This is a genomic window from Humibacter antri, from assembly GCF_054777235.1.
In genome coordinates, this window is the sequence record NZ_BAAHAW010000042.1 from 1 (window position 1) to 183,535 (window position 183,535).

Sequence of the window (183,535 nt, forward strand, 5' to 3'; positions counted from 1 at the left end):
ACGCGAGCTGCGCGACAGCATCTACCCCCCACCAGGAACGTGCGCCGCACCGGCGCACGGGGCCGCTCAATCGTCGGTGCGCTCTGCCCTTCCGACGGTGTGGTGTGGACTCAATCGGCGGTGCCCTCCAAGGATCGCGGCGGATAATGGCCGGGCACGCCCGTTTCGCTCGTCCCCCCGGAGCCACCCACGCCTGACGTACTGACGTTCCTCACCACCTTCTCGTTCAACCCGTATGCGTTCGGGGTGATCGTGTTCTGCGGCGTGCTCTACGGCCTCGGCATCTTCTACGCGCGGCGCAACGGCGTGAAGTGGCCGGCATGGCCGACCTTCGCGTTCTACGTGCTCGGGCTCGGGTCGTACGCGTGGCTCGAGTTCGGGTTCCTCGGCACGTGGAGCGTCGAGTTGCGCTGGGCGTTCACCACCCGGGTGGCGTTCCTGCTCTTCGTGGTGCCCGGCCTGCTGGCCCTCGGCCGACCCGTCTCACTGGCGCGGGCCGCCACGTCGGGGGTGTCCGCGCGGGTGCTGGAGCGCATCCTGAGTTCGTGGCCCATCCGGCTCATGGGCAACGCGATCTTCGCGCCGGTCGTCGCGCTGATCGGGTTCTGCCTGTTCCTCACACCGTTCGCGGCGACGCTTCGCCTTGATCCGGGCTGGGGGGCCGGAATCACGATCGGCGTTCCACTCATCGGGCTGCTGATGGTGCTGCCCGTGACCGACAGCGGGCTGCTGCGCACCAGCCTGTTCATCACTGCGGAGTTCATGCTGGCGTTCGTGGAGCTGGTGATGGATGCCATCCCCGGAATCCTGCTGCGCCTCAACGAGACCGTGCTCGACCACGCTCCCGCGATCACGGGCGCTCTACCGGGGTGGTTCCCCAATCCGTTGCATGACCAGCATCTGTCGGGCGACTTCCTGTGGTTCATCGCCGAGTTGGCAGACATCCCGGTGCTCATCGTGCTGTTCGTGCGCTGGATGCACACCGACAAGCACGAGGCCAAGCAGATGGACGATCTCACCGATGAGCAGATGGACGAGCTCACGCAGGAGCACCTGAAGCGTTTCCAGCAGCACTAGCACTCGCCGACAGCCCTTCCCGCTGGCCCGCTGGTCCGCCGCCCGGGCATGCGCCGCCACCTTCCCCTCCGCCTCTCGTCGTCCCCCTCCCGAAAACATGACGGTCCGCGCTCTCACGCCGAGAACATGAGGGAACGGCATGTTTCCGGGCAGATGTCATGTCGACAGGGCTAGGGACGGCCATCGGCGAGCAGCACACGGACCACCTCGACGCACCCGTCGGTGTCGTTCATGATCTGATCATGCCCGAAGCGGTGCTGGCGCATCCCACGAAGCACGAGGGCCGCATCGCGAGCGCGGTCCCGTTCCCGCTGACTCCGGGTCGAATGCCACGCGTCGCCATCGGTCTCGATGACGAGCCAGCCGTTGACGACGAGGTCGACGCGTCCGCAACCCGGAATGCGCACTTGCACGTCGACCCGCATGCCGGCAAGCACAAGTGCCACGCGGAGGATGGACTCGATACCCGACTCTGCTCGAGCATCCAGAAGCGTTCGCATCCGTCTGAGGCGGCGAGGCAGCACGGCGAACAACTGGTCGAGCTGGTGCCGGGAGATCGCCCCGATATGCAACGCACTGTCGATCGAGGCGACGGCGTGGAGCACCTCTTCCCTCCTGGCCAGCTGCGCCAGTGCCGTCACGGTGGGCACACGCCAGGGCGCGCCAACAGCGCGCGCGAAGTCTCGTTGGCGGATGCGCAGCTCGCCCGCGCGGAGTGATGGCAGGCGGCTCGCCGACCCGGGCACGGCTACGCAAAGACCTTGGTCATGCGATACCCACACACCCAGAGCTCGGAGAGCGCTGCCTGCGGCGAGCGCCCCGCCGAGCTCGACGGCGCGCACGGCATCGAGTCGCGCACCTGCCGCCAGCCAGCAGCGTCTCACCACTCGAGCGTGCCCCGATCGTGCGAAGGCCGCGATCGAGTTCTTGCTGCAGCCGGCATCTCTCAGCTGTCGGCGCGTCGCCAGGCCACCGCGCCGCTTCAATTCCACCGCCACGTTCGATCCCATGAGCTCGATGGTGGGTGTACGACGCATGGCAGGGTCCAGACATCCGCCGTTGTGTGGACAACGTCAGCCGGCAGGGGTCTGTGGGCGACGGGCCGTGGACGACAGGATTGACGGTCGACGGAGGAGGCGCCAACAGTACATCAGCCCGAGAACATGCCAATCCGTCCTGTTCTGGGCGGGAGAGCGCGGACAGTCATGTTGACGGAACTGGCGCGGGCGCAGAGCCGACCGGCCGTCAGGGCGGCGGGCCGGGCGGGCGGGGTGCACGCGGTGCGGGCGCTGCGGGCGGGCCGAGCCGGCGGCAGGGCGGGGTGGCGCGGTGCGGGCGGGCCGAGCCGGCGGCAGGGCGGGTAACACGCCGTGCGGGCCTACTTCACCAGAGGGAACAGGATGGTCTCGCGGATGCCCAGCCCGGTGAGCGCCATCAGCAGGCGGTCGATGCCCATGCCCATGCCTCCCGTGGGCGGCATGCCGAACTCGAGGGCGCGCAGGAACTCCTCGTCGAGGCGCATCGCCTCGTCGTCGCCCTGGGCGGCGAGCGTGGCCTGCTCGACGAAGCGCTCTCGCTGCACGACGGGGTCGACGAGTTCCGAGTATCCGGTGGCGAGCTCGAAGCCGCGGATGTAGAGGTCCCACTTCTCCACGACGCCGGCCTTGGAGCGGTGCGCACGCACGAGCGGCGAGGTGTCCACCGGGAAGTCCCGCACGAAGGTCGGCCGCCGAAGGCCGCCCTTCACGAAGTGCTCCCACAGCTCCTCGACGTACTTGCCGTGGATCGGATGCCTCACCTCGAGCTCGAGCAGCTCCGCCAGGGCCGCCAGCTCGTTCAGGGGCGTCCCCGGCGTGATGTCGGTACCGCCGGTCCAGGGAACGCGACCGGATGCGACGGCCTCGGTGAGGGCATCCGTGAGGCTCTCGTACATCGACACCGAGTCCCACTCGCCGCCGAGGTCGTATTCGGTGCCGTCGGCCCAGGTGACGACGTGCCCGCCGCTGGTGGCCCAGGCGGCGTCCTGGATGAGCGTCTGCGTCAGCTCGGCCATCGTGTTGTAGTCGCCGTACGCCTGGTACGCCTCTAGCATCGCGAACTCGGGCGAGTGTGTGGAGTCCGCGCCCTCGTTGCGGAAGTTGCGATTGATCTCGAACACCCGGTCGATGCCGCCGACGACGGCGCGCTTGAGGAACAGCTCGGGCGCGATCCGCAGGAAGAGCTCGGTGTCGAACGCGTTCGAGTGCGTGACGAACGGGCGGGCGGATGCCCCACCGTGCATCGTCTGCAGCATGGGCGTCTCCACCTCGGTGAAGCCCCGCGACGCGAAGGTGGCGCGCAGCGACGCGACCGCCTTCGCCCGGTTCACTACGTTCGTTCGGGCCTGATCACGGGCAATCAGGTCGAGGTATCTGCTGCGCACACGCGTCTCCTCGGAGAGCTCGTTGTGCAGGTTCGGCAGCGGCAGGATCGCCTTCGCCGCGATCACCCATTCGTCGACCATGATGGAGAGCTCTCCGCGACGCGACGAGATGACCTCGCCATGCACGAACACGTGGTCGCCGAGGTCGACGAGTTCCTTCCAGCGGGCGAGCGAGTCCTCGCCGACCGAATTCAGCGACACCATCGCCTGGATGCGCGACCCTCCACCCGACTGCAGCACGGCGAAGCACAGTTTGCCGGTATTGCGCAGGTGCACCACGCGGCCAGCGATTCCCACGAACTCACCGGTGGAGGAATCCGCCTGCAGTTCGCCGTGCCTCTCGCGCAGCTCTGCAATGCCCGCCGTGATCGGCACGCCGACCGGATAGGCGCCGCCCGCGGCATCCGCCTCGGCGATCAGCCGCTCCCGCTTGGCGAGCCGCACGGCCTTCTGCTCGCCGATCTCGTCGGTGGCCGATTCGAGTGTGGCCGATTCGGCTGCGGTCGATTCGTCAGAGGCCAGGTCGGCTGTGAGGTCAGCACCGGGCTGGTCGGTCGCCATGCGTTCTCTTCGTTCGTTCGGCCGGTTTCGACTAGTTCAACCGGCGGTGGTGGGTTCGACCGGTTTCGACTAGCTCAACCGGCGGTGGTGGGTTCGACCGGTTTCGACTAGCTCAACCGGCGGTGGTGGATTCTGCCGATTTCGACGCGCTCAACCGGCGGTGGTGGGTTCTGCCGATTTCGACGCGCTCAACCGGCGGTGGTGGGTGGACCGGTTTCGAATAGCTCGACCGGCGGTGGGTTCTGATCGTTCCGACGGGCTCGACCGACGTTGCCGGAGTCGACCGCCGGTCGGGGGCGCGTGCCTCACCCGAGAACCACGCTCGCGTTGTCGATGAGCCGCGTTCCGTCCACCTCGGCTGCGATCAGAGCGAGGGCGGAACCGCGGTACCGTTCGTCAACGGAACGGAAGGTCTGCGGGTCGACGATGGCCAGGTAGTCCAGCTTAACCGCGGCGGATGCCGTTGCGCGCGCGCGTCCCGCAGCGAGTGCGTCCGCAGCGCCCTGTGGTGCTGTCGCGGCGACGTCGTGCAACGCCGCGGACAGCGTGACAGCCTCCCGCCGCGCCGTCTCGCTCAGGTAGCGGTTGCGGCTGGAGAGGGCGAGGCCGTCCGCCTCGCGCACGGTCGGAACCGCCTCGATGGCAACCGGCAGGTTGAGGTCGGTGACCATGCGGCGCACGAGGAAGGCTTGCTGCGCGTCTTTCTGGCCGAACATGGCCGCATCCGGTTGCACGGAGTTCAGCAGCTTCGCCACGACAGTGAGCATGCCGTCGAAGTGGCCGGGCCGGGACTCCCCCTCGAACAGCGTCGCGACCTCGCCACCGCTGATGCGGGTCTGTGTCGGGCCGTCTGGGTACATCTCGTCCACGCCGGGTGCGAACACGACGAGGCGACGTGGTGGCGCGCTCTCCGCCTGGGCCGAGAACGAGCCGTCGTCGGGGATGTCCGCGGCCAGCGCCGCGAGGGCGTCGAGGTCGGCGTCCCAGGTGCGCGGGTAGCGGTCGAAGTCCTCGCCCGGCCCGAACTGCAGCGGGTTCACGAAGATCGAGACGACGACGAGATCGGCGAGCTCGCGCGCCCGGCGCACGAGCGCGAGGTGGCCGTCGTGCAGCGCGCCCATCGTCGGCGCGAGGGCGACGCGGGCGCCGTGCCCGCGGGCATCCTTCACGATGCTGCGGATGCCCGCGATGGTGGTCGCGACGGGCGGGGCGGCGGTCGCGAAGGGAGCAGGGGCCGCCAAGGAGGTAGGGGTCGCGGAGGAGGTGGGCGTTGCGGATGAGATGGGGGTCATCGGTCTCCGTCAGTTCGTGAGGGATGGTCGGGATCGTACCGGTCCGGCCGCTGCGGCGGCTCGGGGAAAGCGGCTGCGGCCTCGAGCAGCCCGGGCACGTCGAGCGCATCGAGCTCTGTGGGCGCACCGGCGCACCGCAACGCCTCGTCCACGGATGACCGCACCAGCGACGACAGATAGGCACCGGCATTCTCGATGCCGGCCCGGCTCAGGATGCCGGATGCCTGTTCGACGATCGAGCGTGAGAACGTGGTGGCCGTGGCGATCGCCTCCGCGTAGGCGGGGCGGTCGTCCTCCTCGACGATCACCGGCTCGCCGCCCATCTCGACGACCAGCGCCTGCCCGATGGGCTGCACCGGCGCGGGAGCGGTGACGGCGAAGTAGCTCTCGGCGAGCCGAGCCAGATCGAGGCTCGTTCCACTGAAGACCATGGCGGGATGGATGGCGAGCGGGATCGCGCCGCACTGCAGCGCAGGCGTCAGTACGCCCGTGCCGTGCTCAGGCGAGGTGTGCACGACGAGCTGACCGGCTTGCCAGGTGCCGGCCAGCGCAAGCCCTTTGACGAGCTCCGGCAGCTGCCCGCCCGGCACGGCCAGCAGCACGAGCTCGGACCGCTCGATGAGGTCGGGGATGCTCAGCACAGGCACCCCGGGAAGCAGCGCCTCCGCCCGCTCCCGGTTGCGTTCGCTCGCCGTCGCGATTCCCACGATGGCGTGGCCCGCTCCGGCGAGCGCCGCCCCGAGCACCGGGCCGACGTGGCCGGCGCCCACGATTCCGACGCCCAGGCGCCCCGATCGTGCGGCCATCAGGACTCTCCTCCCGTTTCGGCGTCGGCCCAGGCGATCGCGCCTGCACTGGCCAACGCGAAGAGCTCCTCGGCTGCACGAGTGCCCATCACGGGAACCTTCGCGTGCACCGGGCCGTCGATGAGGTGAATGTCGGCGGAGGAGAGGTCGAGGATGCGCCGCGCGGGTCCCTGCTCCACCTCCACACTCTGCATGCGCGCCAACGGCACGAACACGATGCGCCGCCAGACCGCCCCGTGCCGCAGCACGATCACGCCGTCGGCGATCGTGTAGCCGGTTTTGCGCCACGAGAACGGGCGCAGCCAAGCACCCCTGCCCGGCGCGGACGAGAACACGGACTGGTCGGCGTGGGCATCCATTCCCGCGTGCGCTATGGCATCCCGCAGCACGGTGTTCATGCCAGGGAGCAGCAGCGGCAGCACGCGCTGCACGTCGCGGATGCTTCCCACCGGCAGGGTCGTCGTGCGCGCCTCGCCCGCCGAGTTCTTGCCTCGCGTGTGGCCGGCGGTGTTCATGCGCATCTGCCACCAGCCGAATGGCCTCCAAGCCAGCGGCTGCACCAGCTCGACAGCATGGATGCGCCGCGGCGGAATGGTCTCGCTGCTCGTGGTGAGCAGGCCGAAGCCGATGCGCACGCCCTGGTCGCTGCCCGCGATGTTGTAGCGCAACGCCTTCGTGAACCGGCGGATGAACAGGCCGCCGAGGCTCAGCACCATCGGGAAGATGATGATGATCAGCCACAGTCGCCCGGTCGAGGCTCCGGCGATCATGGCGACGAGCACGGCGAACATGACCAGTGTCGGAGCGCTCAGCAGCAGCGAACCGGCCAGCCTGCCGGGGTGCATGCGCACGATGGATGCCGGTGGCGCGGCATCCGGGTCGAGGTCGGCAGGAGAGATGAACTCGTCGACGCGGTCCGCGAGCGCGCCCCGCAACGACACCTGCTTCGGCCCGCTCTCTACTGGCGCGCCGGTGGGCACGACGGCCTGCGCACCTTGCCCCTCCTCGATCTGTCCTGCTTCGGCCCGCCCTGCTTCTGCCGGCCCTGCTTCGGCCGGCGCGGGCGCACGAACACCTGACGCGAGCCGCAGGATCTCGCGCCGCAACGTCTCGATCACCTTCGACGGCAGATAGCTCAGATACAGGTTCGCGTCGTGGCCGGCGACCACGATCTCGAGTTTCGCGGCGCCGAAGATGCGCGCGAACACGGGGCGCTGCACGTTGATGCCCTGAATGCGGTCCAGTCGCGCCTTGCGCTCCTGCCTGCGCAGGATGCCGCTGCGCAGCTCCACCGCCTGGTGCGTCACCCGGAACGTCTGCACGCGCCACGACAGCGCGAAGACGCCGACGCACGCGGCGATCACGACGACAGCGATCCCGATCGCAGGCCACACGAAGTTGTGTCGCACGATCGCGTCGATCGGGTCGCCGGAGGGGTAGTCCGGTGTGCCCAGAAAGAAGCTGATGATGCGCTCGCGCAGGTTGGCGATGATGACGCCAGCGACGAAGACGATCGCGATCCCGCCGCGCAGAAGCGGCGTCGCTTTGTGCATCCGGTGCCATTCGCCGTCGGCGAGCCCTGTCGCCTCGGTGTATGCCTGACTCACGGGCCGAGTCACAGACCCGACCTGCGCGTCTCGGCGAGCTCGACGAGGCGATCGCGCAGCCAGGCGGCATCCGAATCGACGAGTCCGGGGATCGACACCCGGCTCGATGCCGCCGCCGTCACGAACCTGAGCTCGGCGAGCCCCAGCGCGCGGTCGACCGGTCCGCGCTCGATGTCGAGCAGCTGCATGCGTCCATACGGCACGGCGACGAACCGCTGGAACATGATGCCGCGTTTGATCAGCAGATCATCGTCACGCAGCACGTAGCCGATGGCGTGTGCCCGGCGCGGGGCGATGATGAGTTGTGCGATGGTGATGACGGCGATGATCACGAGCGCGATCCACGCCCACCACCAGTGCAGCACGAGCCAGGCGAACACCGCGATAGCTGCGGCGACGACTCCGCCGATCAGCGATCCGACGATCACGACCACGACGTACTTCGGCGACACCCGCCGCCATTGCGCCGCCTCGAGCGCAGCGGCGTCCAGTCGTTGCGACACAGTGGCTCCTCGTTCCGGCGATGGGGTTGTGGACCCGACGCGGGATCGCCATGACAGCGATCGTGCCATCCATGGTACTGAGGTGAGAGCTGAGCACGCTTGCGTGCTCAGCCGAGCCGATGGAGTCAGTCGAGCGCGCCACGCGAGTACTGACTACTGGGCCCACGGTGCGCGAGGCCCGCGCACCGTGTAGCGGTCGGTGGGGGAGCGACGGCGGTGCGTCATCCCCTCCGCTCCGGGTCGCACGTTTCGTCGGTTCGGCCGCTTGTGGCCGACGAAAGCTGCGACCTGAATGGAAACGCAGGTCGTTTGGTGACATCGACCAAAGAACTCGCCGAACGAATGTCCGAACTCTCACCTCGCTCCGCGACGAGCGGCCGCCTAGATTGGGGAGCGTCCCCCTGCTCGCCGGCGGGGAGCATCCCCGCTCGTTCGATGCAAGGAGACCCCCGTGTCCTCAGCAACTTCGGCCCCGCGCCTCGTCCCCACGCTCGCCGATCGCGTCGTGCCGCGAAGCGCCGTCGCGAACGCACTTCTGATCGCCGGCGGTACCGCGATCGTGGCCATCTCGGCGCAGATCTCGGTGCCGCTGTGGCCGGTGCCGGTCACGGGGCAGACGCTGGCCGTTCTGCTCGTGGGGGCGAGCCTCGGTGCCTGGCGGGGCGCGGCATCCCTTGCGCTGTACATGGTGCTGGGGGTCGCCGGCCTGCCCATCTTCGCCGAGTTCACCGGCGGACCGGCATCCGTGCTGCTGCCGAGCTTCGGCTTCATCATCGGGTTCGTCCCTGCTGCCGCACTGATCGGATGGCTGTCCGAGCGTGCCTGGGACCGTCGCCCCGTGCTCGCCGCCGCGGGGTTCTTCGCCGCCAGCCTGGTGCCGTTCCTGTTCGGCCTCCCGTACCTCGCCGTGGTGCTCGCGAACCTCGGGCTCCCGCACTCGTTCGCGGCGGTCATGGCCGCCGGATTCACGCCGTTCATCGTCGGCGGTGTCGTGAAGTGGGCGATCGCCGCCGCGCTGCTGCCCCTTGCGTGGATGCTCGTGCGCCGCATCGACCGCCGCACCCGCGACTGAGCGAACCCGTCAGCCGCTCTCCCGCCGGTTGAACAGCGCCGGAGGCGCTTGTCGAAACCAGACCCGCATCTGGCCCGGTTTCGACACACTCAACCGGCGAGAGGTGACCGGGGTTTCGACACGCTCAACCGGCGGGAGGGGACCGGGGTCGCGACACGCTCAACCGGCGAGAGGGGACCGGGGTCGCGACACGCTCAACCGGCGAGAGGTGACCGGGGTTTCGCGTCAGGCCTGAGCGATGCGGATCAGATTGCCGCTGGGATCGCGCACCGCAGCGTCCCTGACGCCCCAGAACTGGTCGGTCGGCTCCTGCAGCACCTCCACGCCCGGCGATGCCACCAGCTTGTCGAAGGTGCTGGCGAGGTCATCGGCACGCAGCTGCAGCATCTGCAGTTCGCCCTTCGCCAGGAGCGCGGCGACCGCGTCGCCGTTCTCCTGTGAGCGGCCGGCGTGCGGCTGCTCGAGCACGATCTCGATCTCGGGCTGGCTCTGCGTGGTCAGCGTGATCCACGTGAAGCCGCCGTTTTCGACGGTGTTCTTCACGGTCAGGCCGAGGATGTCGCGGTAGAAGGGAAGGGCTGCCTGCGGGTCGTCGACCAGCACGTGCACGCCGCTGATGGCTACTGTCATGACCTCAACGCTAGGCGGATGCCGGCACCGTGGCTTCTCCGAAACTGCTCGTCTCCGGCAACCTCGCCGGAGCCTACCCCTCGGCGAGCACGAGCTCCTCGAGCGGCGCGCGACCGTCCGCGCGTCGCGGCCTGGTCAGCACCATGGCCTGGCACGAGGTGAAGGCGTCCAGTTCCGGGTGGCTACGCGCACGGTACGCCGACGGCGTCTCGCCGACCAGCTCGGTGAACCGGGACGAGAACGAGCCGAGGCTGGAGCATCCGACCGCGAAGCAGGCATCCGTCACGCTGAGATCGCGGCGACGCAGCAGTTCCTTCGCGCGTTCGATGCGACGGGTCATCAGGTAGGAGTAGGGCGTCTCGGAGTACTCGTCACGAAACCGGCGGCTGAAGTGCGCGGGCGACATCAACGCGGTCGCAGCAAGAGCAGGCACGTCGAGCGGCTGCGCGTAGTCGCGATCCATGCGGTCGCGGGCCCTGCGCAGGCGCCGCAACTCGTCCAGATCCACGCTCATCCGTACATTGTGCCGCACAACCACTCCCGCAGTGGTCGAGCAGACTTGCCGCGCGCAGGCACGACGAACCTGCGCAAACCACAGCGGAACGGGCACGCGACAGCACGGCGAACGTACCGTTGAGCACGCGAGTGCGCCCTTCGCGCCGGCCTCAGTGCGCCGGGGCGTGCTCGGCGTGCTCCGCCTTCTCATCCTTCGGCGGCGGCAGCGTGCAGAAGAACTCGGCGATGAGGCCGCCTACCAGCAGGATGACCGCGCTCACCGCGGCCACGATGCTGAGCCAGAGAGAATCCGACGTGGCAGGCACGGGACGTGTCAGCACGTAGACCACGACCCCGATCCCGGTGCCTGTGAGCAGACCGCCGACCAGACTGCACGCCTTGGCGAGCACGGCGATGCGCATTGCACGGAACGGGTCGACGTGCACCTTGACCTTGCTGCGCACGGCTCGGCGGATCGGGATCGCCAGCAACACCACGATCACGCCGATCGCCACGAGTGTTATCGACAGCGAGATCGGCGGAATGAGCATCGCTGATCCCGCCGCGACCAGCGCCACCTCGAGCACGTAGCCGATGCCGACGCCGATCAGGCCGAGTGCGATCAGCGCCGCGGGCCCTGTGCGCCTCACGATGCGGCCTCGTTCTCGTGTGCGCCAGGCTTCGGCGCGGTACCGTCTGGGGAATCGGCGGATGCCCGCAGTGCGGATGCCCGCAGTGCGGATGCCCGCAGTGCGGATGCCCGCAGTGCGGATGCCCGCAGTGCGGATGCCCGCAGTGCGGATGCCCGCAGCCCGGCGAGCAGGGCATCCACCCGTCCCAGTCCAGGCAGCTCGGCGTCGGGGTCCAGGTCGAGCCAGGGCGCGAGCACGAACTCCCGCTCGGATGCCCGCGGGTGCGGCAGCGTCAGTCGCGCATCGTGCAGCGCTCTGCCGCCGATTGCGATGAGGTCCAGATCGAGCGTGCGATCACCCCAGCGTTCGATGCGGACGCGGCCGTGGGCATCCTCGATGCGGTGCAACTCGTCGAGAAGCGCGTGCGGGTCGAGCGCCGTCGAGACGAGTGCCACGCCGTTGAGGTAGCGGGGCGCCTCTTCGTCGACGCCCTCCAGCCGCACGGCGGCGGTCTCCAGGAACTCAGAGACGGCATCCAGGCGCACGCCCGGTGTCTGCGCGAGGTCGTCGAGCGCGGCCCTGATGGTCGCCTCGCGGTCGCCCAGGTTGCTGCCGAACGCGATCACCGCAGGCTCGAGCGGGCGCATGCGCTGTGGTTTCGCGATCACGACGGTGCTCCCTCGACCGGCGGCCCCTCTACCGAGCCGCCCGTGCCGGCCGCAGGATCATCGGCCCAGGCACGGTCTCGCCCGATGGTGACGGCGACATCTGTGAACGGCACCGCGATCGGAGCATTCGGCTTGTGCACGGTGATCTCCGTGCGCTGCACCGGAAACGACAGCACGACGCGGGCGATGCGCTCCGCGACGGTCTCGATGAGATCCACCGGATCGGACGCCACCGCCGCCGCCACTGCCTCGGCGAGCTCGCCGTAGTGCACCGTTGCCGCCAGCTCGTCGCCGCGCGCCGCCGGCCCGAGATCGAGCCATGCCGTCACATCGATCACGAAGTCCTGGCCCTCGGTACGCTCGAACTCGAAGACGCCGTGATGGGCGCGCACCCGGATGCCGGTCAGTGTGATGCGGTCGCTCATCGCACCATCCTCTCCTCGCCCACCCACGAGCGCACCACATCGAGCGCGATGCGGGTGGACACCACGTCGTGCACCCGAACGCCCCACACGCCGTCACGGGCGGCGAGCGCGGCGACGACGGCACTGGGCAGGTCGCGATCCTGCGGCGTCGCGCCCTCCCACATCAGGTCGGCCAGGAAGCGCTTGCGGGATGCCCCGAGCAGCACCGGCAGACCGGCGGACTCGAACTCGCGCAGGTGGCGCAGCACGTCCCAGTTGTGTTCGGAGTTCTTGGCGAATCCGAGGCCCGGGTCCACGATGATGCGCTGCGCCGCGACGCCCTGCGCTTCGAGGGCATCCACTCGGCGGAACAGTTCCTCGCGGATCTCGCGCGCGGCATCCGTGTAGGTGGCGAGGTCGTTCATGCTGCGGCTGTGCCCGCGCCAGTGCATCACCACGTAGTCGAGGCCGCGTTCCGCCACGAAGGGCCCCATCGACGGGTCTGCGAGCCCGCCGGAGACGTCGTTCACGATCTGCGCGCCGGCATCCACAGCGGCCATCGCCGTCTCGCTGTTCATGGTGTCGATGCTGACGCGGATGCCCCGGCCCGCCAGTTCGCGAACCACCGGCAGCACGCGCCCCAGCTCCGCCGGCACCGGCACGCGTTCGGCGCCGGGACGCGTGGACTCCCCGCCCACGTCGACGATGTCGGCACCCTGCTCGGCGAGCTCGACGCCGTGGGCGATGGCGGCATCCGTCGAAGCCCATCGGCCGCCATCGCTGAAGGAGTCCGGCGTCACATTGAGCACGCCCATGATGCGGGTCACTGCAGCCCCCGGCCGATCAAGGCGATGAGCTCGGCACGCACGACGGGGTCGCCGAGCTCGCCCCGGCTCGCGATGGTCACGGTGGAGGCGCTCACCTGCCTGGCTCCCCTGGCGGTGACGCAGGCGTGTGTCGCATCCAGCACGACGAGCACGCCGCGCGGATCGAGCCCCTCCACGAACGTGTCGGCGATCTCCTCGGTCAGACGCTCCTGCAGCTGAGGACGCGCGGCGAGGATCTCCACCACCTTCGGCAGCCGACCGAGACCTACGACGCGGTTCCGCGGCAGGTAGGCGAGGTGGGCGACGCCCATGAAGGGCAGCAGGTGGTGCTCGCACATCGAACGGAAGCGGATGTCTCTCAGCAGTACGGTCTCGGCGTCGCTGTCGCCTAGCGGCACCGTCTCGCGCAGTGGCTCGACCGGGTCGAGGGCGAGACCGCCGAAGAACTCCTCGTAGGAGTCGGCGACCCGCGACGGCGTCTGCTTCAGGCCGGAGCGCGTGACATCCTCGCCGATGGCGGCGAGGAGTTCGGCGACGGCCGCTTCGATCCGTTCACGGTCGATGCCCATCGCGCCTCTCTGAAGAACAGATCGTGGGAAAGAAGAACGTGTCGTTGTCGAGCACACGCGGGCCCCCACCGGAGTGAGGGCCCTGCACGCCCTACGCCGTCGCGGGGCGCGGCTTGATCTGACGCGACCGCTTCGGCTTACCCGGGCTCGAGTCGACGTCGCCGTCCACCACGCCTGGGTCGATCGGTGCCGTCTCGGGCTTCGGGAACGCGATCGGCGGGATGCCCGGCGAGACGCGGCCCGCGGCCGAAACCCACTCGGGACGCTCCGGGAGCTTCCGCACGTCTTTGAAGATCTCCGCGATCTGGTGGTGGTCGAGCGTCTCCTTCTCGAGCAGCTCCCGCGCGAGGCGGTCGAGGATGTCGCGGTTGTCGTTGATGACCTGCCACGCCTCGTCGTGCGCCTTCTCGATCAGCGCGCGCACCTCCTCATCCACCCGCTCGGCGATGCGCTCGGAGTAGTCGCGCTGATGCCCCATGTCGCGGCCGAGGAACATCTCTCCAGACGACTGGCCCAGTTTCACGGACCCGATGTCGGAGCTCATGCCGTACTCGGTGACCATCTTGCGAGCGATCCCTGTCGCCTTCTCGATGTCGTTCGATGCGCCGGTGGTCGGGTCCTTGAAGACGGCCTCCTCGGCGACGCGGCCGCCCATCGCGTACGCCAGCTGGTCGAGCAGCTCGTTGCGCGTGACGGAGTACTTGTCTTCCAGCGGCAGCACCATCGTGTACCCGAGGGCGCGACCGCGCGGCAGGATCGTGATCTTCGTCACCGGGTCGGTGTGCCGCATCGCGGCCGCCGCGAGTGCGTGGCCGCCCTCGTGGTACGCGGTGATCAGCTTCTCCTGATCCTTCATGATCCGGGTACGCCGCTGCGGGCCGGCGATGACGCGGTCGATGGCTTCGTCTAGCGCACGGTTGTCGATCAGCTGGGCGTTCGAGCGAGCGGTCAGCAGCGCGGCCTCGTTGAGCACGTTGGCCAGGTCGGCCCCGGTGAAGCCCGGGGTCTTGCGGGCGACGACCTCGAGGTCGACCCCGGATGCCAGCGGCTTGCCTCGTCCGTGCACCTCCAGGATCTTCTTGCGGCCCAGCAGGTCGGGCGCATCCACGCCGATCTGGCGGTCGAAGCGGCCGGGACGCAACAGTGCCGGGTCGAGGATGTCGGGACGGTTCGTCGCCGCGATCAGGATGACGTTCGTCTTGACGTCGAAGCCGTCCATCTCCACGAGCAGCTGGTTCAGCGTCTGCTCGCGCTCGTCGTGCCCGCCGCCGAGGCCCGCCCCACGGTGGCGGCCGACGGCGTCGATCTCGTCGACGAAGATGATGGCCGGCGCGTTCTGCTTGGCCTGATCGAACAGGTCGCGCACACGGCTGGCGCCGACGCCGACGAACATCTCGACGAAGTCGGAACCCGAGATCGAGTAGAACGGAACGCCTGCCTCGCCTGCGACGGCGCGCGCGAGCAGTGTTTTACCGGTTCCCGGAGGGCCGTACAGCAGCACACCCTTCGGGATGCGCGCGCCGACCGCCTGGAACTTGGCCGGCTCCTTGAGGAAGTCCTTGATCTCCTGCAGCTCTTCGATGGCCTCGTCACTGCCGGCGACATCGTCGAACGTGACCTTCGGGCTCTCCTTCGAGACCAGTTTCGCGCGCGACTTGCCGAACTGCATGACCTTGTTGCCGCCGCCTTGCATACCGGAGAGCATGAGCCAGAAGAAGGCGCCGATCAGCACGACCGGAAGCAGGATGCTCAGCGCGGACAACCACCAGCTGGGCTGCGGTACCTGGTCGTTGTAGCCCTTCGGCAGGTCGGCATTCGTGACGGCGTCCACCACGGCGGCACCACGCGGGGCGACGTAGTAGAACTGCACCGCTGTGCCGTTGTTGCCGTCCGCCTTCTTCAACGTCATGTCCACCCGCTGATCGGTGTCCACGATCGTCGCCTCGCTGACCTTGCCGTCCTTGAGCAGCTGGAGGCCGTGCTCTGTCGTGACGGACTTGTACCCATTCATCGTGATCAGGCTGGAGCCGATCCACACGATGACGACCGCGAGCACGATCCACAGAATGGGGCCGCGGAAGATCTTTTTGAGGTTCATGGTGCTGTCAGGGTACCGCCACGCCGCTGAGGGTCGTCTGCGTGTTCGCCGACGGCGTGCGTAGTGTTTTCCTTGTGCGCTGGAGACCGGTGCACCGCCGTCGGCTCTTCGCACGGCTGCGCTTGTTTCGCAAGCGAAGCAGCCGAAACGTGGAGCGTCTTGCGTCGCGGCCGGCCGAATCCGCCCTACTCGTAGACGTGCGGCGCCAGGATCCCCACCGAACGCAGGTTGCGGTAGCGCTCGGCGAAGTCGAGCCCGTACCCCACCACGAAGTCGTTCGGGATCTCGAAACCCACATACCTGACATCGACTGCGACCTTGGCGGCATCCGGTTTGCGCAGCAGCGCGCAGATCTCGACGGATGCCGGCCCACGCGACACCAGGTTCTCGCGCAGCCAGGAGAGGGTCACCCCGGAGTCGATGACGTCCTCGACGATGAGCACGTGCCGATCGGCGAGCTCGGAGTCGAGGTCTTTCAGGATGCGCACGACACCGCTCGACTTCGTGCTGGCGCCGTACGAGCTCACGGCCATCCAGTCCATGTTGATCGGGATGCTGAGCGCCCGCGCCAGGTCGGCCATCACCATCACGGCACCCTTGAGCACACCGACCAGGAGCACGTCTTTGCCCGCATAGTCCGCGTCGATCTGTGCCGCCAGCTCACCCAGACGCGTGTTGATCTGCTCCTCGGTGACGAGCACCTCCGTGAGGTCGCCTTCGATGTCTTCTGGCAGCATGCAGACAATCCTCGCACGGCCTTGCCGCGGTTGACCTCGTCGAAGACCTCGCTGGTCGAGCTCGTGGAGACCACGCGGCCGGGTGGGGTTTCGACAAGCTCAACCAGCGGGGCAGGGGCTGAACCAGCGGGAGGGACGCGCGCAACCACCGGCAGGTTTCGACAGGCTCAACCGGCGGGAGCACGGGCCTGGCCGGCGGGAGCACGGGCCTGGCCAGCGGGGCACAGGCCCAGCCGGCGGCCTTCAGTGGTCGTGCGGCAGCAGCTCCGTCGAACCGGTCGTGGAGAACACGATGTGCCCGCCGCCTCGAGCAGCGCGGATGCCGCCGGGCAGATCCAGGGGCTTCTGGCCGTGCCAGTCGGTCACCAGGCGTGCCACGCCGAGCACGTGCACCCGCTCCAGCGCGACACCGAACTCGCTGTGAACGACGAACCGGATGATGCGGTTGCGCAACGCCGTGGGATTCGCCTCGAGCGCACGCACCGACACCGCGATGCCGGCTTCTGCAGGCTCGCAGATGTCCTCGATGACCTCCTCGATCATCTCGTCGAACGCTTCGGCATCCTCGCGCAGCTGCTCGGCCGTGCGCGCCAACGCCTCCGCAACGCCAGGGCCCAGTTCACGCTCGAGCACCGGCAGCACGTTCCGCCTCACGCGCACGCGCGCATAAGAGAGGTCGAGGTTGTGCGGGTCGTCCCACGGCGTGAGCCCGGCGTCGAGGCAGGCCTGCCGGGTCGTCTCGCGCCGCACACCGAGCAGCGGCCGGAGTACGCTTCCGGACGCCGACGCCATCCCCTGCAGGCTCGCAGCGCCGGAGCCGCGCGCCAGCCCGAGCAGCACGGTCTCCGCCTGATCGTCGAGGGTGTGCGCGAGGAGCACGTGCGAGGCATCCGTCTCGCGCAGCGCCTCGGCGAACGCCGCGTGCCGCACCTCTCGCGCGGCCGCCTCCGGACCGCCCTCCGCGCCGACCTCGACGCGCTTGACCAGCACGGGGTCGAGCCCGAGCGCGACCGCCTGCTCGCGCGCCCGATCGGCCGTCTCGGCTGAGGCATCCTGCAGCCCGTGGTCCACGATCACGGCACCCACCCGGATGCCCGCACGCGGCCCCTCGAAACCTGCTCCCGCCGCCAGCGCGAGCGAGTCGGCCCCGCCCGAGAGCCCTACGAGCACCAGTGCGCCCCGGCCCACCTCGGATGCCAGCGCCTCTCGCACCGCCCGACGCACGTCGGCGATCGGCGGGGTGAGGCGCGGGCGGTGGCGTGTTTCGGTCACGACTCCACGCTATGCGGCCGGCCCGCCGTCGTCACGCCGTCGGTCGACGACCCACCTCGCTGCATAGCCGTCGGTGCATAACCCTCAGTGCATAAACCCGCAGTGCATGGCCGTCGGTTGGGTGACCCTCGGTGCGTAACTCAGGAGAGTCACGTGCCTCGCCGTACATCCGCACCGGAATTCCGGGAGCCGCACACGACACAGACCGGCTGGGTCCTGAGAAATGCACGCGAATCGCGGCCGGTAGATTGGTAATCGCCGCGCGGTGACGAGTTCACCCGACGCGGGCATCCTGGCATCCCACGAATGGAGCACCATGGCCGACTACGACGCCGTCATCGAGATTCCGCGCGGCAGCCGCAACAAATACGAGGTCGACCACGAGTCGGGTCGCGTGTACCTGGACCGCGTTCTCTTCACCAACTTCAGCTATCCCACCGACTACGGGTTCTTCGAGAACACGCTCGGCGAAGACGGCGACCCTCTCGACGTGCTCGTGCTGCTGGACTACCCGCTGTTCCCGGGTGTCGGCGTCAAGGTGCGCCCGGTGGGCGTGCTGCACATGAGCGACGAGGCCGGGGGCGACGACAAGATCATCGCGGTGCAGTACAAGGATCCGCGCTGGACGCACATCCAGGACGTCGACGACATTCCGGAGTACACGAAGAACGAGATCCAGCACTTCTTCGAGCACTACAAGGACCTCGAGCCAGGCAAATGGGTCAAGGTGGATGCCTGGGGTTCCGCCGCCGACGCCGACCGGCTCGTGCAGGAGGCCATCGCGCGGCTCGCCGAGCAGGGCCACTGAGCTTCGTACTCCACCATTCGGTACGCCGTCCGTGCCGGTGCACCTGTCCTCCTCTGCACCCTTCCGGTGTGCCCTCCCTTCCGGGTGCTCCCCTCCGCCGCGGAGCGTCGCATGATGCGCCGGAAATGACACGATGCGCCGGTTCGGAGAACGGTCTCCGATCCGGCGCATCGTTCGTTGTGCGGCCGATCTCGTCAGGCCTCAGGGAGACGAACTGCGCCGATGCACTCCGCCCATGATCGGGACCGACGCACTGGACCGATGCGCCTCAAGCACTGATCGGCCTGGATCGTCTTGCCATCGATCCGGAGGATGCCTACGCCGACGGGCGCGCCACGTACGGGTAGGGCGACCCCCACAGGCCTTGGACTGCCAACGGCTCACCATAGTCGCGCGCTGCGATGATCTGGTTGTTCCCGAGGTAGATGGCCACGTGGTACAGGTCGCCGCTGGTGCCCCAGAAGATGAGGTCGCCGCGTTGCCTCTGGCTGAACGGCACGATCTGCCCCTGGCTCGCCGCGTAATCGTATTGCAGGCCGACGCTGTGTCCGCCGATGTAAATGCCCGCCGCGTTGTAAGCCATCATCGTGAGGCCGGAGCAGTCGTAGTACACCGGACCGGCACCATCGAGGTCGTACGGAGCTCCGATGTGGGCGTTCGCGTACGCGATCGCGGTCTCCACCGCGCTGCTGTTCGGCGCCCCCGCGGATCCGCCGTCCGAGCCGCCTCCGGAAGGCGCGGTGCCGCCACCTGCCGACGCAGTGCCGCCGCCCGTCCCCGCGCTGCTGCCCGGTGAGCCGGCCGCGGAGCCACCGCCGCTGTTGGACGGCGGCGTGGCGGCTGCAGCGGCCTTGGCCTGCTGGCCGACCGCGTACTCCGCCGCGACCTGCACCGACGTGTTCCGCAACGTGGCGAGCTGCGACACCAGCTCCGTCTGCTTCGTCTGCTGATTCGCGACCGCGGCCTGGGCGGCCGACGCGGCGTCCTTCGCCTTCTGCAGATCGGATGCCGCGGCATCCGCCAGCCCTTTCCGCGTCTTCTCCGCGGAGGCCGCCTGGTCGGACAGCGACGACGCCGTGTTCTTGTCGGTCACCGCCTGCTGATAGATGGCACTGGACTGCTCGGTGAGCTGGCTCATGGTGCCGAGTTGGTAGAGCAGCTTGTCGGAGGCCTCCGCGTTGCCGCCCGAGAGCAGCAGATTCACCGAGGAGTCGCCGCCGGTCTTCGCCAGGTGCGAGGCGAGCAGGCCGGCCCGCATAGCCGAGGTCTTCGCCGTCTTCTCCGCAGCTTTCGCCCTCTTCTGCAGGTCGGATGCCTTCGACGTGGCGCCGTCGAGCTTCGCCTTCGTGACGAGGTAGGCCTCGGCAGCCTTGTCAGCCGTGATGCGTGCGGCATCCGCCTGCTTCTGCAGATCGCCGATGAGTCCGCCGATCTTGTCGACGAGCGACTGCTCGTTCGCCGCGTTCTGCTTGGCCTGCTGAACATCGTTCCAGCTGGGGTAGTCATCCGCATGCGCCGGCGGCACGACGATGCCGATCGCGCCCGTCATCACACCGACCACCGCGGCGCTCATCGACAGCGGGACCAGGGATGACGTGCGGTTCGTCGTGCGCCTGCGCTTGCCGTTCTGGTCGGCATCCGTCACCGGATGACCGGCCGGTCCCCATGCCGACGCCCGTTCGCGCTGTCGGCGCTCGACTTGAAGGATGTCGTTCTCGCGTCGCAGTCGATCAGCGCGCCCAGTCTCGTTCGACGTTTCGGATGCCATATCGCCCCCCGCGATGTCGTCAGCCGAGGGGTGCCCCCCGAGCGGCCATGAAGGAGATGGGATCTCTCGCGCTTCCGTTGATCCGCACCTCGAAGTGGAGGTGGCATCCCGTGGATTCTCCGGTCGAGCCGACCAAGGCAATCGGCTCCCCTGCTCCCACGTGCTGGCCGTAGCCGACCAGGATGCCCCCACTCACGATATGTCCGTACCGAGTCGAAATGCCACCCCCGTTGTCGAGCATGACCAGGTTGCCGTACCCGCCGTACGGGCCCGTGAAGGTGACTGTACCGTCGTGCGCAGCGTAGATGGTCGCCCGGCAGCCTGCTCCGATGTCCGCACCTTCGTGAAAGCTGCTGCATCCTGAGCACGGTGCGACACGGGGGCCGAACCCATCGGTGATCGGCCCATATGCCGGAACGGCCCAGCCCTGCGAACCGACATAGCCACCCGGCAGCCCCGCGTTGCTCTTGGATGCGGCCTCGGCCGCTGCGCGCGCCGCCACACCCTGCTCATACCCGGCGACCGTCTTCGCGGTCGTGTCCTGCAACGCTGCCAGTTGTGCTTGCAGCACCACGGACTGCGCCTGCTGCGCGGCGAGGGCTTCCTGCGCGGCTTGAGCCGCTGCGACCGCCTTCTGGTACGCGGCATTCGCTTCGGTGCGCAGCTGCTCGCGCTCCGTACGCGCTGCATTCGCCTGGTCGCTCATCGATTTCGCCGTGTTGCGCGCCTGCTCGGCCTGCAGGTAGATGCCGCTCGTGTTCTCCACGAGCTTCGACGCGGATCCGAGGTGGTCGAGGAGCTTGTGGGCATCCTTCGCACTCTTCGAGCCGCTGAGGAACAGATTGGCCGTCAGGTTGCCGCCGCCTGAGCGGTAGAGCTCGGCGGCGAGGCGTCCGGCCTGGGTCGTGGCGTCTTGCGCCTTCTTCTGCAAACCGGATGCCTGCGACTGCAACCCCTGCGCGCGCTGGTCTGCGACATCGAACTTCTGCTGCGCCTCCGCGAACTCGTTCCCGGTCTTCACCGATTCCGCCTGAGTCTGCGCGACCTGGGTCTCTAGATTGGCGATGAGCCCCTGGATCTTCGTCACCTCGGCCTGCGCAGCGCCCTGCGTCGCTTTCGCGTTCTGCACGTCCTGCCAGCTCGGATACTCGTCGGCGTGCGCCGGCGCCGCGATGCCTCCGACGAGCGCGAGGCCCGCGATCGCGACCAGCGCGCGGGTGGCGAGGCGGGCATTCGGCAGCCACGGTGCTCGCCGCAAGCGCACGCGTCGTCGCGTACGGTCGTCTCGCATCATGGCTCTTCCTCGTGTGCGGTCGCGGGGTGCCGCCGGCGGGGTATTCGTGCGACTGTAACCCGGGTGGGGCGCGCCCTCCGGGTCATTTCGCGAGGTTCGCGGGATTCGAGCAAGGGCCGGAGAACGGGGGATGCAGCCGGTTTGGCGATCAGGCTGGGCTCATCTATGCTTGTCCCTCGGTAGTCACACGTCGTGAGCGCAGACGGCCCCATCGTTTAGTGGCCTAGGACGCCGCCCTTTCACGGCGGTAGCACGGGTTCGAATCCCGTTGGGGTCACGGATGCGGCCGGCGTCACGACTACAATGAATAACTGAAAACACATAAGGCCCTGTAGCGCAGTTGGTTAGCGTGCCGCCCTGTCACGGCGGAGGTCGCGGGTTCAAGTCCCGTCAGGGTCGCGCTGGAGAAGCCCTTCTTTATGGAGGGCTTCTTTTCCAGTAGGCGTCCTTCCTTGTGGATGTCTCGGCTCTGTAGCTCAGTTGGTAGAGCGTTCGACTGAAAATCGAAAGGTCACCGGATCGATGCCGGTCGGAGCCACCACATAGATCCCCGGTGAAACGGGGGTTTTCTCGTTTCCCTGGAAGCTCCCGAACCTGGGAACGACTACTTTGCCCACATCTGCAGCGGCCGCTCCAGCATCGAGCCTTTCCAGTACCGCGTGCCCGAGACTCGAAGGTCGGTAGTTGGCCTTCTGAGACGTAGCCGGCCCGCGGCATTGCGAACCGCTTCTACGGTGTGACGATGTTGAAGGCCGGATCGCCCTTCGTGAGCACTGATGTCAGCGACGTCAGTACGGAGGCGTCGCCGGTGGTCGTGATTCCGGGGCGCTGCCTGTCTCCCGCCACCAGCGCGAGCAACCGCGGCTTGGCCAGCTCAAGCGTGACGTCGGCAGTCGACGGATCCGCTGTCGATTCGAGATAGACGAGCGCACCGTTGTGCAGGGTCACACGGAAGTTGCGCGACTCGTCGGTGAGCGTGATGTCGAGAGCGAGGTCGAGGTCCCAGGCCTTTGGCCCGTCGACGGAGATGGCGATCGAGTCGAGCAGTTGCTCCGGTGTGAGCTGAGCGAGGATCTCTGGCGCGTTCGTCTGGGTCGGCGTCCCGAAATTCCCTTCGCGCAGCTCCGTCGCGCCTGACAGGAAGAAGTTGCGCCACGTGCCATTCTCCGCGCCATAGGCGAGCTGTTCCAGCGTGTCTGCATACAGCGTCCGCGCCGCCGCGTTCTCGGTGTCGGCGAACACCGCGTGGTCGAGCAATGTGGCCGCCCATCGGAAGTCACCTGAGTCGTATGCGGTCTGCGCGAGCTCCACGACGCGTTCGACTCCGCCGATCGCCGCCACGTACCGTTCGGCGAGCGCCTTCGGCGGGTGCGGCCAGAGCCGGGCCGGGTTGCCGTCGAACCAGCCCATATACCGCTGGTAGATGGCCTTCACGTTGTGGCTCACACTGCCGTAGTAGCCGCGCGCATGCCACGCGTTCTCGAGTGCGGGCGGTAACGTGATCTCCTCGGCGATCTCGGCGCCGGTCATGCCCTGGTTGAGCATCCGCAGCGTCTGGTCGTGCAGATACGCGTAGAGATCGCGCTGCAGTCCGAGGAACTCGCGGATCTCGGTGTTGCCCCACGTCGGCCAGTGGTGCGACGTGAACACCACGTCGGCGCTGTCACCATAGCGTGCGATGGCTTCAGTGAGATACCTCGACCACACGTGCGGGTCGCGAACCAGCGCACCTCGGAGGGTGAGCAGATTGTGCAGCGTGTGCGTGGCGTTCTCGGCCATGCACAATGCCCGGTACTTCGGGAACAGGAAGTGCATTTCCGCAGGCGCCTCGGTGCCCGGCGCCATCTGGAACTCGATCTCGAGCCCGTCGACCGTGTGCCTCTCGCCGGTCTCCGAGACCTCGATGGTCGGCGGCACGATGCCTGCATGACCGGTCGAGGTCGTCTGCCCGAGTCCGGCGCCGACGGCTCCCCGCGGACCCCGATCCAGCGCTGCACCGTACATGTAGCCCGCGCGACGTCCCATCGCGGTGCCCGCGTACACATTCTCAGCGACGGCCTCCGCAACCGTGTGCTTCGGCGCGATCACCTGGACGATGCCCGAGGCGAGCTCCTCTTTGGTGATGATCCCGAGCACACCGCCGAAGTGGTCGATGTGACTGTGCGTGAAGATGACGGCCTTCACCGGGCGGTCTCCGCGGTGCTCTCGATAGAGCGCCAGAGCGGCGGCCGCCGTCTCCTTCGAGATCAGCGGATCGACGACGATCACACCGTTGTCCGTCTCGACGAAGCTCACATTCGAGAGATCCAGTCCGCGCACCTGGTAGATGCCGGGGGTCACCTCGAACAGCCCGTGCTTCGCCACCAGCGACGACTGCCGCCACAAACTCGGGTTCACCGTCTCTGGACCGTCATCCTGCAGGAAGTCGTAGCTGTCCGCATCCCACACGACATTGCCTTCATCGTCCTTCACCACGGCCGGGCTCAGCGTGCCGAGGAAACCGCGGTTCACAGCTTCGAAGTCCTTGGTGTCGTCGAACGGCAGCACACCGCAAGGATGCCTGCTGCCTGCGGATCGCCTCGGTCGCGTCGTTCTGTTGCATAATTCCTGCCTCCTGCGGCACCGTCGGTGATCGCGTGCCCATGCCGTGTTCATGGACGGGCTGCACGCGAGCCTTCATCCACCCTCACGCCCGACACCACCCTTCAGTGCGACGAGCGCGCCTTTCACCCACTGCGGGGGACGCCGTATCAGCACACAAGCACGCTCACGCTCCACCCGCACTCGCGCCAGCACGACGCGGCCGCTGTCCGGCACGCGGAGGAGCGTGCTCGAGATTCCGCCGCGCGGCGCGCCGCTGCCGCGCAATCTGCAGTGACGGACAAGTGGGGCGCGCGGCAGCCCACCAGCTCTTGCTGAGCGTCGATCGCCACGACATTGCCGCTCAACCGGAGATCGATGCTGCATGGAACATGCGTCGTAGGCCGCACCTCGACACCACCGCGGACGGCGGCCGCGAGGAGCATCCCGAACGTTGGGAGCGTCTTAGAACGCTGACCGCATTCTGATGCAGACGTTCGAACCGGCCTGTGCCGGGCGGGCACCTTGGCCGTGGTGAAGGAGCAGAAATCATGTCTGTCGAGCAGCCGTTCGGCCTGCCCCGAGCCGCGTTGCGGTACTTCGTCATCGATTGGCCGCTGGGAAAGCGGCAGCCTTCATGGTGGCGGTTCCTGATCGCCGTGGTCGTTGCCGTCGTCGGCTCTGTGGCATCGTGCGCTGTTCTCGCGAAACTCGGTCCGATCGTTTTCCCGTCGACGGCCGGTTACCCGCATTTCCAGTTCGCGGACTACACGAAGCTCACCGTGATCGGTGTCGTCATCGCGTGCGCCACGTGGCCTCTCTTCGCCTTGGTCAGCTCCCGCGCCGCGCGGCCGTTGTTCCTGACCGCGACCGTCATCGTCACGATCGCCTCGTTCGCTCCGGATGCCTGGATCATGCTCAAGGGTCAGAGCGCCCCGGCCGTGGTCGTGCTCGCGTTGATGCATATCGCGGTCGCACTGGTGACGTACCCGGCACTCGTCGCGATCGCGCCGCAGAAGTCCGCGCGGCCGGATCAGTGAGTTCGGACGACTCCGGCCGACACTTCGCTCAGGATGCCACCGGCAGCGTCGCCCACGACCCCCGGCAAGACCACGCGCCACATGTCGAGCATCCAGTCCGTCAGCTCCGCCCGGTGACCCAGCGCGGTCGCGACCTGCTGAGTGCCGAAGAATCCGGCGACCAGCACCCGGGCGGTTGATGCGACGTCCAGCCCCTTCACGAGCTGCCCCTTGCTCTCGGCGTCGCGCAGCGCCGCCTCCGTGAGTGCCGTCCAGTTCGCGTAAGGCGCCGGCAGCTCTACGTCGACTATGTCGGCATCCCGCTGCAGGCGCACCGCGGCTCGGACCATGACGTCGTCGCGGAACTGCCCGGCGACCCCGAGCGACATCGCGACGAGCGATCGCACATCCATGCTCCCGCCTGCGCTGTACGCCTCGACCACGCCGGGCAGGTCTGTGTAGAAGCGCTCCACGATCGAGAGGGCCATCGACCCCTTGCTGGGAAAGTGGTAGCCGAGCGCGCCCTTCGTCTTGCCGAGACGGTCGGCGATGCCCTGAAGGGTGGCTGCCGCGTAACCGTGTTCGTCGAACTCCTGAGCCGCTGCCAGCAGCAGCGTCTCCCTGGTCTCCATCGACCTGCTTTGCACCCCGATACCCCCTCTGCCTGCCGCACGCCACGGTGCCTGCCGCACGATCATCTCAGGTTTCGAGCCCGTGGATGAGGATGTCGGTCAGGCCGAAGTCGAACCGACGTAGGCCATCGTCGCCGCGACAAGCGCTTCGGTGCCGGTTCGCAGCGTCGGCTGCATCACCGGGAGGAACTTCGGCGAGTGATTGACGGGGATGTCTTCCAGCACTCGATGCTCCTGCACAGCCTTGTCCCACTCCGCCGGGTCGGCCCCGCCAAGACCCCAGTAGCAGTACGGGATGTCCAGGGCCTCCGGGAGGTCGCTGAAGTCCTCGCTCGCGGTCTGCAGGTCGAGCGCCCCTGCCGCGTCGCCGAAGTAGGCGTCGAACGCATCCCCGACCCGCTTCGTGGCGGCGGGATCGTTCTTCGTGATCGGAAAGGCGCCGAAGCGCTCGATGTCGGGTTCGCGCGGGCATCCGCTCGCCTCGCACTCGGCATTCACGATGCGTTCGATGCCGGCCAGCATGCGCGACATCGTCTCGTCGGAGTACGCCCGCACATTCAGTTCGAGCACCGCAGTGTCGGGGATGATGTTGCTCTTCGTGCCCGCGCGCAGGCTTCCCACCGTGAGCACCGCAGGATCGGTCGCCGCGGTCTCGCGGGAGACGACCACCTGCAGTCGCACCACGATCATTGCTGCGAGAACGACCGGGTCGATCGTGTTCTGCGGCATGGATCCGTGGCCACCGCGGCCATGCACCGTGACGCGCATGCTCTGCGCGGTCGACAGCACGGGGCCGCTTCGCACGCCGACATGCCCCGACCTTCCGGGCAGCACGTGCTGCGCGAGCGCGACCTGCGGGTGAGGCACCTTGTCGAACAGGCCATCGTCGACCATGCCTCTGGCGCCGTCACCGGTCTCCTCCGCCGGCTGGAACAGTGCGAGCACCGTACCGTTCCACGCTTCCTGGTGGGAGGCCAGCAGTCGCGCCGCGCCCATCAGGCAGGAGACGTGCACGTCGTGCCCGCACGCGTGCATCACAGGAACCGTCTCGCCGGTGTCGTCCGTCGCGGTGACGGTGCTGGAGTATGAGGCCCCGGTGTCCTCGCGAACAGGCAGGGCATCCATGTCTGCACGCAGCAGCACGACCGGACCGTCGCCGTTCTTCAGCACTCCGACGACGCCCGTGCCGCCGATCCCGTCGGTCACGGTGTATCCCCACCCGCGAAGACCGTCTGCAACTGTCGCGGCCGTTCGCGTCTCCTGGTGGGAGAGTTCGGGATGCTCGTGCAACTGCACGTAGAGCGCCTCCTGCTCGGCGCGGATCGCCTCGTAGTCCGCGAGGATGCGTTCCGTCTCACTCATGCGATCTCCTTCTTCCTTCTTCAGGCAGGACGAGACTCTCGCTCTGCACTCCATCGGCACGCTGATGACGGTCGACGAGTCTGCCCGCGCGTCAGGACGCCTGCTCCGGCGGGCGGTACGTGCGATCGGCGACGGCGGTCGGAATGTGCCAGTGGTAGCGCAAGGACAGCACTCGGAGTGCGAACACCACGGCCGCGACGACGAAGGTGGTCACGGAGTTGTACCAATGAACCTGCCAGAGCACGGCGATCAGCGCGGCGCCGAGCATCGCGGGAACGGCATAGAGGTCGCGCGGGTTGAAGAGCTGGGGAACGCGGTTGGCCACCACGTCGCGCATGAGTCCCCCGCCGACGGCAGTCGTGACCCCGAGGGCTGCCGCTGAGATCGGGTTGAGGCCTGCGTGCAATGCGGTCACCGTGCCGGTCGTGCAGAACAGTGCCAGCCCGGCGGCGTCGAAGACCAGGAGGGTGCGAGGAAAGCGCTCGACGCTGCGCACCAGCGCGAACACCAGCACCATCGCAACCACCGGCGGCAGTAGATAGATCGGCCTTGCGAAGGCGGTCGGGGTCACCCCGATGATCAGGTCGCGCACGACCCCGCCGCCGAGCCCTGTCAGACCGCCGAGCAGCAGCGACCCCACGACATCGAAGCCGCGTCTGGCCGCGAGCAAGGAACCGGAGATGGCGAAGAAGAACGTACCGAACAGGTCGAACACCAACGCCCACGTCATCATTCACGTCTCCTCGCGCATGCCGGTACCGACAAATCGCACAGTACGCGTTCGGTCGGTGGGGCGCCGGGGTCCCGGCGCTCATCGATCACGCGACGACCCGCTGCCGCGGCCCGCTGATCATCCGTTGGAGATCGTGCCGGTGTACGCGATGTCGAAGGCGGACGTGCCGACATGCACGGTGTAATCGCCCAGCACCGTCCGGAAGCCATGCGCTGCATAGTCCCAGACTGCGAACGGATGATTCGTGGCGGCCGGATCGATAGTGATCGTGACCTCTCGCGAAGCGCCCGGCTCGAGAAACACCTTCGTGAAGCCGATGAGTCGTTTCGGGGGTTGACCCGGCGCCGGGACACCCAGATAGACCTGCACGACCTCGGCACCCGCGACCGCTCCGGTATTGGCGAGCCGGCAGGTCATCACGACCGAGCCGTGCACGCCCTCCGGCGCATCGATCGCGACGTCGGAGAGTGCGAAGGTGGTGTAGGAGAGGCCGAATCCGAAACCGAACAGGGGCTGGATTCCTTGCGTCTGGAACCACCGGTAGCCCAGCTGAAGCCCCTCGGAGTAGCGGATCACCGGGTATCCGTCTCCCTCGTCGGTTCCCGGGTAACGCTCCGGGTGTTCGGCGTAGAGCGTGTCGCTGGCGGACCGGGGATACGAGGTCGGCACCTTCCCCGACGGATTCACGACACCGAAGAGCAGGTCGGCGACGACGTGGCCGTCTTCCGCTCCCTGGTTCCACACCTCGAGCACGCAGGGCGCGCGGTCGATCCACGGCATCAGCACCGGATTGCCGTCCTTGAGCACGACCACTGTTGCGGGGTTGACTCCGAGGAGTTCCCGAAGCATCCTGTTCTGGTCGTCGGGCATGTTGGCATCGGCCTGATCCGTGCCCTCGGTGGAGACGATCCCCGCCATGAGCACGACAGCGTCGGCGCCGGCGGCAGCACGCTTGGCATCCGCGAGGTTCGAGAGGTCGTCGGCGACGGTCACCTTCGTGACGGAGGCCGAAGAACCGAGTCCTTCCAGCACGTCCTGCATGCCTGCCAGCGGGGGCACCGTGTACAGCGGAACCACCCTCGACGACCCGCCGCCGCCCATGCAGGCGTCGTCGACGAACGTGGACTGCCCGATGATGACGATCGAACCGAGCCGGGTATCCAGCGGCAGCAGTACTCCGTCGTTCTTGAGCAGCACGGCCATCTGGCCACCGATCTCGCGGGCCGTGCGGCCGTGCCCTGCCGCGTCGATCGTTCCAGGAGCGTACGGCCGCTCGAACTGGCCGAATCGGAACATCTGCGTGTAGCGGCGGGTCAGGGCTCTGTCGATGGTCTCCAACTCGAGGCTGGTGTCGTTCAGCGCCGCCTGGATGTTGGCCTGGTTCATCCACTTGGCATCCGGCATCTCGTGGTCGAGTCCCGCGTTCAGCGATGGCGCAGCGGAGCGGGCAGACCAGAAGTCGGACTGCACGTAGCCGTCGAAGCCCCATTCCGTGCGCAGGATGTCGGTGAGCGTGTGCCGGTACTCCGTGGCGTAGACACCCCTGATGCGGTTGTACGAGCTCATCACGGCCGCGATGCCGGCGTCTTTGACCAGCATCTCGAAGGGAAGCAGGTACAGCTCACGCATGACGTGCTCTTCGATCTCCACGCTCGCGCGGAACCGTTCGTATTCCTGATCGTTCAGCACGAAGTGCTTGGCCATCGCGATGACATCGTGCGACTGAATGGCCTTCGTCACCTCCACCCCCATCACGCCGGAAAGGTAGGGGTCTTCGGAGAAGTACTCGAAGTTGCGACCCGCGATGGTGGTGCGGTGCAGGCACACGCCGGGGCCCTCCAGCACGTGCTGACCGAGCGTCGCCGTCTCCGATCCGATCAGGTCGCCGTAGGCGTGGGCCAGAGCAGGATCGAAGCTCGCTGCGACTCCGATGGTCATCGGCAACGATGTGGCCGGTGGGCTCGGGGTTCCGTCGCCCATCCCGACGCCCACCGGCCCGTTCGTGATCCTGAAACGAGGAATGCCGAGTTCGTCGATCGCGGCGACGTGCCGTTGCACCTGAATCTGGGCGGCAAGCTCGCTCAGGTCGGCATCGGTATCGGCATCGGCGAACTGCGATGACAAGGCGTAGATGTCTATCGTCTGCATCGCGCCGTGCAGTTGCGCGATCTTCTGCTCCAGCGTCATCGCCTGAACGAGCTTCTCGGCGCGCTGTCGGGGCGACGATCCTGTGCCCTGCCACGGGAATCCGGCGTCAGCCATCCGCAGCCTCCTCACCGTCAAGCGCGATACTACGCACGCCGCGCACGGATGCGGCAACGATCTCCTCGACCTCCTGCGCAATGTCGATGACGGTGCCGCGCTCGCCGGGACCGAGCGGTTCAAGCGTGGTCAGCTGCGAGTCGAGCAGGCTCGATGGCATGAAGTGGTTCGACCGCCCCTCGAGGCGCGTGGCAAGAACCTCGCGCGTGCCGTCGAGGTGCACGAACACCACCTGCTGGCACCATGCACGGATGCGGTCCCGGTACGCGGTCCTCAGCGCGGAGCAGGCGACGATGAGCCCGGCGCCTGAACCGGCCAGCCGTTCGCCGATGCGGTCCAGCCACGGCTCGCGATCCGCATCGTCGAGAGCGACGCCGCCCGCCATCTTTCGGAGGTTCTCGATCGGATGCAAGGCGTCGCCGTCCACGAACGGAACGCCAAGTCGCTGCGCCAGAAGTGCCCCTATCGTGCTCTTGCCGCATCCCGAGACGCCCATGACGACGATCCGGATGCCTGCGCCCGTTCCGATCACCAGTCGTGCATCGAGCCGTCGAGCAGGCGGTTCACGGGCAGGTACGCGCTGGCGTAGGAATAGCCGGCCGCCGCCACGTCGTCGTATTCGACGCCGAGCCCAGGCGCCTCGCCCGGCGCGAGCATCCCGTTCTCGAAGCTGAACGTGGTGCGGAACACCTCGAGTGTGGCCGGGCTGTGCATCATGTACTCCTGAATTCCGAAGTTCTGGATGGCGATGCCCAGATGGATGCCGGCCGCCAGCCCCACGGGTGACACATCGGTCGGCCCATGCATGCCGGACTTGATCTGGTAGATCGCTGCATAGTCGAGGATGCGCCGCAGCGCCGTGATGCCGCCGGCGTGGGTGACGGGCGAGCGCACGTAATCGATCAACTGCTCCTCGAACAGTCCGCGGTAGTCCCAGACCGTGTTGAACACCTCGCCGATGGCGAGCGGGGTGGTGGTGTGTTCACGCACGCGACGCAATGCGGCCTGATTCTCGGCCGGCGTGACGTCTTCCAGCCAGAACAGGTCGTACGGTTCGAGCGACTTGCCGAGCTTGGCCGCCTGGATGGGCGTGAGTCGATGGTGCGCGTCGTGCAGCAGCGGAAGTTCAGGCCCGAACTCGCTCCGCACCGCCTCGAACACACCCGGCACGTGGCGCAGGTAGGCGCGAGTGTCCCAGGTCTCCTCGACCGGGACCGCGTTGCGTCGCGCCGGCTCGTAGTCGTAGCGCTCGTCACTGCCGATGTCTGTTCCGGCGGACGCGTTCTTGCTGTGCGCCACTCCGTATACCGACGGAAGGCCGGGGATGCCGGTCTGCACGCGAATCGCGCGATAGCCCTCTTCGAGGTGCTCGCGGATCGAGTCGAACAGCTCAGGGAGGTCGAGCCCGGAGGCGTGCCCGTAGACCAGCAGTCCTTCGCGGCTCTTGCCGCCCAACAGCTGATACAGGGGCAGACCGGCGGCCTTCGCCTTGATGTCCCACAGCGCTGTGTCGACGGCGGCGATCGCCGCCATCGTCACGGGTCCGCGGCGCCAGTACGCGCCACGGTAGAGGTATTGCCACGTGTCCTCGATGCGGTGGGCGTCGCGCCCGAGAAGAAGGGGCACGACATGTTCCGTCAGGTACGCGGCCACGGACAGTTCGCGGCCGTTGAGCGTGGCGTCGCCCAGCCCCGTCACGCCGTCGTCGGTCGTGATGCGCAGCGTGACGAAGTTGCGACCGGGGCTGGAGACCAGCACCTCCGCCTTCTCGATCTTCATGTGGACTCCTGGTGGGATTCGTCGGTTGTGGAAAGGTTCGGACGGCGCCGATGGGCGAGCGCGCGTCAGAAGGGCCGGCGAGCGGTGCGCAGCGCTGCCGTCGAGAGTGCCGGCGACGTCGCCGTCGGCCCCGTGCCGGTCGTACCTGCGCGCCGCTCCGCGATCTCGGCCACGATCTGCTTGTGGCGCGAGTCGGTCAAGGGATAGGCCGCCATGATGCCGATCGCGATGAGGGCCGTGACGGCGGGGATGAGCCCCTCCGCGGCGCGGATGCCCCACACTGCCGCCGTGCTCTGAGCGGTGGTGGTGCCGATGTAGCCGCTCACGGCGAGCGCGTAGGCGGCGAGTGCGCCGCCTACGGCCTGACCGGTCTTGCGGGTGAACGAGAAGAGTGCGTAGGTGATGCCCTCGGTGCGCACGCCCGTCTTCCACTCGCCATACTCGACCGTGTCGGCCTCGAGCGCCCACACCAGCATGTTCACGAACAGGATGCCGAGCATCGACAGCACGAGACCAGCCACGGCGAGCGCGACCGCGTTCGCCGGCGTGAAGAAGATGATCAGTCCGCCGGCGGCGCAGACCAACCCGCCCACGATGTAGGCGCGCTTCTTGCCTACGCGCCGCACGACGACCGGCACGAACGGTGCGAGCACGAAGGTGAGTGCGAGCTGCACGATCGAGAGAACGGCGTAGAGCGGCAGAGCGTGCAAGACGTCGCGCAGATAGTAGATCTCTATCGTGCTGAACGCCAGCATGCCGGTCAGGAACGCGAACGAGCTGAGGCACAGAAGCAGGAGCGGCTTGTTTCCCTTCAGCGTGGCGAAGCTCTGCCGCAGCGTGACCTTGGGCACGTCGCGCACGACGCGCTCCTTCGCAGTGAATGCGGTGAACAGGTACAGCGCGGTGCCGACCACCACGAAGATCAGCGTCATCGTGGTGAAGAGCAGCTGCAGGTTGTTGCCCGGCACGATCTGCGGGGCGATGAAGACTCCCAGGAACGCGGCGACCAGGGTCGCACCGACCGTGCGGGCGCCGGCCAGCTTCGCGCGTTCACCCGAGTTCGACGTCATCGCCCCCGCCAGCGATCCGTATGGGATGTTCACCAGGCTGTATGCGAGGCCGAGCGCCGCGTACGTCAGGTATGCGTACAGCAGCATCCCGGTCTGGCCGATCTGCGGAATGGAGAACGCCGCAGCGGACAGCAAGAGCAGCGGCACCGAGCCGAACATGATGAACGGACGGAACTTGCCGAACCGCTTGCTGAACGTGCGGTCGACGATGCGGCCGGCGAGAACATCCGAGAAGGCGTCGAAGATGCGCACCACGAGAAGCAGCGTGCCTGCGGCAGCGGCGCTGATCCCGGCCACGTCGGTGTAGTACACGAGCAGGAACATCGTCGCGGTCGTGAACGCGAGATTGTTCGCGGCATCGCCGGCGCCGTAGCCGACGATGTTGAGCCGACTCAGTTTCGAGGCGACAGACGAGTCGGCAGCGGGGGCGCCCGTGTCGGGCACAGTCTGTGTTGTGGTGGTCGCAGTTGTGGTGGTCGCAATGGCCAAGGTGGGCTCCTTCACCCGTGTGGAATGTCAGTGCAGCGACGCCGCTCACGTTTCGGCAACCGGTCGCCATTTGAAGAAGACCACTCTATTGAAACACTGATTCTCACTTTTGGCAAACGATTGCCATCGTTGAATCAGTGTTCACCCGCGTCCATTCGGCCGCGTCGATTCACCCACGTTCTTTCGGCCACGCCCGTTCGGGCACGTCTATTCGGCCGCGATCTGCACGACCCGTGCCACGATGTCCGCTGCAGCGGCGAGTTCCGGATCAATCAGATGCAGCAGCCTCGCTACCGAGTCCGTTGCATCCGCGATCTCCAGTGCCGCCAGCACCTGGTCCTGCTGCGCATCGACCAGCGGCTGCCGACGTGCAAGAGCGATCCACGAGCCGAGCGCACGCATCCCTGCTTCGCCGTCGCGTCCGGCAGCACGTTCGGCAAGAACGATCGGCGCGACGCGCACGCGCAGCTTCGTCGTGGCCTCCATGCCGATCTGGGCGAGCCGGTGCTCGATACGCGCGTTGCCGAACCGCTCGAGCAGCGCGGCGCGATAGTCGTCGAGGCCGAGGCCCTCGGCAGGCAGGTACCGCACAGCCTCGTCCCAGAACTCTCGCACCCATCGCAGGCATGCGGCATCCGAGATCGCCTCGGCGACGGTGTCGTGGCCGCGCAGCGCGCCGGTGTATGCAAGAAGCGAGTGGGCCCCGTTCAGCAGCCACAGCTTGCGCCGCTCGAAGGGTTCGATGTCGTCGACGAAACGGGCACCCGCCGCCTCCCAGCGGGGCCTGCCTGCGGGGAAGTCACCGCACAGTATCCAGTCACGGAAGGGCTCGGTGACGACGGCGGCCGCGTCGATCCAGCCGGTCGCCTCCGCCACCGCGCGCAGATCTTGCGGGGTGGTCTTCGGAGTGATGCGGTCGACCGAGGTGGAGATGAACGACACCTGTTCGGCGATCCACTGCGCGCTTCGCGCGCCGGTGAGTCGAGCGAGGGAGAGGAGTCCCTCGCGCACCAGCGGGCCGTTGTCTGGCATGTTGTCGCAGGGCACGATGGCGATCGGCGCGCCGCCCGAACGGTGCCGGAGTTCGAGCCCGAGCAGAAGCCGACCGAGTGTCGTGGCGGGTCCGCCGGAAAGTGCCAGCGGATCGGAGGTGCCGAGCGCTGCGGTCAGCCAGTTCACGTCGGCGGCCACCGCGGCGTCGTCGGTGTCGACCGTGTGGTCGGCACGCACGCGGTAGCCGGATTCCGTCACCGTGATCGTCACGAGCGCCGTCTGTTCGGCGCTCAACAGCGTCGCGAACCGCACCAGGTCGGCGCCGTCCACCGCTTCGACGAGATCGGTGAGGACTTCGTAGTCGTCTCGCTCCGGCGCCCTCTGCACCAACGTGTACAGACCGCTCTGCGGCGCCAGCTCTTCGGCAGCCGCCGCGGTGCGCCCCGTGAAGGCGACGATCCCCCACTCGTCGGCGTCGGCGGCGTGCGCCGTGAACCAGGCCTGGTGCGACCGGTGGAATGCACCGAGACCGATGTGCACGATGCGCGCGGGCGGCCGCCGCACGGGCCGCGCCGTGCGCTCTTCGAGCGCCTCCGGCGTCAGCGGAACCGCCGTTCGCACACCCACGGTCTCCAGGCTCACAGCTTGAACACCTTCTTGGGCTGATTCACGACCAGATCGACGATCACGCTCTCGGCGCGCTCGATATCGATCCTGCCCTCGCCCACCAGTCGGGCGAGATACGCCGCGTCCAGGCGGCGTGACATGTCGTGTCGCGCCGGGATGGACATGAACGCGCGAGTGTCGTCGACGAATCCGGAGCCCTTGTAGAAGCCGGCCGTCTCCGTGGATGCGGCGCGGAAGCGCTGGACAGCGTCCGGGGCATCGAGGAACCACCACGGTGCACCGATGAACACGCTCGGGTAGAAGCCCGCGAGCGGTGCGATCTCACGCGAGAAGGACGTCTCGTCGACGGTGAACAGCACCAGGTGGAAGCCCGGTGCGTTGCCGAAGCGCTCGAGCAGCGGGCGCAGCGGTTCCACGTAGTCAGTGCGCACGGGGATGTCGTGGCCGGTGTCGGCGCCATAGCGCCGCATCGTCTCGGAATCGTGGTTGCGGAACACGCCGGGATGAACGGTCATGACGAGGCCGTCCTGCACGCTCATCCGTGCCATCTGCAGCAGCATGTGACCACTGAACGCGCGAGCGCCCTCGGCATCGAGAGTTCCTCCGAGCGCCTGTTCGAAGAGCCTGGACGCCTCGGCTCCGTCCAACTCGACGGCAATCGGTTGTGCCACGCCATGGTCGGCAGACACCGCACCGTGTTCGATGAAGTAGCGACGGCGACCCTCCAGTGCGTCGAGGTAGCCGCGGAAGCTGCCTGCACTCGTGCCGTTCCAGCTCGCCAACGCCTGGATCCGTTCGCTCCAGCCGTCGACCAGCGGGTTCACGTAGGCATCGGGGCGAAACGTCGGCACGACGCGGCCGGTGAACGACGGATCCGCGGCGAGCGCATCATGCGCCGACAAGTCGTCCAGCGGATCGTCGGTCGTCGCGAGCACCTCGATTCGGAACTGCTCGAAGAGCGCACGCGGCCGGAACGCAGGGCTGTCGAGCTTCGCCTGGACCGCATCGAACACGCGATCGGCATTGTCGGCATCCGGCTGCTCCGTCAGGCCGAACTGCTCGGCGAACGTGCTCTGCAGCCAGTAGCCGGATGCCGTGCCCGCGTAGAGATGCCAGTTGGCGCTGAAGGTGCGCCAGACCTCACGGGCTGCGGCCGGAGAATCCGAGGAGTCGGAGCTCGGCAGCCCGAGCTGCGACATCGAGATGCCGACCGAATGCAGGACCCTCGTCACATAGTGGTCGTACCGGATGAACAGCTCTGCCGCATCACCGAACGGCTCATCACGCAGGAGCATTCCCGGATCGACGTGACCGTGCGGCGAGATGATCGGAAGTCCGGCCACCGATTCGTAGAGGGCACGGGCGATCCGGCGCCCGTTCGAGTCGGCCGGGAACAGGCGGTCGGGATCGAGTTGCAGCTTCAAGGTCACTCCTTCTTCCCCGCCATGCTATTGCTCTGACAACCGATTGCCAAGTGTTCTCGACAGGACGTGGACACCGCTTTCTGATGCGGATGCCGGCAGGCACGCACGACGAGCAGCGCCAGTTGAAGGCGGCGCTGTCGCCATCAGATCATCGCGGACGTCCGGCCACGAGTGCGCTCACTGCTTCGGTGCGGGTCCCGTGGAATCCCGAACGACAAGGCTCGTCGACAGTGCCGCGGCGCCCTCGCCCTCCGGCCGCTCCCGGCGCTCGACGACATCGAGCACACGCTGCACCGCGTACTCGCCCACGAGGTCGAGCGGCGAGCGGACCGTGGTCAGCGCCGGCGTCGTGAAGTCCGATCCGAAGATGTCGTCGAAACCGATGATGCTCAGTGCACCGGGAACATCCACACCGTTTCGACTTGCCGCCCGGAGCAGACCTATCGCCATCAGGTCGTTGTAGGCGAGCACCGCGGTGACGCCCGATGCCGCCACCCTGGGGAACGCACTCTGCCCGCCCTCGATGGTCGGCGAGCTCGGACCGATCTCCACAATGGTCATGCCGCGCGCGACAGCCTTCTCGATGAGGAGCTGCCAGCGAGCCCTGCTCATCCAGGACCGCGACGGACCGGAAAGGTAGGAGAGCGCTTTGTGCCCAAGCCCGGCCAGATGCTCGAGCGCCTCGTCGATGCCTGTTGCGAGGTCGGGAACGATGTCCTCGACCCCGGTGACCATGCGGTTGATGACGACGACCGGCTTCGTCTCGGCCAGTGCGCGGATCTGTTCGTCGCCGAGACGTGTCGCACCGAGCACGATGCCGTCGACCGAAGGGGCGACACGCTCCGTGGCTGCGGCCTCGCGTTCGCCCGACTCCTGCGACTCGGCGAGCAGGAGCGTGTATCCGGCGCTCGCCGCCGCACGCTCTGCACCTCGCACCACATCGAAGAACACCGGGTTCGTGATGTCGGCGAGGATGAGGCCGAGCGTCTGCGTGCGCCCGGTCGGCAGGGCCCTGGCCATCGGATTGACCCGGTAGCCCAGCTCTCGCGCCGCATCCTGGATGCGCTTCTCGGTCTTCTCGTTCAGTCGCCCCGGCTTGCTCAGTGCTCGCGACACCGTTGAGGGGTTCACACCCGCGAGCTGGGCGATGTCATAGATCGTGGGCGCCGGCCGCGGAGCGTGCGGCCTTGTGGCCTGCGCGGCCCGCACTGCGTCACCGGTGTCGCTCATCGTGTCTCCATTCGTGTGCACCTTCGGGTCACGCCCGCAGGCACCTGCCGCCGCGCAACCAACATTACGAGCAACGGCTGCGCATCCTCCGCACCTGCCTGCAGCGGTTCGAGCGGGCGCGCCGGTGTCTCCCACGGATGCGGGAGCGTCGCTTCTCGCGCGCCGTTGCCCGCCACGCCTCAGGACCGCTCGTCGAACTTGCCTTCCTCGCGGATGCGCAGGTTGAGAAGGTCGAGGTACTCGTCCTCGTCGAAGTCGAGCGACACCTCACGCCCGGTCCAGCTGGAAAGGTGGATCGCATTCGCCAGCCGAACCCCGTTGATGCCGTCTGCACCCGGTGCGATCAGCGGTGTGCCGTCGAGGATGTTCGCGGCGAAGTTCTCGAGCACACCGGCATGCTGGCCGCCCCACACAGAGTCGAACTCGATGACTTCCTGCGAGTACATCGCGGATGTGTCAGCCTGCCCCATGAACAGCTTCCTCACGTCGTCCATGCCGAGGCTCTCGCTGAGCTCGCGCTCGGGCCTGGTCAACCGCGTGACCGTGGCCGTCTTGCTGTTCTCCACGACGATCTTGCCCTTGTCGCCGAGGATCTCCAGCCGATCGGTGCCCACCAGGTCGTGGGTCGCCGTGACGAACACACCGGTCGCGCCGCCGCCGTAGTCGACGACCGCCGTCACCTCGTCTTCGACGGCGATGTCGCGGCGGAACCCATACGCGACTTTCGAGTACACCGACTTCGGCACACCGCACAGCCACTGCCACAGATCGAGTTGGTGGGGCGCCTGGTTGACCAGAACGCCGCCCCCCTCACCGCCCCAGGTGGCCCGCCACTCGCTCTGCTCGTAGTAGCCCTGCGGACGCCACCACGTGGTGATGATCCAGTTCGAACGACGGATCGCGCCGATCTCTCCGGCGTCGAGAATCTCCTTCAGACGTCGGTACAGCGGGTTGTTGCGCTGGTTGAACATGATCGCGAAGGTCAGTTCCGGTTTCGCCTGCGCGAACGCGAGCAACTCCTTCACCTGCTTCGTATAGACGCCCGCCGGCTTCTCGACCAGCGCGTGGACGCCCCGGCTCAGCGCGGCGATCCCCATCTCGGGATGCAGGTAGTGCGGCACGGTGGTCACCACGGCATCCACGTCGCCGCGCTCGAGCAGCGCGATGTAGTCGTCGTAGAACGGGACCTCCGGATACTTCTTCCTCGCCTCGTCCTTCTTCACCGGGTCGATGTCGGCGATCGCTCCGATCGTCATGTTCGGCACCAGCCCCTCGGCGATGAACTTCGCGTACATCCCGCCCTGCGTACCCAGCCCGATGATCCCGAGCCGCACCTTGTCTGTCATATCGTTCGTTTCCTTCTCTCGTGTCGTACCGGGGTCGCCTCGTCGGCGCTGCGTGGGCATCCGCTCTCAGGCCGCGACTCCGGCCGTCTCGTGCAGTTCCCGCTGCTCCTCCAGGAGGCGCCGCCTCTGCTCGCGGCGTGCTTCTTGCCGGCCCGTGGGTGCCTGTCAGCCCCGAGCCACGGGGGCCGACGAGCGGCCGGGGTACGCCTGGTCGTACACGCTCTGGATGATCCGCAGCGTCTTTCGCGCCTCGCGGGGCGAGATCCAGAACGGCTCCGGTCGCGACAGCGACTCGTAGAAGTCGTGGATGAGCAGCGCGTGCGAAGATCCCCAGTACGCACGCTCCCCCGTCGCGGTCCGCTCCTCGCGCACGGTCTCGACTGCACCGTCGGCGAACGTGGCCACCAGGTCGCCTCGCAAGCTCAGCGCACCGTTCTCCGCGATGACATCCACGGTCACGGGCTGGTTCACCACGTTGCTCAGAGTCGCGTAGAACGTGCTTCGTGCACCGCCGGCGTGCTCGAGCACCAGATCGGCGGTGTCTTCCACCTCGATCGTGCCGCCCAGGGTTCGCGTCGCCGCGCCGCCGGTGACCCGTTCCACGTCGCCCGCCAGCCATTGCAGCAGATCGAGTGTGTGGATGGCTTGATTCATCAGCAGCCCTCCACCGCCGTGCGCCCAGGTTCCTCGCCACGGTCGGTCTTCGTAGTACTCCGGGGTGCGGTGCCAGACGACGGTCGCCGACGCGCCGACCACCCGCCCGAGGCGACCGGAGTCGATCAGCTCCTTCGCCGCGCGCACCGGCAGGTTGTACCGGTTCTGGAAGCAGATGCCGATCTTCGCGCCGGACGCCTCGGCGGCGGCCACGAGCGCATCCCCGGCCTCACGCGTGTGCGCGAGGGGCTTCTCGAGAATGACGTTGACTCCGGCGGCGAGCGCCGCGATGGCGATGGATGCGTGCTGGTCGTGCGGGGTGGCGATGTGCACGACGTCGGGGTGTAGGCGCTCGAACAGCTCGTCGTGCGTCTCGAGACCGGGAACACCGTGACGTGAGGATGCCGCGGTGCGGCGGACAGCATCCGTGTCGCAGACGGCCACGAGCTCGGCCAGTGGATCGTTCGCAATCGCGTCGAAGTGCACGCTCGAGACGTCACCGCACCCGATGACCGCGACACGCAGCAGGTCGCTCATTTGGTGCCCACCCCGATGTCGCGAAGCAGTCCGTCGAACGCCCTGGCCGCGACGCCGAACGCTTCGGGACCGGAGAATCCGCCGAGTTCGAACGCCTCGTCGAGGTGCGGCTCCAGCGATGCGAAGCCCGTGTAGCCATCGTCGCGCAGCGCGGTGAGCGTCTGGATGAGTTCGCCGTCGCCCTCACCGGCCGGCACGACCGCACCGGTGGCCGCGACGGCATCCTTAACCTGCAGGTAGTCGAGGTAGGGCCGCAGCATCGCGTACCCGTCGGTGAAGGGCTTGACGCCCACCTGCACGAAGTTCGCGTTGTCCCACGCCAGCCTGAGTGCAGGTGACCCTACCGATTCGACGATGTCGAGCACTCGCGACGGCACATCGCCGTAGATCGCCTTCTCGTTCTCGTGCAGCAGGGTGACACCGGCCCTCTCGGCTTCGACCGCCAGTGCTCGCATCCGCAGCAGTACGTCATCACGAATGCTCTCAACGGGAACGCCCTCACCCCGGAAGAACGAGAAGATGCGGATGTTGACGGTCTCGAGGGCGTGCGCGACGCGGATCACTGCACGCAGCCGCGCCACCTCATGCTCGGGGTCGAGCGCGACGTCGACCTTGCCGATCGGCGACGCCACCGCCGAGACCGCCATGCCGCTGGACTTCACGATCCCCGCCAAGTCGGCCAGTTGGTCGTCGCTGAGATCGACGACGTTGACGCCCCATGCACTGCGCACCTCGATGTGGCGGGCGCCGAGCGCCTTGAGCACAGCGATCTGGATGCGCGGGTCAGGGTCGATCTCGTCGCCGAACCCGGAAAGGGTCCAACTGGTGTCCTGCGGTGCCACAGGGCCTCCTTCGTCGCGTCGTCACCGGTCTCGCCTCCGTGTGCGCCGAGCATCCTGATCTGTTGAACCGGATGCAGACAGGAGCACCTGCTGCCCCGAAGGAGCGTGCGCGAAAGGCACCGCCTACGCTACGCCGCATCCGTCGGTTTTGGCAATCGGTTGCATGCATGAACGCGGAACGAAGCCCGGTTCGTCGGCGACCTGAAGAACAGTCCCGGGAAGAAGGCGCCTCACACATGGTCGATCTCACCGCGCAGCCGAATCGACGAGGTCCACGTTGGCGGAATCCACTACATGGGTGCACCGTCTGCGCGCGTGCAGGAGCACCTCCGCTATTCGCAGCAGCGGTCGAAGATCCCTCTGCTGGTGGCAGCCAACCCGCAGATGGGCGGCTTCGGCGGCTGCAGCCGGTCGTACATCGGCGGGTCGGCGGTCAGCGATCGATCGGGGCCCGTCGCGTCGGGCGGTAGGCGGTCCACTCCGCATCGATGCGCATGACCCGCGGGTCGCCGGTGTCGTACGCGGGCCAGTCGGGGATGCCCTCATGGCCCGGGTTTCCGGTGCGCGCGAACGCCGCCCACGCGAGCGCCATCGCGCGGGAGGTGGCGTGCCTGCTCGGCGCTTCTCCCGCGAACACCGATCGATCGACGTTCGCGAAGGCGAACGGCAGGTCGAGGCTGTGGCACGCGCCGAGCAGGCCGTCGAGCACGTCCGTCTGGTGCGCGAACTCGTAGCAGTACACGGCAGACGACTGCCGGGCTTTCGCGTCGGCCATCGCCAGCGCCGGAGCGCGGAACGTGCGCCCTGCCACAACGCGGGCATAGCGGAGCCGAGCAGGCTCAGACGGGTGCTGCGCGGTGGCAGCGGTGAAGGCATCCTCACCTGACGCACCGAAGTTCGCGACCGCGAGGTCTCGGGCACGCCCCTCGGTGAGAGTCGCGAAGTCGGGGTGACCCGCCATCAGCAGTGCCGGGTCGTGGCTCGCCCAGCCGATCAGCATCGGCACGTCGGCCACCGCGGCGCCGCCCGCAGACGGGAACGGATGCTCCGGCAGGTGCCGGCCGTCGATCGTCGGCCCCCACATCGGCAGCTGTGCTCCCGTCGACGCCGACCCATCAGCGGGCACGGCCATGCCGAAGCCGCCACCGAGCGACGGGCCGAGAGATGCCTGCACGTCGAGCAGCGCCCGCAGCGGCAGCTCGAGAAGCCTCTCGGGATGCGCACGGTCGACATCGAGCCGATCGAGAACCGCTCTGAGGACTCGCTCGGCGTCGTGCGGCTTCGTGAACTCGAGCATCGGCCCGCTCATGTTGATGGCCCGATGCGCGAGGCCCCGGGCCGCCGGCATCACGAGCATGCTGTTCACCTTGCCGCCGCCGCCGGGCTGGCCGAAGATCGTTACGTTGCCTGGGTCGCCGCCGAACCCCGCGACGTTGTCCCGCACCCACGTGAGCGCGGCCACCAGGTCGAGCACACCGGCGTTCGCCGCCCCGTCGAAGCGGTCGGCATCGATCAGGTCGAGCGGCAGGAAGCCGGTGATGCCCAGCCGGGCATTCACCGTGATCACGACCACGTCGCCGAGTGCCGCGAGCCGGTCGCCGTGGTAGAGCGCCGACCCGGCGGAGCCGTGCTGGAACCCTCCGCCGTGGAACCACACCATGACCGGCCGCTTTCCGGCGCGGCCGGGGGTCCAGACGTTCAGGTTCAGGCAGTCCTCGCTCATGCGGGCTCCGTCGAGCGGATGCCCGCCCTTCACATACATGAGCTCCTGCACATCCTGCGCAGCTGCGTGCGACCCGAGCCTGGTGTCCACCTGCGGGGGTGCATCGCCGAACGCGAGCGCCTCACGCACGCCTGTCCAGGGGGCCGCCGGCCGCGGCGGGACGAAGCGGCTGGAACCCGCGGTCGTCGCGCCGTAGGGAATGCCCAGAAAAGACTCGACGCCGTGGAACCGGATGCCGCGCAGACGGCCGGCCGCGGTGTCGACCTCGACGAAGGAGTTCTCGGCGGTCATTTGCGCGGTCATTTGCCCTCCCCGTCGATCGTCGTGAGCGCGAGCTTGTTCGTCTCGCGTCCGAGCAGTGAGCTGGCAGCGGCGATGAGCATGCAGACGGCCGCGAAGGTCGCGACAGGCAGCCACCCGTGCACCCCGAGCGCCTGCTCGATGGCGGGGGCGAAACCGGCGACGATGAACCCGAGCTGCGTGCCGATGGCGACGCCGGTGTAGCGAACACGGGTCGGGAACATCTCGGTGTACATCGATGCACCGACGGCGTTCGCCGCTGCCGAGACGAGCCCGATGACGCACAGGGCCACGATCATGAGCGCGACGTTTCCGCCCGCGATCATCCAGAAGACCGGGAACCAGAGTGCCGCCGCCACGACCATCGACCCGGCGAACACCGGACGCCGGCCGATGCGGTCGGAAAGCGACGCCCACAGCGGTTGCGCGATCAGGCCAACGACGCCGGAGATGATCGAGGCGATCAGAACGAAGCCGGCCGCGATGTGCACGGTCTTCGTGGCATAACCCAGCAGGTACACGCTGACGGTGCTGCCGGCCACGGCGAGCAGGCTGCAGCCGATGACGCGCAGAACGCTGCGCCAGTGGTACCGGAACACGTCGACGAGCGGCACCTTCGCCTCGAGCCTGAGCGCTTTCGTCTCCAGGAAGGCGTGCGTCTCCTCGACCGAGCGGCGGATGAACAACGCGATGAGCATGAGCGGGCCCGCGATCAGGAACGGCACGCGCCAGCCCCAGGCGAGCAGAACGTCACCGGGCATCGACGCAAAGATCAGGAACAGCACGGAGGCGAGCAGGGTTCCGAGCGAGGTGCCCTGCATGGTCCAGCTGGTGTAGAGTGCCCGGCGTCCTGACGGTGCGTGCTCGAGCGTGAGCGAGTTCGAACCGCCCTGTTCGCCTCCCGCCGAGAGGCCCTGCAGCAGGCGGAGCGCGACGAGGATGATCGGCGCGGCAATCCCGATCGCCGCGTACGACGGGATCAGGCCGACCGCGAACGTCGCGATTCCCATGAGGTTGAGCGTGATCATCAGGGTGCGCTTGCGGCCGATCTTGTCGCCGAGGCCGCCGAACACGATCGCGCCGATCGGGCGTGCGACATAGGCGACCCCGAACGTGGCGAACGAGGCGAGCTGGCCGCCCACCACCCCGAGCCCTGCGAAGAACACGGGGCCGAGCACGAGTGCGGACGCGGTGGCGAAGAGCGTGAAGTCGTAGTACTCGACGGTGCTGCCGAAGAGTGCGCTGAGCGCGGCACGCTTGGCCATCCGGGATCCCGGCTGCGAAGAGCGCGCTGATGCGGCCTCGCTCTCAGTGGCTTGGGTCACGATGTTCTCCTTCGAAGACGTTACGGCAGGGCGATCGCTTTTCGGCAACCGCTTGCCACTCGGAGCTATCGTGCGACTTCCGCCCCCTGCCTGTCCAATGGAGATTCTTTGTGGGCCGATAAGCAGCGGTTATCAACCGGGCCTACTCGTTCCCCTCGGTTCACTCGATCTCGCGGAAGTGCTCGTCGATCACGTCGAGCACGATCCGCGGTGCTCCGACCACGTGCTCTCGCTGCCAGGCGACGATAGTGACCAGGCGGCAATCGACATCCGTCAGCGGCCGGATCGCGAGCATCTCCGACTCGGGCGCCACCAGACGGCGGGGCAGTAGCGTCACCCCGACCCCGGCGGCCACCAGCGCGAGCACGGTCTGCATGTCGGATGCCTCCTGCACGATGCGCGGGCCGAACCCCGCCTTGAGACACGCCTCGTGCGCCACATCGCGCAGACGCAGGCCGGCACGGGCATCCACCATCACGAACGGAGCATCTGCGAACTCCGCCAGCCGTGCGTCAGCCGCCGTCGAGCGCGGATCGTCGCGGGCGAACACGAGAGCGAGCGGATCCGACGTCAGCGTGCGCGAGTCGATTCCTCTCGCGGTGCGACCGGCGGCCGTGAAGCCGATGTCGAGCTCGTCCGCGGCTAGCCGATCGATGACACCGTCGCTGGTGAGCCCCGAGGCGAAGGAGAGATCGATGCCCGGCGCTCGCTCGCGCACCCCGCGTGCCAGCGTCGACACGGTCGGTGCCGACAGCGCACCCGCAAACCCGACGCGTACGAGCCCGACGTCGGAACCAACCGCATTCCGCGCAACACGCACGGCACGCTCGGCAGCATCGAGCGTTCGACGGCATTCGGGCAGGAACGCCGCCCCGGGCGCTGTGAGCCGTAGACCGCGGGAGGTGCGTTCGAACAACGGAAAGCCGAGTTCGCGCTCCAGCTGCATGATCCGCTGGCTCACCGCCGGCTGAGTCATGTGCAGCGCGAGCGCGGCCCGCGAATAGTTGAGCTCATCGGCGACGGCGACGAAGGTGCTCATGAGCCGCAGTTCCATATCGCGACGCTATGCCATCCCGGCCAAAGCCGGCCTGGCCTCAGAACAGGTCGCTGAACCCGAGTGCGACGAGGTTGTCGTGCGAGGTGCGCAGGCAGTCCAGCGGCGTGCGCCCGTACTGGTCGTCCTGCTCGACCAGCAGATACCTCGCACCGATCTCCTGACTGACAGGAATGATCTCAGAGAAGTCGAGGTTGCCTTCTCCCACCTCGGCGAACTGCACGACACCGGTGAAGGCGTTCATGAAACCCTGGAAGTCGCCGGACTCGAGCAGAGCGAACGCCTCCTCGGAGAGCTTCCCGATCCGATAATCCTTCAGATGCACCATCGCCACGCGCTCGCCATACTTGCGAAGCGTCTTCACCGGGTCCAGGCCGCCCCGATGCACCCAGTGCACGTCGACTTCGAGGCCCATGTTCGGTGCGCGGTCCGCGATGATGTCGAGCAGGAACCTGCCGTCGTACTTGGTGAACTCGATGTGGTGGTTGTGGTAGTAGAGCCGGATGCCGCGCTCGGCGAGTCGGAGCGCCATCTCATCGCTGCGATCGCAGAAGTCGAGAACGGTATCGAGGGAGCGCATGGCGTCGAAGGGCAGCATCCCGATTCTGAGCATCGAGCAGCCGAGCGCCTCGGCATCACCGACGATCTTGTCGAAGTCATCGGTCAACGACTCGCCGCCGCGCCCGGGCATCGAACTGAGGGATGCCGAGAGCGCCCCGATCGTCAGCTCGAGCCCATCCTTCGCCCTGCCGAGTTCAGCGACATTGTTCGGCGTCATGGGGATCTGCGAGACCTCCACCGCGCGATAGCCGATGTCGCGCACCGCCTCCATGACCGGGAAGACACCGTCACGCGCGATGTCATCTCTCAGCATCATCGCCTGTACACCGATCTGGGCCACTCGATTCCTCCTCGACGCTCGACTTCTGCAACTGGCAATCGCTTGCCGCGCTTATGTTACCCCAACTCTCACGAACATGACCGCCGTTCGGAACAGAAGTTCACGAGGTCTGATCACGGGGGGGGCAACCGATTGCATTGGTCCCGTGGGATGACCTCCGCATCCTTGAGCGTTCGGCGCCCCGAGGATGTCACGGACGACTGCCGTTGCGCGTTCCGGCGGAAGGCGTATGGCTCACTCGTCGAGCGTCAGCGTGACCTCGAGAACTTCGACGGAAACGTCCCCGGTCACGCCGAACCGCTCGGGCACGGCGGCCACGATCGGCCCCGTGGCGTAGTCCCGTGCCTCTCGCTCGGACTCGAACAGGTACACGCCACCGACGATGCCGTCCTCATGGTTCTGCACGTAATACTTCTGCCGCAGGCCGGGTAGCGCCCGGAACTTCGGGAGGCTCTCTCGCGAAAGCCTGAGCAAGTCGTCGTCGGAGAGCTGCGAGCGGAACCGCATCGAGACGATCCACATCCTTAGTGCTCCCCGGTCTCGCGCAGATAGTGCTTGACCGCCTGGAAGCCATGCGCGACGGCGCCCCCGGCCCGCAGCGCGGCAGCGATGAAGACGGTCTCGGAGATCTCGGCCTCCGTGGCGCCCTCCGCGGCGGCAGCCTTCGTGTGCGCCTCGATGCAGTACACGCACTGCGTCGTCAGGGCCACAGCCAGCGCCATGAGTTCGGTGTACTTGCGCGGGATGGCCATGTCGTCACGCCGGAGCGCCGCATCGTCGAACGCCGTGAGCGCTGTGAACGCGTCTGGCGCGCCTCGGCGCAGCTGTCGGGCGAACTGCTTGTCGCGCGGGTCGTGGTAGTGCTCGGCGTATGCCTCACTCATCTGACATCCCTTTCTTCTTGACGCCCATGCCGGGCCGTTCTCACTTGTCGAGTCGCTCGTGCCGCACCCGTCACTCGCCGTCCCTCCTCAGGGTCGGAATCTCGCCGTCCTCGCCGAAGCCGACCTTGGGCAGCGCCATGGCATCCATGCTGATCGCCTCGCGCTCCGCGCCGACCACGCCGTCGATGGTGCGAGTACTGCCACTGAGTGTCTCGCCACGAGCGAGCCGGTCCAGTTGCACGCTCGTCGCGTGCCGGTACCGCAAGGCGAAGACAACGATTCCGAGCGCCACCCACACTCCCAGTGCGACCCAGACCAGGGCCGTGACACCTTCGGTGAGCAGGTAGAACTGATACGCGCACACTGCGATGCCCACGATCGTGAACGCCCAGTGGAGCCAGAGCGGAAGCTTGAACGGCGACAGCGCGTACCGTTCGGGGACGACGTATCGCATGCGGATCGAGGCGAGCAGCAGGATGACGAACGTTACCTGCCCGATGAGGCTGCCGACGCTTCCGATCACACTGATGTCGATGTGGGCGATGGCGGGGACGATGCCGATCACGAACATGATGCACAGCAACCAGTGCGGTGTACCGAAGCGTTTGTTCACCGCACCGACCTTCTTCGGGAACCAGCCGTCATCCACAGCGGCCAGCGCACTCTTCGACCCCCAGAGCATCTGAGCGTTCATCGTGCCGATCACGGCGACGACCGCACCGCCGAGAATGAAGAAGTACCACATCCACGGCGGCATGAACGTCTTCGCGACGACCGAGAGCGGTTCACCGGCGACCTTCGCGATCGGCAGGATGCCCGCAGCCGGCAGCGCAATGAGCACATACATGACGCCGGCGAAGATGGTGCCCCCGATCACCGCGGTCGGGATGGTGCGTCCCGGCTTCTTCATCTCGCGGCCGAGTTCGGCCACCACCGTTCCGCCGCCGGTGGCGAACGTGAGCAGAGCGGCTGCCTGCAGCAGCTTGAGCGTGCCGTTCGGGATCACCGGCGGATACGCACCCCAGTGCACGTGCAGCAGCCCGAGCACGATGAAGCATCCGAACGCGACCAGCATGATGCCGGCGAGAACGATGCCGATCCGCGCCGAGAACGATGCCCCCATCAGGTTCGCGACGAAGAATATCGAGATCAGTGTCACGCACACCACGGTTGGATCGAACCAGTGGTTGAGGCTGTTCAGGTAGCTACCGGCCGCAAGTCCGTAGAGGCTCAGGCTCGCCATCTGGATGATGAAGAACCACAGATTGACGAAGCCGATGATCGGATGCACGAGCTTGGTCGCATACGTGTAGGTGCCGCCGACGACGGGCATCGAAGCACCGAGCGTCGCGATCGGCACGGAGATGATCAGGATCGCGATGGCCGCGACGACGAACGCGATAGGCACGCCGCCGCCGGTCATCGCGATCGCCACTCCGGTCAGGGAGACGACCCCGCCGCCGACGATCTGGTGGAACGAGATTCCCAGCGCCTGCGGCGTGGTGATGGTTCTCTTCAGGTTCTCCTGGTTCAGCGTGCCTGCTGAGTTCAGCGCGCCGGCTGAGGGGGCATCCATGTCACTCTCCGTTCGATTCATGCCCGCGACTCTGCGGGCGGGAGATATTGACCCGGAGTCAACATCTCATCGAGTCCTTCAACATCTTGTGCAATCTCCACACATTGTGCACCGTTTGTCAATGGCTTGTTGATCTAGTCCACGGTTCGTTGACTTCGTCGAGATTTTGACCCATGCTCGTGATGGCACCACTCACCGCGGCCCGATGACGGCCGGTCACCGGACAGAAAGAGATCGACTATGGCGGAGAAGCGTTCACGGCCGGAACCCGCGGGCGGCATCCTCGATCAGGGGATTCGTCCGACGGTCGACGGCGAACGGCTCATCGCCGTGTTCTCGGCGTTGGTGGAACCGCTGGGTCGGTCGCTTCCACCGTCGACGGAGGTGGTGCTGCACGACCTCAGCAAGTTGCCGAACTCGATCGTTGCGATCCATGGCGACGTGACGGGCCGTCGCGTCGGCGACCCGGCGACCGACCTGTTGCTGAAGAAGCTGCACGAGCTCTCCGAAGACCACATCGTGGGCTACGAGACGCACCTGTCCGACGGACGGCGTCTCCGCTCCTCGACCATGATCATCCGCGATGTCACCGGACAACCGGTCGCCGCACTCTGCCTCAACTCCGACCTGTCGGTGTGGGAGTCGGTGCAAGACATCGCGACCTCGATGCTCGACCTCACGGGCATGCGCAAGCCGGCCCAGCAGGAGGGCGAGCCGCACGTCGTGCCGGCCCAGGCATCCGACGAGGCGGATCCCGAGGTGTTCGTCACCGATGTCGACCAGCTCGCCTCGCACCTCATCCGGCAAGCCGTCTCGAACGTGGATGTGCCGGTCGAACTGATGCAGAAGCGGCACAAGGTGGCCGTGGTGCGCGACCTCAAGGACCGCGGCATGTTCCACCTGCGCGACGCGATCGACATGATCGCGACGACGCTCGGAGTCACCCGGTTCACCATCTACAACTATTTGAACGAGATCGCCGACGAGGATGCCGACGTCGACGACGAACCCCTGCAGATCGGAAAGGAAGGCTGATGACCAGCGCACACGAATTCGACTCCATAGGGATGGACCGGCTGCGTGAGATCGGCGGCCTGAAGTGGACGATGTTCCCCGGCAAGATCGGTGCATTCGTCGCCGAGATGGATTTCGGCTGCGCACCGGCGATCGCGAAGGCGCTGCACGAGACTGTGGACGACGGCTTCTTCGGGTACCTTCCGCCGGCTGTCTCCGAGGCGATGTCGGAGGCCTGCGCGGCATGGCAGCAGTCGCGCTACGGGTGGGACGTGCCCGCCGCGCGCGTGCATCCGCTCCCCGACGTCATCAAGGGCCTCGAGGTGGCCATCGAGCACTTCTCCGCTCCCGGGTCGAAGATCGTGCTGCCGACTCCCGCCTACATGCCGTTCCTGTCGGTGCCGCCGACGCTCGGGCGCGAGATCATCCAAGTGCCGATGCTCGTGCGCGAGGGACGGTATGAGTTCGACCTTGCCGGGATCGACCGGGCGTTCCACGACGGCGGCGGACTGCTCATCCTCTGCAACCCGTACAACCCGGTCGGCCGCGTCTTCACGCGCGAGGAACTGGTCGCGGTGAGCGAGATCGTCGAGCGCAACGGGGCACGCGTGTTCTCCGACGAGATCCACGCCCCGCTGGTGTACCCAGGCGGCGAGCACGTGCCGTACGCGAGCGTGTCGGAGGTTGCGGCATCCCACACCATCACGTCGACCAGCGCCTCCAAGGCGTGGAATCTGCCAGGGCTGAAGTGCGCGCAGATCATCATCAGCAACGACGCCGACGCCGAGGTCTGGGAGAGCGTCGGATTCATGGCCGGCCACGGCGCGAGCAACCCCGGCGTGATCGCCAACACAGCCGCCTACACCGCGGGCGGTTCCTGGCTCGCCGACACCGTCGACTACCTCGACGGCAACCGCCGACTGCTCGGCCACCTTCTGGCCGAGCACCTGCCCGAGATCGGCTACACGCCGCCGGAGGGCACGTATATCGCCTGGTTGGATGCCCGTGCTCTCGAACTCGAGGTGCCTCCGGCTGACTTCTTCCGCGAGCGAGCCGGCGTCGCGATGACCGATGGATCGGCGTGCGGCGACGCAGGGGTCGGGTTCATGCGGTTCGTCTTCGCCACTCCCCGGCCGATCATCGAACAGGCCGTCAGGCAGATGGCCCACGCCGTGAAGCGCCGGTGACCGTGCCAGACGCCGGATCAGGCTCGGTGACGACCGCACCGGCCACCCGAGGCGATACCGGCGTCGCGAACCGGGTGCGCCTCGTCGTCGCTCAGCTGCTCTGCGGGGTCGGCATCGCGTCGGGCGTGGCCGTCGGAGGCGTGCTCGCCGAGAAGCTCTCCGGCGTCATGGGTGTGGCCGGATTCGCGCAGACGGCGAGCATCATCGGCGCCGGGCTGATGGCGATTCCGCTGGCCCGACTCGCAGTGCGCCACGGACGGCGATGGTCTCTCACCGTCGGGTTCACGACGGCGGGAGTCGGTGCCGTCCTCATCCTGATCGCCGCAACGACCGGGCAATTCTGGCTCTACCTGATCGCGATGGTGCTCTTCGGTTCAGGCACCGCCACGAACCTGCAGTCCCGCTACGCCGCGATGGAGTTCTCCCGGCCGGGCGCCGAGGCGCGCTCGATGTCGATCGTGCTCTGGGCGACGACCGTCGGCTCCATCGCCGGCCCGAATCTCTCCGCACCCGGCGCGAACCTGGGCAAGGCGCTCGGGCTCGTCCCGCTCAGCGGTCCATACCTGTTCTCGCTCGCCGGCTTCGTGCTGGCGGCGATCGTGACCTTGGGCATCCGTCCGATCGCGGGGCACGCACCCGGCAACGACCCCACTCCAGCTGGAGAGGCGCCGGTCGGTGCGTTCGCTGCACTCCGAATGGCACTGCGTGCACCTCGAGCGGTGTTCGCGATCGCGAGCATCGTCACCGGCCAGATGATGATGGCCGCCGTCATGGTGATGACGCCGGTGAGCATGAACAACGACGGGATGTCGCTGGAACTGGTCGGCATCGTCATCAGCGTGCACATCGTCGGCATGTACGCAGCGAGCCCTGTGTTCGGATGGCTGACCGACAAGACGAGCGCGCAGACGGTGGCATGGATCGGTGCCGCCCTGTTCGTCGCCTCGTTCACCCTCGGGGCGTGGGACGGGGCCGGCCACTCCGCGATGCCGCGGCTGATGGCGGCCCTCTTCTTGCTCGGCCTCGGCTGGTCGGCGTGCCTGATCGGCGGGTCGGCGATGCTCGTCGAGTCGGTGCCCGCGCACATCCGTGTTCCCCTTCAGGGCGGGGTGGATGCCTCGATGAACTTCGGCGCCGCAGCGCTCGGCGCTCTCGCTGGGCCTGTGCTCGCCCTCGGCGGCTTCTTCGCGGTCAACGTGATGGCCGCCTGCGTGCTCGCGGTGCTCGTGTGGGCCGGCGTGCGCGCTCGTGTGCGCGGCGCCGTGCGACGGGATACCGCCGGAGCGTGACGACCGGCTTCCGTCGACATGACATCCGCCCGAAAACATGCCCAACCGGCATGGTCTCGGCGGGAGAGCGCGATCTGTCATGTTGGCGGGTCCGGCCAGCACGCGCAGCCGCAGCCGCGGCCGTCGACAGGCGTCAGAACAGGGGCCAGGGCGTGGCGGGCATCCAGCCGCTGGGGGCGGGGAATCGGCCGACGGCGAGCATCCGGTCGCACCGATCGGCGAACGCCTCGAGCTCGGCAGCGGACAGCAGAGTTGCCAGCTCCCCACCCAGTTCATGGCGGAGGGATGCGCGCACTCGCGCCACTCCCTCGGTCTCCTCGGCGGCGAGCGGCTCGCCCACCCACCCCCAGAGCACCGTGCGCAGCTTGGGGTCGGCATGGAATGTGAGGCCGTGGTCGACGCCGAAGCGGTGGCCGCCGGGCATGGCCAGCAGGTGCCCGCCCTTGCGGTCCGCATTGTTGACGAGGGCGTCGAAGATGGCCATGCGCCGCAGTGCCGGCGAGTCCTCGTGCGCGAGCGCGATCGGTCGGTCGTCTTCGTCGGCGCCCTCGAAGACACGACACCATCCGTACGGAACGCCCGCCGAAGGCACCACATCGACCGCGGACTGGGACGTGTCGACCTGCTGCCAGAGCTGCAGCATGCCCTCGCCGAGCGGCCCGTCGCCGATCCAGGTGGGCGGAACGAGATTCCAGCCGAGGTGCTCCGACACGAGGTAGGCGGCGAACTCGCGGTCGGCGAGGTCGCCGTCGGGAAAGTCCCATAGCGGCGTTTCACCCTCACGCGGCTTGTAGACAACGGGCACATCGTCGATCGAGGCGAGGAACGTGTCGTTCGACGCGGCAGGGATGCGCGCGACCAGTTCGACCGCGCCACTCAGCCCCGGCACGCGATCCTCGTCGGCCCGGCATCCGCCCGCACGCTCCTGAGTCACGAGACCCCGGCTCCGCCGCCCACGGGGTCGGTTTCGGCGAGGCCGTCACGCAGCCAAGCCAGGTCGCCGGCATCCGTGTTCGTGCCGATCACGCGCGGATTGCCCGCGCCATAGTGCACGATCGAGACGGATGCTGGCCCGACACTGATGCGCTGGAAGTGGTCGAGGTGCATGCCGAAGGCATCCGCCAGTACCGACTTGATGACGTCTCCGTGGCTCACCGCCGCCCACACCGCCTTGGGGCCGTGCTCCGCCGTGATCGCGGCATCCCTACGTCGAACCGCCGCCACCGCCCGCGCCTGCATCGCCACCATGGACTCCCCGCCCGGGAAGACGACGGATGCCGGCCTCGTCTGCACTTGCGCCCACAGCTTCTCGCGCGCCAGCTCCGCCAGCCGCCTGCCTTGCCACTGTCCGTAGTCGCACTCGGTGAGCCCTTGCTCGATCGACAGCGGAGGCGATCCGTGCTGCGAGGCCAGAACGATGCCGGAGGTCTCGCGGCACCGCTCGAGCGGGCTGGACACGATGGCGGCCAGCGGTACGTCCGCGAGCCGCTGTGCGGTGCGTTCGGCCTGCGCGCGGCCCACGTCGTCGAGCGAGACGCCGCCGGCACGTCCGACGAGAATTCCCGCAGCATTGGCCGCGGTGCGTCCGTGACGCACGAGCATCACCGTGGCCATGCTTCGAGCGTATAGGCGATTCAGGGGAGTGCGGCGGGAGTTCGCCCGCGCCGCTCTCCCGATCGAGCCGACGAGCCGAGCGGCCGCGATAGGGCGTGCGCGCGAGGTCGGTTGGTCCCGCGGCATCAGCGCACGATCAGCACCGGGCAGTTCGCGTGGGACGCGCACTCCGAGCTCACGGAGCCCAGCAGCAGCCCGGCGAACCCGCCGCGTCCGCGGGATCCGAGCACGAGCATCTCAGCACCCTTGCTCCGTTCGATGAGCACCTGAGCCGGATGCCCGTGCTGCACGACTGTCGTCAAGAGCGCCGGGCGGTCGCTTCCGTAGGCATCCTTCAGCGATTCGTCGAGGATGTCGCGCGCAATGTCTTCGAACGACGGATCGGCCGACATCGCATATGGCGACACGGCGACCGGGTAGCTCCACGTCGTCACCGCCTCGATGCGTGCGCCGAGAAGGCGCGCCAGCCTGTCGGCCTGCCGCAGCGCGGCGATCGACTGCTCGGAGCCGTCGACGCCGACGACGACCTTGGGCTGCTCTGGCTGCGACGTGTTCTCACTTGTCTCGCTCATTTCTCCAGCATGTGTCGGAGAATCCCGTCGCGCCAGCACCAGGACGGGTGAGATCGGGCTGCCGGCGGCAGCCGGACCGATCATTCGTCGAACACGACCGGCGCAGTCACCCCGCGTGACAGGATGACGGTATGACCGGCACTCTGCACATCACCGGCGATGCTGCCGCCGATGAACTGCTCTCCACGTCTCCGCTCGCACTGCTTCTGGGCATGCTGCTCGACCAGCAGGTCGCGATGGAGACCGCGTTCAGCGGCCCGGCCAAGATCCGCGACCGCATGGGCGGGCTCGACGCCGCGGCGATCGCAGACGACGATCCGGATGCCTTCGCCAAGCTGTGCGCGACGCCGCCCGCCGTGCACCGCTTTCCGGGCTCGATGGCGGCGCGCATCCAGGCGGTATGCCGCGCTGTCGTCGCAGACTGGGGCGGCGATGCCGCGGCGATCTGGACCGAAGCCTCCTCATCGACGGGCTCCGTGCAGACGCCGGACGGCGCCGAGGTGCTGAAGCGGCTTCGCACGCTTCCCGGCTTCGGCGATCAGAAGGCGCGCATCTTCCTCGCCCTACTCGGCAAGCAGTACGGATACGACGGTGCCGGCTGGCGAGAGGCCGCGGGCGACTATGGCGACCAAGGCTCGTACCGCTCCGTCGCCGACATCGTGGACGAGGCATCCCTCACCCGGGTACGAGAGAACAAGCGGGCGGCGAAGCTTGCCCTGCGCTCGTCGAACGGGGCCGCCGCGAAGGGAGCCCGATGACGTACGCGGCACGCGACGATCGCTACGACAAGATGGTGTACCGGCGCACCGGGCGCAGCGGCCTCGACCTGCCGGCGCTGTCGCTCGGCCTGTGGCACAACTTCGGCGACGACCGGCCGATGGAAACACAGCGCGCGATCGTGAGGCGCGCGTTCGATCTGGGCATCACGCACTTCGATCTGGCCAACAATTACGGGCCTCCGTACGGGTCGGCGGAGACGAACTTCGGCCGCATCCTGCGAGGGGACCTTCTGCCGCACCGGGACGAGCTCATCATCTCGACGAAGGCGGGCTGGGACATGTGGCCGGGCCCGTACGGGCAGGGCGGCGGCAGCCGCAAGTACGTGCTCGCCAGTCTCGATCAGTCGCTGGGGCGCATGGGCGTCGACTACGTCGACATCTTCTACTCCCACCGCCCCGACCCGTCGACGCCGCTGGAGGAGACGATGGGCGCGCTCGACACCGCCGTGCGCAGCGGCAAAGCGCTGTACGTCGGCATCTCTTCGTACAACGCGGATGACACGCGCAAGGCGGCCGCCATCCTCGCCGACCTCGGCACTCCGCTGCTGATCCACCAGCCGTCGTACTCCATGCTCAATCGCTGGATCGAGACGGAGGGACTGCTCGAAGCCGCCGGAGAGCTCGGCATCGGCGTGATCGGCTTCACGGCGCTCGCGCAGGGCATGCTCACCGGCAAATACCTGAACGGCATCCCAGCAGGGTCCCGGGCATCGCGGGCATCGTCACTGCCCGACGAGCTGCTGTCGGATGCCGCACTCGCGCGCATCCGCTCCCTGGCCGACATCGCCGAGGAGCGCAATCAGACGCTGGCGCAGCTGGCCCTCGCGTGGGCGCTCCGCGACTCGCGCGTGACCTCACTCGTGATCGGCGCGAGCAGCGTCGAGCAGCTCGAACAGAACGTCGCAGCGCTCGATCACCTCGACTTCACCGACGACGAACTGGAGGCGATCGACGAGCACGCAGTGGACTCGGGCGTCGACCTGTGGGCGACTGCTCGACGGGGTGAACTGGGCTGAGCCATCCACAAAGGTAACGTTCGCATAACACCCAGTTCTTGCATAGTATCTGTTCAAGATTCGTTCGAGAAGCATCCATACTCTCGAGAAGCAGTCGGGGCTGTCCCCCAAACGTCCCGGCCGCAGGAAGGCGATCCACCCGAGATCGTCGCCAAGGTCCCCGGATGCGCCGTTTCGCACATCCGGGGATCTCTGCCCGCGGACCAGCCACCGTAGTCTGGCGTCATGGCCCTCATGACTCGACAGCCCGTCACCGTGACCGTCACCGGAGCGGGAGGGCAGATCGGTTATGCACTGCTGTTCCGCATCGCCTCGGGTCAGCTGCTCGGCCCGGACACGCCTGTGCGGCTCAGCCTGCTGGAGATACCGCAGGGGCTCCGCGCCGCGGAGGGCACGGCGCTCGAACTCGTCGATGGCGCGTTCCCGCTGCTGGCATCCGTGGAGGTGACGGATGACCCGGCCTCCGCGTTCGACGGAACCGGCGTCGCGCTGCTGGTCGGCGCGCGACCCCGCTCGGCCGGCATGGAGCGGGCGGATCTTCTGCAGGCGAACGCGGCCATCTTCGCACCGCAGGGTCGGGCGATCAACGAGCACGCGGCATCCGATGTGCGTGTGCTCGTCGTCGGCAACCCGGCCAACACGAATGCATTGATCGCTTCGGCGCACGCGCCCGACGTTCCGCCCGAGCGGTTCACCGCGATGACGCGGCTCGACCACAACCGGGCGGTCGCGCAACTCGCGTTGAGGGCCGAGGTGCCCGTGACATCGGTCGACGGCGTGATCGTGTGGGGCAACCACTCGGCGACGCAGTACCCGGATGTCTCGCACGCGACGATCCAGGGCCGTCCCGCGCTCGAGGTGGTCGACGAGGAGTGGTGCGAGGGGGTGTTCGTGCCGAAGGTCGCACGACGCGGCGCGGAGATCATCGAGGTGCGCGGTGCGTCGAGCGCGGCATCAGCAGCGAATGCCGCCATCGACCACGTTTTCGACTGGGTGAACGGCACGGATGAGCGTTGGACATCCGCCGGCGTCATGACGAGTGGAGCGACCGCCCAGGCTGCCGCACCGTACGGTGTGCCCGCCGGGCTGATCTGCTCACTGCCGGTGCGGTCGCAGGGTGACGAATGGCAGGTCGTAGCAGGGCTCGAGCATTCGGCGGTCGCGCGAGCGCGCGTCGAGGCATCCGTTGCGGAACTCGTCGAGGAACGCGAGGCCGTGCGCGCGCTCGGCCTGCTGCCTGCCTGAGGCGAATCACCTCTCGGCGTCGTGCGCTGCGCCCCGGCCCGGTGACATACGGCATGTGGCTTGTGGCATGTGGCTTGTGGCTTGTGGCCTGTCGCCTGCCGCCTGCCGCCTGCCGCCTGCCGCCTGCCGCCTGCCGCGGATCAGGGTTCGGCGTTCGCCTGCAGGCGCAGCAGCAGCGTGGCCAGCGTGTCGCACTCTTCGGGCGTGATCCCGCGTCGCAACTGCTCGTCGAACGCGGTCGCAGCCCGGCGCAGGCGATGGAACACCGCCTCGCCGGCATCCGTGAGTTCGACGCGCTGAACCCGGCGATTCTCCGGGTCACGACGGCGGATGAGGAGACCGCCGGACTCCATGGCGTTGAGGTGATGAGTCAGGGTGGCACCGGTGATACCGACCGCGGCGGCGAGGTCCTGCTGATTGCTGTGGGCTCGGCTCTTGACCGAGATCAGGATGAGCCAGACCGGAAGCGACCCGCCTGCGGCGATCAGCACGTCGTCGAACGCGCGGCGCACCGACTTCGCGACCGTGGCCAGCTGCATCCCGATCGGCGGCACGTGGGGGGCAGGCATGCATCCACCCTATCAATGAATTCGACGTCTAATCCATTGACATCTAATGATTAGGGATCTAATTTATCTGCCATGGAACTCACACTGGTCAACCCGGATCCGAAGTACGCTCCGCCACCGTTCCAGCCTTCGCCTGGGACCGGCTGGCTCTACCTCGCGGCCGAGGTCGAGCCGCCGACCCGGGCACCGTTCGTGCGCGCGCACGCCCGGCGCACCGCACTGCTGAAACGTCTGACGGCGCTGGCCGACGGGATGGCCGGCCAGCCAGGGGTGCTGCGGGCATCCGTGTTCCGCGCGGTATTGATCCCGCCGGCCGACGGGGAGGTGGCCCGGCCTGCCAGGTTCGACGTCGCCGTTGTGGTGGAGACCGTCTCGGCCGAGACATTGCAGCAGGTGCACCGCGAGCCCGCGGTAGCCGCCATGATCGCGGCCATGCGCGAGGCCAGCGACCACGTACTCGTGATGCCCGCCGAGTGCGCCAGACTCATCGCACCCGTCGAGCCCACCCGTGACGGACTCTTCCTGTTCAATCACTTCGCGGCGGCGGACGGCGCGGCAGATCCGGAAATGGCCATCGCGTTGTGGGAGCACCTCGCCGCCTGGTACGTGACGGAGACGGGCCTGACCAACTCCGCGCTACTGGCTCCGACCGAAACCGGCGACTTCGTGCTGGTGAATCACGCGCGCTTCGACACCAGCCTTCCCTCGCTCGCCGCCGCACAGTTCAGCAAGCCGACGTTCCGCAGTTTCGTGCGAGCCAACCTCCGCGCCCACCACCTTGTCGCGATGCCCGCGCTGTACCGGCTCGCATGATGACGCGGCTCGCATGATGACGCACGGAATGAAGTCGGCAGGCTGCGAAGAAGAGGAGACCACCGATGAGTGAAGAACACGTCGAGGAGCTGGCCGGGCGCGTTGCACTGGTGACCGGAAGCTCGCGCGGCATCGGCGCGGAGATCGCCCGCGAGCTGGCCCGGCGGGGCGCGGCGGTCGCGGTCCACGGTCGCGACGCGACGGCCGCCGCAGCCGTGGCTGCCGACATCCGACGCGGCGGCACCGCCATCACCGTGACCGGCGATGTCACCTCCAGCGAAGACCTCGGGCGCATCCGCGACCAGGTTGAGGATGCCCTCGGCCCGGTCGACCTGCTCGTCGCCAACGCGGGCGGCGGCCACGCCCCGGCCGGACCGATCGAGGACATCGCCGAGGAGGCATGGCGGTCGGCCATCGATCAGAACCTACTGGCCACCTTTCTGACCCTGAAGTGCTTTCTGCCCGGCATGAAACAGCGTCACCGAGGATGCATCATCACGCTCGGCTCCTCGGCAGGGCGGCGAGCGAACGACCGGGCGCCTGCCGGGTACTCGGCGGCCAAGGCCGGTATCGCGCTGCTGACCCAGCAGGTCGCCGCGCAGGCCGGACCCTATGGGATCCGAGCCAACTGCTTGGCCCCCGAGACCATCCTCACCGACGCGATGCGCACACGCATACCGCTGGACGTGCAGGAGAAGATGGCGGGATTCCATCCGCTGCGACGTCTGGGCACTCCGAACGACGTCGCCGCCACGGCCGCGTTCCTCGCCTCCGATCAGTCGGCCTGGATCACCGGGGCCGTGGTGGACATCACCGGCGGTGCCGTATTGATCTGACCGTGGGCGATCGAATACCCGCCGGTGACGGACGACCGAGGCGCCCGTCCGGACTCGCGCCGCGCATCCACGGCGGCCGTCTCACGCGGGTGCAGGATCGGGACCATGCAGCTGTCCAGCACCTCCACGCAGCGCACCTACCGACACCTGCGCCTGGCTATCGTCGGCGCCGCGGTGATGATGCTGGTGACCCTCCTCGTCGTCACGATCGGAGTGGGCCCCGTCGCAAGCCTCAGCGCGCTCTTCTACACGCCGGGAGGCACGGCGTTCACCGGCTCGCTGTTCGCCATCGCGTTCGGGCTCGTCGCGCTCTCCGGCCACAGCGTGGAGCAGGTGTTGCTCGACATCGCCGCGTTGTTCGCCCTGCTGATCGCGGTGCTGCCGACGCCGATCGGGCCCGAGGATGCGCCGGGAGCCGGCGGGCTGTGCCCCGGAGCGACCGTGTGCGTGCCCGCAACGGGGGCCGCGGAGGCGGCGGCGGGGATCATCGTGGTCGCCGTGATGGGCATCCTCGCCTCCGCTGCTGCCGTCTGCCTCGCCGTGGCACGACGCGGCGCACGGCACCGCCCGACGGCGGGTGTCGTGGTGCCCGCCGTCGCCGTCACTGTCGTGTCGATCGGCGTCGTGGTGTGGCTCGGCATCGCAGAGCATGCGCTGCTTGCGATCGGCCACCTCGTCGCCACCGGCGTCTTCTTCTGCATCATCATCGCCGTGTCGGTGGTCTCGGCGATCACGGGCCGCGCTCCGTGGCGCGCGCTCTACATCGTCGTGACGGTAGGGATGTTCGTCAGCCTCACCTATCTCGCCGTGGTGTTCTTCACACACCTCTCCGGCGCGGGCGCGGGCCGGCCGTTGGTGCTCTTCGGCGAAGTCGCCCTCATCGTCTTCTTCGCGGTCTTCTGGGTGGGGCAGACGATGCAGAAGTGGAACGAGCTCGACCCGGCCCTCACCCGCTGAGCCGTGCCGGCGCACCGCCGGCGCGCATTACGTCCGGAGTGAACCGGAGGTGCCGTGGCCGAGGCTACGGTTTCGCAGCCGAGACTACGGGCACTGACCGTAGTCTCGGCAAGAGGATCGTAGTGCCGGCGCGAGAATCGCAGTCTCGCAGCGGCTGGCCCACTCAATACATCGGCCGTGCCGGCTGCGGGACCGAGGGAGAGGAACCTCACGCGTCCTTCTGCAGCTGCGCCAGCAGCTGCGGCGCGCGGCGATCGAGGATGCCGCCACCCACCCGAACCCCGACGCCCAGGCTGATCGGTCCGAGCACGGCGCCGAGCACGAGAGCGATCCAGCCCCACAAGGGCTGTCCGGTCACCACTGTCACCACGAGAAGCACGATCTCGGGCGCCGTGATCACGGCCAGCACACCCCAGGTGAGGAACGTGGATCCGAGCAGCGCCGTGTTCGCGCCAGGGCGCGTCTTGAACGGGTTGTCCCCCGGCGCCGGAGCCGGATACACCAGCACCGCGGAGGTCACCGAGCACACGGCCAAGCCGCCGAGCAGCAGCCCGAAGACGAGTCCGAGCAGGCCGGGCACGAACATCCACTCCTGGCTGATGCCGGCGGTGACGAGGGTCACGGCCACAGCGGCCGGCAGGCCGAAGGCGAGCACGGCGGATGCCCGCCCCCAGCGATCGGCACGCCCCGGCACGCCCTTGCTGACGTGCAGCACGAAAGCCGTCGAGTCGTACGACACGTCGGCGATCAGGGAGACGCCGAGCAGGAACGCGACCATCGGCCCCGACCACAGCAGTAGTGCGTGGAAGTGGGTCAGCGACGAGTAGAACCAGAACAGGATCGGCATCACCGGGATGATCACGAGCTGGCGCACGTAGCGCGGGTCGCGGAACCAGTACAGCAGACAGCGCGCGGCGATCGCGCCGGCCGGCGTGGCGGGCAGGCGCGCGAAGAGACCGAGCTTGCCCTGGGCACGCACCCTCGATGTGGCATGCACCGGCGTGACGAGTGCGCGGGCGAGCCCCCACCGCCACACCAGGAACACGACGGCGATCGTGGCCGCGCCGATCAGGGCGCGCAGCACCGCGCCGAGCGGGTCGCCGAGCGCGACCTGCGACGGGATGGCCCAGATCGCACCGAGCGGGGTCCACGACATGGCGTCGCCGAGGCTGGGCAGCGCGTTCGCCGAGTGCCGCAACGACGACGTGACTCCCACGATGATGGGCCCGAGCAGCACGAGCGGGATGAAGATGAGGATGCCCGCCGCCTCACGGAACCTGCGCCCCGACGCCAGCCCGGCCGCCGCGGACGTGACGGCGCGGGACAACATGACGCACAGCAGCGCGCCCGCGATTCCGCACAGCAGCGCCAGCACGGCGATTCCAGGCATCCGGAGCCACGACCCGAACGTGAACACCGAGGCGACCATCGTGATGGCACCGGGGATCGCCACGACGCCGGAGACGAGCAGACCGGCCAGCAGCTTGTTCAACGGGATCGGGTACACGGCCAGGTGCGGGGCATCCAGAGTCTGTTCGACGGAGAAGAACAGGGGAAGGATCGCCCAGGCCAGCGTGAGCACGGAGCCGGCGAGCACGACGACGGTGCGCACGATCTCGACGGGCGCCAGGTTCAGTGCGAACAGCCCGACGATGACCATGCCCAGAACGAACAGGCCATAGAGGCCGCCGATGATCACGGCGATGAGCTGGCCGATGCTGCGCTTGAGACTGTTGCGAAGTACGAGGAGGCGAAGCCTTACGAGTGCTGCAACCACTCCGGCCCCTCCTGCACGCGGCGGCCGCCGACGAGTTGCACGAAGCGGTCCTCGAGGTCAGCGCCGGCGCGCACGTCGTCGACGGTTCCGGATGCCACGACCTGCCCGCTCGTGATGACGGCGACGTGGTCGCACATGCGCTGCACCAGATCCATGACGTGCGAGGAGACGATCACGGTGCCGCCGCCGCGCACGAACCCGCCGAGAATGTCCCGGATGTTCGCCGCCGACACCGGATCGACGGACTCGAACGGCTCGTCGAGCACGAGCAACCGCGGGGCGTGCACCATGGCGCATGCGAGTGCGATCTTCTTCGTCATGCCTGCCGAGTAGTCGACGACGAGCGTGCCCGCCGCATCCTGCAGGTCGAGCAGTTGCAGCAGATCCTTCGTGCGCGAGACCGCCGTGGGACGATCCATGCCGCTGAGCAGTCCGGCGTACACCACGAGCTGCTCGCCGGTGAGACGATCGAACAGCCGAGCGCCGTCGGAGAGCACGCCGATCTGCGCCTTCGCGTGCAGCGGTTGCGCCCAGACGTCGATGCCGTGCACGGCCACGGCGCCGGCATCCGGCTTGAGCAACCCTGTGGCCATGTTCAGCGTGGTCGTCTTTCCCGCGCCGTTCGGACCGACAAGGCCGTAGAAGCTGCCGGCGGGGACATCGAGACTGATGCCGTCGACCGCATGCTTCTGACCGAACGATTTGTACAGGCCCCGGATCGACAGGGCGGCCCCTGGGTCTGGCGCGGGCGGCGCATACTGCGTCGGCGGGTTGACGGGGTCGGTCATGGCATCCTTCCGAAGGCGCTTACGCTACCAGCCGATCGCACGCCATGCGGAGATGAATCCGACCGCCCAGCACGCCACGCACAGCACGAACGCGCCGAGCGTGATCCACCAGCTCGGGGCCCTGCGCAGCATGCGCACCAGACCGCCGACGAAACCGGCGAGCGCGACGACGATGGATGCCGCGCCCGCAGCGAACAGGCACGCCACCGCCGCCTCCGAACTGCAGGATTGCGGCGGGCAGTAGTCCATAAAAGCGAGGCCGAAGATCGCCGCGAACGCCGCGATGCTGATGAAAGCCCCGGTGACGAGCCACACCACGACCGAGATCACGATGTCCCAGACGATGTACGGCGGCTTCACCCCCTGGACGCTCATGCCGCGAGTCTACGAAGCGTGTATGAACGTCTGCCCGGCGCGCTGAGTCCCACGACATCGCGGAAATCCGGCACCGCACGACCGGCCGGCTCGGCAACTCACCCGTCAGATGTGAAGTCTGCCGCTCTCGGGGCGGACCCCGCGGCACGCACCTAGCGTGAGGGCGTGGCGGACACGAGCGCGCGACCGGCTGCGGCGGACGACGGAGCCGGGCCGAGCATCCGCGCGCTGCTCCTGCTCTCGCTGCCGGCGCTGGCCATGGGCATCGTCTCGGCGGTGGTTCTCTGGCTTCTCGATCTGGTCTCGGAATGGCTGCAGGATGGACTGTGGGATGCCCTGCCGCACTCGTTCGGGATCGGCTCCGACAATCCGTGGTGGATTCTCACGGTTCTCACGGCGACAGGCTTCGCCGTCGGACTGGTCGTCTGGCTCCTGCCAGGACATGGCGGCCCGGACTCGGCCACGACCGGCCTCTCCTCGCCCCCTCCTGCGGCGCGAACGCTCCCGAGCATCGCCGTGGTGGTCATCCTCGGCCTCGCGGGCGGGGTGAGCCTCGGCCCGGAGAACCCGATCATCGCGATCAACTCGGCGCTCGCCGTCGTCACGCTGGCGCGATTCGCCTCGAAGGTACCGCCGCGGCTCGTGATGCTGCTGGCGTCGGCCGGCACGATCGGTGCGCTCTTCGGCACACCCGTCGCCGCGGCGCTCGTGCTCACCGGCACGGTAGCCGCCGCCAAGGGCGGGGGGTCACTCTGGGACCGGCTCTTCCTGCCGGTCGCCGCCGCGGCCGCGGGCTCCGTCACCATGCATCTGCTCGGTGGACAGAGCATCGCATTCCACCTTCCACCGCTCGGCTCGCCGCAACCGCTCGACTTTCTCACCGGCACCATCGTCGCGATGTTCTCGGCCGGTGTCGGGATCGCCGCAGCCTTCGTGTTCCCGTACCTGCACTCCGCGTTCCATGCGCTGCGGCATCCGCTGCTCTTCACCACACTCGGCGGGCTGTTCCTGGGGTTGCTCGGCATCATCGGCGGGCCGCTCACACTCTTCAAGGGGCTCGAGCAGACCGGCGAGCTGCTCGCCCACCCTCAGTCCTACTCGGCCGGCACACTCGCGCTCTTCGCCGGGGTGAAGATCGTTGCGCTGCTCATCGCTGCGAGCGCCGGATTTCGAGGCGGCCGGGTCTTTCCCGCGGTCTTCATCGGTGTCGCGATCGGATTGTTCGCGCACGCCGTCATTCCCGGCATGCCGCTCGGACTCGCCGTCGCGTGCGGCGGCCTCGGCATCGTCATGGTCGAGACGCGGGATGGCTGGATCGCCCTGTTCCTCGGCGTCGCGCTCACCGGCGACCTCACCGTGCTGCCGATCCTCTGCGTCATCACGCTCCCGACGTGGCTGCTCATCACGAAGGCGCCCCCGTTCGAGATTCGCGAGAAGACGGCGACGCTGCGCGCCGGCGGGGGCCGAGCGGCCGGGCTGCCGGGCTGAGCCGTCGGCCCGGAGGACTGGTCGCCCGCCGTGCCGAGTGGGCGGCCCAGACCGGGCGGAGCGGACGGCTGGGTGGGCGGAGTGGCGGAGCGGGCGGCTCGGCCCGACGAGCGGAGCGGACGGCTCGGCGGGCGGAGTGGTCGACTCGACGGCCGAAGTGGGCGGCTCGGCCGGCGGAGGGGACGGCTCGGTGGCGGAGCGGTTAGCTCGGCCGGCGGAATGGTCGACTCACCCGGGCGGAGTGGACGACTCGGCGGGCGGAGCGGGCGGGCGGAACGGATGGCCTGGCGGCGGAGCGGACGGCTCAGCGGCGGAGTGGACGACTCGACGGGCCGAGCGGTCGACTCGCCTGGTGGCGCGGTCGGCTCGACTGGAACCCGTTGATCCCGTTTTGAACAGGTCTGTCTGATATGATGCGCGCATGGCAGCACACGACAAGGGCCCGTCGCCACGGGAGCGTCTGCTCGCCGCCGCCGACGAGCTGTTCTACGACGAGGGCATCCACACCGTAGGCATCGACCGCATCATCGAGAAGGCCGGCGTGGCCAAGGGCTCGCTCTATTACAACTTCGACGGCAAAGACGACCTGGTGCGCGAGTATCTGCTCGGCCGCCATGCCCGTTCCGCCGCACGCGTCGAGGCGGCGGCAGCGGCGGTCGACGACCCGCGCGAGAAGATCCTCGCCGTGTTCGACGAGTTGGGCACCGCCCTGCGCGCACCCGGCTACCGCGGATGCGCCTTCTCCCGAGCGCTCGCCGAGGCCCAGCCGGGCAGCGCCGAGGTGGAGGAGTCCGCGAGCTACCGCGGCTGGATGCACGGGCTCTTCGGTCGGCTCGCCACCGCGCTCGACGTGTCAGATGCCCCGACCCTCGCGGAACGTCTTGTCGTGGTCTACGACGGTGCACGCATGGGATTCCAGATGGACGGCGATCCGCGAGTGGCAGAGTCGGCGCGCGCCCTGGCCGAGCAGCTCGTGGACGCGGCAGCGCGGACATCCACCGCCCACTGATCGCGACAGCCCAACCGGCCGAAGCGCCGCCTCAGCGCCACCCTCGCCGCACGACCCGCCGGGCCACCCGAAGCGACATCCTCGTAGCGCCGTCCGCCGGGGCCACCCGTAGCGCCAACCGAAGGCCCACCCGAAAGGCATCCGAAGAGTGATCTCGGGCCCACCCGAAGCGCCGCCGAAGGGCTAGCCCTCCGCACGATCCGCCGGAAACCGCACGGTGTGCCGGACGAACGGCGCCCGTTCACCCGGCCGATCGTGCGGTTTCCGGCGGATCGTTCGTCGACGCGACGGCCACGGGCGACCGGCGGCAGGGGGCCACACGGTCCCGACCGGCGGCACAAGGCCAGACGCCCCCGACCGGTAGGCGGGCCGACCGGTCGGAGGCATCAAGCGGGAGTGGGATCAGACGGTCGCCGTGGCGCCGGTGTTCGGGCATCCGGTCGCCGCATGGGCTGCACGGGCGCGTTCCGCGGCAGCGGCTCGCTGCCGGGCGACCAGGCGCTGCTGGGCGAGCAGCCCGACCACCGCGGCGAGGGCGATCACGACGCCGTAGAGCACGACGGTCGAGGTGAGTCCGAGGGGTGCGATGAGGAGGCCGCCGAGGATGGCCGGCAGACCGAACGACAGATAGGCGACGGTGTAGACGGCGGCGAAGAGCCCGGCCCGCTCGTGCGGCAGCGCGATACCGGTGAGCACGCGAAGGGCTCCGGAAAGCGAGGCGCCGAAGCCGGATCCACCGATCACACCGCCGACGATGAAGAACGCCAGCGACCCGCTGTAGACGGAAGCCACGATGATCGCACCGCCGATGAAGACGGCGACGACGGCGAAGAGCAGCACGCGGCGCTCGGCGATGCGGCCGAGCACGAACCCGACGACGGCGGCAGCGGCCGGCGCGGCGAACGCGGTGATGCCATCGACGGCTCCGCTGTCGATGTGGAACACGCGCAGCACGATCGTCGGCCCGAGGCCGAGGAACAGCGCACCGAGCGTCCACGTGGCGACGATGCCCGGCACGGCGGCCGCGAACTCGGTCCGCGCTGCACGCGGCACGGCGATGCGCGGAATGAGGCTTCGCACGGCGCCGCCCTGGCGGGTCGAGGTCTCTGGCGCGAGCACCGCCACCACGAGGCCGAGCACCGCGACAACGGCGAGCACCGCGAACACGAAGGCATCCGCAGCGGCGGTGAACTGCATCGCCAGGCCGGCGAACAGCGCACCGAGCGCCAGACCGGCCGGCGGCACCGCGCCGCCCATGATCGATCCGAGCCGCTTGAATCGCTCGGGCGCGAGCTCGACCATCGATGCCGTGAACGCACTGGTCGCGGCACCGGTCGCGATGCCCTGCAGCGTGCGCGCCGCTGCCACCCACCAGATATCGGATGCCACGACGAAGCCGAGCATCGCCACAGCCTGCACCGCGAGGGCGGCGATCAGCACCGGGCGCCGACCGACGTGGTCCGACAGCTTGCCGGTGACGAGCAGCGCGGCGATGAGGCCGAACGCATACGCCGCGAACGCCAGCGTGAGCGCCCACGACGGGAATCCCCATTCCTGCTGGAGCAGGAGCAGGATCGGCGTCGGCGCGCCGGATGCCAGGTACAGCCCGACCGCGGCGAGCGACGTTCCCGCGAATGCGGCCCCCGTCGGGAGGATGACGCGCCGTTTCACGGTCGCCAGAGGCGCGGTTGGATCGCTGACGCGGTGCGAGACCTGTGAAGTCATGCTTGGCCTTCTCTCTTTGAACCGATCTGTTCAAGAGATTAGACCGGTCTGTTCAAGAAGGCAAGGGGCGACCGCCCCCGACTGCCGTGCCGCCATCCCCCCGACAGCCGTGCCGCAAATCCCCGCGACCGCCGTGCCGCAAATCGGAGACACGCCGGCTACGCATCCGTGGCGGCACTCCTTGTGCGGCCGGTTCGGCGTGTCTCCGATTTGCGGCACACGCCCCGCGTGCGCTGCGGCCATGGCTCCCCGCCGCGCCGGAGCGTGTCTCAGATGCGGCGTTGTCTCAGATGCTGTTCGGATCCAGGTTCAGCGTCGTCCCCGCGTAGAGGTACTGCTGGTCGCCGAACACCTGAAGATTCGCGTTGAGCCAGATGAGGTCTTCGATCGAGATGCCGAAGCGTTGCGCCACCACCCCTGTGATGTCTCCCGGCGCGATGAGATAGCTCTTCGGAGCGCCGCCGGCCGCGGTCGCCGTCACCGTGCCTGCCGCATAGGTGCGCGCACCGCCATCGACCGGGTGCACGTTGGACTGTCGGACGGGAATGTTCCAGGTCACCGTGCTGACGGCCAGAACCTTGTTGGGTCCGAGTTCCACGGGGACGCCGTCTCCGGAGGCCACGGACGAGTAGGTGACCAGGGCCACGAGGTACGACGGCTGATCCTCGGAACCGAGTGACACCGACGAGCTCTGCCCCGATGTCGTCGGTCCGCCGAGGAGATGGTCGCCCACGCCGTGCCACGTGAGCCCGTCGCCGACCCTGGGCGCGATGTCGATCAGCGTGACCGACACCGGGATCGGCACGGTCGAGGTGAATCCCGAGTACTGGGCCGTGAAGGTGTTGTCGCCGTTCGCGACCACCTGGTAGTGGTAATGGATGCTCCCCTTCGGCGACGCGACATCACCGTGCGCGACCACCGTGCCGGCCGGCACCGGGGTCAGCGTCGGGGCCGGTTCCGGCGTTCCGCCCGGCTCGGGAGTGGCCGGATGCGACATGGCCGGGTCGGCCACAGCGGCCGGAGACGTAGGCACCGCCGTCGGTGTGTGTCTCGAACGGGTGTGCGTCGCGTGAGTCTTGGCGGTCGCGGCGACCCCGGAGCATCCGCTGAGAGCCGTCAAGACCGCGATCGAAGTTCCGACCGCGATGATCCAGCGACCTCGCGGTCGACGCGCCTTTGCTCCCCGCTCACCGCCGGCCGCACTGCCGGCATCTAATAGCTGCACGGCGGCATACTAGCCGCGCGTCTAGCCTGGCCGTCCGCCGGAGCGGACCAGGTCCGCCGGAGCGGGGCGCGCCGGACCAGGGGGATCCGCCGGAGAACGGACGGCACGCCGGATCAGGGGGATCCGCGGGAGAACGGACGGTGCGCCGGAGAACGGACGGTACGCCGGAGAAGAGACGGTCACCCGAGATGACGCGGTCCGCCGGAGAAGACCCGATGCGCCGGATCGAAGCGGCATCGCCATCCGGCGCATCGAACGAATTGCGGCCGACCGTGCGGCCGAGATGCGGCTACTTCTTGTGATGCAGAGACTCACTACTTCTTGTGATGCAGAGACTCACTTCTTCTTGTGGTGCAGCGTCTTCTCGTCGATCGGAGCGTTTCCGGATGCCCGAAGCGCGCGGTAGTACTCCCGTGCCTCGTCCTGTCGTTCGGCTTCGGCACCACTGGCGATGTTCGCCCGCAGGTGCTCCTGCTCGAAGCCGAACGCATCCACCAGGGACTGCGCATGCGGACGCAGCCGCGCGACGAGCCGGTCGATATAGGCGGTGACGGCCTGCGCACGCTGCGGAGAGAGCCGACCATGGATGATGTGCCAAGCGACGTGCTTCTCGACGAGCCCGAGGCCGAACAGGTCGCGCATCCAGGTGAGCACCTGCTTGGTTCCGGCGTCTTTCACTGTGTCCAGCGTCTCGGTGAACGCCTCCCACTGCAGCAGCTCGCCGTGCGCGCGTGCCGCCTCGATGAGCTCGTTCTGCTGCGAGTTGAACAGTGCTGCAGCCTTGTCCTTGGGCAGCTTGTTCGCGTGGCGCAGACGCGTGGCGACCTCGGCGATCATCGTCTCCACGCGGTCGGTGAGCAGCTCGCGCTGCGTCTCGGGGTCCCGCAGCTGGCCCACCGAGCGAGCCGTAGAACCGAAGTCGGCGACCGTCTGCGCCAGCCGGCGCAAGCCGGAGCCGTGGTACGCCCGGTCTGCGGCCTGGGCGACCACGTAGCGGGCGAGAGCACCGGCATCCGCCTTCGCGAACTTCTTCGAGTAGTCCGTGAGCAGGCGCTTGGCCACCAGCTGCAGCAGCACGTTGTTGTCGCCCTCGAAGGTGACGTACACGTCGAGGTCGGCGCGCAGGCTGACGAGGCGGTTCTCGGTGAGGAATCCGGCGCCGCCGCACGCCTCGCGGGCCTCCTGCAGCGCGTCGAGGGCATGCCAGGTGGAGAGGGGTTTCAGGGCGGCGGCGAGAGTCTCGAGGTCTTGGCGGTCGTCATCCGTGTCGGCTTCGCCGCTGAACACGTCGTCGAACTTCAGCAGCAGCTTGTCGTGTGCGAAGTACTGCGCATAGGTCGTGGCGAGTCGAGGGATGAGACGCCGCTGGTGCCGCTGGTAGTCGAGCAGCACCTCCTCGTCGGTGTCGCTGCCTGCCGTGAACTGGCGGCGCTGGTTGCCGTAGGTGACAGCGATGGTCAGCCCCATCGCGGCGGCGATGGTGGATGCACCGTCAAGCGACACCCTGCCCTGCACGAGCGTGCCGAGCATGGTGAAGAAGCGGCGCCCTGGACTTGAGATCGGGCTCGTGTAGGTGCCGTCTTCTGCGACGTCTCCGTAGCGGTTCAGCAGGTTGTCGCGCGGGATGCGCACGTTCGTGAAATGCAGGCGTCCGTTGTCGATGCCGTTGAGGCCGCCCTTGAGACCGTCATCCTCTCCGCCGATGCCCGGCAGGAACTCACCGGTCGCGGCATCGCGGATCGGCACGTAGAAGCAGTGCACGCCGTGGTTCACGCCGTTCGTGATCAGCTGCGCGAAGAGGGTGCAGGCCAGGCCGTCCTTCGCGGCATTTCCGAGGTAGTCCTTCCACGCGCCGCGGAACGGCGTGTCGATGACGAACTCCTGGGTCTCGGGGTCGTAGGTGGCGGTGGTCGCGATGGAGGCGACATCCGAACCGTGCCCGGTCTCGGTCATCGCGAACGCACCGGGAACCTGAAGGCTCATGATGCCGGGCAGGTAGAGATCGTGGTGCTTCTGCGTGCCGAGGTGCATGACGGCGGCGCCGAAGAGGCCCCACTGAACGCCGCCCTTGATCTGGAGCGACGGGTCGGCGGTGACGAGTTCCTCGAAGGCCGCGATGTTGCCGCCGTGGTCGTCGCCGCCACCGACGGATGTCGGGAATGCGCGGTGCACTTGCCCGTTCTCGACCAGCAGCTTCAGCTGCTCGAAGACGCGCGCGCGGTGTTCGTCGAGGCTCAGACCCTCGACCCGCTGCAGCGCGGGGTTCTTCGCGAACTCCAGGGAGGCCAGGCGCACGTCGGCCCACGAACCCAGCAGCGTGCGGCCCAGCTCGGCCAGGTTCACCTCGGCCGGCGGGGCGTCCACGTCGACGGGGCCGGTCTGCAACGTGTACGAGGACCGGTCGGGTCTCGTGACGTGCTCGGATCCGGGCTTCGAAGCGGTGTCGACCATCGCAAGACCTTTCTCGAGTGGGGAGTTACGCCTTTCACGTTAGGCAGGCGCGCTTGGAGCGACCAGTTCGGCGTGCGGATGCCACAAAGGGCCCTTTGAGGTCGGCGCGGATGCCTGTGGCTTTGCGCAAGGGTCTCGTAGGTTGAGCTTGTCGAAACCGCACCTGACAGGGAGCGGCGTGGTTTCGACAGGCTCAACCAGCGGAGTCCGGATGCGACCAGCGCGCCCAGGCGGCGACGTAGATCGCCAGGCCGACGACGAGTCCGGCGACGACCCAGAGCACGACGGTGAAGTCGATCCACGATCCGATCGGGGGCGAGCCGGGCAGGAATGTGCGCAGCGGAATGGTCGCGAACAGCATGGCGCCCATCCATCCCATGAACGAGGGTTCGAGCTTGCGCCTGCCTCGGAAAGCGGTGATCGCGACGAACAGCACGAGGCACGGCATGACGACGAGCAGGGCCAGCAGTACGAACGCGAACGCCACTGTGCTGCCTGAGCGGGTCGCCTTCACGTCGACGTGCGGCCATTCAGTGACGGCCCCGGCGAGCGTCGTGGGCAGTGTCGTCGGCATGGCGCCCTTCGCCGCGACGTCGACCCGCCATCCTGGAACGTCTCCCGAGAACCACACTTGCGTCGGGATCGGACGCTCGACACCGCCGCTCGTCACATACGCGAGCACCACGAGCTGGTCGGTGCGGTAGCCGTCGAACGGCCAATTGCCGATCTCACCGTCGGCGATCAGCTTCACCGGCTTCGTCGCAAGCACCGAATCGGCCGGGAACACGAGGGACTGGCTCCCATCGATCGGCGAGACGATCACGTGGATGTCGGAGGCGAGAACCAGCCTTCCGCCCGTGAAGAGCGATGAGGAGGGTTCGACGTGCACGCTCAGATCGATGCGCTGGTGGGCGGCATCCACTCCCTCCACGTTCAGCACGACCGTGACTCCGCCGTTCTCGGGCTCCGGTTGGGAGGGACCGAGCGCTGTCACGCTGCCACTGAACGCATACAACGTCACGACGACCGCGTAGGCCAGCGCGAGCGCGACGACGACGGCCGCGACCCGCACGACCGTGCGGCGGCTCGGCGCGCGGCGTTCACTCCCCACGGGCCTAGAGCCTATGGCGATGACGGATGCCCGCCCTGGCGCCCCGCGGGAGCGGCGTGAACCGCCGCTTGCTCGGCACGGCCGACGACCGGGTGACGGCGTGCAGTCGGCCACGGATCGGGCGATCGGCCGGAGTCCGTGCGATCGGCCGGAGTCCGTCGAATCGGCCGGAACCCGTGCGCTCGGCAGGAACCGTGCGCTCAGCCGGAGTCCGTGCGCTCAGCCGGAGTCCGTGCGATCGGCCGGAAAACGTACGATCGGCCGGATGCATCCGGTCCGACCGTGCGGCGCACCGAGCGTTTTCCGGCCGAGCGTGTGCTGGTGGGCTCGCCGGCGATGGTTCGACGCCATGGTTCGACGGCATGGTGCGACTGGAATGGCTCGACGCCGTGGTTCGACGCCCATGGCTCGGCGGCGTGGTTCGACTCGGTGGCTCGACTCGATGGCTCGACGCCACGTGTCACCGGCTCCTGGCATGCTGGTCGGCATGACCCGGTTCATCGCCCTGCTGCGCGGCATCAACGTGGGCGGACGCACCATCAAATCGGCCGAGCTCGCCGAGGTGTTCCGTTCCCTCGGATACGACGCCGTGAAGACCGTGCTCGCCAGCGGCAACGTGGTGTTCGACGCGGAGGGCGAGGCATCCGCGCCGCGTGCTGAAGGTCTGCGGACAGACATCGAAAGGGCGCTCGGCGACACGTTCGGCTACGACGCGAAGGTGCACGTGCTCGATACGGCTTCTCTCGCGGCGATCGTCGATGCGTACCCGTTCCCCGAGCGCGACGGCTGGCACCGTTACGTCGTGTTCCTCATCGGTGCGCAGGGCGCACCCGGCTCGACGAACCGGCCGACCGACTTGGATGACGTCGCCCGGCACGCCTTCGACCTCACGATCGACCCGGAGCTCGAGCAGCTCTCCGACGGCGGCCCCGTTCTCTATTGGACGGTCGAGCGCGGACACACGCTGGACAGCGTAGTCGGCAAGGGCATCGGGGGCGGTCGTGGCAGGGCACTGACCACCAACCGCAACCTCAACACGTTGCAGAAGCTGCTGCGATGAGCGCTGAACGACCGATCCTTCGGCTGCCCGACGCGGATGCCTGGCGCAAGTGGCTGAAGCAGAATCACGTTGCGAACGAGGGCGTGCAACTCGCGCTCGCCAAGGGCGGTGCGCCTGGCGTCACGTATGTGCAAGCCCTCGACGAGGCGCTCTGTTTCGGGTGGATCGACGGGCGCAAGCAGGGACTCAGCGACACCGAGTGGCTGCAGACCTTCACGCCGAGGCGACCACGGAGCATGTGGTCGAAGCGGAATCGCGAACACGTCGAGCGACTCGAGCGCGAGGGACGCATGACCGACGCGGGTCGGTCGGAGGTCGATCGCGCAAAGGCCGACGGGCGGTGGGATGCGGCATACTCCGGCTCCAGGGACATCGAAGTCCCCGAAGATCTCGCGGAGGCGCTGGCGTCGAGCCCACAGGCATCGTCGATGTTCGAGACCCTCACGAGTCAGAACCGGTTCGCCATCCTGTTCCGCATCGGCAACGTGAAACGGGAGCAGACCCGAGCCCGCAAGATCGCGGAATACGTCGCGATGCTCGAGCGAGGCGAGACGATCTACCCGCAATTGAGGCGAGAGTAGTAGGAGCTTGCTCCTACTACCGAGCCGATTGCAGCGGGTTGAGCGGCGCAGCCGCGATCATTCGCAGAGGAGAGCGGCGCCGGCCGCAAACACCCGCAAAGGAGACGAGAATCATGACCCTTTGGATCTGCGCGACCTGCGCCGTCGAGCACGCCGACTCTCCCGAACCACCCGCCGAGTGCGCGATCTGCAGCGACGAACGGCAATGGGTGCCCAGTACCGGGCAGAGGTGGACGACCGCCGAGGAGCTACGGGCCGCCGGCATGCGGGTGGAGCTGCGCGAGGTCGAGCCCGGAATGGTTGCGGTCACGAGCGATCCCGCGGTAGGAATCGGGCAGCAGTGCATGCTGGTGAAGACCGCGGCCGGCAATCTGCTGTTCGACCCGCTCGGGTACGTCGATGAGGATGCCGCAGCACGCGTGCTCGACCACGGCCCGGTGCTGGCGATCGCGGCAAGTCATCCGCACATGTACGGCGCTCAGGTGTCGTGGTCGCACGCGCTCGGCGATGCGCCCGTGTACGTCAACGAGGCCGACGCGGAGTGGTTGCGGCGGCCGGACGACGTCATCCGGCTCTTCCGCGGCACCCTCGAGCTGACGCCGGGGCTTGGGCTGCACACGTTGGGCGGTCACTTCCCCGGAAGCACCGCGGCGTTGTGGGATGCCGGCGCGGAGGGCAGAGGCGTTCTGCTGGCGGGCGACGCGATCTTTCCGAACCCGAACGGAACATCCGTCTCGTTCATGCGCAGCTACCCCAACCTGCTGCCGCTGTCGGCCGCGGTCGTCGAGCGTCTCGCGAGGTAGGCGCTCGGGCTTCGGTTCGATCGGCTGTTCAACAACTTCGGCAGGAGCGTGCCCCAGGATGCGCACGCGGTGATCCGGACATCCGCCGACCGCTACATCTCGTGGGTGCGAGGAGACCACGACGACAAGACCTGAGGCAAGGGGAACGGAGTCGGAGCCGCGCGGCGCACCCGCCGGTGCCGCTCACGAATGCGCCGCGCGGCCGAAGTCGGCCCCGTCGACTCCGTCGTACCGCTCGAAGGTCGTCGGCATCGGAAGCCCTGACATCGCCTGCGCGCGCTGGATCTCGGGCAGACCGGTGAAGCGGAGTGCGCCGTCGGAATCGCGCCAGAGGTTGTAGACGGTGAGTCCCCGCTCGACCTGCACGGTCACCGATGAGATGGCACCGTACTGCGGCGCGTACTCGGCGACGACCGGGTCGAAGAACTCGCGTTTGGAAGCAAGGAGCTCCTCCGGGTCGCCGACGAGCGTGTGGATCGTGAAGTACATCGCTGGACTCCTCCCGGGCACCGCGACGCCATCGACGCCATGCCAGTGCGAGCTTACGGCGGCGGCGAGATGTCTCCCAGTGCCGGCGCTGCTGACCGACCACGGGTGGGGTTCTCGGATGCAACCGTTCAGGCTGCAGGTGCTGCGGCGACGACGGCGAGAACATCTTCGCCGTAGGTCTCCAGCTTTTTGGCGCCGACGCCGGAGATCTGCGCCAGTTCGGCCAGCGTGCTCGGCCTGGCCGAGGCGATTCCGCGCAGCGTCGCGTCACCGAACACGATGTATGCGGGCACGCCCTCGTCCTTCGCCTGCTCGGTGCGCCAGGCGCGGAGCGTCTCGAAGAGCGGATGCGCCGCTTCGGGCAGCGCCTCCACACTCGCCTTGGCTGCGCGAGAGCGCGAGGTCCGCTCGGCCTGGTGACGAAGCAACACCTCGCGCGATCCGCTCAGCACGTCCGCGCTGGCGGGCGTGATCGCGAGCGTGCCGTATCCGTCGTCGTTCACCGCGAGAAGACCCAGCGCGAGCAGTTGCCGCACGACCCCGCGCCACTGCTGCTCGCCGAGGTCGTCGCCGATGCCCCAGGTGCTGACCGAGTCGTGGCCGTACTGGTCGACCCGCGGAGTGCGCTTGCCGCGCAGGATGTCGATGAGGTGCCCCGCACCGAATCGTTGGTTGCGTTCGCGCTTGAGCCGCACCACCGTCGAGAGCAGTTTCTGCGCCGGAATCGTGCCGTCCCACGTCTGGGGCGGGTCGAGGCACGTGTCGCAGTTGCCGCACGCGCCTGAGGCCTGTCCGAAGTACTGCAGCAGGTTCTGGCGTCTGCAGTGCACCGTCTCGCACAACGCGAGCATCGCGTCGAGGTGAGCCGACATGCGACGTCGGTGCGCGAGATCACCGGGCGATTCCTCGATCATCCGCCGCTGCTGCACCACGTCTTGAAGGCCGTACGCCAGCCATGCCACCGCGGGCTCGCCGTCACGGCCTGCGCGGCCGGTCTCCTGGTAGTAGCCCTCGACGGACTTCGGTAGATCGATGTGCGCGACGAAGCGCACGTCGGGCTTGTCGATGCCCATTCCGAACGCGATCGTCGCCACGATCACGACGCCGTCTTCACGCAGGAACCGGGACTGGGCACGGGCGCGCGTGCCTGCGTCGAGCCCTGCGTGATAGGCCACGGCGTCGATGCCGTTCTGGCGCAGATGCTCCGCCGTCTGCTCCACGGTCTTGCGGCTCAGCGCGTACACGATGCCGCACGCGGCGCCCTCCCCCGAGCGCGCCCCTTCGACGGGCTGCTCGCGCTCCGGGAGCGGGGGCGCGAACTCGTTCTTGATGAACGAGACCAGCTGGCGCCGCACCTCGTTCTTCTCCACGATGCGGTACTGGATGTTCGGCCGGTCGAAGCTGGCGACGAAATGCTCGGCGTTCTGCAGCCCGAGGCGTTCCGTGATCTCCCGATGCGTGGCCTCGGTGGCGGTCGCGGTGAGCGCGATGCGCGGCACATCGGGCCAGCGCTGCGCCAGCTCGGAAAGCCCGAGATAGTCGGGACGGAAGTCATGGCCCCACTGCGAGACGCAATGCGCCTCGTCGATGGCGAACAGCGCGATCTTTCCGCGCGACAGCAGTTGCTTCGTCTGCTCGGAGGACAACCGTTCCGGCGCGACGTAGAGAAGGTCGAGCTCGCCGCGCAGGTACGCGCGTTCCACGGATGCCCGGGCTCCGGCGTCCTGTGTCGAATTCAGGTAGGCGGCGCGCACGCCCACCGCGCTCAGCGCGTCTACCTGGTCGTGCATCAGCGCGATGAGGGGGGACACCACCACGCCCGTGCCCTCGCGAACGATCGACGGCACCTGGTAGCAGAGACTCTTGCCACCGCCGGTGGGCATGAGCACCACGGCGTCGCCGCCGTCGACGAGCCGGTCGATGACCTGGGCCTGGTCGCCGCGGAACGCGTCGTACCCCCACACGGTCTGCAGAACGTCGAGCGGGTCGGCGCCGACCATGCGCCGAACGGATGCGCGCTCCAGCTCCTCCTCGAATCGGTCTGCGTCGCCGTTGCCGCGGGGTTGCCGGGCTCGACCGCGTTCGTCGGAGGGCAGCGACTCGGGCCCATAGTCGTCGTCGGGCGGGACGAGTTCGTCGGGGTCCCAGTCCGTGACGTTCCCCTCCGCGGCATCGGTCGGGTGCGGCGGCGGTTCGAACGGTTCGGGCAGGCTCACCGGACCAGGCTAACCGGAGCTCCCGACGGCAAGGCGGGCGCCTTCGGCCCCTGTGCGAAACCCGTTCTCCACAGGTGGCGCCACGCGAGCGCGAGCGCGGTGCTCCCCGGTCATCGCCCTGACCGCGGCTTCGCCGCTCAACGGCTCAATCGGGTCGAGGAGACGAGCAAGCTCGCTGTGCTCCCCCTCAATCGCCCTTAGGCTGGAGGAATCCACATTCACCAGGGGACGGCATGACCTCACGCGGCCTGCGCACGCTTCGCGGCACCGCCGCCGCGTGCTTCGCCGTCTTCGTCGCTGCGCTGTTCCACGACGCTGCGGGAGGCGGGCTGCCCTCCCTGCTCGCCGTGTCGCTGTCGCTGGCGTTCGCCGTTCCGCTCTGCGTCGCGCTCGCCGGGCGCCGCATCTCGCTGTGGCGTCAGGCGGCATGCGTCGGCGTCAGCCAGCTGCTGCTGCATCTTCTCTTCGGTCTCGGATCGAATGCCTCGGGCATCGCCTTGCACGCTCCTGCCGGTCACATGCACATGGATGAGCACCTCGCCCTGACGGCGGGGACCGCGATGCCGATGCACAGCGACAGCCCGCTCATGTTCGTCGCCCACGGCTGCGCTGCGCTCATCACCGTCGCGGCGTTGCGTCATGGCGAGCGCACGCTGCATGCGCTGGCGACCTTCACCGCGCTTCTCGTCACGGCCATCGCACGACTGGTCGCCGTAGCGATCGACAGTCCCGCACGGATGCCCGTGCAGACGCGCCCACTCACACTCGCGTCGCCCAGGCGCGTGCTGGGCTCGCTCCGCCATCGCGGACCTCCCGCCTTCGTCTGACCGCGAGTCGCTTCGGCAAGGCGACGCGGCCACCGTGTCCGTCACCATGGCATCCGAAGTCCCCTGTCGCACAAGGCGCAGGTCGGGCGCGCGTGGACGGCATCCGGCGAGACACGACTCAGAGGCGTGACTCAGAACCGGTGCGGCCCGTCGCCGAGCATTCCGCCTTTTGCACGACATGCGCGCGACCACGACCACGCACCGGCATTGCGGCGACACCCAGCGCATCGACACCCAGCGCAGACAACCGGCGCAGTCGATCAGCTCAGACATCCATCACGCAGCGCGTTCATATACGCGCGCAGGCATACGAGAGAGACATGACCAAACACACCCTTGCGGTCGCAGGCGCGACCGCCGTCGCGGCCATCGCCCTGGCGATCGCGGCACCACTCACCGCGAGCGCGCACGTGCGCGTGGATCCGGATCAGGCAGCGGCCGGCGGATACAGCGTGCTCACCTTCCGAGTGCCCACCGAGTCCGCAACCGCGGGCACGGTCGGGCTCGAAGTCGACTTTCCGGCCACGACTCCGTTCACCGCCGTCTCGTACCAACCCATCCCCGGCTGGTCCGCGAGCGTCACGACCTCGAAGCTCCCCAACCCGGTCAAGATCTCCGGAGCGACGGTGACGGAGGCGCCGACGAAGATCGTGTGGACGGCCGATCCCGGTGTGCAGGTCGCCCCTGGGCAGTTCCAGCAGTTCGTCATCTCCGCCGGGATCGTGCCCGACACCGGCAAGATCGTCATGCCGACCATCCAGACATACTCCGACGGGTCGGTCGTGAGGTGGGACCAGCCGACCCCCGCATCGGGCGAGGAGCCGGAGCATCCTGCACCCACGCTCTACGTGAAAGACGCCCCGCCCTCGTCGTCGACGACGGCACCGACCGTGGTGAGCAGCACGCCGGCTCCGGCTGCTGCCTCCAGCGCGTCGCCGATGGACGCCGCCGCGCTCGGCCTGGGCATGGCGGGGCTTGCGCTCGCGGCGATCGCCCTCGTGGTGGCAGTGCTCGGGCTCACGCGGAGGAGGCGACCGGCCACGACAGCGGGCACCGAGCCTCCCGCGGGACCACCGCAGTCGCGCACGCACGAGGATGGCGCCTGATGCTGCCGCACGCGACACGGCGCTCGTCGGCGCCGACCACTCGGGTGCACGACGGGACTCGCACCCGCCGTGCACCGATCGGCCGCGCTCTGCGGGCCGGGATCGCGGTCGCCGCCCTCGCGGCGGCCGTGGCCCTCGGTCCGCTCGCCGCCGCTCCGGCGAGCGCCCACGATTACCTGGTCGGCAGCTCGCCGAAAGCGGGATCGACGCAGACGACACCGATCGACAGCGTGAAGCTCACGTTCGACGACGTCGTGCTCGACCTGTCGAAGACGAGACCGGGCGCTCTGCTGCAGGTGACCGGCCCCGACGGCGCGAGCCGTCATTTCGAAACCGGATGCCCCACTATCAGCGACCGCAACGTCACGGTTCCGGTCGCGCTCGGCGGTGCAGGCAAGTACCTGGTCACGTGGCAGATCGTGTCGTCCGACGGGCACGTCGTGTCGGACTCGATCCAGTTCACCTACGCACCGCCGGCCGGCACGAAGGCCGCCGCAGGTTCTGCGGTCAGCCCGTGCAAGGGTGCAGGCGCGAGTGCCGCCCCCAAGGCCGGAGCGGGCACCGCACAGGGCACGGTGAACTCCGGCGCGATCGTCATCGTCATCGTGATCGCGGCGGCGATCGTGCTGCTCGCACTCATCGCGGTCGTGGTGATCATGCTGACCAGGAGACGGCCGCGCGACGAGGACTGACTCGGGTTCCCGCCTCGACGATGCGGTGGAGCCGATGCGTGCCTGCGTGGTCTACGACAGAGCCCCGAACAGGTCGTTCAGTGACTCCGTCATCGAGGGATGCGTGTAGATCCCGTCACGCAGTTGCTCCGCCGTCGCTCCGAACCGCATCGCGACAGCGACGGTGTTGATGACCTCGTGCGAATCGTAGGCGAGCATCGTCACCCCGAGGATCTCGCCGGTGGCGGCATCCGTGACCGCCTTCATCACACCCCGGGTGTCGCCGACGATGCGGGCGCGCGGCACGGTCGCCATCGCTTCGACGTCGCGAACCGCCGTGCACAGGCGGCGCCCTGTCGCACGCGCCTCGCGCTCGGTCAGCCCGACGCGTGCGAGCGGCGGAGTGCTGAAGATCACGTGCGGCACGGCAACGCGATCAGCTATGGAGCGCACGCCTGCGCCCAGGAGTTGGTCGAGCACGATCCGGTAGTCGTCGAGGGAGATGTAGGTGTGCTGTGCTCCACCGTTGACGTCGCCGACGGCGAAGACGTGCGGAATGCTCGTACGCAGCTTCTCGTCGACAATGACCGCACCCCGGCGATCCGTCTCGATGCCCACCTGCTCGAGCCCGAGCCCATCGGTCATCGGTCGACGCCCGAGCGCGGCGAGCGCCAGGTCGCCTTCCACCGACTCGACGACGCCGTCCGCGAGTGTGTAGTCGACCCGAACGCCCCCGGAAGTGGTGCGCACACCGCTCGCAGTCGCGTCGGTGACGATTCGAACACCCTGCTCGTCGAGCAGGGCCGCCACCCGCTCCGAAATGTCGTCGTCTTCGGCAGGGAGAATGCGGGCACGTCGATGCAGCAGCGTCACGTTCGTGCCGAACGATGCCTGCATCGAGGCGAACTCGACGCCGATGTATCCGCCGCCCAGCACGATCAGCCGCTCGGGCCGCGTCGAGCGCGAGAGCAGTTCGGTACTGGTCACAACGCGACCGTTGTCTCGCAGGCCCGGAATCTCCGGCAGTGCCGGAACGGCACCGGTGTTGATGACGATCGTCTCGGCGTGCACAGTGAGGCGATCCTCGCCCGCCGCCACCAGCAGCGTGTGAGCATCGATGAACGACGCCCGACCGGTGATGACGGTGGCGCTGTCGGGCGAATCGAGCATGGCGAAGTTCTTGGCGCGCAGGAGTGCTGTGAGCTCGCTCGTCTGACCAACAGCGGTCGACCAGCGTGCGCTGCCGTCGACCTGACGTCCGAGGAGTTCAGGATGCTCACCCCGATACACCAGCGCCTTGGTCGGCACACAACCGATATTGATGCAGGTTCCGCCGTACATCTGGGCGGACTGCTCGATCATCGCCACGCGTCGGCCCGCCTTCGCCAGCGCCGCCGCGAGTGTCTTGCCGCCCTTGCCGAACCCGACGACAGCGAGGTCCACGTCGAGCGTGGATGATGCGTTTTCGGATGCCATGGACCCAGTGTGAACCTTCGAGGCGACCGTGACCGAAGCCGCCGGATCGTCGGCGGCGACTTCGATGCCCAGGCCACCGGCACCAAGCACGTCATGCGCCCCGGTGTCCGGCAATACTGGACACGTGACCACCCACTTGATCACCGGCGCATCCTCCGGCATCGGCGCCGCGCTCGCGCGCGCACTGCACGATCGAGGCGACGACCTGGAGCATCCGGAGTCGTTGCGGGCATCCGTCGGCGATCGGATGCCCGACCGCCTCGACTCGCTGCTGCACGTCGCCGGGGTGGTCGACCTGGGTCCGGTGTCGGAGTTGCCGGCCGAGGTGTGGCGGCGCACTCTCGACGTGAACCTCGCGGCACCGGCGGAGCTGACCCGGCTGGCGCTGCCGGCGCTGCGCACGGCGCAGGGACGGGTCGTGTTCGTGAACTCCACCGCCGGGCTGAATGCATCGCCGAACTGGAGCGCCTACGCGGCGAGCAAGTTCGGCCTGCGCGCCCTCGCAGATGCCCTGCGTATCGAGGAGCACAGCGGCGTGCGGGTGACGAGCGTGTATCCGGGACGCACGGCGACGCCTATGCAACAGAAGGTGCACGAGCATGAGGGCACGGAGTACGACGAGGCGGACTGGATGCGGCCGGAATCGGTGGTCACGGCCGTACTGACGGCGCTCGACCTGCCGCGCGACGCGGACCTCACCGACATCCGGGTGCGTCCGGGCGCGTAGAGCTCGCCCGCGGAAACGGGCGCGGCTGCGTGTTCCGCGGAGTCGGAAGGCGCCGATAACCAGTGGCGTTTGCCGGCGCATCCGTCCTCGTGGCTTGACGCGGAAGACGTGACCCGGGTGAGTCGACTCCGTCACGGCCCGCCGATCGGACGACACGGCGGTCGGCCGGTCAGCTGGTCGAGGATCGTCCCTGGTCGGGTCCGGTCAGAGGACGGCGACGCGTGCCCCCGAGCGTGAGGCTGAGTGTTATCAAGCAACCGCGCTTGAAGGCACCGACCGGCGAGGCCGATGCCGAGACCGAAAGGAATGCAGAAAATGGCAATCGTCCTCAAGGCAGCCGCAGCGGCTCTCGCTGCGATCACCATGGTCGGCGCCGGCGTCGGCGTCGCGTCAGCCGCCGAGCCCACACATCCGGCCAGCACCGACACCGTCAAAAGCGCCAAGGCGCAGTGGTCTCGCGGGTTCGACTTCCATAACACCGCGACCGTTCCCATGGTCTTCACCAACCAGAGCTGGCCGACCGGCATACCGCTGGGCACCGTCGTGCTTCCTGGCCAATCGCTGCATTTCGAGGTTCCCTACGACGGCGGAATGATGGAGAACTCCTACCTGGAGTTCACCCCGAAGGCGGGCTACGGCGCGAGCGGAAAGATTCAGTTCACGCTGACGATCGAGGGTGTGGCGAACACGAACTCGACCTGGACCGGCGAGGACGGCATGTCGGGATTCGACGGGATCACCGACGACCGGAACCTGTACGTGGTCGACCCGGCCGGCACCGACATCACCCTGGACGGCAGCACCAACGCGCAGGCCCAGCAGGAAGCCACCGCCTTGCACCAGCTTTGCGACGACTCGACCCTGGCGACGTGCCAGTTCGACGTGAAGACCGAGGACCCGACGGCCAGGGGCCCGGCCCATCAGGTCGGCATCAGCGTGGTCAACCACCAAGACAACCCGGTGGTGTTCAAGAAACTGGAGACCGACAGCGTCGGCGTCTCCGACAGCGTCGGCGTCAGCGTCTCCGCCGGTGGGCAACTCTTCGGGCTGATCAACACCGCCGTCAACGCGTCGTATCAGCACAACATCAACTCCAGCTCGGCTTACACCAACGAAGTCGACATGAGCGTCGATCCCGGTGACACGGTGTGGGTGCTCGACACCGCTCCCGTGATCCGGGACACCGGCGACTTCACCATCACCATGGGCAACACCACCTACCACCTCGATCACGTCTCCTTCGACAGCCCGGACGCCAACCGCGAAGGCCAGTGGCAGACCTGCTCCCTGCAGAGCAAGGTGCAGTGCTCGGTCCGTCCCGACGGGGCCGCCGGCGAGCTGTAAGACGCCAAGGCCCCGGCCGGGGCGGCGGCGGCGGCTGCGGCGGGCGACGACGACGGGGGACGACGACTATAGTTGTTTCACAACAAGCAACTACTTTTCGACACATTGCAGCCCCAGCGCGAGCCGTGCCGAACCGTTCCTGGAGTTCTGTGACAGCCGCCGCCACACCGCCGCCCTCCCGTGCCCTCTTCGGCAAGGAGCATCCGCACTACAAGTGGGTCGCGCTCAGCAACACCACGCTGGGCATGCTGATGGCCACGATCAATTCGTCGATCGTGATCATCTCGCTGCCTGCCATCTTCAAGGGCATCCAGCTCAACCCGCTGGAGCCGGGCAACGTGAGCTACCTGCTCTGGATGCTCATGGGCTACATGCTCGTCACCGCGGTGCTGGTCGTGACGTTCGGGCGCCTCGGCGACATGTACGGCCGGGTGCGCATCTACAACCTCGGCTTCGTGGTGTTCACCGTGGGGTCGATCGCGTTGGCGTTCGATCCATTCACGAACGGACCGGGGGCGATGTGGTTGATCGTGTGGCGCTTCGTGCAGGGCATCGGCGGCGCCATGCTGTTCGCGAACTCCACGGCGATCCTGACGGATGCCTTCCCCGCCAACCGCCGGGGCATGGCGCTCGGCATCAACCAGGTCGCCGCGATCGCAGGAAGCTTCATCGGCCTCATCGTCGGCGGCCTGCTCGCCGTCATCGACTGGCGAGCGGTGTTCTTCGTCAGCGTTCCGATCGGCGTCATCGGCACGATCTGGTCGTACATCTCCCTGAAGGAGGTCGGCACGAAGAACCCGGGCAAGCTGGACTGGCCGGGGAACATCACGTTCGCGGTGGGGCTGACCGCGCTGCTCACCGCGATCACCTACGGCATCCAGCCATACGGCGACAGCTCCACCGGGTGGGGCAGCCCGTGGGTGATCGGCGGCATCGTCGCCGGGGTCGTGCTGCTCATCGTGTTCGCGTTCATCGAGTTGCGCTCCCGGGCGCCGATGTTCAACATGCGGTTGTTCCGCATTCGCGCGTTCGCGATGGCGAACCTCGCCGGACTGCTGGCCTCGGTCGGCCGAGGCGGCCTGCAGTTCATGCTGATCATCTGGTTGCAGGGCATCTGGCTGCCGCTGCACGGCTTCAACTACGCAGACACCCCGCTCTGGGCGGGCATCTACATGCTGCCGATCACGATCGGATTCCTCATCGCGGGACCGCTGTCCGGCACGCTCTCCGACCGGTTCGGCGCCCGGACGTTCGCCACCGTCGGACTGCTCATCGTCGCGCTGACGTTCGTGCTGCTGCTGATCATCCCGGTGAACTTCGAGTACTGGCAATTCGCCATCATCACGGGTCTGTCCGGCATCGGATCCGGCATGTTCGGCGCGCCGAACCGCACCGCCATCATGAACAGCGTTCCGGCGAATCAGCGAGGTGCGGCATCCGGCATGGCGGGCACCGTGCAGAACGCGGGAACGTCGCTGTCCATCGGGCTGTTCTTCTCGCTGCTCATCTCGGGACTCGCCGCGTCACTGCCCTCCGCCCTCTACAACGGACTCACCTCGCACGGTGTGCCTGCGGCGGCCGCGCAGAAGATCTCAGAGCTGCCCCCGGTGGGGAGCGTCTTCGCCGCGTTCCTCGGCTACAACCCGATTCAGAGCCTGCTCGGCCCGACCGGCGTGCTCGACAAACTGCCGAAGGCGGATGCCGCAACCCTCACCGGCAAGGAGTTCTTCCCGCAGCTCATCCAGGGGTCGTTCCACGACGGACTCGTGGTGGTGTTCATCGCCGCCGCCATCATGTCGCTGATCGGCGCCGTCGCCTCGTTCAGCCGAGGCAAGAAGTTCGTGCACGTCGACACCGTGCCGACACGTCTTCCCCACACCGCAGACCGGCACGGGTTCGCCAGCGCGCCCGAGCTCGGCGAGGGCCACGATGCCGCTTCCCGAGCAGCCGCCCCCGCCGCCGTGACGGCAGCCGACACCCCCACGGCTGCCGTCACGGGATCCTCCACACGCAACACCGGCAGTCCCGGCGTCTGACGACGGCCTAGGATCGACGGATGCCCGCCCCACTCGGCAAGGAACGCCGCGACACCGCCCCCGATGCCCGATCGGCGGCGGGCACCGACCGGGCGGAGACCGCGGCGCGCCTGGCCGTCGTCGTGGGGCGCATCAACCGGCGCATCCGTGCCGTCGGCGAGGGCCTGACGCAAGCACAGCTTTCGGCGCTCTCGAGCATCGTGCGCAAGGGACCCTTGCGTCCGGGCGACCTCGCGCGCATCGAGTCGGTCTCCGCCCCCAGTGCCACCCGAGTCGTCGCGGAGCTGGAATCACGGGCACTCATCGAGCGGGAGCCCGACCCGGCCGACGGACGCTCGTCGCTCGTGAGCGCGACCGACGCCGGCCAGGACGCCGTGCTCGCCGCCCGCGCCGAGCGGGCCAAACGCATCTCGGTGCTCCTGGCCGGACTCGACGACGACGAACTGGCCGCAGTGGTCGCCGCCCTTGACGCCCTCGAGATCGTGGCGGTACACGTGCCTCTGCCGCCGAGAGCCGAGGCCGATCGCGCCGACTGAGCTCGGCATCCGTGTGCGCTAGCACGGAGATCCGGGCGACACGCCGACGAAGATCGGCCACTTCCCGTGCACAGTCGGCGTGTCTCCGCGGGAGCGGCGGCCGGTTCGATGCGCCGTGCGCCCCCGCGCTGAGCACACTCGGTTCACGCTCACCCACAAGCACGGCGAGCACCTGGGCTTGACGTGCTCGGCTGCGGCGGCGAGGCGTCCGGCAGCGACGAACGATGCGCCGGAGATCGCACGATCGGCCGGACGGCGACCGCCCGGACCTCCGGCGCATCGTGCGATCTCCGGCGGATCGTTCGACATCGCCCACGTCGCAGCAGCGTGCACGAAACGCACACAACGGCGAGGAACGCGCTAATCGACGGCTATGGCGCACAAGCGAGACAAGCATCCGCTGCGACGCACAACATGGTGCATCACCTTGAGCGGCGCAGCCGCGATTACTGACCACTGAGGCGAGAGCGAAGCGAGATTGCTCGCATCGCCGAGCCGACGGAGTCAGCCCAGCGGCGCAGCCGCGAGTACCGAAGACAGAGAGGTCTTGAACCGATGAGTGATCGCACTCCCCGTCGCGACCGCGCTCCGATCGCACACGAAGACGCGGCACGCATTGAAATCCAGGGACTGACCAAACGGTTCCTCACCCCGAAGGGCGAGCCGTTCACGGCCATCCGCGACGTCACGCTCACGGTCGAGCCGGGCGAGTTCTGCGCCATCGTGGGACCGACCGGATGCGGCAAGTCGACGACGCTGGCACAGGTCTCCGGGCTCGAGAAGCCGAGCGGAGGCGGGGTGCGCGTCGGCGACAAGCTGGTCGACGGCATCACGAACGGTGTCAGTTACATGTTCCAAGCCGACTCCCTCTTTCCGTGGAAGACCGTGCTCGGCAACGTGATGATCGGGCCGACCCTGCTCGGCACGCCGAAGGCCAAGGCCACCACCCTGGCGCTGGACTGGCTGCGCCGCGTCGGGCTCGCCGGCTTCGAAGACCGCTACCCGCATCAGCTCTCCGGCGGAATGCGCAAGCGCGTCGCCATGGCTGCCGCACTGATCAACAACCCGCGCATCCTGCTCATGGACGAACCGTTCGGTGCGCTGGACGTGCAGACGAAGGCGATCATGCAGACGGAGCTGCTGCAGCTGTGGGAGCAGTTGCGGCCATCCGTGCTCTTCATCACGCACGACCTCGACGAGGCCGTCGCGCTGGCGGACAAGGTCGTGATCATGACCAGCAGTCCGGGAACCGTGAAGGACGTCTTCGAGATCGACCTGCCGCGCCCGCGCGGCGACGTGCAGGAGATCAGGCACGAGGAGCGCTTTCTTCAGATCCAGGGACGGATATGGGAGTCACTCAAAGAAGAGGTCACCAGGGCATACGAGCAGACGACGGGAGTCGCGGCATGAGCGCCACCACGGCAAAGGTCAACGGCTACTACGCGATCCCCTCCGACGAGGTCGCGCTGCAGGCATCCGCTCGTCGTGCGCGCAGCAAGCGCACCATGTGGATCTGGATCGGCCGCGCCGCACTCCTGGTCTTCGTCATCGGCGGCTGGCAGTTGTGCACTCAGCTCGGCTGGGTCGACAAGTTCTTCTACGGGCAGCCGTCGGGCATCTGGAACAGCCTGGTCAAGCTCTTCACGCAGGGCACGGCGTTCGGCTCGATCTGGGAGAACCTGTGGATCACCGTGCAGGAGGCGGTGCTCGGGTTCCTGCTCGGCACGGCCACGGGCATCCTGTTCGGAATCGTGCTCGGCTCGAACCGATATCTCGCCTCGGTCTTCGGGCCGTACATCAAGGTCGTGAACTCCATTCCCCGCATCCTGCTCGGCGCGATCTTCGTGGTCGCGTTCGGACTCGGGATGTTCCCCAAGGTGCTGCTGGCGGCCGTGCTGGTGTTCTTCGTCGTGTTCTTCAACGCGTTCCAGGGCGTTCGCGAGGTCGACCCGAACCTGGTCGCCAACGTTCGCGTGCTCGGCGCCTCGCCGCTGCAGGTGGCGCGGCACGTGACCATCCCGTCGGCGATGACCTGGATCATCGCGAGTCTGCACACCGCGTTCGGCTTCGCCATCATCGGCGCGCTCGTGGCCGAGGTGCTCGGCGCGCAGAAGGGCGTCGGCCTGATCATCACGCAGGCATCCGGCAACTTCGACCCCGACACCGTCTTCGCCTGCATGGCGATCATCGCCGTCGTCACGCTCGTGGCCGAGTACCTCATCACGCTGCTCGAACGCGTGCTGCTGCGCTGGCGCCCGCCGAACCGTTCGGAGACCCAGCAGGCCGTCTGAACTCCCCACCCGAAGCACCCACCCTCGCACCACATCGGCCGAATCGGCCACGACGAAAGGAAAGCACTCACATGCACGCACGCAAGGTGTTGGCAGTGGCTGCGGCCGGAGCACTGGCGCTCGGCCTCGCCGCCTGCAGCAGCAACGGATCCGGCGGAACGGGCGGCGCCACCCCGGCGGCCAAGTCCGTACCCACCGTGAAACTCATGGTCGGCGGCATCGACAAGCAGATCTACCTGCCGTACCAGCTGGCGCAGAACCTCGGCTACTACAAGAAATACGGCGTGAACGTCGAGCTCTCCACCGAGCAGAACGGCGGTGTCGGCGCCGAGGATGCCATGGCATCCGGTCAGGTCGACATGGCCGGCGCCTGGTACATCCACACCGTCGACTTCCAGTCGAAGGGCAAGGACGTCATCAACCTCGTGCAGCTCTCCGGCGCACCGGGAGAGCGCGTGATGTGCGGGACGAAGAGCGGTGTGCACTCCGCTGCCGACTTCAAGGGCAAGACGCTCGGCGTCACCGACCTCGGATCGGGAACGGATGAGCTGACCCAGTTCCTGGCATCGCAGCACGGGATCTCCAAGACCGACTACCACACGCTGGCCGTAGGTGCGGGATCGACGGCGATCGCCGCCATCCAGCGCGGATCGGCAGACTGCGTCATGACGACCCAGCCCACCGTTGGCGCCTTGGAGTCGAAGAACCTGGCGACCACCGCGGTCGACCTGGCCACCACGAAGGGCGCTCAGAAGGCGCTCGGCGGCGCATGGCCGGCAGCGGGCCTCCTCGCCCGCGCCGACTGGGTGAAGTCGCACCAGGATGCCGCCCAGAAGGTGGTCGACGCGCTCGTCGCCACGATGCACTGGATCAGCAGCCATTCGGCCGCCGACATCGCGAACAAGCTGCCGTCGGACTTCGTGCAGAACGCGACGATCAGCAAGCAGCAGTACGTCGACGGGCTGACCACCGACAAGGGTCAGTTCCTGCCGGACGGCATCATGCCTGCCGGCGGGCCCAAGGTGATCTTCAACATGGAGAAGACGCTCGGCGTCGACACCTCGAAGATCACGTACGCCGACACGTTCACGAACAAGTACGCGGAGGCCGCCAACAAGCTGGAGGGCTTCACGACCACGACCACCCCGGCCGGTTCGAACGGCTGAGGTAGCCGCGAGCGAAGCGGGTCGAGGGAGGGCACCCTCGACCCGCTTCGCTCGCTCAGGAGCGCGGGCAGCGCTGCCCACCGCTTGAAACCAGAGACTTCTCAATCAGATCCAGGAAAATGGCGGCTATGTCGACGACGACACGGATGCCTTGGCGGTCCTGGCCGCTCGCCACCCAGATCCTCATCTGGGTGCTGTGCATCCTCATCGTGACGAGTGCGATCGGCGCGATCGTGTTCGCCCAGATCAGCAGCGCGACCGTCGACGAGCAGTACCAGCAGCGGTCGCTCGCGGTGGCCTCGTCGGTCGCACAGATGCCGCAGATCATCGATGACGTGGCGAAGGGCGACCCGCAGCATGAGATCCGGGACCTGGCCGAGCGGGTGCGCAAGGCGACCGGGGCCAGCTATGTGGTCGTCACCGATCGGAACGGGGTGCGGTTCTCGCATCCGAATCCGGCTCTCATCGGGCAGAAGCTCGAGGAACCTGTCGCCGTGCTCGATGGCCGCACGCATGTCGGCATCGACCCGGGAAGCCTCGGCCGTTCGGCGAACGGCAAGGCACCGATCTTCGATGCCGCGCACGCGGTGATCGGCCAGGTATCGGTCGGCATCCTCGAGACGGAGGAATCCGCGGACAACGCGCGCGACATCGCGCTCATCGCCGGGTACTCACTGCTCGCGTTGGCGATCGGCGCCATCGGCTCGCTCATACTCGCCCGCCGCATCAAACGGGTCACGTTCGGCCTCGAACCGGCCTCGATCGCCGCGCTGCTGCAGGAGCGCGAGGCCATGCTCCACGGCATCCGCGAAGGCATGATCGGATTCGACGCCTCCGGCCGCGTCACCGTGCTGAACGGCGAGGCGCGGCGGCTGCTGGGGCTGGAGGGCGAGGTGCTCGGCCGGCGACTGGAGGAGATCCTGCCGGTCGGTCGGCTGCGCGATCTGCTCACCGGCGAGTTGCCGGCATCCGACAGCAACATCCTCACCGACGACGCCCTGCTCGTGGTGAACCGGATGCCCGTGGCACTCGCCGGCCGCGACGTCGGCGCCGTGGTCACGCTGCGGGACCGCACGGAGGCGGAGGCGCTGATCCGCGAGATCCGGGCGATCGACGGGCTGAGCCAGGCGCTGCGCGCTCAGGAGCACGAGTACGCGAACCGGCTGCACGTGATCGCCGGCCTCATCGAACTCGGCGAGTACGACCAGGCCAACCACTATCTGGCGCAGATCTCGCACACGCCTTCTTCGGTCGACGACGACCTGCGGTCACGGATCGCCCCTGCGGAACTCGTGGCACTCCTCACCGCCAAGTCGGCCGTCGCTGTCGAGCGTGGCATCACGCTGGCGGTGACGCCGGATTCCCGGCTCGAAGACACCTCGCTCGACGCTGAGGTGCTGCTCACGATCGTGGGCAACCTGGTCGACAACGCGTTCGACGCCGTCGACGAGCTGCCCGGCGAACGCTCCGTCACCGTGCGCATCGTGCAGCATCACGAACTCGTCATCGACGTGCGCGACAGCGGGCCGGGTGTGCCGGATGCCCGCATCCACGACGTGCTCCGCGACGGCTATTCCACGAAGCGGTCGCGCTCGGGCAATAGGCGTGGCCTCGGGCTCGCGCTGATCAGCCGCATGGTGCGGCGGCTGGGAGGATCGATCACGGTGCATCCCGGTCCAGGAGGGCATTTCGAGGTGCACCTCCCTGTGCCTGCGCCGAAGACGGCTCGGCCCACCGAAGACGAGGTGACTGCGTGATCAGAACACTGGTGGTCGACGATGACTTCCGGGTGGCGCACATCCACGCCGAGCGCGTCACCCGGGTTCCCGGGTTCGAGTGCGTCGGTGAGGCGCACACCGCAGCCCAGGCGCGAGAGGCGATTGAGCGGCTCGAACCCGACCTCTTGCTCCTCGACGTGTACCTGCCCGACGAGAGCGGAATCTCTCTGCTCCGGTCGCTGCACAGCATGGATGCGCCGCCCGACTGCATCCTGATCACCGCGGCTCGTGATCTCGAGACGGTGCGGTCCGCGATGCGCGGCGGCGCGTTCTACTACCTGGTCAAACCGTTCGGCTTCGACCAGTTCGCCCGGGAACTCGAGGCGTACCGGGCATGGCGGGAGCAGACGGCGGCCGAGGGCACCGCGGATCAGGCATCGATCGACGAGCTGTTCGGTCTGCAGCGCACGTCGCGGCCGGATGTCTTGCGCGGCAAGCTGCCGCCGTCGATGCACAAGGTGCTCACGACCGTGCGTGACTCGACGGAGCCGATCGGTGCGGCGGCGGTCGCTGACGCGCTCGGCATGAGCCGACCCACCGCGCAGCGCTACCTCAGCGAACTGGAGCGGCGCGGCCTGATCGAGCTGCACCTGGAGTACGGCTCTACCGGGCGACCGACCAACACGTACCGGCCGCGGCGGTGATCGCGGCTCCCGCCTTCAGGCGATCCTGGTCGGCCTGTCGTCGACGGAGATGAAGAGGCTCGGCTCCAGACCGATCCCGCCCAGATACCGGCGCAGCGTTTCGACCTTGAGGTTCTCGATGGTCCCGCGCTCAATCTGGGAGATCCGCTTCTGGCTGACGTGAATCTCCGACGCCAGTTGCGCTTGAGTCAAGCCTGCAGCCTTGCGCAACTCGCGCAACTGCCATGCGCGCGCTTCCGCGCGCAGCCGATCGGCGTCTGCGAAGCGCTTCTGCTCGGAGATGCCGAGGCGCTCGGCCATCTGTTCCAGCGAAATGCTCATTTCGTGCCGCCTCTCAAGTTCTTCACGTGTTCGTCGAACAGATCATCCGCCTTGGGGATGTTCTCGCGGTGCCACCGCCTCCAGTTGCCTGCCTTGTTGCCCGCGACCAACAGGATGGCTTGCCGCTGCGGATCGAACGCGAACAAGATGCGGATCGCGCTGACGGCGTTGGACGACGTCCGCAACTCCTTCATGTTGTTGTGGCGCGACCCTTCGATGGAGTCAACGAGTGGTCGATCCAGTTGCGGTCCATCCTGCGAGAGGACCGTTGCCGCAGCGATCACACGCCTCCGCACGATCGCGTCCTGCGCATCGAGCCACCCGGCGATCAACTCGAACTCGACGTGCCAGACCAAAATATGCCCTTCTCCTAGTACTCGCGGAGTGCGCCGCGAATTCTCTTCGGCGAACGGCCGACTCTATTTCGTGAGTGGCGCACGGCGAAGTGTGATCGCGACGAAGTGGAACAACGACGGAGAGGACCGCCCTGGGGAGGACGAGTCCCTCTCGACACACCGCACCTAGACCGGTATGTTCACCAGTGGTGCTTCCCGGCTTATTCGGCGTGGCGAGAGGGGTCTTCGATGTCCACCGGCATCCCGATCAAGATCGACGGCATCACCAAACGATTCGGCAGCGTCACAGCGGTCTCGAACCTGAGCTTCACTGTCGAGCCCGGCCGGGTCACCGGATTTCTCGGCCCGAATGGCGCGGGTAAGACGACGACGCTGCGCATGCTGCTGGGTCTCGTCGCACCCACAAGCGGCACCGCCACGTTCGACGGCATCCGATACCACGACCTTCCGTCACCACTCACGACCGTTGGAGCCGCGCTCGAGGCCGCGAGCTTCCACCCCGGCCGCACGGCGCGCAACCACCTGCTGGTGTACGCGCAGGCGGCTCGGATCGACCGCGGTCGCGTTGCCGAGGTGCTGAACCTAGTCGGCCTGTCGGAGTATGCGGACCGCCGCGTCGGCGGCTACTCCATGGGGATGCGCCAGCGCCTCGGCCTCGCATTCACGCTGCTCGGCGACCCCGGTGTGCTCGTGCTCGACGAGCCGATCAACGGCCTCGATCCAGAAGGCATCAAGTGGATCCGGCTGTTCCTGCGCGAACTCGCCGCGCAGGGCCGAACCGTTCTGGTCTCATCGCACCTGCTCAGCGAGGTGCAGCAGAGCGTCGACGAGGTCGTGATCATCGCCAAGGGGGAGCTCGTGCACCGCGGCACGCTGGAGAGCCTCGAGGCCGGCGACCACGTCTCGGTGCTCGTGGACTCCCCCGACCGTGACGCGCTCTCGAGGGCGCTGACCTCTGCGGGTTTCGAGTTCGAGGTGGGGCGCAGCGGTCTCGTGGTCCGCGGCACCGAAGCAGCGCACATCGGTCACATCGCATTCACTGCGGGCGTCGAACTGAGCACGCTGCAACGTCAGCGATCCGGGCTCGAGGATGTCTTTCTCTCGCTGGTCGGGGAAGGGGACTCGCTGTGAACGACTTCGTCGCGGGCATCCGATCCGAGTTCACGAAGTTCCGGACCACGCGCATGTGGTGGGTGCTGGCGATCGTGCTGTTCGGCTACGTCGCGCTGATCTCCGGAGGGCTGGGCACACTGTTCGCCGCGCTCTCGACGGGGCATCTGCACACCGTGAACGGCCAGACGCCGCACTTCGGGCACCTCGCACCGCTCATCTACAGCTTCGCCACCTCGGTCGGATACGTCTTCCCTGTTCTGCTCGGCGCCCTCGCCACCACGGGCGAGTTCCGCCACCAGACGCTCACGCCGACCTTCCTCGCCAATCCGCATCGCGGCCGCGTGCTCGGCACCAAGTCGGTCACCTCTCTCGTGATGGGTGCCTCGTACGGGGTCATCGCGCTGATCGCCTCGATCGGCGGCGGCGCCATCGCGCTCGCCGCCACCGGGCTCGACACACAGCTCGGCGACAGCGACACGTGGGCGCTGTTCGGGCGAGCGCTGATCGCGATGGCGCTGTGGGCGGTGATCGGGGTGGGGCTCGGTGTGCTGGTGCCGAATCAGGCCGCCGTGATCGTGATCATCCTTGCCTTCACACAGTTCCTCGAGCCGCTTCTGCGCCTCGCCGGCAGCTTCTCGGATGCCGCGGGCTCGGTCACGAAGTTCCTCCCCGGGACCGCAAGCGACGGGCTGGTCGGGGCGAGCTTCTTCACGGTCTCCACGCCCGGCTCCGCCATGTTGGACTGGTGGCAGGGTGGCCTCGTTCTGGTCGGATACGCGGTGCTGTTCACGGTGCTCGGCTGGCTGACCACCTGGCGCCGCGACGTGACCTGAGCCGACCCGACCCGACCCGACGTGAAAACAGGCAGGAACGTGTTTGCCACGCGGGAACAGGCAATACCTGCCTGTTCCCGCGTGATCTGCCTGTTTTCGGTGGGCGCGGTATGCATGATTCTGGACTACTCGCCTGACCCGATCGGAACCGGTACCCTCTCGACCGCGCCCGTGCCTGCTGCGACAGGTCTCTGCAACGAAGCGCCCTCGACGTCCACCGACGGCACGAGTCGTTCCAGCCATCGCGGCAGCCACCACGCCGACCGAGCGAACAGTGTCATGACGGCCGGGACAAGTGTCATCCGCACCACGAACGCGTCGACCACGATGCCGACGGCGAGAGCGAACGCGATCGGCCGGATCGTCGAGTCTCCCTCGACCACACCGTTGCCGAACACGCCAACCATGATGAGCGCGGCCGCGACGACGACCTTGGCCCCCTGCCGGAACCCGCTGCTCACCGCTTCCCGTGCACTCTCGCCGTGCACGAAGTGTTCGCGCATCCCGGTGACCAGGAACATCTCGTAGTCCATCGACAGGCCGAAAAGCACGCCGATCACGATGGTCGGCAGGAACGCGAGCAACGGGGCAGGCGGGTCGACACCGAACACGCCGCCGAGCCAGCCCCATTGGAACACCGCGACAGTGACCCCGAGCGAGGCAGCGAGGCTGAACAGGAAGCTGACGGCAGCCTTCAGCGGCACCAGGATCGATCGGAACACGGCGATCATCAGCAGAAAGGCGAACGCCGCGATGAGTCCGAGGTACAAGGGGAGCCCCGATGCCAGGCGCGCCGCTATGTCGATGTTCACCGCGGTCTGACCCGTGACGGCCAGGTGCGGAGAACCGGGGAGTCCGACTCGCATCGACGGCTCGCGCAAGGTATTCACGAGCGCCATGGTTGCGGCATCCGACGGTCCGGTCTTCGGCAGCACCATGACGAGCACGGCATCGTCCCCGACCCCGGCGACCGTTGCACGTGCGACGCCGGATGTGTCGCCCAGCTTCTGCGCGAGTGCGAACGCCTCGAGGCGTGACGCCGTTGCCGGATAGGTTGCGAGCACCTCCAGCGGCCCGTTGGCACCCGGTCCGAAGCCGTCGACGAGCAGGTCGGATGCCCGACGCACCGTCGTCGACCGGGGCTGCGTGCCGTCGTTGCCGAGTCCGAGCTGCATGCCGGCGACCGGCGCCGCGAGCACGCCGACGACGGCGAGCGCCGCCACGAAAAACAGCACCGGCCGCCTCTGAATGGCGGCGACCCAGCCCGCCGCAAGGGCACGCTTTCGCTTCCTCTCACCCGCGGCGATGCGGCGTCGAGCCCGGCGCGTGAGGACGCGGCTCCCCGCCAGCGACAGCAGGGCCGGGGTCAGCGTGAGGGCGGCCAGCATGGCGATGAAGACCGCGAAGGCTGCCGCCAGGCCCATCTGGGTGAGGAATCCGAGCCCCTCGACGGCGAGTCCCGCCAGGGCGATGATCACGGTCAGAGCGCAGAAGAACACCGCCGTGCCCGCCGTTCCGACGGCCAGCGGGAGCGACTCCTGGGGACTCATGCCCTGCAGAAGCTGACGTCGATGCCTGCTGACGATGAACAGCGAATAGTCGATGCCCACCGCCAGTCCGAGCAGCAGCGCCAGCGTCGGCGCGATGGACGTGAGCGAGACGAAGCTCGACGCCGCGTAGATCGCGGTCACACTCGTGCCGAGCCCGACGAGCGCGGAGACCAGGGGCATCCCGGCCGCGAGAATCGTGCCGAACGTGATCAGAAGCACGATGAGCGCGACGACCAGGCCGGGCAGCAGATTCGACGAGGATGACGCGTTGCCGACGAGACTCGACGTGGCCTCGACATCCAACCCAGGGGTGTTCACGGCGGTGACCAGCTTCTGGATGCTGTCCGCCGTCGCGGACGACACGGAGCCGGTGTCGAGCTTCACCGAGATGTAGCCGACGCGGCCGTGCGGCGAGAGCCCTCCCGCAGCAGAATGGGCGAACGGATCGACCGCCGACGACACCCCATCGACGTCCGCGAGCTTTCTCGTGAGTCGCGCAACGACACGGGCATCGGATGCCGTGAGCTGCTGTCCCTTCGGCGCCGCGAACACGACGCTCCCGCTGCCGTCGCCCGTGCCGAACGTCCTGTCGACCGTGTGCAAGGTCGTGATCGACGGCAGGCCCTCGATCGTGATGTTCCCGTTCAGCGATTTCGCGATCGTCAGCATTCCGGTCACCGCGGAGACGAGCAGCACCACCCACGCTGCGATCACCCACCAACGGCGTCGCGCACAGAACGCCCCTACCGCTTGCCACCATCGAGCCATCGTTCGCACGCCTTCCGGGTCACCGTTCGTGACGGCATCCGCCGCCCCATCCGATGCTTCTCGGCGCCATCCGCTGGCAACACGGCCTCAGGGTGGAGATCCGGGTGGAGAACCGGATGGAGGAGACCGGCTGGAACCACTCGCTCCGGCTACTCCGCGGAGAGTACCCGGCGATACTCCTGTCGCCTCATGACAGCAGGCAACGGGTGTGAAGAGAATGGCGCATGACGGTTGAAGCCGTCGGAGAAGAGGAATCGCCGATGTCAACGCAGGCGCATACGAGCAGGCCCGAGAAGCTGGCCCGTCGATCCCGCGAAGCGCTTTACACGCTGGCCCTGCAGTTTCTGCTCGGCATGGCCGCCAACCTGATCGGCAGCCCCGAGGAGAACACGGGCGCTGCCGTCGCCTTCGCCGGAATCGTCCTCGCGCTGCACGCGCTGGTGGGGATCGGCCTGATCGTCGTCGCCGTGCGGGTGTGGATGGCCGCCCGAAGCGCGGGAGCGGGCGCGCGTTCGGCGCTCTGGGCGTTCATCGTCATCATCGCCACGTTCCTGATCGGGATCGGGACCATGATGACGGGCAACGGATGGCTGTCGTTCCTCATGTCGGTCGGATTCGTCGCAGCGGCCGCCCTCTACGTTCGAATCGACGCCAGCGCGCTCGGTCGACGGCGCGCATCCGCCACCCACTGACCGGCGACCACCGCACGACCACTGCTGCGGCTGCGACTGCGAAAACGCCCCGACGCGCCAGCTGGCGGTCGGGGCGTTTCGCAATCTCGAGTCGTGGCTGTCAGGCGACCGGTGCCTCGGACCCGACCACGACGACGTCGCTGATGCGCGCGTCGCCCGCCGCGACCTCCTCGAACTCCGCCTCGATCTCGGCGCGAGAAAGCAGCTCGGTCATGCGACGGCGGCGCTGACGCGGAATCAGCGTGACGACGGTGCCCGGCTTACCGGCACGGCCGGTGCGGCCGGAACGGTGCAGGTACGTCTTGTACTCGTCGGGAGCATCCGCCTGGATGACCAGATCGATGTCGTCGACGTGGATGCCGCGCGCTGCGACATCCGTCGCCACCAGCACCGAGACGCGGCCGTTCGACAACTTGTCGAGGTTGCGCTGGCGTCGGGACTGGCTCAGGTCGCCGTGCAGAGACACCGCGGGGATGCCGGCGTCGTCGAGCTGGTCGGCCAGCTGCTCCGCGAACGCGCGAGTGCGGGCGAAGACCAGCGTCTTTCCATCACGGTCGGCGAGCTGCTCGACGATCGCGCCCTTCTCGCGGTGCTCGATCACGAAGACACGGTGATCGATCGTTCCAGACGCCTGGTCTTCGCCGGCGACCTCGTGCACGGCAGGGGAGACGAGGAACTCGTCGACGAGATTCGCGACGCCCGAGTCGAGCGTTGCCGAGAACAGCAGCTTCTGGCCGCCCTCCGAGGTGCGACGCAGGATGCGCTGCACCGGCTCGAGAAAGCCCAGGTCGCACATGTGGTCGGCCTCGTCGAGCACCGTGATGACGACCTCGCTGAGGTCGAGGCGGCCCTGCTCGATGAGATCTTCGATGCGTCCAGGGGTGCCGATCACGATGTCGACGCCGCGCTGCAAGGCCCCGACCTGACGCTGCTGCGGAACGCCGCCGTAGATCTGCGTGGTGAAGAGACCGACGCTGCGGGCGATCGGCTGCACCGTGCGGTCGATCTGCAGCGCGAGCTCGCGGGTCGGCGCAAGTATCAGGGCGCGGGGCTTGCGACCCATCTGGCGCTTGCCGCCGGACTTGCCATGTTCGGCCCAGAGCGTCATGAGCCTCTCCGTGAGCGGCGCACCGAAGGCGATCGTCTTGCCGCTACCGGTGCGGCCACGGCCGAGTACGTCTCGTCCGGAGAGCACATCGGGGATGGTCGCCGCCTGGATCGGGAACGGCGCGGCCGCTCCGAGCTCGGCGAGGGCGCGCACGATGTTGCCGCCGAGCCCGAGGTCGCCGAACGTCACGCCGTCGACATCGGATGCCTGGATCGCCTCTGCCTGCAGCCGTTCGAGAACGACGTCGTCGGTCGGTGCGTGCGAGGCACGGTCGTCGCGCTTCGGGTAGAAGTCGGAGTCGCGGCGCTCACGCGGCGCATGCGTGCGGCTTTCGTCGAACGAACGACGAGGACGATCGTCGTCGGAACGCCGACGCGGGCGATCGTCGTACTGGCGACGGGGACGGTCGTTGTCGAACTGACGGCGCGGACGGTCGTTGCCGAACTCGCGGCGCGGACGATCGTTGTCGAACTGACGGCGCGGGCGATCGTTGTCGAACTGACGGCGCGGACGGTCGTTGTCGAAGTCACGGCGCGGGCGATCGTTGTCGTGCTCGCGACGCGGGCGATCGTTGTCGAACTGACGACGCGGACGGTCGTTATCGAACTCACGGCGCGGACGGTCCTCGCTGTCGGCGCGACGGGGGCGGTCGTCGTACTGACGACGGGGCCGATCATCGTCGAACCGGCGCGCGGGGCGGTCGCGATCGAACGAGCGACGCGGGCGGTCGTCGTATGACCGACGCTGACTGTCGCCGTACGAGCGGCGTGGGCGGTCGTCGGAACGACGCTCGTCGCGTTCGCCGTGGAGTCCGCGATCCTGGGCACGTGCCCCGCGGTGGTCGCGCTCGTCGGAACGGTCACGCGAATCGAACCCGCCATCGCCGTTCGCCTGGGCGCCACGCGGACGCGACGGAGCAACGCCGCGGGCGGCTCGCTCGTCGGCCGTCCAGCGGCGCTTCTTGGGGGCATCCGTCTCGGATTCCGGTCGATAGCCACGGTGGCCGACGCTGCGGCTGCCGGGCTTGACACCGGCCTTGGCTCCGAACGGCTTCTTGCCGCCGGACTTCTGACCGTAGCGCGGGTCGAAATCGCGCGCCGGGCGTCCGCCGGCGGGCTTCTTGTTCTTGGGCATGAGGATTCTTCTGGGTTGTTCTGGAGTGTGCATGGCAGAACCCGCGACACGTCGTCGCGTCCTTGCAGAACCTGCAGACAGAAGGCGTCGAGCGCCGTCCGCGCGAGGGCATACAGTGGTCATCCGCCGCGGCGTACATCGACGCAAAAAGGTGCGAACTGCACCGGCGGAACCGGCCCCACGGACTTACAAACCCATCCGCGCGACTCGCGCGGTGTCCAGAGCCGACCGTGCAACGATACACGATGCCCGCTGGGAGTGCGCTGCGCGGTCATGCGGCCGCGCCGTGCGACAGCGACAGCGACAGCGACAGCGACAGCGACAGCGACAGCGACAGCGACAGCGACAGCGACAGCGACAGCGACAGCGACAGCGTGGCTACGCCGCAGTATGTCGCACGATGCGCCGGAAAACACGCTGTGCGCCGGACCAGATCGAGGTATTCTTCCGGCCGACCGTGCGTTTTCCGGCCGACCGCGCGACCCGGCTGCACCGTGCGTTATCCGGCCGACCCTGCGACTCGGCCGACCGTGCGCTATCCGGCCGACCGTGCGATCCGGCCGCACCTGGCGTTTTCAGGCCGACCGCGCGACCCCCGGCCGTGCACGGGCCACACCCACGGGCGCGGACATCGACGTCCTGCGTACCGGTTGTCAGGAGATGCTCTGCGCGCGCGTCCTGACCGCTGCCGCCCGCTCGGCCACGAGCATCAGCACGACGATGGCGAGCACGACCACCAGCAGAACGACCACGGGTGCGACGTATCCGACGACCGCGGACGCGAGCACGGCGGCCGCACCGGCAACGCGCCATCCGATCGGCCCGAGCCGCAGGGTTCTGCGGTAAGCGGCCTCACCGAGCACGTATACGGCGACGCCCGCCGAGATCAGCCACACGTAGGCGGGCTGCGCCACCGCGAAGGCGTCTTCTAGTGCTCCGTGTAGGCCGGATGCCAGATAGATCAGTCCGACGATCATCACGAGGTGCTCGAGGTAATAGGCCACGATTCCGATGGTCGCGCGGCGCTGCGGAGAGGCATCCTCCATCGCCAGCACTGCGCGTTCGTCGTCGCCGGTGAAGTAGCACCACCACAGCGAGGCGATCGTCGCGACCGTCACGAGCGCACCGACGATGACGGCCGGGTCGAGCGTGTGGCGCGTGAGGCCGGAACCGACGGAGACGATGGACTCGCCGAACACGATGATCATGACGGCGCCGTGCCGCTCGACGAAGTGCTCGGGGCCGAGCGCCAGGCCGATGCGGCGGGTGATCAACGCGGAGATCGCGAAGAAGACGTAAGGCAGCAGGAAGAACACCCAGTCGAGCGGGCCGACGATGAACCCCGAGGCAAGGAGGCTGAGCGCAGCCATCAGGTTGAGCGGGCCGACCCGGAGCATGGTCCGTACTGCGCTCGATCCGCCCCGGCCGATGAAGAGGCCCGCGTGGATGATGACCACGACCAGGTAGCAGACGCCGAACAGCACGCCGTCTGCGCCCCAGGCATCCGTCAGCGACAGCGACATGACCAGGAACGCGGCCATCGCCACGATCAGCATCACGCGGGTGAAGGCGGTCTGCTCCGCGGCTTGGTTGGTGAGCCACGAGTAGGCGTCGTACATCCACCACATGACGCCGACCGTGATGAACGCCTGAATCGCGACGACGACGGTGGGATGCGCGAGGATCGCCTGGGCGACCTGGCTCACGGCATAGACGAAGACGAGGTCGAACAGCAGCTCGAGCGTCGACACGCGCGACGCGATGCGATTGATGCGCCCTGGTGCACGCGAGGGCTGTGACGTCATGCGCCCATTCTCGTCAGGGGAGGCGACGGCCACGGTTCTCGGCCCGGCGTGGGTTCTCGGCCAGGCAGGTGTTCACGATCCGGCGGGCTCAGAAACTGGCTGGCGCTCACCGCCCGGCAGGTTCCCGACCAGGCAGGTTTCCGGCCCGCCGTGGGTTCTCGGCCAGGCAGGCGCCCACGATCCGGCGGGCTCAGAAACTGGCTGGCGTTCACGACCCGGCAGGTTCCCGACCCGGCAGGCGCTCATGACCCTGCCGTCGCGGACTCCTGGTGCGGCGCCGGCAGTTCCGTGGTCGCCGCCCAGCTCGCCAGCAGCACCAGGGCATCGGCGGACGGCGATCCGGGCTCGGCCGTGTACGTGGACATCGTCAGCCCCGCGTCGGCCGGCAGCTCGAGCGCCTCATACGTCAGCTCGAGGTCGCCGACCACCGGGTGATGCAGGCGCTTCACCCCCGTGCGGTGGTACCGCACGTTGTGCGCGCCCCACAGCGTGCGGAACCGATCGGACTGCGTCGACAGCTCGCCGACGAGATCGGAGAACCGTTTGTCATACGGGTTGCGCCCTGCTTCGCCACGCATGGTCGCGACCAGATCTTCGCTGATCGTCGCCCATTCCACATAGAAGTCCTGCGCCGCCGGGTCGAGAAAGGTGAACCGGGCACTGTTCGGCGACGGATGCCCGAAAACCGGCGCGTAGAGAGCTCGCCCGAGCTGGTTGGCGCCGACGTAGTCGAAGTAGTTGTTCCTCACGATCGTCGGCGCTCCCGTGATGGCGTCGAGCACGCGCTGGATGCTCGGCCGCAGCGCGCCCGACGCGCGCCGCCGCGGCGAACGGATGACCGGTGACTCGTTCGCCGCCTTCGCCAGGTCGAACAGGTGCGCGCTCTCGGCTTCATCGAGCTGCAGGGCCCTGGCGAGCGCGTCGAGCACACCGTCGGATGCCCCCGCGAGGTCGCCGCGCTCCAGTCGCGTGTAGTAGTCGACGCTCACGCCTGCCAGCAGCGCGACCTCTTCCCTGCGCAGTCCGGTCACACGACGGTTGCCGCCGTACACGGGAAGCCCGGCCTCGGCCGGGGTGATGCGGGCGCGCCTGCTGGTGAGGAACTCGCGCACCTCGCTGCGGTTGTCCATGCATCCGACCGTACCCGGCGTCCGGCGATCGAGGGAGGGGCTGGCAGTACCCGGAACATCGGTCACTGCCCCGAATACCGGCACCGCGGGGCGGCGCATGATTCAGGAGAATCGGGCGGATGCCGACCGCCCGGTACCGAAAACCGCGGTCACATCCTGAATCATGCGCGGGACGGCCCGTGGCGCCTACCCTCGGACAGCCCGGCACCCACACAGGGCTACCACGGCAACGCGTCCTACCGGGCAGGCTCCAGCTCGCCGGGCGGCTCGGGCGCTGCATCGGGCGCAGCCGGCGGCGTGGGCCCGCCACCGGGCCCGCCGGCATCCGCCTCGCCCTCGCCCCGCTTCGCCGCCCGGCGTGCGCGACGTCGCTCGCGGGCACCCTCCACGAGGTTGTAGAGCGTGGGAAGCACCACGAGGGTGAGCAGGGTGGACGACACCAGCCCCCCGATCACGACGATGGCCAGCGGCTGCGAGATGAACCCGCCGTGGCCGGTCACGCCGAGCGCCATGGGCAGCAGCGCGAAGATCGTCGCCAGCGCCGTCATCAGGATCGGTCGCAGTCGACGCGAGGCACCGTGCCGTACGGCATCGGGCACGGCAAGGCCCCGGTTTCGGTACTGGTTCACCAGATCGATGAGCACGATGGCGTTCGTGACCACGATGCCGATCAGCATCAGCATTCCGATGAGGGATGCCACGCCGAGCGGCACGCCCGACACGATCTGCAGGCCGATGGCGCCCGTCGCTGCGAACGGGATCGAGACGAGCAGCAGAAGCGGCTGGCGTAGCGACTTGAACGTGGCGACCATGACGACGTAGACGATCAGGATGGCCGCCGCCATCGCAAGTAGGAGCTGCGAGAACGCGCTTCCCTGGTTGGCCGTGACGCCGCCGATCGTCGCGGATGCGCCGGAAGGCAGATCGGCCTTCTTCAGCGCCTGGGCCACCTGGGTGTTGGCGGTGGTCAGGTCGTCGCCGACCGGGTTCGCGGTGACGGTCGCGGTCTGCAGACCCTTCTGGGTGGTGACGGTGGCGGGACCCTTGGCGTCGTGCACGTCGGCCAGCGTCGACAGCGTCTGAGGTCCGCGCACGGTCTGGATCGGCAGTGCCTTCAGCTCGTCGACCGTCATCGGCTGGTTCTTGTCGGCGATGTAGATGGTCAGCGACGTGTTGTCGATCGTGACGGTGCCTGCCTGGGTCGGCTGCATGGCCTGCGACACCTGCGTGCCCACCGCCACCTCACTGAGCCCGTACTCGGCGGCCGTCGTACGGTTCACGGTCACCGCGATGTACGGCAGGGTGGAGGCGAGATTGCTCGTCACCTGGTTCACGGAGCTGAGCTTGTCGAGCTGGCTCACGACGGAATCGGTGGCTTTGCGCAGGTCGTTCTGGTTCGAGGCCGAGATATCGACCTCGAGGTTGCTCGAACCGCCGAAGCCCGCGCTAGCGGACACCTTCAGGTCTCCCGGCACGTCGAGACCCTTCAGCTCGTTCTGCACCGTCGTCTGCAGGGCGTCCTGGTCGGCGTTCGGATCGGTGGTGATCGAGAACGTGGCGCTGTTCGCGCCTCCTCCGCCGAAGGCATCCGCAAGCGCGCTGCCCGAGGTGCCGACCGAGAGCTGAACGGTCTTGATGCCGTCGGTGGCCGTGAGCTTCTTCTCCACGACCGTGGCGGCGTCGTCCTCCGCCTGCAGACTCGTGCCTGGCGGGAACGTCTGGGTCACGGTGAGCGTGTTCTGACCGCTGGAACCCAGGAAGTTCGTCTTCATCAGCGGCGCGAGCGCGAGCGATCCGCCGAGAATCAGAACGGCCACGATGATCGTCACCGCGGAGTGCTTGAGCGTGAAGTTGATGATCGGCAGGTAGCCGCGCTGCAAGCGGGACGGATGCTCGAGCTCGTCGTGTCCGCTCGCCACCGCCTGCGCTATCGACAGGTGGCTGGCCTCGTCGTCGGCCGCGAACTCGGCCTGCTGCTCCGCCGTGAGCTGCAGGCCCTTCTTGCCGGCAGCCCTTTGCGCGCTCGCAGCCTGCTTCTGCGCGCGCTTCTGCAGCCGCGCCGGGCTCGGCGGACGCACCAGCCAGTACGCGAGAACGGGAACGATGGTGAGCGCCACGAGCAGCGAAGAGAGCAGGGCGATCGTCACCGTCACGGCGAACGGCCGGAACAGCTCCCCGGTCACGTCACCGACGAACGCGATCGGCAGGAACACGGCGACCGTCGTGATGGTCGAGGCGGTCACGGCGCCGGCCACCTCGCGAACGGCGGCGATGATCGCCTTCGCCCGATCGACGCCCGGCACCATGTGCCGCTTGATGTTCTCGATCACGACGATGGAGTCATCCACCACGCGTCCGATCGCGATGGTGAGACCGCCGAGCGTGATGATGTTCAGCGTGTAGCCCCCGGCCCACATGCAGATGAAGGTGATGAGCACCGACGTGGGGATCGAGATGAACGTGACGATCGTCGACCTGATCGAAAGCAGGAAGATCAGGATGATCACCACGGCGAACAGCAGACCGAGCGCGCCTTCCTCGGCGAGCGAGTCGATCGACTGCTGAATGAACGGCGCCTGGTCGAACACGGGCGTGAACTTCGCGTTTTGGCCGAGCGCGCTCTCGAAGGTCGATGTCTGCTTCTTCACCTCACTCGACACCTCGACCGTGTTGGCGGTCGGAGTCTTCGTGACGGAGATGGTGAGCGCAGGCTTGCCGTTCACCCGGGAGATCGATGAGGTGGGGTCATCCGTGATGGCGACGGTGGCCACGTCGCCGATCGCGTGCACGGCCGGCGTCTGCGCCACCTGTGCCGCGGCCGCGCGCTGGGCTGCGGATGCGCCACCGGAGGTCGAGCCGGAGGAGGCTCCTGTCGAAGCCGCACCGGACGCCGTCGACCCCGTCGACACGAGCGGCAGCGCGGCGATCTGATCGACCGACGAGAGCGTTGACCCTGCTTGCACCGACAGCGTCTTGCCGTCTGCGGTGATCGATCCGGCACCGATGAGCACACCGCTCTGCTGCAGAGCGGTCTGGATCGACTGCACGGTCGCGCCGTCGGCGGCGAGCTTGGCCGGATCAGGCGTGATGGTGACCCGCTGACCGACGGCGCCGATCAGCTGCGCGGAGGCGACGCCATCCATCTTGGTGATGTCGGGCAGCACAAGACGTTTGATGTCGGCCGCGAGCTGCTTCTCGTTCTGGTCGCTCGTGACCGCCAGCTCGACGATCGGCAGATCGGAGATGCTCCCGGCGAACACCTGCGGTTTGACGTTCGACGGCAACCGGGACGAGATGTTGCCGATGGCCTGGTTGATCTTCTGCTCGGCCGTGTCGAGGTCGGAGCCGTACGTGAACTTGGCGGTGATGAGCGACTGGTTCGTACTGCTCACCGCCGACGTGCTGTCGAGGTTCGGCACGTTCTGAATGGCCGATTCGATCGGTGTGCTCACATCGTTCTCGACGACCTGAGGGGAGGCCCCTGGGTAGCTGGTCACGATGACGAGCTCGGGGAAGTCGATCGACGGGGTCAGCTCCTGCTTGAGGTTGGACAGCCCGATGACGCCGAACACGACGACCACGAGTGTTGCGAGTCCGATGAGAGCACGGTTCTTCATGCTCAGTACGGCGAGGGAGTGCACGTACAGATCCTTAGGTCCGGTGTGGAGCAGGGTGAATGAGGGATCTCGGCAGCGCCGCCGACCGGGCGATTATCGCACCCCACTCTGATGGTTGACGGCCGTCACCATGCATTCGGACGACCAGTGCACTCAGACGACCCGTGCACTCAGACGACGAGTGCACTCAGACGACCGCGGCGAGCATCCCGGGTTCGGTCAGCGGATGCCTGGATGCCGCCGGCCACGCCCGCAGCAGCGCCGCGACAGCGCGCTCGACCTGCGACTCGTCGTATGTCAGCGGAAGGCGCAGGAACCGCTCGAACGCGCCGTCCACTCCGAATCGCGGTCCGGCCGTGACGAGCAGGCCCTCGCTGCGGGCGGCGAGCGCGAGCTGGGAGCTGACCGGGGCACCGATGTTGACCCATGCCGCGAGACCGCCGTGCACGTGGGGCACGTTCCACTCCGGGAACGCGTCGGGCACGATCCGTTCGATCGCCGACCGGCCGGCGGCAAGCGCCAGGCGACGCTCGGCCAGCACGGTGTCGTAGCTCTCGAACAGCGCGGCCACGACCAACTGGTCGAGCACGGGCGTGCCGAGGTCCATGTTGGCGCGTACGGCATGCAGCCGTCTGATGGTCTGCCTGTCGGCCCGCACCCAGCCGATCCGCAGCCCGCCCCACATCGTCTTGCTGGCCGAGCCGATCGTGATCACGCGTGCGCCGTTCGCGGAAGCGGCCAGCGGTGGGTGGCTCTGCGGCCGGTCGATGTCGAGTTCGGCGGGCGTCTCATCCGCGACCACGACCGTGCCCTGCGCGGCCGCCGCATCGAGCAGGCGCCGGCGAACGGATGCCGTCATCGAGCGCCCGGTCGGGTTCTGGAAGTCCGGCATCACGTATGCCACCGACGGGCTCGTGCGCCGAAGTACGGACTCGAACGTCTCGACGTCCCAGCCGTCGCGCGAGTCGACGGAGACCGGCATGGTCACGATGCGGGCACCGGCTGAGCCGATCGCGTCGTAGGCGTGCGGATACGTCGGCACCTCGATCAACGCCCGGTCGCCGCGACTCACCAGCGCGCGCGAGATCAGCACGATCGCCTGCTGTGCTCCGACCGTGACGAGCACCTCGTCCGCGTCCGTCGGCAGTCCCCGCTGGGTGTACCGACGCGCGATGGCCTCGCGCAGCACGGGAAGCCCCACCGTGTCGTACCCGGTGTCGCCGAGCAGCGAGGCGACTTGCTCGGATGCCGTGCGCACGGCATCCGACATCATCGACGGCGCGGGCAGCGCCGCCTTCGTGAAGTCCAGAAGACCTCGACCCGGGGCGGTGGGCGATGCGGCTCTGCCTGGCAGCGCCGTGCGTGTGCCGGAGCCCTGGCGGCTCACCGCGAACCCCTGTTCACGTAGCCTCTGATACGCGGCCGTGACCGTGGTGCGACTCAGCTGCAGTCGGGCGGCGAGTTCACGCTCGGCCGGAAGGCGCACGCCGGAGAGCAGCCGGCCGTCGATGACGAGCAGACGGATGCGATCCGCCAGCGCTTCGTACGACGGCCCGCTGCGACGCCACTCGCCGAGCAGTTCGAGCAGAGAGCGTGAGCCGACCGACGTCGATACCATCAGGCCACATTAGCCGAATTGGCTCTACAACGATAGGGTCATTGCGCGATTGGATGCTTGTTATGCAGCCAATTCTCGCGTCATCGACTGGCGGACTCTCGACCGTCAGGAGACAGTCGCGGCGATGGAGTCCGCGGCCGCTGAGCACCCGCCCCGCGACACGTTCACGCCGGTTCACGCAGTTGCTGGCCGGCCTCTTCCTCTACGGCATCGCGATCGCGATGATGATGCAGGCGGCCATCGGCATCGAGCCCTGGGACGTGCTCTCGCAGGGCATCATGATGCACACCGGCATTCCGTTCGGTCTAGTGACCAACCTCGTCGGAGCCGTCGTTCTTCTGTTCTGGATTCCGCTGCGCCAGCGCCCCGGCATCGGCACGGTGCTGAACGTGCTGCTCGTCGGGCCGTCTGCACAGTTCGGGCTGTGGGCCATTCCACAGCCGGACCAGCTCTGGGCACGCATCCTTCTCTTCGCGGGCGGTCTGCTGCTCATCGCCGTGGCATCCGGCCTCTACATCGGCGCCCAGTTCGGTCCCGGCCCCCGCGACGGTCTGATGACCGGGCTGCACGCGCGCACCGGTCGCCCGATCTGGCTGGTGCGCACCGGCATCGAGGCGGTGGTGCTGCTGGTGGGCTGGCTGCTGGGCGGCAACGTCGGATGGGGAACGCTCGCCTACGCGCTGTGCATCGGACCGCTCGTGCACGTGGCGATCCCGCTGTTCGCCCTGCGGCGCCCGGATGCCCGTGGTACAGCGGATGCAGCCGACGCCGCATCCCGCCCGGCCGCGGATGCAGCGGCAGACATGGCCTCCGGTGGGGCCGTCGACGGCGAGCGCTGCGACCTGCACGACCGCCTGGTCGAACCGGATGCGGCCGCTCGCCGCCGCGAGCCCGCACGCGAAGGCTGGGCTCTGGGCCCGCGCCGCTGACGCTCCATCGAGCGCTGCCGCGGCCCGGCGCCCCAGCACCTCGGCCAGCACCTCGGCCAGCACCTCGGCCAGCACCTCGGCCAGCAGCCGAACGGTACGGCGGAAATCACACGATGCGCCGCACGAGAAACCGTTCCTCGATACCGGCCGATCGTGCGAGGGATGCCTCGCCTCGATCGGCCGGATGGCGCTACATCCGCTCGGCGTAGACGCGGAACGCGTCGCGCACATACTCCCCGCCCTCGGTGCCGCCGTAGTTCGCGGCGAACCGGTCGTCGGCGACGTACATGTCGCCGTAGCCGAGCAGCACGTGCTCGGTGACAGTGACACCGGTCGCTGGTGCGGACAGGTTCAGCCAGTCCACGTGACGTCGCACGATCTGCTGCACACGGTCATCCGCCGGGTCGGCGCCGTCGCCGCGCGCCGCGGCGTAGTCAGCCGCGATGTCGAGGTGCTGCTGCTGGAACGCACGCTTCTCCTCGTCGGACTTCGAGCGCCACCATGCGTCACTGGACGCATACGCGTCCTTTCCCCAACGCTCCTCGACCTCGTGTTTGTACTGCGTGTGATCGAATCCATCGAAAGCCTTCTCGGCCATGATCGCCTCTCCTTTCTCCAGTGCGTCGATGGTGAACTCCACGGATTCCGCCTGCCGCGCCAACCTCTCCTGCTCGCTCTTCAGCCAGCGCAGGTGGTGCCGCAGTGCCGAGGCCTCGTCGGTCTCCCGTTCCAGCACCGCGCCGATGTCCGGCAGCCCGAGCCCGAGCTCACGCAGTAGCAGAATGCGCTGCAGTCGCACGAGCGCACGCTCGTCGTAGTAGCGGTATCCGTTGCTGCCGATGCTGCTGGGCTTGAGCAGACCGACGTCGTCGTAGTGCCGCAGCGTGCGACTGGTCGTTCCGACCAGGCGCGCCAGCTGTTGGATCGACAGCTCGACGAACTCGTCGAGCGAGCCGGCGGCATCCGTTTCGTTCCTCATGACTACGACGCTAGAGGTTGACGCAACGTCAATGTCAAGCACCGACTTTCCTCTCGCCAGGCGAATGCCCTCAGGCGAATGCCCTCAGGCGAATGCCCCAGACAAGATGCCGTCAGGCGGGGAGAGCGTCCCCGGGAAAACCGGCCGCCTGCAGCACCTCCGCGAGGAGCACGCCGGCCTGGACTGCCGGATCGCCCGCGATGATCGCCCGGGTCTCGTCGGCGCTGCCGCCGAACACACCGACACCCACGACGTCGACGCCGTTCCTGATCGGCATGACGACCGACAGGATGCCCGCATCGCGCAGCTGGAAGTTGCGGCGTCCGTGTTCGTGGAGGATCGCCTCGGACTCCGGTTCGCCGTATCGCGACCCCTTGTGCAGCAGCACCACCGTATACGAGCGGATCGCCTCGAGCGCTGTCTGGAACTCTTCGTCATCGATCTCACGCAGCTCGGCCATCTGGACTCTCCTTCACGTTCCTCGTCGGCGCGTTCCTTCTCGACTCAGCCTCCGCCCGCGACGAACCTGCGGCAAGAGGAGGGCGGTATTGAGTCAGCCGTTCCGGGTTGCGCCATCGTCTAACGCGATATATCGTGTCTTACGCAGTCGCGATATATCTCGAACCACAACGCCGACGAGAGCAAAGGAATCGACATGGCACAGGAACGCTGGATCGTGAATCCGGGAGAGAGCAAGACGATCGACGTCGAGATCGTGCGCAAGCTGAAGGTGAGCCTGATCGGCGGCCGCGTCGACGTCATCGGCCATGACGAGCCGACCGCCCGCGCCGAGGTGAACGAGGTCAGCGGCAAAGAACTGCTGATCACGATCGACGGCGACACGCTCGAGGTCGACCACCCTCAGTGGCGGTGGGACAACTTCATCGACGTGTTCCGCTCGTGGCGAGGCAAGGCGACCGCCGACGTGACGGTGCTGGTGCCGCGCGACGTCGCACTCAAGCTGGGCGTCATCTCCGCCGTCGCGCTCGTCAGCGGTCTCGTGACCGACCCCAAGCTCAACACCGTGAGCGGCGAGATCACCACCGACGGCATCGTCGGCGACCTCGACCTCAACACCGTCAGCGGCGAGCTCACCGCACGCGATCACCGCGGCGAGGTCGCAACGCACACGGTCTCCGGAGACATCACGGTGTCGGGAAGCGTCACCAAGTTCTCAGCAGACAGCGTGAGCGCGAACATCTACCTCGACCTCTTCGACGTGCCGTTCGAGGTGAAGACGAATTCGGTCTCCGGCGACCTCACGATGCGCCTCGACGAGAACGTCGGTGTGCGCTACCGCATCAACACGGTGAGCGGCGTCGCACACCTCGACGGCACGACCGTGATCAAGGGCTCGATGGGCAAGACCTACACGAGCCAGACCGGCGACCTCACGGGCAAGTGGCTCGACGTGTCGGCCAGTTCCGTCTCCGGCAACATCTCCGTGGTGCGCAGGCGGCCGGGCGAGTCGACGCGCAGCACGACGGATGCCGCCGGCGGCGCCGCATGACACCCGCCGTGTTCTCCCACGGCAGCCTGCGCCTTTACCTGCTCAGTCTGCTCGAGGCGTCCCCGAAGCACGGATACGAGCTGATCCAGGCGCTCAGCGACCGGTTCGGCGGCACGTACAGTCCCAGCGCCGGCACGATCTATCCGCGGCTGGCGAAGCTGGAAGAAGAAGGGCTCGTCACCAAGACCGCCGTGGGACGCAAGACCGTGTACGCCATCACCGACGCAGGGCGCTCGGAGTTGCGGGCACGGGCATCCGAGCTCGACGACATTGAGAACGAGGTGACCGACTCGCTGCGCCGCATGGCCGACGAGGTGCGGGCCGGCGTCAACCAGGCGATGAAGAGTCTGCGCGCCGACCTCGCTGCCGCGGCACGCGAAGCGAAGGAAGATGCCAAGCACTTCGCGCGCGAGACCTCTGCGACGTACCCCGCGCCGGACCCGCGCACGGAGTCGCGACTCGCGCTTCGCGAGGCGGAGATCGTACTCAACGAGTTCCGACAGCAGGTGCGAGCGGATCTGCGGCAGGCATCCATGCGCGACGGCATTCCCGCCGCAGCCGTCGCCGGCTTGCGCGCCGACCTCTCGCGCGTGCGCTCAGAACTGCTGGGCAAACTCGCTGGCTGAGCTCGTCGTTATCGCTGGTTGAGCTTGTCGAAACCAGTCTTGGGCGGGTTTCGACGGGCTCAACCCCCGGGAAAAGGACAGGCTCAACCCCGGGAAAAGAGAACGTGCGTCCTCTCACGCCCGGGGCCCCTGGTGCCTCGGGCGTGTCCTTCGTCGGCGTCGCGCTCAGGCGCGATCGGACTCGCGGATGCTCACGCGACCCGCCCGGTCTCCGTCACGGTTCCGTTCGGGCAGTGCAGGTACACGTGCCCGTCCTCCTTCTCCGCGACGTGACGGACGAGAGCCTCCCCGCAGAGCGGGCAGGCCGTGCTGAGCGGCGGCTGGGCGTCGTAGGGGCCGAGCGGGGCGGGTCCCAGCACCGGGACCAGCTTGCCGTCCAGCCACTCGACCGCCTGAGTCAGACCGTGCCTGTGGATCGTTGCGCCACCTCTGTTTCGTGGCATGCCATCAGGGTAGATCCCGCGCCCCGGCATGCACCCTGCCGAATCCTCGCCGGTTGGGCCACGGCCCCCGGCGAACGGGCCCGCAACGGTGAAGGACGGTTTCGACCGGCCGGGCCGGCGGTAAGCGATGAGTCGCCCTGGGCGCGGCATCGGCTTCATGCGGCAACTGGCCGACTTGACAGCCATTAGGCAGGTAGTAGTGTCGTCCCTCGTGACAAATGAGGGGAAGGTCCCCGGGCTCGATGGTCGCACTGCAAAACGGTGGCTGATCGGGGATCCACTACCCAGCGAGAAGCTCGAGGGGCAGCTCCTCCCCAAGCATCTGGCACTGCCCATCTTCGCGAGCGACGCGCTCTCGTCTGTGGCGTACGCGCCGCAGGAGCTCTTGATGGTGCTCCTCGTGGGCGGCGTCGCGTTCCTCGCCTATTCCCCTTGGATCGCTCTCGCCGTCATCGTGCTGATGCTCACTGTGGTCACCTCGTACCGACAACTCGTGAAGGCCTACCCGTCGGGCGGCGGCGACTACGAGGTCGCGCACAAGAACCTCGGCGAGAAGGCCGGCCTCGTCGTGGCATCCGCCCTGCTCGTCGACTACGTGATGACCGTCGCGGTCTCGGTGGCCAGCGGCGTCGACAACATCATCTCCGCAGTTCCGGGTTTGAGCGGCTTCCGTGTCGAGCTGGCCGTCGCGTTCGTCGTGCTCATCGCAGGCATGAACCTGCGCGGCGTTCGCGAGGCGAGCAAGGCCTTCTCGATCCCGACCTACGTCTTCATCGGCTCGATCGGCGTGATGATCGTGACCGCGCTCATCCGCACCGCCCTTGGCGTCGCGCCGGTCGCAGAGTCCGCACAATATGGCGTGAAGGCAGAAGGTCTCGCCCAGGCCGCGCTCGTGCTGCTGCTCCTGCGCGCCTTCTCGAGCGGATGCTCCGCCCTCACCGGTGTCGAGGCCGTCGCCAACGGCGTGCAGGCATTCCGTACCCCGAAGATCCGCAACGCTCGTACCACGCTGCTCCTGATGGGCGGCATCGCGATCTTCCTGTTCGCAGGATTGATGGCCATCGCCCTGATCAGCGGTGTGCACTATGCCGAGAATCCGTGCGATCTCATCGGATGGAAGCAGTGTGCGACCCAGCCGCAGCGCTCGTTGATCGCGCAACTGGCGTCCGCGACCTTCGGCAACGATTCGATCCCGTTCTTCATCGTGCAGGCGGCCACCGCGGTCGTGTTGCTGCTGGCGGCCAACACCGCGTTCAACGGATTCCCGCTGCTGGGCTCCGTGCTCGCCCGCGACTCGTACGCCCCCAAGGCGCTCTCCACACGTGGTGACCGCCTGGTGTTCTCGAACGGCGTGATCGCGCTGGCGCTGGCGGCGATCCTGCTGCTGGTCATCTATCAGGCGAACCTGACCAACCTGATCCAGCTGTACATCATCGGGGTGTTCGTCTCGTTCACGCTCGGCCAGTCCGGAATGGTCAAGCACTGGATCACGCTGCTGCGCGACAGGGAGGCGCGACGGCAGGCGAAGGACAGAACCACGATCATCCGCAGCATGTCGATCAATGCGTTCGGCGCGCTTCTCACCTTCAGCGTTCTGGTGGTCGTCACCATCACGAAGTTCACGCACGGCGCGTGGCTGGTGTTCATCATGATGCCGGTGCTGTTCCTGCTTATGCTCGGCGTGAACCGCTACTACCGCGACGTGGCCAAGGAGGTCGAGGTCGACCCGACCACCACGTTCGGCTCCCGCGGAGACCACGCGATCGTGCTGGTCGGCAAAATGCAGAAGCCTGTGCTGAAGGCGCTCGACTACGCGATCGCGGCGCGACATCAATCGATCGAGGCTGTGCACCTGTCGGTCGACGAGGAGTCCACGGAGCTGCTGCAGCAGCAGTGGCACGACATGAGCATCCATGTGCCTCTGACCGTCATCGAGTCGCCGTACCGCGACTTCGGCATCCCTCTGATGAAGTACATCAAGCAGCGGCGAGAGGAGCACGGCTCCGAGGTGACGACGGTGTACCTGCCGCAATACATCGTGGGGCACTGGTGGGAGGGCCTGCTGCACAACCACCGCGCCCGCCGCATCTCGAAGCAGCTCATGATGATCCACGGCGTCACGATCGCGCTCGTGCCCTGGCTGCTCGACTCGTCCGAGCTCATCTACGGTCGCCGCTCGCGCCCGCTGCCCGGCCAGGACCGCCGAGGCGAACCGATCCGCGCGATCCCGCGCCGTCCTCTCGCGCCCGCCGCGCCGACCGCGGCAGGACGCGGCAATCGGGATGCCTCCGCGCCGCCGGCCGATGGTTCCGCAACCGGATCTGCGACGACCCGCGAGGCGGGCGAGAAGCCCGGCGACCGATCGGACGACCCGCACAAGCCCACACCCGCCAGCCGCCGCTGAGCCGCACCCGAGCGCTCGAGACTCGGTTTCACCGACAGAAGTGGCGCTTCGTCGCGCTTTGGACGACCCTTTCTGCAGGCGAAACAGGAAGTCGGGCGTGTCGGTGGCGGGAGTGAGGGGATGTCATCCGGGAGTGAGGCGGATGTCGTTCCGCGGTCGCACGAGCTCACTCCGGCGGGCGACGCGGAGCCCTGGGCCCGCTCGCCAGAGTGGAGGCATGCAGAAATCGCACCGCAAACTCACCGCCACGATCGCCGTCACCCTCGCCATGCTGGCCACCACCTCGCTCGCGGGCTGCAGCGCGTGGGCCGGCTCTCGACAGGGCTACCTCGTGTTCGACAACAAGGGGGAGGCGGTCAGCCAAGGCGGAAAGGATGTTCCGGCCTGGCTTCCCGACGACGCTACCGGCATCACCCTCGACTACCCGGCCGGCAGCAACGGCTACCTCATGAAGTTCGCGTCGACGACCGGTGTGCCGGTCTCTGCAACCTGTATCGCCGGGCCGGCGGACCAGCCCCTGAAGCCCACGATCTCGGCGGACTGGTGGCCGAAGCAGCCACTGACGACGGATCGCCGCGTGTGCGGCACCATGCAGGTCGCGCGGGTCGGTACCGAGTGGTACGCCTGGGCTACGAGAAGCTGACGATCGGGCTGCCGACCCGAGGACTTCCTGTCCGGGGACTTCCTGTCCGAGATTGTCGTTCCGCCGCGTGGAGAGCGACAATCCCGGACAGGATTGTTCCGCCGCGCTATCGACGATTGAGGTGAGAGCCACACGAGCCTTGCTCGCGCGGCCGAACCGATTGAGTCTTTGAGCGGCGCAGCCGCGATACAGACGATTGAGGTGAAAGCCACACGAGCCTTGCTCGTGTGGCCGAACCGATTGAGTCTTTGAGCGGCGCAGCCGCGATACCGTGACGGAATGAGCCCGTCGTCGGCGTCCGAGGCCTTCATCGAGGTCGACGGGGAGACCGTGCGCATCTCGCATCCTGACAAGGTCGTGTTCCGTGAGCCGGGACTGACCAAGCTCGACCTCGCTCAGTACTACATGACAGTCGCCGAAGGTGCTCTGCGCGGCGCCGGCGACCGTCCGATGGTGCTCAAGCGGTACGTGAAGGGGCTCTCCCAGGAGCCGTTCTTCCAGAAGCGGGTGCCCCGCGAGCATCCGCCGTTCATCGACACCGCGACACTGCACTACGCGAGCGGTACCTCGGTCGAGGAGACCGTCGTGCGGGATGCCGCGGGACTGGCCTGGGTGTCGAACCTCGGCTGCCTCGACCTGAACCCGCACGCCGTGCGCGCCGAGGATCTCGATCATCCGGACGAGCTCAGGGTCGACCTCGATCCGATGCCCGGCGTGGACTGGTCGCAGATCGTCGACGTGGCGTTCGTGGCCAGAGAGGTGCTCGACGACATCGGACTCGTCGGCTGGCCGAAGACGAGTGGATCGCGTGGCCTGCACATTCTCGTGCGCATCGCGCCGCAGTGGGACTTCGCGGCCGTGCGGCTCGCGGCCGAGACGCTCGCCCGCGAGGTCGAGAACCGGGCGCCCGGCCTCGCCAGCGCCCACTGGTGGAAGGAGGAGCGCGGCGAGAGCGTCTTCGTCGACTTCAACCAGAACGCGAAGGACCGCACAGTGGCATCCGCGTACTCGGTGCGCGCGTTGCCGGATGCGCGTGTCTCCACTCCGCTGGACTGGGACGAGGTGCGCTCGTGTCGGCCGGAGGAGTTCACGGTGCCCACCGTGCTGCACAGGTTCGCCGAGCGCGGCGACGCGCACACCGGAATCGATGACGCGGCCGGATCGCTCGACGGGCTGCTCGCGCTCGCGGTGCGACTCGGGCCCGCGGAGAAGCCACCGCGATCCGGCGACGGCGCCGGCCGCCGGATCTCTGCGATGCCACTGGTCGAGATCGCACGCACGAAGACGAAGCCGGAGGCGATGGCCGCCCTCGCGCAGTGGAAAGCCGAGCATGCGGATGCCGCCGCGTACCTGCATCCTGCCGACGAGCTCGTGGACGGGATGCGCGGGTCGAGCTCGCTGTGGTACCGCGTGCGGATCAACCTGCAGAACGTGCCCGAGGCGGAACGGCCCGAGCAGGGCCCGCTCCTGGCGGACTACGACCCGTGGTCGAAACCGCTCAAAGCAGAGCCATGATCTGCCGGGCGATGACCCGGCCGGAACGGTTGGCTCCGATCGTGGAGGCGTACGGGCCGTACCCGGCGAGAAAGATGCGGGCATCCGTCCACACCTGACCTGACTCGACCTGGTAACCGCCCTGCTTCTCGCGAAGCTTGAGCGGGGCGAGGTGACGCAGTTCCGGACGGAACCCGGTGGCCCAGATGATGGCATCCGCGGGCGTGAACGAACCGTCGGCCCAGCGCACCCCGTCGGACTCGAGCGCCACGAACATCGGACGCTCTTTGAGGATTCCGCGCGAGATGCCGGCGGCGACCTTGCGTGTGAGGGGCACCCCTGTGGAGCTCACGACGCTGGGCAGCGCGCGGCCGGCCCGTGCTGCGGCGTCCGCGTCGCGAACGGCCGCGACGCCGCCCTCGATGGTGCGCACATGGTCGGTGCTGAAGTCGATCGGACGGCGGGATGCCCACGACACGGTCGCGGCGACATCCTCGAGTTCCAGAAGGAATCCGACCGCGCTCGTGCCGCCGCCGACCACGACGACGTCCTGCCCGCGGAACTCCTCTGCCGACACATAGCCGTTCGTGTGTACATGCCGCCCGCGGAATGCCTTCGTTCCGGGATAGTACGGCACGAACGGCGAGCCCCAGGTTCCCGACGCGTTGACGAGCACCTGGGTCGCTGTCTCGCCCTCGGTGTGCTGCACCACGAGGTCGGCCCCCCTGTTCACGATCGCCGTCGCCGCTACGGGCCGGTGCACCTTCAGGCCGAAGTGATCCTCGTACCGCCGGTAGTAGCCGCCGACGATGTCCTTGGCCGGCAGCGTGCGGTCCGCGGTCTCGAAACTGAGGCCCAGTTCGGCCATGCCGGGCAGGTCGTTGACCTTGTGGGCGCTGCCGAGGCGCAGGGCATCCCACCGGAACTGCCACGCACCGCCGGTGCCAGGTCCGCGGTCGAACACGACGAAGTCGATGTCGGGTTCGAGCTGGAATCGCCGCAGGTAATAAGCCACCGCGAGACCGGCCTGACCCGCTCCGATGATCGTCACCTGAGTGCGGGCGGGGACTGGGGACACGCTATATACCATCACGTACGACTGGGAACGTGGAACCGGGCTGATCAGGGGTCGCATGCTAAACTTGCCGCTAGTTTTCGTATCCGCATCCAAAGTCCCGAGAGAGCGTTCATCGCCCCGGGCCTGTCATCGTGAGGGGGTCTCGCATGGGGCGCGGCCGTCAGAAGGCAAAGCACACGAAGATCGCTCGTGAGCTGAAGTCATACAGCCCTACCGTCGACTACGGCAAGCTGGAGCAGGAGCTCACGGGTCACCCGCATGACGACGAGCGCTACGCCGCGTGGGCCGACTACGAGTCCGACGGGCAGCGCGACGACGACTACGAGCACCAGGAGCGTTCGGCGGGCTGAGCCGCACGCACGGCACCGCGCATCCCTTCGGGGGTGCGCGTTTTGCGTATGTCTGCCGGCCCTGCGTTCGCAACTCCTGCAACTCCACGCATCGTGGCGTCGCTGTAGCGAGATCTCGCGAGCACACGGGAGCCTGCCCGCGGTTCCGCAGGAGTTATGAACGGGGGGTCGTCGCGCTACAGCCAGCCGTTGGCGGATGCCTGTGCCGCGGCATCCGCTCGGTTGCGGGCGCCCGTCTTGCCGATCGCCGCAGACAGGTGGTTGCGCACCGTGCCCTCCGACAGGTGCAGGTCTCGTGCGATCTCGTTCACGGTTCCTCCGCGAGCGGCGACCCGCAACACCTCGGTCTCGCGTTGCGTGAGCGGCGAGACACCGGATGCCAGCGATTCCGCCGCCAGCGCCGGATCCACCACCCGCAGGCCCTGCGCAACGCGCCGCACGGCGTCTGCCAGCTGCGCCGCCGGGGTGTCCTTCACGACGAACCCGCTCGCACCTGCCTCCATCGCGCGGCGCAGGTATCCCGGTCGCCCGAACGTCGTCACGATCAGCGACCGGCACGCGGGCAGGCGTCGGTGCAGCAGTTCGGCCGCGGCGAGACCGTCGAGCCCGGGCATCTCCACGTCGAGCAGGGCGACCTGTGCGCCGGAGTCGCGGGCGGCATCCAGCACCTCGTCGCCGCGACCCACCTGGGCCACGACCTCGAGATCGGGTTCGAGGTCGAGCAGGGCGGCGAGCGCTCCGCGCACGAGCGCCTGATCGTCGGCCAGCAGCAACCGGATCGGATCGGTCACACCGCACCCCCTGTGACGCTCGCCGCCCGCACAGCGACAATGGTCCCGCCATCGTCGCCCGGCCCGATCGTGACCGACGCGCTCACCTTGGCGGCTCGCTCGCGCATGCCCTCGAGGCCATGGCCGTCACCCCCCGAAGTCGGCACGGCCCCGGCGGATGCCGTCACGGGCATCCCGCGCCCGTCGTCTCCGATGATGATCGCCCTCTTCTCCAGCGCGACCCAGCAGTTCTTCGCCTTCGCGTGCCGCACCACGTTGGTCACCGACTCGCGCAGCACCCAGGCGAACGTCTCCCGCAGCTCGGGCGAGACGACATCCGTGGATGCCGGCAGGTGCGGCACCACGTCGGCCGCGACGAGAGCCGCGTGCGCGGCCGACAGCTCGGTGTCGAGCGTCATCGCCCGGTAACCGGCGACGGATGCCCGCAGGTCGGCCAGTGCCGCCCGCGAGAGCCGCTCGATGTCGTTCAGTTCCGCCTCCGCACGTGCCGGATCCCTCGCCAGCAGCTTGCGCGCCAGCTCGCTCTTCACCGTGACCACCGTGAGCGAGTGGCCGAGCACGTCGTGCATGTCCCGCGCGAACCGCTCCCGCTCGTCGACGACGGCGAGTCTCGCGATCTCGCCCTGAGCGTCCCGCAGCCGGGCGATCGTGCGGATCTGCTGCCCGAACGTGAGCATCATGATGGAGATGGACGCCGTGAGCGCCGCTGAGTACCACATCTGCAGAAACGTGCCGGTCGCCCAGAGCACGATGAGCTGTGCGACGACGACGGTGACGATGGTGACGACGATGAACCCGGTGCGGAGCCAGCTCATCGCCGCCATGATCGGCACGTACATCCAGAGCCAGATCGTGTAGATCCCGTAGAGCGGGAATGCGAGGCAGGTGATGAGGAAGAAGCCGCCGTATGCGACTGCGGCCAGCGGCCATGGGCGGTTCCACACCAGCGGTGGAAGCGCGACGTAGAGCGCGCCGATCACGACGACGAGGATCGTCATCAAGGTGGCGGGCAGCGGGCCGCTCCCGGACGCCCAGGCCAGGACGACCGGGATGACCAGGTAGATCAGGCCCCAGAGCGAGCCGAAGCGCCACTTGCGGGCGCCGGGGCTGAACGAGCGGGCGCGGGCATCCTGCCAGAACCCGGTCCCGGTCCCGACGCCCGGAACGGCCCGGACGCCCTGAGGCGCCGGGCCGCCCTGGCCGGCCGACGAGGCCCCGGCCGGGTCGCCCTGAGTGGTCACGTGCTTCAGCGTAGGCGCCGCGGTCACTGCCGTGCCGCGTCGCGCCGGTAACGCCAGACGATGAGGGCGCCGAGCACGAGAGTCCAGCCGAGCAGCACCAGAATCGGCTCGAGCACGTCGCCGGAGAGGTGAGCCCCCATCTGACCGAGACGGTTCAGCCAGTACGAGGGAACGACCTGCGCGATGTTCGTCATCCAGGACGGCAGCACCGACAGCGGAACCCACAGGCCGCCCAGGATGGCCATGCCGAGGAAGATCACCATGAACAGCGGCTGCGCGTAGGTCGGCTTCGCGAACTGGCCGATCAGCACCGAGATGAACGCGAACGGGATGACGCCGAGCCAGAGTCCGAGCGCGGCCATCGACCAGGCGCCGAACGTCAGCGTCGTGTGGAAGACGCAGACCGAGATGACGATGAGCGCGATGATGCTGACCAGGGCGACCAGGAGTGCCGCCGCGACCTTGGAGATCATGTAGCCCATGCCGTTGAGCGCGGTGATGCGCAGCTGCCGGTTCCAGCCGACGTTCCGTTCGGTCACGATCGTGAACGCCTGGCCGAGCGCAGCCATCATGCCGCCGTAGCCCGCCATCTGCACGGTGGTGACGGCGATCCAGGGAAGCCCTGTGACGGGGTCGAACGCGCCCTTCGAGCCGTAGATGCCGCCGAACAGCAGCATCATCACGAGCGGAACGGCGAACGTGAAGACCAGCGAGCGCACATTCTTCAGCTGGCGGGCGGACTCGAGTCCGAGGTACGCGATGCTCATGAGCGGTCTCCGATCAAAGTGGTGTCGCGGGATTCGCCCGCTGCGGAAGTCTCCGATGACCGCGGATTGTGCATGGCCTGTTCTGAGCGTGCCGAAGGATCGAGACCCGATCTCGCCCGACCGGTTTCGACAGGCTCAACCGGCGGCTGCGCCGCATCGGCGGCGGTCAGCGCGAGGAACGCGTCGTCCATGGAGTGCGCCGTCACCTCGATGTCGTGCACGTCGTGGTGGTTCGAGAGCAGGGTGCGCAGGGCGGCGTCAGAGTCGTCGCTCACCAGCGTCAGCACGTCGGCGCGGCGCTCGACGCTGCGCACGCCGGGCAGTTCGTACAGCTCTGCCTCGACCGCAGGCGTCCAGTCGAAGTCGAAGGATGCCCGGATGCGCCGGCCCCCCACCACCGCCTTGACCTCGCCGGGCGTGCCGTCGGCGACCACGCGCCCGCCGGCCATCATCACGATGCGGTCGGCGTAGGCATCCGCCTCGTCGAGGTAATGCGTGGCGAAGACGACCGTGCGGCCGGCATCCGTGAACTCGCGCATCGACTGCCAGAACATGCGGCGTGCCTCGACGTCCATCGCGGCCGTCGGCTCATCGAGGAACATGAGGTCGGGGTTGGAGACGATCGCGACCGCGAACCGGGCCCGCTGCATCTGGCCGCCCGAGAGCTTGCTCACCTTCTGCTTGGCGATCTCGGTGCACTTGGCCCGCTCGAGCGCTTCGGCGACGGACATCGGATGCCGATGCGCGGCCGCGATCAGCCGCACGGCCTGCGACACGGTCAGATCGGGCAGCAGCGCGCCGCCCTGCAGCATCGCGCCGACGCGTCCGGCTGCGATGGCCGCACGAGGGTCGCCGTCGAAGAGCGCCGCGGCGCCGGCATTGGGAGAGGCGAGGCCGAGCGCGAGGTCGATGGTGGTCGACTTGCCCGCGCCGTTCGGCCCGAGCAAGGCGACTACCTCGCCCTGCTGGATCGTGAGGTCGATTCCGTCGACCGCGGTGATGGACCCGAACGTCTTGCGCAGGCCCGTCAGCCGAATGGCCGGGGGCACAGTGTCTGGTGTTGTGTTCACGCTCCCCATAGAACCGGCTCGCGGATGCTTGTGCCTCGGCCGTGCATCACGTCAAGCCCGTGACATTTGTCACACCTCACCGCCGGTCGAGCTCGGCGCCCCGCGCCGGTGGCTCGACGCGCCGCACACTGGCGTTCGGAGAGGCGGCAGGGAGCAGTGGCCCACGCGCCTCCGGCCGATGAGACTACGGCTGTGCGCCGAGTGGCACCCACTGTCGGCGCACAGCGCTAGTCTCGACGCGGCCGACGGCCGGGGAGCTCCCGGAGCTCGCGCCACGCACCACGCACCACGCACTACGCGGGCCGACGCGCGTCGAGCAGGATGCGGCTGCTGTGGCACACGAACGCGCCGTCGCACTGGATGATGTCGTGGATGTCGTGCAGACGGTCCCGGTACTTCTCCACGGTGAAGCCGGGGACCGTCCAGATCACCTTGCGTAAGAAATGCACCACGGCGGCCACGTCGCAGAACTCGATGCGTGTGCGCTCCTGAAGCAACTCGACCACGTCGAGTCCCGCGTCGACGGTCTGCGCGCGCAGCTTCTCCAGGCGCGGCACCGGGTCCACCGGCTGCGCGCCGAGCAAGAACTCGTACAACTCCACGTTGGACCGTTCGCCGATCTGCTGAGACAGGTAAGTGCCGCCGGGCTCGAGCACGCGCCGCACCTCCGCGAGATTCTCCCGCCCCGGCACCGGATGCCTGCTAACGACGAGCGAGAAGCTCTCGTCGGGCGACGGCAGCGGGGCATCCTCGTCCGACGGCGTCACCGTGCCGCCGAACGGTGCGAGGACGTTCCGTGCCAGCGGCACGTTGGGCGGCCATCCCTCGGTCGCCGAAACGCGCGATGGCCTCGGATGCGCCCGGCGGAGAATCTCGGCGAACACCTCGCCACCACCCGTCTGCACATCGAGCACGCTCGCCGCGGCGCTCGCGCGAACGGATGCCCGCCTCGCGTAACCCCAGCTCGGTCGTTCTTCCGTGGCGCGTCCATCGAACCACGAGAAGTCCCACCCCTCGGTGGGCACAGCCTCGCCCTCCGCAACGAGAGCATCGAATGTCGCATGCACGAGACAGGAGTCTGCCAGGCCGGGCCGTTCAGCGACAGGAGCGGACAGCGACGCTCTCAGCGAGGCGCGAACATGTTCGCCCAGGCACGTGTACGTACATCGAGCGCATAGCCGGCACGCACGAACGGGTCGCCATCGACGAAGCGGCGTGCTGCATCCGGAGAGCGGAGCACAACCATGGTCTCCAGATGCTCGGCCGGTTCGAGGAAGGCACCGGCCATCAGCAGGTCGCCGGCCTCGTGCAAGCGCTCCGACGATTCCAGGTGTTCGGCGAGCAGCCCCGGCTCCCGAGCCTGAACCTCCTCGAGCGAGGCGAACGCGATGGTCAGCTGCACGACCGTGTACGCCTTGGCGGATCCTGCGGCGGAGTTCTCACTCATGTCGCCATGATCGCGCTTCGCTCAGGCATCTGCATCATCGAGAGGGACGGGTGCTCAGCACCCTCGGCGCGGCGTCGTGCGCAGAGCGCTCAGCTCGCGAACTCGCCCACAAGACGCACCGCGCCGCCGTCGACACCCTTCGCGCCCTGTTCGTAGCCGGTGAGGTCGCGTTCGGCGGTGGACACCACCCCGACCTGCCAGGCCGGGATGCCGTCTACCGCGAGGGTCGAGACGACCGCCGGCGCGGCATCCGCTTCGACGACCGCGAAGAAGCCGACGCCCAGGTTCCAGGTGCCTTCGGCGCTCTGCAGGGTCGTGCCTGCGAGCTCGCTCAACACCCGGAACACCGGCGAAGGAGACCACGTCGAGCGGTCCACGTCTGCCCACGACCCACGAGGCAGAACACGCGCCAGGTTCGCTGCGATGCCGCCGCCCGTCACGTGCGAGAGTGCGTGCACCGACGCGCCGCCCGGCGAGGCGAGCACGCGCAGCAACGGCGCGGTGTACAGCCGCGTCGGCTCGAGCAGCACCTCACCGACGACTCCGCCGAAGTCATCGAGCCGGTCGGTGAAGGCGATGTCGCGCTTCGCGAGGATGTGCCTCACCAGCGAGTAGCCATTCGAGTGGAGCCCCGAGCTGCCGAGAGCGAGGACCACGTCGCCGTTCCGCACCTTCTCCGGGCCGAGGAAGGCATCCGCCTCCACGACGCCCGTCGCGGCGCCCGCCACGTCGTAGTCATCCGGCCCGAGTAGGCCAGGATGCTCGGCGGTCTCGCCGCCGACGAGTGCTGTACGCGTCTCGGAGCAGGCGGCGGCGATGCCGCGCACGATGTCGGCGATTCGCTCGGGAACGACCCTGCCGCAGGCGATGTAGTCGGTCATGAACAGGGGTCGCGCGCCCACCACCACGATGTCGTCGACCACCATGCCCACCAGGTCCTGCCCGATGGTGTCGTGCTTGTCGAGCGCCTGCGCGATGGCCACCTTGGTACCGACGCCGTCGGTGGAGGTGGCCAGCAGGGGACGTCGATAGCCGCGCAGGACGGATGCATCGAACAAGCCGGCGAAACCGCCGACGCCGCCCAGCACCTCCGGTCCGTGCGTCTTCGCGACAGCGGACTTCATGAGCTCGACCGCGAGGTCGCCGGCGGCGGTGTCGACACCGGCTTCGCGGTAGGTGCTGGTGGAGTTCTCGGTCACACTCCAAGACTAGGCGTGCACGGGCTTTGAGCCTTGCTCACGCCGGATGTGCGCTCCTGCGGAGATCCGCTCGACACGCCGCCGGACGGCAGCGACAGGCCGCCACAGAGCCCGATTCTCCGGACGAGCGCACGGTTGGCGGGGGCGAGCCGCTGCGGGAGAACCGTGCTGGTCCGTCAGGGGCGAGCCGCCGCGACGGCCGCGAGCGCAGCCTCCACCGCCTGCTCGAACAGGTGCGGCGGCGGAGCGCCGAAACCGACGACCATCGCGGGAGGGCGGCGTTCGGCGTCCCCTGCGGCGGGTGCGCCTCGGTCATGACGGTCGGCGGCGGGCACGCGATAGGTCTGCAGCCCGGCAAGCGCCAGGCCGACGGCATCCGCACGCCGAGTCACCCCCGACTCCCGGATGCCGTCGGGCAGCTCGAGCAGGCAGTGCAGGCCCGCGGGCATGCCTGTGATGTCGGCTGCGGGCATCCGTTCGGCGACGACCTGCTCCAGGTACTGCCGACGCCGACGGTAGCGTGCGCGCGCACCGCGCACGACGCTGTCGTACTCGCCCCTGTCGAGGAATTCGGCGAGCGCGAGTTGAATGAGAGCCCCTGGTTTGGCGCCGTCGAGGCGACGCTCCTCGGCGACTGCCTCGATCAGCGCATCAGGGAGCACGCACCAGCCGAGGCCGACGCCGGGGCCGAGCGCCTTGCTCGCGGTGCCGACGTAGACGACCCGATCGGGCGAGAGCGACTGGAGCGCCCCGACCGCGCGCCGATCGAAGCGGAATTCGCCGTCGTAGTCGTCCTCGATCACGACGCCACCTGTGCGCTCAGCCCACTGCACGACAGCTGTCCGGCGCGCGGGGCTCAGCGCGACGCCGGTCGGAAACTGATGCGCAGGAGTGAGCAGCACGGCATCCGCATGCAGCGCATCGAGCCGCTCGACCTCTGCTCCGAAGTCGTCGACGGGCAGCGGCACGGTCTGCAGACCGAGTGCGGCCAGGATGTCGCGGTGCGGCTGGTGCCCGTACTCCTCCACGGCGATGCGACGCGCTCCGCGTGTCACGAGCGCACGCCCGACGAGCCGCACCGCGTGCCCTGCTCCGTGTGTCACGTGCACCGTCGCCGGGTCTGCCACAACACCCCGTGCGCGTCCTAGGTAGATCGCGAGCGCGTGGCGAAGGGGCTCGAGGCCTGCCGGGTCGCCGTAGCCGAATGCGGAGACCGGCGCCGCGCCGACAGCGCGGCGCATCGCAGAAGCCCATTCGACTCGCGGAAAGGTGGAGGTATCAGGGATGCCGGCGCGCAGGTCGAACCGGGGGCCCGCGCCGGACGCGACACCGGCCCGGCCGCCCGTATCGGCACGCCCTGCACCCGCGCGACGGGCATCCCCCGCGCCTGCAGGCGTCGCGGGAGCCGTTCCGACACGGCCTGGCGTCGGCGCACCGCCGGTGGTCGCACCGGTCGCGCGCGCCACCCACGTTCCGGCGCCGGTACGCGCCTCGAGCCATCCCTCGCCCACGAGTCGGCCGTACACCTCGACGACGCTATTGCGAGCGATTCCGAGGTCTCGGGCGAGACTGCGTGTGGCGGGCATCCGTGTGCCAGAGGCGAGGCGTCCATCGCGGATCATCTCCCGCATCGCGGCCTCGAGCGAGTCCGTCTTGCGACGCGGATCGACCGCCAGGTGCAGGTCGAGGCCCACGGCGGATGAGCGGGTGGCGGACGCGTCCGCGGGTGCATCTGAGAGCGTATTGGCCCAAGACACCGTCATGAGAATGGACTGTATCAGCGCGCCAATTGCGTCGTACGGTGAAGACATGACCGATACCGAGACCATCACTCCCGCCGGCGCGAACGACTCCACCGACGAGATCGTCCTTCCCGCTGTGCGTTTCGACTTCGACGAGCTGGCTCCCGCATTCTCGCGCGCGCTCGCACACCTCGACCACGCGGCGGTCGTCGAGCTCGACGCCGCAGGCATCCCCACCGGGCTGCGGCACCTCGTGAAGCTGCGAGCGTCGCAGCTGAACGGTTGCTCGTACTGCGTCGACATGCACTCCCGCGACGCACGCGAGGCAGGCGAGTCGTTCCAGCGCATCGCCGCCGTCGCCGTCTGGGATGAGGCGCACTTCTTCACCGCGCGCGAGCGGGCCGCGTTCGCACTGACGGATGCCGTCACGCGCGTCTCCGAGACCCACGTTCCCGACGGGGTCGTCGCTCAGGCGCTGTCGGTCTTCTCGGAGAAAGAGGTGTCGGCTCTGCTGGCACTCATCGTGTCGATCAACGCATGGAACGAGGTCGGTGTGACGGCACGTTGCTGGCGGGCTCCGATCGAGGCCTGAGCAGTCGCGGCTGAGCAGTCGCGGACGAGCAGTCGAGAACCGAACAAGGGTCCGGCTCCCGCTCCAGTGAAGGACCGGTTCGCGCCAGATCCGTGAAGGACCGGTTCCGGTGAACCGCCAGATCCGTGAAGCGCCAGATCCGTGAAGCGCCAGATCCGGTGAAGTGTCAGATCCGCTGTAGGTGCAGTCGCGGGCCCTCGAGGCGAGCGATCGCCACTTTGACCTCGACGAGTTCGTCCTTCACGCCGACTACCTCGCGTCTGACATCCGCGATCTCTGCTTCGACCTTCTCGAACCGGGCATCCACCTTGTCGAACCGGGCATCAACCTTGTCGAATCGAGCATCAACCTTGTCGAACCGGGCATCGAGCTGCTTCGTCTGGCGAGCGAGCATGCCCCCGACGCCGCCCAGCACCGACACGGCGAAGGCGAACAAGGCGATGATCATCCCGATCACGTCAGCGGACACGAACACCATCCCATTCTGCCCGTCGAGCCCCGGGCACACCAGCGACAGTACGACGAGGGGCGGATCGCACGCGGCGAAGCCTGCCGCACTGTGGAGAGCGAGCCAGAGATTGCGATGTGGAGGGAGACGACGGCCGGGAATCAGCCGGCCGCACGCTCCAGCACTCGGGCACGCAGGTACTCCTCCCACGTAGCCGTTCCGCGCTCCTCACCGGTCGACACGATCGCACCGTGCAACACCGCCTTCGCCGCCTTTCCTGGCAGGCCGACCGACACGATCCAGCGCCGGCGACCGGCCGACCGCAGGTAGGCGCGGATCAGCTCGTGGGTGGCGTACACCCGCGGGCCACCGAACTCCGGAACATAGCCGGCGGGTTCCCCTTCGGCAAGCGCGACCAATCGATCCGCGACTTCCTCTGCGGCGACCGGTTGCACGTGCATCCGCTTCGGCAACGGCACGATCGGAAGCTTCGCCGCCGACTGGGCGACCTGGTGCACGAGCGTGAAGAACTGCGTCGCGCGCAGGGTCGTGAACGGGATGCCCGACCGCTCGATGACGAGCTCGCCCTCGCGCTTCTGCGCGAAGTACTCGAACATGGCGTGGTCCGTCTTGGAGTGCACCGGTATCCGGTCAGCGCCGGCGACGGAGATGTAGACGAGGTGGCGAATGCCTGCCCGTCGCGCTGCCCCTACCAGTTGCCGCGCCTTGTCACCGTCTCCCTTCTGCGAGCCGGCGCAGTGCACGACGACATCCACGCCGGCGACGGCATCCGCGACACCCTCGCCTGTCTCCAGATCACCGGAGACGTACTCGACGTCTGCCCGCGGTCCCGAGCCTCGCCGGCTGACGACCCGCACGGCGTGGCCGCGTTCTCGCAGGCGGTCGACGACGAGCGCGCCGAGCGTCCCGGCGCCGCCGGTGACGAGCACGATCCTGCTGGGGCGGTCGCTGTCCGAGCTGTCTGCGGTATCGGGGGTGGATGCGGTCATGAGCTGCCTTTCGTCGTGCGACGAGCCGTGCGCCCGCCGCGAAGAACGCGTACACCCCTTCGATGCGCGAAGCGGACAGAATGTGACAGATGACCGCAACCACCGAGCTCGAGCACGCCTTCGCCGCGCTTCAGCCGCGACTGCGCTCGCTGGCCTACCGCATGCTCGGCTCGTTCAGCGACTCCGACGACGCCGTGCAGGAGACCTGGCTGACCGCCGCCCGGGCGAATGTCACCGACGTGCGCAACCTCGATGCCTGGCTCACCACCGTCGCCGGTCGCGTGTGCCTCATGATGCTTCGGTCGCGACGTACGCACGATGCCCTCTCGCTGGATGCCGCCATCGGCGCGTCCGACGGCATTCGCGTTCCCGACTCCGCGATCGTCTCCGACGCATCCGTGCACTCGTCCCCGGAGGCCGCCGCGGCGTCGAGCGAGTCTGTCGGACTCGCCATGCTCATCGTGCTGCACGCGCTGAAGCCCGACGAACGGCTCGCCTTCGTGCTGCACGACACGTTCGCGGTGCCGTTCGACGACATCGCGCAGATCCTCGAGACCACGCCGGCTTCCGCCCGGCAGCTGGCGAGCCGCGCAAGGGCGAAGGTGCGCAGCGCGCCCAACCCCGATCCCGACCGTCGACGACAGCGAGCCGCCGTCGACGCGTTCTTCGCCGCGGCGCGCGATGGCGACTTCGACGCGCTTCTGAAGGTCTTGCATCCGCAGGTCGTGCTGCGATCGGACGGCGGCGAGCTGCGGGCGTCCGCGAGCACGATCATCCGGGGGCCTCGTGCCATCGCGAGCCAGGCGATGATGTTCACGTCGCTGGCGCCGTACCGCAAGGATGCCTGGATCAACGGCGCCGCGGGCGTCGCGATCGTGGGCCCGCACGGGCCGATCTCCGTGATGGCGTTCACGGTCGTCGACGGCGTCATCGTCGAGATCGAGGTGCTTGCGGATCCGGAGCGGTTGACGGCGTTGCTGCCTGCCGACCTGCTCGGAACGCACTGACGGCGCTCATCGTGCTGCTCTTCCGGGCTGCCGCTCCTCGGGCTTGCCGCTCTTGGGGCTTGCCGCTCTTGGGGCTTGCTACTCTCCTGGCTTCCTGCTTTCCGGGCTTGCCGCTCCTCGGGGCTTGCTGGCGTGCTTGCGGCCAGCGGATGCCCAGCCGCTCAAATGAGAGACTGAACACGCCCGAGTTCGCGGGCGCGTCCCCACCCTCAGGAGCACCCTTCCAGCATGTGCGGCATCGTCGGCATCGTCTCTACCGAGCCGGTCAACCAACTGGTCTACGACAGCCTCCTCCTTCTGCAGCATCGCGGGCAGGACTCCACCGGGATCGCCACGGCGGAGGGGAGCACGTTCCATATCCACAAGGCGCGCGGGCAGGTGCGCGAGGCGTTCCGCACCCGCGACATGCGCTCGCTGCTGGGCACCATGGGGCTCGGTCATGCGCGTTACACGACCAAGGGCGATGCAGCCAACGAGCAGGAGGCTCAGCCGTTCTATGTGAACGCGCCGTACGGCATCATCCTCGTGCACAATGGCAACCTCACGAACACGCGCGAACTGGCGAACGATCTCTTCCACATCGACCGTCGGCACGTGAACTCGACGAGCGACACCGAACTGCTGCTGAACGTGCTGGCCACTGAGCTGCAGGGCCAGGTCGGTGGCCTGGAATTCGACCCCGACCAGGTTTTCAACGCCGTCGAGCAGGTGCACGAACGCGTCGAGGGCGCCTACGCCGCGATCGCGATGATCGCAGGACAGGGACTCCTGGCGTTCCGCGACCCGTTCGGCATCCGTCCGCTCATCCTCGGCCGCAAGCCCGCGGGGCTCGTGGGCGACGAGTGGATCGTCGCGTCGGAGTCGGTGGTGCTCGAGGCGCTCGGCTATGAGGTGGTTCGGGATGTCGCACCCGGCGAGGCCGTCTTCATCACGCTCTCAGGCGAGTTGTATTCGCGGCAATGCGCGAAGAACCCCGTGCTGATCCCGTGCTCGTTCGAGTACGTGTACCTGGCACGGCCGGACTCCGTGATGAACGGCATCTCGGTGTACGAGGCGCGGCTGCGACTGGGAAACCGGCTGGCCGACACGATCGCCAGGTATGCGCCGCTCGGCGACATCGACGTCGTCATGCCGATTCCGGATTCTTCGCGACCTGCGGCGTCTCAGGTGGCGCAGAAACTCGGCATCGAGTACCGCGAGGGCTTCTACAAGAACCGCTACGTCGGCCGCACCTTCATCATGCCGGGGCAGGCCGAGCGCAAGCGCAGCGTGCGCCAGAAGCTCAACGCGATGTCGAGCGAGTTCAAGGGCAAGAACGTGCTCATCGTCGATGACTCGATCGTGCGCGGCACGACTTCGAAGCAGATCGTGGACATGGCGCGCGCGGCCGGTGCGAACCAGGTCACGTTCACCTCGGCGGCCCCTCCGGTGCGGTATCCGCACGTCTACGGCATCAACATGCCGAGCCGCCAGGAACTCATCGCCGCCGGGCGCAAGATTCCCGAGATCGCGCTCGAACTCGGCGCCGACAGCCTCATCTATCAAGAGGTGCGCGACATGGAGGATGCCATCCTCGAGGGTCAGGACATCGTCACCGATCTCGAGATGAGCTGCTTCACGGGCGACTACATCACCGGAACGGTCACGCCCGAGTACCTCGAGTGGGTGGAGCGCACGCAGCTCAGCTGAGCGCATGCGGGCCACGGCTCGCGCTCTCAGGTTGGGGCCGCTCTCGAGTTGCGCCCGGCCTCGATCTGTGATTTGACGTGCGAAATCAGCGGAATTCCGCTGCGAAATCGCTCCCAGGGTTTTTGGATGACCTGTGCACAACCGGTCCAGAGCACCTGCGTATCGTGGCGCGGGTCGTCTGACGGCGGCATCCAACCCCCTCCGTCGTACCTCGTCGGCCCAGTGCTACCCCCGGGATAGCGTTACCCCCCACGGATGCCGTCTGCAGGCCACCGCCCAGACCCGCGGCCACAGAGTTGAGCCCGTGCGTTCGGGCGTCCAACCCGCACGGGTCGGTATCGGGAAGGATGCCGTACCGCCCCGTTGCCTCAGTGAGCGTGCGCGCGAAACTCAGGTGGACCACGCGGGGCAGCCCCGAGCAACGGAACCACGTGACCTTTCTCCAGCGCATCGCACCCGACAGCATCCGGAACTCCCTCTCTGCTCTCACCCTCTCCGGGCTCACCGCCGCAGGCCGGCACCGACGCCCGCTGCGCGCCACCGCGGCCGCGGTGCTCGCTGTCGCAGCGATCGCCTCGCCGCTGGCCGCCCACGCAGCCGAGCTCTCCTCGACCGCATCGCACGCGGAGACCGTGCAGACGACCAGCCTGGCCGCACGACTCTCGTTCGATTCGCTGGCCAGCGCCAAGCGCACGGCAACGCAGGTGAACGGCAAGGCGGACCTCACTCAGTTGAACGCGGCCATCGACGGGCTCGAGAGCAACTACTCGTCCGACCCCGAAGTGCTGACCAAGCTGACGAATGCGGCCAACTCGGCCGTCGAGATGGCGTGGGCGAGCGCTGCAGGCAACGATGCCGGCAGCAAGATCGCCCAGGCAGCTGTCGCCCAGGCGAAAGCGGAGGCGGCAGCCAAGGCGGCCGCCGAAGCGAAGGCCGCCGCCGAAGCGAAGGCCGCTGCCGACGCGAAGGCGGCCGCGCAAGCGCAGGCGACGCAGTACTCGTCGTCATCGTCGTCGGTGGCCGTGTCCGTCTCGCCTGGCTCGGCGCAGGCGATCGCCCAGTCGATGATGGCCAGCCGGTACGGCTGGGGGAACGATCAGTTCCAGTGCCTCGTCAGTCTGTGGAACCGCGAGTCGGGCTGGTCGACGACCGCGCAGAGCTCGAGCGGCGCATACGGCATCCCGCAAGCGCTTCCCGGCTCCAAGATGGCCAGCGCCGGCTCGGACTGGCAGACCAATGCCTCCACCCAGATCGCGTGGGGTCTCGGCTACATCTCCGGCACGTATGGCAACCCCTGCAACGCGTGGGGGCACTCACAGTCCACCGGCTGGTATTGACGATTGAGCGGTTCGGCGCTTCGGGGCACGCGGCGGGGTGAGGGAGGTCTGCGGCGGTTGAGACCTTCGCACCATGCCTTGGAGCGGCGAAGCCGCGATCGCTTCCGGCTGAGCGCGTGGGCAACGGCCCCGATGCCGCCCGACTTCATGGCCCAATCCGTCGCTTCTCCTAGGCGAAACGACGGTTTGGGCCATGAACTTCCGTCGGGAACCCCCTGAGGAAACTTCCGTCGGCAGCCCCGTGAGGGTCAGTCCGCCTTGCGGTCTGCGCCGTCGCCGTCCTCGCGTTCGGCCGGAAGCTCACCGAGGTCCAGCGTCTGCTGGTCGTCACCCTCGTCTGCCGGCTCCTTTTGCACGTCGATGCGGTCGGCCAGCACGGTGCGCTCCGTATGCTTCGTGGCGGCGGAGGCGACGATCGCGGCGATCGCGCCCAGCCCGACGCCGACGGCGATGGATGCCAGCAGCATGAACCCGAAGACCGTGTTGCGGTCGTATCCCTCGCCCTGCGGAATCGAGTACGTGGCGATGAACGACGCCACGGCGAATACCGCGGCGCCGAGCACCATGAACCGCCCGTAGCGCGGTGTGCGGCGCACGCGCACCTGGTGCTCCGACGCGATCGCGGTACTCTCGTTGGCCTCGAGCGGTGTCTCGGCCGAGACGGCGCTCTGATGCGTCTCGGCCGACGGGTCGTGGGCGGTCGGCGTCGTCGATTCGCTTTCGTGGGGCTGGTCGTGCACGCACCCATTGTCGCGTATGCCGGCGCACGGTCGCTGTGAACGGCGATGCCGCCCGATGACGGTGCAGGTCAATGGTGGTGCCAGGCCAGTGGTGGTGCCAGGCCACCGGTGGTGCCAGGCCACCGGTGGCGGCGTATCAGTGCCGGCGGTCGATCAGCGCCGGCGGTCGATCAGTGCGGGCGGTAGACCGGCAGGTAGAGCTCGAGAGTGGCGCGGGTGCCGGAGGCGTGAACCGCACCGGATGTCTGTGCCGCAGCCCACGAGGAACGCCCGGTGGCGAGCGCGAGCCAGGTGGCGGCATCCATCTCGACCACATTCGGCGGTGTTCCGCGCGTGTGCCGGGGACCCTCGACGCACTGCACTGCCCCGAACGGCGGCACGCGCACCTCGACGGAATTGCCCGGAACCTTGTCGGCGAGTGCCTGCAACAGATACCGAACGGCTGTCGCTGTCGCGTCGCGCGTGGCGGATGCCCGAAGCGCCTCCGTCACCGCCGCCATGCCGTCTGCTTCGCCGATGCGTGCCCGTGCCACACGTCCATACTGCCCTGCGCGTCCGACGCCCGCCCTGCGCGTCCGGCGCCCGCGCTGCCCTGCACGTCCGACACTCGCCCTGCACGTCCGACGTCCGGTGGCACTGCGACCCTCGACCCGCCACGCGCTCCTGCGCCGCCTCTATCGCTCCTGCGTAGCCTTTATCGCCGCTGCGCCGCCTCCATCACCGCCGCGCCGCCGCTATCACCCCTGCATCGCCGGATCCGCTCAATCGGCTCGGCCGTACGAGCACGCTCCCTCGGCTCGCGCCCCGATGGCCAATACCATGGGCAGCGTGAGGATTCTCGTACTGGGCTCGGGCGCGCGCGAGCACGCCATCATCCGCGCATTGCTGGCCGAGGATGCCGACCACGACATCACAGCGGCCCCCGGCAACGCGGGCATCGCAGACGACGTGCGCACGATCGGAATCGACCCGAACGACGGCGTCGCGGTCGCCGCATACGCCGAGGCGCACGGTATCGAGCTCGTCGTGGTGGGTCCGGAGGCACCGCTCGTCGCCGGCGTGAGCGACGCGGTGCGACAGCGCGGCATCCCGGTGTTCGGACCGAGCAAGGCGGCCGCGAAGCTCGAGGGCTCGAAGGCGTTCGCCAAGCGCATCATGGAAACCGCGGGTGTGCCCACCGGCAGGGCCGAGGTCGCAGGCACCATCGAGGAGGCCCGCGCGACGATCGACCGGTTCGGCGCGCCATACGTCGTGAAGGCGAACGGCCTGGCGGCCGGAAAGGGCGTGCTCGTCACGGAAGACCGACAGGCGGCCATCGCGCACGCCGAACAGTGGCTGGAGCACGGAACCGTTCTCGTCGAGGAGTTCCTGGCCGGTCGTGAGGTTTCGTTGTTCCTGCTCAGCGATGGCGAGCACGTGCTCCCGCTCTCGCCGGCCCAGGACTACAAACGACTGCTCGACGGCGACGACGGTCCGAACACGGGCGGGATGGGCGCATACTCGCCGGTGCCCTGGCTCGAGGAGAACTTCGTCGATGAGGTGATCGACACGATCGCCCTGCCGACGGTTCGCGCGATGGCGCAGGAGCAGACGCCGTTCATCGGGCTTCTCTACTGCGGCCTGATCGTGACGGATGCCGGTCCTCGCGTCATCGAGTTCAACGCGCGCTTCGGAGACCCCGAGACCCAGGTCGTGCTGCCTCGGCTCCTCACGCCGCTCTCCGGGCTGCTGTTCGCGGCGGCGACGGGCGAACTCGGCGGGGTTCCGCGCCCGGAGTTCGCACTGGATGTCGCGGTCGGCGTGGTGCTGGCGAGCGAGGGCTACCCGGAGGCGCCGGTGACCGGGCGGGCGATCCTCGGCATGGATGCGGCATCCGCTGTTCCCGAAGTGCAGCTCCTGCACGCTGCGACCGACATCGCCGCGATCGCGACGGATGCCACCTCGAGCTGGTCCACCGAGACACTCGTGGCATCCGGCGGTCGGGTGCTCACCGTCGTGGCGCTCGGATCCACCTTCGACGAGGCGCGCGACCGCGCCTACGAGGCGATCGGAAAGCTCGCTCTCGAGGGCGGCCAATACCGCACCGACATCGCCTCGGCCGTGGCGCCGGCAGCGCACTGACTGTCGCTGCGACGACGCGTCGAGGGAGCCCCGTTCGGGCCGGAGTCACCGTCGTGCCGGCAGAGCATCGTCGTGCGGTCAGAGTCACAGGGGGTGCGAGCTGACCGACGGAAGCACTCAGGCACCGATCGGCGGTTCGACCAGCAGCGCGACGCGTTCGGCGAGGTACGCATCGAAGGCGGTGAGGGCATCCGGGTCGCCGCTCCATCGCACGAGTGCAGCGCCCTCACGCACCGTCAGCGGACCGGATGCCCCGACCAGGCTCGCATCGAGCGGGATGCGCGGCGCATCGAAGTTGACACTCGTGCCCGGCCGATAGCGACCGCGGAAAGCCGCGACGCGCAGCTGCCGGCGCCGTTCGGCGGATGCGGCGATGAAGGTCGTGCGCCCCGGTTCGTGGGCGCGAGTGATCGATCCGGTCGCGAAGAGCGCGGGCGGGTACGGCGGCGTGCCGACCGCTGTGCTTCCGGCCGACTGCGCCGAGCGTTGCGCATCATCCGCCGCTTCGGCCATGAGCAGCAGCACCCCGAGCCGCCAGACCGTTCCGAGCGGGCGCAACCGCTCGGGCCGCGGCACGAGCAGCACACGCGACGACGGCAGATACTCAGCGAGAGCCTCGACTCGCGCACCGGCGGCGGTGAGGCGCGCTGCAGCACCAGCGAGTGCGCCGAGCACGTGCGCGATGGCCGCTTCGTCCGAAGCCGCCACATCGTTCCGCTCTCGCCCGGTCACCCGCTCCGCTCCTCCACGTCATCCATCCCGGCAACCCCGTCGCATGCGCTCGCTCAGCACGCACATGCCCGGCCGGCCACCACGCTACGGGCGAACGAGCACGGAATCGACGAGCCACCACCGTAGCGACGAACGAGCACGATCGCGACGAACCACCACGGAATGCCGCACCCGCACTAGGTCACCGGTCGACGGCATCGCGCGTCGCCCGGGGTTCGGGCCCCGACTCGCCCGGGCACCGAGCCGCGGCACGCCCGGGGCACCGGGCCGCGGCTCGCCCGCCTCACCCCAGCAGGCGGTCGAGGTAGGCGTTGCGGAAGACGCCGTGGGGGTCGTACTTCACCGCGAGGGCGCGGAAGTCGTCGAATCGTGCATACTGCGACGGCACCACGCCATGCGTGTCGAGGAACAGCTTGCCCCAGTGCGGCCGCGCTCCCAGTGGGAACAGCGCATCCTCGACCGCAGGAAGTACGGCCTCGACCCCGGCCTGATCGCGTTTCCAGGTGAAGTGGATGCCCAGCACGTCGCGCTCGTATGCGGTGCTGAGCCACAGGTCGTCGGCGGCGACGGTGCGCAGCTCCGTCACCTGCAGCAGCGGCGTGATGCGCTCGGCGAGGGGAAGCAGCGCCTTCAGCGCGTCGACCGCCTGCTCTCGCGGCACGAGATACTCGCTCTGGATCTCCTCGCCGTTCGACGGCGTGAACGCCAGCTTGAAGTGCGGCAGGCGGTCATACCAGGGGCCGGGCACGCCGAACTGATCGGTGCACGCGGTGGCGTCTACACCGGGAAGCGGATGCCGCTTCGCCGTCGCGCGAGCGGCCCCGAAGAAGGTCTCGGGCGCGTCAGGCGAGCCGTCGGTGACGAGGCGCTTGAGCCACACCTGCTCCACGCCGCCGCTCCAGCCGGTGAACATGCTAACGCTGTACGAAGCAGACGTGATGGCGTCGAAATTCTCGAGAACGATCGGCCAGTCGAGGCCGTCATAGACGGTCTGCGCAACCTCGAAGGTCGGTACGACGTCGAGCGTGACGGCGGTCACGACGCCGAGCGCCCCGAGGCCGACCACAGCACCCGCGAACTCGTCGTCGCCACGCCGCAGCACCCGCAGTTCCCCGGTGCCGTCGACGAACTCGATGCCGCGCACGACCGCAGCGAGGTTCTGGTTGCGGTCGCCCGATCCGTGCGTCGCGGTCGCGATCGCCCCGGCCACCGAGATGTGCGGCAGCGAGGCGAGGTTCGGGAGCGCCCAGCCGCGGGCATCCAGCCGCTCGGCGACGTCGCCGTACCGGGTGCCGCCCGACACCGTCACGGTGCGCGCAGCCTCGTCGAGCTCGTACCGCAGAGGGAGCGCCGTCATCGCGATCAGGTCGCCCGTGGTGTCGGCGATGTCGTTGAAGCAGTGCCTGGTGCCGAGCGCGCGAACACGGCCTCCGGAGGCTGCAGCATCGCGAACGGCCAGCCGCACGGCCTCGACGGAGGCCGGATGCACCACCCCGCTCGCCCGGTACGCGTAGTTGCCCGCCCAGTTGGTGCCTGCCGATTCGGCCACGTCGCCTCTCCTTGCTGCGTTCTGCCTCATGTTTTGTTGTGAGACAGAACAATTCTGCCCTATGTCGGTGCGCAATCGCGACCTCCGGCCGTGACATTCGCCGAATGGTGGGCCGGAAGTGTCGCTTGAGTCGGCGAAAGCGGCATCACGCGTCCATGTTTCCAGCTGCCCCTGTCCCAGCACGCCTTTAGCATTGACCCGTGACTGCGACGACCTCAAGCACGACGACCCTCCCCGGCTGGACGCACGCGTATTCCGGCAAGGTGCGCGATCTCTACGTTCCGCAAGGGGCGGCATCCGTCGACTCCGCGAACGTGCTGCTGGTCGTCGCGAGCGACCGGGTGAGCGCGTTCGACTTCGTGCTCGAGCCGGGCATCCCCGGCAAGGGCGAGCTGCTGACGACGCTGTCGCTGTGGTGGTTCGACCGTCTCGACGACGTGCCGAACCACCTCGTGCCCGATCGCACTCTCGAAGGTGTTGAGCGCATCCCCGGCGAGGTCGTCGGGCGCGCCATGCTGGTGAAGCCGCTTCGGATGTACCCGGTCGAGTGCGTCGTTCGCGGCTACCTCACCGGCAGCGGTTGGGCCGAGTACCAACAGTCGCAGAGCGTCTGCGGAGTTCCGCTGCCTGCCGGGCTGCAGAACGGCGACCGCCTCCCGGAGCCCATCTACACGCCCGCTTTCAAAGCTCCGCAGGGCGAGCACGACGAGAACATCAGCTTCGAACGCACGGTCGAGTTGGTCGGGGCGGATGCCGCGGCGCGACTTCGTGACGCCTCCCTCGATGTGTACCGACGGGCATCCGCGATCGCCGAGGAGCGGGGGCTGATTCTCGCCGACACGAAGTTCGAGTTCGGGGCCGACACCGAGACCGGCGAGCTGACCCTCGCCGACGAGGTGCTCACAAGCGACTCGAGCAGGTACTGGGATGCCGAGGCGTGGCGCACCGGCGCCACTCCTGGCGAGCGCATGGCGAGCTTCGACAAGCAGATCGTGCGCGACTGGCTGACCGCGAACTGGGACAAGACCGGCACCCCGCCGGAACTGCCCGACGACGTGGTGAAGCGCACCGCCGCCCGTTACCGCGAGCTGCTCGAGCGCATCAGCGGCTGAGCCGCGACCTGATGCAACAGCGGCTGAGCCGCTGCCGGATACTGAGCGGCGATGAGAGACTCGGCCTCGATGAGCGACTCGCCCACGCTCAGAGGCGGGGCTGCGCTCAGAGGCGGGGCCGCAATCAGCGGCTGAGCCGACGGCGCCGCGTGGCCAACACCATCAGCGCGGCGCCCAGCGCGACGACCCCCGCGGAACCGAGGCCAGCACTCACAGCGTCGGAGCCGGACTCGGCCAGCTCGGCGGCCGGAGTCGCCGAAGCGATCGGCGAGACGCTGGGCGTCGTAGCCGTCGGCACCATCGCGATCGCCGGTGCCGTCACCTCCGACGCGAGCGCCGGGACGGTGATCGGGGCCGGCGCGTCGAATCCGGCGGGGGGATCCACGGCCAGCCGATAGGCGTCTCGCTGCTCGGTCACGATCTGGTAGCTTCCGTCCGACTGCACCGGCACGGTGACAGGTGCCTCATCGATCCCGGCGACCGGGGTGCCGTCCGACGACTGCAGTTCGACGCTGATCCCGGGAGGAACGGGCTGGGAGGCATCCGCCCCGCCGAGGGCGACCGTTCCGCTGATCGTCGCGGTCGGCGCAGGCTGTGCGAGCCAGAGCTGGTAGTTCGGGCTGCCCGAAAGCGCTCCGTAGCGCAGGCGGATGCCGCGCACAGCTGACGACGGCAGGAACCAGGCGTAGGCGCCGGCCGTGTCGGCGACGTTGCCATAGAGCGTGCCCGGCGAGTACGCGATGGTGGTCGAGCCGTACGTGACGGTCACCGGGTTCGGTCCTGGCACCCAGTTCGGCACGTCGTACGGTGCAGAGGCGCCCGCACACACGGACGGCTTCGGTGCGGCGTTCTGGCAGTAGTTGCCGGTTCCCTGCTCGCCGAGATCACTGGTCGACAGCACGTTCCCAGCGGCATCCAGCGGCTGGATGAACACCCAGTCGGCATCGATGTCGCCGACCGCGAAGCCCCAGCCGGCCGCCGGCTGCGAGCCGAACATGACCGTCGTGGTCGAGGGAGGCGGAGTCGTGGTCGACGGCGGCGTGGGAGCCGGCGATCCGCTCCTGGGGCGCAGCGTGAGGTAGGGCTGCTTGCGCGTTGAACCGAACTCCTGGCCGAACGCGGTGTTCGCACCGAGGAACGCCGATTCGCCGGTCGGCGTGCTCACCGAGACGGAGTCGGTCGTCACGGTCGCGTCGGCATCCGTGGGCGAGATGAAGGTCGCCGTGCCGGTGAACGCGTTCGCCGTGCCGGACATGGCCCACGTCGGAAAGGTCCCTATCGTGCCCGGCGGCACAGCGGATGCCTGCGTCATCCCGAATCCCACACTCGCGGCGCACACGACGGCCACCGCCAGCACCTTTCCCCCCAAGCGCATGGCCTCGAACATACTCGCCATCAGCCGGTCGGCCAACCCCGGAATACATGCAAACGCATGAGCGTTGCAGACGACATGACGAGCAACCTCAACCTCGACCGCCTCGCGGACGACACTGCGATGGGCGCCGTCACGCTGCTCGTTGCCGATCTCGACGCCATGACCGCCTACTACCGGGACGCCGTCACGCTACGCGTGCTGTCGGCAGACGGCGGGCAGGTGACGCTCGGGCGCGGGACGACCCCGGTGATCGTGCTGCAGTACAACCGGGAGCTGCACCACGCCGCTCCCCGATCTGCCGGCCTGTTCCACACGGCGATCCTGTTCGAGTCACGCGCGGCCCTTGCCGCAGCCGTCTACTCCGTCGCCACGCACGCTCCCCGCACGTTCACCGGAAGCTCCGACCACCTGGTGAGCCAGGCCTTCTACTTCGACGACCCCGAAGGCAACGGAGTCGAGTTGTACTGGGACCGCGACCGCACCGAGTGGAGCTGGACGCACGGCCGCATCGAGATGGACACGCTGTTCCTCGACCCGAACCTGTTCCTGCAGCAGAATCTCACCGAGGAGGCCATGATCGAGCCGGCGATCGGCGGCGCCAGCGTCGGTCACGTGCATCTCTCTGTCGGCGATGTCGCATCCGCCCGGGAGTTCTACGTGAACCGCCTCGGCTTCGAGACCACTGCCGAGTTCGACGGATCCGCCCTCTTCGTCAGCGCGGGCGGTTACCACCACCACATGGCGATGAACACATGGCGCAGCGCGGGCGCCGGCCGACGATCCCCCGCCCTGGGCCTCGGCCGCGTCGACATCGTGCTGCCCTCGAACGACGATCTCGGCGCGGTGTCGGAGCGGATGTCTCACCATGGCATCCAGGTACGGGACGACGGGCAGTCGCTCTCGTTCGAGGATCCGTGGGCGAACGCCATCCGGTTGTCGACGTGACGCGGGTTGAGTCAACCGCCGCAGGTTGAGCCAACCGCCGCGGGTTGAGCTAACCGCCGCGGGTTGAGCCTGTCGAAACCGCCACCCGTGCGAGCGAACGGGTTTCGACAAGCTCAACCCCCGGGGCAGGCTCGACCGGCGGCGACCGATCAGCTGTCGACAGGCTCGGGCGCCCGATTCACCACGGGGGTGCCCTGCGTGGCCGACCACTGACCGGTGTCCTTGGGCCGCACGAGGAACAGCACGACGATGGCACCGAGCAGTGCGACGGCTGCAGGGAGCAGCATCGACTGCGCCATGGCATCCGTGAACGGCTGCTGCACGACCGAGGGCAGCTTCGACCCGCTGAACTGCGCGCCGGACGCTCCGGAATGCATGCCGTTCGCGGCCAGCCGCGCCTCGATCAGCGCAGCGATCGCGGCGCTGCCCAGCACGCTGCCGATCTGGCGCACCGTGTTGTAGACACCGGCACCGGCTCCGGCCTGAGCGGGTGGGAGGTTGTGCGTGGCCGTCACCGACAGTGGCGCCCAGATGAACGCATTGGCGACGCCGAGCACCAAGCTCGGAATCAGCAGGCGGGGCCAGAGGTCGACGTTCGGGTCGAGCCACGCGGCGTACCAGGTGAGACCGCCGGCCATCACGAACAAACCGATGAAGGACAGCAGCCGTGGGTGCACACGGTCGGCCATGCGCCCGACGAAGGGAGAGAGCGGAATGACGACCAGGGCCATCGGAACCATCAACAGCGCCGACTCGGTCGGAGTGAACCCGAGCACGAGCTGAGCGAAGAAGATCAACGGCAGGGACATGCTCGTCACCGTGAATCCGACCGTGCTGATCGCGAGGTTCGCAAACGAGAAGTTGCGGTCGCGGAACAGCTTCAACGGCATGAGCGGCTCGCCCTTGTTCACCGCCTGCCACACGACGAAGCCGGCGAGCACGACGAGCCCTGCGATGATCATCCCCCAGACCGTGATCGGTCCGGTGATCGTGCCCCAGTTGTACTTCTCGCCCTCCTGGATGCCGAACACCACGAGGAAGAGACCGACCGCGCTGAGCACGACGCCCAGGATGTCGAACGAATGCTGGTGCGTCGGCAGCTTCGGCACCAGGATGATCGCCGCCACGAACCCGATGACCCCACCGGCACGTTGATGAAGAAGATCCACTCCCAGCCGAGACCGTCGACGAGCACGCCGCCGAGCAACGGGCCGACGAGCATGGCGACGCCGGAGGTCGCGCCCCACAGCGCCATCGCGGCGCCCCGCTTGTTGGGGGGGAAGGTGCGGGTGATGACGGCCATCGTCTGCGGCGTCATCAGCGCAGCGCCAAGGCCCTGCACGACGCGAGCGACGATGAGCAGCTCGATCGACCCGGACAGGCCGCACCAGAGCGAGGCACCGGTGAACAGCACGAGGCCGATCAGGTACATGTTCTTGGGGCCGAACCGGTCGCCCAGTCGGCCGGTGACGAGCAGCGGCACCGCGTATGCGAGCAGGTATGCGCTGGTCACCCAGATGACCGAGTTGATGTCGGTGTTCAGGCCTTCCATGATCTTCGGGTTGGCCACAGACACGATGGTCGTGTCGACCAGGATCATGAAGAATCCGATGACGAGCGCCCAAAGCGCCGGCCAGGGACTTCTCTGCTTTTCCATGAGGGTCCGTTCTTCGTGGGTTGGATTGCCGGCCGAAACGACCGGGAGGCTTGTGGATGCCGGCAGGCGGGCGGCGCGAGCGCCAAGCCTCACGAGCATGCCCGATACCTCCGTCATTTCGACGCGCGAGGCATCCGTGGATCGACCGTCACCAGTCGATGGTTCCGTTCTTCAGTTCGATGATGAGTCCTTCGACCCAGGCGGTCTCGGCCTCGAGCAGCGTTCTCAGATAGCTGGCCTCGAGCCAGTATTTGCGTTCGAGGCTCTTGCCCTCGACCTGGTCGACCGCCCGGCCGACGAGCTCGAGTTGGCCGCGCAGCGCGAGAACACGCTTCTGCAGCAGCCGGATCACCGTGTCGGCCGGAAGGTTGTGCGCCTCTGCGATGGCCAGCGGGAACTCGGGGTACTCGTACTTCCAGTCCGCGAGCATTTCGGTGATGCGCTCGAGCATGCGATCGTGGCCGGCATCGGTCACCTCGTAGCTCGTGCGCTCCGGGCGATTGCCCTCCCGCTCGGTGCCCGTCGACCTGATGAGGCCGTCCCGTTCGAGCCGCTCGACCGTGTGGTAGAGCGAGCCCGGCCGCACCTTGACGATGCGGTCCTCGGAACGGGCGATGAAAGTCTGGAACATCTCGTACGGATGCATGGGTCGCTCGAGCAGAAGACCGAGGATCGCGATCCCCAGGGGCGTGAGTGCCGACATCCGCGATCCTCCTTCCGACTTTCGAAGTGCTGATTGTCCCGCGTTGACTATTCCTTGTGGAATATTACGCGTGGAACATCCAGGATGCAAGTACGTGCGCGTCCGCAACTCCTGCAGTTCGAAGGCGGTACGCGGGCTGAAGGTCCGATGGTGCGGGTGATCCGCCCACGCGGTGTCGAATTGCAGGAGTTGCGAACAGCCGGTCGGGACGCCGACCTCAGTGGGATCCGACGAGTTCGGCCCCGCGGGGTCGGCGAACTCCGGTCAGTGGTGGAACGCCACTCGCTTGCGGACCGGCATTGGCGCATCCAGCCGATCCAGCTCGTGCAGGTGCGTCTTGATGTCGGCGACCAGCCCGGCCGCGAGGTCGCGCGACAGCCCGTTGCGCACGACGACGCGGGCGACGGTGAGCGAGGTGAGCGCCTCGGGCATCGGATAGGCCGGCACGAGCCATCCCTTCGTGCGAAGCGACTGGGAGAGGTCGTACAGCGTCCACTTGTCGGTGTAGCCGTCTTTCAGCTGCCACGCCATGACGGGGATGTCTGAGCCATCGGTCCACAACTCGAACGGCTCGAGCTTCGAGATCTGCTCCGACAGGTACAGCGCAACGTCGCGTGACGCCCGCTGCACCCGGCGATACCCCTCGTATCCGAGCCGCAGGAAGTTGTAGTACTGCAGCAGCACCTGGGCGCCTGGACGCGAGAAGTTGAGGGCGAACGTGGGCATCTCACCGCCCAGGTACGACACCTTGAAGACGAGGTCGTCCGGCAGCAGCGACGCCTCGCGCCAGATGATCCAGCCCAAACCCGGGTACACGAGCCCGTACTTGTGGCCCGACGTGTTGATCGACGCGACCCGCTTCAGGCGGAAGTCCCACTCGATCTCCGGCTGCAGGAACGGCGCGATCATGGCTCCGGATGCCCCGTCGACGTGGATCGGGACATCGAGCCCCGTCTTCGCCTCGATAGCGTCGAGCGCGTCGGAGATCTGCTTCACCGGCTCGTACATGCCGGTGTACGTGACGCCCATGATCGCGACCACGCCGATCGTGTTCTCGTCGACGTAACCGTCGAGATCGTGGCCGTCCATGGTCTTGTGATCCAGCGAGATGGGGACGAAGCGCGGTTCGACATCCCAGTAGTTGCAGAACTTCTCCCAGTACACCTGCACGGCCGAGCTGAGAACGAGATTCGGCTTGTCCGCGGGCTTTCCGGCCGCTTTCCTGGCGTGCTGCCAGCGTCGCTTGAGGGCCAGCCCGCCGAGCATGCACGCCTCCGACGAGCCGATCGTGGAGGTGCCGATCGCACGCGACGGCTCCGGTGCGTTCCACAGGTCGGCGAGCATCCGCCAGCAGCGCTGCTCGATCGCGGCGGTCTGCGGGTACTCGTCTTTGTCGATCATGTTCTTGTCGGCCGACTCGAGGTACAGACGCGATGCCGCATCATCCATCCATGTGCCGACGAACGTCGCGAGGTTGAGGCGGGCGTTGCCGTCGAGCATCGCCTCGTCGTGCACGATCTGGTATGCCGTTTCGGGCAGCGACTCCGACTTCGGCATGCGGTTGCGCGGAAACTCCGTCGCCTCGCCTGCCCTGCTGAACAGCGGGTTCAACCCGACGGTGTCGAGTTGCTCCGACGCGTGCCCCTGCCCGATTCTGCTCATGCGCACCTCCTGACCACACGGTACGCCTGCGCGACTCAGCGTTCGTCCGTTCAGTGCGCTCGATCCATCGTGCTTCCGCGGTGAGGCCGTGCCGACGAACGCCGGCCGAGAGGAGTTGCGCCGCCATCGAGAAGTCGAAAATTGCGCTGACCGACATGGAATGGCCGCATCATTCGACTTCTCGAGCTGCGGTCACGTGCTGGGGGCGGCCTTCGGCGGCAGCGCGACGGGTTGCGGATGCCGTCAGGTGCGCCCGCATCGCGGCGGACGCCGCGATCGGGTCGCCGAGTCGGACGGCAGTGGCGATCGCCTGGTGCTCGGCGAGCACGGCGGCGGTATCCGTTTCGTCACGCGGAGTGTCGGCGATGCGCGCGGGCGGCAGCACGATCACACGGGCGCCGAGACGGTCGAGCGTGGCCAGCAGGTAGCGATTGCCGGAGGCCGCCGCGACCGCGCGGTGGAACCCGAAGTCGGCGTCGACGGTCTGAGCCGGCAACGCCTCCTGCGCCAGAGACGTCAGGGCGGCGTCGATCGCCGCATGGTCGCCGGCTTCGGCGTGCCTGGCCGCAAGGGCCGCCGCCTCGGACTCGACCGCGATGCGGAACGCGTGCAGCTCGGCGCGCTCTGACTCGTCGCGGGCGGCCAACCAGTCGTCGCCCGCGACCGGCGCCGGTGGAGTGAGTGCGTAACTGCCCGAGCCGACGCGCGTGCGCACCAGGCCGCGGGACTGCAGCCGCTGCAGCGCCTCGCGTACGACCGTGCGACTGGCACCGAACTCCTCGACGAGCTTTCCCTCGCTCGGCAGCCGTTCGCCCGGCGCGATCTCCCCCGCGACGATGCGGTCGCCGATCGACCGTGCGAGTTGCTCTGCACGCGAGGCGCTCATCGGATCGTCCAGGGGCATTTCGATTCGCTGCGCTCGCTCGACGAGCTCGAGTTCCCCGTACGAGCGACGCGAGTCGGACGGCGCTCGGTGAACGGCAAGCGCACGCTCAACGCTCGCCCGAGGCGTCGATGGTCACGGACTCCGTCGTCCATGCGCGTGCTTGACCGGTCAATGTGAAGCCGAGCCCCGGCCGATCGGGCACGAGCATGCGTCCGTCGCGCGTTTCGAGGCGCTCCTCGAACAGCGGGTCGAGCCAGTCGAAGTGCTCGACCCAGGTCTCGCGCGGGTAGCAGGCAGCGAGATGCAGGTGGATCTCCATCGCGAAGTGCGGTGCGAGGTCGAGCCCCGCCTGATCGGCGAGCGCCATGAGTCGCAGGAACTGCGTGATGCCGCCGATGCGCGGGGCATCCGGCTGCAGGATGTCGCAGGCCCGCGCCGCGATCAGCCGCTCGTGCTCCGCGACCGATGCGAGCATCTCGCCGGTCGCGATCGGGGTGTCGAGGGCGCGGGCCAGGTCGGCGTGGCCCTCGGCGTCGTAGGCATCCAGAGGCTCCTCGATCCAGGTGAGGTCGAACTCCTCGAGGCGCCGTCCCATGCGCAGGGCGGTCGCGCGGTCCCACTGCTGGTTCGCGTCGACCATGATCGGGATGCCGTCGCCGAGGTGCTCGCGTACGGCGCGGACACGGCCCAGGTCTTCGTCGCCGTCGGGCAGTCCGACCTTGATTTTGACACCTCCGAGCCCCTCGTCGATCGACCGCGATGCTCGCGCGAGCACGTCTTGAATGGAGGCATTGAGGAAGCCGCCCGAGGTGTTGTACGTGCGAACCGAGTCGCGGTGAGCGCCGAGTAGCTTCGCGAGTGGCAGCCCGGCGCGCCTGGCCTTCAGGTCGTAGAGCGCGATGTCGATCGCCGCGAGCGCTTGCGTCGCGACTCCGGAACGGCCGACGGATGCCCCAGCCCACAGCAGCCTCGTGTAGAGCTTCGCAATGTCGTTGGGGTCCTCGCCGATCGCCGTGCCGGCTACCTCGCGTGCGTGTGCGTACTGAGCGGGGCCGCCCGCGCGCTTCGAGTAGCTGAAGCCGCTCCCGGAGAAGCCCTGCTCGGTCTCGACCTCGGCGATGAGGAACACGACCTCGGTCATCGGCCTCTGCCGGCCGGTGAACACCTTGGCGTCGGAGATCGGCGTCGGCAACGGCAGCCGCAGTGTGGAGAGCGAGATGCTGCGAATGGCATCGGGCGCGTAGCTCATGCGAGCAATCTAGCAGACAGCTTCCATACCTGTCCTACAGATCGATGTGCTCGCATCCTGTTCACGCGGTTGACCGCCAGACCATGGAAACCGCTCCCCGCGCGGCGTTCGGCGGAGCGCCAGGCCCCGCGCTCCGCGGGCCCGGCCGCCGGTATCGCGGCTGCGCCACTCACCGGCTCCATCGGCTCGGTAGAGCCAGCAAGCTCGCTCTGCTCTCGCCTCAGTCGCCGGTAGAATCGGGGCATCCACCCGGTCGTTCCGCAACACGACCGTCTTCGAGTGCAGGGAGTACGCCGTGCCCACCATCGTTGTCGAGGTCATGCCGAAGGCGGAGCTGCTCGACCCCCAGGGCAAGGCCATCGCTGCGGCCCTGGCCCGCACCGGTCGCGGCACTTTCGACGTGCGACAAGGCAAGCGTTTCGAGCTCACGACGGATGCCGAAGTCGGCGACGCGTTGCTGGCATCCGTTCGCGAGATCGCGGAGGAGGTGCTCTCCAACGGCGTGATCGAAGACGTCGTCGGCGTGCACGTGGCCCACGGCTCTGCCGCCGGACGGCAGGCGAGCGCCGAGAGCGCGGTGGCGTGATGCGCATCGGCGTGATCACGTTCCCCGGATCGCTCGACGACCGGGATGCGCAGCGAGCCGTGCGCGCAGCCGGTGCCGAGGCCGTCGCGCTGTGGCACGGCGAGCACGACCTGAACGACGTGGACGCGCTCGTGCTGCCCGGCGGGTTCAGCTACGGCGACTACCTGCGCTGCGGCGCGATCGCCGGCCTGTCGCCGATCATGAGCGAGGTCGTCGACGCCGCGAACAAGGGGATGCCCGTGCTCGGCATCTGCAACGGATTCCAGATGCTCGCCGAGGCGCGACTGCTTCCCGGCGGGCTCATCCGCAACGACCACGGTGCGTTCATCCGTCGCGACCAGAAGCTGCGCGTGGAGAACACCGGCACCGCCTGGACGAACGGCTTCGTCCAGGGCCAGGAGATCGTCATCCCGCTGAAGAACGGCGAGGGGGAGTACGTCGCCTCGACGCAGACGATCGAGCGGCTGGAGGGCGAGGGACTCGTCGCATTCCGCTACCTGGACGTGAACCCGAACGGATCGCTGAACGACATCGCGGGCGTGCGGAACGAGCACGGCAACGTCGTCGGGCTCATGCCGCACCCGGAGCACGCCACCGAGCCCGGATTCGGTCCTGACACGCACGCCGCGATGCGTTCCGGCGTCGACGGCCTCACGTTCTTCACCTCCGCGATCGCGGCGCTGGCCGCCGCTGCATGACGTGCTGAAGCGGATGCTCGCCCGCTTCGAACCGCTGTTCCGTCGCCTCGATCGCCTGGCCGGCGGTCGTCAGGCCGACGTTCGTATCGACGATGAGCTGCTGACACATCCTCGGACGCGGCGCGCGTTCGTGGCCATCACCTGGCTGCTCGTGCTCGAGTTCGCCATCGGCATCGCGGCGGTCGTCGTCGCGCTCGTGCTCGCGGAGGGCGGCATCCCGGTCGAATGGTCGGTGTGGATGCGCACTGTCGTGGTGCTGGGCATGACGGCGACGCTGTTCTACTTCGCGTGGCGGGCATCCCTCGGCTACTACTGGGGCTACTCGAGGCTGCGCCTGTTCAGCAAGATCTTCCCGGTGATCACGCTCGTGCTCGCCGCGATCCCCGGCCTGTACCCGCTATGGATGGTCACGGAGCAGATCGTGTTCAGCCTCATTCTGATCGGGGTGGCCGACTACCTCGACTCCGACCACATGCGTTCGGTGTTCCCTCGGCCGCGCCGTTCGGCGTGACTGCCGGCACCTAAGCCGGCCTCTGCGTCCCCACAGGTCGTTACATCCCCTCTTTCCCCAGTCCGACGTCCGGACACCGCCCGGAATCACCGATCGGTGGACGATGGGAGGCATGCCGCGGACAATGGAGGAGTGGTCGTGACTGAGGCTCAGACGTGGACGATGATCGGCGTGTTCAGCGCCGCCTTCCTCGGCATGCTCACCATCGTCTCCACGCTGTTCGTGCATGTCGTACGAAGCGAGGTCGGGCGTCTCGACGCAAAGTTCGACGCCAGGTTCGCTCACTTCGAGCAGCGGATGGATGCCATGGATCGCGATATCCAGGCACTGATGCGCCACACCTTCGGCCTCGACCGCGGCGAATAGCCTCGGGTACTGCCGCGCGCCTTCGGCGCTCTTCAGGAGCCGTACGTGCCCACGGAGGACGCGGCCGAGGCGAAGACGACGGCGAAGACGATCCAGAACACGACCAGCGCCGCCCACCCGAGCAGCAGGATGCCACCGAGGATCAGCCCGGTGATCGACATGCCCCTGGCGGTGGGCTCGCGCTTGATGCCGATCGCGCCGAAGATCACCGCGCCGATCGGCACGAGAAACGTGAAGCCGAAAAGGATGGAGGCGAGTCCCAGGATGAGGGACGTGATGCTGAAGCCCTTGGGCTGCGGCTGATACCCGGCGTAGACCACCGTCTGCTGATAGACCGGCTGCCCATACGGCTGCTGGTAGCCGGGCTGCGCGTATGGCTGCTGGTAACCGGACTGCCCAGCCGCAGGCTGCTGGGCAACAGGCTGCTGAGCCACGGGCTGCTGGTGCTCGGGCTGCTGCGGGAACGGCTCACCGGGCTGCGGTGTCTGGCTCACGGGGTCTCCGTCTCGATCGCTTCCCAGAAGACTACCTAGTCTCGATTCGCCCTACAGGTCGACGACCTCGACGATGGGATCGCCGCCACGCGCGAACGCGCAGGCGCGGTCGACACCCGCCAGACATCCTTTCGCCGTCATCATCGCCGTGTAGTAGTCGATGTAGCGAAACCCGTACGTCTCGCCGCGGGCGAACGCCTGCCCCTGGATGGCCGAGCGCCACCGCTGGAACGCCTCTTCCGGGATCGGCACGTACACGTCGGGCACGAAGCCCTGCGCGTCTTCCCAGTTGTCGGCGTGCAGCACCGTTGCGACCCCGTGGCGTCCGAGCGGGTTGTCGAGCGGGAGGGAAGCCAGGAACCGGGCCCGCTCGGCGAGCGCTGCGGCGCGCTCGTGGTCGCGGTGGATGCTCTTAGTCCAGTGCGCGATGATCGTGTCGGGCTTCTCCCGCCGAATGACGTCGGCGATCAGGGCGGCCGCCGCGTCGTCATCGGGCAGAAAGCCGTCCGAGTAGTCGAGAACCCGGAACTCGGCGCCGATTGCCGCCGCGAACTCCTCGCCCTCGCGCACCTTCTGCACGCGGTACTCCTCGGGCGTGAGTCGCGGATGCCCGCGCTCGCCATACGTGCACGCGACGATGATCGCGCGCCCGCCCTCCTGCACGACCTTGGCCAGCGTCGGGCCGGCAGTGAGGTCCATGTCGCCGATGTGGCCGCCGATGGCGAGCACCGTCTTCATCTGTGAGCCCTTCTTGTGGTCGGTCCGAACCGGACGCACCCGGCGCTCAGGCCCCGACGCTCGCGCGCAGCACGGCGAATCGTCGCGTGATGGTGTAGCCGGTCTTGAGGTAGAGGTGACCGGCGGGGGAGTCCTCGTCGGTCCAGAGGAACCAGGCGCTGTGCGCGCCGAGTGCGCGCATCCGTTCCATGGTGAGGTGCAGCAGCAGTTCGCCGAGCCCGGTTCCGCGGCTCTCCGGCAGCACGCCGAACGGCCCGAAACGGTCGATCACGTTCTCGTACGCGCCGTGCATGGCCCAGCCGAGCATCTGTTCTTGCGGGTCGCGCACCACGATGATGCGCTCCAGCGGGAGCCCGGCGACGACGCCCTCGCGGATGCCGCGGGCCCAGTCCGGGTTGAACCGGCCGCCGGCGATCTCGATCAGCTCCGGCAGGTCGTCTCCGCTCGGCGAGCCGAACCTCCAGCCCTGGCCCGTGAGCTCGGCTACGCGGTTCCGCACCCGCTCGGGCAGCTCGTAGTCGTTCAGGGTGCGATCCATGGCGACCGCCTCGTACTGGGTGGTGTATCCGAGGGATGCCAGCAGGCGCGAGGCATCCGGGTAGCGGTCGGCATCCAGTCCGGGCAGGAAGTAGTTCGGCGTGTACGAGGAGAAGAAGACCGTGTGGATGCCGTGCGAAGCCAGCCAGTCCATGGCCGTGCCGACGAGTCGCGTGCCGAGCCCGGCGCGGCGTGCGCCGGGTGCGACGAAGAAGAACGGGATCCAGCCGTTCTGCGGTTCGAGGTCGGCGCCGTCGGCTGCGATGAGCCTCCGCACGGCGTAGGCGGCTCCGACGATCACGCCGTGCTGCTCCGCGACGAACAACCCGCTCGCGTCGAAGTTGCGGTCGAGCAGGAACAGGTCGCGCAACCGGTCGTACGTGATGCCGTCGCCCGGCGCCGAGCGCGTCCAGGCATCCGCGAGCGCCGGTCCGTCGCCGCTGCGAAACGTGCGGATGCTCGGCGCGGCCTCGGTCGTGGAGGTCTGTGTCGTCGAGGTCTGGGGCATCGAGGTTTGGGGCATCGCTCTCCTCAGGTCACATCGTCGTGGGCTTCGGGTAGGGGTCAAGGCTTCGATTCAGCGCGGATACAGCAGCACGTCGGAGTCGTACGTCTCGGCGATCGCCTCGGGCGTTCGGCTCAACTCCACCGCGCTGCCCCCATTCTGCACTGTGCGTCGGAGCGAATCGGATCCCCACAAGAGGTCGATGCCTGGCCGCGGATCTGGACCGTCGAGCCGCTCATCGGGCGCCAGAAAGCGGAACTCGTCGGGGTGGAGCCGGGCGAGAGCGTCGATCACCGCCAGTCCGGTCGTCACCGGACGGAAGGCGCGCCGATCTACCACGTGCAACTGGACGCCTCGGATCGTCTCACCGATGTACTTGGAGAACGTCGGCATGAACCAGACCTCACGGAAGAGCACGCCGGGCAACTCCGCCTCACGGAGACTGGCCGCGAGGCGCGCATCGACGAACGGCGCTCCCATCGTTTCGAACGGCCGCGTCGTGCCGCGACCCTCGCTCACATTGGTGCCCTCGATCAGGCCCAGACCGGCGAACGCGTACGCGGTGTCCAGCGTCGGCATGTTCGGCGAGGGCGGCACCCACGCAAGCCCGGTGCTGTCGAAGTCGCACACCGCATCCCAGCCCTCGAGCTCGACGACGGTGAGATCGACGGTGAGGCCCGCGGCCCTCAGCTCGCGTGAGACGAACAGCCTCGCCAGCTCGCCCGCCGTGAGCCCGTGCCGCAACGGGATGTCGGCGCGACCGACGAAACTGCCGAACCGCGTCGCATCCAGGCCGGAGCCTTCCGCGATCGCACCGCCGAGCGGGTTGGGTCGATCGAGCACCACGAAGCCGATGCCCACGCGTGCGGCGCTGAACAGTGCGTCGTACAGCGACCACACATACGTGTAGTAGCGCACCCCGATGTCCTGCATGTCGAAGACGAGCGTTTCGATCGCCGAGGCACGAAGCAGCTCGTCGAGGTCCGCGCCCTGCTTCAGATAGGTGTCGAAGACCGGCAGACCCGTCCCCTCATCGCGGACGGCGTGCTCCGCCTCGCCGGCCTGGGCTGAGCCGTGCAGCCCATGTTCGGGGCTGAACAGCGTCGTGATCGGGGCACCGGCGGCGACCAGCGCATCTGCAGTGCGCCGCAGATCGGGCAACGTTCCGGTGAAGTTGGTGAGCAGTCCGATCGGGCCGCGGCCGAGCGCCCGCGGGTCTTCGAGCATCCGCTGCGCTCCGGTACGCACCTGTTCCATGCGGCTCCTATCGACTGAGATCCGGATAGACGGGCACCCGGATCGGCTGACGCCCGAATGGCTCCATCATCAGAGGGAACCCTTCCGAGCCTACGGACAGAGCGGATATGACGGATGCTCCAGCGGATGAGCCGCAGCGCCGGGGAACGGCTGCCACGGGTGACTCCACAGCGGTAGAGGAGGGGACCATGCCCGAACATGAAGACGCGAGAGCAGGCATCCCCGATGTGGGCGCCCTGGCCATCAACGTGTCGGTACCGCAGGAGTTGCGCTGGCGCGACACCCGTCGTGACCAGGAGTTCGAACTCGAGAGCATCACGGTGCGGCTCCTGCCGGGCGGTGGTCTGGCGGCGAAGGCGTACGGTCGACCGGTCGTCGGCGGACGGGGCGCATATGTCTCGTTCCGCGTACCGGAGCGGCCGGAGCTTGTGCAGTTGATCCATCGGGCGGCGGATCGCGCAGCCGAATTGTGGGCGGCGCACGGAACGCTATAGGTGGGTTTCGCATCCTTCCCACTTTCGATGGATGCGCGCGGGCACGAAATCTCACGAGGATGGATTCATGAGCGGCTCCACCACACGACCCCACCCTCGACCTTCGACGAAGGGCGAGGCTCGAGCCGGCGGGATCACTCCTCGATCGCTCTACCGGGCGCTCGCTGTGGGCGAGACCGTGACCTGGAGCCTGCTCATCATCGGCATGCTTCTCAAGTACGTCGTGGGACTCGGCACGCTTCCGGTGCTCATCGCGGGATCGATCCACGGCCTCGTGTTTCTCGGCTATGCCGCCTCGTCGGTGCTCGTCGGCGTGAATCAGCGTTGGCGCATCGGCGCGATCATCCTCGCCGTCGCCAGTGCGATCGTGCCGTACGCGACCATCCCGTTCGAGCGCGCCATGGACCGTCGCGGCGCACTCGACGGCGACTGGCTCCGCGATGAGACGGATGATCCGCGCGATCGCGCCTGGACCATGCGGCTGCTGCGCTGGTTCCTGCGCCGACCTGCCGTGCTCGTGATCGTGATCGTGTTGGTCGTGCTCGTGCTCATGACGACGCTGCTGATCATCGGCCCTCCCGGCGGCTGGCAGAAGTAGGGCGGATCTAGAACCGGTACTGGAGTACCGTCGTTCCCTTACGCGACCAGGCAGTGCTGTGCGCGGCCAAGCGCGTGAACTCGCGTAGTGCGAGCGGGAAGTCCGCGACTTCTGGTTCGCGGGTCAGAAGGATCTCCCTGACCAGTGTCAACTTCTGGTTCCACTTCTCCGGCTCGCGAGGGTCATCGAAACCAGGCGACTTGATGAGCTCCGCCACCGACTGCGTTCCGTGGTAGTGCTTCGCCGCCCAGATGGCGAACCGGCTGTATCCGTTGAACGCGATCTCGCCGCTGGGGAAATGAGACGTGAGTCGCTCGAGCAGAGCGATCATGTCGTCCTGTGCGAGGAATGCGAGCAAGCCGTCCGCGACGATCACCCCCGGTCGGTCGGACGGCACTGAAGCGAGCCAGTCCACGCTCGTCACGTCTGCACCGATGCCATGAGTGTTGTCCGAACGCGGGATGAGCTGTTCTCGGGCGGCGATCACGTTGGGGAAGTCGACGTCATACCAATCGACCGTCGACGGCGGGCCGACCCTGATCATCCGCGTGTCCAATCCGGCACCGAGGTCGATGACCACCGCGTCGGGATGTCTGTCGATGAACTGCTCGACCACCTCATCGAGCTTCTTCGATCGATGCGCGATCCCCAGGATCGGGCTCGTGCTCAGATGAAACTTGGCGGCGTCGTAGTCGAGCTTGCGCACGATGTCCTCGGCGGCGGTGTCGCGCAGGATCGAGCGCGGAAAGCGGCTCTCGAGCGCCCTGCCGCAGAGCGTCAGGAACATGCTGTCTTCCATCGGCGTGAATGCCGGAAGCGTCGCGGTCATCGTGGTTCAGTCCTCTTCTGCGGCTGCGGCATCCCGCAACGTTCTCAGTGCGGTCTCATCGGTATAGAGGCCGTGGGTGTAGAGCTCGAGCGTCGGCAGAGCCATTCGCCGCATCACGTCGGCGCCGAAGCCGGGGAACCCCAGTTCGCGAGTGAACGCAGGAGGCATGGTGAGCATCGTGAGCGTGGTCAGCACGCTGAACACGGCAAGCGCTCGAGGGTCCGCCGACGCCCGCATGCTTCCGTCGGCCGCACCCGCGCGAAAAACCGCTTCGGACTCGTCGACCATGGTCGCGACGAACCTGGCCGCCGCCGGGGTGTCCTCTTCGACGGCGCGCGCCATGTAGCGCACGTAGAGTGCATATCCGCCGGGATCGGCGAAGAAGTCGTGCGCTACGTCCTGCATCCCTGTCGTGGTTCCATCGCTGCGCGCGCGCCGCACGAGCACACGCAACACGTATTCGTCACACGTTGTTCGCAGTTCGGCTTTGCTGCCGAAATGATGGTTGACCAGGCCGGCTGTGACCCCGGCTGCGGCAGCGATGGCTCGAAGACTCGCCCGCTCGAATCCGTCCGTCGCGAAAAGAGCGATAGCGGAATTGCGGATGCGCGCGATCGCCGTCAGATCGTCGGCCGAGTCATCGTTCGGAGGTAAACGCACGTTCAGTAGATTATACGTGTGTTCAACGAGATGCAAGCGGTCCGCTTCGGCTACAGGTCGTAGTCGGGAATGGAGTCGTCGGAGGCGAAGAGGTTGGTCATCGCCATCATGATGCGGAACATGACGGGATTGGAGAATGTCCAGTCACGCATCCTGATCTTGAACGGAGTCGGTGGCGCGAGAAAGCGGCCGGCGTTGCCGGAGCGCGCGATCTTGGTCGGGCGCAGCATCCTGCGGTCGTACTCGGGGAACGCGATGCGGTGGTCGCCGTCTGCGCGGGAGAGCTCACCGGCAAGCACGTACGCTCCGATCAGCGCCAGCCCCGTGCCGAACCCACCGAGCGTGTTGGCGTAGCCCGCGTCCCCGACCAGGGCCACCCGGCCTGAGGTGAAACGAGTCATTCGAGTGCGAGCGAGCGCATCCAGGTAGAAGTCGTCGGATGCGCACGCGGCGGTCAGCATGTCGTCGACTCGCCAGCCCGCTCCGGCGAACTGCTGTCGAAGGAACCGCTTCTGAGACTCGATGTCATGCCGGTCGTAGGCGGGCGAATCCGCCTCGAACACGAAAAGCTGCGGCGCTTTGGACCCTCCGAGCACCGCCAGGCGCCCCGGCTCGTTGTAGGCGTACCCGATCTGGCGACCGCTCGGAAGCGAGGTCGGCAGTTCGAGCGGGACATCCGCGCCGACGACGGCGTAGTAGTAGCCCGCGTTCGTGACGAAGCGCTCCTCGTCACCGAAGGCATGCGCTCGGACGCCGGAATGCACACCGTCTGCGCCGATGACGAGATCGAAGACCTGCGACGGGCGGTGCGCGAACGACACCTCGACACCGGTCGCCGACTCGACCATCCCGGCGATGTGATCGCCGAAGACGTACTCGCACGCATCGGCCGAGCATTCGTGAAGGATGCGGGCGAGGTCGCCACGGAGGATCTCGACGTCTCCTCCGATGAACTCGCCGGGCATGGTCGCGCGGGTGCGGTCTTCGGCATCGACGATGCGCAGGTCGGTCTTGGGAGTCTGTGCGGCGTGGATTGCACCCCAGACACCCATCTTCTCCAGCACCTTGCGATGCGTGCGTCCTTTGAAGTCGATAGCCTGCCCGCCGGCGCGAAGGCCGGGCGAGCGTTCGACGACGGTGACGCGATATCCGAGCCGGGCCAGCATGAGTGCTGTCGCTGGGCCGGCAATGCTTGCGCCGGAGATGAGGACGTTGGTGGTCGTCATGATGTCGTTCCTTTAATTGTGTCCGATGGACGCAGAATCTGATGAACGAGAATATAGCGTACGGTGGACACAGATTCAAGGGAGGGCTGTGCGAGTGTCGACCATCACGGATCTCCTGTGGCGCGAGAACGGGCCCCCACGGCGCGGGCCCAAGCCACGGCTCACACTGGGAGCCGTGGTGGAGGCCGCCATCGCGATCGCCGATGCCGAGGGACTTGCTGCGGTCTCCATGCAGCGAGTCGCCGACCATCTCGGTGCCACCAAGATGGCCCTCTACCGCTACGTTCCGGGAAAGGCGGAACTGACAGCGCTCATGCTCGATGCCGCTGTCGGAGCGCCGCCGGCGGCAACGGGCGCCGTGTCCTGGCGCGCGGGCCTCTCCGACTGGGCGGTCACCTTGCACGGATGTTTCGCCTCACGGCCATGGAGCCTGGAACTGGCCGTCGGCGCGCGCGTACTCGGCCCGAACGAACTCGCTTGGTACGAAGCAGGCCTGCAGCACCTCGCCTCGACACCCTTGCGCGCATCCGAGCGGCTCGACGTGCTCGCCCTGCTGAGCGGGCACGTTCGCGGGATCGTTCAACAGGAAGGCTCGGGCGGCGACCCCGAGCACATGATCGGCACCTTCATGGCGCAGGTGCTCTCGGCGCATGCCGACGAGTTCCCGGCCACCGCGGCCGCCTTCAGAGATGCCGCCTCGACATCAGAACAGGACGACGCGCTCGCGTTCGGGCTCGCCCGCATCCTCGACGGGCTGGCCGCGCTCATGAGCAGTCGTATGTGATCACTTCCGTCGCTGACCAGGCGCGAAGGGGCGAATCCACCCTTTGGCACGACTGACCGGCGAACTGCCCGCGCTCGTGTGCGGACGGGTCGGGCCACGCACTCCGTGGGCCAGGTGCTCGCGCTGCGCGCTCGACCGACTCCATCGGCTCGGCAGAGCGCGCAAGCGCGCTCTGCTCTCGCCTTCCCCGTCGCTCCCCCACCCACCGCTACGCGGCGCGCGGGGCCCCGCACTCCGTGGGCCCAGTCGCCGGTGCTCGCGCTTCGCGCTCGACCGACTCCATCGGCTCGGCAGAGCGCGCAAGCGCGCTCTGCTCTCGCCTCAGTCGCCGGTAGACTGGGGCGTGTTCTGCGCCACCCGTCTGCGCACGCTCACACACAGGGAGTCAGCCGCTTGTCCGAGCCTTTCGTCCCCGCATCCGAAAGCCGGCTCGACACGGTCGAGAACGCGGCGGCAACGCCTGAGAAGGAGCAGCCCTACGCGGCGCTCGGCCTGAAGGACGACGAGTACGCGCGCATCCGCGAGATCCTCGGCCGCCGTCCCACCAGCGGCGAACTCGCCATGTACTCGGTGATGTGGAGCGAGCACTGCTCCTACAAGAGCTCCAAGAAATACCTGCGGCAGTTCGGGCAGAAGGTCACGCCCGAGATGAAGAAGAACCTCATGGTGGGCATCGGCGAGAACGCCGGAGTGGTGGATGTCGGCGAGGGCTGGGCGGTCACCTTCAAGGTGGAGTCGCACAACCACCCCAGCTACATCGAACCGTTCCAGGGCGCGGCCACCGGGGTCGGCGGCATCGTGCGCGACATCATCTCGATGGGGGCCCGGCCCGTCGCCGTGATGGACCAGCTGCGCTTCGGCAAGATCGATGAGGCCGACACCGCGCGCGTCGTGCACGGCGTGGTCGGCGGCATCTCGTTCTACGGCAACTGCCTGGGCTTGCCGAACATCGGCGGCGAGACGTACTTCGACCCGGTGTACCAGGGGAACCCGCTCGTCAACGCGCTCTCGGTCGGCGTGCTGCGGCATGAGGACCTGCACCTGGCCAATGCGTCGGGCGTCGGCAACAAGGTGGTGCTCTTCGGGGCGCGCACCGGCGGCGACGGCATCGGCGGGGCATCCATTCTCGCCTCCGACACGTTCGCCTCCGGTGGCCCGACGAAGCGGCCGGCCGTGCAGGTCGGCGACCCGTTCGCCGAGAAGGTGCTCATCGAGTGCTGCCTCGAGCTGTTCCAGAAGAAGCTCGTGGAGGGCATCCAAGACCTGGGCGCCGCCGGCATCTCGTGCGCGACGAGCGAGCTCGCCTCCAACGGCGACGGCGGTATGTACATCTCGCTCGACGACGTGCTGCTGCGCGACCCCACGCTCACGGCGGAGGAGATCCTCATGTCGGAGTCGCAGGAGCGCATGATGGCCGTCGTCACCCCCGACAAGCTCGACGCATTCCTCGCCGTCACCGGCAAGTGGGATGTCGAGACCAGCGTGCTCGGCGAGGTCACCGACACCGGGCGGCTCATCATCGACTGGCACGGCGAGCGCATCGTCGACGTCGACCCGCGCACGGTGGCGGTGGACGGCCCGGTGTACGACCGACCGGTGGCGTATCCAGGCTGGATCGACGCGCTGCAGGCGGACTCGGCGAGCGCGCTCGCCCGCCCCGAGGCATCCACCGAGGAGGGTCGCGCACAGTTGCGCGAGCAGTTCCTCGCACTGGTCGGTTCGCCGAATCTCGCCGACAAGAGCTGGATCACCAATCAGTACGACTACTACGTCGGCGGCAACACCGCGCTGTCGTTCCCCGACGACGGCGGGATGATCAGGGTCGACGAGGCGAGCGGCCTCGGCTTCGCGATCGCCACCGACGCCAACGGGCGCTACGGCCAGCTCGATCCCCGCCAGGCCGCCCGCCTCGCCCTCGCCGAGGCGTACCGCAACGTCGCCGTCACCGGTGCCGTTCCCGCGGCCGTGACCGACTGCCTCAACTTCGGTTCTCCCGAGAACCCCGAGGTCATGTGGCAGTTCTCGGAGGCTGTCGAGGGGCTCTCGGATGCCTGCCTCGAGCTGGGCATACCCGTCACCGGGGGCAACGTGTCGTTCTACAACCAGACGGGGGCCACCCCGATCTTCCCGACCACGGTCGCCGGCGTTCTCGGCGTGATCGACGACGTGGCGCGGCGCATCCCGTCGGGCTGGCAAGATGCCGGCGACAACATCTATCTGCTCGGCTTCACCCGCGAGGAGCTCGACGGGTCGGCCTGGGCGGGCACCGTGCACGGGCACCTGGGCGGGCGTCCGCCGTCGGTCGACCTGGAAGCCGAAAAGCGTCTCGCCGAGTTGCTGCAGGCCGGCTCGATGGAGAGCCTCATCGCGTCGGCGCACGACCTGTCTGACGGCGGGCTCGCACAGGCGCTGGCCGAGAGCGTGCTGCGATTCGGCGTCGGCGCTCGCGTGTGGCTGACCGAGATCATGGAGCGCGACGGCGTAGATGCAGCGACGGCATTGTTCTCCGAGTCGGCAGGCCGAGTGATCGTGTCGGTTCCGCGCGAGGACGACGTGAAGTTCCGCGGCCTGTGCGAGGGACGTGACTACCCGGTGCTGCGCATCGGCGTGACGGATGCGGTGGTCGGAGAGCAGCCGGTTCTCGAGGTGCAGGACCTCCTCACGGTCGGGCTCGAGGAGTTGCGGGCATCCCACCAGGCGACGCTCGCCGAGCACTTCGGCCCGGTCGTCGGCCAGTCCGCGACGCGGGAGTACTACACACCCGGCGTCTGACGAGCCGGACCTTCCGTCAACGCGGGTTCAGTCCTGATCGCGGATTGGGCCCCCTATCGCGGGTTGCGCCCCTACCGCGGGTTACGCCCCTACCGCTGGTTGAGCCTGTCGAAACCCGGGCCCAACCCCCTACCGCAGGCCGAGCCTGTCGAAACGACGGACTCAGCCGCTCTGCTGGCTTAACCGCTCTGCGCTCGGTACCCGTGCGTGGTGAACATGCCGAGCCGACCGCTTTCGAGCCCGTTCAGCACGATGCGTTCGTGCGGCGGCGTGTTCTCGGGTTGCTCGGTGAGGGGGAACCAGCCGATGCCTGCGCACTTCGCGGGTTCCAAGACGCGCGGCCGACCGGTCCACTCGGTGGCGGCGAAGAACCAGTCGAGGCGCTGTTCTCGGGGGGTCGAGGTGCCGTCGGTGCGTTGCATGGCCGTGACCGGGATGAGGTTTTGCGGGTGCACCGTGATGCCCAGCTCTTCTCGCGCTTCGCGGATCGCAGCGGCGGCGGGGGTCTCACCGGGTTCGAGGTGTCCTGCGGCGGCAGCTGCCCACATTCCGTCCATGAACCCGGTGTTCTGCCTCAGTTGCAGCAGCACCTCGTCGCCGCGACGCAGGTAGAGATACGCAGCCGGGATCAGTGCGAACCGATGTTCAGCCAATCGGAGTGTTCCTTCCGCGATCTGGTGCCGGGCCGCCCGAACGATATCCGTCCTTCGCGCCGAGGGTCGCGTGATGGTGCGAAGTGCGGTCAAGCGGCGATGGGGGGTTCTGGGGGTTCCTGTCCGGGGTGGATGATGATGCAGCATCGTCCGTCGCATGGTGAGAGCTCGGCCCGTTCGGGGTCGTCGCCGGAGCCTTGGAGCGTGCCTTGGATGAATGCATGGTTGAGCGTGCACACGAGGTCGGTGTGTTCTTGCACGATGCTGTGGAAGGGGCAGTTCCTCAGGATGATGTCCCCGTCGCTGGTCGTTGCCGGTTCGTAGCCGGCGGTCGTCAGGGCCAGAGGGATGCTGGTGGCTCTGCTTCCGAGTTCTTCCCCCTCGTGCTGGGCCGCCTCGGTCAGTGCCTCACGCAATCGGCTCGAAGGCGTGGCGTCTGCGGCGGTGGCGAGAATCTGCGCGAGAAGGCTGTAGTTGCGGGGCGGGAAGCTGACGGCGATCTCCCGCCTGGCGCGCGTGTACCGCTTCGCCGGCCGACCGGATCCGGGACCGGTGCGCCCCTCCGGGCGGGCGTAGCTGACGTCCAGAAGCCCGCCCTGCGAGAGCTTGTCGAGATGGTAGGCGGCCAGCGTGCGGCCGATCCCGATCGCGGCGGCGGCATCGTCCCGCGTCACCGGCTCGGTGCTGGCTGCCACGAACCGGTAGAGCCGCCGACGGACGTCGTCGGCGAGAAGCCCCAGTTCTGCGACATTTCCCTCTGGGTCGGCGATGTCCATTCCCCGGCCTCCCGTCTATGACCAATCTATCTTGACGATAACCTCGAACGGTGCCATTCTAAAGCATGTACCAGTTGTTTATAGAGGCGGATATGTCGATATCAGAAATTCGGAACATGACGGCGGGCGCAGGATCCGCGAGCGAGTCCGCACCCACGGGCATTTCCGCCCCCACGGGCATTGAGGTGCCGGGGTCTCGGGGCCGAATGGCCGAGGTTCGGGAACCCGACCTGGCGCGTGCCGAGCTGGCGGCGGAGGACTTTCTCGAGGCGCTGGGGATGTCGCTGGAATCCGAGCATCTCCGTGCGACGCCGGCGCGGATGGCGCGCGCCTGGTCGGAGATGCTCACTCCGCGCGCCTTCGAGCTCACGACCTTCCCGAACGAGGAAGGGTACGACGAGCTGGTGGTGGTTCGAGACGTTCCGGTGCACTCGATCTGCGAGCATCACCTGCTGCCGTTCACCGGTCGAGCGTGCGTGGGCTACCTTCCCGGCGACCGCATCGTGGGCTTGTCGAAGCTGGCCCGCATCGTGGAGCATTTCGCCTCCCGCCCGCAGACCCAGGAGCGTCTGACGAAGCAGGTGGCCGACTGGTTGCAGGACAACCTCGCACCCAGGGCGGTCGGGGTCGTGATCGCGGCGGAGCATTCATGCATGACACTGCGCGGAGCGCGCGCAACCGGGTCGAGCACGGTCACCTCGACCCTTCTCGGACGGCTGCGCGAAGACGCTCGGTCCCGACAGGAGTTCCTTTCGCTTGCGGGGGCGGGATCGTGAACGACACGGAGCCGGTGACCGGTGATCCGCTGGCGCGGTTGGCGGCGGCGGGCGTGTCGATCTGGTTGGACGACCTCAGCCGGGAACGGTTGACGTCGGGGAGCCTGGCTCGGCTTGTGCGGGACCGTCACGTCAGCGGCGTGACCACGAATCCGTCGATCTTCGCCAAAGCGATACAGGGAGCAGACCTGTACCAGGACCAGGTGCGCGATCTGGCGGCGCGCGGCGCCCAGCCGGGGGAGGCTCTGCGGGAGCTGACCACGCATGACGTGCGAGCTGCATGTGATCTTCTCGCGCCGGTGTTCGAGTCGACCGACGGTGTGGATGGCCGGGTCTCGATCGAGGTCGACGCCCGCCTGGCGCATGATGCCGACGGCATGATCGCTGAGGCCCGCGCCCTGTGGTGGATGGTCGACCGACCGAATCTGTTCATCAAGATCCCGGCCACCCGCGAGGGACTGCCGGTCATCACCGCCTGCCTCGCGGAGGGGATCAGCATCAACGTGACGTTGATCTTCTCGCTGGAGCGATACCAGCAGGTGATCGACGCGTACCTGTCCGGGATGGAAGATGCGCTCAACGCCGGACGCGACGTGTCGCGCCTGGACTCTGTCGCTTCGTTCTTCGTCTCGCGCGTCGATACCGAAACCGATGCCCGACTGGACCGACTCGGTACCGCACAAGCCCGACAATTGCGGGGAAAGACGGCGATCGCGAATGCCCGCCTCGCGTACCAACGCTACGAACGCATGCTGACGACCGAAAGATGGCAGCGCCTGGCAGCCTCCTGCGCCCGCCCGCAACGACCACTGTGGGCCTCGACGTCGGTGAAGGATCCCGGCTACCCGGATACCCGGTACGTCACCGAGCTCGTCGCAGACCAGGTGGTGAACACGATGCCCGAGACCACTCTCGACGCGGTCGCCGATCACGGTGCAGTGCCCGACGACTCGATCCACGGCACATACCGGGACGCCCAGTCCGTGCTCGAGAGCCTGGCGGCCCTCGGAGTCGACTACCACGACATCGTTGCCCGACTGGAGGACGAGGGAATCGCCGCTTTCGCCTCGGCATGGGACGGTGTCACGTCAAGCCTTCAGACCGCACTATCCGCCACCTCCCACAGTTGAAGGAGAACACCACCATGAGCACACCGGAGCACGTCGTCATCGTCGGCGGCGGCCTCGCCGGGGCGAAGACAGCCGAAGCCCTCGACAATCTCGGCTTCCAGGGCACTGTCACCCTGATCGGCGAAGAGACCCACCTGCCATATGAGCGACCACCCCTGTCGAAGGACTATCTGGCGGGAAAGACCTCCCTCGATGACGCGCTGGTGAACGCGAAGGACTGGTACGAAAGCGCCGGCATCACGCTCAAGCTGGGCACCAGAGTGAGCGGGATCGCCCCCGGCTCCCACAACGTGCAATTGGCTGACGGGAGCCTCGTGCATTACGACAAGCTCGTGCTCGCCACCGGGTCCCTCGCCAGGCATCTGCCCATTCCCGGCGCAGACGCGTCCGGTGTGCACTACCTGCGCACGGTCGAGGAATCCGACGCGATCCGTGCCACTTTCGGTCCGGGCAAGAAGCTTGCGATCATCGGTGCCGGCTGGATCGGCCTGGAAGTCGCCGCCGCGGCCCGAGCCGCCGGCACAGCGGTGACGGTGATCGAGGCAGCAGAGCTGCCACTGCTGGCGGTGCTCGGCCCACAGCTGGCAGAGGTGTTCGCCGTCTTGCATCGCCAGAACGGTGTCGAGCTGAAGTTCAGTGCGAAGATCAGCGCGATCGTGACCGACAACGGCCGCGCCGCGGGCGTGCGCCTGGAAGACGGGGAGACCATCTCTGCCGACGCGGTCGTGATCGGTGTCGGAGTCGCCCCCGACATCGCGCTCGCCGAGCAGGCCGGCCTCGCCATCGACAACGGCGTACTCGTCGACGCATCGTTGCGTACCAGCGACCCCGACATCTACGCGGTAGGAGACATCGCCAACCACGACCATCCGGTGCTGGGCCGCCGGGTGCGGGTCGAGCACTGGGCGAACGCGCTCAACCAGCCCCAGACCGCTGCCGCCGCGCTGCTCGGCAATGACCAGAAGTACGAAGAGCTGCCCTACTTCTACACCGATCAGTACGACCTGGGCATGGAGTACATCGGGCACGTGCCTCGCGGCGCCGAAACCCGGGTCGTGGTGCGCGGAGATCTCGACAAGCGGGAGTTCGTCGCCTTCTGGCTCGACCAGAACGACCGCATGCTCGCTTCGATGAACGTCAACGTGTGGGATGTCATCGACCAGCTCAAACCGCTCATCATCGCCGGCAAACCCGTCGACGGGGACCGGCTGGCCGACCCTGGCGTTCCCTACACCGACCTCTGAGCCTGCCCAGGCGCATGAGCCATCGAGACCACCCTCCACGGGAACAGTCCCCGATCGGCAGCTACGCGCTGATCGGTGACTGCCGTACCGGCGCCCTCGTCTCCGCTCGCGGCGACATCGACTGGCTCTGCCTGCCCCGATTCGACTCGCCGTCCGTGTTCGCCGCCATCCTCGGCGATCGGGAACACGGACGGTGGAGCCTGCACCCCACGGATGCGCACGCCTCTGTCACCCGCCGCTACGACGGCGACACGTTCACGCTCATCACCCGCTGGGAGACCACCGGCGGCATCGCAGAAGTGCACGACCTGATGCCGATGGATCACCGCCGCCTCGACGTGGTCCGCCGCACCGACGTGCTGCGCCGCATCATCGGGATCCACGGCCACGTCGAGTTCGAACAACACCTGACCATGCGGTTCGACTACGCACGCACTCTGCCCTGGGTGCGCCAGGTCGGCACCGACACCGCCCCAGCGCTGCTGGCCACGGCCGGACCCGACGCGCTGATCCTCCGCGGCGCCACCCTGAAACCCCACGACCATGTGCACACCGGCACGGTTTCCGTCCACACGGGCCAGCACGTGGACCTCTGCCTGACCTGGTTCCCCTCGCACTACGATCCGCCCGCACCGCTGAGCGGCGACACAGCGATCGAGCGAACGCAGCGGTGGTGGCAGAAATGGGCTGCCCGCATCCGAGTGGCAGGACCGCACGCCGAAGCCGTCAGGCGATCGCTTCTGGTCCTCCGTGCGCTCTCGCACTACGACACGGGGGGCATAGTCGCCGCACCCACCACCCCCCCCTGCCGGAGCGACTCGGCGGAACCCGCAACTGGGACTACCGGTACGTGTGGCTGCGCGACGCCGCCCTGGCCCTCCAAGTCCTGATCGACTACCAGTACATCGATGTCGCCCAGCAGTGGCGCACCTGGCTGCTTCGCGCCATCGCCGGCGACCCCGAACAGCTCCGGATCATGTACGGCACTGCCGGGGAACGTGATCTCTTCGAACGCGAACTTCCCCACCTTCCTGGACACGCGGCATCCGTCCCCGTCCGCATCGGCAACGCCGCCAGCGACCAATACCAGGGCGACGTCATCGGTGAGGTCATGATCGCTCTCGACGCCGCCCGCCGCGCAGGGCTGAAAGAAGACCCCTTCTCCTGGGCGCTGCAGCGAGCCCTGCTGCGCAGCATCCAGCGCGACTACCACCGGCCAGACCATGGCATCTGGGAGATCCGAGGCGAACCACGCATGTTCACCCACTCCCGGGTCATGATGTGGGCGGCCCTGGACTGCGGCATCCGCGCGGTACGCGAACACGGCCTCGAGGGCTCCGACACGATCTGGGAAACGCTCCGCGAGCAGCTGAAGGCGGAGATCGACACACGCGGGGTCAGCGCAGACGGCCACTTCACCCAGCACTACGACACCGACGAAGTCGACGCGGCGCTCCTCCTGCTGCCCCAGACCGGGTTCTGCCGGCCCGACGACCCCCGGATGCTCAAGACCGTCACACGTATCGAGAACAGCCTGATGCGCCGCGGATTCCTCTACAGGTACCGCACCAACGGCATCGACGGGGTCGACGACACCGAGAATGCGTTCCTCGCCTGCTCGTTCTGGCTCGTCGAACAATATGCAGCCACCGGGCGAGGCGACGACGCAGCAACCCTGATGGACCGCCTCTGCCGCACTCACAACGACGTCAACCTCTTCGCCGAAGAATACGATCCCGACCGCCGACAGCTCACCGGCAACATGCCACAAGCCTTTTCCCATCTCACCCTCGTGCGAGCAGCAGCCGCCCTCGCCCGAGGGCGACACCCGCGTAGGGGTGCGTGGGCCCCGGGACGGTTCCGTTTCGCTGGCGGCTGCCTACGGGACGGGATGTCTCATGCCCGGCTGGCCAGGCATGCCAGCCGCCCAAGGCGTGGCCGCAGCCAGGAATCGGCTCCCCACACGGCTCCAGCGTTGACGCTGTACAGCAGCGCGAACACGAGCACGTAGATCACGGATGCGCCGATATCGGTCGAGCCGGGTCCGTAGGGTCCGCCGAAGCTCTCGCCCACAGCCCATACCGTGAGCGCGAACACCGCCCCCAGAACGCAGGCCAGATTGGTGAGCACGCCGATAAGCAGCGCAGCGGCCAGCATGGTTTCCGCAATCGCCATGCCGACGGCGAATGCGCCCGGATCCGCGGTCACGACCCGCAGCACCTCGTCTGCCCACGAGCGAAGAGGCGTCGGATCACCTGCAGCAGCGTCGGAAAGCTTTTCGACCAAGGTGTGCCGGCCGAATGACGGCAACCACTTCAGGTAGGCGTCCACCGCCCAGATCACCCCGAACGCGATCCGCACGACCGCTATGGTTCTTCTGCGTGCCCGCGACGCACCGATGACGGGTTCGGCAGCCGTGCCCGAGGCGCCCGCGAATGTCTTGCGCTCCCCGATCGCCCCTTGCGGTGACGCACCGGAGCGCTGACCTTTGAGTGTGAGCGACATGCCGCAACCCTTCCTCGACCGGCGGCGATGGATGCGGGGCGTCCGTGTGTGTCACGGCCCGGCCGCCCCGCTCGTCAGCCTCGGACCGTTCCAGAGAACGGCCCGCGGGCTCACTACTTGAACTTGTTCGGGAACTGCTGGATGATGCCGGCGCTGAGCATTCCGGCCATCTGTTCCATGTGTTGTTCAGCGAGCCCATAGTCCGTGACGGCCTTCGTGTAGTCGCCGCCCAGGGCGTCCGTCGCATACGCGATGGTCTGGGTGATGTGCGTCTTCATCATCTGTTCCATCTCCGCCTTGTTCCAGTGCGGATTCGCGGCTGCGAGGAAGTCACCGATCTCCTTCGCGTTCGCGTACCACGCCGTGACGGCCTTGTTCAGAGCAGTCGTGTCGCCCGCCTTCGCGGCCGTCAGCACCGGGACTGCGTCGTTGATGTGCGCCTTCAGAAGCACGGTGAGCTGGTCACCGGCCTCAGCGCCGTAGAACGGCTTGATCGCGTTGCCCAGGTCGGCCTGGTTCTGGAGGAGACGATCCAGGCTCGGCGTCAACGACGATGAGCCCTGCGCGAACGCGGTGACCGTGATGTATGTCCACTCCATGTGCTGTGCCCACAGATCTGACATCGCTGAATACAAGGCGATCTTCTTCGAGACCGACGACGTGCTGTGCTGTGCGGAGACATCCGCTACCGAACCCGCCGTGTGCCCGCCTTCGGAGCCCGTTGCGGTGCAGCCGGTGAGACCGCCGACGCCCAGAAGACCCATGGCGGTCAGGGTTGTGGCAACGATCACCGCCCGCGGACGGTGACTCATCATTCCGATCATGATCAGCGCCTTTCTGACTGGTACTGGCTGTTTGCCATGCCTGTCAGTAGCCGGCCGGTCATCAACCCTTACCGCCGACGAGAAAGTCGAAAGAACTCGGTAAGAAACGCAGCGCCGCCGATACAAAGTCGGTGAAGAGGCACATGCCGAACTGCAGTTCCTTCCGGCGAGGTGGCACACAATTGAGCATGGACGTAAGCGAGGTCTCCCTCGCAAACGGAGAGCGCATCACCGACCCCATCGAAGACGCCTACGACTGGGTCGCATGCCTCAACTCGGCCGGAACAACACGAGAAGACGCCATCCGCCGGCTGCACACCCTGATGATCCGAGCCGCTCGGTTCAAGCTCAACAAGATGGGCGAGGCACCACGTCTCGGGCAAGCCCGCGCCGAAGAAATCGTGCAATCCAGCGCGGATGAAGCCGTCGTCGCGATCCTCGCCCGGCTGCACACTTTCGAAGGCCGCAGTCAGTTCACCACCTGGGCATACAAATTCGCTATCCTGCACACCGCGACAGCGGTACGCCGCGAACTCTGGTCCCGGACCGAGATCGACCTTTCCCTCCTCCCCGAACCGATCTCCCGGCTCGGCGATCCGCTCGAACACGCCGAAACAACTTCACTGGCAGCAGCCATCCGCGCCTGCATCAAGCAATGCCTCACTCCCCATCAGCAACGCGTGTTCCTGGCCATCGCCGTCGACGGCATCCCCATCGACGTGATCGCCGAACGACTGCACACAACCCGCAACACCGTCTACAAGACCCTGCACGACGCGCGAAGACGAATGCGTGAACGTCTCACAGCCCAGGGCTATCTCCCACCCATCCTCGGAAAGGAGGACCAACGATGAAGCACAACGACACCTTGACCGACAAGGTCTTCGCGCAACTCACCGGACAATTCGAACCGTGGCTATCATGCGACGACTGCTTCGAACACTCCGACTCAGTCCTTGAAAACCTCCTGGACCGGGGCGTCCCGCTCCCGGCCGAGTTCCGAGCCCACCTCCGAGGCTGCGCCGCCTGCCGAGACGAGATGGAGACCCTCGCCGAACTCATCGCCGAGAACCTCCATACCGCCGCAAGGGCAAAACTCGACGCGCAGATCGCGGTCGAGTAGCAGCTCGGGTCAGCGGTCGTCGCCCACCGGCCGAGACCACCGCATCGCGAAGGAGGTCGGTGCTACGAGCCGCTCGTGCGCGATCGACTCACGGTAGGCCGACGGCGAACGTCCGACGATGTCGGAGAACGTGCGACTGAAGGTGCCGAGGCTGCTGAACCCGACCGCCATGCAGATCTCGGTGACACTCGCGTTCTGGTGTCGAAGCAGGAACATCGCTCGCTCGACCCGACGACGCTGCAGGTAGCGGTAGGGCGTCTCGCCGAAGACTCTCTTGAACTCGCGGATGAAGTGGGCTCGCGTCATGTACGCGAGCGCGGCGAGCGAAACCACGTCGAGCGGATCGGCGTACCGGCGGTCCATGTGGTTGCGCGCACGGAGCAGCCGCAGATTCACGGCTTCGTTCTCGCGGTCCACCAGCCCAGGGTATGCAAAGAGCACTTCTGGAGAAGCCGGCGTACCCGAACTGAACGTAGCGTGTAGCGAACGACCACCCATCTCGAGGAGCCGATCATGCTGACCCGCAACAACCTGTCTTCGATCTACGTACTGGATCAGGACGAGGCGCTGACGTTCTACACCGATGTTCTGGGCCTGGAAGTGAGCGCCGACCTGGACTTCGGTGCGATGCGCTGGCTCACCGTGCGTGTGCCAGGCGACCAGAAGGAGATCCTGCTCGAGCGGCCGGGTGCTCCGGCACATGACGAGTCCACTGCGGCCCAGGTTCGCGACCTGGTCACCAAGGGTGCCGGCGGGGGATGGCTGGCATTCACGACCGACGACGTTGCCGGCGCGTTCGAGAAACTCGAGGCGGCCGGAGTCGAGGTCACCCAGGAGCCGATGGAGCAGCCGTACGGAACTGACTTCGCCATCCGCGACCCGTTCGGCAACAACATCCGCATCGGTTCGATCAAGCACTGGGACCAGCAATGATGACGATCGCCACACCTGCGACCGCGCACTGAACGAGGCATGATGGTCACGTTTCAGACCGTTCTCGAGCCCACGGGCGGCAACAATGTCGGCATCGTCGTTCCCGAACACATCGTCGAAGGCTTCGGCCGCGGCAAACGGGTTCCCGTGATCGTCACCATCGACGGCGGCTACACGTACAAGACAACGGTGGGCGTCATGGGCGGGCGATACCTCGTGTCGTTCAACGCCGAGACGCGCAAGAACACCGGCCGCGGCGCCGGCGACACGGTCGACGTCGAGCTCGCGGTCGATCCGGATCGCTGACCAAGCCTGGGCGCCCGCAGCGGACTACGGTCGAGTGCTCACCGCAATCGCCCCACACGGGTGGCCGTCGCGAGCGCGGCGACGGCGAGCACGGTGCCGAGCAGGAAGCACGCTGTGAACGGCCACGAACCGCCGAGTGCGGTGAGCGAGGCGAACACGAGTCCGGCGACGGCCACTCCGGATGACCCGCCCACGGCATCCGCTATCGCCTGCGCCGAGCTGTTGAACCCCTGGTCGGTAGGTCTCGAGTACCCGATCATCATCACCGACAGCCTCGGGGTGGCCAGGCCCATGCCCAGGCCGGCGAAGATCCACACCCCGAAGACCGCGAACGGAGAGAACTCCAGGGCCGAGATCACCGTCGTGCCGACGAGGCCGAGGGTGATGGATGCCACGCCCAGCACGATCCAGCCGCGGTTGCGCATGCGCGGGCCGAGTCTGCCCTGCAGCCAGGACCCTCCCGACCACGCGATCGCGCCGCCGGTCAACGCGAGTCCGGCGATCGCGGGACTCAGCCCGTATCGGGTGATCAGCAGGTAGGGCACGTACACCTCACACGCCAGCTCCGCGCCGGTGATGAAGATGCGCGTGCCGATGACGGAGGGCAGCCCGTGCGCGAGCCGGAGGGTTCCGCGGGGCAACAGGGGACGCACCGCGATCGCCAGCACGGCGATCGCGAGCACGAACACGATCCATCGCCAGAGCGTGTCGAACTCGGTCGCCGTGCCGAGCACGAGCACCGCGCACGCGGCCACGACCGACCACACGATGCGGGCCGGTTGCAACGGCGGCGCCTCGTCGGCGGCGCTGTCGCCGGAGACGCTGAGCACCCGTCTGATCATCAGCAGCCCGACGATCGCGACAGCGATCACGCCGAGGAAGATCCAGCGCCACCCCACGGTCTCGGCGAGCAGGCCGGCCAGGAACGGACCGATCAGCGACGGCACGACCCAGGCCGTCGAGAACCCCACGAAGACGTGCGGCTGCAGCCGCGCCGGGTACTGCCGGGCGACGACCACATACACCGCAACCGTGAGCGCTCCACCACCCAGTCCCTGCACGAGACGGCCGAGCACGAACACGACCATGTCCGGCGCGAGCCCCGCGATCGCCAGCCCGATCACGAACAGAACGACGGCGATCACCAGTGGCGCAGAGGGCCCTCGCCTGTCGCACCATGCGCCGGCCACGACCATGCCGACGACGCTGATCGCCGTCGAACCAGAGAAGGCGAGCGTGTAGAGGGATGTCCCGTGCAACTCGCGGGCGATCACGGGCATCACCGTGGTGACGGCCATCGCCTCGAAGGCCACGAACAGCACGAGTGCGCACATGCCGATGGTGATCCAGCGGAAGTGCGCACCGAGCACGCCGCCGGCCGGCTCCGCAGCGGGATCCACCGTCGCCACGCCAGCGGTGCGGCCGGCGGCTGCCGCGCCTGCATCCTCCAGCGGCAGCTCCGACGACGACGCCGACCGCGCGGGAGACGGAGTCCGGGGTGCGGAATCCGTCTCATCGGTCATGGTGTCCAACTCTATGACCTCAACTATTGTTGAGGTCAATCGCACGAATGCATCCGCACCCCGAGACTGCACGTACACCCCGAGGCTGCGGACATTACCCACTGTTTGGGTGTGGGCGTGCAGCCTCGCGAGGTCGACAGCGCAACAGAGGAGACGCACGATGCCCCAACTGGACGGCGGCGCGCACCGCATGCTCACCGTGGGCGAACTGTCCGAGCGCGGCGGCGTCGCCATCTCCGCTCTGCACTTCTACGAACGCAAGGGACTGCTGGCCAGCGAACGCACGACCGGTAATCAGCGACGGTATCGACGCGACGCACTGCGCAGGGTTGCGTTCATCAAGGTGTCGCAGCGCGTGGGCATCCCGCTGGCGGAGATCCGTGCTGCACTCGAATCACTCCCCGAGGGTCGAACCCCGACCAAGCGCGACTGGGCGCGGCTCTCGTCGCACTGGCGGGAGGCTCTTGACGCACGCATCGCCGCCCTCGAGCACCTGCGCAACGACCTCACCGGCTGCATCGGCTGCGGATGCCTGAGCCTGCGCACCTGCACCCTGCAGAACCCCGACGACACGCTCGGCGAGACCGGCGACGGCACCGGCCCGCGCCGCTGGGAGTAGGCGCACCTCGCACCTCGCACCTCGCACCTCGCACCTCGCACGCCACTCCATACGGCCACAGGCACAGCCACGAACCGTCCCAGCCACAGCCACGAACCGTCCCAGCCACGCTCCACAGCCACAGCCCGCTGATGTCATTCCTATTGACCGGGCGGTCAGTCAGGCGTAATGTGAAGACATCCCTGAGGGGAGCATCGAGGAGGTGTGATTCATGAAGAAGTGGTCAAGGTGGCAGGACTGGGTGACGGTCGCAGCCGGAGTGGTCGTGGCACTCTCCACGATCTGGGTGGCTTCCGCCGGACTCTCGATCGTGCTCATGATCGTGCTCGGCGTTCTGCTCATCATCGCGGGCCTCATCAACCTGGCGAGTCCGGGCCTGGAATGGATGGAGTGGGTGCACGGCGTGCTCGGCATCCTGCTGTTCATCTCGCCCTGGGCCGGCATGTACGCGACCCACATGGGCGCAGCATGGTTCTCGTGGGTGTGCGGTGGCGTCGCCATCGTCGTGGCGGCCTGGGAGTTGGTGCCGATTCCCGGCGGCTCCCACCATCACATGGCGCATTCGCACTGACGACTGAGGCGAGGCAGAAGCGAGCTTGCTCGCTTCTGCCGAGCCGATGGAGTCAGTTGAGCGACGCAGTCGCGATCACTGACGACTGAGGCGAGGAAAGGCGAGCTTGCTCGTTTGCCCGAGCCGATGAGTCAGCCCAGCGACGAAGTCGCGAATACTGACGAGTTCCGCACCGAATCGCGGGGTGGCAGACTCAGGCACATAGGCCGGGCTGCCGCCCCGCCCTTCATCCACCGGACGATCCTTCGCGCGGAGAGCACCATGACACCGCCCCGCAGAACCCGAGACGCGACCGAGACCCGGGCGGGCATCCTTGATGCCGCCGAACGGCTCTTCGCCGAACGCGGCTTCGACGCCACCCCGACCTCCGCCATCGCCGAGGCCGCCGGCGTGCCGAAGGGCCTCTTGTTCTACTACTTCCCCACCAAGCCCCAGCTGCTGCGCGTGCTCGTCACCGAGCGGATGTCGCTCGGCCCGGTCGACGTCGACGCGCTCGCCGAGCCGGGCGATCCGGCGCGCTCACTGCTCAATCTCACGGCACGGATCCGCGAGCTCGAGGATGCGTCGCACGTGATCGGCGTCATCATCTCGCGCGAGCAGCACACGCATCCCGAGGTGCTCTCCGCGCTGCTCGAGCACCGGGACCGACTCCAGTCGCTCATCGAGAAGGTGCTCGCCGCGAGCTTCCCGGTGCGACCGGCCGCCTCGCGACTGCGCAACGCCGCGCTGGCATGGCTAGGCATCCTCGCGCTGGAGTCGGACCGCGCCACGGAGGCGGCGCGTGCCGAGCTGGCCTCGCTCGCAGAGTTCATCACCGACGGTCTACGGCCGGCCCGGCATGGGCGGAGTTCGGCCCGCGCCTGAGCCGGCACGCTTCGAGCACCAACGGCACCGTTCACAACTCCTGCATCGTGCAGCGACTGCGGCGAGAAGTGACGTCGCCTTCGCGCGCAGACGCGCGGACGCCGCCCGTTTGCAGGAGTTGCGCACAGGCCGCTGCCGCTGCGCGCCCGACACGTCACGCGTCAGACGGTGAAGGGAACGCCCGTCGCCTGCTCCGCGAACGCCCACACCTGGCGGGCGACTGCGGGATCGGCCGGAACACTCGCCGGGTCCTGCTTCACGGGCGTGCCCTTCACGCGCCATCGTGGCCCCCAGTAGGAGCCGCCGACGGCATCCGGATGCGTCGCCGCGGCCAGCACGGACCACGCGCCGCGGTCCTTGCCCTGCGTGAACGGGGCTTGCAGCGAGTCCGCGAACACCGTCATCCGTGACGGCTCGTTCACCCGCGGCACCCGTGGAGTGCGACCGCTGATCGAGTAGCCCGGATGCGCGACGACGCTGGTGGCGTCGAGTTCGGCGGCGCGCATCCTGCGATCCAGTTCGAACCCGAACGACTCGACCGCGATCTTGGACTGGGCGTACGCACGCCACGGCGCGTAGTGCTGCTCGAGCTGCAGGTCGTCGAGCAGGAACGAACTGAGGCGCGTGGCCATGCTGCCGAGGCTTACGACACGCACACCGGGTGAGCGCCGCAGCAGCGGCATGAGCCCTGCCAGCAGTGCGAAATGTCCGAGAAGGTTCGTGCCGAGCACGAGTTCGTTGCCGTCGACGGTGACCTCGCGGGCCTCGGGCGGATGCACGGCGCCCGCGTTCGCGACCACAAGGTCGACCCGCTCCCGGTCGCCCAGCACCTTCGCCGCCTCCGCGACGCTCGCGAGGCTCGCCGTATCGAGCTCGAGCACCTCGACGGATGCCCGCACGCCGTCCCGCGCGCACCGAGCGCGGATGGCTTGCGCAGCGGCATCCGCCCGTTCAGTGCTGCGGCAGGCGAGCACGACGTGAGCGCCGGCGGCGGCGAGAGCGGCCGCCGTGAAGAATCCGATGCCCTTGTTCGCGCCAGTGACGACTGCGGTGCGACCGGCCTGGTCGCGGATTCCGGCCACTCCGGGTGCGCCCGTCCTAGGCGATGCGCTGCCGCCGCTCATTCGACGGGGTGCTGGGCGCCGGCCCGCACATGGTGGTGGATCACCTCGGCCACCACGAAGTTGAACCACTTCTCGGCGAACTCCGGATCGAGGTGGCTCTCCACCGCGAGTTCGCGCAGGTGCTTGATGTGCTCACGCTCCCGCACCGGATCTTCCGCAGGCAGCCCGTGTTCCGCCTTCAGGTATCCGACCCGTTGCGTGAACTTGAACCGCTCGGCGAGCAGGTGGATCAGCGCCGCATCGATGTTGTCGATGCTCTCCCGAATGCCGTAGAGGTGCTCAAGGGCGCGCGCGCGGTCATCCTGCTGATCGTTCTCGGGCATGTGTCGAGGTTAGTCGCTCAACGTGGCGCCAGGCTTGGCAATCACTCCGTCATCGCCATCGGTTCGCTGAGCGCCCGGGAAAGCACGGGCCTGGTCGCCAGGAGTCCGAGCCAGACGACCACGATGCCGCCGGCGATGCTCGCCGCGATCGTCACGAGCGACAACGGTGCCAGCACGAGCGCGGCGCCTGCCAGCGGCAGTGCGATGACGGCGGCGACGACGGCCGATCCGACGGCGACGACGCGCAGAGGCGAGAGCACGGCGCGAACGCGGGCTGCGTTCATGGTCTTCACGGGCATCCCGAGCCTGTCGAGGCTGATGTAGAGCTCACGGCGGTCCAGGATCGCGGATGCCTGGCTCACCCCCACCGAGCACGCCACCATGACGAACGAGATGGCCAGCGTGATGAAGACGCCGGTGCGGATGTCGCCCAGCAGAATGGCCTGCTCCGGGCCGCCGCGGTTGCCGCTGACCACGCCGATCATGGCGAGTGCCGTTCCCGCGAAGACCGCGATGAAGCTGGTCATCGACACCCCGCTCACCTGACGCCAGGCGGCCTTCGGCGACTCGAGCACGGATCGTGCGGCGATGAGGCGTTGGGGTGTGGTCGCCTTGCGCAGCCCGGAGGCGGCGAACGCTTTGATGACGAACGGACCGACGAGTCCGAGCACGGCGTTGGCCGCGGCGAAAGCGGTCGCCAGCACCACGATGATGGTGACGCCGGCGCCGAGCAGGCTCGGGTTCGCGACGCAGAAGACGACGACGGCGACGACGCCGACGCCGATCACGATGCGGATCCAGTGCGAGCGCGGCGCGGACTGCCTGGTGCGCACACCGAGAGGCGAGACGACCACCCCGCGCAGACCGATCGCGGCGCTGGCTCCTGCCAGCAGGCCTACTCCCACGACGACGGCCGCGATGATGAGCGGATTCAGCAGGAGAGCTCCCGCCCCGATCGGATGCCCGCGGAATGAGATCAGTCCGACCAGCGGTGTCATGGCCAGGTAGAGCACGACACCGCCGAGCGCGCCGATCACGGCGAGCGCGATCGATTCGAGTACGGTCAGGCGGGTGACGAATCCGGTCGTCGCGCCGAGCAGCCGGAGGGTCGCAAGGCGGTCGTCCCTGCGTCGAGCGGACAGTCGCGCCGCGGCTCCGCCGAGCGACGCGAGGGGAACGAGCAGCAGCGCGCACGCGAAGATCGCGAGCACCTGGTACGTGAAGCCCAGCTCGTCATGCCAGCGGAAGAACGACAGGGCGCCGGCCAGTGTCGTCAGCAGCAGAGCGGTCGCGACGCCGAACGCCACGATCGGCAACCCGATGGCCGCCCGGCCGGATGCAGCAGGCCGGGCGAGGAGGCGGGCGACGGTCAGCGTCTTCATCGCTGGTGCTCCTGCGGTGCTGCGGGCCGTTGCGGCATCGTTCCGGCTCCCGGCCCCGTCGGCGTCTGGATGTAGTCGATTCCGGCAACCTTCGACCGGGTCTCGACGACGAGCCCGTCGCGCAGACGCACCACACGGGTGCAGCGGGCGGCAACACCCTCATCGTGAGTGACCACCACGAGCGTGCGGCCCCGGCCCGTGGTCGAGGAGGTGAGGGCATCCATCACTTCGGCCGATGTGGTGGAGTCGAGCGCACCGGTCGGCTCGTCGGCGAACACCACGAGCGGCTCGATCACCTGCGCTCTGGCGACGGCGACGCGTTGCGCCTGCCCGCCGGACAGCTGGCCGATGCGTCGCTGTTCGAGCCCCGCCAGTCCCAGTGCGGCGAGCCAGCCGGCCGCGCGTTGCTCCGCCTCCGGGCGGGGCACCCCGCGCAGCATCAGCGGCAGGGCGGCGTTCTCGACTGCGGTCAGCTCCGGGATGAGCAGCCCCTGCTGGAACACGAACCCGAACGTGTCGCGCCGCAACGCCGACCGCGCCGAGTCGTTCAACTCGCCGACCGAGACGGTGCCGTGAGGTGCGTGGAGGGCGACCCATCCGGAATCCGGCGGAAGGATGCCCGCAAGCACGTGCAGCAGAGTCGACTTGCCCGACCCGGATGCGCCCATGATCGCCAACGCCTCCCCGGCCTGCACGTCGAGCGTGACGCCTGCCAACGCGTGGGTTTCGCCGTAGGACTTCGTGAGGGCGGATGCCTCGAGAATCGCAGCCATGCATCCATCGTTGCCACTCCGGTCGACCCGCGCGTCAGGCCAGGGGTGGATCCGGAGCGCGAGCGATCAGCCGGAGGGATGACGTTGGGGGTGTTGCCACGCGAAGAGCGCGAGTGCCTCGCGGTAGCGGTCGGGGTCCGCGCGAGTCTCCACGGTGACGAGGAGCGAGTGAGGTCCGAGGATGTGCGTGAAGGTGCCGCGACACGGGATCTCGACGATCTTCGTCAGACCGGCTCGCCAAGCGGGAACGAGAGCGTCGAGGCACACGAACTCCGGACTCTCGTCGTACGGCCGCGACACCCGTGCACGGTGCCGCTCGTAGAAGGCTTCTTCCCACTTCTGGTGGTGGCCAGCGATGAACGCATCCGTGCCGAACCGGTCGGCCCATGATGCGCCGAACAATTTCCGGAGAAGGCGCGCGCGTTCGCCGGATGCCAGCGGTGACGCGTGCAGAAGCGCCATGGACTCGTGATCACGCGGTTTCCCGGCGTGCTGCAGGCATGAGTGCCATAACTCGGGCCAGGCATCCTGCCACTCCATGATCGGGGCCGCGGCTCGTTGCGCTGGGCTCACGCGCGTCGGTGTATCCACAAGGACTGGTGGCAGATCCTCGCCCTCCGGCTCCAGCTGCCAAGTCTCGCGGATCCACAACAGGTCGAGAAGCGCATGCGCAGTGTCCTCGATGGTGATCACCATGTCGTGCGGCCACGGGTTCCCTGGCATCGGACGCGTTGAGCGCATGGCGCCTCCTCGGATCGGCTGCCCAGCCCACTCTCAAGGAGAGAAGGGAACGCGTCAAGCGGAGGCTCGGGAACCAATCACACGGATGGGAGTTCTCAAGCTGATTCGCTCGCGCTACACGTATCGCGAGGGATCAGACCACATCTGACTCTTGACGAACCACTTGTTTTTTGCAAGTGTTGTGTTCATCACCTCCGGTGCACAGTCCGGACCAAGACAATGGAGACCACGATGACCTCGATGTTCGTCAACCTGCCGGTGACCGACCTGGAGCGCTCGAAGGCGTTCTACACGGCACTCGGATTCACCATCAATCCGCAGTTCACCGACCACAACGCGGCCTGCGTCGTGGTCGAGCCTGACCACAACTACTTCATGATCCTGGTGCGCGACTTCTTCCAGACGTTCACCGACCGCCCCATCGGCGACCCGAGCACGAGCGTTTCGGTGTCGACGGCGATGTTCCTCGACAGCCGGGACGAGGTCGACGCGACAGTCGCCAAGGGGGTCGCGGCCGGAGGCACCGAGGACCGCCCCGCCGCCGACTACGGCTTCATGTACCAGCGACAGCTCACCGACCCCGACGGAAACATGCTCGAGTTCGGCTGGATGGATCCCGTCGCCGCCGAACAGGGCCCGGAGGCGTTCGCGAACCAGCAGGCCTGAGCTCGGGCTTCGAGCAGCGCATGGCGGCACGCGACTATGGCCAGTACGGCGGCATCACGCAGGCGCTGGAGCTGATCGGGGAGCGATGGGCGCTTCTCATAGTGCGCGACCTGCTCGTCGGGCCGCGCCGCTACGGCGAACTCGCCGCGGGGCTGCCGCGCATCCCGAGCAACATCCTGGCGGCGCGGCTCAAAGAGTTGCAGGCGGCGGGCGTCATCCGGCGGGCCCCTCGCTCGCGGATCATCCTCTACGAGCTGACACCATACGGGCGCGAACTGGAGCCGGTCGTGCTCGCGCTCGGGGCCTGGGGCTTCAAGACCATGGGCGAGCCGCGGGCGGAGCAGGTCATCACCCCCGATTCGATGACGATGGATCTGCGCACCGCGTTCCAGCCACAGGTCGCCGTCACCTTGCCCTCGACCGCATATGCCGCGCGATTCGGTCCTGCTGAGCTGTTGGTCCGTGTGGACGGCGCTGCTCTGGATGTGCGGCGCGGCGACGGTCCCGCCGACCTCGCCTTCGCGGCGGGCCCGGGCATCCGTCGGCTCATCTCCGGCGAACTCGAACCGGCCCGCGCGATCGAGACCGGCGTGGTCGAGGTGCTGAACGGGCCGCGCGATCTGCTCGGGCGCTTCGCCACCACGTTCCACCTCGCGGCGTGATCGCCCGACACCAAGCTGCGCGGCGACTTCATGGCCCGTTCTGTCGCTCAATCCTCGGTGAAACGACGACGGGGGCCATCAGTTCTCGGTGCGGGCCATGCTCGGACGAGATCGGGCCGAGGCAAGGCCGGCTCCGGCGAGATCGGGCCCGCCGGGACGAGACCGGGCCACGCGGGGCGAGATCGGGGCGAGGTCGGGCCAGACCGCGGCGACGCCGGGTAAGGCCGGGAAAAGCCGAGACGGGATCGGGCGTGCTCGGCTCCGCTGCTCGGCGTCAGACCACGGGCACCAGGCATGCAGGCGAGCCCGCCGGCACAGTCGTGTCGAGTTCGGGCATACCGTCGCGCAGGCGGAACACGGCGATGTCGTCGCTGTGCTGGTTCGCCACATAGAGGCGGTCGCCGAGCTGCAGGTGGTGCCGCGGCCAGTTGCCGCCGCAGTCGACGCCGGCAACCGGATGCACGCGGGCACCGGCATCCGTCACCTCCAGCACCCCCACCACGTCGGCGCCACGCACCGTGACGTGAACGTGTCGGTCGCCGTCGAAGGAGATGTGCGCTGCGGCGTTGCCGTCGCGCACGTGCGGCGTGATCGCAGGCACCACGGATGTCACGGCCAGAGTCTGCGCGTCGAGCACCGCGACCTCGATGGAGTCCTCGGTCACGACGTACACGTGCCCGCTCGGATGCAGCGCCATGTGCCGCGGCCCGCTGCCGAAGGGCAGCGCCGTCTCGGCGGCAGCAACGAGCGATGCACCCTCCGAACGCCAGACGCGTACGGTGTCGTGCCCGAGGTCGGTGGTGAGCACTCGGCCGTCGGGCAGGAACATCGCAGAGTGCGCCCGGCTCTGCCTGGGCTCCTGAGCGAGGTCGCGGTAAGGGTCGACGGATGCCGGCGCCTGAGTCCGCGCGACGATCGCTCCGCTCTCGTCGAGCTCGTAGGCGAACACGCGTCCGTCGCCCCAGCACGTGGCGACCGCGTACCGACCGTGTGGTTCGACCGCGACGTGGCACACCGCCTCACCCGCGGGATGTGCGTCGCCGAGGGGCTCGAGGCCGCCGGACTCGGTGACACCGAAGGCTCGGATGCGCCGCGCGAACTCCTCCACCGCGTAGACGACCGGCAGGCTCGGATGCGTGGCGACGAACGACGGCGAATCCGCCGCGGCCGCCGTACGGATACCGGTGATCGCACCGCCTGCGCCGTCTTCATCGGCACTGGATTCACCGGCACCGGGTCCATCGACGCCGAGTTCATCAACGCCCAGTCCCTCGACACCGAGCGTCACACGGGCGATGCCGCGGCCGTGACCGCCGGAGTCCGCCGTATAGGTGCCGAGCCAGAGTGAGGAGGTCATGCATCCAGTCTGGCGGTTCGGCGGAGATGTCGACGCCGAATGCCGTGCCGCTTCACGTCGCGGAGTCGGTCCCCCGGGGCGCCCCATGAGGGCCGACTTCGCGACGTGAACCGATGGGCGCCTCCACGGGGTGGCGTGGGCCGAGGGGTGGCGTGAACGGAGGCGTGACGTGGGCCGGGGCCTGGCGTCGACCGAGGCCTGGCGTCGACCGAGTCGTCAGGCGCGCGGATGACCGGTCGCGGGCTCGTTCACCCGGCGCATCTCGTGCGCCAGCGCGGCGTTGCGCTCGGCGATGTGCTCGGTGACGTTCTCGATCACTTCGGGCGTCTTGTTCTGACTGAGCTTCGCGCGCGCGTCGAAGCGGGTTACGTGCATCCGCAAGCCGACAGTGCCCTTCGCGATCCGCCGCGTGCCGGCCTCGTCGTCGCTGAGGTGGCGACCGTTCGGAAAGTGCTGCTCGAAGTAGTCCGTGAGGCGATCGAGCACCTGGTAGTTGTCCTCCTCGCTGAGGATCTCGGGTGTGCCGTAGAGGTGCGCCGTCACGTGGTTCCAAGTGGGCACGAGATCGCCTGGCGCGTACCAGCTCGGCGAGACGTAGTCGTGCGGTCCCTGAATGATCACCAGAACCTCGTGCTGACCCAGTTCGTGCAGCTCCTCGTCGGGGCGCCCGAAGTGGCTGACGATCGTGATGCCGTCGGCGTCTTCGTCGACCATCACCGGGTAGTGCGATGCGATGAGCCCGTTCGCGGTCGGGGAGATGAACGTCGCCCACGGGTTTGCACGGATCAGCCGCTTGACCTCGTCGGGGTCGGTCATCAGGTAGTGAGGCGTGTGACGCATCGTGAGTCCTTCCGTTCCTTCAGGCGACGGAGCAGCGGATGCCCGTGCTGCGCTCGAGTCGCCGTCGGGATGGTTAGAAGCTATACGTGATTGAAGTGAGAGGCGTGTGAGCCTGCTCGCTGCCTGCACCGGATGAGCGGCGAAGCATCGATATCGGGCCCGACTTCGGGCGTTTCGCATGAGCTGCCGGCGGGCATCCGTGCGGATGGATATCGTCGGGTGCGGACGGAGGTGTCGCGTGCGGCGTGCAGGATCGGTTGTTGCGATCGCGATCGGAGTCACAGCCGTGTGCGGCTGCCTCGCCGGATGCACTACGTCGAAGCCGGAGGCTGTGCCGCCCGCACCGACTCTGCAGGTGGCATCCACTCCGTCTCCCGCGCACACGGGAACCACCACCCTGGGCACGGTGCACCTCTCAGGAACGGGCAGCGAGACGCTCACCGTGAAGATTCCGAGCGGTTCCGCCTACCTGCGTTCGAATTGGGAGTGCAGCGACGGCGACGGCACGATCACACTGGTGGAGGACCCCCGCGTGTTCGAGGGCGGAACGTGCGGACCGGGCAGCGGCTACCAGATGCCGCTGCCCCACAACGTGACCGAGGTGCATTTCAAGGTCGCGGTGGGCGCAGGAACCACCTGGAGCTTCGGCGGATCCTTCTCTAATTGTGTGTTGGCTGGCCTGGGGCTGGCTGGCAGGCTGGCATCGGTCCGGCTGGTG

175 protein-coding genes, 3 tRNA genes and 1 pseudogene are annotated in these 183,535 nt (G+C 67.9%); 73 read left to right on the forward strand and 106 right to left on the reverse strand.

Annotated elements, in window-relative coordinates; all coding sequences use genetic code 11:
- Positions 1 to 246 precede the first annotated feature (246 nt).
- The gene (locus ACYVDK_RS15450; protein ID WP_460523338.1) at positions 247 to 1,077 is read left to right on the forward strand and encodes a cytochrome c oxidase assembly protein; all 831 of its coding nucleotides are present in this window, start codon (positions 247 to 249) and stop codon (positions 1,075 to 1,077) included.
- A gap of 170 nt (positions 1,078 to 1,247) precedes the next feature.
- Here the strand turns inward: ACYVDK_RS15450 and ACYVDK_RS15455 are convergent, their stop codons facing one another.
- The 6 genes from ACYVDK_RS15455 to ACYVDK_RS15480 form a co-directional block, all read right to left on the reverse strand.
- Positions 1,248 to 2,087 (reverse strand): endonuclease domain-containing protein, encoded by an 840-nt coding sequence (locus ACYVDK_RS15455; RefSeq protein ID WP_460523340.1) that lies wholly within the window; start codon positions 2,085 to 2,087, stop codon positions 1,248 to 1,250.
- Between the two features lie 368 nt (positions 2,088 to 2,455).
- The gene (lysS, locus tag ACYVDK_RS15460) at positions 2,456 to 4,060 is read right to left on the reverse strand and encodes a lysine--tRNA ligase (RefSeq protein ID WP_460523342.1); all 1,605 of its coding nucleotides are present in this window, start codon (positions 4,058 to 4,060) and stop codon (positions 2,456 to 2,458) included.
- Positions 4,061 to 4,365: 305 nt separating this feature from the next.
- The gene (gene panC / locus ACYVDK_RS15465) at positions 4,366 to 5,352 is read right to left on the reverse strand and encodes a 4-phosphopantoate--beta-alanine ligase (RefSeq protein ID WP_460523344.1); all 987 of its coding nucleotides are present in this window, start codon (positions 5,350 to 5,352) and stop codon (positions 4,366 to 4,368) included.
- Positions 5,349 to 6,158, reverse strand: coding sequence for a Rossmann-like and DUF2520 domain-containing protein (locus ACYVDK_RS15470; protein ID WP_460523346.1), 810 nt, complete (start codon positions 6,156 to 6,158; stop codon positions 5,349 to 5,351). Before ACYVDK_RS15470 ends, panC begins: the two co-directional genes overlap by 4 nt.
- On the reverse strand, positions 6,158 to 7,765 hold the full coding sequence (locus tag ACYVDK_RS15475) for a PH domain-containing protein (RefSeq protein WP_460523348.1): 1,608 nt from the start codon (positions 7,763 to 7,765) through the stop codon (positions 6,158 to 6,160). Before ACYVDK_RS15475 ends, ACYVDK_RS15470 begins: the two co-directional genes overlap by 1 nt.
- Before the next feature lie 8 nt (positions 7,766 to 7,773).
- A complete protein-coding gene (locus ACYVDK_RS15480; protein ID WP_460523350.1) occupies positions 7,774 to 8,268 on the reverse strand; it encodes a PH domain-containing protein in 495 nt (164 codons plus the stop codon).
- A 451-nt stretch (positions 8,269 to 8,719) separates the two neighbouring features.
- Here ACYVDK_RS15480 and ACYVDK_RS15485 point away from each other — a divergent pair, with 451 nt between their 5' ends.
- Positions 8,720 to 9,340, forward strand: coding sequence for a biotin transporter BioY (locus ACYVDK_RS15485; protein ID WP_460523352.1), 621 nt, complete (start codon positions 8,720 to 8,722; stop codon positions 9,338 to 9,340).
- Positions 9,341 to 9,565: 225 nt separating this feature from the next.
- Here the strand turns inward: ACYVDK_RS15485 and ACYVDK_RS15490 are convergent, their stop codons facing one another.
- The 10 genes from ACYVDK_RS15490 to tilS all read right to left on the reverse strand — a co-directional run bounded on the left by ACYVDK_RS15490 (position 9,566) and on the right by tilS (position 17,672).
- The gene (locus ACYVDK_RS15490; protein WP_460523354.1) at positions 9,566 to 9,970 is read right to left on the reverse strand and encodes a VOC family protein; all 405 of its coding nucleotides are present in this window, start codon (positions 9,968 to 9,970) and stop codon (positions 9,566 to 9,568) included.
- A 73-nt stretch (positions 9,971 to 10,043) separates the two neighbouring features.
- A complete protein-coding gene (locus ACYVDK_RS15495) occupies positions 10,044 to 10,484 on the reverse strand; it encodes a helix-turn-helix transcriptional regulator (RefSeq protein WP_460523356.1) in 441 nt (146 codons plus the stop codon).
- A gap of 151 nt (positions 10,485 to 10,635) precedes the next feature.
- Positions 10,636 to 11,115 (reverse strand): DUF3180 domain-containing protein, encoded by a 480-nt coding sequence (locus ACYVDK_RS15500; protein WP_460523358.1) that lies wholly within the window; start codon positions 11,113 to 11,115, stop codon positions 10,636 to 10,638.
- The gene (gene folK / locus ACYVDK_RS15505; protein ID WP_460523360.1) at positions 11,112 to 11,765 is read right to left on the reverse strand and encodes a 2-amino-4-hydroxy-6-hydroxymethyldihydropteridine diphosphokinase; all 654 of its coding nucleotides are present in this window, start codon (positions 11,763 to 11,765) and stop codon (positions 11,112 to 11,114) included. Before folK ends, ACYVDK_RS15500 begins: the two co-directional genes overlap by 4 nt.
- Entirely contained in the window at positions 11,762 to 12,190 is a 429-nt protein-coding gene (gene folB / locus ACYVDK_RS15510) for a dihydroneopterin aldolase (protein ID WP_460523362.1), read from the reverse strand. Before folB ends, folK begins: the two co-directional genes overlap by 4 nt.
- On the reverse strand, positions 12,187 to 12,996 hold the full coding sequence (gene folP, locus ACYVDK_RS15515; protein ID WP_460523364.1) for a dihydropteroate synthase: 810 nt from the start codon (positions 12,994 to 12,996) through the stop codon (positions 12,187 to 12,189). The genes folB and folP overlap by 4 nt, the downstream gene beginning before the upstream one ends.
- A complete protein-coding gene (gene folE / locus ACYVDK_RS15520; RefSeq protein ID WP_460523366.1) occupies positions 12,993 to 13,565 on the reverse strand; it encodes a GTP cyclohydrolase I in 573 nt (190 codons plus the stop codon). Before folE (ACYVDK_RS15520) ends, folP begins: the two co-directional genes overlap by 4 nt.
- A gap of 91 nt (positions 13,566 to 13,656) precedes the next feature.
- Positions 13,657 to 15,663 (reverse strand): ATP-dependent metallopeptidase FtsH/Yme1/Tma family protein, encoded by a 2,007-nt coding sequence (gene ftsH, locus ACYVDK_RS15525; RefSeq protein WP_460523368.1) that lies wholly within the window; start codon positions 15,661 to 15,663, stop codon positions 13,657 to 13,659.
- Positions 15,664 to 15,848: 185 nt separating this feature from the next.
- Positions 15,849 to 16,400, reverse strand: a complete 552-nt coding sequence (gene hpt / locus ACYVDK_RS15530; RefSeq protein WP_460523370.1) for a phosphoribosyltransferase — start codon at positions 16,398 to 16,400, stop codon at positions 15,849 to 15,851.
- Between the two features lie 243 nt (positions 16,401 to 16,643).
- Positions 16,644 to 17,672, reverse strand: coding sequence for a tRNA lysidine(34) synthetase (tilS, locus tag ACYVDK_RS15535; protein ID WP_460523372.1), 1,029 nt, complete (start codon positions 17,670 to 17,672; stop codon positions 16,644 to 16,646).
- A gap of 316 nt (positions 17,673 to 17,988) precedes the next feature.
- Here tilS and ppa point away from each other — a divergent pair, with 316 nt between their 5' ends.
- Positions 17,989 to 18,480 (forward strand): inorganic diphosphatase, encoded by a 492-nt coding sequence (gene ppa, locus ACYVDK_RS15540; RefSeq protein WP_460523683.1) that lies wholly within the window; start codon positions 17,989 to 17,991, stop codon positions 18,478 to 18,480.
- 316 nt (positions 18,481 to 18,796) lie between these two features.
- Here ppa and ACYVDK_RS15545 read toward each other — a convergent pair whose 3' ends face one another.
- A complete protein-coding gene (locus tag ACYVDK_RS15545) occupies positions 18,797 to 20,248 on the reverse strand; it encodes a C40 family peptidase (RefSeq protein WP_460523374.1) in 1,452 nt (483 codons plus the stop codon).
- 19 nt (positions 20,249 to 20,267) lie between these two features.
- On the reverse strand, positions 20,268 to 21,542 hold the full coding sequence (locus ACYVDK_RS15550) for a peptidoglycan DD-metalloendopeptidase family protein (protein ID WP_460523376.1): 1,275 nt from the start codon (positions 21,540 to 21,542) through the stop codon (positions 20,268 to 20,270).
- A gap of 204 nt (positions 21,543 to 21,746) precedes the next feature.
- Here ACYVDK_RS15550 and ACYVDK_RS15555 point away from each other — a divergent pair.
- The 3 genes from ACYVDK_RS15555 (at position 21,747) to ACYVDK_RS15565 (ending at position 22,083) form a co-directional block, all read left to right on the forward strand.
- Positions 21,747 to 21,819: transfer RNA gene (locus tag ACYVDK_RS15555), tRNA-Glu, on the forward strand.
- 48 nt (positions 21,820 to 21,867) lie between these two features.
- Positions 21,868 to 21,941 (forward strand) — tRNA-Asp (locus tag ACYVDK_RS15560).
- 66 nt (positions 21,942 to 22,007) lie between these two features.
- Positions 22,008 to 22,083 (forward strand) — tRNA-Phe (locus tag ACYVDK_RS15565).
- A gap of 188 nt (positions 22,084 to 22,271) precedes the next feature.
- Here ACYVDK_RS15565 and ACYVDK_RS15570 read toward each other — a convergent pair.
- Positions 22,272 to 24,089, reverse strand: a complete 1,818-nt coding sequence (locus ACYVDK_RS15570) for an alkyl/aryl-sulfatase (protein WP_460523378.1) — start codon at positions 24,087 to 24,089, stop codon at positions 22,272 to 22,274.
- 584 nt (positions 24,090 to 24,673) lie between these two features.
- Here ACYVDK_RS15570 and ACYVDK_RS15575 point away from each other — a divergent pair.
- On the forward strand, positions 24,674 to 25,162 hold the full coding sequence (locus tag ACYVDK_RS15575) for a DUF6069 family protein (RefSeq protein WP_460523380.1): 489 nt from the start codon (positions 24,674 to 24,676) through the stop codon (positions 25,160 to 25,162).
- Here ACYVDK_RS15575 and ACYVDK_RS15580 read toward each other — a convergent pair.
- The 20 genes from ACYVDK_RS15580 to ACYVDK_RS15675 all read right to left on the reverse strand — a co-directional run bounded on the left by ACYVDK_RS15580 (position 25,156) and on the right by ACYVDK_RS15675 (position 48,905).
- Positions 25,156 to 25,773, reverse strand: a complete 618-nt coding sequence (locus ACYVDK_RS15580; protein WP_460523382.1) for a ScbR family autoregulator-binding transcription factor — start codon at positions 25,771 to 25,773, stop codon at positions 25,156 to 25,158. The genes ACYVDK_RS15575 and ACYVDK_RS15580 overlap by 7 nt on opposite strands.
- A 99-nt stretch (positions 25,774 to 25,872) precedes the next feature.
- Complete coding sequence (locus ACYVDK_RS15585; protein ID WP_460523384.1) at positions 25,873 to 27,135, reverse strand: zinc-binding metallopeptidase family protein; 1,263 nt, start codon at positions 27,133 to 27,135, stop codon at positions 25,873 to 25,875.
- 91 nt (positions 27,136 to 27,226) lie between these two features.
- A complete protein-coding gene (locus ACYVDK_RS15590; protein WP_460523685.1) occupies positions 27,227 to 27,865 on the reverse strand; it encodes a trimeric intracellular cation channel family protein in 639 nt (212 codons plus the stop codon).
- Positions 27,866 to 27,985: 120 nt separating this feature from the next.
- The gene (locus tag ACYVDK_RS15595; protein ID WP_460523386.1) at positions 27,986 to 30,130 is read right to left on the reverse strand and encodes a beta-glucosidase family protein; all 2,145 of its coding nucleotides are present in this window, start codon (positions 30,128 to 30,130) and stop codon (positions 27,986 to 27,988) included.
- On the reverse strand, positions 30,123 to 30,662 hold the full coding sequence (locus tag ACYVDK_RS15600) for a gluconokinase (protein ID WP_460523388.1): 540 nt from the start codon (positions 30,660 to 30,662) through the stop codon (positions 30,123 to 30,125). The genes ACYVDK_RS15595 and ACYVDK_RS15600 overlap by 8 nt, the downstream gene beginning before the upstream one ends.
- Positions 30,659 to 31,909, reverse strand: coding sequence for a D-galactonate dehydratase family protein (gene manD, locus ACYVDK_RS15605; RefSeq protein ID WP_460523390.1), 1,251 nt, complete (start codon positions 31,907 to 31,909; stop codon positions 30,659 to 30,661). Before manD ends, ACYVDK_RS15600 begins: the two co-directional genes overlap by 4 nt.
- 65 nt (positions 31,910 to 31,974) lie before the next feature.
- On the reverse strand, positions 31,975 to 33,468 hold the full coding sequence (uidB, locus tag ACYVDK_RS15610; protein ID WP_460523392.1) for a glucuronide transporter: 1,494 nt from the start codon (positions 33,466 to 33,468) through the stop codon (positions 31,975 to 31,977).
- Positions 33,469 to 33,675: 207 nt separating this feature from the next.
- Positions 33,676 to 35,103: a mannitol dehydrogenase family protein gene (locus ACYVDK_RS15615; RefSeq protein ID WP_460523394.1), complete on the reverse strand. Its 1,428-nt coding sequence runs from the start codon at positions 35,101 to 35,103 to the stop codon at positions 33,676 to 33,678.
- Positions 35,100 to 36,518: a glucuronate isomerase gene (uxaC, locus tag ACYVDK_RS15620; RefSeq protein ID WP_460523396.1), complete on the reverse strand. Its 1,419-nt coding sequence runs from the start codon at positions 36,516 to 36,518 to the stop codon at positions 35,100 to 35,102. The genes ACYVDK_RS15615 and uxaC overlap by 4 nt, the downstream gene beginning before the upstream one ends.
- A gap of 171 nt (positions 36,519 to 36,689) precedes the next feature.
- Entirely contained in the window at positions 36,690 to 37,742 is a 1,053-nt protein-coding gene (locus ACYVDK_RS15625) for a LacI family DNA-binding transcriptional regulator (protein ID WP_460523398.1), read from the reverse strand.
- A gap of 179 nt (positions 37,743 to 37,921) precedes the next feature.
- Positions 37,922 to 39,088, reverse strand: a complete 1,167-nt coding sequence (locus tag ACYVDK_RS15630; RefSeq protein WP_460523400.1) for a Gfo/Idh/MocA family protein — start codon at positions 39,086 to 39,088, stop codon at positions 37,922 to 37,924.
- Between the two features lie 165 nt (positions 39,089 to 39,253).
- A complete protein-coding gene (locus tag ACYVDK_RS15635) occupies positions 39,254 to 40,279 on the reverse strand; it encodes a Gfo/Idh/MocA family protein (protein ID WP_460523402.1) in 1,026 nt (341 codons plus the stop codon).
- Positions 40,276 to 41,121, reverse strand: coding sequence for a sugar phosphate isomerase/epimerase family protein (locus tag ACYVDK_RS15640; protein ID WP_460523404.1), 846 nt, complete (start codon positions 41,119 to 41,121; stop codon positions 40,276 to 40,278). The genes ACYVDK_RS15635 and ACYVDK_RS15640 overlap by 4 nt, the downstream gene beginning before the upstream one ends.
- Before the next feature lie 433 nt (positions 41,122 to 41,554).
- Positions 41,555 to 43,147 carry a carboxylesterase/lipase family protein gene (locus ACYVDK_RS15645; protein ID WP_460523406.1) on the reverse strand — a complete coding sequence of 531 codons (1,593 nt, stop codon included), beginning with the start codon at positions 43,145 to 43,147 and terminating at the stop codon, positions 41,555 to 41,557.
- Entirely contained in the window at positions 43,144 to 44,469 is a 1,326-nt protein-coding gene (locus ACYVDK_RS15650; RefSeq protein WP_460523408.1) for an MFS transporter, read from the reverse strand. The genes ACYVDK_RS15645 and ACYVDK_RS15650 overlap by 4 nt, the downstream gene beginning before the upstream one ends.
- A gap of 160 nt (positions 44,470 to 44,629) precedes the next feature.
- Positions 44,630 to 45,523 carry a LysR family transcriptional regulator gene (locus tag ACYVDK_RS15655; protein WP_460523410.1) on the reverse strand — a complete coding sequence of 298 codons (894 nt, stop codon included), beginning with the start codon at positions 45,521 to 45,523 and terminating at the stop codon, positions 44,630 to 44,632.
- Between the two features lie 40 nt (positions 45,524 to 45,563).
- On the reverse strand, positions 45,564 to 46,424 hold the full coding sequence (locus tag ACYVDK_RS15660; RefSeq protein ID WP_460523412.1) for a sugar phosphate isomerase/epimerase family protein: 861 nt from the start codon (positions 46,422 to 46,424) through the stop codon (positions 45,564 to 45,566).
- Between the two features lie 234 nt (positions 46,425 to 46,658).
- Complete coding sequence (locus ACYVDK_RS15665) at positions 46,659 to 46,946, reverse strand: YdhR family protein (RefSeq protein WP_460523414.1); 288 nt, start codon at positions 46,944 to 46,946, stop codon at positions 46,659 to 46,661.
- Positions 46,947 to 46,948: 2 nt separating this feature from the next.
- Positions 46,949 to 47,308 carry a carboxymuconolactone decarboxylase family protein gene (locus ACYVDK_RS15670; RefSeq protein ID WP_460523416.1) on the reverse strand — a complete coding sequence of 120 codons (360 nt, stop codon included), beginning with the start codon at positions 47,306 to 47,308 and terminating at the stop codon, positions 46,949 to 46,951.
- Positions 47,309 to 47,378: 70 nt separating this feature from the next.
- Positions 47,379 to 48,905 carry an APC family permease gene (locus ACYVDK_RS15675; protein ID WP_460523418.1) on the reverse strand — a complete coding sequence of 509 codons (1,527 nt, stop codon included), beginning with the start codon at positions 48,903 to 48,905 and terminating at the stop codon, positions 47,379 to 47,381.
- Between the two features lie 219 nt (positions 48,906 to 49,124).
- Between ACYVDK_RS15675 and ACYVDK_RS15680 the strand changes: the two genes are divergently transcribed.
- Genes ACYVDK_RS15680 through ACYVDK_RS15690 form a run of 3 tightly spaced genes read left to right on the forward strand, consistent with a single transcriptional unit; the run spans position 49,125 to position 52,374 of the window.
- Positions 49,125 to 49,919 (forward strand): helix-turn-helix transcriptional regulator, encoded by a 795-nt coding sequence (locus ACYVDK_RS15680; protein WP_460523420.1) that lies wholly within the window; start codon positions 49,125 to 49,127, stop codon positions 49,917 to 49,919.
- Positions 49,919 to 51,085: a MalY/PatB family protein gene (locus ACYVDK_RS15685; protein ID WP_460523422.1), complete on the forward strand. Its 1,167-nt coding sequence runs from the start codon at positions 49,919 to 49,921 to the stop codon at positions 51,083 to 51,085. The genes ACYVDK_RS15680 and ACYVDK_RS15685 overlap by 1 nt, the downstream gene beginning before the upstream one ends.
- Complete coding sequence (locus tag ACYVDK_RS15690; RefSeq protein ID WP_460523425.1) at positions 51,082 to 52,374, forward strand: MFS transporter; 1,293 nt, start codon at positions 51,082 to 51,084, stop codon at positions 52,372 to 52,374. The genes ACYVDK_RS15685 and ACYVDK_RS15690 overlap by 4 nt, the downstream gene beginning before the upstream one ends.
- Positions 52,375 to 52,507: 133 nt before the next feature.
- On the opposite strand, the gene ACYVDK_RS15695 is transcribed toward ACYVDK_RS15690, so the two are convergent.
- The 3 genes from ACYVDK_RS15695 to ACYVDK_RS15705 form a co-directional block, all read right to left on the reverse strand.
- Positions 52,508 to 53,308 carry an SCO1664 family protein gene (locus ACYVDK_RS15695; protein WP_460523427.1) on the reverse strand — a complete coding sequence of 267 codons (801 nt, stop codon included), beginning with the start codon at positions 53,306 to 53,308 and terminating at the stop codon, positions 52,508 to 52,510.
- Positions 53,305 to 53,988, reverse strand: coding sequence for a histidine phosphatase family protein (locus ACYVDK_RS15700; protein ID WP_460523430.1), 684 nt, complete (start codon positions 53,986 to 53,988; stop codon positions 53,305 to 53,307). Before ACYVDK_RS15700 ends, ACYVDK_RS15695 begins: the two co-directional genes overlap by 4 nt.
- A gap of 125 nt (positions 53,989 to 54,113) precedes the next feature.
- Positions 54,114 to 54,560, reverse strand: a complete 447-nt coding sequence (locus tag ACYVDK_RS15705) for a universal stress protein (RefSeq protein ID WP_460523432.1) — start codon at positions 54,558 to 54,560, stop codon at positions 54,114 to 54,116.
- Between the two features lie 131 nt (positions 54,561 to 54,691).
- Between ACYVDK_RS15705 and ACYVDK_RS15710 the strand changes: the two genes are divergently transcribed.
- The 3 genes from ACYVDK_RS15710 to ACYVDK_RS15720 all read left to right on the forward strand — a co-directional run bounded on the left by ACYVDK_RS15710 (position 54,692) and on the right by ACYVDK_RS15720 (position 57,600).
- Complete coding sequence (locus tag ACYVDK_RS15710) at positions 54,692 to 55,318, forward strand: HhH-GDP family DNA glycosylase (RefSeq protein ID WP_460523434.1); 627 nt, start codon at positions 54,692 to 54,694, stop codon at positions 55,316 to 55,318.
- The gene (gene mgrA, locus ACYVDK_RS15715) at positions 55,315 to 56,355 is read left to right on the forward strand and encodes an aldo-keto reductase family protein (RefSeq protein ID WP_460523436.1); all 1,041 of its coding nucleotides are present in this window, start codon (positions 55,315 to 55,317) and stop codon (positions 56,353 to 56,355) included. Before ACYVDK_RS15710 ends, mgrA begins: the two co-directional genes overlap by 4 nt.
- Before the next feature lie 234 nt (positions 56,356 to 56,589).
- Positions 56,590 to 57,600: a malate dehydrogenase gene (locus tag ACYVDK_RS15720; RefSeq protein WP_460523687.1), complete on the forward strand. Its 1,011-nt coding sequence runs from the start codon at positions 56,590 to 56,592 to the stop codon at positions 57,598 to 57,600.
- 140 nt (positions 57,601 to 57,740) lie between these two features.
- On the opposite strand, the gene ACYVDK_RS15725 is transcribed toward ACYVDK_RS15720, so the two are convergent.
- Positions 57,741 to 58,169, reverse strand: a complete 429-nt coding sequence (locus tag ACYVDK_RS15725; RefSeq protein ID WP_460523438.1) for a MarR family winged helix-turn-helix transcriptional regulator — start codon at positions 58,167 to 58,169, stop codon at positions 57,741 to 57,743.
- Between the two features lie 72 nt (positions 58,170 to 58,241).
- On the opposite strand from ACYVDK_RS15725, the gene ACYVDK_RS15730 reads away from it, so the two are divergent.
- The 3 genes from ACYVDK_RS15730 (at position 58,242) to ACYVDK_RS15740 (ending at position 60,775) form a co-directional block, all read left to right on the forward strand.
- Positions 58,242 to 58,982, forward strand: coding sequence for a hypothetical protein (locus tag ACYVDK_RS15730; protein WP_460523440.1), 741 nt, complete (start codon positions 58,242 to 58,244; stop codon positions 58,980 to 58,982).
- Between the two features lie 65 nt (positions 58,983 to 59,047).
- Complete coding sequence (locus ACYVDK_RS15735; protein WP_460523442.1) at positions 59,048 to 59,818, forward strand: SDR family NAD(P)-dependent oxidoreductase; 771 nt, start codon at positions 59,048 to 59,050, stop codon at positions 59,816 to 59,818.
- A gap of 105 nt (positions 59,819 to 59,923) precedes the next feature.
- Positions 59,924 to 60,775 carry a hypothetical protein gene (locus ACYVDK_RS15740; RefSeq protein ID WP_460523444.1) on the forward strand — a complete coding sequence of 284 codons (852 nt, stop codon included), beginning with the start codon at positions 59,924 to 59,926 and terminating at the stop codon, positions 60,773 to 60,775.
- A 208-nt stretch (positions 60,776 to 60,983) separates the two neighbouring features.
- On the opposite strand, the gene ACYVDK_RS15745 is transcribed toward ACYVDK_RS15740, so the two are convergent.
- From ACYVDK_RS15745 to ACYVDK_RS15755, 3 genes are read right to left on the reverse strand one after another with little or no spacing between them, the layout of a single operon-like run.
- The gene (locus tag ACYVDK_RS15745; RefSeq protein ID WP_460523446.1) at positions 60,984 to 62,552 is read right to left on the reverse strand and encodes a transporter; all 1,569 of its coding nucleotides are present in this window, start codon (positions 62,550 to 62,552) and stop codon (positions 60,984 to 60,986) included.
- Entirely contained in the window at positions 62,534 to 63,340 is an 807-nt protein-coding gene (locus ACYVDK_RS15750) for an ABC transporter ATP-binding protein (RefSeq protein WP_460523448.1), read from the reverse strand. The genes ACYVDK_RS15745 and ACYVDK_RS15750 overlap by 19 nt, the downstream gene beginning before the upstream one ends.
- A 24-nt stretch (positions 63,341 to 63,364) precedes the next feature.
- On the reverse strand, positions 63,365 to 63,715 hold the full coding sequence (locus ACYVDK_RS15755) for a hypothetical protein (RefSeq protein WP_460523450.1): 351 nt from the start codon (positions 63,713 to 63,715) through the stop codon (positions 63,365 to 63,367).
- 165 nt (positions 63,716 to 63,880) lie between these two features.
- Here ACYVDK_RS15755 and ACYVDK_RS15760 point away from each other — a divergent pair, with 165 nt between their 5' ends.
- Together ACYVDK_RS15760 and ACYVDK_RS15765 are read left to right on the forward strand one after the other, a co-directional pair.
- Positions 63,881 to 65,203 carry a voltage-gated chloride channel family protein gene (locus ACYVDK_RS15760; RefSeq protein ID WP_460523452.1) on the forward strand — a complete coding sequence of 441 codons (1,323 nt, stop codon included), beginning with the start codon at positions 63,881 to 63,883 and terminating at the stop codon, positions 65,201 to 65,203.
- Between the two features lie 421 nt (positions 65,204 to 65,624).
- Positions 65,625 to 66,212: a TetR/AcrR family transcriptional regulator gene (locus ACYVDK_RS15765; RefSeq protein WP_460523455.1), complete on the forward strand. Its 588-nt coding sequence runs from the start codon at positions 65,625 to 65,627 to the stop codon at positions 66,210 to 66,212.
- Positions 66,213 to 66,614: 402 nt separating this feature from the next.
- Here the strand turns inward: ACYVDK_RS15765 and ACYVDK_RS15770 are convergent, their stop codons facing one another.
- The 4 genes from ACYVDK_RS15770 to ACYVDK_RS15785 all read right to left on the reverse strand — a co-directional run bounded on the left by ACYVDK_RS15770 (position 66,615) and on the right by ACYVDK_RS15785 (position 72,724).
- Positions 66,615 to 67,937 (reverse strand): MFS transporter, encoded by a 1,323-nt coding sequence (locus tag ACYVDK_RS15770; RefSeq protein ID WP_460523457.1) that lies wholly within the window; start codon positions 67,935 to 67,937, stop codon positions 66,615 to 66,617.
- Between the two features lie 286 nt (positions 67,938 to 68,223).
- Positions 68,224 to 68,970 (reverse strand): LysM domain-containing protein, encoded by a 747-nt coding sequence (locus ACYVDK_RS15775; protein WP_460523459.1) that lies wholly within the window; start codon positions 68,968 to 68,970, stop codon positions 68,224 to 68,226.
- A gap of 528 nt (positions 68,971 to 69,498) precedes the next feature.
- Positions 69,499 to 71,613, reverse strand: a complete 2,115-nt coding sequence (locus tag ACYVDK_RS15780; RefSeq protein ID WP_460523461.1) for an acyl-CoA dehydrogenase family protein — start codon at positions 71,611 to 71,613, stop codon at positions 69,499 to 69,501.
- A 193-nt stretch (positions 71,614 to 71,806) separates the two neighbouring features.
- On the reverse strand, positions 71,807 to 72,724 hold the full coding sequence (locus tag ACYVDK_RS15785; protein WP_460523463.1) for a DUF4436 domain-containing protein: 918 nt from the start codon (positions 72,722 to 72,724) through the stop codon (positions 71,807 to 71,809).
- A gap of 487 nt (positions 72,725 to 73,211) precedes the next feature.
- Here ACYVDK_RS15785 and ACYVDK_RS15790 point away from each other — a divergent pair, with 487 nt between their 5' ends.
- From ACYVDK_RS15790 to ACYVDK_RS15800, 3 genes are all read left to right on the forward strand, one after another.
- On the forward strand, positions 73,212 to 73,784 hold the full coding sequence (locus ACYVDK_RS15790; protein ID WP_460523465.1) for a DUF1697 domain-containing protein: 573 nt from the start codon (positions 73,212 to 73,214) through the stop codon (positions 73,782 to 73,784).
- Positions 73,781 to 74,365, forward strand: a complete 585-nt coding sequence (locus ACYVDK_RS15795) for a YdeI/OmpD-associated family protein (RefSeq protein WP_460523467.1) — start codon at positions 73,781 to 73,783, stop codon at positions 74,363 to 74,365. The genes ACYVDK_RS15790 and ACYVDK_RS15795 overlap by 4 nt, the downstream gene beginning before the upstream one ends.
- Positions 74,366 to 74,478: 113 nt before the next feature.
- On the forward strand, positions 74,479 to 75,168 hold the full coding sequence (locus tag ACYVDK_RS15800; protein WP_460523469.1) for an MBL fold metallo-hydrolase: 690 nt from the start codon (positions 74,479 to 74,481) through the stop codon (positions 75,166 to 75,168).
- 183 nt (positions 75,169 to 75,351) lie between these two features.
- On the opposite strand, the gene ACYVDK_RS15805 is transcribed toward ACYVDK_RS15800, so the two are convergent.
- The gene (locus ACYVDK_RS15805) at positions 75,352 to 75,657 is read right to left on the reverse strand and encodes a hypothetical protein (RefSeq protein WP_460523471.1); all 306 of its coding nucleotides are present in this window, start codon (positions 75,655 to 75,657) and stop codon (positions 75,352 to 75,354) included.
- 128 nt (positions 75,658 to 75,785) lie between these two features.
- Complete coding sequence (gene recQ, locus ACYVDK_RS15810; RefSeq protein WP_460523689.1) at positions 75,786 to 77,657, reverse strand: DNA helicase RecQ; 1,872 nt, start codon at positions 77,655 to 77,657, stop codon at positions 75,786 to 75,788.
- Positions 77,658 to 78,106: 449 nt separating this feature from the next.
- Here recQ and ACYVDK_RS15815 point away from each other — a divergent pair, with 449 nt between their 5' ends.
- The 3 genes from ACYVDK_RS15815 to ACYVDK_RS15825 all read left to right on the forward strand — a co-directional run bounded on the left by ACYVDK_RS15815 (position 78,107) and on the right by ACYVDK_RS15825 (position 80,498).
- Positions 78,107 to 78,700, forward strand: coding sequence for a hypothetical protein (locus ACYVDK_RS15815; RefSeq protein ID WP_460523473.1), 594 nt, complete (start codon positions 78,107 to 78,109; stop codon positions 78,698 to 78,700).
- A 320-nt stretch (positions 78,701 to 79,020) separates the two neighbouring features.
- Positions 79,021 to 79,806 (forward strand): YcnI family copper-binding membrane protein, encoded by a 786-nt coding sequence (locus tag ACYVDK_RS15820; RefSeq protein WP_460523475.1) that lies wholly within the window; start codon positions 79,021 to 79,023, stop codon positions 79,804 to 79,806.
- Complete coding sequence (locus ACYVDK_RS15825) at positions 79,806 to 80,498, forward strand: copper resistance CopC family protein (RefSeq protein WP_460523477.1); 693 nt, start codon at positions 79,806 to 79,808, stop codon at positions 80,496 to 80,498. The genes ACYVDK_RS15820 and ACYVDK_RS15825 overlap by 1 nt, the downstream gene beginning before the upstream one ends.
- A 51-nt stretch (positions 80,499 to 80,549) precedes the next feature.
- Here the strand turns inward: ACYVDK_RS15825 and ACYVDK_RS15830 are convergent, their stop codons facing one another.
- Positions 80,550 to 81,953, reverse strand: a complete 1,404-nt coding sequence (locus ACYVDK_RS15830; RefSeq protein ID WP_460523479.1) for an FAD-dependent oxidoreductase — start codon at positions 81,951 to 81,953, stop codon at positions 80,550 to 80,552.
- A 124-nt stretch (positions 81,954 to 82,077) separates the two neighbouring features.
- On the opposite strand from ACYVDK_RS15830, the gene ACYVDK_RS15835 reads away from it, so the two are divergent.
- The 9 genes from ACYVDK_RS15835 (at position 82,078) to ACYVDK_RS15875 (ending at position 92,475) form a co-directional block, all read left to right on the forward strand.
- Positions 82,078 to 82,680: an SDR family oxidoreductase gene (locus ACYVDK_RS15835; RefSeq protein WP_460523481.1), complete on the forward strand. Its 603-nt coding sequence runs from the start codon at positions 82,078 to 82,080 to the stop codon at positions 82,678 to 82,680.
- A gap of 315 nt (positions 82,681 to 82,995) precedes the next feature.
- Positions 82,996 to 84,024, forward strand: a complete 1,029-nt coding sequence (locus ACYVDK_RS15840) for a hypothetical protein (protein WP_460523484.1) — start codon at positions 82,996 to 82,998, stop codon at positions 84,022 to 84,024.
- Between the two features lie 149 nt (positions 84,025 to 84,173).
- Complete coding sequence (locus ACYVDK_RS15845) at positions 84,174 to 86,060, forward strand: MFS transporter (RefSeq protein ID WP_460523486.1); 1,887 nt, start codon at positions 84,174 to 84,176, stop codon at positions 86,058 to 86,060.
- A gap of 20 nt (positions 86,061 to 86,080) precedes the next feature.
- Positions 86,081 to 86,596 (forward strand): MarR family transcriptional regulator, encoded by a 516-nt coding sequence (locus tag ACYVDK_RS15850; RefSeq protein ID WP_460523488.1) that lies wholly within the window; start codon positions 86,081 to 86,083, stop codon positions 86,594 to 86,596.
- A gap of 555 nt (positions 86,597 to 87,151) precedes the next feature.
- A complete protein-coding gene (locus ACYVDK_RS15855) occupies positions 87,152 to 88,006 on the forward strand; it encodes an ABC transporter ATP-binding protein (RefSeq protein ID WP_460523490.1) in 855 nt (284 codons plus the stop codon).
- A complete protein-coding gene (locus ACYVDK_RS15860) occupies positions 88,003 to 88,887 on the forward strand; it encodes an ABC transporter permease (RefSeq protein ID WP_460523492.1) in 885 nt (294 codons plus the stop codon). The genes ACYVDK_RS15855 and ACYVDK_RS15860 overlap by 4 nt, the downstream gene beginning before the upstream one ends.
- A 71-nt stretch (positions 88,888 to 88,958) precedes the next feature.
- The gene (locus ACYVDK_RS15865; RefSeq protein WP_460523494.1) at positions 88,959 to 90,053 is read left to right on the forward strand and encodes an ABC transporter substrate-binding protein; all 1,095 of its coding nucleotides are present in this window, start codon (positions 88,959 to 88,961) and stop codon (positions 90,051 to 90,053) included.
- Between the two features lie 128 nt (positions 90,054 to 90,181).
- On the forward strand, positions 90,182 to 91,810 hold the full coding sequence (locus ACYVDK_RS15870) for an ATP-binding protein (RefSeq protein ID WP_460523496.1): 1,629 nt from the start codon (positions 90,182 to 90,184) through the stop codon (positions 91,808 to 91,810).
- Complete coding sequence (locus ACYVDK_RS15875) at positions 91,807 to 92,475, forward strand: response regulator (protein WP_460523498.1); 669 nt, start codon at positions 91,807 to 91,809, stop codon at positions 92,473 to 92,475. Before ACYVDK_RS15870 ends, ACYVDK_RS15875 begins: the two co-directional genes overlap by 4 nt.
- Positions 92,476 to 92,490: 15 nt before the next feature.
- On the opposite strand, the gene ACYVDK_RS15880 is transcribed toward ACYVDK_RS15875, so the two are convergent.
- Together ACYVDK_RS15880 and ACYVDK_RS15885 are read right to left on the reverse strand one after the other, a co-directional pair.
- Positions 92,491 to 92,796 (reverse strand): helix-turn-helix domain-containing protein, encoded by a 306-nt coding sequence (locus ACYVDK_RS15880; RefSeq protein WP_460523500.1) that lies wholly within the window; start codon positions 92,794 to 92,796, stop codon positions 92,491 to 92,493.
- Entirely contained in the window at positions 92,793 to 93,152 is a 360-nt protein-coding gene (locus ACYVDK_RS15885; protein WP_460523502.1) for a type II toxin-antitoxin system RelE/ParE family toxin, read from the reverse strand. Before ACYVDK_RS15885 ends, ACYVDK_RS15880 begins: the two co-directional genes overlap by 4 nt.
- Before the next feature lie 228 nt (positions 93,153 to 93,380).
- On the opposite strand from ACYVDK_RS15885, the gene ACYVDK_RS15890 reads away from it, so the two are divergent.
- Positions 93,381 to 94,283: an ABC transporter ATP-binding protein gene (locus ACYVDK_RS15890; RefSeq protein WP_460523504.1), complete on the forward strand. Its 903-nt coding sequence runs from the start codon at positions 93,381 to 93,383 to the stop codon at positions 94,281 to 94,283.
- A complete protein-coding gene (locus tag ACYVDK_RS15895) occupies positions 94,280 to 95,098 on the forward strand; it encodes an ABC transporter permease (protein ID WP_460523506.1) in 819 nt (272 codons plus the stop codon). The genes ACYVDK_RS15890 and ACYVDK_RS15895 overlap by 4 nt, the downstream gene beginning before the upstream one ends.
- Before the next feature lie 125 nt (positions 95,099 to 95,223).
- Here ACYVDK_RS15895 and ACYVDK_RS15900 read toward each other — a convergent pair whose 3' ends face one another.
- Complete coding sequence (locus tag ACYVDK_RS15900) at positions 95,224 to 97,416, reverse strand: MMPL family transporter (protein ID WP_460523508.1); 2,193 nt, start codon at positions 97,414 to 97,416, stop codon at positions 95,224 to 95,226.
- A 260-nt stretch (positions 97,417 to 97,676) separates the two neighbouring features.
- On the opposite strand from ACYVDK_RS15900, the gene ACYVDK_RS15905 reads away from it, so the two are divergent.
- Positions 97,677 to 98,108, forward strand: coding sequence for a hypothetical protein (locus ACYVDK_RS15905; RefSeq protein WP_460523510.1), 432 nt, complete (start codon positions 97,677 to 97,679; stop codon positions 98,106 to 98,108).
- A 100-nt stretch (positions 98,109 to 98,208) separates the two neighbouring features.
- On the opposite strand, the gene ACYVDK_RS15910 is transcribed toward ACYVDK_RS15905, so the two are convergent.
- From ACYVDK_RS15910 to yczR, 6 genes are all read right to left on the reverse strand, one after another.
- Positions 98,209 to 100,350, reverse strand: coding sequence for a DEAD/DEAH box helicase (locus ACYVDK_RS15910; RefSeq protein WP_460523512.1), 2,142 nt, complete (start codon positions 100,348 to 100,350; stop codon positions 98,209 to 98,211).
- A gap of 271 nt (positions 100,351 to 100,621) precedes the next feature.
- Positions 100,622 to 100,843, reverse strand: coding sequence for a hypothetical protein (locus ACYVDK_RS15915; RefSeq protein ID WP_460523513.1), 222 nt, complete (start codon positions 100,841 to 100,843; stop codon positions 100,622 to 100,624).
- Positions 100,844 to 101,003: 160 nt separating this feature from the next.
- Positions 101,004 to 102,155, reverse strand: coding sequence for a low temperature requirement protein A (locus tag ACYVDK_RS15920; protein WP_460523515.1), 1,152 nt, complete (start codon positions 102,153 to 102,155; stop codon positions 101,004 to 101,006).
- A 242-nt stretch (positions 102,156 to 102,397) separates the two neighbouring features.
- The gene (locus ACYVDK_RS15925) at positions 102,398 to 103,285 is read right to left on the reverse strand and encodes a helix-turn-helix transcriptional regulator (protein WP_460523517.1); all 888 of its coding nucleotides are present in this window, start codon (positions 103,283 to 103,285) and stop codon (positions 102,398 to 102,400) included.
- Positions 103,286 to 103,521: 236 nt separating this feature from the next.
- The gene (locus ACYVDK_RS15930) at positions 103,522 to 106,926 is read right to left on the reverse strand and encodes an efflux RND transporter permease subunit (RefSeq protein WP_460523519.1); all 3,405 of its coding nucleotides are present in this window, start codon (positions 106,924 to 106,926) and stop codon (positions 103,522 to 103,524) included.
- Positions 106,927 to 107,089: 163 nt separating this feature from the next.
- Positions 107,090 to 108,520, reverse strand: a complete 1,431-nt coding sequence (yczR, locus tag ACYVDK_RS15935) for an aminotransferase-like domain-containing protein (RefSeq protein WP_460523521.1) — start codon at positions 108,518 to 108,520, stop codon at positions 107,090 to 107,092.
- A gap of 62 nt (positions 108,521 to 108,582) precedes the next feature.
- Here yczR and yczE point away from each other — a divergent pair, with 62 nt between their 5' ends.
- The gene (gene yczE / locus ACYVDK_RS15940; protein ID WP_460523523.1) at positions 108,583 to 109,449 is read left to right on the forward strand and encodes a membrane protein YczE; all 867 of its coding nucleotides are present in this window, start codon (positions 108,583 to 108,585) and stop codon (positions 109,447 to 109,449) included.
- 190 nt (positions 109,450 to 109,639) lie between these two features.
- Here yczE and ACYVDK_RS15945 read toward each other — a convergent pair whose 3' ends face one another.
- A complete protein-coding gene (locus ACYVDK_RS15945; protein WP_460523525.1) occupies positions 109,640 to 110,428 on the reverse strand; it encodes a MerR family transcriptional regulator in 789 nt (262 codons plus the stop codon).
- Positions 110,429 to 110,540: 112 nt separating this feature from the next.
- Positions 110,541 to 110,888 carry a hypothetical protein gene (locus ACYVDK_RS15950; RefSeq protein ID WP_460523527.1) on the reverse strand — a complete coding sequence of 116 codons (348 nt, stop codon included), beginning with the start codon at positions 110,886 to 110,888 and terminating at the stop codon, positions 110,541 to 110,543.
- Positions 110,889 to 111,083: 195 nt separating this feature from the next.
- On the opposite strand from ACYVDK_RS15950, the gene ACYVDK_RS15955 reads away from it, so the two are divergent.
- Both ACYVDK_RS15955 and ACYVDK_RS15960 read left to right on the forward strand, forming a co-directional pair.
- Positions 111,084 to 111,938, forward strand: coding sequence for a DUF4097 family beta strand repeat-containing protein (locus ACYVDK_RS15955; RefSeq protein WP_460523529.1), 855 nt, complete (start codon positions 111,084 to 111,086; stop codon positions 111,936 to 111,938).
- Complete coding sequence (locus tag ACYVDK_RS15960; RefSeq protein ID WP_460523531.1) at positions 111,935 to 112,564, forward strand: PadR family transcriptional regulator; 630 nt, start codon at positions 111,935 to 111,937, stop codon at positions 112,562 to 112,564. Before ACYVDK_RS15955 ends, ACYVDK_RS15960 begins: the two co-directional genes overlap by 4 nt.
- A 191-nt stretch (positions 112,565 to 112,755) precedes the next feature.
- On the opposite strand, the gene ACYVDK_RS15965 is transcribed toward ACYVDK_RS15960, so the two are convergent.
- Complete coding sequence (locus ACYVDK_RS15965) at positions 112,756 to 113,007, reverse strand: hypothetical protein (protein ID WP_460523533.1); 252 nt, start codon at positions 113,005 to 113,007, stop codon at positions 112,756 to 112,758.
- Between the two features lie 211 nt (positions 113,008 to 113,218).
- Here ACYVDK_RS15965 and ACYVDK_RS15970 point away from each other — a divergent pair, with 211 nt between their 5' ends.
- The 3 genes from ACYVDK_RS15970 (at position 113,219) to ligD (ending at position 117,569) form a co-directional block, all read left to right on the forward strand.
- The gene (locus tag ACYVDK_RS15970) at positions 113,219 to 115,411 is read left to right on the forward strand and encodes an APC family permease (protein WP_460523535.1); all 2,193 of its coding nucleotides are present in this window, start codon (positions 113,219 to 113,221) and stop codon (positions 115,409 to 115,411) included.
- Positions 115,412 to 115,628: 217 nt separating this feature from the next.
- The gene (locus ACYVDK_RS15975) at positions 115,629 to 116,054 is read left to right on the forward strand and encodes a hypothetical protein (protein WP_460523536.1); all 426 of its coding nucleotides are present in this window, start codon (positions 115,629 to 115,631) and stop codon (positions 116,052 to 116,054) included.
- A 279-nt stretch (positions 116,055 to 116,333) separates the two neighbouring features.
- Entirely contained in the window at positions 116,334 to 117,569 is a 1,236-nt protein-coding gene (gene ligD, locus ACYVDK_RS15980) for a DNA polymerase domain-containing protein (protein WP_460523538.1), read from the forward strand.
- Here the strand turns inward: ligD and ACYVDK_RS15985 are convergent.
- Positions 117,553 to 118,626, reverse strand: a complete 1,074-nt coding sequence (locus ACYVDK_RS15985) for an NAD(P)-binding domain-containing protein (RefSeq protein WP_460523540.1) — start codon at positions 118,624 to 118,626, stop codon at positions 117,553 to 117,555. The genes ligD and ACYVDK_RS15985 overlap by 17 nt on opposite strands.
- Before the next feature lie 146 nt (positions 118,627 to 118,772).
- Here ACYVDK_RS15985 and ACYVDK_RS15990 point away from each other — a divergent pair, with 146 nt between their 5' ends.
- On the forward strand, positions 118,773 to 118,976 hold the full coding sequence (locus tag ACYVDK_RS15990) for a DUF3073 domain-containing protein (protein ID WP_460523542.1): 204 nt from the start codon (positions 118,773 to 118,775) through the stop codon (positions 118,974 to 118,976).
- 176 nt (positions 118,977 to 119,152) lie between these two features.
- Here ACYVDK_RS15990 and ACYVDK_RS15995 read toward each other — a convergent pair whose 3' ends face one another.
- The 8 genes from ACYVDK_RS15995 to pdxR form a co-directional block, all read right to left on the reverse strand.
- The gene (locus ACYVDK_RS15995) at positions 119,153 to 119,767 is read right to left on the reverse strand and encodes a response regulator transcription factor (protein ID WP_460523544.1); all 615 of its coding nucleotides are present in this window, start codon (positions 119,765 to 119,767) and stop codon (positions 119,153 to 119,155) included.
- On the reverse strand, positions 119,764 to 121,008 hold the full coding sequence (locus tag ACYVDK_RS16000) for a sensor histidine kinase (protein WP_460523546.1): 1,245 nt from the start codon (positions 121,006 to 121,008) through the stop codon (positions 119,764 to 119,766). Before ACYVDK_RS16000 ends, ACYVDK_RS15995 begins: the two co-directional genes overlap by 4 nt.
- Before the next feature lie 23 nt (positions 121,009 to 121,031).
- Positions 121,032 to 121,775 carry an ABC transporter permease gene (locus ACYVDK_RS16005; protein WP_460523548.1) on the reverse strand — a complete coding sequence of 248 codons (744 nt, stop codon included), beginning with the start codon at positions 121,773 to 121,775 and terminating at the stop codon, positions 121,032 to 121,034.
- Positions 121,772 to 122,845 (reverse strand): ABC transporter ATP-binding protein, encoded by a 1,074-nt coding sequence (locus ACYVDK_RS16010; protein WP_460523550.1) that lies wholly within the window; start codon positions 122,843 to 122,845, stop codon positions 121,772 to 121,774. Before ACYVDK_RS16010 ends, ACYVDK_RS16005 begins: the two co-directional genes overlap by 4 nt.
- A gap of 293 nt (positions 122,846 to 123,138) precedes the next feature.
- Positions 123,139 to 123,912 (reverse strand): class I SAM-dependent methyltransferase, encoded by a 774-nt coding sequence (locus ACYVDK_RS16015; RefSeq protein WP_460523552.1) that lies wholly within the window; start codon positions 123,910 to 123,912, stop codon positions 123,139 to 123,141.
- A gap of 56 nt (positions 123,913 to 123,968) precedes the next feature.
- Positions 123,969 to 124,292: a YciI family protein gene (locus ACYVDK_RS16020; protein ID WP_460523554.1), complete on the reverse strand. Its 324-nt coding sequence runs from the start codon at positions 124,290 to 124,292 to the stop codon at positions 123,969 to 123,971.
- A gap of 89 nt (positions 124,293 to 124,381) precedes the next feature.
- The gene (gene purM / locus ACYVDK_RS16025) at positions 124,382 to 125,491 is read right to left on the reverse strand and encodes a phosphoribosylformylglycinamidine cyclo-ligase (protein WP_460523557.1); all 1,110 of its coding nucleotides are present in this window, start codon (positions 125,489 to 125,491) and stop codon (positions 124,382 to 124,384) included.
- Between the two features lie 176 nt (positions 125,492 to 125,667).
- A complete protein-coding gene (pdxR, locus tag ACYVDK_RS16030; RefSeq protein WP_460523559.1) occupies positions 125,668 to 127,248 on the reverse strand; it encodes a MocR-like pyridoxine biosynthesis transcription factor PdxR in 1,581 nt (526 codons plus the stop codon).
- A 52-nt stretch (positions 127,249 to 127,300) separates the two neighbouring features.
- Here pdxR and ACYVDK_RS16035 point away from each other — a divergent pair, with 52 nt between their 5' ends.
- Positions 127,301 to 127,825 carry a carboxymuconolactone decarboxylase family protein gene (locus ACYVDK_RS16035; RefSeq protein ID WP_460523561.1) on the forward strand — a complete coding sequence of 175 codons (525 nt, stop codon included), beginning with the start codon at positions 127,301 to 127,303 and terminating at the stop codon, positions 127,823 to 127,825.
- Between the two features lie 166 nt (positions 127,826 to 127,991).
- On the opposite strand, the gene ACYVDK_RS16040 is transcribed toward ACYVDK_RS16035, so the two are convergent.
- Together ACYVDK_RS16040 and ACYVDK_RS16045 are read right to left on the reverse strand one after the other, a co-directional pair.
- Positions 127,992 to 128,294, reverse strand: coding sequence for a response regulator (locus ACYVDK_RS16040; RefSeq protein ID WP_460523563.1), 303 nt, complete (start codon positions 128,292 to 128,294; stop codon positions 127,992 to 127,994).
- A 140-nt stretch (positions 128,295 to 128,434) separates the two neighbouring features.
- The gene (locus tag ACYVDK_RS16045; RefSeq protein ID WP_460523565.1) at positions 128,435 to 129,283 is read right to left on the reverse strand and encodes an SDR family oxidoreductase; all 849 of its coding nucleotides are present in this window, start codon (positions 129,281 to 129,283) and stop codon (positions 128,435 to 128,437) included.
- A gap of 89 nt (positions 129,284 to 129,372) precedes the next feature.
- Here ACYVDK_RS16045 and ACYVDK_RS16050 point away from each other — a divergent pair, with 89 nt between their 5' ends.
- The 3 genes from ACYVDK_RS16050 (at position 129,373) to ACYVDK_RS16060 (ending at position 133,316) form a co-directional block, all read left to right on the forward strand.
- A complete protein-coding gene (locus ACYVDK_RS16050; RefSeq protein ID WP_460523567.1) occupies positions 129,373 to 130,290 on the forward strand; it encodes a sigma-70 family RNA polymerase sigma factor family protein in 918 nt (305 codons plus the stop codon).
- A gap of 228 nt (positions 130,291 to 130,518) precedes the next feature.
- Entirely contained in the window at positions 130,519 to 131,979 is a 1,461-nt protein-coding gene (gene purF / locus ACYVDK_RS16055; protein WP_460523569.1) for an amidophosphoribosyltransferase, read from the forward strand.
- A gap of 431 nt (positions 131,980 to 132,410) precedes the next feature.
- On the forward strand, positions 132,411 to 133,316 hold the full coding sequence (locus ACYVDK_RS16060) for an aggregation-promoting factor C-terminal-like domain-containing protein (RefSeq protein WP_460523571.1): 906 nt from the start codon (positions 132,411 to 132,413) through the stop codon (positions 133,314 to 133,316).
- 248 nt (positions 133,317 to 133,564) lie between these two features.
- Here the strand turns inward: ACYVDK_RS16060 and ACYVDK_RS16065 are convergent, their stop codons facing one another.
- Positions 133,565 to 134,056, reverse strand: coding sequence for a hypothetical protein (locus ACYVDK_RS16065; protein WP_460523573.1), 492 nt, complete (start codon positions 134,054 to 134,056; stop codon positions 133,565 to 133,567).
- Between the two features lie 170 nt (positions 134,057 to 134,226).
- Positions 134,227 to 134,589, reverse strand: a complete 363-nt coding sequence (locus tag ACYVDK_RS16070) for a sterol carrier family protein (RefSeq protein ID WP_460523575.1) — start codon at positions 134,587 to 134,589, stop codon at positions 134,227 to 134,229.
- Between the two features lie 295 nt (positions 134,590 to 134,884).
- On the opposite strand from ACYVDK_RS16070, the gene purD reads away from it, so the two are divergent.
- On the forward strand, positions 134,885 to 136,177 hold the full coding sequence (gene purD / locus ACYVDK_RS16075; RefSeq protein WP_460523577.1) for a phosphoribosylamine--glycine ligase: 1,293 nt from the start codon (positions 134,885 to 134,887) through the stop codon (positions 136,175 to 136,177).
- A 117-nt stretch (positions 136,178 to 136,294) separates the two neighbouring features.
- Here purD and ACYVDK_RS16080 read toward each other — a convergent pair whose 3' ends face one another.
- Both ACYVDK_RS16080 and ACYVDK_RS16085 read right to left on the reverse strand, forming a co-directional pair.
- Positions 136,295 to 136,909 carry a hypothetical protein gene (locus tag ACYVDK_RS16080; protein ID WP_460523579.1) on the reverse strand — a complete coding sequence of 205 codons (615 nt, stop codon included), beginning with the start codon at positions 136,907 to 136,909 and terminating at the stop codon, positions 136,295 to 136,297.
- Between the two features lie 283 nt (positions 136,910 to 137,192).
- Positions 137,193 to 138,458, reverse strand: a complete 1,266-nt coding sequence (locus tag ACYVDK_RS16085) for an FAD-binding oxidoreductase (protein ID WP_460523581.1) — start codon at positions 138,456 to 138,458, stop codon at positions 137,193 to 137,195.
- Positions 138,459 to 138,658: 200 nt separating this feature from the next.
- Here ACYVDK_RS16085 and ACYVDK_RS16090 point away from each other — a divergent pair, with 200 nt between their 5' ends.
- Complete coding sequence (locus tag ACYVDK_RS16090; RefSeq protein ID WP_460523583.1) at positions 138,659 to 139,570, forward strand: phosphoribosylaminoimidazolesuccinocarboxamide synthase; 912 nt, start codon at positions 138,659 to 138,661, stop codon at positions 139,568 to 139,570.
- A 124-nt stretch (positions 139,571 to 139,694) separates the two neighbouring features.
- Here ACYVDK_RS16090 and ACYVDK_RS16095 read toward each other — a convergent pair whose 3' ends face one another.
- Entirely contained in the window at positions 139,695 to 140,945 is a 1,251-nt protein-coding gene (locus ACYVDK_RS16095; protein WP_460523585.1) for a hypothetical protein, read from the reverse strand.
- A gap of 57 nt (positions 140,946 to 141,002) precedes the next feature.
- On the opposite strand from ACYVDK_RS16095, the gene ACYVDK_RS16100 reads away from it, so the two are divergent.
- Positions 141,003 to 141,890 (forward strand): VOC family protein, encoded by an 888-nt coding sequence (locus ACYVDK_RS16100; protein ID WP_460523587.1) that lies wholly within the window; start codon positions 141,003 to 141,005, stop codon positions 141,888 to 141,890.
- Between the two features lie 149 nt (positions 141,891 to 142,039).
- Here ACYVDK_RS16100 and ACYVDK_RS16105 read toward each other — a convergent pair.
- The 5 genes and pseudogenes from ACYVDK_RS16105 to ACYVDK_RS16125 all read right to left on the reverse strand — a co-directional run bounded on the left by ACYVDK_RS16105 (position 142,040) and on the right by ACYVDK_RS16125 (position 148,047).
- Positions 142,040 to 143,547: pseudogene (locus tag ACYVDK_RS16105) on the reverse strand (DHA2 family efflux MFS transporter permease subunit).
- 148 nt (positions 143,548 to 143,695) lie between these two features.
- Entirely contained in the window at positions 143,696 to 144,250 is a 555-nt protein-coding gene (locus ACYVDK_RS16110; RefSeq protein ID WP_460523589.1) for a PadR family transcriptional regulator, read from the reverse strand.
- Positions 144,251 to 144,514: 264 nt separating this feature from the next.
- Positions 144,515 to 145,912 carry a PLP-dependent aminotransferase family protein gene (locus ACYVDK_RS16115; RefSeq protein ID WP_460523591.1) on the reverse strand — a complete coding sequence of 466 codons (1,398 nt, stop codon included), beginning with the start codon at positions 145,910 to 145,912 and terminating at the stop codon, positions 144,515 to 144,517.
- A 169-nt stretch (positions 145,913 to 146,081) separates the two neighbouring features.
- Positions 146,082 to 146,816 carry a FadR/GntR family transcriptional regulator gene (locus ACYVDK_RS16120; protein ID WP_460523593.1) on the reverse strand — a complete coding sequence of 245 codons (735 nt, stop codon included), beginning with the start codon at positions 146,814 to 146,816 and terminating at the stop codon, positions 146,082 to 146,084.
- An 88-nt stretch (positions 146,817 to 146,904) separates the two neighbouring features.
- A complete protein-coding gene (locus ACYVDK_RS16125; RefSeq protein WP_460523595.1) occupies positions 146,905 to 148,047 on the reverse strand; it encodes a mandelate racemase/muconate lactonizing enzyme family protein in 1,143 nt (380 codons plus the stop codon).
- Between the two features lie 295 nt (positions 148,048 to 148,342).
- Between ACYVDK_RS16125 and ACYVDK_RS16130 the strand changes: the two genes are divergently transcribed.
- The 4 genes from ACYVDK_RS16130 (at position 148,343) to ACYVDK_RS16145 (ending at position 150,208) form a co-directional block, all read left to right on the forward strand.
- Positions 148,343 to 148,633 (forward strand): phosphoribosylformylglycinamidine synthase subunit PurS, encoded by a 291-nt coding sequence (locus ACYVDK_RS16130; RefSeq protein ID WP_460523597.1) that lies wholly within the window; start codon positions 148,343 to 148,345, stop codon positions 148,631 to 148,633.
- Entirely contained in the window at positions 148,633 to 149,331 is a 699-nt protein-coding gene (gene purQ, locus ACYVDK_RS16135) for a phosphoribosylformylglycinamidine synthase subunit PurQ (RefSeq protein WP_460523599.1), read from the forward strand. The genes ACYVDK_RS16130 and purQ overlap by 1 nt, the downstream gene beginning before the upstream one ends.
- A gap of 1 nt (position 149,332) precedes the next feature.
- A complete protein-coding gene (locus ACYVDK_RS16140; protein ID WP_460523601.1) occupies positions 149,333 to 149,842 on the forward strand; it encodes a hypothetical protein in 510 nt (169 codons plus the stop codon).
- Positions 149,843 to 149,980: 138 nt separating this feature from the next.
- The gene (locus ACYVDK_RS16145) at positions 149,981 to 150,208 is read left to right on the forward strand and encodes a hypothetical protein (RefSeq protein WP_460523603.1); all 228 of its coding nucleotides are present in this window, start codon (positions 149,981 to 149,983) and stop codon (positions 150,206 to 150,208) included.
- A gap of 32 nt (positions 150,209 to 150,240) precedes the next feature.
- Here ACYVDK_RS16145 and ACYVDK_RS16150 read toward each other — a convergent pair whose 3' ends face one another.
- Genes ACYVDK_RS16150 through ACYVDK_RS16165 form a run of 4 tightly spaced genes read right to left on the reverse strand, consistent with a single transcriptional unit; the run spans position 150,241 to position 153,739 of the window.
- A complete protein-coding gene (locus tag ACYVDK_RS16150) occupies positions 150,241 to 150,702 on the reverse strand; it encodes a hypothetical protein (protein ID WP_460523605.1) in 462 nt (153 codons plus the stop codon).
- Between the two features lie 51 nt (positions 150,703 to 150,753).
- Positions 150,754 to 151,440 (reverse strand): PIG-L deacetylase family protein, encoded by a 687-nt coding sequence (locus ACYVDK_RS16155; protein ID WP_460523607.1) that lies wholly within the window; start codon positions 151,438 to 151,440, stop codon positions 150,754 to 150,756.
- Between the two features lie 46 nt (positions 151,441 to 151,486).
- Positions 151,487 to 152,500 (reverse strand): GNAT family N-acetyltransferase, encoded by a 1,014-nt coding sequence (locus ACYVDK_RS16160; RefSeq protein WP_460523609.1) that lies wholly within the window; start codon positions 152,498 to 152,500, stop codon positions 151,487 to 151,489.
- Between the two features lie 54 nt (positions 152,501 to 152,554).
- A complete protein-coding gene (locus ACYVDK_RS16165) occupies positions 152,555 to 153,739 on the reverse strand; it encodes an exo-beta-N-acetylmuramidase NamZ family protein (RefSeq protein ID WP_460523611.1) in 1,185 nt (394 codons plus the stop codon).
- A 188-nt stretch (positions 153,740 to 153,927) separates the two neighbouring features.
- Here ACYVDK_RS16165 and ACYVDK_RS16170 point away from each other — a divergent pair, with 188 nt between their 5' ends.
- Together ACYVDK_RS16170 and ACYVDK_RS16175 are read left to right on the forward strand one after the other, a co-directional pair.
- On the forward strand, positions 153,928 to 154,233 hold the full coding sequence (locus ACYVDK_RS16170) for a hypothetical protein (protein ID WP_460523613.1): 306 nt from the start codon (positions 153,928 to 153,930) through the stop codon (positions 154,231 to 154,233).
- A gap of 67 nt (positions 154,234 to 154,300) precedes the next feature.
- Complete coding sequence (locus tag ACYVDK_RS16175; protein ID WP_460523615.1) at positions 154,301 to 154,831, forward strand: DUF3817 domain-containing protein; 531 nt, start codon at positions 154,301 to 154,303, stop codon at positions 154,829 to 154,831.
- Between the two features lie 7 nt (positions 154,832 to 154,838).
- Here ACYVDK_RS16175 and ACYVDK_RS16180 read toward each other — a convergent pair whose 3' ends face one another.
- The 3 genes from ACYVDK_RS16180 to ACYVDK_RS16190 are packed head-to-tail and all read right to left on the reverse strand — an operon-like array spanning position 154,839 to position 157,546.
- Positions 154,839 to 155,660 carry a class I SAM-dependent methyltransferase gene (locus tag ACYVDK_RS16180; RefSeq protein WP_460523617.1) on the reverse strand — a complete coding sequence of 274 codons (822 nt, stop codon included), beginning with the start codon at positions 155,658 to 155,660 and terminating at the stop codon, positions 154,839 to 154,841.
- Positions 155,661 to 155,666: 6 nt separating this feature from the next.
- On the reverse strand, positions 155,667 to 156,320 hold the full coding sequence (locus ACYVDK_RS16185) for a TetR family transcriptional regulator (protein ID WP_460523619.1): 654 nt from the start codon (positions 156,318 to 156,320) through the stop codon (positions 155,667 to 155,669).
- Positions 156,321 to 156,370: 50 nt separating this feature from the next.
- On the reverse strand, positions 156,371 to 157,546 hold the full coding sequence (locus tag ACYVDK_RS16190) for a Rossmann-fold NAD(P)-binding domain-containing protein (RefSeq protein ID WP_460523621.1): 1,176 nt from the start codon (positions 157,544 to 157,546) through the stop codon (positions 156,371 to 156,373).
- A 94-nt stretch (positions 157,547 to 157,640) separates the two neighbouring features.
- On the opposite strand from ACYVDK_RS16190, the gene ACYVDK_RS16195 reads away from it, so the two are divergent.
- Entirely contained in the window at positions 157,641 to 158,330 is a 690-nt protein-coding gene (locus ACYVDK_RS16195) for a TetR/AcrR family transcriptional regulator C-terminal domain-containing protein (RefSeq protein WP_460523623.1), read from the forward strand.
- A gap of 393 nt (positions 158,331 to 158,723) precedes the next feature.
- Complete coding sequence (purL, locus tag ACYVDK_RS16200; RefSeq protein WP_460523625.1) at positions 158,724 to 161,102, forward strand: phosphoribosylformylglycinamidine synthase subunit PurL; 2,379 nt, start codon at positions 158,724 to 158,726, stop codon at positions 161,100 to 161,102.
- Between the two features lie 179 nt (positions 161,103 to 161,281).
- Here purL and ACYVDK_RS16205 read toward each other — a convergent pair whose 3' ends face one another.
- Both ACYVDK_RS16205 and ACYVDK_RS16210 read right to left on the reverse strand, forming a co-directional pair.
- A complete protein-coding gene (locus tag ACYVDK_RS16205; protein WP_460523627.1) occupies positions 161,282 to 161,755 on the reverse strand; it encodes an NUDIX hydrolase in 474 nt (157 codons plus the stop codon).
- Positions 161,756 to 161,844: 89 nt separating this feature from the next.
- A complete protein-coding gene (locus ACYVDK_RS16210) occupies positions 161,845 to 162,531 on the reverse strand; it encodes a helix-turn-helix transcriptional regulator (protein WP_460523629.1) in 687 nt (228 codons plus the stop codon).
- A 206-nt stretch (positions 162,532 to 162,737) separates the two neighbouring features.
- On the opposite strand from ACYVDK_RS16210, the gene folE (ACYVDK_RS16215) reads away from it, so the two are divergent.
- From folE (ACYVDK_RS16215) to ACYVDK_RS16235, 5 genes are read left to right on the forward strand one after another with little or no spacing between them, the layout of a single operon-like run.
- Complete coding sequence (gene folE, locus ACYVDK_RS16215; RefSeq protein ID WP_460523631.1) at positions 162,738 to 163,307, forward strand: GTP cyclohydrolase I; 570 nt, start codon at positions 162,738 to 162,740, stop codon at positions 163,305 to 163,307.
- Positions 163,304 to 164,437 (forward strand): transaldolase, encoded by a 1,134-nt coding sequence (tal, locus tag ACYVDK_RS16220; RefSeq protein WP_460523633.1) that lies wholly within the window; start codon positions 163,304 to 163,306, stop codon positions 164,435 to 164,437. Before folE (ACYVDK_RS16215) ends, tal begins: the two co-directional genes overlap by 4 nt.
- Positions 164,438 to 164,451: 14 nt before the next feature.
- Positions 164,452 to 165,681 carry an NAD(P)/FAD-dependent oxidoreductase gene (locus tag ACYVDK_RS16225; protein WP_460523635.1) on the forward strand — a complete coding sequence of 410 codons (1,230 nt, stop codon included), beginning with the start codon at positions 164,452 to 164,454 and terminating at the stop codon, positions 165,679 to 165,681.
- Between the two features lie 14 nt (positions 165,682 to 165,695).
- Complete coding sequence (locus tag ACYVDK_RS16230; protein WP_460523637.1) at positions 165,696 to 166,571, forward strand: glycoside hydrolase family 15 protein; 876 nt, start codon at positions 165,696 to 165,698, stop codon at positions 166,569 to 166,571.
- The gene (locus tag ACYVDK_RS16235; protein WP_460523639.1) at positions 166,532 to 167,692 is read left to right on the forward strand and encodes a glycoside hydrolase family 15 protein; all 1,161 of its coding nucleotides are present in this window, start codon (positions 166,532 to 166,534) and stop codon (positions 167,690 to 167,692) included. Before ACYVDK_RS16230 ends, ACYVDK_RS16235 begins: the two co-directional genes overlap by 40 nt.
- On the opposite strand, the gene ACYVDK_RS16240 is transcribed toward ACYVDK_RS16235, so the two are convergent.
- Together ACYVDK_RS16240 and ACYVDK_RS16245 are read right to left on the reverse strand one after the other, a co-directional pair.
- A complete protein-coding gene (locus tag ACYVDK_RS16240) occupies positions 167,578 to 168,186 on the reverse strand; it encodes a hypothetical protein (protein ID WP_460523641.1) in 609 nt (202 codons plus the stop codon). The two genes, ACYVDK_RS16235 and ACYVDK_RS16240, sit on opposite strands and share 115 nt — an antisense overlap.
- 113 nt (positions 168,187 to 168,299) lie before the next feature.
- The gene (locus ACYVDK_RS16245) at positions 168,300 to 169,010 is read right to left on the reverse strand and encodes a hypothetical protein (protein ID WP_460523643.1); all 711 of its coding nucleotides are present in this window, start codon (positions 169,008 to 169,010) and stop codon (positions 168,300 to 168,302) included.
- A 356-nt stretch (positions 169,011 to 169,366) separates the two neighbouring features.
- On the opposite strand from ACYVDK_RS16245, the gene ACYVDK_RS16250 reads away from it, so the two are divergent.
- Positions 169,367 to 169,864, forward strand: coding sequence for an RNA polymerase sigma factor (locus ACYVDK_RS16250; protein WP_460523645.1), 498 nt, complete (start codon positions 169,367 to 169,369; stop codon positions 169,862 to 169,864).
- A complete protein-coding gene (locus tag ACYVDK_RS16255; protein WP_460523647.1) occupies positions 169,861 to 170,133 on the forward strand; it encodes a hypothetical protein in 273 nt (90 codons plus the stop codon). Before ACYVDK_RS16250 ends, ACYVDK_RS16255 begins: the two co-directional genes overlap by 4 nt.
- A gap of 9 nt (positions 170,134 to 170,142) precedes the next feature.
- Here ACYVDK_RS16255 and ACYVDK_RS16260 read toward each other — a convergent pair whose 3' ends face one another.
- The gene (locus ACYVDK_RS16260; RefSeq protein ID WP_460523649.1) at positions 170,143 to 170,550 is read right to left on the reverse strand and encodes a helix-turn-helix domain-containing protein; all 408 of its coding nucleotides are present in this window, start codon (positions 170,548 to 170,550) and stop codon (positions 170,143 to 170,145) included.
- 96 nt (positions 170,551 to 170,646) lie between these two features.
- Between ACYVDK_RS16260 and ACYVDK_RS16265 the strand changes: the two genes are divergently transcribed.
- Together ACYVDK_RS16265 and ACYVDK_RS16270 are read left to right on the forward strand one after the other, a co-directional pair.
- On the forward strand, positions 170,647 to 171,066 hold the full coding sequence (locus ACYVDK_RS16265) for a VOC family protein (protein WP_460523651.1): 420 nt from the start codon (positions 170,647 to 170,649) through the stop codon (positions 171,064 to 171,066).
- A 42-nt stretch (positions 171,067 to 171,108) separates the two neighbouring features.
- Positions 171,109 to 171,372: a DUF1905 domain-containing protein gene (locus tag ACYVDK_RS16270; RefSeq protein WP_460523653.1), complete on the forward strand. Its 264-nt coding sequence runs from the start codon at positions 171,109 to 171,111 to the stop codon at positions 171,370 to 171,372.
- Between the two features lie 38 nt (positions 171,373 to 171,410).
- Here the strand turns inward: ACYVDK_RS16270 and ACYVDK_RS16275 are convergent, their stop codons facing one another.
- Positions 171,411 to 172,895 (reverse strand): MFS transporter, encoded by a 1,485-nt coding sequence (locus ACYVDK_RS16275; RefSeq protein ID WP_460523655.1) that lies wholly within the window; start codon positions 172,893 to 172,895, stop codon positions 171,411 to 171,413.
- A gap of 160 nt (positions 172,896 to 173,055) precedes the next feature.
- On the opposite strand from ACYVDK_RS16275, the gene soxR reads away from it, so the two are divergent.
- The 3 genes from soxR (at position 173,056) to ACYVDK_RS16290 (ending at position 174,949) form a co-directional block, all read left to right on the forward strand.
- On the forward strand, positions 173,056 to 173,514 hold the full coding sequence (soxR, locus tag ACYVDK_RS16280; protein WP_460523657.1) for a redox-sensitive transcriptional activator SoxR: 459 nt from the start codon (positions 173,056 to 173,058) through the stop codon (positions 173,512 to 173,514).
- 211 nt (positions 173,515 to 173,725) lie between these two features.
- The gene (locus ACYVDK_RS16285; protein ID WP_460523659.1) at positions 173,726 to 174,085 is read left to right on the forward strand and encodes an SPW repeat protein; all 360 of its coding nucleotides are present in this window, start codon (positions 173,726 to 173,728) and stop codon (positions 174,083 to 174,085) included.
- A gap of 261 nt (positions 174,086 to 174,346) precedes the next feature.
- Complete coding sequence (locus tag ACYVDK_RS16290) at positions 174,347 to 174,949, forward strand: TetR/AcrR family transcriptional regulator (protein ID WP_460523661.1); 603 nt, start codon at positions 174,347 to 174,349, stop codon at positions 174,947 to 174,949.
- 161 nt (positions 174,950 to 175,110) lie between these two features.
- Here the strand turns inward: ACYVDK_RS16290 and ACYVDK_RS16295 are convergent, their stop codons facing one another.
- The 5 genes from ACYVDK_RS16295 to ACYVDK_RS16315 form a co-directional block, all read right to left on the reverse strand.
- Entirely contained in the window at positions 175,111 to 176,031 is a 921-nt protein-coding gene (locus tag ACYVDK_RS16295) for an SDR family NAD(P)-dependent oxidoreductase (RefSeq protein ID WP_460523663.1), read from the reverse strand.
- Between the two features lie 38 nt (positions 176,032 to 176,069).
- Positions 176,070 to 176,396 (reverse strand): chorismate mutase family protein, encoded by a 327-nt coding sequence (locus ACYVDK_RS16300; protein ID WP_460523665.1) that lies wholly within the window; start codon positions 176,394 to 176,396, stop codon positions 176,070 to 176,072.
- Positions 176,397 to 176,437: 41 nt separating this feature from the next.
- A complete protein-coding gene (locus ACYVDK_RS16305; protein ID WP_460523667.1) occupies positions 176,438 to 177,778 on the reverse strand; it encodes an ABC transporter permease family protein in 1,341 nt (446 codons plus the stop codon).
- A complete protein-coding gene (locus ACYVDK_RS16310) occupies positions 177,775 to 178,551 on the reverse strand; it encodes an ABC transporter ATP-binding protein (RefSeq protein ID WP_460523669.1) in 777 nt (258 codons plus the stop codon). Before ACYVDK_RS16310 ends, ACYVDK_RS16305 begins: the two co-directional genes overlap by 4 nt.
- A gap of 66 nt (positions 178,552 to 178,617) precedes the next feature.
- Entirely contained in the window at positions 178,618 to 179,292 is a 675-nt protein-coding gene (locus tag ACYVDK_RS16315; protein ID WP_460523671.1) for a hypothetical protein, read from the reverse strand.
- A 231-nt stretch (positions 179,293 to 179,523) separates the two neighbouring features.
- On the opposite strand from ACYVDK_RS16315, the gene ACYVDK_RS16320 reads away from it, so the two are divergent.
- Both ACYVDK_RS16320 and ACYVDK_RS16325 read left to right on the forward strand, forming a co-directional pair.
- Complete coding sequence (locus ACYVDK_RS16320) at positions 179,524 to 179,958, forward strand: VOC family protein (RefSeq protein WP_460523673.1); 435 nt, start codon at positions 179,524 to 179,526, stop codon at positions 179,956 to 179,958.
- A 20-nt stretch (positions 179,959 to 179,978) separates the two neighbouring features.
- Positions 179,979 to 180,620 (forward strand): winged helix-turn-helix transcriptional regulator, encoded by a 642-nt coding sequence (locus ACYVDK_RS16325; RefSeq protein WP_460523675.1) that lies wholly within the window; start codon positions 179,979 to 179,981, stop codon positions 180,618 to 180,620.
- A 274-nt stretch (positions 180,621 to 180,894) separates the two neighbouring features.
- Here the strand turns inward: ACYVDK_RS16325 and ACYVDK_RS16330 are convergent, their stop codons facing one another.
- Positions 180,895 to 181,977, reverse strand: coding sequence for a lactonase family protein (locus tag ACYVDK_RS16330; RefSeq protein WP_460523677.1), 1,083 nt, complete (start codon positions 181,975 to 181,977; stop codon positions 180,895 to 180,897).
- A 216-nt stretch (positions 181,978 to 182,193) separates the two neighbouring features.
- Complete coding sequence (locus ACYVDK_RS16335) at positions 182,194 to 182,817, reverse strand: FMN-binding negative transcriptional regulator (protein ID WP_460523679.1); 624 nt, start codon at positions 182,815 to 182,817, stop codon at positions 182,194 to 182,196.
- A gap of 355 nt (positions 182,818 to 183,172) precedes the next feature.
- Between ACYVDK_RS16335 and ACYVDK_RS16340 the strand changes: the two genes are divergently transcribed.
- Positions 183,173 to 183,535, forward strand: a 363-nt coding sequence (locus ACYVDK_RS16340) for a hypothetical protein (RefSeq protein WP_460523681.1), incomplete at its 3' end; no start/stop codon positions are given.

Excerpts from the sequence above, each read along its gene's own strand:
- ACYVDK_RS15455 (WP_460523340.1), bottom strand. The coding sequence starts at position 2,087 with ATGGGATCGAACGTGGCGGTGGAATTGAAGCGGCGCGGTGGCCTGGCG.
- lysS (WP_460523342.1), bottom strand. The coding sequence starts at position 4,060 with ATGGCGACCGACCAGCCCGGTGCTGACCTCACAGCCGACCTGGCCTCT.
- panC (WP_460523344.1), bottom strand. The coding sequence starts at position 5,352 with ATGACCCCCATCTCATCCGCAACGCCCACCTCCTCCGCGACCCCTACC.
- ACYVDK_RS15470 (WP_460523346.1), bottom strand. The coding sequence starts at position 6,158 with ATGGCCGCACGATCGGGGCGCCTGGGCGTCGGAATCGTGGGCGCCGGC.
- ACYVDK_RS15490 (WP_460523354.1), bottom strand. The coding sequence starts at position 9,970 with ATGACAGTAGCCATCAGCGGCGTGCACGTGCTGGTCGACGACCCGCAG.
- ACYVDK_RS15495 (WP_460523356.1), bottom strand. The coding sequence starts at position 10,484 with ATGAGCGTGGATCTGGACGAGTTGCGGCGCCTGCGCAGGGCCCGCGAC.
- folB (WP_460523362.1), bottom strand. The coding sequence starts at position 12,190 with ATGAGCGACCGCATCACACTGACCGGCATCCGGGTGCGCGCCCATCAC.
- folE (WP_460523366.1), bottom strand. The coding sequence starts at position 13,565 with ATGGGCATCGACCGTGAACGGATCGAAGCGGCCGTCGCCGAACTCCTC.
- ftsH (WP_460523368.1), bottom strand. The coding sequence starts at position 15,663 with ATGAACCTCAAAAAGATCTTCCGCGGCCCCATTCTGTGGATCGTGCTC.
- hpt (WP_460523370.1), bottom strand. The coding sequence starts at position 16,400 with ATGCTGCCAGAAGACATCGAAGGCGACCTCACGGAGGTGCTCGTCACC.
- ppa (WP_460523683.1), top strand. The coding sequence starts at position 17,989 with ATGGCCGACTACGACGCCGTCATCGAGATTCCGCGCGGCAGCCGCAAC.
- ACYVDK_RS15545 (WP_460523374.1), bottom strand. The coding sequence starts at position 20,248 with ATGGCATCCGAAACGTCGAACGAGACTGGGCGCGCTGATCGACTGCGA.
- ACYVDK_RS15550 (WP_460523376.1), bottom strand. The coding sequence starts at position 21,542 with ATGATGCGAGACGACCGTACGCGACGACGCGTGCGCTTGCGGCGAGCA.
- ACYVDK_RS15575 (WP_460523380.1), top strand. The coding sequence starts at position 24,674 with ATGTCTGTCGAGCAGCCGTTCGGCCTGCCCCGAGCCGCGTTGCGGTAC.
- ACYVDK_RS15580 (WP_460523382.1), bottom strand. The coding sequence starts at position 25,773 with ATGGAGACCAGGGAGACGCTGCTGCTGGCAGCGGCTCAGGAGTTCGAC.
- ACYVDK_RS15585 (WP_460523384.1), bottom strand. The coding sequence starts at position 27,135 with ATGAGTGAGACGGAACGCATCCTCGCGGACTACGAGGCGATCCGCGCC.
- ACYVDK_RS15590 (WP_460523685.1), bottom strand. The coding sequence starts at position 27,865 with ATGACGTGGGCGTTGGTGTTCGACCTGTTCGGTACGTTCTTCTTCGCC.
- ACYVDK_RS15595 (WP_460523386.1), bottom strand. The coding sequence starts at position 30,130 with ATGGCTGACGCCGGATTCCCGTGGCAGGGCACAGGATCGTCGCCCCGA.
- manD (WP_460523390.1), bottom strand. The coding sequence starts at position 31,909 with ATGAAGATCGAGAAGGCGGAGGTGCTGGTCTCCAGCCCCGGTCGCAAC.
- ACYVDK_RS15625 (WP_460523398.1), bottom strand. The coding sequence starts at position 37,742 with ATGAGCGACACCGGTGACGCAGTGCGGGCCGCGCAGGCCACAAGGCCG.
- ACYVDK_RS15630 (WP_460523400.1), bottom strand. The coding sequence starts at position 39,088 with ATGACAGACAAGGTGCGGCTCGGGATCATCGGGCTGGGTACGCAGGGC.
- ACYVDK_RS15635 (WP_460523402.1), bottom strand. The coding sequence starts at position 40,279 with ATGAGCGACCTGCTGCGTGTCGCGGTCATCGGGTGCGGTGACGTCTCG.
- ACYVDK_RS15645 (WP_460523406.1), bottom strand. The coding sequence starts at position 43,147 with ATGACCGCGCAAATGACCGCCGAGAACTCCTTCGTCGAGGTCGACACC.
- ACYVDK_RS15655 (WP_460523410.1), bottom strand. The coding sequence starts at position 45,523 with ATGGAACTGCGGCTCATGAGCACCTTCGTCGCCGTCGCCGATGAGCTC.
- ACYVDK_RS15665 (WP_460523414.1), bottom strand. The coding sequence starts at position 46,946 with ATGTGGATCGTCTCGATGCGGTTCCGCTCGCAGCTCTCCGACGACGAC.
- ACYVDK_RS15670 (WP_460523416.1), bottom strand. The coding sequence starts at position 47,308 with ATGAGTGAGGCATACGCCGAGCACTACCACGACCCGCGCGACAAGCAG.
- ACYVDK_RS15675 (WP_460523418.1), bottom strand. The coding sequence starts at position 48,905 with ATGAATCGAACGGAGAGTGACATGGATGCCCCCTCAGCCGGCGCGCTG.
- ACYVDK_RS15680 (WP_460523420.1), top strand. The coding sequence starts at position 49,125 with ATGGCGGAGAAGCGTTCACGGCCGGAACCCGCGGGCGGCATCCTCGAT.
- ACYVDK_RS15685 (WP_460523422.1), top strand. The coding sequence starts at position 49,919 with ATGACCAGCGCACACGAATTCGACTCCATAGGGATGGACCGGCTGCGT.
- ACYVDK_RS15700 (WP_460523430.1), bottom strand. The coding sequence starts at position 53,988 with ATGGCCACGGTGATGCTCGTGCGTCACGGACGCACCGCGGCCAATGCT.
- ACYVDK_RS15705 (WP_460523432.1), bottom strand. The coding sequence starts at position 54,560 with ATGAGCGAGACAAGTGAGAACACGTCGCAGCCAGAGCAGCCCAAGGTC.
- ACYVDK_RS15710 (WP_460523434.1), top strand. The coding sequence starts at position 54,692 with ATGACCGGCACTCTGCACATCACCGGCGATGCTGCCGCCGATGAACTG.
- mgrA (WP_460523436.1), top strand. The coding sequence starts at position 55,315 with ATGACGTACGCGGCACGCGACGATCGCTACGACAAGATGGTGTACCGG.
- ACYVDK_RS15720 (WP_460523687.1), top strand. The coding sequence starts at position 56,590 with ATGACTCGACAGCCCGTCACCGTGACCGTCACCGGAGCGGGAGGGCAG.
- ACYVDK_RS15725 (WP_460523438.1), bottom strand. The coding sequence starts at position 58,169 with ATGCCTGCCCCCCACGTGCCGCCGATCGGGATGCAGCTGGCCACGGTC.
- ACYVDK_RS15730 (WP_460523440.1), top strand. The coding sequence starts at position 58,242 with ATGGAACTCACACTGGTCAACCCGGATCCGAAGTACGCTCCGCCACCG.
- ACYVDK_RS15735 (WP_460523442.1), top strand. The coding sequence starts at position 59,048 with ATGAGTGAAGAACACGTCGAGGAGCTGGCCGGGCGCGTTGCACTGGTG.
- ACYVDK_RS15740 (WP_460523444.1), top strand. The coding sequence starts at position 59,924 with ATGCAGCTGTCCAGCACCTCCACGCAGCGCACCTACCGACACCTGCGC.
- ACYVDK_RS15750 (WP_460523448.1), bottom strand. The coding sequence starts at position 63,340 with ATGACCGACCCCGTCAACCCGCCGACGCAGTATGCGCCGCCCGCGCCA.
- ACYVDK_RS15755 (WP_460523450.1), bottom strand. The coding sequence starts at position 63,715 with ATGAGCGTCCAGGGGGTGAAGCCGCCGTACATCGTCTGGGACATCGTG.
- ACYVDK_RS15765 (WP_460523455.1), top strand. The coding sequence starts at position 65,625 with ATGGCAGCACACGACAAGGGCCCGTCGCCACGGGAGCGTCTGCTCGCC.
- ACYVDK_RS15770 (WP_460523457.1), bottom strand. The coding sequence starts at position 67,937 with ATGACTTCACAGGTCTCGCACCGCGTCAGCGATCCAACCGCGCCTCTG.
- ACYVDK_RS15780 (WP_460523461.1), bottom strand. The coding sequence starts at position 71,613 with ATGGTCGACACCGCTTCGAAGCCCGGATCCGAGCACGTCACGAGACCC.
- ACYVDK_RS15790 (WP_460523465.1), top strand. The coding sequence starts at position 73,212 with ATGACCCGGTTCATCGCCCTGCTGCGCGGCATCAACGTGGGCGGACGC.
- ACYVDK_RS15795 (WP_460523467.1), top strand. The coding sequence starts at position 73,781 with ATGAGCGCTGAACGACCGATCCTTCGGCTGCCCGACGCGGATGCCTGG.
- ACYVDK_RS15800 (WP_460523469.1), top strand. The coding sequence starts at position 74,479 with ATGACCCTTTGGATCTGCGCGACCTGCGCCGTCGAGCACGCCGACTCT.
- ACYVDK_RS15805 (WP_460523471.1), bottom strand. The coding sequence starts at position 75,657 with ATGTACTTCACGATCCACACGCTCGTCGGCGACCCGGAGGAGCTCCTT.
- recQ (WP_460523689.1), bottom strand. The coding sequence starts at position 77,657 with ATGGTCGGCGCCGACCCGCTCGACGTTCTGCAGACCGTGTGGGGGTAC.
- ACYVDK_RS15815 (WP_460523473.1), top strand. The coding sequence starts at position 78,107 with ATGACCTCACGCGGCCTGCGCACGCTTCGCGGCACCGCCGCCGCGTGC.
- ACYVDK_RS15820 (WP_460523475.1), top strand. The coding sequence starts at position 79,021 with ATGACCAAACACACCCTTGCGGTCGCAGGCGCGACCGCCGTCGCGGCC.
- ACYVDK_RS15825 (WP_460523477.1), top strand. The coding sequence starts at position 79,806 with ATGCTGCCGCACGCGACACGGCGCTCGTCGGCGCCGACCACTCGGGTG.
- ACYVDK_RS15830 (WP_460523479.1), bottom strand. The coding sequence starts at position 81,953 with ATGGCATCCGAAAACGCATCATCCACGCTCGACGTGGACCTCGCTGTC.
- ACYVDK_RS15840 (WP_460523484.1), top strand. The coding sequence starts at position 82,996 with ATGGCAATCGTCCTCAAGGCAGCCGCAGCGGCTCTCGCTGCGATCACC.
- ACYVDK_RS15850 (WP_460523488.1), top strand. The coding sequence starts at position 86,081 with ATGCCCGCCCCACTCGGCAAGGAACGCCGCGACACCGCCCCCGATGCC.
- ACYVDK_RS15855 (WP_460523490.1), top strand. The coding sequence starts at position 87,152 with ATGAGTGATCGCACTCCCCGTCGCGACCGCGCTCCGATCGCACACGAA.
- ACYVDK_RS15860 (WP_460523492.1), top strand. The coding sequence starts at position 88,003 with ATGAGCGCCACCACGGCAAAGGTCAACGGCTACTACGCGATCCCCTCC.
- ACYVDK_RS15865 (WP_460523494.1), top strand. The coding sequence starts at position 88,959 with ATGCACGCACGCAAGGTGTTGGCAGTGGCTGCGGCCGGAGCACTGGCG.
- ACYVDK_RS15870 (WP_460523496.1), top strand. The coding sequence starts at position 90,182 with ATGTCGACGACGACACGGATGCCTTGGCGGTCCTGGCCGCTCGCCACC.
- ACYVDK_RS15880 (WP_460523500.1), bottom strand. The coding sequence starts at position 92,796 with ATGAGCATTTCGCTGGAACAGATGGCCGAGCGCCTCGGCATCTCCGAG.
- ACYVDK_RS15890 (WP_460523504.1), top strand. The coding sequence starts at position 93,381 with ATGTCCACCGGCATCCCGATCAAGATCGACGGCATCACCAAACGATTC.
- ACYVDK_RS15900 (WP_460523508.1), bottom strand. The coding sequence starts at position 97,416 with ATGGCTCGATGGTGGCAAGCGGTAGGGGCGTTCTGTGCGCGACGCCGT.
- ACYVDK_RS15905 (WP_460523510.1), top strand. The coding sequence starts at position 97,677 with ATGTCAACGCAGGCGCATACGAGCAGGCCCGAGAAGCTGGCCCGTCGA.
- ACYVDK_RS15910 (WP_460523512.1), bottom strand. The coding sequence starts at position 100,350 with ATGCCCAAGAACAAGAAGCCCGCCGGCGGACGCCCGGCGCGCGATTTC.
- ACYVDK_RS15920 (WP_460523515.1), bottom strand. The coding sequence starts at position 102,155 with ATGACGTCACAGCCCTCGCGTGCACCAGGGCGCATCAATCGCATCGCG.
- ACYVDK_RS15925 (WP_460523517.1), bottom strand. The coding sequence starts at position 103,285 with ATGGACAACCGCAGCGAGGTGCGCGAGTTCCTCACCAGCAGGCGCGCC.
- yczR (WP_460523521.1), bottom strand. The coding sequence starts at position 108,520 with ATGGTATCGACGTCGGTCGGCTCACGCTCTCTGCTCGAACTGCTCGGC.
- yczE (WP_460523523.1), top strand. The coding sequence starts at position 108,583 with ATGCAGCCAATTCTCGCGTCATCGACTGGCGGACTCTCGACCGTCAGG.
- ACYVDK_RS15945 (WP_460523525.1), bottom strand. The coding sequence starts at position 110,428 with ATGAGGAACGAAACGGATGCCGCCGGCTCGCTCGACGAGTTCGTCGAG.
- ACYVDK_RS15950 (WP_460523527.1), bottom strand. The coding sequence starts at position 110,888 with ATGGCCGAGCTGCGTGAGATCGATGACGAAGAGTTCCAGACAGCGCTC.
- ACYVDK_RS15955 (WP_460523529.1), top strand. The coding sequence starts at position 111,084 with ATGGCACAGGAACGCTGGATCGTGAATCCGGGAGAGAGCAAGACGATC.
- ACYVDK_RS15960 (WP_460523531.1), top strand. The coding sequence starts at position 111,935 with ATGACACCCGCCGTGTTCTCCCACGGCAGCCTGCGCCTTTACCTGCTC.
- ACYVDK_RS15965 (WP_460523533.1), bottom strand. The coding sequence starts at position 113,007 with ATGCCACGAAACAGAGGTGGCGCAACGATCCACAGGCACGGTCTGACT.
- ACYVDK_RS15975 (WP_460523536.1), top strand. The coding sequence starts at position 115,629 with ATGCAGAAATCGCACCGCAAACTCACCGCCACGATCGCCGTCACCCTC.
- ligD (WP_460523538.1), top strand. The coding sequence starts at position 116,334 with ATGAGCCCGTCGTCGGCGTCCGAGGCCTTCATCGAGGTCGACGGGGAG.
- ACYVDK_RS15990 (WP_460523542.1), top strand. The coding sequence starts at position 118,773 with ATGGGGCGCGGCCGTCAGAAGGCAAAGCACACGAAGATCGCTCGTGAG.
- ACYVDK_RS16005 (WP_460523548.1), bottom strand. The coding sequence starts at position 121,775 with ATGAGCATCGCGTACCTCGGACTCGAGTCCGCCCGCCAGCTGAAGAAT.
- ACYVDK_RS16020 (WP_460523554.1), bottom strand. The coding sequence starts at position 124,292 with ATGAGTGAGAACTCCGCCGCAGGATCCGCCAAGGCGTACACGGTCGTG.
- ACYVDK_RS16035 (WP_460523561.1), top strand. The coding sequence starts at position 127,301 with ATGACCGATACCGAGACCATCACTCCCGCCGGCGCGAACGACTCCACC.
- ACYVDK_RS16045 (WP_460523565.1), bottom strand. The coding sequence starts at position 129,283 with ATGACCGCATCCACCCCCGATACCGCAGACAGCTCGGACAGCGACCGC.
- ACYVDK_RS16050 (WP_460523567.1), top strand. The coding sequence starts at position 129,373 with ATGACCGCAACCACCGAGCTCGAGCACGCCTTCGCCGCGCTTCAGCCG.
- purF (WP_460523569.1), top strand. The coding sequence starts at position 130,519 with ATGTGCGGCATCGTCGGCATCGTCTCTACCGAGCCGGTCAACCAACTG.
- ACYVDK_RS16095 (WP_460523585.1), bottom strand. The coding sequence starts at position 140,945 with ATGCGCTTGGGGGGAAAGGTGCTGGCGGTGGCCGTCGTGTGCGCCGCG.
- ACYVDK_RS16100 (WP_460523587.1), top strand. The coding sequence starts at position 141,003 with ATGAGCGTTGCAGACGACATGACGAGCAACCTCAACCTCGACCGCCTC.
- ACYVDK_RS16110 (WP_460523589.1), bottom strand. The coding sequence starts at position 144,250 with ATGTCGGCACTCACGCCCCTGGGGATCGCGATCCTCGGTCTTCTGCTC.
- ACYVDK_RS16115 (WP_460523591.1), bottom strand. The coding sequence starts at position 145,912 with ATGAGCAGAATCGGGCAGGGGCACGCGTCGGAGCAACTCGACACCGTC.
- ACYVDK_RS16120 (WP_460523593.1), bottom strand. The coding sequence starts at position 146,816 with ATGCCCCTGGACGATCCGATGAGCGCCTCGCGTGCAGAGCAACTCGCA.
- ACYVDK_RS16125 (WP_460523595.1), bottom strand. The coding sequence starts at position 148,047 with ATGAGCTACGCGCCCGATGCCATTCGCAGCATCTCGCTCTCCACACTG.
- purQ (WP_460523599.1), top strand. The coding sequence starts at position 148,633 with ATGCGCATCGGCGTGATCACGTTCCCCGGATCGCTCGACGACCGGGAT.
- ACYVDK_RS16155 (WP_460523607.1), bottom strand. The coding sequence starts at position 151,440 with ATGAAGACGGTGCTCGCCATCGGCGGCCACATCGGCGACATGGACCTC.
- ACYVDK_RS16160 (WP_460523609.1), bottom strand. The coding sequence starts at position 152,500 with ATGCCCCAAACCTCGATGCCCCAGACCTCGACGACACAGACCTCCACG.
- ACYVDK_RS16165 (WP_460523611.1), bottom strand. The coding sequence starts at position 153,739 with ATGGAACAGGTGCGTACCGGAGCGCAGCGGATGCTCGAAGACCCGCGG.
- ACYVDK_RS16170 (WP_460523613.1), top strand. The coding sequence starts at position 153,928 with ATGCCCGAACATGAAGACGCGAGAGCAGGCATCCCCGATGTGGGCGCC.
- ACYVDK_RS16175 (WP_460523615.1), top strand. The coding sequence starts at position 154,301 with ATGAGCGGCTCCACCACACGACCCCACCCTCGACCTTCGACGAAGGGC.
- ACYVDK_RS16180 (WP_460523617.1), bottom strand. The coding sequence starts at position 155,660 with ATGACCGCGACGCTTCCGGCATTCACGCCGATGGAAGACAGCATGTTC.
- ACYVDK_RS16190 (WP_460523621.1), bottom strand. The coding sequence starts at position 157,546 with ATGACGACCACCAACGTCCTCATCTCCGGCGCAAGCATTGCCGGCCCA.
- ACYVDK_RS16210 (WP_460523629.1), bottom strand. The coding sequence starts at position 162,531 with ATGGACATCGCCGACCCAGAGGGAAATGTCGCAGAACTGGGGCTTCTC.
- folE (WP_460523631.1), top strand. The coding sequence starts at position 162,738 with ATGGCCGAGGTTCGGGAACCCGACCTGGCGCGTGCCGAGCTGGCGGCG.
- ACYVDK_RS16225 (WP_460523635.1), top strand. The coding sequence starts at position 164,452 with ATGAGCACACCGGAGCACGTCGTCATCGTCGGCGGCGGCCTCGCCGGG.
- ACYVDK_RS16230 (WP_460523637.1), top strand. The coding sequence starts at position 165,696 with ATGAGCCATCGAGACCACCCTCCACGGGAACAGTCCCCGATCGGCAGC.
- ACYVDK_RS16240 (WP_460523641.1), bottom strand. The coding sequence starts at position 168,186 with ATGTCGCTCACACTCAAAGGTCAGCGCTCCGGTGCGTCACCGCAAGGG.
- ACYVDK_RS16245 (WP_460523643.1), bottom strand. The coding sequence starts at position 169,010 with ATGATCGGAATGATGAGTCACCGTCCGCGGGCGGTGATCGTTGCCACA.
- ACYVDK_RS16250 (WP_460523645.1), top strand. The coding sequence starts at position 169,367 with ATGGGCGAGGCACCACGTCTCGGGCAAGCCCGCGCCGAAGAAATCGTG.
- ACYVDK_RS16255 (WP_460523647.1), top strand. The coding sequence starts at position 169,861 with ATGAAGCACAACGACACCTTGACCGACAAGGTCTTCGCGCAACTCACC.
- ACYVDK_RS16265 (WP_460523651.1), top strand. The coding sequence starts at position 170,647 with ATGCTGACCCGCAACAACCTGTCTTCGATCTACGTACTGGATCAGGAC.
- ACYVDK_RS16270 (WP_460523653.1), top strand. The coding sequence starts at position 171,109 with ATGGTCACGTTTCAGACCGTTCTCGAGCCCACGGGCGGCAACAATGTC.
- ACYVDK_RS16275 (WP_460523655.1), bottom strand. The coding sequence starts at position 172,895 with ATGACCGATGAGACGGATTCCGCACCCCGGACTCCGTCTCCCGCGCGG.
- soxR (WP_460523657.1), top strand. The coding sequence starts at position 173,056 with ATGCCCCAACTGGACGGCGGCGCGCACCGCATGCTCACCGTGGGCGAA.
- ACYVDK_RS16285 (WP_460523659.1), top strand. The coding sequence starts at position 173,726 with ATGAAGAAGTGGTCAAGGTGGCAGGACTGGGTGACGGTCGCAGCCGGA.
- ACYVDK_RS16290 (WP_460523661.1), top strand. The coding sequence starts at position 174,347 with ATGACACCGCCCCGCAGAACCCGAGACGCGACCGAGACCCGGGCGGGC.
- ACYVDK_RS16300 (WP_460523665.1), bottom strand. The coding sequence starts at position 176,396 with ATGCCCGAGAACGATCAGCAGGATGACCGCGCGCGCGCCCTTGAGCAC.
- ACYVDK_RS16305 (WP_460523667.1), bottom strand. The coding sequence starts at position 177,778 with ATGAAGACGCTGACCGTCGCCCGCCTCCTCGCCCGGCCTGCTGCATCC.
- ACYVDK_RS16310 (WP_460523669.1), bottom strand. The coding sequence starts at position 178,551 with ATGGCTGCGATTCTCGAGGCATCCGCCCTCACGAAGTCCTACGGCGAA.
- ACYVDK_RS16315 (WP_460523671.1), bottom strand. The coding sequence starts at position 179,292 with ATGCGCTCAACGCGTCCGATGCCAGGGAACCCGTGGCCGCACGACATG.
- ACYVDK_RS16320 (WP_460523673.1), top strand. The coding sequence starts at position 179,524 with ATGACCTCGATGTTCGTCAACCTGCCGGTGACCGACCTGGAGCGCTCG.
- ACYVDK_RS16325 (WP_460523675.1), top strand. The coding sequence starts at position 179,979 with ATGGCGGCACGCGACTATGGCCAGTACGGCGGCATCACGCAGGCGCTG.
- ACYVDK_RS16330 (WP_460523677.1), bottom strand. The coding sequence starts at position 181,977 with ATGACCTCCTCACTCTGGCTCGGCACCTATACGGCGGACTCCGGCGGT.
- ACYVDK_RS16335 (WP_460523679.1), bottom strand. The coding sequence starts at position 182,817 with ATGCGTCACACGCCTCACTACCTGATGACCGACCCCGACGAGGTCAAG.